The following is a 229,031-nucleotide window of genomic DNA, read 5'->3' on the forward strand; positions in this document are numbered from 1 at the left end:
CCCGCCGCCGCTTCCGCCGCGCCCGCCCCCGCATCCGCCGCGCCCGCGCCCGCAACCGCCGCCCCCGCTCCCGCCTCCGCCTCGCCCGCACCCGCACCCGCACCCGCTCCCGCCTCCGCGCCCGCACCCGCCTCCCCGGCGACCGGGCCCGCGCCCGCCACCGGGCCCGCCAAGCCCACCTTCCTGCCCGCCGTCACCGCCGCCGGAGCCCGCCGGACGTCCGTGCTCGCCGCCGTCGCGCTCGTCCCCGCCTGGCTGGGCGCCTGGCTCGTGGTCCTCACCACGGAGGACTTCGGCCGCTGCCTGACCTACGGCGAGCGGTGCACGGGCTGGCCGCAGGGGGTCGGCCAGGCGGCCTTCCTCCTCGCGGGGGCCGCCTGGTGCGCCGTCCTCCTCGTCCCCGACCGAGGCCGCTGGGCCCCCACGGTCCGCCTCGCCGCCCTGAGCGCACAGGTCGCCGCCGAGTGCGTACTGGTCCTGTCCGTGCTCAGCCGCGGCGCCTGACCCGGGCGCCCGAAACCCGACCCCGGCCGTCCCCGGCGCTCCCCGGCCGTCCCCACCCCGCTCCGCCCGCCGGGCCGCGACCCGGAGGGCAACCCTCCGCCGCCCTCCCGCGTCGTACGCCAGTACGGGGTCGACACGAGGGAGTCGCGGATGTTCGGTCGGGGCGCGGGTACGTCCGGATGGCGGCGGAAGGTCGCCCACGGGGTCGCGGTGGTCCTCGCCGCGGGGGCGCTCGGCCTGGCCGGGCCCGGCGTCGCGCCCGCCGGGGCGGCCGGAGCGCCGGGGTGCGCCGGGCGGCTCGCCAAGACCGTCCGGTTCGCCACCGGCGAGCTGCGCGTCTACGAGAACCGCCAGTACGCCTGCGCCGTCACCGTCGCCAAGGCCGGCCCCCGCCGCCCCATGTCCGTCACCCTCCAGCCGCGCGGCGCCCGCGCCGTCGTCGACGCCGGGCGGTTCTCCCGGCAGGCCGGGCCCGTGAGCGTGCACGCCCTCAACCGCTGCGTCCGCGCGGCCGGCAGCGTCTCCGGCCGCGGCGGCGCCACCGGCTGGATCCTGTGCTGACACCGCGTCGGAAATAACCGGCCGGGTCTGGTCATGCACACGTACACCCCGCTAGGTTCACCGCGACCGCAGTGAACCCAGTGGAAGGCAGCGCATGCGCACGACGCTCAGATGGCTGCTGTCGCTCGTGGTGCTCATAGGCACCGTGGGCACGGCCGGCACGGCCACCGCCGCCGGACAGGACAGCACCGCCACGGACATCAAGGACCGCGTCCTCGCGATCCCCGGGATGTCCCTCATCGAGGAGAAGCCCCACCCCGGCTACCGCTTCTTCGTCCTGAACTACACCCAGCCGGTCGACCACCGCCGCCCCGGGAAGGGCACCTTCAAGCAGCGCCTCACCCTGCTGCACAAGGACACGAACCGCCCCACCGTCTTCTTCACCAGCGGCTACCACGTCAACCCCGAGCCGCGCCGCAGCGAGCCCACCCGGATCGTCGACGGCAACCAGGTCTCCCTGGAGTACCGCTACTTCAGCCCGTCCCGGCCCCAGCCCGCCGACTGGTCCAAGCTGGACATCTGGCAGGCCGCGTCCGACCAGCACCGCCTGTTCACCGCGCTGAAGAAGGTCTACGACCGCAAGTGGATCGCCACCGGCGGCTCCAAGGGCGGCATGACGGCCACGTACTACGAGCGGTTCTACCCGCGCGACATGGACGCCGTCGTCGCCTACGTGGCGCCCAACGACGTCGTGGAGAAGGAGGACTCGGCCTACGACCGGTTCTTCGCGACCGTCGGCACCGCCGAGTGCCGCGACCGGCTGAACGCCCTCCAGCGCGAGGCCCTCGTCCGCCGCGCGCCGCTCCAGAAGAAGTACCGCGACTGGGCCGCCGCCGAAGGCGCCACCTTCCGCACCGTCGGCAGCCTGGACAAGGCGTACGAGGCCGTCGTCCTCGACTTCGTGTGGGCGTTCTGGCAGTACCACGGCGAGCAGGACTGCGCGGCCCTCCCCACCGCCGCCACCGCCACCGACGACGCCGTGTACGAGGCGATCGACACCTACTCCGGCTGGTCCTTCTACAGCGACCAGGGCCTGGAGCCGTACACGCCGTACTACTACCAGGCGGCCACCGAGCTCGGCTCCCCGAGCCTGCGCATGGACCACCTCAAGGGCCTCACCCGCTACGGCTACCAGCCGGCGCACACCTTCGTCCCGGATGACATCCCCGTCCGGTTCAAGCCCTGGGTGATGCGCGACGTCGACACCTGGGTCCGCAGCAACGCCCGGCGGATGCTCTTCGTCAACGGCGAGCGCGACCCGTGGGGCGCCGAGCCGTTCCGCGTCGACCGCGGCGCGAAGGACAGCTACGTCCTCACCGCCCCCGGCGCCAACCACGGCGCCAGCATCGCCGGCCTCGCCGAGCCCCAGCGCGAGCTGGCCACGGCGCGGCTGCTGGAGTGGGCGGGCGTCGCCCCCGCCGCCGTCCGCGCGGACGCCGAGCGCGCGCAGCCGCTCGCCCGGTACGACGCGCGCCTCGACAAGCGCGACCTGCTCCGCGAGCCGACGCTCCGCCCGTAGGGGCCGACCGTGTCCGCACGCCGCCGCCCCCCGGGCCCTACCCGGGGGGCGGCGGCGCGTCCGCGGTCAGTACGACAGGCCGTACCCGATCGGGTACAGCACCCGCGACGGGTCGTCCGCCCGCTGCACCGGAACGGGCAACCGCCCGGTGGGGCGCACCCGCCCGGCGATGACCCGCGCCGCCGCCCGCAGCTCCACGTCCGTCCACGCGTACGCGGCGAGGAAGGCCCGCTGCCCCGTCAGGTGCGCCGCGTCGTACGGGTTGCGCAGCGCCACGACCACCACCGGCACGCCCGTCGCCGCGAGCCGCGCCACCAGGGTGCGCTGCGCGCTCGCCGCCGACACGTCGTACGTGCCGACGACGACCGCGTCCCGGCCGGCCGCCGCCGCCACCGCCTGCTCGATGCGGGCCGGGGTGGGCGCGGTGCCGGTGGACAGCGCGGTGGCGGTGAACCCCAGCTCGCCGAGGGCCGCGGCGAGCGTCGCCGTCGGCGGGCCCGTCGTCCCCGACGGCGAGGCCGGGTCGGCCCCGACGACGAGCACGTCGCGGTGGGTGAGGCGGTTGAGCGGCAGCAGACCGCCGTCGTTGGCCAGCAGCGTCGTCGTCGCCCCGGCGATGCGGTCGGCGGCGTCCAGGTGGGCGCGCCGGCCGACGACCCGGTCCACGCCCGCGTGCGTCACGTACGGGTCGCGGAACAGACCGAGTCGCGCCTTCAGCCGCAGGATCCGCAGAACCGATTCGTCGATCCGGGCCTCGTCGAGTTCCCCGCCGCGCACCGCGGCGAGGACCGCCTTCCACGCCAGGTCCAGGCGCGGCGGGTTGAGGAGCTGGTCGCACCCGGCCTTCAGCGCCAGCACGGGCACCCGGTCGTCGCCGTACTTGGTCCGCACGCCCTCCATGCCGAGCGAGTCGGTCACCACCACCCCGTCGTAGCCGAGCTCCTCCCGGAGGATGCCGGTGAGGATGGGCCGCGACAGGGTCGCCGGGTCCTCCGACGGGTCCAGGGACGGTACGACGATGTGCGCCGTCATGATCGCGTCGATACCGGCGGCGACGGCGGCCCGGAACGGCGGCGCGTCCAGGGCGTCCCACTGCTCGCGCGTGTGGTGGATGTAGGGCAGGTGCGTGTGGCTGTCGGCCGTGGTGTCGCCGTGGCCGGGGAAGTGCTTCGCCGTCGCCGCGACGCCCGCCCCCTCGTACCCCCGCGCCTGCGCCGCGACCAGCCGGGCCACGGCCCGCGGGTCCGCGCCGAAGGACCGCACGCCGATGACCGGGTTGGCGGGGTTGACGTTCACGTCGGCGACCGGCGCGTAGTTCTGGCGGATGCCCAGCGCCGCCAGCTCCGTCCCGGCGATCTGCGCCGCCCGGTGGGCCAGGCCCCGCGAGCCGGCCGCGCCGAGCGCCATCGCGCCGGGCACGAGCGTCGCCGGCTCGCCCACCCGGGCGACGATGCCGTGCTCCTGGTCGGTCGAGACGAGCAGCGGCAGCGGCGTCCGCTGGGTGAGGCCCGCGCGCTGGATGCCGTTGGACAGGTCGGCGATCTGGTGCGGGTCGCGGGTGTTGCGCGCCCACGTGAAGTAGATGATGCCGCCGACGTGGTACCGGGCGATCAGCTCGGCGGCGGAGCGGACACCGATCTCGCGCAGGTTGGCGTCGACGTCGGCCTGGTCGGGGTCGGTCGCGGAGTGCCCGTACACCCGCATGACGAAGAGCTGACCGACCTTCTCCTCAAGGGTCATGCGGTCGATGGTCCGCGCGAGGCGCCGCTCCTCGGCGGCGTCGCCGGCGGCGACGGCGGTGCGGGGGACGATCGCGGTGGCGGCGGCCGCGGCGGCGGTGGCGGCGAGGACGGTGCGTCTGGAGGTGGCCCGGTGGTGCACTGGTGCTCCTTCCGGCCGTACGTGACGAGGGGTGAAGGAAACTTTCCGAGGAGTCACGCTTAGGCGAAACCAACTGCCAGGTCAAGGACGCGCGCGGACACCGGCCCCCCGGCGACGCCCGTGGCGGCACGCCGCCGACGGCCCGAGCGGGGCCGCGCGCCCGCCGACCGGGCGCCGCGGGGGCGCCGCCCGCCGGGGCCGGACCTGGGTCCTGTCCGGAAAGTCCCGTCTGGGCCGCGGCGCCCGGCACGCACGCTCGCCGCGTTGCCGGGATGCCCGAGTGGCTCCGCCCCGAGGGCAACCCGGTGTCTCGCGATCGCACGCGCCGGACGGTGCGGCCCCTGCCCTCCGGGCGGACGGCGCCACCTTCCGGACAGGACCTAGGGTGACGGCCATGGACACCTCGACGTACCTCTCCGACCTCTTCTCGCTGGACGGCCGCGTGGCCCTGGTCACCGGCGGCAGCTCCGGCATCGGACGGGCCATCGCCGAAGCGCTCGCCCGGGCCGGCGCGAGCGTCGTGGTCGTCGCGCGCCGAGAGGCCGAGCTGGACGCGACCGTCGGGGAGCTGCGCGCCCTGGGCTGCCGGGCGGAGCGGGTCAGCGCCGACCTGGCGACGCGGGACGGGGTGCGCGCCGCCGCCGACGGCGCGGTCGCCGCGTTCGGAGAGCCGGACATCCTGGTGAACTGCGCGGCCGTCAACCTGCGCCCGCCGCTGGGGCAGCTCGGCGAGGACGTGTGGGACACCACGATGGCGGTGAACCTCGACGCGCCGTTCCTGCTGGGCCAGCGGTTCGGGCCGGGCATGGCCGAGCGGGGCCACGGCCGCATCATCCACGTCTCCTCCCAGCAGGCGCACCGCGCGTTCGTGCAGAGCGGCGCCTACGGGGTCTCCAAGGGCGGCCTGGAGTCCCTGGCCCGCTCGCAGGCGGAGGCGTGGTCGCCGTACGGCGTCACCTGCAACACCCTGGTCCCGGGCTTCGTCATGACGGCCCTCAACTCCCGGCTGCAGTCCGAGCCCGAGAAGGTCGCCGCCCTCGCCGAGCGCACCCTGGTGGGCCGCAACGGACTGCCCGAGGACTTCGCCGGCGCCGCCGTCTTCCTCGCGAGCCGCGCCTCCGCCTACGTCACCGGCCAGTCCGTGTACGTCGACGGCGGCTTCCACGCCCACTGACCCCCCGCCCGGCCGGGTCGCGCCCCGCGCCCGGCCCCGGCCCGGCCCCGCGGCGGTCAGCCGCGCACCGTCACCCCGTACCGGACGCGCAGCCTGCGCATCTCCCACCACGCCACGGCCGTCACCGACGCGGGCCCGCCCAGCAGCGCGCACCACTGCACCAGCGGCGGGCCCGGCGGCGGACCGGCGTAGTACAGGTTGATCCCCGCCAGCTCCCACACCAGCACCCCCGTCAGCAGCGCCGGCAGCACCGGGTGGACGCCCGCGGCGTTGAACGCGCCGCGCACCGCCCGCGCCGAGGCGAACGCCAGGAACATCGCCGCCCACACCAGCAGCACCAGCAGCAGGAGCAGCACCACCGCGATCACCGGTTTCGGCACCTCCCACCGCGCCTCCTCCTCCCCGATCAGCCGCAGCACGACCAGGAGGACGACGGGCGCGCTCAGCGCTCCGAGGTACCACAGCACCGCGCGCACCACCGGCCGCAACCCCGACCGCATCCGCGGACGCATCGCCGGCGGCGCCAGCCGGAACACCGCGACCACCACCACGGGCGCGGTCAGCAGCAGCAGCCACGGCGTGAGCGCCAGCCGCATCACGAACTGCTCCTGCGCCTGGTCCCAGTCGGCCGCCGTGCCGTACGCGGCGAGGATGAGGACGGACGCGGCGGCCGCCCCCCAGGCCCTGACCGCCTGCACCCGGCCGATGCGCGGGTCGACACCGCGCCACCCGTCGGACGGGAAGACCTGCCGCGCCTTGCTCCGCGCCGCGCGCAGCATCGGATAGCCGAGCAGCAGCGGCAACAGGCAGCTCACCAGCGGCAACCACAGCACCGGCTGCACGTACCCCCACAGCTCCCGCAGGGTGGGCCACTCGTCGTCGCGGAACCGCCGCCACAGGGACGGCCGCGGCGAGCGCCGCTGCCCCGGAACGTACGGGGGCGCACCGTACGGGTACGGCGCCCCCGGATGCCCCGGATGCCCCGGATGCCCCGGATGCCCCGGATACGGCGCCCCCGGCCCGGGATACGGCGGCGCCCCGGGAGGCGGGCCCCCGCCCCCCGGATCACCACCCTGCGGAGACCACCCGCCCCCGTACGGTCCATGTCCCCCGAACGACACCTCGACGCCCCTCCCAGCCCACCACGACCACACCTGACCGACAGTCAACCGCCGGCCCGCACCCCAGGGCGCCCCCCACGGCACAACGCCCACAACACGCCCACAACCCGCCCGCCCCACGCCCCCCCGGGCCAGTCACCATCCCAGGTGCGTGAACCCCGCCCAGCCCGCCAGGTCGCCCGCGTCGATCCGCCGCACCCGCGGCAGAAGCGCGGCCGGCATCCCGGGCGGCGCCTGGCGCCGCTCGTCCAGCATCCACAACTGGGCGCTCCGCAACGCACGTCCCGGCGTCTGCCCCTCCCGGGCCATGTAGTGGTGCGTCATGTACATCAGCAGCGACGTCGCCTCGTCCGGCACCGGCCACAGGGACCCCACCACCGACCGGGCACCCGCCACCAGGAACGCGGTCGCCAGACTGTACGCCTCGTCGTAGCCGCGCCCCGACACGTTCGTCCGGCACGCCGCGAGCAGCACCACGTCCAACCCCCCGTACCGGTCCGCCGACTCCGTCAGCTCCTCCGCAGCCAACCGCCCGCCCAGCAGCTCCAGATACGCGCTGTGGCGCTCACCCGGCCGCACCACCCCGTGGCACGCCAGATGCAGCAGCCCGCCGCGCTGCCGCCGCAACCACCCCGTCACCGCCTGCGGCGTCGCGTCCTCGGGCCCCAGCAGCACCCCACCCGGGTGGAACGCCGCGTGCACGGCCCGCGCCTCCTCACCCGCGTGGGGCAGGTCCCGCGTCGGGTCGCCCACGACGAGCGCCTGCCGCGCCCCCGCGGCCGGCCGGGCCGCCACCTCGCACAGCACCCGCGCCGACGGCACGTACGACACCCGCGCCTCCTGGCAGGCGTACCGGTACCCGCCCCGGCGCCCCCGCACCCGCGCGGCGTGCCACGGCACCATGCCCAGCTCCGCCATCGGCACCAGCACCACGGACGGCGCACCGCCCAGGCCGCGCGGCACCTGCCGCAGCAGCGGCTCCACCACCGTGGCGCCCGCCCAGTCGCACAGCCGCTCCAACGCCGCCCGCCCCGCGTCCCCCGCCGGCCGCCCGGCCCCCGCCCCGGCGGGCTGTACGGGAGGCCTGCCCGCGTCCCGGCCCGGCGCCCCCACGTCCCGGTACTCCGCGAGCGGAGGACCGTCCACCTCCAGCCCCGGCAACCGCAGGTACCGCACCGACCCGTCCGGCGCGACCACCACCGCCGCGCCCGGGTCGCCCTCCTCGGCCGGCACCAGGTACACCAGCGCGTCCGCGCCCACGGCGCGCAACGCCGCGGCCGTCTCCGACAGCGTCGGCACCTCCAGCAACCGCCGCTGGTGCGGCGACGCGGCGAGGACATCCAGCACACGCCGCCGCAACCGGCTCGACGGGCCCTGCGCGACGGGCGCCGGCAGCCCCGCGGCCGACTCCGGCACGAACCCGCCGGCGTCCCGCCACTCCCGGGCCAGCCCCGGCTGCCCCAGCGCCGTCAACATGTCCGGCACCGTCGCCGCGACCGTCGCCGCGTGCAGCACCCCGCCGCGCCCGGCGTCCAACGCGCGCACGGCGTCCTCGTACGCCCCGTCGGCCAGGCACCAGCGCGCCACCTCCAGCGCGTGGCGCGCCGCGTGGCGGCCGGTGTCCGCCGCGTGCCCCGTACCGGACTGGAGCAGCACGCCCCGGGCACCCGTCCGCACGCCCTCCAGCCCGAGCCGCCGCGAGGCGTCCCGGTTCAGCCGGGCCGCCCGCCGGTCCCGGCCCTGCGCGTCGCCCCGGGCCCGGCACGCGCGCGCCAGCGACTGGGTGATGTTGTGCCACAGCGGATGGTCCGGCCCGCCCGCCTGCCGCCGCGCGTGGTCCAGCCACGCGATCCCCTGGTCCAGCAGACCGGGACGGTCCGCGGGCGCCCCGGCCCCCAGCGCGGCCAGCACGACATGGCAGACACCGAGGATCAGCGAGTACCGCGTCCACCGCTCGTCGCCCGGCTCGACCAGCTCCATCGCCTCGTCCAGCAGCTCCACCGCCTCCGCCAGCCGGACGGGATCGCGGGCGAGCATCGCGTGCCCGCCCCGCCCGATCGCCGCCTCACCCAACCGGTCCGCCCGCGCGTCGTCGGGCAGCACCTCCAGCTCCCGCCGCAACTCCTCCAGCGGCGGGGCCGCCGACTGCGCCAACTCCGGGTCGAACCGGCCCGTCCGCATCCCCTGGAGCGCCGCCAGGTGCGCCCGCATGGTGTCCAGGTTCGCGCGGAGCGCCGGCCGGTCCGCGTGCCCGGCCGGCATCCGCTCCACACACTCCGCCAGCGCCGCGATGTGCTCCGCCAGAGCCGCCTCGTCCTGGCGGCGCGCGGCCTGCCGCCCCCGGAACGCGGCGAGCTGACCCCCCAGCACCACCCGGTCCTCGTCCTCCCACATCGGGGAGTCCGCCAGCTCCGCCAGGTCCTCGACCGCCGAGTCGAAGTCGTCCTCACCCCCGCTCAGCTGCGCCAGCTGGGCGCGCAGGCTCGCATGGGTGGTTTGGAACGCGAAGTGCTCCGCGCTGTCCGGCGCGACGAGGCCCATCGCCTCGTCCACCCGCGCCAACGCCTCCTCCAGCGCCGCCGGCCCCGCCCCCGTGTCCCGCAGCGCCGTCAGCGCGCTCACCCCGGGCACGTTCGCCTGCCAGCGCGCCTCCTGCGGACCGTGCTCCCGCAACTCCCGCAGCAGTTCCTCGCGCTCCGCCCGCCGCCGGGCGACGGCGTCCGCCCGGTCGAACTGGAGCATCGGCAGCAGCGACAGGATCTGCCCGGCCCGCATGCCCGACATGACCGTCGCCCGGGGCAGCGCCTTCCAGTCCCGGTACATCCGGTCGAACGCCGCGTCGGCGGTGGCGCACCCCAGCCGGTCGCACACCAGCGACGTCACGCGCGCCAGGGCCTCGGCGCCGTTGCCCAGCCGCTCCCAGGTGTCCTTGACTTCCCACGTCACGGCGTTCAGGTCGTACGGGATCTCCGGCATGCCCAGCCCCCTCCGGCGTCGTCACCGTCAGGTCACGCTAGCGGCGCGGGCGGCCGGATTCCGGCCGAACGCCGGTCGTCACCCGGCCACGAGCCCCGCCAGGCGCTCGCGACCCGCCGCGAGGAGCCCCGGCAGCGGCGGCGCGTCCGGGTGCCAGCGCCGCTCGTACTCCCAGCACAGCCAGCCGTCCCGGTCCAGCAGCCCCACGCACGCGCCCAGCGGCAGGGCGCCCTCACCCAGCGGCACCGGCGTCGGGTCGTCGACCGACGGGCAGTCCTTGACCTGCACGTATCCCAGGTACGGCGCGAGCAGCCCGTACGTACGCCGCGGCTCCTCGCCCGCCCGCCAGGCGTGCATCACGTCCCACACGGCACCCACCTGCGGATGCCCCACCGCCGCCACGACCCGCGCCACGTCGGCGCCCGTCGGGTGCGAGTCGTGGTTCTCCAGCAGGATCCGCACGTCCAGCTCCGCCGCGACCTCCGCCGCGGCCCCCAACCGCCGCGCCGCCACCGCGTCCGCCGCCTCCTGCGCCTGCTCCCCGCCCCCGGGCAGGACCCGCACGTACGGCGCGCCGAGGTCGGCGGCGAGGTGCAGCAGCCGGTACAGCTCCTCGTACACCTCCTCGTCGTCGCCGTCGGCCGCCACCCGGGCGTACCCGGCGACACCGAGGACCTCCACCCCGCCCGCCGCGAACGCCGCCGCCACCTCGCGCCGCTCGTGCGCGACGAGACCCGGGTGCACCGGTTCCTCGGGGTGGGCCCGCAGCTCCACCCCCTGGTAGCCGACCTCGCCGGCCAGCCGCACCACGTCGTCAACTGCCATTCCGGGGACCCCGAGGGTCGAGAACGCGTACCTCATCCAAGCAAGCTACCCCGCACCCCGGAATCCACCGCGCGAGTGCCACGCCCTGCCGACGCCGATGCCGGTGGGTGGGGTCGGGGCCGCGGCGGGTCACCTCCTCGGGGCCGGCGGCCCTGGGCCCTGGACGACGGAACCCGCCAGAAGCCGCCAACCCCTGCGGGGGCGACCCCCCACGCCCCCTCCCAGGCCGTACGCGCCCTCAGCGCCGCGGCGGTGCGGGGTGGGGACGTCGATGTGGCGCCGCTCAGCCTCTCGCACGCCGCGTGGAGGGCGTTCACCGCGTCCGCCCGGAGCGGCGGGGCGGGGCAGGTTCTCCGGCACCCGCCAGGGGCGCGGCTCGCGCGGATGCTCGCGGCCCACCGACTCCACGTGTGGGGCGTCCCGTACGACCGTCCACACCGCGACGCGGTCCTGCACACGCGCGTGCAGGGGCGCGATGTCGAGGTGCGGCTCGCGCGCGACGCGAACGGGACGGTGCGGGTCGAGGTGTCCGACGCCGATCCCTCCCGGCCGGAACCCGTCACGGCGGCGCCCGAGGCCGAACGCGGGCGTGGCCTCCTCCTCGTGGACGCGGTCGCCTCCCGCTGGGGCGTGGCGCGGCGCACGGGCCTCGGGAAGACGGTCCGGGTGGATCTCGACCGGCCCTGATCGGCGACACTGAGGCGAATGAGCGACCGGACGGACGGAGCCAGGACCATGCTGCATCTCGACCGGCGGCTCATCGGTGGCTGGTACAGCGCGCCTTTCGACGTGGGCGCCATGGAGACGAGCGACCTGGTGTTCCTCGCGGACGGGCGGGGGTGGAGCCGGTTCGAGAGCATCAGCTCCGAGCTGAGCGTCAGTCGCTTCCGCTGGCACTGCCCCGACGCCGGGGTGCTGGAACTGCGCCACACGTGGCGGGTCGACGGGCGCTGGGGGAGCGGCGACGGCTTCGCCGCCGTGGACTCCAGCGGCCCGGAGGACGAGGTGGTCCACACCGGCTACCGCGTCGGCCCCGAGACGCCGCCCTACGCGACGCGACCGGTGGACGCCCTCGTCCTCGGCGAGGTGGTCGCCTTCACCACCACGTACGCCCGAGGGGAGCGGACCGTGTCGGCCGCCGACGACCCGTCGGCGGCGCTCGTCCCGTACGCCCCGGCCCCCCGCCCCGCGCCGCCGCGGCGCTGAGGGCGCGTACGGCCTGGGAGGGGGCGTGGGGGGTCGCCCCCGCAGGGGTTGGCGGCTGCTGGCGGGTTCCGTCGTCCAGGGCCCAGGGCCGCCGGCCCCGAGGAGGTGACCCCCCACGGCCCCGACCCCACCCACCGGCATCCGGCGCAGCGCCACGCGCGGGCGGGCGCCCCCGCGCGCGGGGCACCGCCGGACGCGGGCGCCCCGCTACGCGCGCGGGGGTGCCGTCGACGCGCGGACCGTGAGTTCGCCGGCGATGGTCTCGACGCCCCCGGGCGGCGGCGTGTCCGTGCCCATCGCCAGGCGGCCCGCCCGTACGCCCGCCTCGTGCAGCGGCAGCCGCACCGTCGTCAGGGCCGGGACGGCGTCGACGGAGAACGGCAGGTCGTCGAAGCCCGCCACCGACACGTCCTGCGGGATGCGCAGCCCCGCCTCGCGCACGGCCGCGCAGGCGCCGAGCGCGACGGTGTCGTTGGCGGCGACGACGGCCGTGAGGGACGGGTCGCGGGCCAGCAGCTCGCGGGTCGCCTCGTACCCGGCGGCCCGGGTGTACGGGCCGTGCACGGTCAGCCGGTCCGCGGCCCCGTCCCCGGGCGCGTCCGGTCCGCCGCCGGATGCCCCCGCCGCCGCGAGCGCCTCGCGGTGGCCCTCCAGCCGGTCGCGCGTCGTGGACCGTTCGGCGGGCCCGGCGACGTAGCCGATGCGCCGGTGGCCCAGGGCGAGCAGGTGTTCGGTCAGCAGGCGTCCGCCGCCGCGGTTGTCGAAGGCGAGGGTGGCGGTGACGGCGTCGCCCGGCATGGGCGGGCGGCCGCACAGCACGACGCGGGTGCCCGCGTCGGCGAGCTTGGCGAGCTTGGCGGTCAGGGCGGCGATGTGCGCGGGGTCGTCCAGCGCGCCGCCGGTGACGACGACGGCGGCGGCCCGCTGCCGCTGGAGGAGCGTCAGGTAGGTGAGTTCGCGCTCGGGGGAGCCGCCGGTGTTGCAGACGACGGCGAGCTTCTCACCGCCCGCGCGGCCCGTGCCGGTGTCGCCGATGGCGCTCTGCGCGGCTCCGGCCATGATGCCGAAGAAGGGGTCGGCGATGTCGTTGACGAGGATGCCGACGAGGTCGGACGTGGCGGCGGCGAGCGCGCTGGCGGGGCCGTTGAGGACGTAGTCGAGTTCGTCGACCGCGCGCAGGACCCGCTCCCTGGTCGACGCGGCGACGGGGTAGTTGCCGTTGAGGACGCGCGAGACGGTCGCCGGGGAGACCCGGGCGCGTGCCGCCACGTCGGCCAGAGTGACTGTCATCGCGTCCCTCCGCAGGGGGAAGTCGGGCGCGGCTCTTGTACCGGCCGCTGTGCGCAGGCTAGCGTCATGACCCATAGAAAGCGCTTGCTATGGCGGTTCGCACCATCGGCCGCACGGCGCGCAGGGGCCACAGGGGCAGACATGGAGGACCTTCGTGACACGTAGGACAGTGCGGATCGCCATGAACGGCGTCACCGGACGGATGGGATACCGCCAGCACCTGGTGCGCTCCGTCCTCGCGATCCGCGAGCAGGGCGGCCTGGACCTCGGGGACGGCCGCGTGCTGTGGCCGGAGCCGGTCCTGGTCGGGCGCCGCGAGCACGCCCTGCGCGAACTCGCCGAGCGCCACGGGCTGACCGAGTGGTCCACGGACCTCGACGCCGTCCTCGCCGACGACCGCACGGAGGTCTACTTCGACGCCCAGGTCACCTCGGCGCGCGTCTCGGCGATCACCCGGGCCATCGCCGCGGGCAAGCACGTGTACACGGAGAAGCCCACCGCCACCGACCTGGCCGGCGCCCTGGAGCTGGCCCGCCTCGCGCGCGGGGCGGGGATCAAGCACGGCGTCGTGCAGGACAAGATCTTCCTGCCGGGCCTGCTCAAGTTGAAGCGCCTCATCGACGGCGGCTTCTTCGGCGAGATCCTCTCCGTGCGCGGCGAGTTCGGCTACTGGGTCTTCGAGGGCGACTGGCAGGAGGCGCAGCGCCCGTCGTGGAACTACCGCGCGGAGGACGGCGGCGGCATCGTCGTCGACATGTTCCCGCACTGGGAGTACGTGCTGCACGAGCTGTTCGGCCGGGTCACCGGCGTCACCGCCCGGGTCACGACGCACGTGCCGCAGCGCTGGGACGAGCAGGGCAAGCCGTACGCGGCCACCGCCGACGACGCGGCGTACGGCATCTTCGACCTGGAGGGCGGGGCCGTCGCGCAGATCAACTCCTCGTGGGCGGTGCGGGTCCACCGCGACGAGCTGGTCGAGTTCCAGGTGGACGGTACGCACGGCTCGGCCGTCGCCGGGCTGCGCGGGTGCCGCGTGCAGCACCGCTCCGCGACGCCGAAGCCGGTGTGGAACCCGGACCTGCCGGTCACGCACTCCTTCCGGGACCAGTGGCAGGAGGTGCCGGACAACGCCGAGTTCGACAACGGCTTCAAGGCGCAGTGGGAGCTGTTCCTGCGGCACGTCGTCCTCGACGAGCCGTACCAGTGGGACCTGCTCGCCGGGGCGCGGGGCGTCCAGCTCGCCGAGCTGGGACTGCGCTCCTCCGCGGAGGGCCGCCGCTTCGAGGTGCCGGAGCTGTCGCTGTGACCGCGGCGCCGGGCCTGGCGGTGCGCCTGCCGAACGCGGACGGCTCCACGCGCGCGTACCACCCGCGTACCGAGCCGTTCGCCGCCACGGCCAGTACGCCGCTCGCCTCCCGCACGGTGTTCGCCGCGGCGCACGTCGTCGCCGACCCGTACGCGGACACCTCGCCCGACTCGCCGGCCGCGGTCGACTGGGACGCCACGCTCGCGTTCCGCCGCCACCTGTGGTCGCACGGGCTGGGTGTGGCGGAGGCGATGGACACCGCCCAGCGGGGGATGGGCCTGGACTGGGCGGGCGCCGCGGAGCTGATCCGCCGCTCGGCCGCCGAGGCGAAGGCGGTGGGCGGCCGCATCGCCTGCGGGGTGGGCACCGACCAGCTCACCGCGCCGGCCGCCGGCGCGGGCACCGCGCCCGCGGGCCTGGCCGCGGTGCGTGCCGCGTACGAGGAGCAGCTCGCCCTGGTCGAGGGGGCGGGCGCGCAGGCGGTGCTCATGGCGTCGCGGGCGCTGGCCGCCGAGGCCCGGACCCCGGACGACTACCTGGAGCTGTACGCGCACCTGCTGCGGCAGGCGTCCGAGCCGGTGGTGCTGCACTGGCTGGGCCCGATGTTCGATCCGGCGCTGGAGGGCTACTGGGGCTCGTCCGACCTGGACGCCGCGACCGCCGTGTTCCTGGAGGTGATCGCCGCGCACCCGGACAAGGTGGACGGCGTCAAGATCTCCTTGCTGGACGCGGAGCGGGAGGTCGACCTGCGGCGGCGCCTCCCGGAGGGGGTGCGCTGCTACACGGGTGACGACTTCCACTACCCCGAGCTGATCGCGGGGGACGGGCAGGGCTTCAGCCACGCCCTGCTCGGGGTGTTCGACCCGCTGGGCCCGCTCGCGGCGGAGGCGGTGCGCGTCCTGGACACCGGTGACGCGGCGGGCTTCCGCGCCCTGCTCGATCCCACGGTCGCCCTCTCACGCCACCTCTTCGAGGCGCCGACCCGCTTCTACAAGACGGGCGTGGTGTTCCTGGCGTGGCTCGCGGGCCACCAGGACCACTTCGCGATGGTGGGCGGTCTGCAGTCGGCGCGGTCCCTGCCGCACCTGGCGCGGGCCTACGAACTGGCGGACGGGCTGGGGCTGTTCCCGGATCCGGAGCTGGCGGCGGACCGTGCGGCGTCCCTCTTCGCCGTGTACGGGGTGGCCCGGTGACCGAGTACCCCGACCTGTCGCGCCTCAGCGTGAACCAGATGACCGTCCGGCAGTTGTCGCTGCCGGAGCTGACCGAGGCGTGTGTCCGCCTGGGCGTCCCGGGTGTCGGCCTGTGGCGCGAACCGGTGCGGGAGTACGGCGTGGAGGCCGCCGCGAAGCTCGTCCGGGACGCCGGGCTGGCCGTCACGACGCTGTGCCGGGGCGGGTTCTTCACCACGGCGCAGGACCTGGACGACAACCGGGAGGCCGTGGACGAGGCGGCCGCGCTCGGCACGGACACCCTGGTGCTGGTCTCGGGCGGCCTGCCGCCGGGCGGCAGGGACCTGTCGGCGGCGCGTGAGCGGATCGCGGCGGCCCTCGCCGTCCTCGCGCCGTACGCGGCCGAGCGGGGCGTCCGCCTCGCCGTCGAGCCGCTGCACCCGATGTACGCGGCGGACCGCTGCGCCGTGTCGACCCTGGACCAGGCGCTGGAGCTGGCGGCGCCGTTCCCGGCGTCGCAGGTGGGCGTGGTCGTGGACACGTACCACGTGTGGTGGGACGACCGGGCTCCGGCGGCGGTGGCGCGGGCGGGCGCGGAGGGGCGCATCCACTCCTTCCAGCTCGCCGACTGGACGACGCCGCTGCCGGCCGGCGTCCTGACCGGCCGGGGGCAGCTCGGCGAGGGCGTGATCGACCTGCGCGGCTGGTACGAGCGGGTCGGCGCGGCCGGTTACACCGGGCCGGTGGAGGTGGAGCTGTTCAACGACGCGCTGTGGGAGAGGGACGGGCGGGAGGTGCTGGAGGAGACGGTCCGGGGGTACGTCCGCCACGTCCTGCGGCCGGACGGGTAGCGGCCGGGGCGCTCCGCCCCGCGCGGACCTCCGCCGCGCCCTGCCAACGGCCTTGTCCACAGGGCGCGGCGGCGTGTCGGCGCCTCCCGGTAGCGTCGGAGCCATGTCCCGACTGGCGGTGGTGGAAGGCGTCCTGGAACGGATCACGTACAGCAACGAGGACACCGGCTACACGGTCGCCCGGGTCGACACCGGGCGCGGCGGCGGCGAGCTGCTGACGGTCGTCGGCTCGCTGCTCGGCGCCCAGCCGGGGGAGTCGCTGCGGATGGAGGGCCGCTGGGGGTCGCATCCCCAGTACGGGCGGCAGTTCACGGTCGACAACTACACGACGGTCCTGCCCGCCACCGTCCAGGGCATCCGCCGCTACCTGGGCTCCGGGCTGGTCAAGGGGATCGGCCCGGTCTTCGCCGACCGCATCACGGAGCACTTCGGCCTGGAGACCCTGGACGTCCTGGAGGAGTCGCCCGAGCGGCTGATCGAGGTCCCGGGTCTGGGGCCCAAGCGCACCAGGAACATCACGGCCGCCTGGGAGGAGCAGAAGGCCATCAAGGAGGTGATGGTCTTCCTCCAGGGCGTGGGCGTGTCCACCTCGATCGCGGTGCGGATCTACAAGAAGTACGGCGACGCGTCGATCTCCGTGGTGCGCGGCCGGCCGTACCGGCTCGCGGCGGACGTGTGGGGCATCGGCTTCCTCACGGCGGACCGCATCGCGCACGCCGTGGGCATCCCGCACGACAGCCCGGACCGGGTGAAGGCCGGGCTGCGGTTCGCCCTGTCCCAGTCCTCGGACCAGGGGCACTGCTTCCTGCCGGAGGAGCGGCTCATCGCCGACGCCGTGAAGCTGCTCCAGGTGGACACGGGGCTCGTCATCGACTGCCTGGCGGAGCTGGCGGCGGACGGGGAGGAGGGCGGGGTGGTGCGGGAGCGCGTGCCGGGGCCGGACGGGGAGCTGGTGACGGGTGTGTACCTGCTGCCGTTCCACCGGGCGGAGACGTCGCTCGCCGCGCAGGTGGTGCGGCTGCTGCGGGCGGAGGAGGACCGGCTGCCGGCCTTCCGGGACGTCTCCTGGGACAGGGCCCTGGCGTGGCTCGCGGACCGTACGGGGGTGCGGCTGGCGCCGGAGCAGGAGGCGGCGGTGCGGCTCGCGCTCACCCGGAAGGTCGCCGTCCTGACGGGTGGGCCGGGGTGCGGCAAGTCGTTCACCGTCCGGTCGATCGTCGAGCTGGCGCGGGCGAAGGCGGCGAAGGTGGTGCTGGCCGCGCCGACGGGCCGGGCCGCCAAGCGGCTGGCGGAGCTGACCGGGGCGGAGGCGTCCACGGTGCACCGGCTGCTGGAGCTGAAGCCGGGGGGTGAGGCGGCGTACGACCGGGAGCGGCCGCTCGACGCGGACCTGGTGGTGGTGGACGAGGCGTCGATGCTGGACGTGCTGTTGGCGAACAAGCTGGTCAGGGCGGTCGCGCCGGGCGCGCACCTGCTGCTGGTGGGGGACGTGGACCAGCTGCCCAGCGTCGGTGCGGGGCAGGTGCTGGGCGATCTGCTGGCGCCGGGCGGTCCGGTGCCGGCGGTCCGGCTGACGCGGATCTTCCGGCAGGCCCGGCAGTCGGGCGTGGTCACCAACGCCCACCGGATCAACGCCGGGGAGCATCCGCTGACGACCGGCCTGGCGGACTTCTTCCTGTTCGTCGCGGAGGACACGGAGGAGGCGGGGCGGCTCACCGTGGACGTCGCGGCCCGGCGGGTGCCGGTGAGGTTCGGTCTCGACCCGCGCCGGGACGTGCAGGTCCTGGCGCCGACGCACCGGGGCCCGGCGGGTGCGTCCACGTTGAACGGGCTGCTCCAGCAGGCCGTCACGCCGGCCCGGCCGGGGCTGCCGGAGAAGCGCTTCGGGGGCCGCGTCTTCCGCGTCGGGGACAAGGTGACCCAGGTCCGCAACAACTACGACAAGGGGCGCAACGGCGTCTTCAACGGCACGGTGGGGGTGGTCACCGCGCTGGACGCGGACGAGCAGCGGTTGACGGTGCTGACCGACGAGGACGAGGAGGTCGCCTACGACTTCGACGAGCTGGACGAGCTGGCACACGCGTACGCGGTGACCATCCACCGGTCGCAGGGCAGCGAGTACCCGGCGGTGGTGATCCCCGTCACCACCAGTGCCTGGACCATGCTCCAGCGCAACCTGCTGTACACGGCCGTCACCCGGGCGCGGAAGCTGGTCGTCCTCGTCGGCTCGCGCAGGGCGATCGGCCAGGCGGTGCGGACCGTTTCCGCCGGTCGGCGCTTTACCGCACTGGGTCACCGACTGACAGGAGGACGTCCGGTGGGAAACATCACCTAGGACTTTCGGAACCGGGGCGAAGGGGGCAGTATGAGCAGGTTGACGGCACTCAGTGCCGCCAATAGGCCCAATGGTCGACCCCGAGTGCACTCTGCTGAGCCAAGTGGGGGATGGTAGAGACAGTCAGGGCACCTCGAAGAAGAGGCACAACGTCGGTGAGGGATGACGTGAGCGACAACTCTGTAGTACTGCGGTACGCGGACGGTGAGTACACCTACCCGGTGGTCGGGAGCACCGTCGGTGACAAGGGCTTCGACATCGGGAAGCTCCGCGCGCAGACGGGTCTGGTGACGCTGGACAGCGGCTACGGCAACACGGCCGCGTACAAATCGGCGATCACCTATCTGGACGGCGAGCAGGGCATCCTGCGCTACCGCGGCTACCCCATCGAGCAGCTCGCGGAGAGCTCCACCTTCCTGGAGGTGGCGTACCTGCTGATCAACGGGGAGCTGCCGAAGGCCGGCGAGCTGGACACCTTCACCAACGAGATCACGCAGCACACCCTGCTGCACGAGGACGTGAAGCGGTTCTTCGACGGCTTCCCGCGCGACGCCCACCCGATGGCGATGCTGTCCTCCGTGGTGAGCGCCCTGTCGACGTTCTACCAGGACAGCCACAACCCGTTCGACGAGAAGCAGCGCCACCTCTCGACGATCCGGCTGCTCGCGAAGCTGCCGACCATCGCGGCCTACGCGTACAAGAAGTCGATCGGCCACCCGTTCGTCTACCCGCGCAACGACCTGTCGTACGTCGAGAACTTCCTGCGCATGACGTTCTCCGTGCCGGCGCAGGAGTACGAGCTGGACCCGGTCGTCGTCTCGGCGCTCGACAAGCTGCTGATCCTCCACGCGGACCACGAGCAGAACTGCTCGACGTCCACGGTCCGCCTGGTGGGCTCCTCGCAGGCGAACATGTTCGCCTCGATCTCCGCCGGCATCTCCGCCCTGTGGGGCCCGCTGCACGGCGGTGCCAACCAGTCGGTGCTGGAGATGCTGGAGGGCATCCAGGCCAACGGCGGTGACGTCGACTCCTTCATCCGCAAGGTGAAGAACAAGGAGGACGGCGTCCGCCTGATGGGCTTCGGGCACCGGGTCTACAAGAGCTTCGACCCCCGCGCGAAGATCATCAAGGCGGCGGCGCACGATGTGCTGTCGGCGCTCGGCAAGTCCGACGAGCTGCTCGACATCGCCCTCAAGCTGGAGGAGCACGCGCTCGCCGACGACTACTTCGTCTCGCGCAACCTCTACCCGAACGTCGACTTCTACACCGGTCTGATCTACCGGGCCATGGGCTTCCCGACCGAGATGTTCACGGTCCTGTTCGCCCTCGGCCGCCTGCCGGGCTGGATCGCCCAGTGGCACGAGATGATCAAGGAGCCGGGTTCCCGCATCGGCCGTCCGCGCCAGATCTACACCGGTGAGGTCCTGCGCGACTTCGTCCCGGTCGAGGGCCGCTGACGCCGTCCCCGTCGGGCCGCCCCCCGGGCTGACCCGCGAGGCCGCCCGGCCGCGTGCGCGCGGCCGGTGCCGGTACGGGAAAGCGCCCCGCCCGCCGATCCCCCCACGGGTCGGTGAGCGGGGCGCTTCCCATTTCCCCGGTGCGGATTCCCCCCACGGGATCCGGCCCGGGCGTCTGCCGGTGTGCCCGGCAGAAGCTCGCGTGCGATCTGCCGGGGTACGCACGGACGGGAGGGCCGCTCAAAGCTCCCCGGTTGCGCGTGCCCCGGCCAACGCTTGCCTGGGACGTCCCCCAAGACATCCCATGAACGTCCCCCAAGACGTTCTCGGCATCGACCATTCAGACTCGCGAGCCGCCCGAATGGTTACCCCCAAATATCTGTGATCTAGGTCTCTTTGTGAAGGTCTGGTGAGTCACGTGAAGGTGAATTCACGTGAACGCCCGTTCCGGCGACACAGGCAGGACGGGCCGTACCACGGCATTTGTCGCGGTACGGCCCGTACGGGTGTGCGGCGGGGCGGTGCGGCGCCGGGGGCTCAGACCGTGCCGAGCAGCTCGTAGCCGGCCTCGTCCACGGCGGCCCGGACGGCCTCCTCGTCCAGCGGCGCCCGCGAGACGACGGTGACCTTGCCGGTGGAGGCGGCGGCCTGCACCGAGGTCACGCCGTCGAGGGCGGAGAGCTCCTGGGAGACGGCCCCCTCGCAGTGGCCGCAGGTCATGCCCTTGACCTCGTACACGGTCGTCACGGCGGGGGCCTGCTCGTCCTTCGTCGTCTCGGCGGTCATGGTGGTTCTCCTCTGCGACGTGGTGGCGGTGCGGTGGTGCGGCGTTGCCTCCGGGGGCGGGGGTGCGCCCCGGTATGACGTCAGACTATACCCCTAGGGGGTATGGATTCCAGTGCTCGGGCCACGCTCCACGCGGCCTCGGTGCCGGTCCCACTCCGGCGCCAGGACCGCCATCCGCACCGCGTCGATCCATGCGCCGTCGTGCAGCAGAGCCTCCCGCGCCACCTCCTCCCGCACGAAGCCGACGCGCTCGTAGACCCGCAGGGCGCGCGGGTTGAACGCGTACACCTCCAGGTGGACCCGGTGCAGTCCCAGCCGTTCGAAGGCGTACCCGAGGAGGAGACGGACGGCCTCCGTCCCCAGCCCGCGGTCGCGGCCGCGCGGCCCGACCGCGATCCGGAAGCCGCAACTGCGGTTCGGTCCGTCCCACTCGTGCAGGACCAGCTCGCCCACCAACTCCCCGGACGCCCGGTCCACCAGGCCGAGATCGAGGCGGTCGGTCTGCTCGGCGCGCGAGCCGTACCAGGCGCGCAACCGCTCGGCGCTCAGCGGCGGGTGGCCGGCGCTTCCGGTGAGCCGCGCCGTCTCCGGGTCGTCGATGACCTCCGCCATCGTCTCGGCGTCGGCGGCGGTGAGGGGGCGCAGGACCACCCGGTCGCCGGTGAGGGTCGGTTTGTGGGAGAAGTCGGTCATGGCGTGATCGAAGACGACCGGACGGTGTGCCCGCAACGGGAATGCGGCTCGGCGGGCCGCCCGCCGTCGGTGACCGGTGGTGCGGGGCGCGGGGTGCGGGCCGCGAGTGCGGGGGCGGGGTGCCTCGCCCGCCCGGGGCGCGGGGGCGCCGGGCGGGCGGTGGGGTCAGTCGCCGCGCGCCCGGTTCCCCGGTCGCCTGGCCACCCAGGCGCGGATGGTGTCCGCGTACCAGTAGGGCTTGCCGCCCTCCACGTGGTCCGGCTCGGGCAGCAACCCGTGCTTGCGGTACGAGCGGACGGTGTCCGGCTGCACCCTGATGTGCGCCGCGATCTCCTTGTACGACCAGAGCCTTCTGTCCGTCATCTCGGTGGTACCTCCCTGCGCGCGCCGCGGCGCGACCCGGGAGGGCCGTCGGGGGAGCCGCGGCGCGGACTGGTGATCACCAGGGCTGTGCCCGCCCATGGACGGAGAGTGACCGACGGGGAGCAGGCTGTTGAACGCCTGTGACCGAACACCCGCGTAATGGAGACAAACGTGACGTGCGTGGCACCTCCCTGACGCGAAGCGGGTAGGGACCGGTCATGGTCCGGCGTTCCGCGCGCCGCCGACCGCACCCCGACCGCACCTCACCCCGATCGCGCCGCGCACCCGTCCCGGCGCCGCACACGTGTCTACGGCGACCCCCAAACGCCCGACACAGTGTCCGGCGCGCCGCCCGCGCCGGGCGTGGTGGGATCGGCCCGACGCCGCCATCTGCGAAGGAGTACCCACGCCATGACGAAGACCGTCCACCACTGGATCGGTGGCAAGACCGTCGAGGGCACGTCGGACCGCTGGGGCCCGGTCGCGAACCCGGCGACCGGCGAGGTCGGCACGCGCGTCGCGCTCGCCTCCGCCGGCGAGGTCGACGCGGCGGTGGCCGCCGCCCGTGCCGCGTACGCGACCTGGGGCACCTCCTCGCTCGCGCAGCGCACCGCCGTCCTCTTCCGCTTCCGCGCGCTGCTGGACGCCCACCGCGACGAGATCGCCGCGATCATCACCGCCGAGCACGGCAAGGTGCACTCCGACGCGCTCGGCGAGGTCGCGCGCGGCCTGGAGATCGTGGAGCTGGCGTGCGGGATCACCACCCAGCTGAAGGGCGAGCTGTCCACCCAGGTGTCGCACCGGGTCGACGTCGCCTCGATCCGCCAGCCGCTCGGCGTGGTCGCCGGCATCAGCCCGTTCAACTTCCCCGCCATGGTGCCGATGTGGATGTTCCCGCTCGCCATCGCGTGCGGCAACACCTTCGTCCTCAAGCCCAGCGAGAAGGACCCGTCGGCCTCGCTCCGGCTGGCCGAGCTGTTCGCGGAGGCCGGGCTGCCCGACGGCGTCCTCAACGTCGTCCACGGCGACAAGGAGGCGGTCGACGCGCTGCTCGTCCACCCCGACGTCGCCGCCGTCTCCTTCGTCGGCTCCACGCCGATCGCCCGGTACGTCCACACCACCGCGACCGCGCACGGCAAGCGCGTCCAGGCGCTCGGCGGTGCGAAGAACCACATGCTGGTGCTCCCCGACGCCGACCTCGACGCCGCGGCCGACGCCGCGGTCTCCGCGGCCTACGGCTCCGCGGGCGAGCGGTGCATGGCGATCTCCGCGGTCGTCGCGGTGGGCTCCGTCGGCGACGCCCTCGTCGGGAAGATCCGCGAGCGCGCCGAGAAGATCAAGGTCGGCCCCGGTGACGACCCGGCCTCCGAGATGGGCCCGCTCGTCACCGCCGCCCACCGCGAGAAGGTCGCCTCGTACGTCACCGGCGCCGCCGCCGAGGGGTGCGAGGTCGTCCTCGACGGCACCGACTGCGCCGTGGAGGGGCACGAGGAGGGGTACTGGATGGGCCCCGCGCTGCTCGACAAGGTGCCCACCAGCGCCCGCGCCTACCAGGAGGAGATCTTCGGGCCCGTCCTGTGCGTGCTGCGCGCCGAGACCTACGAGGAGGGCCTCGCGCTCATCAACGCCTCGCCCTACGGCAACGGCGCGGCGGTCTTCACCCGGGACGGCGGCGCCGCCCGCCGCTTCCAGCTGGAGGCCGAGGCGGGGATGGTCGGCGTGAACGTTCCGATCCCGGTCCCCGTCGGCTACCACTCCTTCGGCGGCTGGAAGGACTCCCTCTTCGGGGACCACCACATCTACGGCAACGACGGGGTGCGCTTCTACACGCGCGGCAAGGTCGTCACGACCCGCTGGCCCGACCCGGCCGACGCGCCGGCCGGCGTCGACCTGGGCTTCCCCCGCAACCACTGAGACCGGCGCGCGGCGGCGGCCGGTCCGCGGCGGCGCGGACCGGCCCGACGGCGGCGGATCGGCCCGGCGGCGCGGACCGGCCCGGCGGCGGCGGATCGGCCCGGCGGCGGGGACCGGTCCGCCGCCGGGTCAGAACGTCCAGCCCAGCATCGCGAACCGGCCCTCGTCGCGGGCGCCCGCCGACCGGTACGTCGCCAGGGCCGCGTCGTTGCCGGGGTCCACGCCGACCCACATGCCGTGGCAGCCGCGCTCCCGCGCCACCTCCGCGAGCGCGCCGACCAGCGCCCGCCCGACGCCGCGCCGGCGGTACGGACCGTCGACCGACAGCTCGTACAGCAGCATCTCGGCGCCCTTGTCCGGGTGGACGTTCTCCACGCCCGACACCATCCCCGCCGCACGGCCGTCCACGTAGGCGACGAGCATGACGTGGCCCGGCGAGGCGAGGAACCGCTCGGCCCACTCCACCCGCGCCGGGCCGTCGTACAGGTGCTCGGCGGCGACCAGCTCGGCCACCGACACCGCCCGGCGGATCTCCATGTCGGCTCGTCCCCCTTCGTCCGGTTGCGTCTACCGCGACCGCGGTACGGGGACGCTACCGCCTCGTCCCGAAGGAGGCGACGGACTTCCGACCGGCGGCACCCCGGGGAGCACCGCGCGCCGTCTAGGGTCGAGGGATGCGCATCCGACTCCCCCGCCGGTGGGCGGCGCTCGCCGCGGCCGCCGCGCTGCTCGCCGGCGCCGGCACCTGGACCGCCGTCGCCTCCGACGGCGAGCCGCCGGTACACCGCGAGGACACCGTGCTGGCCATGCCCGGCGCGCGGATCGACACGTCGTTCTTCACGGCCGGCGGCGGCGGGCGCCGCCCCGCCGTGCTGCTGGGGCACGGCTTCGGCGGCGCCAAGGACGACGTGCGCGGGCAGGCGGAACGTCTCGCCCGCGACGGGTACGCCGTACTGACCTGGACCGCCCGGGGCTTCGGCGCCTCCGGCGGGCGGATCGGCCTCAACGACCCCGACCACGAGGTGAAGGACGTCCGCCGGCTGGTCGACTGGCTGGCGAAGCGGCCCGAGGTGCGGCTCGACGCGCCCGGCGACCCGCGCGTCGGGGTGTCCGGGGTGTCCTACGGCGGCGCGATCTCGCTGCTGGCCGCCGGGCACGACCGGCGGGTGGACGCCATCGCCCCGCAGATCACCTACTGGAACCTCGCCGACGCGCTCTTCCCCGACGGCGTCTTCAAGAAGCTGTGGGCCGGAATCTTCTTCACCACCGGTGCCGGCGCCGCTCCCGGCACGGGTCCCGGCGCCGGGATCGCGCCGCCGGCCGGCGACCGGCCGCCCGCCGAGGACGGCCCGGCGGCCGGAGACGGCCCCACCGCCGGCACGGGCACGGGCGCGGGAGCGCGGCCCGCCGCGGGCCGCCCGGCGGGCGCGGCGCCGCCTCCCGCCGCCTGCGGGCGGTTCCAGCCGGAGCTGTGCGCCATGTACGAGCGGGTCGCCGTCAGCGGCCGCCCCGACGCCGCCGCCCGCGCCCTGCTGGAGGCGCGCAGCCCCTCCGCCGTCGCGGACCGCATCGCGGTGCCCACCCTCGTCGTGCAGGGCCGCTCCGACTCGCTCTTCCCGCTCTCCCACGGCGACGCCATCGCCGAGGCCGTCGCCGACAACGGCGCCCCCGTCGCCGTCGACTGGATCGCCGGCGGGCACGACGGCGGCGACGCCGAGGCCGACCGCGTCCACGCCCGGATCACCGACTGGTTCGACCGGTACCTGAAGGGCGACACCGCCGTGGACACCGGTCCCGCCTTCCGCGTCAGCCGCACCGGCGGGGTCGACTCCACCGACGGGCGGGCCACGCTGCGCGGCGCCACCGCCGACCGCTACCCGGGCCTGCGCGCCGGGGTCCGCGCCCTGCCGCTCGCCGGCCCCGCGCAGACCTTCCGCAACCCCGCCGGGGCGAACCCGCCCGCCATCTCCGCCGTGCCCGGCGTCAGCGGCGGGCTGTCGCAGCTGTCCTCGCTCGGCATGGGCGTCTCCGTCGACTTCCCCGGCCAGCACGCCCGGTTCGAGACCCGCCCGCTCGCCGAGCCGCTGCGCGTCACCGGCTCGCCGACCGTCCGCGTCAGGGTCGCCTCCGACAGCGGTGAGGCCGTCCTCTTCGGCAAGGTGTACGACGTGGGCCCCGACGGCCGGCAGCAGGTGCTGCCCGCCCAACTCGTCGCCCCCGTCCGCGTCGCCGACGTCCGGGCCGGCCGGACGGTCGAGCTGACCCTGCCCGCGATCGACCACGAGGTGGAGGCCGGGCACCGGCTGCGCCTCGTCCTCGCCGCCACCGACCTCGGCTACGCCTCACCCGCGGCCCCCGCCGCGTACACGGTCTCCCTCGCCGGCGGCGGGCTCTCCGTGCCGACCGCGCCGACCGTGCGGACCGAGGCCGCCGGTCTGCCCTGGTGGGTGTGGGGGCTGCCCGCGGGCGGCGCCCTCGTCGCCGCGGCGCTGCTGCTGACGGCCCGCCGCCGCACCGCCGCGCCCGCCCCCGACCCGGGGCTGGCCGACGTGCCCCTGACCATCAGCGGGCTGACGAAGCGCTACGCGGGCTCCACGGACGCCTACGCGGTGCGCGACCTGTCATTCCGCGTCGAGAAGGGCCAGGTCCTCGGCCTGCTCGGGCCCAACGGCGCCGGCAAGACCACCACCCTGCGGATGCTCATGGGCCTCATCGCCCCCGACGACGGGGAGGTCCGCGTCTTCGGCCACGCCATCCGGCCCGGCGCGCCCGTACTGTCCCGGGTGGGCGCCTTCGTGGAGGGCGCCGGCTTCCTGCCGCACCTGTCCGGCCGGGAGAACCTCGAACTGTACTGGCGGGCCACCGGCCGCCCCGCCGGGGACGCCCACCTGGACGAGGCGCTGGAGATCGCCGGGCTCGGCGGCGCGCTCGCCCGCGCGGTGCGCACGTACTCGCAGGGCATGCGGCAGCGGCTCGCCATCGCCCAGGCCATGCTGGGCCTGCCGGACCTGCTCATCCTCGACGAGCCGACCAACGGGCTGGACCCGCCGCAGATCCGCGAGATGCGGGACGTGATGATCCGGTACGCGGCCGGCGGCCGGACGGTGATCGTCTCCAGCCATCTGCTGTCGGAGGTCGAGCAGTCCTGCACCCACCTCGTCGTGATGGACCGCGGCCGGCTCGTCCAGGCCGGGCCGGTCGCCGAGATCACCGGCAGCGGCGACACCTTGCTCGTCACCACCGAGGGCGAGCTCCCCGACCAGCTGGTCGAGAAGGTCGGCGGCCTGCCGGGCGTCGGCTCCGCCACCCGCGCGGAGGGCGGCCTGCTCGTCCGGCTGGACGGGGCCACCGCCGCCGCGCTCGTCGCCGACCTGGTGCGGCTCGGCGTGCCCGTCACCGGTGCGGGCCCGCACCGCCGCCTGGAGGACGCGTTCCTCACCCTGATCGGAGGAGGAGGCGCCGCATGACCGCGCTGCTCGACTCGGCGCCCGGCTACCGCGCCGGGCACACCCTGCCCCTGCGCGTCGAGGCGGTGCGCCAGCTCAAGCGGCGCCGCACGGCCGTGATGGGCGCCGTCCTGGCCGCCCTGCCGTTCGTCCTCATCGTCGCCTTCGCCATCGGCGGCGGGGACGACGACGGGCCCGACCGGCGGATCACCCTGATGGACACGGCGACGGCGTCGGCCGCGAACTTCGCCGCGACCTGCCTGTTCGTCTCGGCCGGCTTCCTGCTGGTGATCCCCGTCGCGCTGTTCTGCGGGGACACCGTGGCCTCCGAGGCGGGCTGGTCGTCGCTGCGCTACCTGCTCGCCGCGCCCGTCCCGCGCGCCCGGCTGCTGTGGTCGAAGCTCGTGGTGGCCCTCGCCTTCAGCGCCGCCGCGATGGTGCTGCTGCCGCTCGTCGCGCTGGCCGCCGGCACCGTCGCGTATGGGTGGGGGCCGCTGCGGCTGCCGACCGGCGGCGCCCTGCCCGCGGTCGACAGCCTGGGGCGGCTGGCCCTCGCGGTGGCGTTCGTCTTCGTCTCCCAACTGGTCACCGCGGGGCTCGCCTTCTGGCTGTCCACCCGCACCGACGCCCCGCTGGGGGCCGTCGGCGGCGCCGTCGGCCTGACGATCGTCGGCAACGTCCTCGACGCGGTGACCGCGCTCGGCGACTGGCGGGAGTTCCTGCCCGCGCACTGGCAGTACGCCTGGATCGACGCCCTCCAGCCGCAGTTGGAGTGGGGCGGCATGGTCAAGGGCGCGGCGGTCTCCGTGGCCTGCGCGACGGTCCTCTTCGCGCTCGCGTTCCGCGGCTTCGCCCGCAAGGACATCGTGTCGTGACCGGTCGGGCGGGCCGGCGGCCCCGGACGGCGGTGGCCGCCGCGATCCCGTCCGCGCCGCCCGGCCCGCCGCCGGAACCGAGCGGTGGTGGGGGAGGGCCGGTGGGGTGGGGGAGGGGCGCGGTCTCACAGCCAGCCGCGGCGGGCCGCCTCCGCCCCCGCGCGGAAGCGGCTCGTCGTGCCCAGGGCGGCCAGCAGCTCGCCCACGCGGCGGCTGTACGTGCGCCCCGATATGCCCAGGCGGGCCGCCGCCGTCTCGTCGGTGAGCCCGGCCAGCAGCGCGTCCAGCACCGGGCGGAGCCGCGGCGGCAGGCCGGTGCCGCCGGCTGACGCCTCGCCGATGTCCTCGCCGGCGTCCCACCAGGCGTGGTGGGCCCGCACCAGGGCCTGGACGACGACCGGGTCCCGGATCAGCAGCAGGCCGTTGTGGAGGAGCTCCAGGTCGAGGGGGACCGCCGCGACCGCCCGGTCCACGATGATCATCTTGAAGGGGATCGCGTCCGTCAGCCGGGCCCGGCCGGGCAGCCGCGCCGTCGCCACGAGGTCGGCCGCGGTGACCCGGGCCAACGCGTGGCGCGGCACCACCTGGCGGACCGTCCGCACCCGCTCGGCCGCCGTGCGCACGCACGTCCCCGCCATCTCCAGGATCGGCTCGGGGATCGGCTGGCGCAGGGCGGCCGCCGGGTCGTCGAAGGTCAGCAGTTCGCGGCGGGCCGACTCGGTGAGGGCCGCGAGGGCGGCGCAGATGTGCCGCGTGCCCCGCACCGGCTGCCCCGCGGGACGGGGCGACAGCGGTGGGGCCGCCCGCGCCGGTACCGCCTCCCGTGCCGCTCTCCGGCCGAGCACGGAACCAGGGACGTTCGCCACGGCCGATCACCCCCCGTCATCGCCAAGGAACGTACGCCACTCCATGTACTCATGTGACTCCGTACGGTGACAAGGGTGATGTCGGTGGAATGGCGAGTCCCGGCCACACCCCTGTGCGCCGTCGACGGCGGGCGCGATCCCGGGCGTCCGCACCGGCGCGCTCGGGGTGAGGGGCCGCGCCCGCCGTCCGGGTGAGTCGCCGCCCGTTCGCACTAGCGCCGATGGCGGGTGATCGGGCGCCGTGTCCCGATGGTGGTGCGGCCCGCCAACCGCCGGGCCGCGGACCGACCCCTCCACGAACGGATGACGACGACGCCATGCGCACGCATCACTTCTGGGCCGCGACGGCCCTCACCTGCCTCTCCCTCTCCGGCATAGCCGCCGCCCCGGCCCTCGCCGACGGCGCGAGCCCCACCGACAGCGCGTTCCTGCGCGCGGCGCACCAGGGCAACCTGACCGAGATAGCCGCCGGCCGGGACGCTCAGAAGAACGCCACGACCGCGTGTGTGAAGAAGGTCGGCGGCGTCCTCGAACGCGACCACACCAAGCTGGACGCGGCGACGAAGGCCCTCGCCGACAAGCAGGGCGTCGACCTGCCCGTCGCCCCCAGCGCCGAGCAGCAGCAGATCCTGGCCGACGTCATGGCCAAGGCGGGCAGCAGCGCGTACGACGACGCCTGGCTGAAGGCGCAGGACGCCGCCCACGTCAAGACCCTCGGCATGATCGACCACCAGATCGCCGCGGGGAGGAACGCCGAGGTGACGGCCGCCGCGAAGGCCGCCCGGCCGATCGTCGCGCACCACCACTCCATGGTCCGTGGCGGCACCTGCCACGACGGCGCGGCGACCACCGTCCCCAAGACCATCCACGCGGGCAGCGGCGGCCAGGTCGCCCTCGCCGCCGACGACGGGGTGCCGGCGTTCGTCGCCGTGCCGGCGATGGCCGTCGGCGGCGTGCTCGTCGCGGGCGCCGCCTTCTGGGCGGCCGGGCGCATCCGCCGCCACGACACGCGCTGACACATGGGCGGCAGGCTCTCCACCGAACCCGGCCCGGGCCGCCTGCTGGCCTGGGCCGGGCTCGCGGGCGCCGCGTCGGCGGCGCTCGCGCTGTTCCTGCCCGCGTCGGCGCCCGCCCCGGCCGACGCGGGCGCGGTGCCGACCGGGCGGGCCAGCGGTCCCGCGTCGGGCGCGGCCCACTCGCCGCCCGTGACCCTCACCGTGCCGGGGCACGTCGACAGCCTGCCGGTCGACCCGGTCGCGGGGGCCGGCGCGGCGCTCGACGTGCCGCCCTCCCCGTCCCGGCTCGGCTGGTGGGCGCTGGGCGCCCCGCCGGGGGCCGCCCGGGGCACCCTGCTGATCGCCGGGCACCTGGACTCGGCCGAGGAGGGGCCCGGCCCGTTCGAGGCCCTGCACTCCCTGCCGATGGGCGCGTACGCGCACGTCGCCGCGGCGGACGGGACCCGGCACACGTACCGCATCGTGGCCCGGCGCACCTACCCGGCGGGCGCCCTGCCCGACGACCTCTTCTCGGCGGAGGGCCGTCCCCGGCTCGTGCTGGTCACCTGCGCCGGCGCCTTCGACCCCGACGAGCGGGTCTACGCGGAGAACCTCGTCCTGTACGGCGTGCCGGCGTGAGGCGTCCACCGCGGACGCGGCCGGGGCGCCCCGGAAACGCGGGTGGGCCCCGGGAGGATCGGATCCTCCCGGGGCCCACTGGCGGGTCGCGCCGGTGACCGACGCGACCGCCACTACGCCGTCACGCGACTACGCCGTCACGCGACCACCGGCCTCAGCCGAAGGCGCGGCCGAACTGGCCGCCGACGGCCGGCAGGCCGTTGGTGCCCGGCTTGTACGTGGTCGCAGCGGTGGCCGCACCGGTGCGGCCACCGGTCGCGTTGCCCCAGGGCAGGGCGTACGCGGCGCCGTACGGGGCGGCGTTGGGCACGCCGACGTACAGACGGGTCGCGCTCCCGCCGAGCCAGGTGCCGACGGCGTGGCCGGCGGCCGGCGCGCCGCCGAGGCCGGAGGCGTCGCCCGCCTGGATCCAGTGGTCGTGCGCACCGGCGCCACCGAACGGGTAGAAGGTCTGCACCGCGCCGGCGCCCGCGAGGGAGCCGAGGGCCTCACCCGGGATGCCGACCGCGAGCGCGATCGTCGACGGGGAGCCGACGGAGCGCGGGGCGGTGTTGGCGAGGACGACCTTGGTGCCGAACTTGTCACCGGTCTCGGCGGCGCCGGCGACGTCGGTGACCTCCTGCTGGACGTTGGAGGCCGCGGTGACCGCGCCCGCCGCGGAGACGCGCAGGGTGTGCACGCCGCCCGCGTCGGCCTTGTTCGCCGTGCCGACGGTGAGGTCCTCACCGGGGGAGCCGATCGCGACGACCGTGTCGGTCGCGGTGGCCGCGCCCGAGGGGCGGTACTCGACGGCGGCGACGGACGCGCCGAACTGGTCGCCCGGCTCGGCGCCGCCGCTGATGAACGCGGCGTCCTGGTCGAAGCCGGAGACCGGGGCGGGCACCTTGTCGGCGTTCAGCGCGTGCTTGCTGATCTGCACGCCGCCGGCGTCCTTCTCGGTGCCGATGGCCTCGCCCGGCGTGCCGATGACGATGTGGTTCGCGGAGCCCGCGACGGCGGAACCGAAGCGGTCGTTCGCCTCGGGGTCGCCCGCGTAGCCCGGCTTGTCCTGGTTGATGGCGGTGCTGACGCTGCCGCGCAGGTAGATGGCGCTGCCGGCCTTCGCGACGGAGCCGAGGGCCTCCCCCGGGATGCCGATCAGCAGGTACGGCTCGCCCTCGGCGGTGTGGCCGGCGGCCACGGCGTGGCCGAACCGGTCGCCGGCCTCGGAGGCCGAACCCTTGATCGCGGCGACGTCGCCGAGGCCCTGGACGTAGTCCTTGGCGGCGCGGCCCGTGCCGATGCCGCCCGGGGCGCCGTACAGGATCTGCACGGAGCCGGCGTCGGCGTTGACCGTCGAGCCGACGGTGATGTCCTCGGCGGGGACGCCGACGACGAGGTCGGTGCAGCCGTCCTCGTTCTCGTCGAACGTCGCCAGGGACTCGCCGTACCAGTCGCTCGCCTCGGAGGAGCCCGGCACGTACGCCTGGTCCTGGTTCAGCTCGGCGGTGCCCTTGCCGCCGCCGTAGACGACGCGTACGACACCGGCGTTGGCGTCGCCGCCGACGGTGGCCTTCGGGTCGCCGATGGCGACGTCCTCGGCGCCGTCGCAGTCGAAGTCGGTGACGACCGGCGCGGCGGTCGTGGCGCCGACCCAGGCGCGCAGGTCGTCGACGCGGGTGTCGACGGCGGCGGTGCTGGTGACCGCGGCGTCGATGCCGAAGCAGCCGGCCTGATAGGAGCGGCTGTTCACCGCGACGAGCTGCGGCGCGCCGCTGCCCGTGCGCAGGACCGGGCCGCCGGTGTCGCCGGCGCAGACGGACACGCCGTTCTGGCCGGTGACGTTGACCTCGGCGGCGTTCACCGCGTCGACGGTGAAGGTGCCGCTGTGCAGCTTGAGGGGCGCCCACTCGTCCTTGGTGCGGCCGTAGCCGGCGGCCTTCAGCTGCTCGCCGGCCGTGGCTGCGGTGGCGCTGAGGGCGACGGGGGCGACGGTGGTGACGGGCCGGTTCAGGCGGACCAGCGCCGCGTCACGGGAGGGGTGCGCGACGACCTGCACGACGTTGCGCACCACGCCGGCGGCGGTGGTGAGGTCGGTGCGGCCGATGGTGGCGGTCGTCTTCAGCTTGGGCGCGCCCGCGGGCACGGCCAGGCCGGCGGCCGGGTTGTCGGCGAAGCAGCTGGCGGCGGTCAGCAGCCACTCGCGGTCGACGAGGGCGGCGGAGCAGGCGCGCTGCCCGTCGCCGATGTCGAGGCGGGCGGTGAAGGCGAGCGAGCCTTCGGCCTCCGCGGTGCCGGTGACGGCGTTCGCGGGAAGCGCGAGGGGCGCCGCTATCAGGGCCGCGGTCAGCGCGGCCAGCCCGGCCGAGCGGGCGATGTGCGGACGTTGCATCGGGATTTCCTCGTGTGGGGGTGTCGAGGAGCCGGTGGCCGTCGCCGGCGTTCCGGCTCCTCGGGCGACAGGACCGGCCTTACTTGGAGGTGATGATCTCCAGGAGCATGTGGTCGCGGCCCTGCGGGTCGGCGCTCTCGCCCACCGGCGTCCAGGTGTTCTTGTTGACGTCGAAGTTCTTCTCTTCGTTGTCGACCGTCATCGTGACGTCGGTGTTGTAGTCGTTGCCCTTGATGCCGTACACGGCCGGGAGCTCCAGGCTCAGGTAGCCCTTGGTGCCCGTGACGCGGAAGCAGACCTTCTCCTTGCTGCGCGCCCAGACCTCGAGGAGGGCCGGGTCGCCGCAGGTGGCGAGGGTGATGTGGCCGTCGCCGCGCTTCAGCTTGATGCCCTGCTCGGCGAGGATCTTGTCGGCCTGCGGGTAGTTGAAGTCCTCCACCGCGTAGCCCGGGGCCTCGTCGGCGACCGGGACGACGGACGGCGCGCCGGCGGTGGCGCCGCCGGTCGTCGTGATGGCGAGAACGGCGGTGCCGGCGACCGCGCCCGCGACGAGCAGACGAGAGATGAACTTCATCGGGAGTCTCGTTTCCTGTTCCGTGAGATGGCAGAGGCGCACGGGTCGTACCCGCGCGCGGATGTGCTCAGAGGGCGGCCCGAGGCCGCGCCGGAATGTCGAAGCGCCGCAAAAAGGGACACTTCGGATCTTTCACAGATGGATCGTCAACTCCCCCCGTTGCGACGGCCACGTTCCGGTTCCCCAGATCGGATTTGGCGTGATCATTGTTACCACTTCGTCGGACCCGCACAAGAATTCGCACGGCGAAGGATGCGTGACGGGGGCGGGTGGAGGAGGTGCGTGGGGACGGCGTGGGTGGTGTGCGGGTTGATCGACTCTATGTAACGATTCGATAACACCGGGTTCCCGGTCAAAAGCGCCTGACGACCCCTCGGAACCCGCGTGATCCAGGCTTTCCACCGCCTCCCGCGCCGCCGCGTCACCCTCACGACACCTCAGGAACCCCTACGTCCGCCTCGGTGACTGTGTGACCATCCACCCCTGAAATGGCGTCACGAATCACGTGCCCCATTACTCAAACGGGGTGCAGGAGAAGGGGTATGAACATACTCAGATCGCCGCGCAGGAGGCAGCATCTGCGCCGCAGGTTCCTGGTGACGACCGCCCTGGCCACGGCCATGACGGTCTTCGGGACCTCCACCGCCTTCGCCGAGGAGACCCTCCCCGGCGACCTTCCCGACGGGCTCCGCGCCCGCGCCGTCGAAGCCTGGCTGACCGGTGGCAGCGCCACCAGGGACGCCGCCCAGGCCGCCCTCACCGGTACCGAGCAGGACGTCGCCGCCTTCGTCCAGGCCGACCTCCCCCGGCTGCGGGCCGAGGACAACCGCGTCGCTGTGATGCGGATCATCTCGGTCTCCGGCAAGGGTGTCCGCGACGCGGCCATCAAGGCGCTGGCCGGGGACGACGCCGCCATCAACGCGTTCATGAACGACGGCGTCAAGGCACCGCTCCGCGAGGACAAGCGCGCCGCGGTGCTGACCATCATGAACAGCGGCAAGCGCGCCGTCCGCGACGCCGGCCAGGCCGCGCTGAACGCCGGCACCGAGACCGCGCTCGACGAGTTCCTGCAGACCAAGCAGTACGCCGCCCGTCAGGAGGACGAGCGGTTCGAGGTCATGCAGATCATGTCCCAGGGCGGCCCCGAGGTGCAGCGCACCGCGGCCCGCGCCCTGGAGGGCTCGCCCGCCGACATCACCCGGTACATCGAGACCGGCCAGCACATCTCCCGCGCCCGCGACCAGGAGTCGCTGACGGTCGCGCAGCTCGTCCAGGTCGCCCAGGAGGCCGGCCGCCGCGCCAAGCACGAGACGGACGCCGCCATCGAGGCGGGCGCCCGTGCCGAGACCGCCGCGGCCAAGGCCAAGGAGGCCGCGCTCGAGGCCGCCGCCGCGGCCGAGGCCGCGAAGAACGACGCCGACAAGGCCGGCCGGCACGCGTCCCGCGCCGCCGAGGCGGCGAAGGGCGCCGCCCAGGCCGCCCGCACCGCCGTCCACGCCTCCAACATCGCCGTCGCCGCCTCCCGCCGCGCCGCCTCCGCCGCGCAGGCCGCCGCGTCCGCGGCCGCCGCCGCGGGCCAGGCCGCGTCGCGCGCCTACAACGCCGCGACGGCCGCGTCGAAGGACGCCGCCCAGGCGTCCCAGGCTCGCTCCGCCGCCCAGGCCGCCCGCAACGCCGCCGCCGGCGCCCGTACGGCCGCCGCCGCCGCGACCGCCGCGGCCAACGCGAGCGACGAGGCCGGCCGCGCCGGCACCGCCGCCGCGTCCGCCGCCCAGAACGCCGCCGCCGCGGCCTCGGCCTCCGCCGCCGCCGCAGCCGCGGCCGGCCAGTCGTCCGAGCAGGCCCGCCGGGCCCGCGCGGCCGCGGCCGAGGCGAACGCCGCCGCCGCCACGGCCTCCGCTGCCGCCGCGCGCTCCCGGTCGCTGGCCGCCCAGGCCGCCTCCGCCGCCCGCGCCGCGCACACGGCCGCCAACAGCGCCGCCCAGCACGCCGAGAACGCCGCCGCGGCGGCCGACAAGGCCGCCGACAACGCCGGCAAGGCGCTGGACTACGCCAACCAGTCGACGACCCACGCCAACGCGGCGCTCGCCGCGGCGAACGTCGCCTCCGACGCCGTCACCCAGGCGCAGAACATCGAGCGCGTCGCCCGCGAGACCGAGGCGGCGCAGCTGGAGGCCGACAAGCAGACCGGCATCGCGGAAGCCGGCGAGGTGCTCAAGGCCGAGCTGGAGAGCGTCAAGGTCGAGGACGCCCGCAAGACCCACGGCGCCTCCATCGACGCCGAGACCCGCGAGCTGGTCGCCCAGGCCACCGCGGCCGCGAACACCGGCGACACCGGCACCGCCGCGCGGCTCGGCCGCAAGGCCGCGGTCAACCTCTTCGACGACCGGGGCTCCTGGACGCGCTCGGCGGCCCAGTTCGCCGCAGCCGGCTCGGACTCCGACATCGTCACCTGGCTGAAGCAGGACCACCCGAAGGCCGTCAGGCTGGACACTCGGGAGAAGGTCCTCTTCATGGCCCAGCTGGGCCAGACCGCGGTCGCCGAAGCCGCGCAGAAGGCCCTGGAGAACCCCGACCCGGCGGCCGCGGAGAAGTTCATCACCACCGACGTGGTGAACCTCCAGGCCGAGGACTACCGCCGGCAGATCCTCAAGCTGATGGACGGCTCCGGCTCCGCCGTGTCGAACGCGGCCAACGCCGCCCTCAACGACGGCAGCACCGAGGCGATGCTCCACTTCCTCATGGTGGGCATCCGCGACGCGGTCATGGAGGACGACCGGGTCAAGACCCTGTCCCTGATGAGCGGCGGCGGCGCCAACGTCAAGGCCACCGCCGAGGTCGCCATGGCGGGCCCGGCGTGGATGCGCCACGACTTCGTCGGCGGCGCCTACCTCAAGGCCGCCCAGCTCGACCAGGACACGGCCACCCACGTCTCCGCCATCCGCGCCTCCATCGCCAACGCGGCCCGCGTCGCCGCCAAGGCCCACGAGGACGCGGCGCGCGCCGCCGAGGCGGCCGCCAAGGCCCGCAACGCCGCCACCGAGGCCGCCCAGTGGGCGGACAAGGCACTGAAGTCGGCGAACGAGGCGGCGAACCACGCCAAGGCCGCCCGGGACAGCGCCGCCGCGGCGGACGCCTCCGCCGCGGCCGCGGCCGAGTCCGCGCGCAAGGCGACGGCCGCGGAGCAGACCGCCCGCTCCGCCGCCCGCTACGCCAACCACTCGGCCAACCGCGCCATGGCGTCGGCGGCCCAGGCGCAGTCCTCCGCCGCCTACGCCCAGTCGCAGGCGACGGCCGCCCGCGCCTCCGCCCTCGCAGCGGGCCGGGACGCCCAGGCGGCCTCCGCCGCGGCGAGCGACGCCCACCGCATCGCCGCCGACAAGCGGGTGCAGGAGCAGGCCGCCGCGGCGGCCGCGGCGGCCGAGAAGGCCCGCCAGGACGCGGCCGCCGGCCGTACGCCCGCCGACGACCCGGCCAACGACAAGGTCCAGGCCGGCAAGCCGGGCGGCGACGGCAAGGACGGGTGGCGGACCGCCGCCACCTGGACGGGCCGCATCAGCACGGGCCTCGGCTTCCTCTCCGTCGGTCTGACCATCGGCTCGGCGTTCTTCCCGCCGCTGGCGGTCGCCGCCGGCGCCGTCGGCCTGGTCTCCCTCGGCTTCGGCGTGCTCAGCGCCGGCCTGTGGGGGTACGCGGACAACTGGAAGGGCGAGTCGTTCAAGAACGCCGTCGTGGGTGTCGGCCTCGGCGTGATCGGGCTCCGGGTGGGCTCGGCCGTCAAGTACGCCGACGAGGTGTTCGAAGCCGCCGGGCACGTGAAGTCGTGGGGGTCGGCCGCCGTCACGGCCGGCCACGACCTGCTCTCACCCATCTGGGGCGCGTTCACCTGGTAGCGACCGACCCGTAGCATGCCGCCGAAGGAATGACGTGGCCGCCGCCCGCCCCGCCGCCCGGGGGGTGGGCGGCGGCCACACCGCCGTCCGGCGGTGACACGAGGAGCACTGTGAATTTCTCCGAGATCCCCGTCCTCGCCCTGTGGCTCGCCGCCGCCGTGTGCACGGCGGTCTTCGCCGTCACCTGGGGCTCCTGGATGACCGGGAAGCTGCGCCGCGCCGTGTACTACATGATCGCGGGCATGGCGCTCTTCGGGGTCGCCACGTACTACGGCAAGGAGATGCCGCTCGGCGAGGTCCTCTTCCTGTACTCCGTGGCCATGCTGGCGCTCGCGCTCGGCGTCCTCGGGCGCCGCGGGGAGCTGACCCGGCTCGCGGAGGCCGTGAAGCGGGACCCGAAGTCCCCCGACAACAAGCTGTCCACGGGCGCGACCGTCCAGATCGTCGTCGCGGGTCTCGTGGTCGTCGGCGCCGGCACCTGGTTCATGAGCACCTGACGGCCCGGCCGCCGCCCTCCGGCCCCCGCCCTCCGGCCCCCGCCCCCGTGCCCCCGGGTGCCGCCGTTCCGGCGGCGCGCGGCCCGGGCGCGGGGTACACGTGGTACGACGACCGGCCGGGGCGCCCCGGCCCGAGCCGACGCGGGAGGTCCCCCATGGCAGGTCCGGAGCGGCACACCGGCAGCGACACCGAAACCGGCACCGGTGCCGGCGGTGACACCGGCACCGGTGCCGGCGGTGACACCGGCACCGGTGCCGGCAGCGACACCGGCACCGGTGCCGGCACGGGTGGTGACGGCGGTGAGGTCGACGTCGTCGTGGTCGGCCTCGGCGTGGGCGGCGAGCACGTCGCCGGGCGCCTGGCGGAGGCCGGACTCGACGTCGTCGGCGTGGAGGCCGAGCTGGTCGGCGGCGAGTGCCCGTACTGGGCGTGCGTCCCCAGCAAGATGATGGTCCGCGCGGGGAACCTCCTCGCCGAGGCGCGGCGGGTACCCGGCAGGGCCGGCCGCGCCGAGGTCACCGCGGACTTCGCGCCCGTCGCCGCGCGCGTCCGCGACGAGGCGACCGACGACTGGGACGACCGGGCCGCCGTCGACCGGTTCACGGGCAAGGGCGGGCGCTTCGTCCGCGGCCGCGGACGCCTCACCGGCGCCGGCCGCGTCGAGGTCGACGGTCGGGTGTTCACCGCCCGGCGCGGCGTGGTCCTCGCCACCGGCAGCCGGCCGCGCGTCCCGCCCGTGCCGGGCCTGGACGGGGTGCCGTACTGGACCAACCGCGACGCCGTCTCCGCCAAGGAGGCCCCCGCGTCCCTGCTGGTGCTCGGTGGCGGGCCCATCGGCGCGGAGCTGGCCCAGGCGTACGCCCGGTTCGGCACGGACGTGACCGTCGTCGAGGCGGCCGACCGCCTGCTGCCCTCCGACGAGCCGGAGGCCGGGGAGCTCCTCGCGGAGGTGTTCCGCGCCGAGGGGATCGACGTGCGCACGGGCGCGCGGGCCGTCGGCGTGCGCCACGAGGCGGACACCTTCCACCTCGCCCTGGACGGCGGAGGGGAGCTGGCCGCGCGCCACCTCCTCGTGGCGACCGGCCGCGGCGCCGACCTGACCGGCCTCGGCGTGGAGCACGCGGGCCTGGACCCGCGGGCGCGGGCCCTGGACCCCGACGGGCGGATGCGGGTCGCGCCGGGCGTGTGGGCCGTCGGGGACGTCACCGGGCGCGGCGCCTTCACGCACGTGGCGATGTACCAGGGGGAGATCGCCGCCCGGGACCTCCTCGGCGAACCCGGCCCCGAGGCCGACTACCGGGCGCTGCCGCGCGTCACCTTCACCGACCCGGAGGTCGGCTCGGTCGGGCTCACCGAGCGCGCCGCCCGCGACCGGGGCCTCAGGGTGCGCACCGGACTGGCCCGGCTGTCGTCCTCGACCCGCGGCTGGATCCACGGGGCGGGCGGCGAGGGCCTGGTGAAGCTCGTCGTGGACGAGGAGCGGGGGGTGCTGGTCGGCGCGACCTCCGCGGGCCCGGCGGGCGGCGAGGTCCTGTACGGCCTGGCGGTGGCCGTCCACGCCGAGGTGCCCGTGGAGCGGCTGCGGCACATGATGTACGCCTACCCCACCTTCCACCGGGCCGTGGAGGACGCCCTGCGCGACCTGGGCTGACCGGACCGGACCGGCCGCGCCGCCCGCCCGACCGCGCCGCCCGCCCGACCGCGCCGCCCGCCCGGCCGCGCCGCCCGGACCGGCCCTGCCGCAGGGGCCGGTCCGGGCCCGCTGCGCGGCGGGAGCGGGAGCGGGAGCGGGGGCGGGGGAGCGGGCGGGGCAGCGGGGAGCGGGGCGCCGCCGTCAGTACTCCTCGCCGAACGCGGCCCGCTGCCGCTTCTCCAGCCACCCCTTGAACAGCGCCGCGACCGGCGGCGCGGGCACCCCGCCCCGCTCGCCGGGGCCGGCCACCGACGACAGCCACGCCGGCATGAACTTCAGCGTCCACCCCGGCGCCGTCTTGCGCATGTGGGTCGCGAAGCCCTTCCACACCTCCTTGCCGAGCACCGGCGCCAGCCGCCCCGACAGCTCCCGCTCCTCGTCCCCGGCGTGCCGCGACAGGTGCTCGCGCACCCCCTCCGACAGCCGCGCCAGCTCGGCCGCCGCGCCCGCGTCCGTACCGAGCCGGCGGCTCACCTCGTGCCAGCCGTGCAGCAGCTTCGACAGCTCCTCGTGCTCGGTGGCCATCAGGGTGAGGGCCTCCTCGTCAGCGCCCAGCCGCCGCAGCCGCGGCCACAGGAACTCGTCCTCGCCCTCGTGGTGGTGGTCGATCAGCTGGAACAGCTTGTCCACGTACTCCCGCAGCGCGGCGGCCCGCTCCGGGTCGGGGGTCCGCGCGAGCCGCTCGGCGGAGCGCGCGACCCGGCCCAGGTCGCGCACCATGGCGCGGTGGGCGAGCAGCATGGTCTGGTGCGCGGGGGCGAGACCGGCGAACGACTGGGTCATGGGTACTCCTCGGTGTTTCGGTGGTGGCCCGGCGGTGCGGGGCGCGCGGCGGGCGCGGCTCGCCTCACCAGGCGTCCTCCGGCACGGACATCAGGACGGTGTCCAGCCGCTGCGCGACGGAGAGTTCGGCGGTCAGCAGCGGGAGCACCTCCTGGGCGAAGAACCTGGCGGTGGCCATCTTGCCCACGCAGAAGGCCCGGCGTGCCCGGATCGCGCCAACACCGTCCTCGGGCAGCCGCGCGAGGGCCGCCCCGGCGACGGCGGCCTGCCGCAGCAGCAGCCAGCCGACCAGCACGTCCCCGACGGCCATCAGCAGGCGGGTGGTGTTGCGGCCCACCTGGTACAGGGCGGTCGGGTCCTCGAACGACTCCGCCAGCCGCCCGCTCATCGTCCCGGCGATGCCGCGCACGTCCTCCAGGGCGCGCGCCAGCAGTGCGCGGGTCTCGGCCAGTCCGTCGCCGGCCGGGGCGTCGAGCGCCGTCTTCTCCACCTCCGCGAGCAGCGCCCCGAAGGCGGCCCCGCCGTCCCGGGCGATCTTGCGGAAGTACAGGTCGAGGCCCTGGATGGCGGTGGTGCCCTCGTAGAGGGTGTCGATCTTCGCGTCGCGGACGTACTGCTCCAGCGGGAAGTCCCGGGTGTAGCCGGCGCCGCCGAGCACCTGGAGGCAGTGGGACAGCTGCTCGCAGGCGCGTTCGGAGGAGTACCCCTTGACCACCGGCAGGAGCAGGTCGTTGAGCGCCTTCGCCTCCGGGTCGGTCCCGCCGGCCGCCTCGGCGGCGGCCAGCCGGTCCTGGACGGTCGCCGCGTACAGCACGAGGGCCCTCAGGCCCTCCGCGTACGCCTTCTGCAGCAGCAGCGCGCGGCGCACGTCCGGATGGCGGGTGATGGGCACGCGCGGGGCGCCGCGGTCGGCGGCCGAGGCGAGGTCGGCGCCCTGGACGCGCCCGCGGGCGTAGGCGGCGGCGTTGAGGTAGGCGGTGGACAGGGTGGCGGCGGACTTCGTGCCGACGATCATGCGGGCCTGCTCGATGACCTGGAACATCTGCCGGATCCCGTCGTGCGCCCCGCCGAGCAGCCACCCCACGGCGGGCCGCTCGGCGCCGAAGGTCAGCTCGCAGGTCGCCGACGCCTTCAGCCCCATCTTGTCCTCCAGGGCGGTGGCGTGGACGCCGTTGCGGGCGCCGAGCCGGCCGCTCTCCTCGTCCTCGACGAGGAACTTCGGGACGAGGAACAGCGACAGGCCCTTGGTGCCCGGGCCGTGTCCCTCGGGGCGGGCGAGGACGAAGTGCACGATGTTCTCGGAGAGGTCGTGCTCGCCGGAGGTGATGAACCGCTTGACGCCCTCGACGTGCCACGTCCCGTCCGGCTGCGGCACCGCGCGCGTGCGGCAGGCGCCGACGTCGCTGCCGGCCTCCGGCTCGGTGAGGACCATGGTCCCGCCCCAGCCGCGCTCCACCATCAGGCGCGCCAGGCGTCGCTGCGGCGGGGTGCCGAGCCGGTCGAGGATCTTCGCGAAGCCGGCGAGGCCCTGGTACAGGTAGACGGCCGGGTTGGCGCCGAGGGCGAGTTCGGCGACGGCCCACCGCAGGGACGGCGGTACCTCGGCGCCGCCCAGGGACGCGGGCAGGTCCAGCAGGTGCCAGCCGCCGTCCGTCCACGCCCGGTACGCGCGCTTCAGGGAGTCGGGCAGGGTGACGGTGCGGGTGGCCGGGTCGTAGCGGGGCGGGTTGCGGTCGCCGTCGGTGAACGCGTCGGCCAGTTCGCCGGTCGCGAGGCGCGCGACCTCGGCCAGCACGGACCGGGCCGTGTCCGCGTCGGTGCCGGCGAACGCGCCCCGGCCGTAGACGTCCGCGCGGCCCAGCACCTCGAAGAGGGTGAACTCCACGTCCCGCAGGTTCGGCTGGTAATGGCCCATGGCTGGTGGTCTCTCTCCCTGTACCGGACGTGCCGGGTGTGACGGATGTGCCGGATGTGCCGGACGTACCGGTGTGTTGGACGGCGCGGGCGGGGTGCCCGTGACGGCCGGGGGCGCGCCGGCGGCCCGGGCCGCCGTACGTCGCGGCCCGGGCCGCCGCGCCTCGCGGCCGGATCCGGTCAGGCGGTCGCGGCCGGTGCGGCGAGGACCGCCCTCAGCGCGGCGGCCAGGCGCCCCACCTCGGCCTCCGTGCCGACGGAGATCCGCAGCCGCCCCGGCATGCCGAGGGCGTCGAGCGCGCGGACGAAGACCCGGTGCTCCGCCGCGAGCCGCGCCGCGAGGGCGGCGCTGTCGCCGGGCGGCGGCACGTCCACCATGACGAAGTTGCTCGCCGACGGGGTGTGCGCCAGGCCCAGCGCGTCCAGCTCCTTGCCGAGCAGCTCCCGCGCCCTGGCGTTGCCGGCGCGCACCCGCTCCAGGTGCTCGGGGTGCTCCAGGGCCCGCAGCACGGCCCGCTGGGCCTGCCGGTTGACGTTGAACGGCAGCGCCCCGGCGGTGGCCGAGACCCGGGCGATCAGCTCGGCGGGCCCGACGGCGAGGCCCATCCGCACCGAGGCGAGCCCCCACGCCTTGGAGAACGTCCGCGTCACCAGCGCCCGGCGGCCCTCGCGGACCGCCCGGAGCGCGAACTCGTGGTCGGGCCCGGCGAAGTCGATGTACGCCTCGTCGAAGACGACCACGCCGCCGCCCCGCTCGGCGGCGTCCAGCAGCCGGGTCACCTCGGCCCGGTCCAGGAGCGCGCCCGTCGGGTTGAGCGGGTTGCAGACGAAGGCCAGGTCGGCGCCCGCCTCCAGGTGCTCCGCGAGCGCCCCCACCGGCAGGTGCGTGCCGTCGAGGGGCACGGTGAGCGGGGTGCGGCCCACGGAGGCGGCGGACATCACGTACCCGGGGAAGGTGGTCGCGGTGGTCACCACCGACGTGCCCGGTTCGCGCAGGAAGGTCAGCGACGTGACGAGGACGATCTCGTCGGTGCCGTTGCCGACGGCGACCATGTCGGCGCCCACCCCGAAGTGCGCGGCCAGCCTCTCGCGCAGTTCGCGGCAGTCGGCGTCCGGGTAGCGGTTCAGGTGGCGCTCGGACTCCTCGCGCACCGCGTCGACCGTGCCGGGCGGCGGGCCGTAGGGGTTCTCGTTGAGGTGGAGCCGGAGGTGGTCCCCGCCGTCCGGGATCTCGGTGTCGGCGAAGAACCCCGGGGGCAGTACCGGGCCCTGGGGCATGGTGGATCCTCTCTGTGGGGGCCGGCCGGGCCGTGTGCGGCGGCCCGGCCGGCCCGTCCGGCCGCCCGTCCGTCCGGATCAGTCGAGCCGGACGCGGGCGATGGTCTTCAGCCGGGAGTCGTCCCGGCCGAGCAGGCTCCGGCAGCGGAACCGCTGGATCTTGCCGCTGGGGGTGCGCGGCAGGTGGCCGCGCTCCACGAAGACGCACTCCGACAGGGCGATCCCCGACTTCTCCCGGGCGACCGCGGCGGCCCGGTCGGCGATCGAGCGGAAGTCGTCGCTGCGGCGGGCCGGTTCGAGGAGCAGGACCAGCCGGGAGACGGGTGATCCGGGCACTTCCACCAGCGCCGAACAGCCCTTGCGGACCGGGCCGAGGTCCTCGATCGCCGACTCGATCTCCCCCGTGTAGACGTTCCGCCCGCCGACCGAGATCAGGTCGTCGGCGCGGCCCACGAAGAACACCTCGCCGCCGTGGACGAAGCCGAGGTCGCCGGTGCGCAGTTCGCCGCCGCGGAACCGGTCGGCGGTGCGCCGCGGGTCCCCGTGGTAGCCGGTCGCCAGGCTCGGCGTGGCGACCAGCAGCTCCGAGACGCGGTCCGGCACGGAGGTGCGCACCCGCACGCCGGGCAGCGGCGGGCCGTTGGACACCAGCCTGGTCGCGCCGGGGGCGCCGTCGGGCACCTCGACGACCCGGCCGTCGAGGAGCGCCGCCCCGTCGAAGGAGCGGGCCGAGGGGAGGACGCCCAGCGGCGAACTGGCGATGGCGAGCGTCGCCTCCGCCATCCCGTACGCGGGCATGAACGCCTCCGGCGCCAGCCCGGAGGGGCGGAACGTCTCCGCGGCGGCGTCCAGCGTCTCCCAGTCGACGCGTTCGGCGCCCACCACGAACACCTTCAGCCGCAGCGGCTTCGGCAGCGGGGTGCGGCCCTGCGCCCGCGTCGCGAGGTGCAGCGCGGTGTTCGTGCCGGCCGTCATCGTCGCGCCGAACTCCGCCATGTCGCGGAACCAGGTGCGCGGCGCCATGCCGAAGCGCTCCGGTGACGACAGCACGAAGTCGTGGTCGAACGCCCAGGCGTGCAGCATCGTGCCGAACACGCCCATGTCGTGCGAGAGCGGCAGCCAGGACGCGATGGTCTCCTCGCCGGGGCGGCCGTGCGACAGCTCCCGCAGCATGTGCAGATGGGTGCCGACGGCCCGCACGCTCAGCTCGCACCCCTTGGGCAGGCTGGTGCTGCCGGAGGAGTACTGGATGAACGCGGTGTCGTCCGGGCCGGGCAGGTCCGGCTCGATCCGCCCGCCGCCGTACAGCGACGTCCAGGTGCGCACCGGCAGGCGCGTGGCGAGCCCCGCCGGGACCAGGGCCCGCAGCCGCTCGTCGACGAGGAGCACGGCCGGGTCGAGGCGGTCGCTGAGCACGCTCAGCTGCTGCCCGTACTCCTCCGGGTTCTGGCCGCGCGCCGGCAGCGGGAAGGAGGCGACGGCGCCGCCCGCCAGCCACACCGCGAGCAGACCGCGGACCGTGTGCGCCGAGTTGGTCAGCACCGTGGCGACCCGGCTGCCCGGCCGCACCCCCGCGGCCCGCAGGGACGCCGCCATGGAGTGCGCGTCGGCGACGACCTCCCGCCACGGCAGCCGGCCGAAGCCGTCCCCGTCCCAGTGGTGGAGCGTGCCGCGCGGGTCGTCGCGCAGCAGCAGCTCCCACAGGCCCGCGCCGGCGGCCGCCGCGGTCACTCCACGTCCACGAGGGACACGTCGCCGCCGTCGCGGGACCGCTCGGCCATCGGGGCGATCCGCTGCTGGCTGACCAGCAGCTCCTCCTGGCTGAGCCGGCTGCCGGCGACCCGGCTGACGCCGGCCTCGCGCATGGTCATGCGCTCGGGGTCGATGCGGATGACCTTCCAGGCCAGGCGGGTCTTCTCCAGGCTCCAGATGAAGATCGCGGAGATGTCGACCTCGTACCACTTCATGCCGTGCCGGGCGGACCGGGGGAAGGCGTGGTGGTTGTTGTGCCAGGCCTCGCCGAACGACGGGATGGCCAGCCAGGCGACGTTGCGCGACTCGTCCGTGGTGGAGAAGCGGCGCCGGCCGAAGTAGTGGCCGATCGAGTTCACCGCGTACGTCATGTGGTTGATGAGGAAGATGCGGACCAGGCCACCCCACAGGATGCCGGTCAGCAGCGCCCGCACGGAGCCCCCGCTCACCGCGAAGGCGATCAGCCCCGGCAGGACGACGCCCGCGGCGACGACGGCGAGGAAGTTCTCGCTGAGCCAGCGCAGCGGCTTCTCCCGGACCAGGTCGGGGCAGTAGCGGATCGGGTCCGAGCTGAGCCGCTCGTTGAACAGCCAGCCCAGGTGGGCGTGCCACATCCCGGCGAGGGCGCCCTTGAAGCCGGGCTCGAAGCCCAGGTGCGGGCTGTGCGGGTCGCCCTCCTTGTCGGCGACCCGGTGGTGCTTGCGGTGGTGGGCCGCCCAGATGATCGGCGGGCCCTGGCCCGCCATCACTCCGGCCGCCGCGAGCCCCACCCGTATCGGCTTGTACGTCTCGAACGAGCGGTGCGTCAGCAGCCGGTGGTAGCCCGTCGAGATGCCGATGCCCGAGACCACGTACATGATCGCCGTGACCAGCACGTCGGTCCAGCCGAAGACGCGGTTCCACGCCAGCACCATGGCGACGCCGAGTGCGAGCAGCGGCACCACGGAGACCATCAGCATGTACCAGCGATGCTCCCTGCCGTCCATATCCCCTCTTCCCCTCACTCCTAGGTGTGTTGCGCTCGGCTCCCGGCGGGGTCGGACCCCGCCGGGGCCGGATCAGACGCCCGAGGTGGTCTCGGGGTCGAACTCCGTGCGCAGCGCGGGCAGGGCCAGCGCCAGCAGCGCGGCGCAGGCGCTGAGCACGGTGCCGACGAGGAACGCCGAGTGGAAGCTCGCCAGCAGGGCGTCGGGCATCGCCGTGCCCGCCGCCACCTCGTCGTCGAGCCGGCTGCCGGCGAGCGCGGCCAGCACCGCGAGGCCGGTGGCCCCGCCGATCTGCTGGCCGGTGTTCAGGACCCCGGAGGCCGCCCCGGAGTCCGCCTTCGCCACCCCGCTCACCGCGGCCACCACGAGCGGCACCATCGCCAGCCCGTACCCGGCGGCGCACAGCAGCAGCGTGGGCAGGATGTCGGACGCGTACGACGCCTTGACGGGCGCGCCCAGCAGCAGGCCGAGCCCGACGGTGGCGGTGCCCAGCCCCAGCAGGCACAGCGCGCGGCTGCCGAGCCTGGGCAGCAGCTGGATCGCGATGCCCGAGAACACCGCCATCGTCACGCCGAACGGCGCCCACGACAGGCCGGCCCGCAGCGGCGACCAGCCCTGGAGGAGCTGCATGTACTGCGTCAGGAAGAAGAAGATGCCGTACAGGCCCGACGCGGCGAGCAGCATCATGACGTTGGCCGCCGCGATCTGCCGGTTGGCGAAGATGCCGAGCCGGATCAGCGGCTGCTCGGCGCGCAGCTCCCGTACGACGAACCCGGCCAGCAGCGCGGCGGCGCCGACGAAGCCGGCGATCGTCGCCGCCGAGCCCCACGGGCGGTGGCTGGTGCTGATGACCGTGTACACCAGGAGCAGCAGCGCGGAGGTGATGAGCACCGCGCCGGTGGTGTCCGTGGACGTGCCCTTCACCGGTTCCTGGCGGTCGGCGAGCGCGGGCCGCATGGCGAGCGCGAACAGCAGGAGCCCCACGGGGATGTTGATGAAGAACACCCACCGCCAGTCGATGATGTCGGTGATGACGCCGCCGAGCAGCACGCCGGACACCCCGGAGATGCCGGTGAGCCCGCCCCAGATCCCGAGGGCCTTGCGCCGCTCCTTGGCCTCGGTGAACGCGGTGATGAGGATGGACAGCGCCGCCGGGCTGAGCAGCGCCGCGCCGAAGCCCTGGGCGCCGCGCGCCACGATGAGCATCTCGGAGCTGTTCGCCAGGCCGCAGGCGAGCGAGGCCGCGGTGAAGACGGCGAGGCCGGCCAGGAAGACCCGGCGGCGGCCGAAGAGGTCCGCGCACCGGCCGCCGAGCACGAGGAAGCCGCCGAACAGCAGCATGTACGCGTCGACGACCCAGGCGAGCGAGGCCTGTTCGAAGTCGAGTGCCGTGCGGATCGTCGGCAGCGCCATCGCGACGACCGTGTCGTCGATGATGACCATGAACTGTGCGCCGCACGTCACCGCGAGCACGAGGCCCGCGGACTTGCCCGCCGCGCCCGGCGCGGCCTTGGCGGCGGACGGGGCCGTTCCCCTGCCCATGCCTTCTCCTGTTCGCTGTTGCTGCCTGGGGGTGGTGGTGCGGGTGCGGGGGTGCCCGCGGGCGGCCGGCCGGGCCGCGTGGGTCAGGGGGCGGTCGCCCGGGCCACGACCCGGTTCAGCCGGTCCATGCGGGTGGCGAGGCTCATCCGCCCCTCCAGCCGGAAGGCGGGCAGCCGCCGGCCGTCGACGTCGGTGAAGCCGTACTCGGCGGCGAGGTCGCCGACGGTGAGGACCTGCCCGGCCCGCTCCCGCACGTCGGGGTCGCCCGCCAGGTGGGCGATGGCGCGGCCCACGTACTCGGGGGTGTGCACCACCGCGGCGGGGCCGTCGCCCAGCGCCTCCCACGCCGCCTCGACCCGCTCGGTGCGGACGAAACCCGGGTGCAGGGAGAGCGCGGTGACCCGCTTCTTGCGCAGGTCCGCGGCGAACGCCCGGCTCATGCGGTCGTTGGCCGACTTGAACACGTCGTAGGCGGCCTGCCCGAGGTAGGTGTCGCCGTCCGTGTAGCCGATGCCGACGACCAGCCCGCCCGGCCGGTCGAACATCAGCGGCGTCAGCAGCCGCGTCACGTCGTACTGGGCGCGCAGCGAGCCCTCGCACAGCTCGTACCGCCACATCGGCTGCTCCCAGTACGGCGCGTCGAACCGGACGTCCGCGGAGCGCTCGTAGCCGGCCCAGGCGTTGTTGACCAGTACGTCCAGGCCGCCGTGGTCGGCGCGGATCCGGTCGGCGAGGGCCTGGTTGTCCTCGGTCGAGCGGTGGTCGCAGCGCACGGCGACGCCGGTGCCGCCGCGGGCGGTGACCTCCTCCGCCGTGTCGTCGACCGTGCCGGGCAGCCCCTCCGTGCGGCCCTCGCCGCGGGTGCTGCGGCCGGTGGCGTACACGGTGGCGCCCGCGGCGCCGAGGGCCAGGGCTATGCCCCGCCCCACCCCGCGGCTGGCGCCGGTGACGACGGCGACGGTCCCGTCGAGCCGCGGCGGCTCCCACTCCTCGTTCACGTACGTGTGCTCCTTCGGTCTCAACTGAGGTGGGCGGAGGCGTACTCGAGCGTCCGCAGGTAGGCGTCGGTGTCCTCGACGTGCGGGACGCCGTACCGCTCGCGCAGCTCCGGCATCGACGTCGGCAGGACGCCGCCGCTGCACCGGGTGACCTCGCTGACGTCCCGCAGCACCGACAGGTAGGAGCGGGCCAGCGGCGGCAGCCGCCGCAGCTCCTCCGGGTCCAGCGCGTCGGGGTCGGTCACCGGGACGGGCTTCAGGGTCCGGCCGAGCGTCGCCGCGTGCTTGGCGCACACCTCGACCGCCCGCTCCATGTCCATGGCCTCCTCCCCGTACGTCACCCAGAACGACCCCTCGTCGTCGCCGAGTTCGACGGCCCGCAGCACCGCCTTGGCGAGGAGGTCCTGCGGCACGATGTCGATCCGGTTGCCGCGGTGCACGGGCACGAACGGCGCCCGGCCGCGGCAGATCCAGTCCGACATCAGCTGCACGATCTGGCCGCGCGAGGTCCAGCCGGTGACGGAGTCGCCGATCAGGTTGGTGGGCCGGAACACGGTGTGCCTGACGCCGCTGTCGCGCAGCAGCTGCTCGGAGCGCAGCTTGGAGCGGACGTAGTTCGTCGTGACGTTCGTGTCGCTCAGCCGGTGCGGGGCGCCCGTGAAGAGCGCGGCCACGAAGGCGGTGCTCATGAAGTGGACGGACGCGCCGGCGCGCCGCGCGAAGTCGATGACGCGGCGCGTGCCGTCGACGTTGACCGGCTTGTACCGCTCGTCGGGCAGCCCCCACTCGGTGAGCCCCGCCGAGTGGATGACCGTGTCGACGTCGCGGGCGAGGGCGGCGTAGCTGTCCTCGTCGAGCCCGAAGCGGGGCTGCGCCAGGTCGGCGCCGAGGACCTCCTCGGTGCCCTCGGGCAGGGCGGTGCCGCCGGGGCGGACCATCGAGACGATCCGTACGGGCCGGCCGGGCGCCTCCCGCAGGACGGCCTGCCCCACGACGCCCGAGGCCCCCGTGAGCAGCACGGTGCGGCGCTGTCCGGTCATGGCCGGGACTCCTTCCACTCCATGAGCCGTGTGGTGGCCCGGGCGCCCGCGTACAGCAGCGGCTCGGGCGGGAAGTCGCGCTGCCCGCGGCGGCCGTCGTCGACGTAGAGCAGGCGCGCGTACTCGGTGTCCTTGCCGAGGACCAGGTCGCGCAGGACCTTGCCGCCGGTGTGCGTGGCGGCGATGCCGTTGCCGTTGAAGCCGTAGCCGTAGAAGACGTTGCCGCCGGGCAGCTGCCCGAAGTGCGGGGCGTAGTCCCGGGTGACGTCGACCGTGCCGCCGTAGGCGTAGGTGAACCGCACGTCGCCCCACTGGGGGAAGAACCGGCGGAACTCCCGCTCCAGGGCCCGGTAGGCGCGCGGGTCGTTCATGCGGCGGCGGCGCGTGTCGCGGCCCAGGAAGTACAGGGCGGGCCCGCCGGCGAACATCAGCCGGTTGTCGGCGGTGAAGCGCGCGCAGGTCAGGAACGTCTTCGCCTCCACCATGCCCTCGCGGCCGGCCCAGGCGACCCGGCCGAGCTGCTCGTCGGTGAGCGGTTCGCTCACCAGCGCGTAGCTCCAGATCGGCACGGTCTTGTTGCGGAACGGCGCGAACGTGAACTGGTGCGCGTTGGCCGCGATGATCACCTTGTCGGCGGTGATCCGCCCGCCGGGCGTGAGCACCGTGGGCCGCACCCCGGGCACCACCCGCAGCACGGGCGTGTTCTCGTAGACGGTGACGCCGCGCTCCTTGACGACCCGCGCCACGCCCCTGGCCAGCTTGAACGGGTTGACCAGCGCGCCGCCGACGCGCATCGCGCCGAGCACCGCCGGGGAGCCGATGACCTCCTGGGCCGCGGCCGCGGAGAGGAGCTCGGGCTGCTCGCGGCCGGCGATGGCCGTGGCCAGCTCCCGGTCCTCACGCAGCCGGCGCAGCTGGGCGGCGTCGGTGGCGACCATCAGGTAGTCGTTCGCCTCGTACTGCGCGTCGATCCCGTTGCGGCGCAGGAACCGGCCGATCTCCAGGATGGAGCGGCCGACCGCCTGCGACGCCTCCAGGGCGCGGCGGGTGCCGAACTCCCGGACCAGCGCCTGGATGTCCTTGCCGATGGTCGGCGTGACGAACCCGTCGGCGCGGCCCGACGCCCCGTACCCCGAGTACTCGGCCTCGACGACGCGGATGTCGAGCGCGGGCTCCGCCTCCTTCAGGAAGTGGGCGGCCCACAGCCCGGTGTACCCGCCGCCGACGACGGCGACGTCGCAGTCGACCGCGTCGCGCAGCGGCGGCTCGGGGGTGACGGCCTCGGTCTCGTGCCAGTAGACGACGTGTTTGCGTGTACCCACTACCGCCCCTTTTCGAGGATGATCCTCGACAGCCCCAGGTGCCGGTTCTCGAAGTGCCGGACGCTCGCCCCCAGGTACTTCTCGTAGTTGGCGACGTTCCGCTCGCCCGCCACCCGTACGGCTGCGGCGCGGTTCTCCCGCAGCCGGCGCAGCCACTCCGCGCACGTACGGGCGTAGTGGTCCGGGTCGTTGCGCAGCGAGACGACGTCGAAGAGCTTCTCGGACGACTCGACCACCTCGGACAGGGCCGGGATCTCGGACTCCGGGAAGATGGTGTCGATGATGAACATCAGCTCCCGCACCGTGGCCTTGTCCATCACGGTGTTGTTGCCCTTGACGTTGGTCTGGAGGGCGATCCGGCCGCGCGGCGGCAGCCACGCGTGGCACCGCTCGAAGAACTCCCGGTAGGCCGCGATCCGCTCGGCGCGGGACAGGCCCGTGGTGGCGAAGTGCTCGAACGCGCCGATGGAGACGATCGCGTCGTACCCCTGCTCGGGCCGGTGGTCGCGCCAGTTCTCCACGCGGACCTCCGCGCCGGGCGGGGCCGCCGCGCGGACCAGTTCGGCCTGGCTGTCGCTGAGGGTGAGCCCCACGGCGTGCTCGACGCCGTAGATCCCGGTGAGCCGCTTCAGCAGGCTGCCCCAGCCGCACCCCACGTCCAGCACCCGGCGGGCGCCGGCCGCCCTGGCCCCCTCGATGAGGTAGTCCAGCTTGCGGGCCTGCGCGCTCTCCAGTGTCTCCGGCACCCCGGCGAGGCCGGTGGTGGAGTCGTCCCACAGGGCGCAGGTGTAGGTGAGGGAGTCGTCGAGCCACAGGGCGTAGAAGTCGTTGGAGACGTCGTAGTGGTGGCGGATCGCCTCCGCCGTGGCACCCCGGTAGGCGGCGGTCGCGGCGGTCATGCCGCCGCACCGGCCGACTTGGTGGCCTCCACCAGCTTGACCAGGTCGCCGACGGTCTTGACGTTGGCCGCCTCGCTCGGGTCGAGCTCGATCTCCGCGTCGTCCTCGATCGTGTAGACGATGTCGGCGATCTGGAGGCTGGACAGGCCGACCGAGTCGAACGCCGTGTTCTCGTCGAGCGTCAGGCCCGCGGCCTTGCTGCCGAGCTTCTTCTCTATGAGGGAGCAGACGGTGGCGACGGTGATCACGGTGGGTTCCCCATTCGTTCGTACGTCGATGTGCCGGGAAACGTATCGGCGCCACGTGGCCGGATACATGGCAGTCGGGCATGGCAGATCCCTGCCATACGGGCCCCGTCCGCCCTGGCAGGTCAGTGCCGGGGCGCGCTCGCGGGGCCTGGTCGAAAGCTGCCGGTGCCGCCCCTGTCGACCGGCAGATACCCGTCACTTGTCGCCCCTCGGCGGCGCTGCCTGTAATGGCCGCACCACGGTCTGAAGGGGGCGGCCACATGAGAAATTCACCCCGCGTGGTCGATTTCGTCGTGGATTTCCTGCAACGGCAGGGAGTCCGCCATGTATTCGGAGTCGGCGGCGCCAACATCGAGGACCTCTACGACGCACTGCACCACGCGCAGGCCGGCCCGCTCGGGGTGGTGGCCAAGCACGAGTTCTCCGCCGCCGCCATGGCGGACGGCTACCACCGCGCCTCGCAGCGCGTCCCGGTGATCGCCGCCACCTCCGGCGCCGGCGCGATGAACCTCGTCCCCGGCATCGCCGAGCTGCGCGCCTCCTACGTGCCGGCGCTCGTCCTGATCGGGCAGCCGCCGGCCGCGCTCGACGGCCGCGGCTCCTTCCAGGAGACCAGCGGGCTCGCCGGCTCCATCGACGCGGCCCGGCTCTTCGCCGAGCTGGCCGTGTACTGCGTCCGCGTCGACGACCCCGAGGCGGTCGTCCGGGAAGTGCCGCGCGCCCTCGCCGCGGCGACCGACCCGGCCGCGCCCGGCCCCGCGGTGCTGCTCCTCCCCAAGGACGTGCAGCAGGCCGTCATCCCGCCGTGGGACCCGCCCGCCGCCGCCCCGGCCGTCCTGCCGCTGTCCGACGCGGCCGAGCGGACCCGCGCCGCCGGGTTGCTGCGCGCGGCGGCCCGCCGCGGCGGCGTCGCCGTCATCGCGGGCGAGGCCGTCGCCCGCGCCGACGCCCGCGCCCAGCTGGCGCGGCTCACCGCGGCGCTGGGCGCGGCGGTGGCCGTCGTCCCCGACGCGAAGGACGTCGCCGACCCGCGCGCCCCGGGCCACCTCGGTGTCGCCGGCGCGATCGGCACCGCCGAGACGCAGGAGGCGCTGGAGCGGGCGTCCGCCGTGCTGCTCGCCGGCACGCGGCTGCCGCAGATGGCCGGCGCCGGGCTGCACGAGCACCTCAAGGGCGTGCCGGTGGTCTGCGTCGACCCGCGCGAGCCGTTCCTCGGCGCCCACGAGGAGCTGGTGCGCCTCACCGGGCCGGTCGCCGCCGAACTGGAGCTGCTGGAGCGGGAGGTCACCGCCGCGGGCCCCCTCACCGGGGGGCCGCCCGCGCCCCGCCCCGCCCGCCCGGCCGTCGCCCCAGCCGCCTCCGCGCCCGCCCGGCGCCCGGCCGCGCCCGACCCGCGTACGGCCGCGCCCGACCCGCGTACGGCCGCGCCCGACCCGGCGACCCCGCTCGACCTGCGCACGGCCGCCCTGACCGTCGCCGCCCACCTCCCCGAGGGCGCCACCGTGGTGGCCGACGCGGGCAACACCGGCGCCGCCGCGATCCACCACGTCGACGTGCCCCCCGGCGGCCGCTTCGTCGCCGCCCTCGGCATGGGCGGCATGGGCCACAGCTTCGGCGCGGGGATCGGCGCGGCCTTCGCCACCGGCCGGCGCACCTGCGTCATCGCCGGCGACGGGGCGTTCTTCATGCACGGCATGGAGGTGCACACCGCGGTCGAACACGACCTGCCCGTCACCTTCGTCGTGCTGAACAACAACGCGCACGCCATGTGCGCCACCCGGGAGCAGCTGTTCTTCTCCGGGGACTACTCCTACAACCTCTTCCGGCCGGCCCGGATCGGCGACGGCGCCGCCGCGCTCTTCCCCGGCCTGGCCGCCACCACCGTCCGCACCGCCGGCGAGCTGGGAGCGGCCCTGGACCGCGCCCACGCCACCACCTCGCCCGCGCTGGTCTGCGTGGACGTCGACCCCACCGAAATGCCACCGTTCCGGCCCTTCACGCAGCACGTGCTGCTCACCGGCCGCGGACGGCCCGTCCGAGAAGGAGCCGTACCAGGATGACCACCTCCGTCACCAACCCGACCCCGCTGCCCGGCTACGTCGCCCCCGAGCCGATCCCGGCCGGCGTCAGGGACGTCCCCGGCCTGCTCCGCTGGGAGACCACGCCCCGCGAGGAGGCCATGGCCGTCGCCGCGCAGATGACGAAGGACAGCTTCACCTACGACGAGGTGTACGGGCGGTTCGTCACCGTCCACCAGTACATAGACGCGCCCCCGCAGGCGGTCTACGACTACCTCACCGACGTCCGCAACCTCAACGAGTACACCTACAGCACCCGCGACTTCGCCCCCACCGACGTCCCCGGCGTCTACCAGGGCCGCGACGTCCTCCTCGACGACAACACCAAGATCTTCATGCGGATCGACGGCGACCCGAACGCCCTCACCGTCGACATGCGCTGCGCCTGGGACCAGGGCGAGGAGCTGTGGATGAACTACCTCCACCGGATCGTCCCGGCGGAGATCGTCCTGAACAAGCCGGGCTCCGTGGTCATCTGGACCAACTGCCGCCACCCGTACTACGACGAGAACCCGCACCCGGAGCTCGCCACCACCCCCGACCGCCCGTGGGTCGGTGACATGTGGCCGCTGTTCTACGCCGGCCACCAGGCGGAGATCGACAACCTGAAGAAGATCCTGGAGCACCGGCACGGAAGCGGCGCCCCCGCATGAGGGGCGCCACCGCGCGGGAGGCCGGCCTGCGGGACGTGAGCCTTCTGGAGGTCGCCTCCTACCTGCCGGGCGAACCGGTCGGCACGGAGTACTTCCTCCGCTACCAGGAGCAGGACGCGGCCCTCGCCGGCCACACCATGTTCAAGGCGCCGAGCTTCCGCCACCAGGTGGACCGGGACGAGACGCCCACCGACATGATGGAGAAGGCCGCGCACACCCTCGCCGACCGCGTCGGCCGGGACGCGCTGCGCGGCGTCGACGTGGTCATCACCAACACCCTGCTGCCGGAGGTCCCCTTCACCGGGCCCGGCGCGGAGGTCGCCCACCGCCTCGGCATCCGCGCCGACTGGGTGCTCGACGCGCACAACGGCGGCTGCGCCTCCTTCGTCCACCTGCTGCGCCTGGCCCGCGCCCTCATCGGCACCGGCCAGGCCCGCTCGGCGCTCCTGCTCAACGTGCAGAACAGCGCCGGCACGGTGATGACCCAGACCGAGGTGCGCAAGCTCGCCGAGGCGGTCATCCCCGGCGACGGCTGCGGCGCCGCGTTCGTCGCGGCGTCCTCCGAGTCGCCCGTCCTCGGTGTGAAGGTCGCGAACCACGGCGAGTACACCCGGGACTGCGGCCTGACCCTCGACGACGGCCGCAAGTACTGGGAGCCGGGCACCAGCCAGATGCACGTCGGGTTCACCCCCGGCCGCGTCAAGGACATCGTCGAACGGGGCAACCGCCTCGTGCCCGACGTCGTCCTCGGCCTGTGCGAGGAACTCGGCCTGAAGACCGACGACCTGGACGCCCTCATCACCAACCAGCCGAACCGGATGTTCCTGGAGCAGTGGCGCCGGCGCCTGTCCATCGGCCCCGAACGACACCCGGACACCTTCGACCGGTTCGGCAACCTCTTCGGCGCCGCCGTGCCCATCACACTGGACCACGGCGTACGCGAGGGAAGGATCGAGGACGACAGCCTGCTGATGCTGGCCGGCTTCGCCCACGCGGGGGACTTCGCGGGCGCCGCGGCGGTGCACTGGCGGTCCGGGGGCGCCCGGACGTAGGGGGCACCCCGCCGACCCGGTCGGCGGGGCACCCCCCCTCCGCGAGCGGCACCGCGACTCACCTGACCGGACACCCCCAAGGAGAGTTCATGTCCCCTCCACGAGCAGTCGTCATCGGCGCGGGAATCGGCGGTCTCACGGCGGCGCTGGCGCTGCACCGGCGCGGCTGGCGGGTGACGGTGCTGGAGCGCGCCGCCGGCCTCGCCCCGGTCGGCGCGGCGCTCACCCTGGCCCCCAACGCCCAGCGCGCGCTGGCCGCCCTCTCCCTCGACGAGGAGGTCAGCCGGCTCGCCGCCTGGGACGGGGACGGCCTGCTGCGGGACCCCCGCGGCCGGCCCCTGGCCAGGACGACCAGCGCGTCGGTCGTCCACCGGTTCGGCGGGCCGCTGGTCGTGCTGCGCCGCAGCGACCTCGTCGACCTCGTCGTCGACCGGCTCCCCGAGGGCACCGTCCGCACCGGTGAGGCGGCGTTCCTCGTCGACGCGGGCGCCCCCGGACGCCCGGCGAAGGTGTCGACGGCGGGGGAGGTGTACGAGGCGGACCTCGTCGTCTGCGCCGACGGTGTCAACTCCGCGAGCCGCCGCGTCCTCTTCCCCCACCACCCCGGGCCCGCGTACGGCGGCTGGACCGTGTGGCGGATCCTCGCGCCCACCCCGCAGCGGTTCGTCCCGCACGAGACCTGGGGCGGCGGACAGGTGTGGGGGAGCCTCGTCCGCGACCCGGAGAGCGTCTTCATCTACGCCTGCGCCGTCACCGAGCGCGGGGGCCGCTCACCGGATGGGGAGAAGGCCGAGCTGCGCCGCCGGTTCGGGCACTGGCACCACCCCGTACCCGCCCTGCTCGACTCCGTCGGGGAGGAGGACGTGCTGCGCCACGACGTGTTCCACATGGCGCAGCCGCTGGAGCGCTACCGGCGCGGCCGCGCCGTCCTCCTCGGCGACGCCGCGCACGCCATGGTGCCCACCCTCGGGCAGGGCGCCAACATGGCGATCGAGGACAGCGTCGTCCTCGCCCACCACGCGGCGCCCGACGCCGACGTGACGGCCGCGCTCGCCCGGTACGACGCGGAGCGCGGGCCCCGCACCACCGCCCTCATCCGCCGCGCCGAACGCGCCTCCCGGATCATGGCGCTCCGCTCCCCGACCGCGCTCGCCCTGCGCGACGGCGCGATCCGCGCGATGGCGAAGGTCGTCCCCGGGCTGCTGCTGCGCGGCTTCGACGGCGTCGCCGACTGGCGCCCGCCGGTCACCCCACCAGACCCCCGGCCGCGTGACACCCACGTGCCCGGGTAACCGCGGCGGCGCACGCGCCGCCCGGGCGTTTCCACGCACACCACCAGTAGTCAGTGGAAAGGTACTTGTTCTGATGATACGTCAGATGTTCACCACGACCACGACCACCGCCGTGGCCACCGCCGGGCTCCTCCTCGGCGGCATCGCCACGGCCGCACCGGCCACCGCCGCCCAGTCCGCGGCCGCGTCCTCCTCGGCCTCCGCCTCCGTCTCGCAGACGGTGACGGCCCGCTACGACTGCGGCGCGTACGGCGTCACCGATCTCACCCTGGAGGCGTCCGCCTCGGGCGGTGTGGGCTCGGTGCGCATCTCCACCAGCGGCGGCCTCGCCCCGTTCGACATCCCGGCCGACTCCATCAGCGCCACCCTGCGCCTGGAGCGCGCCGCCGGCGGCACCGCCGTCTTCAGCGGCACCGCCAACGACGCCGCGGCGGCCGGCCAGCCGGTCACCATCGGCCCCCTGACGGGCGCCGTGTCGGCGGGCGACAGCCTCGACTCGTACGTGCCGGCCGCCGGGTCGGGCGACGTGTCGCTGAGCCTGGACGTCCTCGGCATCGCCAACACCTGCAACGCCGTGGGCAAGCAGACGCCGGGCCCGATCGTCTTCTGACCCGGCACCCAGCGGCGCGGTGCCGGGCGGTCCGGCGCCGCGCGTGACCACCGGCCCGGCCGTCCCCGGACGGCCGGGCCCCCGCGACGCCGGCCGGGCCCCCTGGTGCGGTGGGCCCGGCCGGTCCGCACGCCCCCTCCGGCGACCGGCCCGTGACCGGTGTACGGCCGGCCCACGAGCGCCGCGGGGGACGGCGTACGAACCGGCCGTCCCGTCACCCGGCCGTCCCGTCAACCGGCCGGGCGCTCCTCCGCCGCGCGGTGCACGGCGACCGGCGGGCGGAACCCGGCCGGCAGCGCGAGCGCGGCCAGGCACCCCGCCCCCGCGTCCAGGTCCCGCACCTCCCAGTCCCCGCCGTCCGGCGCACCCGCCTCCCGCCCCGCCACCACCGCCGCCCCGGTCCACGGCCGCACCTCGACGCGCGCCAGGTCCGTCGCGACCCCCACGCCCCACCCCTTGACGACCGCCTCCTTGCGCACCCAGCAGCGGGTGAACGCGTCGTCCCGCTCCGGCCCCTCGGGCAAGGCGGCGAGGTGCGCGCGCTCGGCCGGGCTCAGGCACCGCCGGACGACGGCCGGCACCCGCTGCGGCCCCCGCGCCTCGACGTCCACGCCCACGGCCGCCCCCGGCGACAGGGCGAGCACCCACCATGGCCCCGACCGCGACACCCCCACCCGCCACCCCGTGTCCGGCCGCCGCAACCGGGGCGGTCCGTGCCGTAGGTCACCGCACCCCGGGCACGGGCCGCGGTCCCACACCACCTCCCGCGGGCCCACCCCGAGGAACCCGGCGGCCGTGCGCCGCACCGCCGCCCGCGCCCCCGCGTACCGCGCCGCCGCGACCGGGTCGCGGAACTCCGCCAGCCGCCGCGCCTCCGGTCCGTCGAGCAGGGCGAGATCGGCGGGCGCCGCCGTGTCCGGCACCCGCCCCACCCACACCCGCACCGCCGCCGGGTCCTGCCCCGTACCGCCTGGCCCCGTACCGCCCTGCCCCGTACCGCCTGGCCCCGTACCGGCGGTGCCTCCGCCGGCCTCCGGTGCGCCGTTCACGTCGTGCTCCCCTGGACCGCGCGGACGACGTGCACCCGGGAGGGGCAGTCGAGTTTCTGCATCACCACCCGCAGGTGGTTGGTCACCGTCCACTCCGAGATGCCCAGCCGCCGGGCGATCTGCCGGTTGGTCAGCCCCTCGGCGACCAGCAGCGCGATCTCGTGCTGGCGCGGCGTCAGCCCGTGGGGCGCCGCCCCCGCCCCGGCGCGCGGCGGCTCCGGCGCGGGCGGCGGCGCGAACAGCGCGGCGACCAGCGCGTCGTGCAGCGACACCCGCTCGGCGTCCCGTCGCAGCCGCCGCAGCAGCGCGGCGTCCACGCTCCCCGCGAGCCGCTCGGTCAGCGCGCTCACCGTGCCCCCGTCGTCCGGCCCGGCGCCGTACCGCCTGCGGATGGCCTGCGCGTACGCCAGCACCCGGGCCACCGCGTGCCGCTGCTCCTCGTCGCCGCCCCCGCCGACGGACGTGACCGCCATCGTCTCCAGCGCCTCGGCGACCTGTACCGGGTCCCCGGTGCCCATGAGGAGCCGCGCGGCCTCCCGGGCGCTGCGGTACGCCTCCTGGTTGCGCCCGAGGACCCGCCGCACCCGGGCCAGCGCCGTCAGGAGGGAGGCCCGGGTGGCGACGTCCCCCGGCACGTCGTCCAGCGCGTGCAGCAGCGGCCGTTCGGCGTCGGGGTCGCCGTGCGCGGCCAGCAGCAGCGCCTGGCCGCGGCGGGCGGGCGCCGCGGCGCCGCGCTCCCCGAGCGCGTCGAGCCGCCGTACCGCCGAGTCGAGCAGTACGGTCGCGGCCGCCGTCTCGCCCCGGCGCCGCAGCAGTTCCCCGGTGACCGCGGCCACGCGGGCCTGCGCCACGGGCAGGCCGGCCGCCAGCGACGCCGCCCGGTCCAGCACCCGCTCGGCCCGCCGGAAGTCCCCGCACCCCACGGCCCACCAGCCCACCGCGGCCAACGCCCCGGCCACGTCGGCCCGTGCCGCCTCAGCCCCGGCCGCCCCGGCCGTTTCGGCCCCGGCCGTCTCCGGCCCGACCACCTCCGCACCACCCGCCTCAGCCTCGACCGTCTCCGCCTCAGCTGTCCCGGCCTCGGCCCCAGCCCCGGCCGCCTCAGCCCCGGCCACGTCGGCCCCGGTTCCGGCCGTCTCGCCCCCGCCCACATCCGCCCCGTCGCCGTGGCCGCCCGCTTCCCGCCGCGCCGCCCAGGCCGCCGCGGCCTCCTCGACGAGGTCCGCCGCCGCCGGGGCCAGCCGGTGCCGGAGCAGCGGCCCCTCCAGCGCGGTCAGCATCCGCAGCGCGGCGAGGTGCCCGCCGTGCGCCGTCAGGTGCCGTACGGCCGCGAGGAGGTCCGGCAGACGGGCCGCGACCGTCCGGAGGACCTGGTCGACGTGCCGCCCCGAGGCGAGGGCCGCCGCGATGGCCTCGGCGAAGGCGCACCAGTGGGCGGCGTGCCGGTCGAGGGCGCGCCGCAGCGCCCCGCCGTCGCGGGCCAGCGCCGCCCGGTGGTGGCACCGCGCCATGTGCGTCAGCCGGAACTCCGGCTCGCCGTCCGGCCCGTTCGCGCTCAGCAGCAGGCTCTTGTTCACCAGCGACTCCACCCCGGCGACCGCCTCCGCGTGGCCGAGCCCGCTCACCCCGCGCACCGCGGCCAGGTCGACGTACGTCTCGCACACGGACAGGTCCCGCAGCAGCGCCAGGTCGCCCGCGTCGAGCGTCCCGGCCGCCCAGCCCAGCGCGGCGGCGACGCTGCGGTGCCGCTCGGGGGTGTCGCGCGGCCGGTTGCGGCCGGGGCACTCGCCGCGCGCCAGCCGCTCCAGCAGGGCGCGCGGCCCCTCGGTGCCGACCGTCTCGGCGGCCATCTCGATGGCCAGCGGGATGCCGTCCAGCGTCCGGCAGATCTCCGCCACCGCGAGCTGCCCCGCCCCGCCGTCGACACCGGCCCGGTAGTGCGGGCGCACCCGGCCGGCGAAGACCGCCTCGGCGGGCGAGCCGGCCCCCGTGGGCAGCGGGCCGACCGGCAGGACCCGCTCCGCGCGGATGTCCAGCGCGACCCGGCTCGTCACGAGGACCCGCAGCAGCGGGCAGGCCCGCAGCAACCCGGCCACGTCCAGGGCGATGCCGGCGACCAGCCGGTCGCCGTTGTCCAGCACCAGCAGCAGCTCCGACCCGCCGACCCGGTCGGCCGCCTCCCGCGCGGAGCGGGCGCCGAGCAGCGCCCACAGGGCGCCGGCGTCCGGGGCGTCGGCGAGGTCCGCCCACACCAGGTCGGTGCCGTGGGCGCGGGCGTGCTCGCCGACCGCCGTGTGCGCCAGGTGGCTCTTGCCGACGCCCGCGGGCCCGGTCAGGGTCAGCTGGCGCGCCCGCGCCCCCCGCTCCAGCCAGTCGCGCACCCGGCCCAGTTCGCGCTCGCGCCCGTACAGCTCGCCGAACCCCAGGTCGACGGGCCCACCGCCGCGGGGCCGGGCCGCGGCGCCCCGCCGCGCGGGGGCCGGTACGGGCGGCGCCTCCTCACTGCGCACCCCCCGCCCCGTCAGACCGCCGGCACGGCGGTGCCGTACCGGGTGGTGAGCGCGGCGACCGCGCGCAGCAGCTCGTCCTCGTGGGTGCGGACGAAGAAGTGCCCGCCGGGCAGGGTCCGCAGCTCGCTGCCGCGCGCCCCGTGCTCCCGCCACGCCGCCATCTTCGGCGGCGGCACGAGGTGGTCGTCCGCCCCGGTGAACAGGTGCAGCGGCACGTCCAGCGGTTCGACGTCCGCCGGTTCCACCCACCCCGAGCACAGCCGCAGGTCGTCGCGGACCAGCGGCATGTACACCGCCCGGAAGCGGGGCCGGCGCGCCAGCTCCCAGGGGATGCCGCCCAGTTCGGCCAGGCTCGTGGCGAGCGCCTCGTCGTCGGCGTCCGGGTCGAGGATCCGGTTGGGGCGCACGTGCGGCGCCCGGTGCGAGCTGAGCACCAGCGCCCGCGGCAGCGGCGCTCCCCGCCGCTGCCGGGCCAGCGTCAGGGCGTGCGCGACGAACGCGCCCATGCTGTGCCCGTACAGCAGGTGCGGCCGGGCGAACTCCGCGTCGAGCCGCTCGTCCAGGTCCGCGACGAGCGCGTCCAGGTCGGTGAAGCGCGGCTCGCCCGCGCGCTCCTCCCGGCCCGGCAGCTGGAGCGGCAGGACCCGCACCCGGGCGCCGAACGCGTCGAGCCGCTCCTGCCAGCGGGCGTAGGCGGAGGCCCCGCCGCCCGCGCAGGGCAGGCAGAACAGGTCGAGACCGGACCACGGGCCGGGCGGCGCGGTCCTCAGGTAGGGCGTCATGGCGTACGTGCTCCCCGCCGCCCCTCAGACCAGCTGCCGGGCCGCGACCGCGCGGTCGTAGTACAGCGTCCCGTCGACCAGCAGCTCCCCGTCGAACTGGGTCAGCACCGCCACGGGCAGCTCCATCCGCTTGCCCCGGTTCGGTATGCCCTGCCAGTCCGCGGCCTGGGTGCCGTTGATCCGGCCCTCCAGGATCACCACGTCGGCCGAGTGGTGGATCGACAGCACCTCGTGGGCCAGGTCCGGGAACGCGGCGAGCATCGCGTCGAAGTGGCGGCGGACCGCGTCGTCGCCGATCAGCGGCTGCTCCTCGAACGGCACGACGCGGCACACCCCGCCGGCCGGCCCGACCGCCGCGCCCGGCCCGGCGGCGGGCGGTTCCGCCACCGTGGCGAGGGTGTTCCTGATGACCGCGTCCTCGCGCCGCCTGCGCAGCTCGGCGCCGACCCCCTGCTGTACGTCGTGCATCCCCGTACCTCTTCTCCCCGTTGCCGGCCGGGGCGCGCGGCGACCCGGCCCGTACCCGTCGAAGCCTGCATCGGCCCCGGGTGGCGCGACAGTGGTCCCCTCCCGGTGCGCGGAGTGTGTTCCTCTCGGGCCGGACGTGACGCCGTCATACCCTGCCAGCGGGGCGGAGCGGCGACCCCGGGTGCGCGGGCGGGGGCGGTCGCGCGACGGGAATCCGTCACGCTTCAGGGGTGACGCCGTCACTGTCTGCGCCCGCCGCCCCGGTAGCAGGATCCGGGTGGCCGTTCGGCGGGCCGCGCGGCCGCGGACCCGCCGGGCAGCCGGGCGACGGCCCCGGGGCGGTCCACGGGAGCGACCGGGCACCGGGGACACCGGGAACCCGCACCGACCGCCACCCGAGGAACCGGACCACCGAGGACCTGAACCACCCGAGGACCTGGACCACCCGAGGAATCCGGACGCCCGCAGGGCGGGGGTCCGTCCGACCCGACCGAGGAGTACGCACATGGGGGACGTCATCGCCAGCGCCAACGCCGCCGCGAGGCCCGCAACCGAGCCGCGCCCGGGCCCGCAGCCGCGCCGGATCGTCGTGGACCACCTGGAGGGCGGCCCGGACGACGGGATCGCGCTGTTCACCTTCTGCGCCGTGTCCGCCGCGGTCGAGGGCGAGCCCGCCGGCGCATGACGGTCATACGGGGGAACGAGACCGTCCACGTCGAACTGAAGAGCCATCTGACGCCCGCGGTCGTCCCCGGGGAGGCCGCCTACCTCGTCTCGCACGCGGGGGTCACGGCGCTGCGCGGGGCCCCGGCCGAGGTCCTCGTCCCGCTGCTGGACGGGACGCGCACCCCGGCCGGCCTGCTGGCCGCCGCCGCGCCGGCGCTGAGCCGGGAGGAGGTGGCCGACGCGCTGCGGGTGCTCGACGGGACGGGGCTGCTGCGGTACCGGGCACACCCCCGGCCCGCGCCGACCGCCCCCGGCGCACCGTCCGGCAGCGGCGGCAACAGCGGCAGCGGTGACGCGCGGGCCACCGAGGCGTTCTTCGACCTCGCCGGCCTGGACGGCGCCCACGCCACCGAGCGGCTGGCGCAGGCCGCCGTGCGGATCGTCGCCCTCCCCGGCACCGACCCCGCCCCGGTACGGGCCGCCTGCGCCGCCTCCGGCCTGCGGATCGCCGACCCGGACGACCGGGAGGGCGAGCCGTACGACCGGGGAACGCGACCGGCGGATACCCGGACCGGGGAGGCGGGGACGGAGGGGGAGGGGGAGCTGAGCGTCGTCCTGTGCGACGACTACCTCACCCCGGAGCTCGCCGCGGTGGACGCCCGGCACCGGCGGGCCGGCCGCCCCTGGCTGCTGGCCCGGCCGGTCGGGCCCGAGCCGTGGGTCGGGCCCGTCTTCCGGCCCGGCGACGGGCCCTGCTGGGCGTGCCTCGCCGCGCGGCTGCGCGGCCACCGCGCCACCGAACTGGCCGTGCAGCGGGCCCTCGGCCTGGACCGCCCGGTGCGCCGGCCCGACGCCGCCCTCCCGGCGGGCCGCGCCCTGGCGGCGCAGGCCGTGGCCCTGGAGGCGGCCAAGTGGACCGCCGGGCTGCGCGGCGCCGAGGCCGGGCGGCTGCGCACCCTGGACACGCGGACGCTGCGGGTCGAGGCCCACCCGGTACCGCGCCTGCCGCAGTGCGCGGCCTGCGGTGACCCGGGGACCGTCGCCGCGCGCGGGACGCGCCCCTTCACCGTCCGCAGCCGGCCGAAGGCCGCCGACGGAACGGGCGGCGGCCACCGCGCGCTCACCGCCGAGCAGATGCTCCGGCGCCACGGCCACCTCGTCGGGCCGGTCACCGGCGTCGTCGCGGAGCTGCGCCGGGCACCCGGCGCTCCCGCCTTCACCGAGGCGTACGTCTCCGGCGGGAACCTCGCCGTGCGGCCCACGGGCCCCGCCGGGCTCCGCACCGGCCCGCGCGCGCTCAGCGGCGGCAAGGGACTGACGGCCACCGAGGCGCGCGTGAGCGCCCTGTGCGAGGCCGTCGAACGGTACAGCGGCTCCCGCCACGGCGACGAACCGGTCGTCCGCGACACCTACCGCGCCCTCGGCGCGGACGCCCTCCACCCGAACGCGGTGCAGCTCTTCCACGAGCGGCAGTTCAGCGAGCGGGACCGGTGGAACGCCGCGGGGTCGCCGTTCACGGCCGTGCCCGAGCCGTTCGACGAGGAGCGGCCCGTCGACTGGACGCCCCTGTGGTCGCCGGCCACGGGCGCGCGCCGGCTGCTCCCCACGAGCATGCTGTACTTCTCCGCCGACCCGCCCCGCCCGCACGAACCGGTCGCCGACTCCAACGGCTGCGCGGCGGGCAGCAGCCCCGAGGACGCCCTGCTCCAGGCCGTGCTGGAGCTGGTGGAGCGGGACGCGGTGGCCCTGTGGTGGTACCACCGCACCCGCCAACCGGCCGTGGACCTCGACGCGTTCGACGAGCCCTACGTCGAGCGGCTGCGCGCCGGGTACCGCGCGCTGGGCCGGGAGGTGTGGGCCCTGGACTTGACGGCGGACCTCGGGATCCCGGTGTTCGCGGCGCTCTCCCGCTCCACAGCTCCCTCGGCGGAGGAGATCGTCTTCGGCTTCGGCGCCCACCTCGACCCGCGGATCGCGCTGCGCCGCGCCCTGACCGAGATGGGCCAACTCCTGCCGGCCGTCGCGGCGGTGGCGGCCGGCCGGGACACCGGCCACGGCGCGGCGGCCCACTGGTGGCGCAGCGCCACGACCGCGCGCTGCCCGTACCTGACGCCCGACCCGCACGCCGCGCCGCGCGGCCCCGGCGCGTGGGCGTACACCCACCGCGCCGACCTGCGCGACGACCTGGCGGCCGTCACCGCGGCGCTCGCCGCCCGCGGGATGGAGCTGCTGGTGCTGGACCAGACCCGCCCGGACACCGGGATCCCCGTGGTCAGGGCCGTCGTGCCCGGGCTGCGCCACTTCTGGCCCCGGTACGGCCCCGGCCGCCTCCACGACGTCCCCGTCGCGTTGGGCCGGCTGGCCGAGCCGACCCCGTACGAACGGCTCAACCCGGTCCCGCTGTTCGTCTGACGCCCCCGGCGAGCCGCCCGCAACCAGGTGTTCGAGGGGTTCAACTGAAAAGTGCGGACAACACCCCCGCCCGACGTAGAGTCACCCGAAAGAGTGTCTGGGGTCACACTGGCCCCTCCCGTCGCGGGGCGACCGTGCAGCAGAGCGCCCCGGACTCTGCCACGCGCGGACGAGGAGCATCCGAATGCCCAGCTACGAGGAGCACGAGCCCGTCGCTGCCGGGGTGAGGACGAGCACCAGCCCGGCGCCCCGGCTGGCCCGCGTCATCCCGCTCGCGGTGGTGAGCTGCTACTTCGTGATCACCGTCATCAACCTCCTGAGCCGCCGGCCGGACCCGGAGGTGCTCATGACCGGGCTGGTCACGCTCTCGTGCGTGTTCGGCCTCCAGCTGTTCCACTCCCGCCGGGGCGCCGACCGCGCCCCCGCCCTCTCCCGCGCGGCCACCCTCACCCTCCAGGCCGCCCTCACCTACCTGCCCCTCGTCTGGTTCGGCGTGGCCTGGGGCGCCATGGCCGGCTTCCTCGGCGGCTCGCTGCTCCTGCTCCTCCCGCCCCGGGCCGCCTGGCCGCTGTACGGGCTGACGGGGGTGAGCCTCCTCGTACCGGGCCTGGCCCTCCACATGGCCGTCATCGACCTCGTCTACATGTGCCAGACCACGCTGCTGACCGGACTGGTCGTGTACGGCGTCTCGCGGCTGTCCGCCCTCGTCGACGAGGTGTTCGCGGCACGCGCCGAGATCGCCCGCATGGCCGTGGCCCACGAACGGCTGCGGCTCGCCCGGGACCTGCACGACCTGCTCGGCTACAGCCTCTCCGCGATCGTCCTCAAGAGCGAGCTGCTCCAGCGGCTGGTCCGGCTGCGCCACGAGCGGGTCGAGCAGGAGGTGGAGGAGGTCCTCGCGATCTCCCGGCAGGCCCTCGCCGACGTGCGCCGCGTCTCGCGCGGCTACCGGCAGATGTCGCTCGTCTCGGAGGTGTCCTCCGCCCAGTCGGTGCTGGAGGCGGCCGAGGTCGAGGCCACGGTGGTGGTCGACCCGTCCGTCGAGTCCCTCGGGCCGCGTACGGGGACGGTCCTCGCGACCGTCCTGCGGGAGGCGGTGACGAACCTGCTGCGCCACAGCAAGGCGACGCGGTGCTGCATCACGGCCGTCGTCGACGAGGGGACGGCCCGGCTGACCATCGTCAACGACGGCGTGGCGGCGGACTACCACGACCCGTCCCCGCACGGCGGGGACGGCCTGGGCAACCTGCGGCGCCGACTGTCCGGCGTCGGCGGCCGGCTCGCCGTCGACGCGGAACCGCCGGACACGGCGGACCGGGGCGGCTGGTTCCGGCTGGTCGCCGAGGCGCCCGCGACGCCCGCCGACGAGGAGCCCGCCGAGGCCGAGGAGGGCGCCGATCGCGTCACGGCGGCTTGATCACGACGGTTGCTAAAGTGTCCGTCCACGTCTGGAGAGCAAGGGGGAGCTCCGATGATCCGTGTCCTGCTGGCCGAAGACATGCACATGGTGCGGGGGGCGTTGGAGGCCCTCATCGGGCTCGAACGGGACCTGACGATCGTGGCGAGCGTCGAACGCGGTGACGAGATCCTGCCGTCCGCCCGCGCGTTCACGCCGGACGTCGCCATCATCGACATCGACCTGCCGGGCCTCGACGGGATCAGCGCCGCCGCGCAGCTCCACGAGCGGCTGCCGGCGTGCCGGACGCTCATCCTGACCAGCCTCGGCCGCCCCGGCACGCTGCGCCGCGCGATGGCCGCCAAGGTGTCGGGGTACCTGCTCAAGGACGCGCCGCCGCAGGAACTGGCGCACGCCATCCGCAAGGTGGCGGCCGGCCAGCGGGTGATCGACCCCGAACTGGCGCTGGCTGCCTGGGGCGGCGCGGAGAGCCCGCTGACCGCCCGCGAGACCGAGGTGCTGCGGCTGGCGGCGGAGGGCCTGGACGCGACGGACATCGGCAAGCGGCTGCGGCTCTCCACGGGCACCGTGCGCAACTACCTCACCACCGTCGTGACGAAGCTCAACGCCCGCAACCGCGTGGACGCGATCCGGATCGCGACGGAGGCGGACTGGCTGGTGTGACGGGGGTGACGGGTGCGACCGGCGCGACGACGCCGGCGGCCACCAGGTAGTCGAGGACGCCCGCCGTGACGTGCGCGGGGATCGGCAGCGTCGCGGCCACGGCCTCGGGCGTCGCCGGCCACGCCAGGCGGGCGACCACCAGCAGGGCCTCGTACCGGTGGAGCACCACCCGGTGCGAGGCCGACCGCATCTCCACGGTGGCCGACGGGCCGTCGAACGCCACCGACACCCCCACCACCAGCTGCAGGACGGCGCCCGCGCGCAGCGGCGGCACGCACATCGCCGCGCCCTCCGCGAGCGGCCCGATCGACACCAGCGCCCCGCGCAGGTCGTCGAAGCCGACGGTGCGGCGCAGCAGCTGCGGGAAGCGCGCGAAGACCGGACGCATCAGCAGGTACGCGTACACGTGCGGGTCCATCTCCCCGGCGGCCCCCACGACGACGGCGTTGCCCAGCAGCACGGGCCCCAGCTCCATCCGCCGCAGCACCTCCCGCACGGTCGGCCCGGCCGGCTCGACCGCCACGGCCCCCGACGCCCAGGAGACGACGACCGAGTCCCGCGCCCCGGCCGCCACCGCCACGTCCTCCCGGAACGACCAGAGGTGCCGCAACCGCCCACCGGCCCGCTCCGCCACGTCAGCCGAGCCCGTCATCCGCACTCCTCGCCGTACCCCGGGGCCTCCAGCATGGAAGCGCCGCCGGCGCCGGCGACAGCCACGTGTTCATGCACCACCCATGAATCGCTCACGGTCCGACGCCCCGGGGTCCGGTCCGCCGAACACACCGGCCCGAACGCGGCCCTCGCGAGCGTGACCGCCGGCGCCCGACCGCCTCCCCGCCGGTCCCTGGGCCGGGGCCCGGCATCGCACCGCCGGCCACGGGGCCCCCGCTCCGTGCCGGGCCGGCTCCTCAAGACCGGGGACCGGGGGCCGGGGGCCGGACGACAGCCGGATCGTCACGACCGACCCGGGCGAAGTCCCGCGCGCCTGCTCCTCGGTCCGGCAGGCTGGCCCGATGCGTATCCAGACCACCGCGCTCCTCGCGGCCGCCGCCCTCGTCCTCACGCTCACCGCCTGCGAAGGGGGCGGCGCGGCCGGCTCGGACAAGCCGAGTGCCGTCCCCTCCGCCGAGCCGCCCGCGGGCGCCACCAAGGGCTCCGGGACCGGGGCCGAGGCGGGCACTCTGCCGGACATGACCGGCAAGGGCCTGCAGTCCGCACAGGACCGGGCGCAGGCCGCCGGCTTCCACGACCTGCACTCCCACGACGCCCTCGGCCGCAGCCGGGTGCAGGCCCTCGACCGGAACTGGAAGGTGTGCGGGCAGACGCCGCCCGCGGGCGAGCACCCCACCGACGTCAGGATCGACTTCGCGTCGGTCAAGCTGGAAGAGGAGTGCCCCGGCAAGGACCAGGGGGCAAGCCGGCCGGAGACCGCCGACAGCATGCCGGACTTCACCGGGAAGTCCGTCAAGGTCGCCCGCCAGACCCTCGACGCGTCCACGAGCCTCACGGTCACCGACGCGTCCCCCGAGGGGCGGATGGTCCTCGTGGAGTCCAACTGGCAGGTCTGCACCCAGGTGCCGGTCGCGGGCGCCAAGCTCGACGGCAGGCCCGTCGCCCTCACCGCGGTGAAGTTCGACGAGACCTGCTGACGCCCCGCCACCCCTCACCGGCCGCCCGCCACATGGCCCCAATGCCGGGCGAGGGGCGCGGCGCCGCCCCGCCCTGCCGCGCGAGCCCGTCGGTGGCGTCGCGGTGGGGGGAGGGGCGGCCGGCAGTCGTGGGGAGCGGCGCGAGTTCGGCGAGGCGGGACTCGGACGCCGTCCGGACTGCGGCGCCTTCACATGCCGGCCTCACCCCCGCCGTCGATCGGGACGGGACGGGGCAACCATCCCCGACCAGCAAAAAGACCCTCCCGAAGGAGGGTCTGTCCCGGTGCGCCCCCGGCAGGACTCGAACCTGCGGCCAAGTGCTTAGAAGGTATGCGGCACTTAGCTCTGTCCTAACCTGCGGTTTCCCCTGGTCCCCGTCTACCTAATTTAGGAAAGGCACTTGGTCTATCCTCGGGGCCCATGTGGCGCGGCCCGATCACCGGTACGGCGGCCGCCCCCGACACCCATCGTAGGGGTCAGGGGCGGCGCCCCGCTGCGGCTCCGCCATCTGGGCGGGCGGACCTCGTGCGCGAGTGACCTACCGCAGCGGCCCTGACCGTCGCCGGCCAGGAGATTGGGGTGCCCCGAAAGCGCCTGATCGTTCAATGTAGGTTGGGCCCTACATACATTCGATCATGGGGCCGTGAGCGTGGACAGGTGCCACGCTCCACCGAGACGCCCGACTGGGTCCGTGCCCGCCGCCGGGCCATCGGCGACCAGATCCGAGCGGCACGCCTCCACGCGAACCTCACCCAGGAACGGGTGGCCCTCGCGATCGACATGGACCGGGCCTCGTACAACCGGGTCGAGCAGGGACACTCCGCCGCGACCATCGACACCCTGATCCTCATCGCCGACGCGGTCGGCGTCCCGCTCGCGGATCTCGTGCGGTGAGCCCCGGCCGGGGCCCGCGGGGGGAGGCTCCGGCCGGGGCGGTCTCAACGCGGCTGCCGGCCGGTCCGGCCCCGGTGGCAGCAGCAGGTGCACGTGAGGGTGAGCACCGGCCCGTACCGCCCCCCTCCGGGACGCTGCACGTACACGTCCTGCGGGTGGCAGAACTCGTGCCCGTCCGCGTCGCAGTACGCCGACCGGCCGGTGTCCTGCTCCGTCGCGGGCGCGGTCACCGGGCGGCCTCGGCCGGCGCGGCGCCGCGGCAGCGCGGGCAGGTGCACGGGGGGTAGGCCATCGACACCGGGGCGTCTGCCGCAGGCTCGACGTCCTGCTGCTCCCGCACCGTGGCCGTGGTGCCGTCCTCACCCACTTTGTACACTTTGATCGTCATCACGGCTGTGCTCCCGACTCGTCACTGATAAGCACGAGATCGAGCATGCCGAGCCGGGACAGCTGGAACGCTCACAGATCTGTGAGCGCTGTGAGCGAGTGCTCTACAGGCCGATCCACGCGGCCATGTGCGACAGGCTGTCTGGCGTGCGCCGGGCGATGTGCAGCAGGCCCGTCACCGCCTCCCGCGTACGGGGGTGATACCGCGTCTGCTCCGGCGCCGCCCGCCGCGCATCCGCGAGCCGCCGCAGTGCCGCGTCAGGATGCCCCGTCTCCATCTCCACGACAGCCCAGTCCACCAGGAACCGTGCGCGCCGAGACGTCAGAGTCGACGGCGGCAGCGCCTTCAGGGCCCGGGCCTGTGTCAGCGCCTGGTCGAAGCGGCGCATCGTCAGGGAGGCGCCCATCTCGTGCAGAGCGACGTTGGTGTGCCCGAAGGACAGCCAGTGCACGTCCGAGGCGTCGCCGCCCACGCGGGACGCCAGCTCCCGGGCCGCGCAGATGTGCCGCTCGACGGCCGCGTCATCGTCGCAGCGTGCCGCGACCGCCGACGCGCCGAGATGCAGCTGCCCGGCGACCGCCAGCGCCTCACGCGACTCTTCCCCGTCCAGCACGTCGTGCCCGAGCTGGATCAGCCGCCGCCCGAGGTCCAGCTCGGACCGCTCGTGCCCGAGCGCCCGCTTGTAGTGGCGGATCGCGGCGAGGCACGGGTCGGAGGCCCGCTCTGCCGCCCAGCCCATCCGGTCCAGGGCCACGGTCGACAGGTCCCGGTAACCGATCTTCAGGGACACGTCGTGCGCCGACCGGTACGCCGAGGCGAGAGCCCGCCACGCGGCCGTCGACGATTCGGTGTGCGCCGCGTGGGTGAGGTCGGAGATCAGGCCGGGCAGCTCTTCGGCAGCGCTGCGCAACCGCGTGGCCCGGACCCGCTGGCACAGCGCGTCCGCCTCCACAGCGAGCACCGGCAGCGGCCGGCGGCCCGGCCGCGGCAACGGGTCCAGGTCGTACAGATCGAGGGCTTCGCGGATCGGCCGCATGAGTGCAGCGAGCCGCTCCCGCTGGGCGCCGGTGGTCATCGCGGACTCCGTGAGGACGGTGGGGCTGACGCCGAGCGCCTCCGCCACCGCGCTGATGAACGCGTCGCTGGGCTGCCTCGCCCCGCACTCGACCTGATTGAGGAGGCTGTAGGAGTAGGGGATCCGCTCGGCGAGCTGCCGCTGCGTGAGCCGTGCGAGACGGCGTTGTTCCCGAATCCGGGCACCGGTGTGTTCTGCGCTGGAAGACGGCATACTGGGCTCCGTTCCTGACTCGTCATCCGGAACGGTACCCGCGCCCCTACGCGCCGGACCCCGAACCGCCCCTGCACCCGCCCGGGTTCAGGGGCGGTCGCGTGTGGTCAGATGGGGCCATGACGAGGACGAGGACCCTGTACCTGTTCTGCTCCGCCGCCCCGCCGGTCTTCGACGTCGCCCGGGTGATCGAGGACGCGCAGGCGCGCGGTTGGGACGTCTGCCTCGGGCTCACGCCGAGCGCCGCGCGGTGGTTGGAGCCGAGTCTCGACGGGCTCGCCGCGCTGACCGGGCACCCGGTGCGCAGCGAGTACAAGCTGCCCGGCGACCCGGATGTCTGGCCGAAGGCGGACGTGATCGTGTTCGCGCCGGCGACGTTCAACACGGTGAACTCCTGGGCGCTCGGGTTGACGTCCGTGTTCGTGGTCGGCGTCGTCGCGGAGGGCATCGGCAAGGGCATCCCCACCGTGGCGATGCCATGCGTGAACGCGGCGTACGCCCGTCACCCGCAGTTCGAGCGGTCGGTCGAGACCCTGCGCTCGGCGGGCGTGACGGTGCTGTACGGGGAGGGCGGGTTCGTGCCCAACCAGCCGGGGCAGGGGCGCCCGGCCGAGTACCCGTGGGCGGCCGCACTCGACGCGGCCGAGGAGGAGTGGGAGCGGGCCCGGTAGCGGCCCGCCCCGGCTCCGGACACGACGAAGCCGCCCCCTGCCCGGCCCGTAGGCCAGACAGGGGGCGTTCGTCTCACCCGCTCGCGCGGGCACCATCTGCGCGGCTCGGCCGGCCCGCAAGCGGCAAACGGCTCACCTCCGCTCGCACGGAGAGGCACCGGCCACCGCCGAGTATGCCGCAGCAGCAGCTACGCCTCCAGCCCGTCGGTCGGCGGCAGCGGCGCAGGCTCCGGCGGCGGGTCCACCCACCCCAGATCCACCAGCGTCCCCACGTCCGCCGCACCCTCCTCACGCCGCGGCCGCGCCCGGCGCGGCTCCGGGACCTCCGCCATCACACCGCGCTCCGATCCCGCGGCTCGTGCTGCGCCCGCAGCACCATCCGCGTCCGCTGCACCATCAGCCCGGCGATCGCCACCACCACCGCCGTCCGGATGCACCGCAGCACCGCCGCCGGGCAGCCGTCCGGCCACAGGCTGATCGCCACCGTGTACGCGAACAGCAGCATGAGGGTCACGCCGACCGCCATCAGGTGCCGCCCGGTCGCCGACCGCCACCACGGCGCGTGCAGGTGGTACACCACCACGAACCCCGCGCACACCACCGTCGCCAGCCCGCTCGCGACCGCGTTCAGCCACATGTCGATGCTCCACTCCCTCACTGCGCCCCTCCCTCCAGCGCGGCCTTGATGCGCTCGGCGAAGTGGTTCGCGGACCGCTGCGCCCGCAGATGCGCCGCCACCGCCTCCACCAGCGGCCGCCGCGCCTCGGCCTCCTCCAGCGCCGCCTCCGCCCGGCCGAGCGCGCCCTCCGCAGCGCGCTGCCCGGGCGTCGGCTCACCGCGACGGGCCAGACGCCTGATCCACGCGAGCATCGGGAGTCACCTCCCCCCGCGGCGGCCGAGGCAGGCTGTTGAGCAGCTGATTGCCCAGCCGGGCCGTCTCCAGCAGCTCCTCTGTCTGGTCCAGCGCCGCCTGCCGGGCCGCCTCGGACGTCGTGTGCGCGGCCCGCCACATGTCCCGCTCCTCCCGCACGTCGCGCAGGATGGAGCGGGGCACGAGGTCACCACGCAGGATCAGCAGGACCACCAGGGCGAGGAGCGCGGTCGGGCCTGCCTGCGCGACAGGCAGGCCGAACAGCTCCGGCCCCACGGCGGTCAGATACCCCTCGGCTGGGGGCGCTCGGTGATGAGCGACGCCTGTGCCTTGTCCGCCACGCCGACCGGCTTCCACAGCCCGAAGTGGGCAAGCACGCCGGTCGCGAACGCGACCAGGGCCAGCACCGCGGCCGTGCCGAGGTCGAAGCCGGGGCCCGGGTTGGCGACCTCGACGAGGAGGCCGTTCACTCCGGAGAGGGCCAGCAGCAGCACGGCCTTCGCGCCGGCGTGCGTGACCCGGGTGGTCACCAGACCGACGAGGACCGGGAGGGCCACGGAGATGAGCAGGCCGATCCAGTAGGCCGTGTCCAGCTGAACGTTCATGATCAGTTCCTTCTACTCGGCGAGGCGCGCGGACAGGTCCGCGACCACGATCTGGGCGATCCTGTTGGCGAGCCCCGGAGAGTTCGCCACACGGTCGGCGATGGCCGCGACGTGCGCGTCGGTCAGCGCCGGCGCCGCGACCTCGGCCAAGCGCGCGCGCACCTCGCCGAGCCCGGCCACCGCGGCGGCGCCGTTGGTGGCGGCCGTCTTCCCGTGGTTGGCCGCGTCCGCGACGAACTGCCGCATGTCGCGGGCGTCCAGCTGGGGGTTCTTCCACGCCCACACCAGGTGCGCGACCCGCTGGGCGACCTTCTCGATCTCCTCCGTGGTCAGTGCCACGTCGTCCTCCTTGCCGCCGGCCGCCCGGCGCTGGATCTCGGGGAACAGCTCCGTACGGAACTGGCTGATACGCGCCGCGCCGGGACAGGCCGTCCCGCCCACCGACCACGCCGCGTGCAGGGAGTGGTAGCCGAACCCGGGGTCGGCGGCCGTCCGGCAGACCCGCAGCGGGATCCCGTGCCGCTGGTGCAGCCACACCCCCAGCCGGACCAGCTGCTCCATCTGCCGATCCGTCCACGGGTCGGTGTGCTTCAGGTTCGACGCCGTCTCGATCGACACCGCCCCGGTGCCGTCCGGCCGCCGGTTCGCCTGGTAGTTCGCGTCGGCGCGGGTCTCAGTGCCGATGTACTGGGCCAGATCGCCCTCGTACCCGAGGCCGAAATGGCTGTCCAGGCTCGAATCGTCGCGCCAGTACTCGTACATCCGCCGCGCCGTCCACGGCGCGGCGATGCTGTGCAGGATGAACTGCGTCGGCCGGATCGCCGGCTGCGCGTCCGACTCCGGCTGCAACTCCATCCGGGACGCGCCCGGGTACCAAGCCATGCGGGCCTCCTACGGGGTGCGGATGATCCAGTTGGGGGCGCCCTGCCGGACCGCCTCCATCTCGGTGGACACCGAGTGGTAGCCGACCGCGTACCGGCCCTGGCGCGGCGCCCAGGCGCGGTAGCACTCCAGGCTGGCTCGGACGCGGCGCAGCGCCTCGACCCTCACGTCGTCGGGCGTCGTGTACTGCACGACGCCGGCCGCGACGGCCTCCGCAGAGGTGGCCTGGGTGCGGCGGACCACCCATCGGGCGTCGGTGAGGGTCCCGTCACGGGTCAGGCCGCGTAGGGCCTCGCCGAGCGCGGCGTGGGCGGGGTCGGTGTCGCCCCACCACGTCGTGTAGTGGCCGGCGGTCGGGTACTGCTGGTGGTAGCGCAGGATCAGCTCGCGGGCCCGCTCAGGCGTGAGGGCGGCCTCGCGCCAACCGGCCTCCAGGCGTATGTCCTCCGGCGCGATGCCGAGCTGGAGACAGGAGTCGACCATCTCGGCGTCGCGGGAAGCGACCAGCTGCGTGACGGTGGGCGACTCGTAGCCCTCGGCGTCCGGCTGGTGCCAGTTCTTCGGCCACCAGCCGGACGCGCGGGTGCCGGCGAGCATCGGCAGCGCCGTGCTGGTCGACCCGTCGGTGGCGAGGACGACGATGACGCGGCGACCGACAAGGAGGTGGTGCACGATGATCAGCCAGGACCACAGCTCTGCGTCGTCCTGGTGACCCGCGTAGACGATCAGCGGGCGCGTGGTGGGGGTGCTCAAGGGTGAGTGCTCCAGGGCATGAGAAACGCCCCGGCCGGTCGGCGCGGGGCGGAGGGGGAGATGGATCAGGCGATCTCGGTGACGGTCACCTTGAGCTGCGTGAACGCCTGAAACGTGCCGCTCCCCGCGGCAGCGCTCAACGCGCCTTGCAGCAGGATCGTGTGCGACCCGGCCGCGCCCAGCGTGCCGCGAGCCATCGTCGCGACCGTGTCCCGGTCGGCCTGGTCCATCTCGTGGATCGCGAATCCGCCCTCGGCGGTGCCGTCGGTGACGATGCGGCCGAGCATGCGGGTGGATGCGCTGGCCGTGCCGACCGCGCAGTCGAAGATGGCGTCGACGGTGTACTCGGCGCCCGCCGTGCTGGTGCTGAAGGTGACGCTCGCGCCGGGGATTGCGGCGTATGTCGTGTCGGTCCGGGTCAGTGGCCCGGTAGCCTGGGCAAAGTAGGTGCTCGGCCGGAGCCGGTTGAGGCGGGCGGCGGTGATCCGCTCGCCGGCAGCGAACGCCACGACGGTCTCCTCTCAGTGGCTGGTGTGGGCGGGCTGGGCCAGACGCACATCCGCGCCCGCAGAGTGGCCCTTCACGACGCCGTTCACCGACCGGGCGGACAGCGTGAACGTCTGCGGGGAGGCGGCGCCGCTGATGCCGGACACCGTCACCCGCTCACCCCCCACCAGCACATCGAACGGGAACTCCGCCGGGGCCGTGGTCCACAGCGGGCCCGACGTCGTCGCGACCGACATCGACAGCGCCGACGACGACACCGACGCGGCGAGCTGCGACCCCTCCGTGTCCGCCCGGCCGAGGATCGGATCGTCCGCGACCGCCACCGACCACGGCCCGGCGGGCACGCACGAGAGGACGACGTCCCACTCGTACTGGCCGAGCGTCTCCGACCCGCCCATGACCATCAGATCCACCGGTCCCGGCGGCAGGAAGTCGGGCAGATCGGTGATGCGGATGATGTCGCCCCGCGACAAGCCCACCACTGTGGGGATCAGCTCGGGGTGCTTGTGCAGCATGATCCGCACCTGCGGGTAGCGGGCCTCATCCCACGTGCCCATGTGGACCCGCCACGCCGCGACGTCCAGGGCTTGGCTGTCCGCGGCCAGCGAAAGGGAGATGTTCTCGTCGTAGACCCCGATCCCCCCGTCTTCCGGGTCCAGCGTCGACATCGGGCCCGTCTCCACCGCGTACCGCGCCCACGACCCGCCCGCCCGTTGCACGGTGCTGTCGTTGACCAGGTGCTGGTCGTCCTCGGTCGGCTGGAATGGATGCGTCAGCGAGCCGTACGGGATGACCGCGGCCGGGGTCTGGTTGTACAGCGTCGTCCGCTGCCGGTACGCCAGCGCCAGCCGCTCCCGCGCCTCACCCAGCAGCCCGCCGTCCGACTCGGCGCACTCCTCCAGCAGCGTCGACAGCGTCTCGGGCCGCTGCGGGCCCATGGCCTCGCCCATCCACGTCACCCCGGCCACCGACACCGGGATGCCCTCCTCCTCGGTCAGCCGGACGATGCGGTTGCTGGCCGTCTCCCCGGTGAAACCATGGTCCGCCGAGTTGTAGGCGACCGTGTTGGCCGTCGGGAAGACCGCGATGTGTCCCAGCGCCATGCCGTCGGCGCCGGCCGCGTACGCGTCGGGCGGGCCCACCACGTCGGTGAGGCGCCCGACGCTGCCCGCGTAGCTGCTGCTGATCGAACCGCCCGTCGAACCGACCCTGATCCACCGACTCCGCCAGTCGACTGTGGGCCCGTTCTGCTCGGCGTAGAGCTGCCAGCGCGTCCACTCGCCGAACACATCGCCGCCGAGCGCCACGTTCATGTTCACCACGAGGGTGCCGTCGACCGCGTAGCCCTCGATCGTCGCCTGACCGCTCTGGAGGTACAGGTACCAGCGGCGGACCGTGCCGGTGCCCCACGCGCCCAGGACGCACGTCTTGGCGGCGGGGGCGGTCGGCAGTCGGTACATGAACTCCAGATGCCACGCGGTCGCCGGGCCGGCCGGGGCCGGGACGGCGCCGTTGAGGCGGGTCCCGGTCTGCACTGTCGGCAGAGCGTCTGACCCGGGCATCGAGGTGTCCGCTGCGAACCGCATCCCGAGCGTGTAGAGGACGTCGCCGCCCGGCAGGCCGGACGCCGCGCGGCTGGCGCCGTCCTCGTCTTCCAGCGGCCAGTACGCCAGCGGCTGGTAGGACGGGATCCGGCGGCGGAGCGTCGAAGCGAGGGGTTTGCGGCCGCGGCCCAGGCGCCGCATGATGCCCGCCGCCTGGAGCGGCGCCGTCACGTTGTGGCCGGAGACGTGCCAGTCCACCGGCCACTGCGGCACCTCCAGCAGGCCGCGTACCCGGCGGTCCGTCAGGGACGCGCCGCCGCCCACGGTCCACGTGCGGCCGACCCCGTCGGCGAACGACGTCGCGCCCGGCACCTGGGAGGTGAACACCGGGTTCGCGACAACCGTGCCGGCGATGCCGTTGCGGACCTCCGCGGCGTACACCCGGCGCGCGACCATGCCGAACCCGATCGAACTGATATCGCCGACCTCCAGCGGCGCCGTGCTCGCGAAGATCGACGTGACGCCCGAGTTGACGAGCCGGTAGTGCTGCGTCCACGGCCCGGCGATCGTCGGCGCGTAGTAGAACGTGAGCACGTGGCCCCCGGCACCGTTGTCGACATCCATGGTGACCCGCACGGCGGCCCGCTGGCCGGGCGCGAGCGGCAGCGGGTCGCACTGCCACGGGATGAAGTTCGTGCCGTCCGTGCTGTACGCGAACTGGATCAGCCCGTTCTCCATCATCAAGAGCCGCCAGCTGCGCTGGTTGGTGGCCGCGTTGTACTTGCCCATCAGCTCGTACCCGTCCGCGGCGTACGGGGCGCCCGCCCACGTCTCCGGCTCCAGCTCGATCCGCACGTCGATGTCGCCGGTGATGTCCAGTGCCGCCGTGTCGGGCGTCGTGGCCCGGCCGCCGGTGCCGTGCGGGATGTCGAGGACGGTCTCCCCCGCGTACGTGGACAGCCGCAGCGGCGTGTTCCGGCCGAGCAGGCCGTAGTAGGGGGAGAGCGGGTTGCGGCGGGAGTACTTCCCGCCCGGGTTGGACAGCGTCAGGTCCAGGCGCGCCGGGTCCACCTGGCCCGACGCCCCGGACGCGCCCCACGAGTACCGCATACGCGGCCCCGACCGGGTGTCGTCCGTGGCGTCGACCCACGTGCCGCCGATCAGCAGCTCCGCGCGCGCATCAGGACCGGGCATGGACTCCTCCTCAGCGGCGGAACGTAGCTTCGACGCTGCCGTGTCCACGGGTCGCCACGGCTTCGCGGATGATGTCGACGATGAAGTTGCTCGCGGCGCTCCGGTCCGCCCGGATCTCCACCACCACCGAGGACCCCTTGCCGGGCCCTCCAGCGCTGGCCGTGTACGCCCCCGCAGGTGCCATGCTCGGCATGGAGGGGTACGCAGGCGCCATAGCCGGCATCTGCACCAGGTTCCGCATCGCCCGGTCGACGACGCCCTGGTGGCCGGTGATGCCCTCGGCGAGACCGGCCGGGATCCACCGGCCGACCTGCTCGGCCATCACGCGGCTCGGGCTGGCGATGCCCAGCGCCTCGGCGATCGGGCCCGGAATCGCGCTCTTGGCCCAGCCGATGAGGGTGGAGCGCAGCCAGCCGCCCATGGACTGGATGCCGCGCCACAGGCCCCGTATGAGGTCGCGCCCCTTGCCGACGAGCAGCGAGCCGAGGCCGCTCAAAGCGGAGGCGATCCGCCCAGGCAGGCCCCGGACGTAGTTGACCAGTTCGAGGATCTTCCGGACCGTGCCCTGCTTGATCCGGTCCCAGTGCTGGAGGAAGAAGCGGACGAGCGGCAGGTTGGTGATGTAGCTGACCAGCATCTTTGTGATGCCGGTGACCTTGCCCCACACCCAGTCCCACGCCTGGCCGGTCCATTTTTTGATCTTGTCCCAGTTGGCGATGATCAGTGCGGCCAGACCCACGACCGCAGCGATGATCCAGCCGATGGGGCCCATGGCGATCAGCCACTGAGCGGCCATCGTCGCCGCCCACACAACCGCCCGCGCCGCCATCAGCGTGAACTGCGCGACGGCCATGGCGCCCGCGCGGACCACGGCCGCCGTCCAGGTGCCGATGGCCACGAGCGCGCTGCCCACCCACGCGGCCGCCGTCGTCGCGGCCGCCGCCACAGCGGCGCCCGCGGTGGAGGCGTAGGCCATCAAGCCCACGGCCATCATCCGTGTCCACCCGGCGATGGCCACCCATGCGGTAGACGCCATCACCGTGTTGGCCGCGGCGACCGCTGCCGCACCGACGCCGTACGCCATCATGCCGAGCTTGACTGCGGCCAGGGTGGTCACCAGGGCCGTCAGGACCGGCTGAGGCGTGGCCTGGATCAGCCGCCCCAGGGCCTGCGCCACCATCACCGTCGCACCCAGCAGGGGCGCCAGGGCCCTGACGACCTTGAAGACGGCGCCAGCGAGGAGCGCGAGGGTGGCGGCCCCTTCCCGGGCCACCTCCAGGAACTTCTCGAAGCCGGCCGACCCCTTCAGGTTCGTGCCCCACTCGGCGAACGCGGCCGACATCCTAACCAGCCCGCCGGTCACCCCGTCCGACGCGGGCTTGAAGGCGCTGAGTAGCCCGCCGAAGCCTCTGCCCAAGTTGCCGAGCACGGTCAGGAAGTCCCGCAGCGACCGCCCGGCGCCGGCCGCCGTCTCCGCAGCCCATTCCTTGAAGCGGGCGGACTTGATGCCCTTGGCGACCTTGTCCAGGAAGTCGCCGAACGCCTCCGCGGCCTGCTTGACGAACGGGGTCAGCATCGGCAGGAGGGAGCGGAGGATGTTGATGCCCTTGGTGAACACCGGCATCGTTGACGACGCCAAGCTGTCGGACCACTTCTGGTGGTCGTCCTTCAGCCCCGTCAACGCCTTGGACATCTCCCGCGTCGCCGGAGGCATCTCCTCCAGCTGCTCCTTGTACAGGGCGTCAGCCTCGGTGGCGCGCTTGGTCGCCGCCTCCGCCTCCTTGAGCGCAGCCTTGTACTCGTCGCCGCCCTTCGCCGCGAGCTTCTGCGCCGCCGCCTTCTTCCGTGTCGCCTCCGCGTGCGCTTCCTCCGCCTTCTCGGCGGCCTCGCTTGCCTCGGTGACCGCCTCCAGCTGCGGCCCGGCCGCCATCTGGAATGCTTTCGCCGCGATGCCGGCGCCGGCGAACGCCGCGACCAGCCCGCCGACCGCCGTAGCCACCGCCGCCACGGCGGGCACCCCGGCAGACAGGCCCCCGATGGCCTTCGCCAGGCTGGCGACGCTGGCCCTGCCGCGCTCGGCCGCGTCGTCGAAGCCCTCGCCCAGGGCTCCGCCCACCGACGCCCCGGCGGAGCGGAACGCCTCGGCGACCGCCCGCAGCCGCGCCCCCATGGCGCCCTGGAAGCGGCCGAGGGCCGTTTCGGCGTCGCCCAGGCCCCGCTGCATGTCGGAGTCGTCCGCGCGGATGTACCCCATCAGCTCGCCGATGTTCAGCGCCATGTGGGCCCCCTCTCAGCCATGCAGTGCGGAGCGGATCTGGGTGGGGTCATCGACGATCGCGATCTCCTCGCCCGCCACGTGCCGGAACATCGCCTCCGGCGAGAGGCCGGTGAGCAGGACGAAGAAGCGCCGCCGGGTCAGGCGGCTGATCGCCTGCGCGTCGAGCCCGTACTCCCGCTGGAAGTCCGCTTCGACGGCCCACCAGTACTCACGGATCGCGGCTTCGAGGCGGCTCTCCTCGCGGCCCGGTTCTGGCCCAGTGCTTTTCCCGGGTCGTCGCTGGTCACGATCGCGTACGCGTCGCTGAAGGAGATGTCCCGTCCGGACGCCTTGGCCATGCCCCACGTAATGGCCGTGAGCAGCTCGACCTGCCCCATGCCGGCCTCCACCCACTGCCCGAACGCGTCGGGCCCGAACAGCGGCTCCACCAGAGTGGCGAAGTCCTCCAGGCGGCCGTCCTCGCCGAGGTCACCGAGCGCGGCGGCGCGCTCCTCGTAGCCGAGGGGCATGTCGACGGGAACGGGCACCTCGACACCGGCGATCTCGACGGTCTCGTGGTGGAAGACCTCGCGCTTGAAGTCCTCCCAGGACTGGCGGTTGGTCATACGATCGCCGCCGTGGTGCTCGCGCCGGACCGGGTGAACGTCGCGGACCACGACACCTTGTCGTTGTTGCCGCCGCCCTGGTCGCCGAGGCTGACGTGCGCCGTCCAGATCTCCCACGTGGTGTCGCCCGGCGCGTGGAAGCGGATGCGGCCCAGGCTGTCGTCGCCCAGCAGCTCGGCCAGGGCCTCCACCTCGGCCTGGCCCGGGTCCAGGGCGCCGGTCGCCTGGTCCTGCATCCGCTTGCCCTCCAACTGGAGCGTCTTCCCGATCTGCATCTTCTGTGACTCGGCCTGGCCCTCGGACCCGAAGTCCGTGGTGTCGGTGGTCTCCTCCTCGTGGCCCTTCGAGAAGGTGTCGATTCCGGCGATCTGGATCCAGGTGTTCGGGGTGCCGAGATCCTCGATCTGAAAGATGACGTCGCGCGCGTTGTACTTCGTCGCGGTCATGGCAGGGGCCCTCCTTCGGGCATGGGTGAGAGCCCGTACGCGCGCGGCGCCGGGCAGGTGAAGAGGGGGTTGTTACACGCGGTGGGCGGTCACCGACCGGACCTCCAGCCGGTAGTTACAGACGTGCTCGTGCCGTCCGGCGTCGTCCACGCCCATCGACGCGGCGGCCGCCTGGATGGCGATGCAGGACAGCAGCAGCGTGCCGTCCGGCAGTGTGACCGGGCCCAGGCCGTGCAGCTCGGACCGGATGGCCTCGCACCGCTGGCGGGACGTGCGCGGGTCCGGCCCGCCGCGGACTCGGACCTGTACCGACGGCTCGTCGTAGCCCAGCAGCGAGTCCGCCTCGGGCCCGCCGTAGATGGTGAGGACGATCGCGGTGTCCGGCTGGTCGGGCATCGACTCGATGAACGTGTCCCCGGTGACCCCGGTCTCGTCGTAGGAGAGCAGCCCGCGGGCCTCCAGGTGCCGGGCGAGGCCGTCGAGGAGGTCAGCCACGCAGCCACCTCCGCACCGACACCGCCATCAGCCGCAGCACCACGTCCCGCTCCGAGTTCATGGGCTGCTCCAGGTACTTCGCCTGCCGTCCCGGCGCGTGCTTCCACGTCAGCTCTTCGTGCTGCCGGACGGCGTACACCGTGTCGTACGACACGACGCCCTCCAGCCCGGATACGTTGACGCGCCCGGACCGCTCCAGCGTCCCCTCGTCGAGCGGCACGAGCTTCTTCGACTCGGCGAGGACGTGCTCCAGACCGCGCTGGAGCCCCTCCGACGCCAGTCGCCGGCCGCGCGTCGTCCACTGGCGCCGCGCATCGCCCGGCCGCCACCTCGTGTACTGCGTCATGCGAGCTGCACCTCCACATGGTCCGGGGTGGGCAGGCCGCCGCCGTCGTGGCGGAGCACGGCGATGACGGTGGTCTGGTCGCCGTCAGGCAGGGTCACGCGGGACTGGGGCGGGATGTCGGGCGCATCGAGCGGCGCCCGGAGCGTCGAGGACGACGTGACCTCGGCGCCGGACGGGGCGCGCACCGTCCGCGTCCCCTGCTCCAGCAGCCCGGCCACGGTCACCTGCGGCCCGTACCGGGGGCCGTACGCCGACGCCCCCAGGTACGGCTCCACCACCACCTCGTGCCGCAGCAGGAAGGCCGGCATCCTCACGTCCACACCACCTGCGCCAGGCCGAGGCCCTCCAGGATCTCGACGGCCTCCGCGGTCAGGGCCGTGTCGTCAGCGACCGGCACCGGCACCGCCTCGGCCGGCCGGGAGAAGCTGAGCCCGCCCGCGGACACGGACGTCCACGGTCCGGCCGCCGGGTTACTGCCGTCCGCCTCAGCCGTCTCCCGGTCGGTCCACACCTCCACCTGCGCGCACACCGCGTCCCGGAACCCTTCCCGCACATCGGGGTCGGACGGGTAGCCGGACGCGTCCACGTCGTAGATCGCCGCGACCATCGCCCGGTCCACCAGCCGGGAGGCCCGCGCCAGCAGCCGCTCGGCGTTGTCCGGCGCCGGCTGCCCGGTGTACGCCTCCAGCTCAGCTGTCGTGGCGTAGACGCGGGCCATCCGTCAGCCCTCCGCCGGGGCGGGCTTGCCGGTGCGCTTCACCGCGGGCGTCGGGGCCGGCTGCTGCTCGGCGGACGGGGCCGGCTCGTCCTCGACGCGCTTCCACGCGCCGGACCCGGCCAGCCGCCGGTCCTCCCGCGACCCGGCCACGGTCCGGACCCGCTCCACCACCTCGTGCGACTCGTCACGCCGCTCATACAGAGGCATCAGGGGTGTCCTCCTTCGGTCCGTACTGCTCGATCAGCTGCGTCTTCGTGGCGTCCTCGGCCGCCTCCCTGGAGGCGCCCCGCAGGACGGCCCACTCCACCCACGTCGACTTCGCGGCGCTCTTGGCGGGCGGCTCCTCGGGCTGCGGGTTGGCCTCGGCCGCCGCGGCGACCACGTCCGGGACGTCCTCGTTGTCGACGAGCACCGCGCGGGCGAGGGCGGTCTCCCGCTGCTCCTGCGCGGCCGGGTCCCCGGGGGTGACCGGGCCCGGGTGGATCGGCTTCGGCCCGGCGCCGTGGATCTCCGGCGCGACGACGAGCGGCCCGTGGGGGTTGGCCTCGCCGGCGTTCGTCGGCGGGAGGTAGTCCTCTGGGCGCGGGTCGACGGCCGCGTCCCGCAGCCGGGTGCCGATCTGCTCCGGCTCGGAGTGCTCGCGCGGGTCGGCGGGCTCGGGCTCCTTCGGCGGCTCGGCCGGCTCGTCGATGCCGTAGCCGGCCTTCTTCGCGTACCGGATGATCATCGGGTTGTCGGTCTCGGCCCGACCGTCCTTGAACGCGAGACCGGCCGGGCCGGGCCCGGTGTACCCCTTGACGGGGCTGTGGATCACGGTCACGGCGTCACGACCTTCACGTCCCGCAGGACCGCGGCGCTCTTGGTGGCCTTCAGCGCGACACCGACCGGGCCCATCTCGACCTCGCCGGTCTTCACGGCGCCCGGGGTGGTGAAATCGGGCATGAACTGGGTGACCAGCTGCCCGCCCACCGTGCTGATGCCGTGGAACCCGTCCAGGCCGAGCCGGACGGCGTAGATGTCGGTGGTGCCCGCCACGGCGTCGGTCGGGATGACCGGGTCGGTCGATCCGGCCTTGTCACCGAGGTCGACGAGCGCGATCCCGCGCCAGGTGGTGATGGTGCGGCCGAAGACCTCGCGGGAGTCGAGCGCCGAGGCGAAGTCGCCAACGGTCTCCAGCGCGGCGAGCGCGTCGCCGTTCATCAGCAGCGCGTCCGGGCGGCCGTCCATGACGGCGATGAGGCGCCGGAGCATGGACTGCGCGGCGATGGCGGTGGCCTGGGAGTTGACGGTGGTCCAGTCGACGGCGGACCCGTCCAGCTCGGTCGCGGAGCCGGTGAGCGCCTTCGACAGGCCGTCGAAGCTGTTCGCGTTCACGGCGGTGTCGCCGTTGATCACCGCGTCGTGGAACACGGTGCGCGCGGCCTTGATCTTCTGGGACATCTGGAGGGCGACCTCACCGGTGGCGGCCGGGCCGACCCGCGCCAGGACGCGGTCGATCTGGAACGACCCGCCGAGGACCTTCAGGTCCGTGGTGTACCGCTGGCGGGTGACTTCCTGCGGCGTGTACTCGGAGTTGATGGCGCGGAACGCGGCGGTCGGCTGCGTGATCAGCCGGGTGTACCCGTAGGTGAGGGTCGCGCCGCCGCCGGCGGGGTTGACGACGTCGTCGAAGGTCATGTTGTCCAGCAGCCACGAGGACTTGCGGAACTCGTCGATGACCTGGAGGTCGATGTCGTCCTGGGTGTTGAGCTTGGCCTGCGCCAGGGTCACGGGCATGTGGTGCTCCTAGGTATCAGCCGCCCAGTCGGGCGGCGATGGCGTCGTGCAGGGAGGTGGGGCGCTGCTGGGTGCCGGGCCCGCCGGCGAAGTCGCCCCCGCCCCGCCGCGGCGCCTGGCCCGTGCGGAGCTGCGGGTTGTTCTCGACGGCGGTCTTGATGGCCTCGTCGAGCTTGGTGGTGAAGTCCTTGTCTGCGGGGTCCAGCCCCTCGACGGACTTGATGAAGCTGCGGGAGTCGAGCAGGGCGCCCGCGTCCGCCTGGTGGTTCCCAGCGGCCCGGTACGCGGCCAGCTCGATCGCCTGCGTACGAACCGTGGTCTCCAGCTCGCCGATGCGGCTGGTCTTCTCGGTGATGGTGCGGGTCAGCTCGGCGGGGTCGGCGGGCTTGTCGTCCTGGACGATCCCGAGGGCCTTGCCGATGGTCTGGGCGAGTTCCTGCCGGGCCTGCGTGGCCGCGTTCTCCTTGGCGGTCGCCCGCGACTTCCCCGCCTCCTCACGGGCCTCACGGATGACCTTCGCGACGTCTGCGGGCAGGGACTCGACCTTGCCGTCCCACCGGAACCCGCTCCACCGGTCGCCAGCCGGGGTGGCGGACTTCGCGGCGGGGGCCGCTCCAGGCTTCGGCGTCTCAGCGGCGGGCTGCTGCCCGGTGCCGGCGGCGCCTTCGCCCTCGCCGCTGCCACCCGCGATGGCGTAGATCGGGCGGCCGTCCACCCGGTAGCCGATCACCGCGCCAGCGTGGCGCGTAGCGAGCGGGTGTCGGAAAGGGAGCGTGTGCATGTGCCCTCCTGGGGCGCATCGGGCCCGCGCCTGGCGGGCAGTTCGTGGAAGCCGGCCCCACGCGTCGAGAGGTCGGCCTAGGGTGCCGCCATGTCGATTCGAATCCAGTTCAACAGCGAAGACCGCGGCGACAAGGGCCACTACGAGTACGAGGACGGAGAGGGGCGCGAGTACCGGTATGCCGTGCTGGACAGCGGCGCACTCGCGGTGTTCGAGAAGGAGGTCGGAGGTTCCATCGGGAAGGACGAGGCGCCGATCTCCGTCTACGGGCCGCATGCCTGGTTCAGCGTGAGCGGCGACCCGCGGACCAAGGCGGACGACCGTCCGGGCCGCATGACCGGCTTCTAGCGAGCCGAGCCGATCTGCTCCCGCTGAGGCTTCCGGCGCAGCACCGGGTGCGCGGCGAGGTGCTTGCGCATCTCGCCCTGCCAGGCCCGTACCTTCGCGTTCGCGCGGGTGCGGGCCTGCTCGTCCATCGCGATGGCTGTCCGCCGCTTCCACGCCCGGATGTGCCGCTCGATCTCCCGCTGGCGCTGCGTGTCCTCGTACGACGTGCTCGGTGTCGCGTGGTGCGGCGGCCGGGTCGTCACACCCGGCAGGAAGGCGCTCAAGCTGTGCCGGCAGTTCGGGTGGAAGAGCCCAGCGGCGCGGGCCTCCGTGAGGCTGCCGGCGACGTGTACGGCGACCGTTTCAGGGGGGCGGAACGCGGCCCGCAGCCCGGTCGGCTGGATCGCGTGCTCCGCGCGAACCGTGTGCGGCCCCGACTGCGTGCCGAGGGTGAGCACCTCGCCCTCCCACTGGCGGCAGAGCGGGCACTCCAGCGGGGCGTCCGACACGATGACCAGCCCCACCCGAATCTCGGCGAGCGCGTCGATGTGCCCCTCGATCGCCGCCCGTGCAGTCACGGACCGAACGGCCATCTCGGCGTAGGACGCCAGCTCCCACGACCGGCCCGCCGAGTCGACGAACCCGGTGACCCCGCGCTGCGCGAACTGGTCGAGGGCCCGCTGGGACGCCTGGCGGCGCATCAAGGCGCCGAGCAGCACCGGTGAGGTCGCGCGGGCCACGATCGACCGGTACACGTCCAGCACCGCCCGCGTGATCCTCACGTACAGGGGCCGGGTGTCCTCCGCGAACGAGGCAGCGAGCCGGTCGACGGCCGGGGCGTTCGGCAGGACACGTCGCGCCTGTAGCTCCCGGCCGATGTCCAGGCCGCCCACCTCGGCGACCGCCGCCTGCCGGCCGCGCCCGTACGCCTCGGCGAGTGCCGCGGCCACGGCCCCGTTCGCGTCGGTCTGGAGCGCGTCGGTGATCTCTTCGACAGCCTGCCGGAGGTCGCCGATGGAGCGGAGCTTGATCTCAGCCCACAGCGGGGAGTCGATGCCCTGCTCCAACGCGGCCCGCAGCCGCTCGAGGATGGCCAGTTCGGCCTCCTCGTACAGCACCGTCACCGCTCGGGCGAGGTCTTCGGCCATGGCAGGGGAGACGGGCATCAGTCCGCCTCCTCACCGCCCCGGCCGAACCCGGGCGCCCCCGGCCCCTCGGCTCCGGTCATCACCGGGTCGGCGACGAGCTGCCCGGTTTCCTTCAGGATCCGCTCGGTCTCCTCGCGGACGGCCGTGTCGTCCAGCTCGGGGCTGCGCATCCGCACCTTCATCTCGGTGCTGATGGCCTGCGCCTGCGCGTACAGGGCGACCGTTTCGGCGACCGCCTTGGGGTCCTCGCTGACCGAGTCGCCGAACTCGATCCGGGGCCGCTCCGGGACGACCTGCGATAGGCCGAGCGCCCGGTCGAGCTGGAGCACCGCGTACACATGGTCGGCCACGGCTGGCTTCTGGTAGCCCGCCTTCTGGTCACGCGTGATCATGCTCTTACGTTCGCGGGCGACCACCTCGGTCGCGGTGACCGCGGTCGAGTCGCCGAGCCCGAAGGACTGCGCCGAGTAGCCGGACGCCTGGACGGCTTGCCGGGTGAGCGCGTTCCACGTCTGCTCGTGCTCCTGGACGCGGATGGCGAACTGGTTGAGGGTCAGGCCCTCGCCGGACGTCGGGGAGGCGTTGATGCCGTGCCACACCTCCCGCTCGTCGTCGAAGAAGGCTCCCTCACCAGGGCCGAGGTTGCTGATGAAGCCGGTTGGCGCGATGATGCGGGCCTTCGCCAGGCGGACGTCCCGCATCCACGACGTGTACGTCTCGTCGAGGCTCATGAACAGGTCGCGTACGCCGTCCGACTGCCAGTCCGAGCGGCCGAGCATGCTGCCGCGGAACTTCCGGTTGGGCCTGACGTTCGGCACGTACACGGCTGTCAGCGTGTCGATGCCGGTGGTGATCGTGTCTCCGGGGCCGTCGGGGTCGAGGGAGTCGGCGATCGGTTCCAGCTCGGCGGCCTCGCTCAGGGGGATGCGGTTGCCGAGGTTGCCCGAGGTGCCTTGGTACAGGCCGTGGAGGATTCGGCCCAGCTCGTGGCGCTCCAGGTGCCGCAGCACGATCGCGCCGTCGTTGTGCACCTCGCGCCAGATGGTGACGGCCGTCAGGATGCCGTACGACCACTCAGGCAAGACTCCATCCGCGTGCGCCACGGTGGTCAGCGGGCGCTTGGCCAGGTCCAGGTTCCACGTGGCGCGCAGCACCGACCCGCCGAGCGCCGAGGTAACCTCGGCGGCCTCCCGCAAGACGTTGTGCAGTCCGCTCTCCTCGGCGATCTGCTCCCACCGACGCTGGGTGTCCGCGGTCTCGAACGTGATCGTGGGCGGCTCGGAGTACAGCAGGGCGGCTGACGTAGCGGCGATGTCCTCGGCGAGGGGCACATGGAGCCGGCCGTCCCGCATCCCGAGCGGGCGGGGCCGCTCCCAGAACCGCCACGCGCGACCGTTAGCGTCGCGCTGGACGTCGGGGGTGCCGTACGCGCGGGCGAGCTTCCTGCGGTCGCCGCTGTACCAGGCGTCCTCGATGCGCATGTCAGCGAGCTGCGCAGCGTACTGCGGGGGCGGCCAGGGGCTGTTGTTCTCAGGCAGCGGCACCGGTCGCCTCCTCGTAGTCGATGAGCCCGCGCCACTCGTGCGCGGTGGAGTGCAAGGCGTACCGCAGGGCGTCCGCCGAGTGGTCGTCCACCTTCAGCGGCTTGTCCTCGCCCCGCTCGGCCGCCTTCTCGTCCCAGGTGTAGGTGGGTAGCTCGCCGAGCAGGCCGGTGCAGGAGCGGTGGATGCGCAGAAGGCCGGAGCCGAGAGCCACGGACACGCTGCGGATGCCGTCGAGGACGTCGTTGATGGCCGGCGCGATGCCGGGGACGCGCTCGGTCCACAGCTGTGTCATGAAGCTCGCGGCAGACGGGTCCACGAAGATCCACTCAGGCCGGACCCCCCGCGCTGCGCCGTGCTCGCCGGGACGGCGGACCGCGGCGAGCCACTCGCGGACGCCTCGGGAGTACTCCGCGTCGGTGAGCTGCCGCAGCGCCGTCTTCGAGTCGTGCCGGTACTCGCTGACCGCGTAGAGGTGATCGTCCTCGCCCTGGCCGATCAGGAGGGCGGAGAACGGGTTGGTGGTGCCGTAGTCGATGCCCACGGCTGTCCAGCGGCGCATGTACGGCATGAGGTCCACCACGTGGCGGGTCTCATCGAACATGTCGTACACGGCGCCCTGAGCGAGGCACCACTCGCCGAGGATGAACCGCCGGTACCACATGCCCGTGTACTGGGCCTTGAGGCGCTCCACCCACGCGGGGTCGAGGCTGGGGTTGTCGTCGAGGGTGAAGTGCCAGTTCGTCAGGCCCACCTCCGTACCGCGCAGCAGGAAGTCGCGGCGCAGCCAGTGGAAGGGACCGTCTGGGTTGGTCGTGGCGAGGAGGCGCGACTCGGCGCCGACCCGGAGCCGGGACAGCAGCATCATCCAGAAGCTGTGCGGGAGGAGCGTGGCCTCGTCGACGTAAGCGAGGGCGATCGTGGAGCCGCGGATACGGCCTTCCGCGCGGGCGTCGGACGCGCCGACGAGGTGCACGGTGCGGCCCAGGATCGTCGCGGTGGTGGAGCCGGTGGTGTGGCGGACGTGATCCGCCAGCGGCCCGAACAGGTGCTTCGACTGAAGCGGGTCGATCAGGTTGCGTTCGATTGTCTGGAGCGTGCGCCCGACCACCACGATCAGCCCGTGGTCGGGCGCCGCGACGAGCGCGATCAGGAACGCGATCAGGGACGCGATCGTCTTGCCGGACGACACCGCGCCCGACCACAGCGCGATCGGGGCGCTCTGCGATTCGACGATGCTCGCGATCTGCTTGCGGGACAGCGGGAGGGGCAGGTCACGGAGCATCACCGTCCCCCTCGACGTCGGTCTCCTGCTGGTCGCGGTAGACGGCCGCCAGCCCGGTAAGGAGCTGCCCGACCATGCCGCGCGCGGCGCCCTCGCCGTCGTCGCTCTGCGGCGGGACGAGCTTCAGCGACCGGTCGATGGCCATGCCCGCGGCGGCCATGAGGCTCTTCTTCGCGTCGGCCGGCGGCTCGGGCAGCTCGCGCTTCTCGAAGCTGTTGTTCGAGCCTCCGAAGTTGAAGACGATCGAGGGCCGCCAGAGCTGTTCGGTAAGGCGCTCGGCGTCGCTTTGGAGGGCTTCGGCGAGGATGGCCCGCCGCTCGGCGAGGTCGGCCATGCGGGCGCGGGTGGCTGCCTCGGTGGCGGTGCGGTCGAAGTCGAGGCCCATCTCCGCGGCGAGCACGCTGACGGTACGGGGGGAGCGCTCCAAGCGGCGGGCGATCTCGTTGCGGCCGAGGCCCTGGCCGTGGAGTCGGCGGACGTCGGCGCGGTCCTGGTCGGTGACGGGCCGGTCGCCCTTCTTGAGACCCATGTTCACCTCCTGGGGGTACCGCTCTGGGTGGGCGTGGGCGATACGCTCGGCCCTCACTACGGAGGGGAGAGCTGCGATGGTGAATGTCACCGTGCGCCCGGACATCGACGCGGCCGCGGCCAAACTCGTCAGTGCGGTCGGGTCCCGGCGGGAGATCCAGCGCTTGCCGGAAGTGCTGTGGGAAGGCGAGACCGTGGAGATGCTCGCCACCGGCACGTACGGCAAGGGCCTCGGGCTGGTCGCGATGACCGACAAGCGCTTGATCTTCTTCAAGCACGGGATGCTGTCTCAGCAGGTAGAGGATTTCCCGTATGGGCGGATCAGCTCCGTGCAGTGGTCGGGGGCGATGATTTCCGGAACGCTGACGGTGTTCGCTTCGGGCAACAAGGCTGAGATCAAGCAGATGCCGAAGGATCAAGGGAAGGCGCTGGCTGACGCTCTGCGAGCCCGGTTGGCGGGAGCGGGTACGACGGGCGTGGCCCAGCCGGTGCCGGCGGCGATTCCAACTCCCGGCGCGCCGGACGTGGCCTCGCGCCTGCGGACGCTGGATGAGCTGCGGGCCGCTGGGGCGATCACGGATGAGGAGTACCGGGACCGCCGGACGAAGATCCTGGACGGCATCTGACAGCCGCTTACGGCGAAGCCCCGACCGGTGGATGGTCGGGGCTTCGTGGTGTCTGTGTCCGGGCACGCCGGAGACGCCTCCGACTGTAGGACGGTCCGTCTCGTCTCGTCAAGCGTCGGCCCGGGGCGGCAGCAGACCGGCCCCGCCGCGGCGGGGGGATGCGCGGCGGGGCCGGGTGCCGTTGTCAGAGGCGGGTGAGGGTGGACGGGTGCTCCATGCTCAGGCCGCCAGCATTCCGGGTCACCACGCCCCAGCCGGCGGCGAGGAACGCGTCGCGGAACACGTTCTCGACGGCGTCGCGGTGGGGTGCGCCGCGGTCGGCTACCCGGACGATCAGGCCGCCGGTGGTGTACGAAATGAGGATGTCTGCCGGTGGAACGTTGACGTCGAGTTGCTGGACGGCGGTGAGGGCGTCGGCGATGGGCTCGGCTGCGTCGCTGATGCGTTGGGCGCCCGTCATGGTGGTGGTCTCCTGGTCGTCGTGCGGGTGCTGACGGCGTGGGCCCCACCGCGACGGGGCGCGCGGTGGGGCCGGGGTGCCGGGCGCTACCCGGCGTGAGGGTCCAGTGTGGCAGGCGGTCAGGGCTTCTTCGGCGTGCCGAGGACGGGCTTGTCTTTCGGGCGAAGCCATCCGCCGCGGCTGGGCTGGTAGTCGGTGGCGTGCTGCTCGCGGTCCTTCGCGGTCTGCTTGTCGCGGAGTTCGGACATGGGGATGGTCTTGCGGAATGCCATGATGGCCGTCCTGTCTCTTCTGGGGATGGGGCGGGGCGGTCGGTTTGCTGGCGAGCGGGCGACCGCCCCGACGCATGGTCAGCGGCGGATGGTGTGGTGTCGGACGGTGTCGGCGGGGTCGTGGACGATGCGGCCGGAGGCGCCGATGTGCTCTACACGGAACCCCTCTCGCCGCTCGTCCGCGGGGTGTGTAGGTGTAGGTGTAGGTGTAGGCGGGCGTGTAGGTGTGCTGTGACCTGCGACAACTACACCTACAGCCGGGTCCTGAGCGACGCCCGGGAGGGGGTCGGGGAGGTCCTTCAGGCGGACCCCCGAGGTGACCGCCCCGGGGCCGGTGCCCATGCGCACCTGGTCGATGGGGATGCCGGCGGCCTTGCAGGCGGCCCGGACGGCGGGGATGTCCCACTCCTGGCTGGTGTCCTCGGTGAGGTACTGGGCGAGCACGGCGAGGTGGCTGCCGGAGTAGGTACCGCAGGTGGCCCGGACGGCGGCCGGGATGTCCACCTCGGGCGGCCCGTCGAGGAGGGTCTGCTCGTCGATCGCTTCGGTCGCTTCAGCGGGGCCCCGGGAGCGCCCGGCGCGCCACGCGGCGAGGAGCCCGACGGGGACCAGGAGCAGCATCAGCGCGGGCACGGCCCGGACGGCGCGCCACAGCAGCCACAGCCCGGCGAGGAGCAGGCCGGCCCGGATGATGCAGCCGAGGGTGGCCTGCCAGCCGGTGAGGTCGTCGCGGCGGGCGGCGCGCACCCACGCGGTGGCCCGCTGGCCGAGGCGCTGGGCGAGCTGGGTGGTGCCGTGGGTGAGGCGGGCGGCGGCGGCCTGACGGGGGTTCACAGGGTGCCTCCACCGGCGAGGGCGTGGCCGTAGGCGCCGACCGCGTTGACGGTGTCGGGGAGCCAGCCCAGCGCGGCGGCGATCCCGGGCAGGGCTGCCATGACCGTCCCGCAGATGACCCCGCCGAGCACGCGGCGCTTGTCCTTCTTGTCGCTGGCCTTGTAGAGCAGGATCACGCCGCCCAGGACGAGGGCCACGACTACTCCCCCGGCGGGGGTGAGGGTGCCCATGCGGGCGGTGGCGAGCTGGGCGGCGGCGGTGCCGACGAGCTTGCCGACCACGGTGTCGCTGGCTCCGGCGGTGAGCCCGGCGATTCCGGCGGCGCCCCAGCCGAGCGCGCCGCCGACGCAGATGGTCGCCAGGGCGCCGAGGAGCCATCCGGAGCCGTACGGCAGCAGCGCTTTGGGGTCGCGGGTGCCCTGCCACCACGGGCGGAAGTTCGCCCAGGCGATGATCACGGCGGCGGCGAGGCCGGCGAGGCTGAGGGTGGTGCCGTTCATCGGTGAACTCCTGTGAGGAACGTGATCAGGTCGAACCAGTGGAGGGCGCCGGTGAGGCCGCCGATCGCGGTGACCGCCAGGGCCCACAGGCGCAGCACGGTCCCGCCGTGGCGCAGGATGCGGCGGACGACGATGGCGAGGGGGATGAGGGCGAGGGCGTAGGCGTAGCCGAGGTGGATGTCGCGGGCGAGGTGGACGGTGTAGGCCCAGGTGCTGGCGGCGCTGTGCCCGGTCCACGGGATCGGCACGACGGCGAGGAGGAGCCCGCCGACGGCCTGCCACGGCTTCCCGAACCGGCCCAGCCACGTGGTGAGGCGCTCCCAGCGGGTCGGCTCCGGCTGGGCGTATGGGTAGGCCAGGTCCACGGTGACGCGCACCTCGACCGGGCCGGGTGCCGGCGCGGGGGCCGGGGCGGGCGCGGGCGGGGGCATGTACCGGGGCGGGGCCCCGCCGGGGTCCGGCTGCGCGGGCAGCGGGGCGCCGGCGGGGATGATCCGGGTCGGGGTGATCGGGTCGGCCATCAGGACCACTCCCACAAGGCGGCGACGGTGGCCGCGGCGACGGTCAGGAGCGCGGTGGTGCGGATCGCGGGGAGGACGTAGGTGCCGCGGGCGGTCGCGGGGGCGAGCGCGATGAGCGCGGCGCCGGCGGTGAGGGCAAGGGTGCCGAAGGCGAGCACGGCGAGGACGGCCATCAGTTGTACCCCCCGCCACCGCGGCCGACCGTGTCCGGACCCGTCTCGGGAAGCGTCGGCTGCCGCGGCGGCGTCCGCTTCGGCTTCTTCGCCCGGGACATCACGGTGCGGACGTAGCCGACGTCCACGGCGTGGCCGTGACGCGCGAGGTGGTCCGCGATGTCGCGCGGTGCCGCGCCGGGCGGCAGCGATGATGCGGCGGCGAGGATCAACTCGCTCTTGCTCGTCCCGGCGGGCGGCGCCCACACGGCGCTGACCTGCGGGGTATCGGGCGTATCAGCGGGTGCATCATGCGGCGCTTCAGCGTCCGCATCAGGTGATGCGCTCGTGCGGTGCCCGGTCGTGAGGGCGGCGGTCTCCTCCATCCCGGCGAGTTCGCGGCGGACGAGGCCGAGGGCGCGGCGGGCCTGGAGTTCGGCGCGCTGCTGGTCGACCCACTGCTGATCGCGGGTGCCGAGCGGAAGCGCGGTGTGCTGGAGGCGCAGGGTCCACAGGGCCTTGGCGATGAGGGACACCGCGGCGCCGACGAGCCCCACGGCCCACTGGTCGTCGATGACGTGCTCGGCGGCGATCGCGGCCATGGCGAGGAGGAGGGCGACGTGGCCGGCGCGGCGCGGCGGGGCGGCGCGCTTGGGGTCGTAGCGGGCAAGCCACTCCAGGGCCATGCAGGCGATCCACGCGGCGTCGAAGCAGGCCGCGGCGGCGTAGGCAGGGAGTTCGTCGACGCGGCGGTCGAGGAGGCTGCCGATCGAGGCGGTCGACCAGACGATGGCCGCGGTGAGCATGAGGACGAGGAGGATGTCGACGCCGCGGCGGATGGTGGTGTCCCAGTCGTGGGGCGGGGCGGGGATGGTGATGTCGACGGGGTCGTTGACGAGGGTGGTGCGGCCGTCGATGGTGTGGGGCACCCAGCGGTCGCGGCGTTCGGTGCGGAAGCGCATGGTGCTGCTCCGGGAGTGTGGGGGCCGGGCCCGCCGCTGTGGGGTGGGTGGGGGCCCGGCCGGTCGGTGGGGTCAGACGGTGGGCGCGTCCGCAGTACCGCCGAGCGGGAGCGGCTGCACGCGCCACAGCACGTCGGCGGCGGGCGGCATCGCGGCGCCGGGCGGGTGGGTGGTCCACCCCGAGCGGGGCGCGCCTTCGGCTTCGGCGGCGGCTTCAGCGGCCTCCAGGGACGCGTGGACGCTGTGCAGGGCGCCCCGGCGGAACAGCACGTACACGCGGTCCAGGGCGGCGTTCTGCTTGCGGGCGGTACGCAGCAGCGCCCGCAGGACGGCACGGTCCTCGGTGTCGAGGAGCGCCTGGGCGCGCAGGGCCTTCAACTCGCCCTCGGCGCGGTCGATGGCCTGGGTGTACCGGGCGACGTTGCGGCGCTGCTCGTTGATCTTGGCGCGGGCGGCGGTGGCATCTGCCTCCGCTTCGGCGAGGTCGGCGCGGAGCGCGCGCAGGGTGCGGGTACGGACGAGGGTGAACACGGGGCTCCTCCGGAGCGGACGAAGGTCGGGCCCTGCTGGCGTGGTCTGGGCCCGGCTGGTCGGTGGGCGAGGTCAGACGGTTCGGCCGATGAGGTAGGCGAGCAGCAGGAAGGGTCCGACGATGCCGAACAGGTAGATGGCGCGCATGGTGGCGGTCTCCTCAGCGGCGGGTGTTGGCGCTGGCGGAGTCCTGCGCGTGGCTGATGGCGAGGGCGTGCTGGTCGCGGGCGGCGGCCTGGGTGGTGGGCGACTGGGCGGCCTGGTAGTCGGCGGCGGCCTGGGCCTGGAGGTCGCGGACGCGGCGGGGGGCTTCGTCCTGCTGGGAGGTCTCGGTACGCTTCATGGGCCTGCTCTCTGGGATCGCTTCGAGAGGGTGGGCAGGCCCCGGCCACATGGAGGTGCAACTCCGGCCGGGGCCTTCGTCGTGCAGGCTCCACCGTAGGGAACCTGCTTTACAGTGTCAACGAGGTTGGGCAGGATGGAGCCTATGCCGGACAAGGACGGGCCGGAGGAGACGGAAGGGAGCAGGCTGGTGAACCTGTCGCAGCTTGCCGACGAGCTGGGCGTGACGCGGCAGTGGCTGCACACGCTTCGGACGAAGGACCCGGCGTTCCCGCCGTCGCGCAGGAAGCCGGGGAGCACCCGGGAGTTCTGGGACCTGGACGAGGCGCGGGCCTACTACGACTCGCGCGACAAGCGGCCAGGCTGGCGGACCGATATCAAGGGCGCGCCGCCCGCCGCCGAGTAGCCCCGCGCACGAACAGGCCCCCACCCGTCTGGGTGGGGGCTCGCTGCTGTCCGGGTGCGGCCGGGCCGGTCCGGATCGACGATGGGTCCATGACCGGACCTCCCGTGGTCGTGTACCCGCCGTCGCCGTCGGGCGGGCGTCGGGTGCGTGCGGACGGGGAGATCCTCGGCCTCGCGTACAACCTCACCGACCTGGTGGAGTTCTTGCGCCGGGCCGGCCTGGACATGGAGCCCGAGGACGCCGCGGTGTCGCCGCTGATCGAGTGGCGCGGCGGGGACGCGAACGTGTGGGGCCCGCCCCCACCGCCCTGACCTACGCGACGGCGTGCTCGGGGGCGTGCCAGGTGTCGCCGCAACCGCGGCAGCGGGCGAGGGGTCGGGCGCCGGCGCCGCCGTGGACGATGATCTGCCCGCCGCAGCCGGTGCAGGGCCGGGCGAGGGCCGCGGTCCCGTCGTGGAGGTCGAGGGCGGTCTCGATCCGGCGGGCGGCCTCGGCGGCGATGCGGTGGATCCAGGCCCGCTGTGCGGCGGTCAGGGGCGTCCAGGGCCCGGGGCGGCCCTCCACTACCGCGAGGAGCCACAGGGCGGCGTGGGGGGCTGTGCGGCGCCGTCCCGGGGCGCCCCAGCGGCGGGGGTCGGCAGCGTCCTCGGCGGCGAGCCGGTTGCGGCGCTCCCGCTCGGCGATCGGCCACGTCTCTGGGGCCCGGCCCATCGGGGGCCGCTGAAGTGCCGCCGCGGCCTGGTCGGCCAGCTCGACGAGCGCGGCCTCCACGGTGCGCATCGTGTCCAGGATGGGGATGGACAGCGGGGCGGCGGTGTGGCCGATCTGGGCCGGGTCGCGCTCCAGCGCCCGCAGTTGCCCGGCCGCGGTGTCGTGCAGCTCCAGCGCGGTGAGGTAGGCGCGGAGGGCGGTGGGGGGCCAGGTGGTGGGCGTGGTGGCGAGCGCGGCGCGAAGGTCGGCCCAGCCGGTGGCGATGGTGCGGAGGTGCTGCGCGGTGGTGGTGGCGGTGTTCACTGCGGGCTCCTGTGGTGCGGCGGTACGGTGGCGGAGCTGGGGGGCGCGCCGGTCCTGGGGAGGTCTGGGCGCGCCCCTGTCGTCGTGTCAGGTGGTGTGCGGACCGGTGAGAACAAGCACTTCGATCCGCTTGTCGCAGAGGGCGACGATCTTTTCGGCCCAGTCGAGGGTGAGCGGCGCCCGGCCGGTGAGCATGTGGCTGAGGTGCTTCGTGGACAGGTCGAGCTGACGGCAGGCGGATGCTTGGCTGATGCGGGCCTCGGCGAGCGCGGCGCGGACTTGCTCCCGCAGTGCCTGCTCGGCTTGCCCGGTCCTCCTCGGGATGGGCATGGCGCCTCCTCTCGGTGCGGGGCCGGGGCGCCGGGGTGGGCGCCCCGGCGGGGTCAGGACTGTGGGGCGGACCGGGCCGGCCCGTCGAGGGCGATGCGGACGGTTTCCATGGCGGCGTCCCAGCCGCCCGGCCAGGCCCCGGTGGTGGGCGATCCGGGCGGCGGCGGGGTGTCGGTGGCGGCACGCACGCGGTCGAGGGCGGCCTGGGCGGCCCACAGGTCCGGGAGGATCGCCTGGACGTGCCGCTTGTTGCCGGCGGCGACGTGCTCCAGAGTCTCGATGCGCGCGTGCAGCTGCTCGACGTGCTCCCGGAGGGCGGTCGCCTCGGTGGTGGAGAGTACGCCGCGCTCGGCTCGGGTGAGGAGGACGCTCAGCGCGTCCGGGGTGGCGGTCACAGGGTCTCCAGGACGTCGTGGATGGTCCGGCCGGTGGGGGTGTCGCCGCGGGCGGGGCTGCCGAGCAGCGGCTCCCAGGTGGCCCGCATGGTCTCGGCGCACTCGGTCAGGAACGCGCGCACGGCGGGCTCGTCCGCCTCGGTGACGGCGATGGCGTGCGAGCAGTTGAAGCCCTTGCGCTGGATGACGAAGAAGAGCAGCAGCGTGTCCGCCGGGACCTGCTCGCCGGGCTCGTAGTCGTCCGGGTCGGGCCGGTGCCAGTCCCAGCGGAAGAGGAGGCTGAGGTCGCGGTCCCCGGTGACGAACAGGGTCTCGGCGAACTCCTGCCACGAGGGCCATCGGGTGTGCTGGCCGGTCTTGAAGTGGTTGCCTTCGGCGCAGTAGTACGGGTGGTCGACGTCCCACAGGCGCGTGCTCACGGGCGGTGTCTCCAGTCGTAGATGCGGCGGGTGAGGGTGTAGGCGCCGGCGGTGGTGGCCGAGACGGCCAGCCACACGCCGGCGAGGTACAGGACGGTGGTCGTCATCGCGGGGCGTTGGCGAGGTCGAGGAGCACGTCGGCGTGGCACGGCTGGTCGAGCGGGCACCAGCAGAGGAGGTCCCGGCCCGCCAGCTCGCGGCGGATCTCGGCAGCGGGAGGAAGGGCGACGGGCCGTCGCACACCGTCGGTGCCCTCGACTACGAGCCCGCCGTGTCGCATGCCGAGGCGGAAAAACATCGTGGCTTCTTCACGTGTCGCCACGAACTTGGATGTCGTGCAGCGTTGCCCGTCACGCCAGGTGGGACCGGAGGACACCCACAAACCGAGGGCGGCCGGGTTGCCCCACCGGCTGCCGCGGCCGACGTACACGGCGCCGAGGGGGTTGGTGGTGTGGTTGGCGGCGCGCCAGCCCTTGGTGCGGCGGCGCTGGATACGGGCGGCCATCAGTGGGCGTCCTCGGCGGACCGGGCGGCGGCCGGCTGCTCACCGGGGTGGGTCTGGTTGACGACGCGGTGGGTCGGCGGCTGGCCGATGCCGGGGCAGGGGCGGCCGTGCCACTGGTGCTGGCCCATGACGCCCGCCTTGGTCATGGCGCGGTCCTTGCCGCAGTGGCGGCACCAGCCGCGCGGGCGCGGGGGCTGGGACACCTGCGGGTAGACGATCCGGTAGGTGGGGTGGTCCCAGATGGTGCGGCGCTGGCCGTCGATGCGGATGTGGAGGTATCCGCCGCCGCCCGCTCCGACGATGGTGGCGGGCTTGCCGTCGTAGGTGATGCGCATCTTGTGGCGGGCGGGGACGCCGTACTGGCGGCGGATCCATTCCATGGTGCTGGCCACGGTGGGTGTCTCCTCGGGGTGGTGTGGTGGGATGGGTGCCGGGCCGCCCTGAATCCCGCAGGGCGGCCCTCTGCGTGCGGGTCAGGCGGTGTGGCGGTCCTCGTCCCGCCAGCGGTGGACAGTGCGCCGGACGACGCCCGTGCGCTCCGCGATAACCCGGGAGCTGAGCCCGGCCTCCGTCATCCGTCGGCACGCCTCCAGCGCCTCCTGGCGGGTGAGGACCGGGTAGGGGGCGTAGCCGCGGACGACACGCTCGACGGCGAGTTCGTCGATCTCCGGGTCCCTCGGGCGCTGCACCTGGGGCTTGCGGGTCTTGTCCGGGTCGGGGGACGGTTCCCGGGTGAGCGCGTCGAGGGCGTCGCTGAGGTCGTCGGCCAGGCTGCGCCACAGGGCGGCCTGCTCGGGGTCGCGCCGCTCGGCGCGGGTGGCGGCCCGGAGGAGGGTGTCCGCGAGGTCGGCGGCGTCGTGGGTGGTGGGCAGGTTCAGCGTCAGGCGGAGCACGGGTGGTCCCTTCGCGGGCGGAGTGGTGTGGAACCGGATGCGGTCAGGCGGGGACGGCCGCGGGGGTGGTGGCGGCGTGGATGAGGGCGGCGCCGAGTGGTACGGGGCAGGCGTTGCCGATCTGCTGGGGGATGTCGCGTCCGGTCCAGGGGTAATTCGCGGGAAAGCCCTGGAGGGCGCCGGCCTCGGCGTGGGTGAACCGCGGGAGGTCGCGGCCGTCCGCGTCGAGCACGCGGTTGCGGCTGACCTTCCCGGTGACGGTGAACGCGGGTTCGCTGCTGTGGCGCCTGCCGCGCGCCTTGGGGTCGCCGCCGGTGCCGTAGTTCGACACGACGGTGAAGTCCTCGCCGCGGTCGAGGACGTCGGCCATGGCGACCGTCGGCAGGAGGTGTTCGTCCCCGGGGCGGGGCGGCCAGCGGCGGTGGGTTGGCGCGGGCAGGGCGACGACGTCGTACAGGTTGGCGACGAGGACGGCCCGGCGGCGGGTCTGGGGGACGCCGTACTGCTCCGCGGAGAGGATCCCGCAGGCGACGGAGTAGCCCTCGGTGGTGAGGAGTTCGGCGTAGGTCTGCCACACGGGCAGGGCCTGGGGGACCTGCTCCAGGACGATCGCCCGGTAGGGGCGGCCCTCGTCGGCCGCGTCGAGGATCCAGCGCAGCGGTTCGAGGACGAGGAGGGACCGCTCGTCGAGCCCGTCGGCCGGGGAGAGGGTGCGGCGGGCGGCCATGGCGCGGGCCCGGTGGAGGAGCGCGGTGAGCGCGGTGCGTCCGGTGCCGGTGCCGGCGACGGAGTAGGTCTGGCACGGGGGGCCGGCGGTGAGGGTGGTCGCCTCGGGGAGGTCGTGGATGGTGAGGTGGCGGACGTCGGCGTTGATGGTGGGGAGCCCGGCGTTGCGGCGGGTGGCGACGGTGTGGGGGTCCAGTTCGATGCCGAGGGTGGGGTGTCCGAGGGTGTGGGCGGGGTGGTCGAGTCCGCCGGGGCCGGCGAACAGGGCGTGCATCACGGTGGGCTCCTGTCGGGTGGGTGGTCAGGTGGGGGTGTGGCTGCCGGGGCAGGCCCGGCCGTGGGAGCGGGTGGTGGTTAGGCGGCGGGGTGGGTGCCGGTGGTGGGGTCGCAGCCGAGGTGGGTGGTGTATCCGCGGGTGGCCCAGTCGGTGTTCATGGGCTTGTCGCAGATGGTGCAGAGGGGTTCTTCGGTCTCTGCCGTGCCGGCCGTTCCCTCCCCGTTCCCCCTCTTCGAGGGGGGAACGTGGGGAACGGGGGGCGTTCCGGGTGTTTCCGCGAGCGTTCCGGGAAACGTCTGACCTGCGGTTTCGCTTGTTCCGGGGGGCGTTCCGGGAAACGTTTCCGGGAAACGTCCGTCGGAACGGGTCGCGGAACGGTCTCCGGAAACGTCGAAACCGGGCTGATTCGGGCGGGCCTTGCGGCGGCGAACGGCCTCGGCGATCTTGTCGTTTCCGCCGGGCACCTGCCGCTCGACGAGGGCCTGTCGGGCGACGCGGTTGCCGGCGTCGTTGGGGATGCCAGCGGCGTCGAGGGTGGCGATGATGTGCTCGACGGTCCCGGGCGTGGCGGCGAGGCCCGCGGGCTCCTGCTCGTAGGTCATGACGACGTGGCGGGTGCAGCCGGGCACGTAGCGGTCGCCGTCGCGGCGGGACTGGCGGACGATGTGGAACACGTCGGGGCCGATGCCGGTACGGGTGTAGGTGCGGCGCAGCAGGAGGTCTCCGCCGCCCTGGGCGCGCAGCTCCCACACGTGGTCGACGTCCTGGGTCTTGGCCGAGGATCCGCGGGCGCCGCGTTCGGCGTCCTTGCCGGTGTGGTCCAGGCGGACGCTGCTGATGCCGGCGCGCTTGAGGGGCAGGAGGGTGTGGCGGTAGAGGTTCAGCCACGTGTCGCTGTCGTTCTCCGGGCCGGTGATGAACCGGCTGACGGTGTCGAGGCAGACGAGTTGGGCTTCGCACTCGCGGACCAGGTCCATGAGGTCCTGGCCGCCGCCGGCGGTGTCGAGGGGGCGGATGGGCGGGAACGAGGCGTAGGACATGAGGCCCATACGGCCGGGCCCGCCGCCGTAGGAGATCATGCGGTCCTGGATGTCCTGGTGGCCGTTCTCGGCGTCGACGTACAGCAGCGGTACGGCCGGGCGGGGCCGGTCGCCGAGGAACGGCTGGCCGGTGGCCATGCGCCACAGCCACTCCTGGACGAGGAGGGACTTGCCGGCCTTGCCGTCGCCGACGATGGCGATCTGTTGGCCCGGTGCCATGAGCCGGCCGAGGAGGAGTTCGACGCGGCCGAAGTCGGTGGCGAAGAACGGGTCCCAGTCGAGGAGGGCGCCGGTGAGGTGGGTGGGGCCCGTGGCGCCGGTGCGGCTGGTCTCGTACTCGCGGTGCTTGGAGTCCAGCTCGTCGAGTGCTTCGGGGTCGGCAATCCCGGTGAGGATGGCCGCCTGCTTGGCGGTGGCGTGCTCGAAGTGGCGGCGCAGCCGGGCCTTCTCGGCGATCTGATCCGCGAAGTGCGGGGCCATACTGCCGGGGATGTAGTCGGCGCCGAGGCGGTTGATGAGGTTGCCGCCGTCGACTTCACGGAGCCGTCCGGCCTTCTCGATCTCGGCCCGGACCTTGACGGGGTGGAGCGGCGTCCCCTCGGCGATCATCCCGCCGACGGTGTCCCAGATAAGGCGGATCGGCGGCTGATAGATGTCGTCCCGGGTGATGACCTTGGCGCACTCCAGGTACGCGGAGGCGTCGTGCATGATGACGCCCGCTACGAGGTTCTCAGCCTCGGCGTCGTGGGGGGCGCGTCGGTTGAGACCGTCGTGATCCGCCTGGTGCGGGAAGGGGCGGACGTTCTCCACGTGCGGGCTCCTCAGAACAAGGTGTCGGGCTGGGGCCCCGCCGGGCGGGGGCCGGGGCAGTGGTGGTCGGCGACGTGAGGGTGGGGGCAGGTGGCGGGGTGTCCGCGGTGGATCCACCGGAGCCGGGCCGGTGCCTGCGGGTGGGGCTTGTAGAGGCACCAGATGAGCCGGTTGGGGCCGCGGGCGGCCGCCTGCTCGTCGGGGGTGAGCGGAGCGGTGGGGTCGACGACTGCCTTGAGGGCTGCGCGATCGCCGACCCACTGGGTGAGGAGGGGCGCGCGGCAGGCGGGGCAGCGGGAGTCGTCGCCGCCTCGCCGTACCGCGCGCCCGGCCATCAGGCGACCTCGCTGTCGTCCTGCCAGAGGGTGCCGCCGCTGGTGCGCCGCTCGTACATCTCCCGCTGGACACTGCGGAGTCGGCCGCCGCTGATCTCGTCGCCGGCCACCTCGATGCCGACCACGCGGACCTTCACGGCGGGGTTCTTGTCCTCGTCGGGGCCGGGCTCGGTGCGCTCAACGTGCGCCAGCTCGACGACGGCCATCCACCGGCCGCGGCGCTGCTTGAACATCTCGGTCGCGAACGGCTCCAGGGCTTCGGCGACGTCGGTGAGCACCTTGCTGTCGAACTTCACGTCGGCGTCGATGTGGAGGGTCATGCTGCGGTCCTTCCGTGGTGGGTGGCGGCCGCCGGGCAGGTGGCCCGGTGGGTGGTGCGGATGGTGGCGGCGAACCGCTGCACGGCGAGCGGGCCGGTGACGGGGCCCTCGACGGTGTGGCAGCGGAGGCACTCGAAGCGGGCGCGGGGCTGGCGGCGCCACGTGATCTGGCCGGCGCGGTCGCCGTGGCGGATCTCGCGTCCCTCGCCGCAGTCGACGTACAGCGCGTCGATGACGCGGGCGGGGCCGGTCATGAGGCGGTCCTCCGGCGCTTCCGGTGGATCGAGCGCCGCTCGCCCTCGGTCAGCCCGCCGGCGACGCCTTCCTCCAGGCGGGTGTCGAGGGCCCACTGCCGGCAGGTCTGCATCACGGGGCAGGAGTGGCAGACGGACCGGGCCTCCTCGGCCTGCGCGATGGCGGGCCCGGTGGTGCCGGTGGGGAAGAACAGGTCCGGGTCGACATCGCGGCAGGCGGCGAAGTGGCGCCAGTCCGCCGGGCGGCGGGTCTCGGGGGCGTAGTTCCAGTGGGTGGCCCAGTGCAGGCTCATGCGGCCACCGCCCCGAAGTCGGGCCAGTCCTGGCCCGCCTCCAGTCCGCGGACCACGAGAGCGATCCGCCCGCCCTTGACCTTGCAGCCGAGCCGCATGTCGGGCCCGACGACTCGGGTGTGGTCGTCGTCGTCCAGGAGGCCCGCGTCGACCAGCCCGTCGACCGCGGCCTTGAAGGACGGGTACCAGTTCGCCGGGTCGCACCGGCCCGAGGTCGCGGGGTGGTAGATGCCGAAGATGTGGGCGCGCTGGAAGAGGGGACCGGGCTTGGCCGCGGCGAGTGCGGCCATGAGGGTCTCGTTCTCGCTGACGGCCACCATGGCGGCTTCGCGGATCGCGCGGGTGCGGCGACCCTTGGGGGCGTGGTGGAGTCGCTGGTTGCTGTTGAGGAGTTCGAGGCCGGCCTTGAGGGTGATGGTGTAGGTGGCCCCGGCCGCGGCCGGGCGGGTGGTCAGCCCGGCCGCGGGGGTCTGAGTGGTGGTCACGCGGCCCACCGCCGGTCGTACTCGGTGCGGGCGCCGTGCTCGTTCGCGGCCTGGAGGGTGAGGATCTGCGCGTCGAGGCTGGCGCGGGCCTGCTCCGACAGACGCAGGCGGTGCCTCAGCTCGACGAGGGCGGCCTGCTCGGGCCGCTCGGTGGCCAGGGCACGGGCGCGGTCCTGCTCGGCAGCGAGCAGCCGCTCCAGCTCGCGGATGCGGGCGGCCTGCCCTGCGATGACGTTGCGGGCCGCGGTGAGGCGGCGGGCGAGACGACTCATGTCAGGCTCCGTTCTGCTGGTGCGGGATCAGGGGCCACTCGGGCCGGCAGACCGCCGCCGGGTCCTTGCGGCGCAGGTACTCCTGAAGCGACGCGGCCTGCTCGGCGGCCCACCCGGCCTGCACCGCGTGCAGCTCCGGCAGCGGGTAGCCGGCGACGCGCGGGTAGCGGGTGGCGATCCGCCAGGCGACCCGGCACGCGGCGATGGCGTCGGCGTCCGCGGTGTGGGCCTCGCCGATCGGCACCTCGTAGTGCGCGCACAGGTCGACGAGCTTGCGGGAGCCGCGCCGGTACTTGTCGACGGCCTTGTCCAGCACCAGCGGGTCGACCACGCACAGCCCCGTGAGTCCGTCGGGCAGCGGGTCGTGGCCGTGCCGGCGGGCCTCCCGGTCGAGCATCGTGAGGTCGAAGCGGGCGTTCATCGCGACGATCGGCACGCCGTGTGCGATGGCCTGGCGGAGCGCGGCCAGCACGTCCCCGACGACCTCCGCCGCGGGCCGGCCCTCGGCGCGGGCCCGGTCGGTGGTGATGCCGTGGACGGCGGCGGCGCCGTCGGGGATCGGCACGCCGGGGTCGGCGAGCCAGGTGGCGGACTGGGTGGGCTGGTCGCCGCCGCACTGGACGACGCAGGCGGTGACGATGCGGTCGGTCTCGACGTCGACGCCGGTGGTCTCCAGGTCGAAGCCACACAGGCGGCCGGTGTGCCAGCTCACGCGACACCCCCGGCGGTGCGCTCCTTGCCGATGCGAACGACCATCTCGCCGATGGCCTCCTCGTCGCCCGTCTCGTTCGTGACGAGCGCGCCGAGCTGCTGTGTCGTGCGCAGCTCGTAGTGGATCTGCCGCAGCCGGCCGGCGCTGGTGCGCGGGTTGCAGATCTCGTCCAGGTAGCTCACGGCCGGGCGGGTCGGGGCTTCACCGCGCTGCATGTACGACGCGTCGGGGTCCTTGTCGTGGGTCGGCGTCAGACCGCCGGTCAGCAGCAGCACCCGCAGCGCCACGGACTGGGCTTTCGCTGTGGCCTTGTCCGCCGAGTCCAGCGCCTCACCCTGCGAGCGCAGCAGCGGCAGCGTGTCGCCTTTCGGGCCCATCACCAGCCAGGACACACGCACCGTGCACTCGCGCATCTTGCTGCCCTTAGACGTCGTGGTGTCGCGGTACTCCGCCTCCACGTCGACCGGGAAGATGTTGACGCCGTGCCGCACCGTGACCGGCCCGAAGGTGTTCACCACCGTGTCCACGCCACGGAAGTTGAAGCGGGTGCCGCCGCCGTTGTACTGCTCGCCCTTGGAGATGGCGCGCACCTCGCGCCGCACACGAAGCCACGCGATGTGCACCGGCACCATGTCCGGGTTGCCGTCGCCCGGCTCGTAGGTGGCCATCGGATCCGGCGCCGGGGCCGACTCGTGTTCGGCCGTGCCCGTACGGTCCTCCTCGGCGAGCTGTCGTCCGGCCGCTGCGGCCGCGTTCTCCCGGAGTCCCATCAGGACATCTCCTTGTGGCGGTAGGTCTTGGCGATGTCGAGGCGCTCGCCCGGCGTGCACGACACGCACGCGGCGTAGGCGTCCGGCCAGCGCTCGGCGAGCAACTCCAGGTCGACTGCGGGTCGGCCGGCGGTCGGCGCCATCTCGTAGGCGGTCTCACCGCCGACGAGAGCGGCCTGCGCCCCGTCGAGGGCGGCGAGCATCCGGGCCTTCGCCGCGGTCTTCTGGTGCTTAGCGGCGGCCTCGGCGAGGCGGGCCTGCTCGTAGTCGTGGAGGGCGTCGAGGGCGTCGTCGTGCCGGTCGATGTCGACCGACCCCGAGCGTTCTGGGTGCAGGCGGCGGTACAGGCTGACGATGTGCTCGGGGTTGCCCGTCGGCTCCGGCGGGACGCCGGGCTGCACGTGGTTGGTCCAGAACCGGTCGACGGCGGTCTCGATGTCGGCGATGACGTCTGCGTACTGGTCGGCGCGGACAACGCCCTGGTGGTACTCGTTCCCGCCGATCAGGACGGCGTAGTGCATGTGCTCGTAGCCGCACACGCTGATCTGGTGGAGGATCTGCGCCAGCACGTCGTCCGGCGGGCCGGCGTGCCACTGCGCCGACTTGAATGCGGAGCGGGTCTTGACCTCCAGGGCGCAGGGGATCCGCTCGTCCTCGGCCAGCGGGCATTCGGTGATGCGCCGGTCCAAGGTGGTCATGCGGTGCGGGTGGTCGACGTGGGCGACGAGGCCGACGCGGCGGATCACCGACCGGTTGCGCATGGCCCAGACGCGGGCCACGGGCTCTTCGTGGACGGTGCCCCAGAACGCCGCCTCTCCGGCGTCATCGATGTCCTCGCCGCGCTTGTCGAGGTAGACCTTGAGCGGCGGGTTCTGCTCGACAAGACCGAGGATGGCGGGGACGTCGCTGGAGCCGATGCCGTCGCGGCGGGCGGCGAGCCAGTCGGCGCGGTCGGCGTCGGCGGGGAGGATGAGGCGGCCGGTGGGGGTGACCCGGCGGCCGGCGGCCGGGGCCTGAGCCCCGGCCAGCGCGGTCTTCGTCATGCGGCACCTGCCTCACGCTGCGTCGGGATCCGCCGGACCCCCGCGGCCGCATACAGCCGCTCGGCCAACTCCCGCGCCCGCGCCCCGTACAGCGGCACCCGCGACGACGCCCGGTCGACCAGCTCGGCCTCCAGCTCCTCGTACGGCAGGCGGCCGTCCGTCGCCGGGACGCCCTCGGCCAGCTCGTGGAGCCGGTCCCACGCCCCGGTGTCGTCCGGGTCGAGGAGCGCGTCGAGGACGTCGCCGACGATGAGGCGGGTGAGGGCGGTCATGTCGAGGACGACCCCGGCGGGGATGCGGTTGATGTCGATCGGGATGGGGCCGGTGATGCGGTCGGTCATCGGGTGCTCCTGGTGGAGTCGAGGAGGAGGGCCAGCCACACGAGGGCCAGGCCGAGGAGAGCGACGGAGGGGCACAGCCAGGGCCACGTCACGGCGTCACCTCGGGCAAGTCGTGCGGCAGCCGGTAGTCCGTGTGCAGCGGCGAGCGGAACCCGTCCTCCCGGGACGGCAGCCGCTCCGCGAGCACCTCCGCCGGCAACGGCCCCGTCGCGGGGGCCAGCAGCGCGCGCAGCCGCTCCGACGCTTCGGCGGCGCCCAGCGCCGTCGCCTCGTCGGTCAGCACGTACGCGATCGGGTCCTCGTCGACGGTCCGCGTCCGACCGTCCCCGGCCTCCAGCTCGGCGATCCGCGCCCGCAGCCGGTCGACCTCGCCCAGCAGGACGACCTCGTCAGCGTCCGCGTCCTCCGCCCACTCCCGCAGCACGGTGCAGCGCTGGCACATCTCGCGCCTCGGGTGCTGCGACGGCCCCCACTCGTGCAGCGGACGCTCGTCGTCCCGTTCGTACCGAGTGGCCTCGCAATGCGTCCGGCGCCGCCGGATCAGCGCGAGCCGCTCGTCGTCGATCGGCCGCTCTACCTCCAGCTCGGCGACCCGCGCCCGCAGGGCGTCCCGCTCAGTCGTCACCGCGAGCAGCGCGTCCAGCGTGTCCGCCAGCGCGGTCGCCCTCTCCAGCTGCTCCGCCGCCGACTCCGGCGACTGGAGCAGACACGCCGCCTCCAGCGCCGCGGCGATCCCAGCCGCCGTCTGCCGGGACTGCATCGCCGCGTGCACCACGCCGGCCGCGCTGTTCACGCGCCGGGCGTTCACGCGGCGACCGCCTGACCGGAGACACGCGTCCAGGCGCGGACCTCCACGCCGTACACGACCCCCCGCGCGGCGACCTCCGTCACCTCGTCGTCCACGGACCGCCTCGTCAGGACGAGCGCGAAGTGCTCCGCGAACTGCCTCACGTCGGCCGGGGCGTCGAAGAAGTACGCGACGACGCGCGGCGTGGTGGTGGCCCACGGCTTGCAGTGGGTCTCCAACACGGTCGGCACGACCGGGGAGGTGCTCATGATGTGCTCGGCCGCCGCGAGGGCGGACATGTGCCCGTCGCGCTGCGCGGTCTCGATCGAGACCTCCGGCAGTCGGCGGGTAAGGTCAATGGCCACGGTGAACCTCGTTTCTGGTTTGGTGAGGTGAGCCGAGGGGTCGCACGGACCAGGCCCGGTCCTGCGGCCCCGTTTTCGTGGGTCAGGCGGCCTGCGCGGCGGCCTTGGCGCGGCGCGACTTCGCCGCCGCCAGCGCCATCCGCGTCGCGTGGGCCGACCTCAGCTGCTTGGCGATGCGGGCGATCTGCTCGTCCGTCGCGTCGGGGTGCATCTCGCGGGCCTGCCGCTCAAAACGGGCGGCGGCCGCGGCACGGGCCTTCGCCGTGCGGCTCCGGGGGTCGAGCGTGTTCGTCCAGCTGACCTGCGAGGCCAGCCGGGCCCGGAGCGACCTCTCCGCAGGGCTCATCGGTTCCACCGGGGGACTCCTTTCGGGTTATCGGGTCGACGTCCATGTCCATGGACATGGACGCCGGGTGTACGAGCGCGCGGGGTTCGAGTCGGTACGCCTTGGCGATTCGTCGCGCCTCGTCGCCCGTGACGGTCGGCCGATCCTCGTCCACCAGTGCCTGGATCTTGCTCTTGCTCAAACCGGTCCGGGCCGCGAGTTCGCGGACCGTGCGGGGTTCCCCGTCGTCGGAGGTGTTGAGCAGTCGTCTCAGCAGGTCGCCGGAGTGGAGGCGGTAGCGAGCCACGGTTCTCCCGTTCGTTGTCCACGTTTCTGGACGGCTCCACCATGACACGTAGGACAGAGCTTGTCCAGCTTCATGGACAAGCTCGTGTCCACATCTTCGGTCAACATCCCGCCAATATGCGGGGGTCGGCTATCGCCGCGTGTCCAAGGTCGTGGACAATGACTGTCCACGGCGAAGGGTTGCCTTACTCGCCGGTGACCGGGAATGTTTTGTCTGTTCCTACCGGGACAGTGTGGACACAGGACGTCTAAAGGGGCTCAATCGATGCCGGAGCAGGATGCGCTGACGCGCCTCGTCCAAGAGCATGTGGGCGAGGGCCGGCCGCTCACGGTCCGGGCCTTCGCTGAACGTGCTGTCGACCCAGAGTCGGGGACATCAATCAGCAAGAGCACGGTCGGCAACCTCGTGCAGGGACACCGCATCAAGATCACCCCTGAGGTACTGGCCGCCATCGCAGCGGGTCTCGACGTGCCCCTCGCGCGCGTCCAGGCCGCCGCCATGGCCCAGTACGTTGGGATCGCGGTCGATGACCCGTACGACACCCCGCCCGGCGAGGACGACCTCGTCGTGCGTGTCGCACACGCCCCTGATCGCACCGCCGACGACATGCCCACGGTCCGTGCCTTCCTCGACCGCGCCAAGCGGCAGGAGTGAGCGCTTCCGCTACGGGTACAGAAAGTTTCGTATTCACCAGAAACGGTGACCCCGCTGGTGCGTGTGGCAGCGTAGAGTGACCTAACCTCGTGCGCTTCGAACGTGCGTACGGCATATGCCTGCCTGCCTACGCACGGGATTGGGGGTCGAATGACGGAAAGGCCGCGCGTGCACGTGGAGGCGATAGACCTGCACGGGGAGGCGCCCGTCGCGGTATCGGACTCGCTCACCGACCTAGTTTTCGGCATCGACTTCACCCAGCCCGCCGAGGACATCGCCAAGAGCCTCCAAGAGGTGTTCCAGGAGGCCATCGATACCGGCCGCTGGCACCGGCGAGGCACCTGCGACCAGCAGCACGCACAGAACAGGGCCGCCCCGCACCCGCAGAGCGACCCCGCCTGATCAGAGCAGCCAGCCCCGGCCCGGCCTACCCCCCATTCAGCCGGTCGCCGGGGCTCAGGCTCCTGTGCTCAAGCCGTGCCCGCTCCTCGCCTGCCGACGAGCCGTACCGGCTGAGCATCTGACGCGAGCGCCATCCCATGATGCGCATCAGCGAGTCCTCGTTCCCGCCGTCCAGCTTCCACTTGTGCGCCAGCGTATGCCGGAACTGGTGCGGGTGGATGTGCGGGATGCCGGCCTCCTTGCAGCGCCGCTCCACCAGGGACCCGACGCCCCAAATCGTCAGCGCCCGCTTCGTCTTCACGCCGATCCACAGTGGATCCGATCCTTCGAGCGTGCGTCCGATGTGCTTCGACGCGGCCCGCAGGTAGCGGTCCATCGCCACCGCGGTCGCCCGCCCGAACGGGGCCGGCCGCTCCCGGTCGCCCTTCCCCTTCACGTGCAGCACCATGAGGTCCAAGTCGAGCTTGTCCAGGGTGCGCTCCGTCAGCTCGCTGAGCCGCGCCCCGGTGTCGAGGAACATCATGATGACGGCGAGGTCGCGCCGGTCCTCGAACGTCTTGCCCTTGCACGTCGCCAGCAGCTTCTTCAGCGCGTCGTCGGGGATGATCGGCACCTCCACCTCCGGGAGCTGCGGCGGCTTCATCGTGCGCATGGGGGAGCGGTTGATCTCCTCCTCGTCGACCAGCCAGTTGAAGAACGTCTTCAGGCAGCGGAAGTACTGGTGCGCGGTGGCCGGACTGGTGCGCTGGAGGAGGTCCGAGATGTACGTCTCGACGTGCTCGCGGTGGATGCCAGCCTCTCCGTCGAGCGTTGTGGGCGCCGGGCGCCCGTCACGGGCCTGGTAGTTGAGGAGGAAGTCGCGGAAGCCGGCGACGGCTCGGTCGTAGACGCGGAGGGTGTTCACGGAGAGATTCCGGGCCCGCAGGGAGCGGCTCCAGGAGGACGCCAGTGGGGCGATGTCGTACGGCTTGCTGATGGCCATGCCCCAGGTTAGAACCGGGCGAGGCACTTGGTCCATATCCCCTGTGCTATCCGGCCAGCGCGACCCCTTCCGGGGATTCTTGCTGGTGAGAGGTGATGTGCGCCCCCGGCAGGACTCGAACCTGCGGCCAAGTGCTTAGAAGGCACCTGCTCTATCCACTGAGCTACGGGGGCCGGTGGTGGCCTGCGGCCTCGGGAGCCCGGGTGGGTGGTCCGTGACCTGGCCGGGGTCAAGGATAGGGCTCCGATCACCTTGGCCCGGTCGCTTCACCTGCGTGGCACGATGTGGAGGTTCAGTGAAGCGACATCGATAATCGCAGGCAGGTGCGATTCCCGCAGCGCTTTTCGCGCCTCGCGCCCCGGGTGTTGTGCACTCGTTATGCCTGCGCCCCACTCATCCCTTCTATCCCTTCTGTCCGATCGGCGCGCAGGGAGGGGCATACGCTTCAAAAAGATGCTGAAATTGGGCATTCTTCACATGTGGTGACCTTGGATGCACGGCCTCAGCTCCTCGACGCACTCTCCGCCCTGCGCGACAGTGTCGCCGCCGTGCGTCTCCCACTGCCGATCCCCGGGGCCTCCCGGGCCCGGCAGACGAGGACCGAGCTGCTCGCGCAGCTCGACGACTACCTGGTGCCACGGCTGAGAGAGCCCGAAGCGCCCCTGCTCGCCGTCATCGGCGGATCGACGGGTGCCGGCAAGTCAACACTCCTCAACTCCCTTGTGGGGCGCCCCCTCAGCGAGGCCGGCGTACTCCGGCCCACCACCCGCGTCCCCGTCCTCGTCTGCCACCCGGACGACCACCACTGGTTCTCCGGGCCGCGCGTCCTCCCCCGGCTCGCCCGCGTCTGCGGACCCGGCGCCGAGGACGACGACGAGGGGGACGGCGGCCCCGCGCTGCGCGTGGAGACCGCCGACACCGTCCCCCGCGGACTCGCCCTGCTCGACGCGCCCGACATCGACTCCCTCGTCGTCGAGGGCCGCGAACTCGCCGCCGAGCTGATGTGCGCCGCCGACATCTGGGTGATGGTCACGACCGCGTCCCGCTACGCCGACGCCGTCCCCTGGCACCTGCTCCGCACCGCGAAGGAGTACGACGCGACCCTCGTCACCGTCCTGGACCGGGTGCCGCACCAGGTCATCGGGGAGGTCTCCCGCCAGTACGAGGCGCTCCTCGTGCGCGCCGGGCTCGGCGCCGTGCCGCGCTTCACCGTCCCGGAGCTGCCCGAGTCCGCAGGCGGCGGCAGCGGCCTGCTGCCCGACACCGCCGTCGCCCCCCTGCGCGCCTGGCTCGCCCACCGGGTGCAGGACCCGGCGGCCCGCCAGCAGACCGTCGGCCGCACCGCCGGCGGCGTCGTCGCCTCCCTGCGGGTGCGCGTGCCGGAGCTGGCCGGCGCCGTCGCCGCCCAGTGCGCCGCCGCCGTCCGGCTGGCCGGCGCCGTCGAGACGGCGTACGACCGCGAGGGCGACCGGGTCCGCAGCGAACTGGCGCGCGGCGCCGTCCTCGCCGGGGACGCCCGCACCCGCTGGCGCGCCCACCCCAAGGACTGCACCGCCGCCGAGCTGCTCGACGCCCTGACCGGCTCCTTCGGCGCCCTCCTGCACTGCGCCGTCGCCGCCGCCGACGAGCGGGTACGGGAGGCGTGGCGGCGCGAACCGGCCGCCGCGGCGCTCGGCGACCCCCTCCCCGCCGGCCTCGACCGGGAGGCCGCGGAACGGGTCGGCATGGCCGTACGCCGCTGGCGGCGCGTCCTGGAGGAGCTCGCCGAGGACGAGGTGCGGCGCACGGACCGCCCCACCGTGCCCGACCCCGACACCGTCGGCGCCCTGCTCGCCGCCGCGCTCCTCGGCGGGCGCCGGGCGCGCGGCGCGGGCGAGCAGCTCGCTGAGCTCCTCGGCGCCCAGGGCACCCTGCGCCTCCGCGACCGGGCCGCCGACCTGATCACCACGTACATCGACCGCGTCCTGCACGAGGAACGGGACCGCCGACTGGCACCGCTGGACGCGCTCGGCATCACCCCGGACCCGCAGGCCGAGCTCATCGCCGCGCTGTCCCTGCTGCAGAAGGAGAGGTGACGGCGGGTGAGCGCCGTGGACCAGACGTGGGACGACGGGCTGATCGCTCGCCGCGCCAGCGACCGAGCCGTCTACGAGGACCCCGGCGCGGGCGGCGGCGCGCCCCCCGGGCCGGGCGGGTACCCGCCCGTGGGCGGCGGCTACCCGGGCCCCCTGCGCGAGCGCCTCGCCGCCCTGCGCGAACTGCTCGGGCTGTCCGCCACCCGCCTCGACCCCGACGACCTCGCCGAGGCGGGCCGGGTCCTCGACGAGGCCGCCGCCCGCCGGCGGCTCTCCGCCCGCCACACCGTCGTCGCCATCGCCGGCGCCACGGGCAGCGGCAAGTCGACCCTGATCAACGCGCTGGCCGGGGTGCCGATCTCCGAGAGCGGCCTGCGCCGCCCCACCACCGCCGCCCCCATCGCCTGCGCCTGGTCGGAGGGGGCGGCCGGCCTGCTGGACCGGCTCGCCATCCCCGGCCGGCTGCGGCGCCGCCCCCTGGCGGGCGGCGCCGGCGACGAGGCCCTCCAGGGCCTGGTCCTCGTCGACCTGCCCGACCACGACTCGGCGCTCACCGCCCACCGCGACCAGGTCGACCGGATCCTCGGCCTCGTCGACGCGGTGATCTGGGTCGTCGACCCCGAGAAGTACGCGGACGCCGCCCTCCACGAGCGGTACCTGCGGCCCCTGGCCGGGCACGCCGAGGTCACCTTCGTCGTGCTCAACCAGGTCGACCGGCTCCCCGGTGACGCCGCCCACCAGGTCCTGGACGACCTGCGCCGCCTCCTCGACGAGGACGGCGTGGCCCTCGGGGAGCACGGCGAGCCGGGCGCCACGGTGCTCGCCCTGTCCGCGCTGACCGGCGAGGGCGTCACCGAACTGCGCGAGATGCTCGGCGCCTTCGTCCAGGCCCGCACCGCCGCCGAGCGGCGGCTCTCCGCCGACGTCGACGCGGCGGCCGCCCGGCTCCAGCCCGTGTACGTCGGCGAGGGGCGGCCCGGTCTGGGCGAGCGGTCCCAGGAGGACTTCGGCGCCCGCCTCGCCGTCGCGGTGGGCGCCACCGCCGCCGGGGAGGCCGCCGAACGCGAGTGGCGGCGCAACGCCTCCCGCGCCTGCGGCACCCCGTGGCTGCGCCTGTGGCGCTGGTACGAGCGGCTGCGCACGCCCGCCGCCGCCCGCGGGGGCGAACCCGGCGAGGCCGAGCCGCCGGAGGAGGAGCCGACGGCGCGCCAGCGCGTCGAGCAGGCCGTCCGCGTCGTCGCGGAGGAGGCCGCGCACGGCCTGCCCGCGCCCTGGGCACAGGCCGTGCGGGAGGCGGCGGTGCGCGGCGCGCGGGACCTGCCCGAGGCGCTGGACGAACTGGCCGCGCGGGAGCGCGAGTCGCGCGGCGGGGGCCGCCCGCCGCGCCCCGCCTGGTGGCCGGTGGCCGTGCTCGTCCAGGCGTCCATGACCCTGCTCCAGATCTTCGGCGCGCTGTGGCTCGTCGGGCAGATCACCGGCCTGGTGGAGCCCGGCCTCACCCGGCCGGTGCTGGTCATGCTCGGCGGGATCGTCGGTGGTCCGCTCGTCGAGTGGGCCTGCGCGGCGGCGGCCCGCGGCCCGGCGCGCCGGTACGGCAACGACACGGAGCGGCGGCTGCGGGAGGCGGCGGCGTCCTGCGGCCGGGCGCGGGTCCTCGACCCGATCGCCGCCGAGCTGATGCGCTACCGCGAGGTGCGCGAGCAGTACGCGACCGTCTCCGGCCGCCGTCCCACCGGCGGGTGACGGAGTTCTCCCCAGGCCGCTGCCGCCGGGCCGGCCCCGGTGCGGCCTTCGTCCACAGGCCCGGCGGGATCCGGGCCGGGCGTCCAGGATGGGAGCGCGAGGCGGCGCGGGGGAGCGCGGCCGAGGAGGGAGGAGGCGTCATGAACGACACCCTGGTGACGGTCGTGGGGAACGTCGCGACGAACGTCGAGTACCGGCAGACCGCGGGCGGCGGGGTGGCGAGGTTCCGCTTCGCCGCCACGACCCGCCGGTGGGACCGGGAGCGGTCCGTGTGGGCGGACGGGCCCACCAGCTTCTACACGGTGAGCGCCTGGCGGCAGCTCGGTGAGAACCTCGCCGCGTCGGTGACGGTGGGTGAGCCCCTCGTCGTCCACGGCAGGTTGCGGGTGCGGGAGGAGCCGGGCGGCGGCGGGGACGGGCAGGGGCAGCGGCGGACGTTCGTGGACATCGACGCCGTCGCGGTGGGTCACGACCTGACGCGGGGGACGGCCGCGTTCCGCCGCGGCGGGAAACGGGGAGCCGAACAAGCCATGACGGGAGGGAGTGAACAGGTCCCCGCGGAGGATCCACGGCTGGTGCGGAGCTGAGATGGCCTCAGGAGACCGCCCATACCAGTCCGAACGGGACGTAGGACAGGGGGACTTAGGGGAACGGCGGCTGAAAAGCACCCCTCGGACGGGTGGTTTTCGATAACGATTCAGATTCGGAATGGTTGAGTGGGGACCTCAGGGGGGACTCGCCGATGCCACCTCTCTAGGATTCCGGTACTCACGGGGCACTTGAGTCATCAGGCGAGTCCCACCCCCCACGTGTCCGCGCCGTGTCACGCGCCGCGATCCGCGTCGAGGGGTCTCGCCCAGAGGGGAAATCTGTGTTTGCTGCGTTTTCTGTGAACGGGCGGGAGCGGCTCGGCCGCCGGCTCGCCACCGCGGTCCTGACCTCCGGTCTGATCGCGGGGGCCTCCATAGCCGGGACGGCCGTGGCCGTCGCCGACGAGGGCAACCCCCAGCACCAGGGCGGCGCCTCCGCCACCCTCAACGGCCTGACCATCCAGGACCGCGCCGTGCTCCGCGCCGGCGGCAAGAACAAGGAGCTGCCCGCGGGCCTCTTCGAGATGGCCGTCGACGGTGGCGGCACGCTCAAGACGTACTGCATCGACATCCACAACCCGACGCAGCAGAAGGCCAAGTACCTGGAGACCTCCTGGGACCAGACCTCGCTCGGCCGCAACGAGCAGGCGGGCAAGATCCTCTGGATCCTGAAGAACTCCTACCCGCAGGTCGACGACCTCGCGGGCCTGGCCCAGAAGGCCGGCGCGGGCGCCCTGACCAAGGAGACCGCCGCCGCGGGCACCCAGGTCGCCATCTGGCGCTTCTCCGACGGCGTGAACGTCGAGGCGCTCGACCCGGCCGCCGAGAAGCTCGCCGACTGGCTGGAGTCGAAGGCCGAGAAGCTCCAGGAGCCGAAGGCGTCCCTGAGCCTGGAGCCCAACGCGGTCTCCGGCAAGGCCGGCGGCAAGCTGGGCCCGCTCACGGTCCGCACCAACGCCGAGCGCGCCTCCGTGACCGCCCCCGACGCCCCCGGCGTCAAGGTCACCGACAAGGACGGCAAGCCGGTCACCGAGGTCACCGACGGCACCGAGCTGTACGTCGACGTGCCGGCCGGCACCGCCGACGGCACCGCCTCGTTCGGCCTCCAGACGGGCACCTCCGTCTCCGTGGGCCGCGCGTTCGCCAGCCTCTCCAAGAGCCAGACGCAGATCCTCGCCGGCTCCAGCGAGTCGACGGTCACCGCGGCCGCCACCGCCACCTGGGCGAAGAAGGGCGCGATCCCGGCGCTTACCGCCGAGAAGAACTGCGCCAAGGGCGGCGTCGACGTCACCGCGAAGAACGAGGGCGACGAGCCCTTCACCTTCGAGCTGCTGAAGACCACGCACACGATCGGCGCCGGCGAGTCCAAGACGGTGACCGTCCCGGTCGCCGAGGACGCGGCGTACGACTTCACCATCGAGCTGCCCGGCGGCGAGAAGAAGACCTTCAAGGGCGTCCTGGACTGCAAGACCACCAGTGACACCGAGCCCCCGGCCACCGGCGGCGACGAGCCCGGCTCGCAGCCCAGCCCGCAGTCCGGCGGCACCACCTCGGGCGGTACGACCGGCGGCGGCGACACCACCACCGGCGGCGGCGACACCCCCGCCACCGGTGACCTCGCCGAGACCGGCGCCTCCAACGCCACCCCGATGATCGCCGGCATCGCCGCGGCGTTCCTCCTGGTCGGCGGCGGCGCGGTGTTCTTCCTCCGCAAGAAGAAGGGCGCCGCGGCCGGTCACTGACCCGGCGGCACCCCCTTCCGCACCACACGGCCCCCGGCGCCCCGCGCCGGGGGCCGCACCCGTTCCGGGCCGCCGGGCTGCCGGGAGCCGGGCTGCGGGCCGCCGTACGCCGGGCCGCCGTACGCCGGGCTCCGCGGGCTGCCGTACGCGGGGCCCCGGGACGGCAGGCCGGCCGGGCTCCGGGCCGCCGGGGGGCCGTCGGACCCGTCCTGGCCTGCGGCTTCGCGGGCGCCGGGGGCGCCGGGGCCGGAACCGCCCCGGACCCGCCGCCGCCCGCCGGCGGGCGGCGGGACGCGACCGGTTCCGACGGCCGCCCGGCCCGCGTGCCGCGGTGGTGCGCCGGGCGGGTCCGGCCCGGCCGGGCCCGGGCGCGTACTCGTTTTCGCCCTGGGGTGGCGGTACGGCAAGATGGGGTGTATCTGCCCTCACGGCGGAGCCGCGAATCGACCCCTACTGATTGCCGGACGGTTTCTCTTGGCTGAGTACATCTACACGATGCGCAAGACGCGCAAGGCGCACGGCGACAAGGTCATCCTCGATGACGTGACGCTGAGCTTCCTGCCCGGCGCGAAGATCGGTGTGGTCGGCCCGAACGGCGCCGGTAAGTCCACCGTGCTGAAGATCATGGCGGGGATGGAGCAGCCGTCCAACGGCGACGCCTTCCTGTCGCCCGGCTACACCGTCGGCATCCTCCTCCAGGAGCCCCCGCTCGACGAGTCCAAGACCGTCCTGGAGAACGTGCAGGACGGCGTCGCCGAGATCAAGGGCAAGCTCGACCGGTTCAACGCCATCGCCGAGGAGATGGCCACGAACTACACGGACGCGCTGATGGAGGAGATGGGCAAGCTCCAGGAGGAGCTCGACCACGCCAACGCGTGGGACCTCGACGCCCAGCTCGAGCAGGCCATGGACGCGCTCGGCTGCCCGCCCGGGGACTGGCCGGTCACCACCCTGTCCGGCGGCGAGAAGCGCCGTGTCGCGCTCTGCAAGCTGCTGCTGGAGGCCCCCGACCTGCTGCTGCTGGACGAGCCCACCAACCACCTGGACGCAGAGTCCGTGCAGTGGCTGGAGCAGCACCTCGCCAAGTACGCGGGCACCGTCGTCGCCATCACCCACGACCGGTACTTCCTCGACAACGTCGCCGAGTGGATCCTGGAGCTGGACCGCGGCCGCGCCCACCCGTACGAGGGCAACTACTCCACGTACCTGGAGAACAAGGCCGCGCGTCTGAAGGTCGAGGGCCAGAAGGACGCCAAGCGCCAGAAGCGGCTCAAGGAAGAGCTGGAGTGGGTCCGCTCCAACGCCAAGGGCCGCCAGGCCAAGTCGAAGGCGCGTCTCGCCCGGTACGAGGAGATGGCCGCCGAGGCGGACAAGATGCGGAAGCTGGACTTCGAGGAGATCCAGATCCCGCCGGGCCCGCGTCTGGGCAGCGTCGTCGTCGAGGTCGAGAAGCTCAGCAAGGCCTTCGGCGACAAGGTCCTCATCGACGACCTCAGCTTCTCGCTGCCGCGCAACGGCATCGTCGGCGTCATCGGCCCGAACGGCGCCGGCAAGACCACGCTGTTCAAGATGATCCAGGGCCTGGAGGAGCCGGACTCCGGCGTCATCCGCGTCGGCGAGACCGTCAAGATCTCGTACGTCGACCAGAGCCGCGCCAACATCGACCCGAAGAAGACGCTGTGGGCCGTCGTCTCCGACGAGCTGGACTACATCAACGTCGGCCAGGTCGAGATGCCCTCCCGCGCCTATGTGTCGGCCTTCGGCTTCAAGGGCCCGGACCAGCAGAAGCCGGCCGGCGTCCTGTCCGGCGGTGAGCGCAACCGCCTCAACCTCGCGCTCACCCTCAAGCAGGGCGGCAACCTGCTGCTCCTCGACGAGCCGACCAACGACCTCGACGTCGAGACGCTCTCCTCGCTGGAGAACGCGCTGCTGGAGTTCCCGGGCGCGGCCGTGGTCGTCTCCCACGACCGCTGGTTCCTCGACCGGGTCGCCACGCACATCCTCGCCTACGAGGGCGACTCGAAGTGGTTCTGGTTCGAGGGCAACTTCGAGTCGTACGAGAAGAACAAGATCGAGCGTCTCGGCCCGGACGCGGCCCGTCCGCACCGCGCCACGTACAAGAAGCTCACCCGGGGCTGAGGAAGCGGCCGTGGCTCGTCACCTCTACAGCTGTCCCCTGCGCTGGTCGGACATGGACGCCTTCGGGCACGTCAACAACGTCGTCTTCCTCCGCTACCTGGAGGAGGCGCGGATCGACTTCATGTTCCGGCTCGCGCCGGGGGACGGCTCCCCCTCGTTCTCCGGCGGGTCCGTCGTGGCCCGGCACGAGATCGACTACGTACGGCCGCTGGTCCACCGGCACGAGCCGGTGACCGTCGAGTCCTGGGTCACGAAGATCGGCGCCGCGTCGCTGACGATCGCGTACGAGATCAAGGACCCGGACCAGGTGTACGTCCGGGCCTCCACGGTCGTCGTCCCCTTCGACCTGGAGGCGCAGCGCCCCCGGCGGATCACCGCCGAGGAGCGGGCGTTCCTCCAGGAGTACGTGGACGACGGGATGCGCTCGGAGGGCGCCGCCGCATGACGGCGCCGCTGCACTTCGCCGACGCCGGGCAGGCGGCGGGCGTCGCCGCCTTCCTGGCCCGGCTCGTCCGGTACGACCGGGCCGCCGCCGTCCGCCTCCGGGCGGGCGGCGGCGTACTCGCCGTCTTCGGGCGGCCGCCGTCCTTCGAGGTGCTCGCCGTCCGCACGGCGGCGCTCCACGACGAGGCGGTGCTCGACGTCACCGTCTCCGCCGGGGAGCTCCTCGACGGGGTGGAGGAGTCGGCCGGCAAGGCGATGGTGCCGGCGCAGGTCACCGGACCGCCGTGGAGCGGGGTGCTGCCGCCGCGGGGCGGCTGGCGGGAGGTGGCCGGGCTGCCGGACGCCGCCGGGCTGAGCGGCGCCGTGGCCGCCGCCGTCACCGAGTTCCGCGCCCGTGACGAGGAGCTGCCGCAGGAGCGGCGCACCCGCGCGGAACGCGACCGGATCGGCCGCGAGATATGGTCCCGCACCGTCGCCACGACACCGCTTCCGCTGCGCGCCGCGCACGCGGCCCGGTCGCTGGGCTTCCTGCCCCCGGCGGGGGCCCTCGCCCGCGACGTGCCGGTGACGCTGCTGGCGGCCGGCCCCTGGCTGCGGCTGCGCACCCCCTTCGGCTCGGTCGCCGTGCGCACCGCGACGGGCCTCGGCGAGCTGGGCGTCACGCCCCTGCGCCACCCCTGAGACCGACCGGTCGGCGGGCCGGCCGGCGGGCGGGCCGGCGGCTGCGGGCCGTCCCTCCTCGGCCGGTCAGTCCGGGGCGTTCACCATCGACGCGGCGGCGTACGTGAGGTAGTTCCACAGCTGCCGCTCGTGCTCCTCGGACAGCCCCAGCTCGTCCACGGCGTCCCGCATGTGCCGCAGCCACGTGTCGTGCGCCGCCCGGTCCACCACGAACGGCGCGTGCCGCATCCGCAGCCGCGGGTGCCCGCGGTGGTCGCTGTACGTGCGCGGCCCGCCCCAGTACTGCATCAGGAAGAGCACGAGCCGCTCCTCGGCCGGCCCGAGGTCCTCCTCCGGGTACATCGGCCGCAGCAGCGGGTCCTCGGCGACACCCTGGTAGAAGCGGCGGACGAGGCGCCGGAAGGTCTCCTCGCCACCCACCTGCTCGTAGAAGGTCTGCTCCTGGAGAGTGCCGCGCGGAATCTCATTCACCCGTCCATCGTCTCAGACACGCCGACGGAAGACCCCGGACCTAGGGCCTGGCCGGAAGCTCCCCTCGACCACCGGGAGCGGACATAGTGGATGTATGGGTGCAGATGGGGACCGGTGGCAGGACCCGTTCGCCGACGTGGCCGTGGTGGCGCGGCGCCGGCTTGTCGCGGTGCTCGACGCCGCCGGGGCGCTGCCCGATCCGGCCTGGCGGGCGGCGTTCGCGGAGGTGCCGCGCCACGTGTTCGTGCCCGCGTACCACGTCGGCGGGATCGACGGCCGCGAGTGGCTGCGCCACGACGACCCGGAACCCGGGGCGCGGCTGCGCTGGCTCTCGGGCGCGTACGAGGACCGCCCCCTCGGGACCCTGCTGCACGACGGCGACGTCGTCTCCTCCGCCAGCCAGCCGTCCCTGATGGCGGACATGCTGCACGCCCTGGACGTCCGGGACGGCGACACGGCCCTGGAGGTCGGCACCGGCACCGGGTACAACGCGGCCCTCCTGTGCCACCGGCTGGGTGACGCGCACGTGACGACCGTCGACCTCGACGCGGACATCACCGCCGCGGCCGCCGCCCACCTCCGGCGGGCCGGCCACCACCCGGCGGTCGTCACCGGCGACGGCGCCCGCGGCTGCCCCGAGCGGGCCCCCTTCGACGTGGTCGTCGCCACCTGCGCCCTGCCGTCCGTACCCGTCGCGTGGACCGCCCAGTGCCGGCCGGGCGCGCGGATCGTCGCGCCGCTGTCGACCGGAGTCGTCCGCCTGCGCGTCGAGGACGCCGGGCGGGCGGAGGGGCGCTTCCTGCCGACGCCGGCGTACTTCGTGCCACTGCGCGGCGCCACACCGGCCGCACCGGAGCCCCGCACCGGCGGGCTGCCCCGGCGGGCCCTCGACGACGAGCTGTTCCGCTTCCTGCTGACCCTCACCGCCGGCAGCCTCGACCCGTACGAGGCGTACGCGCTGTGGCAGCGCGAGGGGCGGCCCGGACGCGAGCGGTACGGCGTGACGATCAGCGGCGCCCGCCAGTGGGCGTGGCTCGACGCCGCCGACGGCCCCTACAGCTGGGCCCTCGGCGGCCCCGGCAGCTGAGCGCCGCGGACGGGTGGCCTCGCGCGGCTAGCCGCGCACCACGGTGAGCGTCGTCCAGGCGCCCACGTGGACCCGGTCGCCGTCGGCGAGCGGGACGGGCACGTAGGGCTGGATCGGGTCGTCGGCGCCGTTCAGCGTGGTGCCGTTGGTGGAGTTCTGGTCCATCACCGCCCACGAGCCGTCCTGCTGCCGGACGAACAGCGCGTGCTGGTGCGAGACGCCCGGGTCCTCCGGCGGCACCGCCAGGTCGATGTCCGGTGCCTCGCCCGTCGACTGCCGGCGACGGCCGACGGACACCTGGTCCCCGGTCAGCGACACCCGCCGCTCCGGCGCGTACGCGGGCAGGTTGAGGCTCGCCGCCTCGGGGCCGCTGCGCCGCATCATCGCCGTGAAGTAGTCGCGGTCGGGCCTGACCACCAGGGTCCAGCCGGTCCCGGCCGCGCCGTGCGCCGGCTGCTGCCCCAGCGGTGGCTGCTGCCCCTGCGGTGGCTGATGCTCGTGGGGTGCCTGTTGGGCCTGGGGCTGCTGCGTGTGGGGCGGCTGGGCGTGGGGCGGCTGGGTGTGCGGCGGCGGGCCCTGCGGGGGCCGGGCGGCGGACGGCGGGGGCAGCACCCAGTCGTCGTCCCCGGCCGGACCCGGCTGCCGGAAGCCCCGCGGCGGCGCGGGCACCGCCCCGGTCTGCCCGGGGGCCGCCTGCCGCAGGCCGGAGGGCCCGTGCCCGTGCTGCCCGCCGTCGCGGTCACCGGTGTGGCCGGGGCCCTGGCCGAAGGCCGGACCGCCGCCGGGGCCCTGGGCACCCGGGCCGGGGCCGAAGGCCGGGCCGCCGCCCGGAGGGGGCGGGGGGTTGCCGAAGGACGGCCGGTCCGGGCCGGTGCCGTGGCCCGGGCCCTGACCGGTGGCCGGGCCCGCGCCGGGCGCCGGGGGCGCGGGCGGGGCGAACGGGGAATTGCCCCGACCGCCGGGGTCCCGGCCGTGCCCGGGGCCGGGCGGGGGCGGAGGCGGAGGGAAGACCGGGCCGCCGTGCTGCGCCGGCCCAGCGTGGCCGGGCCCGCCGGGACCGCCAGGCCCATTGGCTCCGCCGGTCCCGCCGGGCCCGCCAGGCCCGCCGGGACCGGGACCGGGGCCCATGCTGCCGGGGTCGCGGCCATCCGGGCCGCCGGGGCCGCCGGGTCCGCGGCGGTCAGGGCCGTCGGGTCCGCCGGGACCCGGGCCGAAGGGGTGGTGCGGTGAGCCGGGCGGCGGTGCCTGGCCGGGGCCGCCCGCCTGGCCGGGGCCGGAGGCGCCGGCGCCGAAGGACGGGCCGCCGGCGGCCGGCGGCGGGGGCGGCGGGCCCTGGTCGGGCTCCGGCGGGAGCGGTTCCGCCGGGCGGTTCACCTGCGAGGGGCGGGAGCCCTGGTACTCGTACGGGTCGGGCGGGCGCGGCGCGGAGGTGAAGCCCGGGGGCAGGTTGAGGCCCCCACCGGAGCGCGCCGGCGGGGGAGGGGAGACGGGCGTGTACGACGTCGCGGTGTTGGTGACGAAGTTCCACCGGCACTCCTCGCAGAACGCCGCCGTCGCCTCGCGCGGGGTGCGGCACTGCGGGCACAGCTCCGCCTGCTGCGTGGCGTTCGGGTCGCCGCCCGCGGGGCCGGGGTAGCCGTATCCGGGGGCCGGCGGCGGGGGAGGGGGAGGGGGCGGCACGGCGCCCGCCCCGGCCATGCGGTGGCCGCAGACCTCGCACCAGTCGTCGGCGCCCGACTGGTGTCCGTTCGGGCAGGTCGGCATGTGGGCCCTTCCCCCTCTCTCCTCGCCGGCCGCCGCTGCGACCGTCGTCACGGCTTCTTCACGCGAACCGTCTTCGTGGAGCGCGTCTCGAGCGTCATCTCGTCCGCGTCCGCGACCTTCGCCTTCAGTCGCACAGTACCCGCCGCCGCGTCGACGACGTCCACCACCTTCGCAAGCAGTTTCGCCGTACCGGTGTTCCCCGACGCCGCCGCGAGCTGCACCGCCCGCCCCAGCCGCGCCGTCGCCCCGCGCAGGTCACCGGACTTGCGCGCGTCCAGCCCCTGCCGGATGGCGCGGGCCAGCTCGGCCTGCCCGGTGTAGTGGGCGACCTGCGGGTCGAGGCAGGTGAGGACCGCCTCGTCGTCCGTCCACACCGCCCGCACCAGCCCCTGGGCCGGGGTACCGGGCGGTCCGCCGGCGGGGTCGGGCACGACCAGCGACACTCGCGCCGCGAGCATCTCCCGGCCGAGCCCGGCGGCCGGCACCCGCACGCACAGGTGGTAGTCGCGCGACTCGTCCCCCCAGGAGCCCGTGGGGTAGTCGCCGAGCCGGGGCCCCGCCTCCGACCGGCGGTCCGTCAGGTCCTCCACCGTGGGCGCCACCTGCCGGACGAAGACGACCTCCGCGTCCAGCGGGGTCCACAGCCGCAGGGCGACGTCCGCGACCTCCTTGCCCATGGCGTGCTCCATGATCCGCGTGAAGTCCGCGGCGAGGCCCGCCGGGTCGGCGACGATGTCCGCCGTGCCGAGCAGCGCCGACGCGACACCGGTGACCTCCCGCACCTCCCAGTCGGTGCCCACCCCGCGCGCGTCGCACGTGAACCGGCCGGCGCAGGCGTCGAGCGCCGCCCGCAGGTCGGCGGGCGACTCGTGCTCGTTGCGGCCGTCGGTGAGCAGCACCCCGTGCCGGATGCCGGCCCCGGAGCCCGCCAGCAACCGGTCGGCGAGCCGCAGCCAGGTGCCGATCGCCGTGCCGCCGCCCGCGGTCAGCAGCCGCAGCGCCTCCTTCGCCTCGGCGCGCGTCCGGGCGTCGGCGGTGGCGAGCCGGCCACCGCCCGGGTACACCTCGTGGGCGACGTGCGTGCCCGCGACGACCGCGAAGGACACCCCGTCGCGCAGGGTGTCGACCGCGGCCGCCGTCGCGTCGCGCGCGTGGCGCATCTTCGCCGGCGGGTACTCCATCGAGCCGGAGCAGTCGACCATCAGCACCACCGCGGCCCGCGGCCCCGACGGCGCCCCGCCGCCCGCGGCCTCACCGCCCGCCGCCCCGCTGCCGGCCGGCGAGGGCCGGGTGGCCGGCAGGGGCGCCCCGCCCGTCGTGCCGCCGCCCGTGGCGGTGACCGTCACCACGGCGTGCACCTCGCGCCCGCCCTCCGGCAGGTACTCGTTCTGGTACACCTCCACCGAGAACCGCGGCACGCCGGACTTGGAGAAGTTCGCCATCTGGTCGGCTCCTGTGCTCCCTCGGTGGTCCACACGACGGACGGGCGCTCACGCCTCGGTCAGGCCGATCCTGCCCCCTGCCGCTCCACGGCGAACGGCACCACCGCCACCGTTACGTTGTCGTGGCCGCCGCCGTCGAGGGCGTGGCCGACCAGGACGCGGGCGCAGTGCAGGGGCCGGTCGGCGGCGTCGCCGGGCACGACCCGCGCCATGTCCTGCGCGCCCTCGGCGTAGTTCCACAGCCCGTCCGTGCACACGACGACCACGCCCGGTCGGTCCGGGCGGAACGCGGCGGTGTGCGGCTCCACTTCGTACGCGTCGGCGCCCAGCCAGCCGGTGATGGCGTGGGCGCGTTCGTCGGCGTACGCCTCCTGCTCGTCCATCAGGCCCGCCGCGACCATCTGCGCGGCCCACGAGTCGTCCTCGGTGAGGCGGGCCGCCGGGACCGAGCGGTCGTCGGGCACCCAGTAGACGCGGCTGTCGCCGACCCAACCCACCACGAGCAGGTCACCCGCGGCCACGGCGCCGACGAGGGTGCAGGCGGGGGCGTTGCGGTGGCGGTGACCGTCCTGCTCGCGGCCGTCGCCCGACGGCTCGTCGGCGAGGGCCTCGACCGCCTCGGCCGCGGCGACGATCGCCTCGTGCATGGCCTGCTGCGGCGGCGTGCCGCTCGCGAGCGCGCCGCGCAGGGACACCTCCGCGGTGGCCGCGGCGGCCGCCGACGCGTCGTCGGGGCGGGACGCGGACGACACGCCGTCGCAGACGATGGCGACGACGGCCGGCGAACCGTCCGGGAGCACGGCCGTGGTGACGGCGAAGGCGTCCTCGTTGCGGTGGTGGCGCAGCCCCCGGTCGGTGACGGCGGCGACCGGTCCGAGCTCCCGCTCGACGTGGTCGCGCGCGTGCGGCTGCTTGTGGCCGCAGTTCTCGCAGTACCCCTCGGCGGAGACCCGGCCCGTCCGGCAGGCGACGCAGGGCGCGGCGCCGGCGGCGTGCGGGTCGGGTGCGGCCAGTTCGAAGTCCCCGCCGCCGGGCGGGGAGACCGGGCCGGCGGCGGGCGGTCCGCCGTGCGGGTCGGCGGGCGGGGCGGCGGGCACGCCGACGTGGCCTCTGTCCGGTCCGCCGTCCGGTGCGCCGTCCGGTGCGCCGGGCGACCCGCCCCGCGGAGCGGCGGGCCGCTCCGGGGCGGGGGGTGCGGGGGCGGGCGGAAGCGCCTCGTCCCGTGGCGGCCGGGGCCCCGGCGCGGGCGCCGCGGCCGGTGGCGGCGCGGCGGGGGGCGCCGCCTCCGGGGCCGGTGCCGGGGCCACCTCGGGTGCCACCTCCGGCACCGGTGCCGGAGGGACACCCGGTGCCGCTGAGGCGCCCGGGGCCACGGCTGGTTGGTCCTGCGGCGGCTCCGGTACGACCGACAGGTCGTACCCGCACGCGCCGCAGTACCGGTCACCCGGCTCCAGCGGCTCGGAGCAGCCCGGGCAGGCCGACAGTTGATGCGTCTGCGACATCGTTCACACCCACGTCCGGGGGCGGAAGCGGTTGGCCCGTTCCACCAGTTCGATCCTCTCCTCGCCCCGCTGGGCGAGCCGGGCGAGCACCCGGTACGAGCGTTCCAGGCCGAATCGCAGCCCGCGCTCGTGCAGTTCGCTGCCGAGCAGCGGGTGGTCCGGCGACAGGCCACCTGCCCGCCCCGACAGCCACCAATCCAGGGCGAGGCCCAGGACCTCGGCCGACAGCCGCTCGCGGCGCACCGGGTCGAGCCCGAGGGCGTCGAGCGCGGTGATCTGGCGCGCGGCCGCGTACAGGTCGTCCCGCAGCGGCTCCCGCGGGTCGCGCCGGCGGATCCGGGCGCGCACGGCGGCGACGCGCGCCGCCGTGTAGTGGCTGGACGACTCCGGTACGGACTCCAACGTCCGTACCGCAGCCGCCCGGTCGCCCGCCGCCAGCCGCACGCGCGCCAGGCCGAACGCCGCGCCGACGTGGCCCGGGTCGGTGGCCCACACCAGGTGGTGGTGGGCGGCGGCGTCGTCCGGCCGGCCGAGCACCTCGGCGCACACGGCGAGCGCCAGCTTCGGCGCGGGCTCGCCGGGGAACGCCGCGTACACCGCGTCGAAGTCCCGTGCCGCCGCCGCGTGTTCGCCGGTGGCGAGCGCCGTGACGCCGTGGCACCAGACCACGCGCCAGTCGCCGGGGCGGGCCCGCCCGAACGCGTCCAGCGCGCGGGCCGCGGCGGCGGTGTCCCCCAGCTCCAGCAGGGCCCGCACCTCGCGCAGCCGCAGCTCCGGGGAGTCGGTGGGCGCCGCCCGCAGCGCGGCCAGCAGTTCGGCGGGGCCGGACGCCGCCAGCCCGGAGAGCAGGGCGGCGTTCGGGTCGTCCGGGTCGAGGAGCGGTACGGGCAGCGCCAGCGCGGCGGCCCGCGCGTCGAGCGGGGCGAGCGGCGGCGGCCCGGCCACCTCGGCGGTACCGCCTCGCCCGGCGGCGCCCCCGCCCGCGCCCACGGCGGGGGCCGCCCCCTGGGCGGGCCCCCCGGTCCGTCCCGCGGTCCCCGTCCGCGCCGAGCGCCGCAGGACCCCCGCGCGCCCCGCCCGTACCGGGCCTCCCGCCGGCACCGGGCCCCCCGCCCGCGCGGGGCTCCATCGGCGGCGGCCCGTGGGCCGCGGGCCGAGCCGCGACACCTCGTCCGCCGGCTCCGCGAACAGCACCGTGTCCGCGACGCGCCGCTCCGGCCCGAACAGCGTCGACAGGGCGGGCCTGGGCGTGCCCGTCTCCAGGGCCACGACCTCCCGCAGCACACCGGTCAGCTGCTCCGCCATCTCCTGCGCGGAGCCGAACCGGCGTGCCGGGTCGGGGTCCGTGGCCCGCACCAGCAACCGGTGGAACGACTCGTACCGCCGGAAGACCGGGACGTGCCGCGGGTCGGGCAGCGTATCGGCGAACACGGTGGTGTACCCGTGGAAGTCGAACGTCAGCACCGCCAGCGTCCGCGCCACCGTGTACAGGTCCGACGCGACCGACGGGCCGCACTCCGCGACCTCCGGCGCCTGGTAGCCGACCGTGCCGTAGACGGCCGACTCGCGGTCGTCCATCCGCCGTACCGCCCCCATGTCGATCAGCTTGAGCTGGTCCTCGCTCTGGATGGCGTTGTCGACCTTGAAGTCGCAGTAGAGCAGGTTCCGGTCGTGCAGGTGGCCCAGCGCCTCCAGCGCCTCGATGCCGTACGCGCACGCCTGCCCGACCGGGACGGGGAACCCCCTGCCGGAGCGCGGCGCGGAGTCCGGGGACGCCTGGCGCCGCTCGTCGGCCACCTCCTTCAGCGACTTGCCGCCGACGTACTCCATGACGATGTACCCGTCGAGGGAACCCGTCCGCTGGTCCAGGTGCTCCACGAAGTTGTAGATGCGGACGATGTTGGCGTGCTCGATCTCGGCGAGGAACCGCCGCTCGGATATCGCCGCCGCCATCGCGTCCTCGTCACCGGTGTCCAGCAGCCCCTTGAGCACCACCCACCGGTCGGACACGGCCCGGTCCACCGCCAGGTACACCCAGCCGAGGCCGCCGTGCGCGAGGCAGCCGGCCACCTCGTACTGGCCGTGCACCACGTCGCCGGCGCGCAGCTTCGGCACGAAGGAGTACGGGTGGCCGCACGCGGTGCAGAACCCCTCCGTACGGCCCGCCCGGCCGCCGCGCGCCCGGCCGACCGGCGCCCCGCAGTCGGAACGGGAGCAGAACCGCCGCCGCTCCGGTACCTCCGGGCAGTCCGTCACCGCCGTGCGCGGGTCCGGGCGCGGCACGGCGGGCACGGTCACCAGGCCCGCGCCCAGCCGCCCGCGCGAGGCGGAGCGGCCGCTCGGCGACGCGCCGGGGCCGCGCGCGGGCAGCGACCGCACCGTCGCGCCGGAGGCGGGGGCGGCGGGAACGGCGGGGGCGATGACCGGATCGGGCGGTCCGGGCGCCGGCTCGTGGGGCGCGGGTCCTTCCGGCGCGGGCGACCCCGGTGGTACGAGATCCCGCGGCGCCAGGTCCCGCGGCACCGGGTCCTGAGGCACCACGTCCTGCGGCACCGGGTCCTGAGGTACGAGGTCCCGCGGCACCACGTCCTGCGGCACGGGGTCCCGCCGCACCACGTCCCGCGGTGCGGGGCCGCCCGACACGGGGCCGTCCGGTGCGGCTGCCGGGGCCAGACCGCACGTGTCGCAGTACAGCCGCCCGCCGCCCACGTCCTCGTACGCCCCGCCGCAACCGGGGCGCGGGCACCGGCTCATCCGCCGCCTCCCGTCGACAGCAGCTCGCTCGCGGCGCGCTGGTAGCGCAGGACGGCCCGCTCGGCGGCGCGCAGGTCGCACGGGGCGCTCCACAGCATCCGGCGCGCGGCGTCGTACCGTTCGCCGAGGAACGCGTCGTCCGCCAGGCCGTGCCGGGCGACGCGCGCCCGGTACGCGTCGAGGCGCCCGCGCAGCTCGGCGCGGACCGCGAGCGGGGCCGTCACCGCCGTCAGGGACTCGCGGGCCCGCAACAGCTCCTCCTCCGCCTCCCGCTCCAACGCCTCCAGCAGCGGCGACAACCGGTGCCACTGGGCGTGCCGCCGGTACTCGGCGGCCAGGGCCAGGCGCTCGTGCAGCGCGGTCGGCGGACCGCTCACCACCGGCACCTCCGTCGCGGCGATCTTGGAAAGGACCTCCACCCGCGCGGTCCGCGCCTCCGCCAGGGTGCGGTCGGCCCGCGACAGCAGGTCCCGCAGCCGCAGCAGCCGCGACTCCGAGTCCTGCCGGACCTGGAGCACCGCCTCGATCTCCCGGCGCACCTCCTCCAGCGCCCGCGCCGCACGGTCGTACCGGTCGGTGTCGGGCCGCCCGCCACCGGGCGCCGAACTGCCCGCGGGCCGCCGCCAGAACGCCAGCGGGTCGCTGACCACCTGCGCGCGCAGCGCGGTCAGCTCCTCCGTGATGGCGTCCAGGTCGTCGCCGGCCGGGTGCTCCCCGGGCCGTACGCCGACCGAACGCGCCAGCGAGCGGGTGCGGTGCAGCTCGGCGGCCAGGAGGTCTATCCGGGCGGGCAGCGCCGACCAGACCGCCTCGGCCGTCACGACGACGTCGAGCGACCGCGCGTACAGCTCGTTGATCCGGGCCACCAGCCGGTCCAGCGTGAACCGCTCGACCGGCCCGCCGTCCGGACCGTCCCCCGGCCCGCCCTCCGCCGCGGGCGCCACCGGGCCCCCGGGGTGCGGGGCCGCCGGGACGGTGACGCACCGGGCGCGCAGCCACCAGGCCAGCTCCGCCAGCTCGTCGCTCCCCGGCGTCCGGCGCCGTGAGCGCACCTCGCGGGCGGCGCGCAACGCGTCCGTGTACGCGTCGAAGTACGTCCACAGCAGCGCGATCGTCCGCTCGGCCGCGGCCCACCGCTCCCGGGTCGTACCGGTCAGCGCGGCACCCTCCAGGAGCCTGCGGCCCGCGTGGTCCTGCAGCGCGAGCAGCGAATCCTCGACCGCCTTGTGCTCCGCGCCGAGGCGGGCCAGCGCACGGTCCGCCTCGTCCCGGTCCATCGCCGGACCGGGGGGACCCGTGACGCCCATCGATCACCTCTCGCTCTCAGGAACGGTTCGTCCGGTACATGGGCGCGGGCGGCCCGGTGACGCCGGGGAGGTCCGCCTCCAGCCACTTCTCGTACGCCTTCGTCCAGGGCCCGGCGCGGTACGCGACGAGCACCTGGTTCACCCGCCGCACCAGGTCGTCGGCGCCGAGCCTGGCCGCGATCCCGTAGTACTCGGTCGTGAACGGCTCGCCCTTCAGCTCGACGGCCGGGTCCTGCGCGGCCTGCCCGGCGGCCAGGGCGCTGTCCGTGACGACCGCGTCGACCTCCCCCGCCTGCAGCCGGACCAGGCAGTCCAGCTGGTTCGGCACGGTGAGGCGGTCGGCGTCCCGGGCCGTGCCGTCGTACGCGTCGCGGTAGACCGCGCCGAGCGGGGCCCGGTCCAGCGCGTCGTACGCCGTGGAGCCCTCGGCCGTGCAGACGCGCCGGCCGGCGAGGGAGGCGTCGTACCCGGTGATCGGCGACTCCTTCGGCGCGAGGACCTGCTGTCCGGTCTCGAAGTAGGCGGTGGAGAAGGCGACCTGGCGGATCCGGTCGCAGTTGATCGTCATCGTCCGGACGACCAGGTCGACCTTTCCGCTCACCAGGGCCGCTATCCGCTGGTCGGTGGGGACGGTGCGGAAGACGATCGCGTCGGGGCTGCCGAGGAGGTCGGCGGCGACGGCCCGGGCGAGGTCGATGTCGAACCCCTCCAAGGTGCCCTTGACCGAGTCGCGGTAGCCCCAGCGGTAGCTGTTCTGGTCGACGCCGACGACCAGCCTGCCGCGCGCCCTGATCGCGGCGACCGCGGGCCCCTCGGCGCGCGACGGCGGCAGGGACGCCTCCGGGTTCCGGCAGGTCCCCGCGGGTGCGGCCGTCGACGCCCGGGGCCGTGCCCCGGTGGGCGTTCCGGGGGAGGCCGAGGTCCGCGTCCCGGCTTGTGCCCCGGTCGGCGTTCCGGAGGAGGCCGAGGTCCGTGCCCCGGGCTGCGTCCCGGCCTGGGCCCCGGCCTGGGCCCCGGTCCGCTCCGCGTTCGGTGCCGCCGCCGGCGCGACGGCCGAACCGCCCGCCAGGAGGCACGCCACGCCCACGGCGAGGACCGCGCCCCGGCGCCGCGCCCGTGCGCCGGGCCGCCGGCCACCACCGCCCACCGCGTTCCCCCCGCCGTCGTGCACCGTGCCCCCTTCCGGCCCGTCGACCTGCCCCGGCCCCGGCCCCCGCCCCGGGCCCGGCCCCGGACCGGCCGCGGCGTCCCGCCCCGCGCCGGTCACCGGTACTCCGCCAGCCTGCGGTTGACGCCCGCGACGGCGGCGACCGCGCCCACCGCCGCCAGGGCGGCCGCCCCGGCCGGCAGGCCCGCCAGGGCGGTACGGCCACGGGTCGCCGCCCGGGTGAACTCGCCCTGCTCGTGGTCGACGGCCGTGCGCAGCGCCGCGTCGACCCGGTCGAACGCGGCACCCGTCGACGGGCCGCCGCCCACCACCAGCGCCAGCGCGCCGTCGTGGTCGCCCTCGTCGTTGGTGCGCCGCGCGGCGGCGTGCCGCTCCCGCCACTGGGCGGTCCACCGGGCCGCCTCCGCCACCGCGGCGCGGCCCGCCTCGTCGTCGGCCAGTCCACGCGCCCGGGCGAGTGCCCGGTCGAGACCGGCCATGGCCGCGCCGTGCTCGGTCTCGTACTTGTCGCTCCTGCCGTCGTCGGTCAGTACCGCCCCACGTGCCACGAGGGTCAGGTTCTCGTTCGCCCGGGCCTTCAGGGAACCGATCCGGGCCTCGTTCAGCACCTTGAGCGAATCCAGGCCGTGGACGCGGGCGTCGTCCAGCCCCGCCCGGGCCAGGGTGTGGGCGCCCGCCAGCCACACCAGCGCCACCGCGGTGGCGGCCGCGGCCGCGAGCAGCCCCGGGTTCAGCACGCGGTGGGTGCGCCGGTAGTCGCGCCGCTGCGCCACCGCGAGCGCGGCCAGCGCCAGCGCGCCCACCGCGAGGGAGGGCACCGGCCAGGCGCGCGCCCGGCGCTCGTCCTCGGCGAGCCGCGCCGTCTCCGCCGCGTACAGCCGCTGGGCCGCGGGGAGGAGACCGGTCGTCATGTGGGCGTTGGCGTACCGGAGGTAGGCGCCGCCGAGCGGCAGGCCCTGGCGGTTCGCCGCGCGCGCCCGCTCCACGAGGCCCGTGTAGACGGGGAGCTGCTCGTTGAGCGCGGCGATCTCGTCCGCCGAGCCGGACGGGCCGCCGGCGCCGCCCGCACCGGCGTCGGCCGCGGCCTTCACCAGCAGCCGGGCGGCGGTGGCGACGTCCGTGTCGTACCGCTCGCGCAGGTCGGCCGGCTCCTGCGCCCCGGCGAGGAAACCGCCGGCGGCGACGGTGTCGGCGTCGGCGAGGGAACGGTAGAGGTGCGCGGCGTCGGCGCTCAGCGGCTGGCTGCGGCCCACGACGTCACCGGCGGCGGAGGACCGGCCGGTCACCTCCAGGGCGGTCACCGCGCCGAACGCGACGAGGAGCGCGGCGAGTACCGCGCCGAGCAGGCGCAGCCGGCCGGGCGGCGTGGCCACGGCGTCCCGCAGCCGCGCCCGACCCGCCGCCGGTGCGGCCGTGCGCCCGCCGGACGGCCCGCCGGTCGGCAGCCAGGGGACGGCGGCCGGGGGGCCGGGGCGGTCCGGGAGGAGGACGGGGCCAGTCGGGGAGCCCGGGCGGTCCGGTCGGCCCGAGCCGCTCGGGCGGGCAGAGCCGCCTGGATCGGCAGAGCCGCTCGGGCGGGCAGAGCCGCCTGGATCGGCAGAGCCGCTGGGGTCGGCAGGGCCGCTCGGGTGGGCAGAGCCGCTCGGGTGGGCCGGGCCGCTCGGACGGGCCGCGGGGTCCGGCTGGTCCGGCAGGGGGGCCGGGCCGTCGGCCGGATGCTCGGGCACCGGCGGGTCCGGGCGCGCGGGCCGTGCGTCCGGTACGTCTGCCACGTGCCCTCCCCTCGACCGCCCGTCGGCCGCCCGTCCCCTCGGTGCGGTCCGGCCAGCAGTATGGCCGCAGGGGGCCGGGCACACACCGGTATTGACTGGATCTTGTTCCGATCGTGCCCCCGACCCGGCCCCGGACCCCCGCCCGGCTCACCGCGCGTGGTCCGCCCCCGCCCGGCTCCCGTGGACCGTCGCGTAGTGGGCGCGCAGCGCCGCCCCGGCCGCCGCCGGGGCCGCCACGTGGTCCAGCCCGAGCAGCGCCGCGCCCAGCACGGGCGGCGCGGCCACCACGCGCGGTACCGCCGCGGGCGCCCGCTCCCGCAGCAGGTCGGCGATCCGGGTGTCCAGGTCCCGGTGCCCGGCCGCCAGCACGCTCCCGCCGAGCACCACCGGTACCGGGTCGGGCCCGTGGCCCAGGCCCAGCCGCTCCAGGGCGACACCGGCCATGGTCACGACCTCCTCCGCCAGGCGCTCCACCAGGCCCCGCGCCACCGGGTCGCCGGCCGCGGCGACGGCGAACAGAACGGGGGCCAGCTCGTGCCGCCGCCCGCCCGGGATCCGGCCCAGGTGCAGCGCCTCGATGAGCGCGCGCATCGACCCCAGGCCGAAGCGCGCGGGCAGCGCCCGGGCCAGCTCCGTCGGCCCGCCCCGCCCGTCCTCGGCCCGCGCCGCGTGCCACAGCGCCTCGTCCGCCAGCCCGGCGCCGCCGCCCCAGTCCCCGGAGAGGCGGCCCACGGCCAGGAAGCGGGCCGTGCGCCCGTCGGGCAGCATGCCGACGCAGTTGATGCCGGCCCCGCACACCACGGCGACGCCCCGCGGCTCGTCCGCCCCGGCCCGCAGCACCGCGAACGTGTCGTTGCGCACGGTCGTCGACGCGCCCCAGGCGCGCGCCGCCAGGGCGCGGGTGAGCTGCTCCTCCTCCACCGGCAGGTCGGCGTTGGCCAGGCACGCCGACACATGCGCCGCGTACGGCCCCCGCGCGGGCGCGTCCCGGCCGGGTGCCGCGTCCCGGACGGCCGCCCGCACCGCCGCCGCCACGACGTCGACGGCCGACTCGACCCCCACCGCCTGCGGCTGGAAACCGCCGCCGCGCGCCGCGCCGAGGACCGTCCCGTCGGCGGCGACGAGCGCCACGTCCGTCTTGCTGTTGCCCGCGTCGACCGCGAGCACGGCCGCGGCCGGGGTCACGCCCACGCCAGGTGCTCCCGGTTGTGTGCGATCAGCCGGTCGGTGAGCGTGTCGGCGTACCCGTACTGGCCGACCAGCGGGTGGGCGAGCAGCGCCCGGAACACCCGGTCCCGGCCGCCGCGCAGCGCCGCGTCGAGCGCCAGCTCCTCGTACGCGGCGACGTGCGAGACGAGCCCCGCGTACAGCGGGTCCAGCGGGCGTACCGGCAGCGGGCGCACGCCCGTGGCGTCCACGGCGGCCTGCACCTCCACCACCGCCTCGTCGGGCAGGAACGGCAGGGTGCCGGCGTTGCGCGCGTTCACCACCTGCACCGCACCCCCCGCACCGCCCCCGCTGCCGGCACCACCGGCCCCGCCGGCCCCGTGAGCCCCGCCGGTACCGCCGAGGAGCGACGCCGCCAGGTGGACGGCCGCCTCCGAGTAGAAGGCCCCGCCCCGTTCCGCCAGCAGCGCCGGCTTCTCGTCCAGCGCGGGGTCGGCGTACATCTCCAGCAGCCGCCGCTCCATGTCGGCGACGGCGGCCGCCCGCGACGGCCCGGCGCGCAGCTCGTCCACGACCTGGTCGTGGGCGTAGAAGTACCGCAGGTAGTACGAGGGGACGACGCCGAGCCGGTCCAGCAGGCCGCGCGGCAGCCGCAGGTCGTCCGCGACCGCGTCGCCGTGCTCGGCGAGCAGCGCCGGCAGCACGTCCGGCCCCTCGGGACCGCCGAGCCGTACGCCCAGCTCCCACGTGAGGTGGTTGAGCCCGACGTGCTCCAGGTGCACCTCGGCGGGGGCCGCGCCCAGCAGCGCCGCGAACTTCCGCTGCAGGCCGATGGCGACGTTGCACAGCCCGACCGCCCGGTGCCCGGCGTCGAGCAGGGCGCGCGTGACGATGCCGACGGGGTTGGTGAAGTCGACGATCCAGGCGTCCGGGGCGGCCCGCCGGACCCGCTCGGCGATGTCGAGGACGACCGGCACCGTCCGCAGCGCCTTGGCGAGGCCGCCCGCGCCCGTCGTCTCCTGCCCCACGCAGCCGCACTCCAGCGGCCACGTCTCGTCCTGCTGCCGGGCCGCCTGCCCGCCCACGCGCAGCTGGAGCAGGACCGCGTCCGCCCCGTCGGCGGCCGCGTCCAGGTCGGTGGTGGTGGTGACCTTCCCCGGATGGCCCTGCCGGGCGAGGATGCGCCGGGCCACCCCGCCGACCACGTCCAGGCGCTCGGCCGCCGGGTCGACGAGGACCAGCTCGTCGACGGGCAGCGCGTCCCGCAGCCGTGCGAAGCCGTCGACCAGCTCCGGGGTGTACGTGGAGCCACCCCCCACCACCACGAGTCTCATGCCACCCATGTTCACCCTGCTCATCTCGTATCCCCCTTACCCCTTCACTCCGGTGAGCGTGACGCCCTCGACGAAAGCCTTCTGGGCGAAGAAGAACACGACGACGACCGGCGCCATCACGAGCACCGTCGCGGCCATCGTCAGGTTCCAGTCCGTGTGGTGCGCACCCTTGAACGACTCCAGGCCGTACGACAGCGTCCAGGCCGCGGGGTTCTCGGAGGCGTAGATCTGCGGCCCGAAGTAGTCGTTCCACGCGTAGAAGAACTGGAACAGCGCCACCGCCGCGATCCCGGGCCGGGCCATCGGCAGCACCACCCGCAGCAGCGTGCGCACCTCGCCGCACCCGTCGACGCGGGCCGCGTCCAGGCACTCGTCGGGCAGGGTGAGCAGGAACTGCCGCAGCAGGAAGATGGAGAACGCGTCCCCGAACGCCATCGGGATGATCAGCGGCCACAGGCTCCCCGACAACCCCAGCTGCTTCGCCCAGAACAGGTACATCGGGATGACCAGCACCTGCGGCGGCAGCATCATCATCGACACCACCAGCATCAGCACCAGCCGCTGCCCCCGGAAGCGGAACTTCGCCAGCGCGTACGCGACCGGGACCGACGACACCACCGTCAGCACCGTCCCCAGCCCCGCGTACAGCAGCGTGTTGCGCCACCAGTCCGCGAACCCGGGCGTGCGGAGCACCGCCGCGTAGTTCCCCCACTCCCACGTGCGGGGCACCAGGTCCCGGGTGAGCGCCTGCTCGTCGCTCATGAGGGAGGTGAGCAGGACGAAGACGAACGGCAGGACGAAGAAGAGCGCGGCGGCGACGCCGAGGGCGTGGACGCCGATCCAGTGGAACACCCGCTGCCCGCGCATCTACCCGCCCGTCCCGATCAGTCCGGCGCGCCGCCGCATCAGCAGCGCCGTGCCCGCCATGGACAGCGCGAACAGCACCAGCGCCACCACGCACGCCGCGCCGTAGTCGAAGCGCTGGAACCCGAGGTTGTGGACGAGCTGCGGCAGGGTCAGCGTGGAACCCTCCGGGTAGCCCGGCTCGACCTGCTGTCCGCTGTTGCCGACGACGCCGGCCGCGACCTTCCCCGCGACCAGCGGCTGCGTGTAGTACTGCATCGTCTGGATGACCCCCGTGACCACGGCGAACAGCACCACCGGGGAGATCGTCGGCAGCGTCACGTACCGCAGCCGCTGCCACGCCGACGCCCCGTCCAGCTCCGCCGCCTCGTACTGCTCCCGCGGCACGTCCAGCAGCGCCGCCATGAAGATCACCATCAGGTCGCCGACCCCCCACACGGCGAGCGCCGTCAGCGCCGGCTTGGACCAGGACGGGTCGGTGAACCACGCCGGCGCGGGCAGCCCCGCCCCCTCCAGCAGCGCGTTGACCGGCCCGGTCCCCGGGTTGAGCAGGAACACGAACGCGAGGGTCGCGGCGACCGGCGGCGCCAGGTACGGCAGGTGGAAGAGCGTCCGGAACACCCCGGCGCCCCGCTTGATCCGCACGACGAGCAGCGCGACGCCCAACCCGAAGACCACCCGGCAGGTCACCATGACCGCGACCAGCCACAGCGTGTTGCCCACCGCCGGCCAGAAGGCCGGGTAGTCGGTGAGGACGTACCGCCAGTTCTCCAGGCCGTTGAAGACGGGCGGGCGGAAGCCGTCGTAGTGCGTGACGGAGAAGTAGGCCGTGGCGGCGAGCGGGTAGGCGAAGAAGACGGAGAACCCCACGAGCCACGGCGACAGGAAGGCGGCCGCGCGCAGCGCGCGGCGCGTGCGTGCCCTCATGCGCCCGCTACCGGGCCTTCGCGATGTCGGTGTCGATCTGCGCGGCGGTCCGCGCCAGCCCCGCCCGCAGGTCCGGTTCCCGCCCGGCCTCGTGGCGGTACCCGAACTCCTGGAGGGTCACCTGGTAGGCGCCGCCGTTGACGGAGGCGGGGGTGGTGTTGGACCTCGGGTGCCGCGAGATGTCCAGGAACACCTCGAACCGCGGGTCGAGTCGCAGCTTCGGGGAGGCGAGCGCCGCGTGGGTGGAGGGCACGTTGCGCAGCTCGTTGGCGAGCGCCACGACCGCGTCGGTGTCCGTCGTCAGGTACCGCACCAGCTCCCACGCGGCGTTCTGGCGGGGGCTGGTGGCGGCGATCCCGACGACCGTCCCCGACAGGTAGCCCTTGCCGTAGTCGGCGGCCCGGTCGTCGGGGACGGGCAGCGGGGCCACCCCGATCTCGAACGGGACCTTCGCGTCGAGAGCCATGCCGAGCCGCCACTCGCCGTCGAGCTGCATGGCGACCTGCCCGGTGTGGAAGGGGTGCTTGGCGCCCCACTCGTCGCCGAAGGTGTTGCGGTACCTCTCCAGCTTCCGGAACCCGCCGAGCTGCTCGACGAGCCCCTTCTGCCAGGTGAACATGGCGGCGAACGCCGGGTCGGTGGCGACCGTCGACCTGCCGTCCGCGTCGAAGTACGTGGGCTGCCACTGGGCGACGAGGTGGCCGGGGGTCGACTCGTAGCCGTGGAAGTTCGGCATGAACCCGAGCCGCTCGTAGGAGTCGCCCCGGTGCCGGGTCAGCTGCCGCGCGACCCGGTCGAACTCGCTCCACGTCCGCGGCGGGGCCTCCACCCCGGCCTGCGCGAAGGCGTCCTTGTTGTAGTAGAGGCCGTACGCGTCGCCGAGGAGCGGCAGGGTGCAGCGGACCCCGTCGAACGCCGTGTAGTCCAGCCGCGCCTTCGGGAAGGTCTGCTCCGGGTCGACGCCCGACCTGTCGAGGAACGGCCCGAGGTCGGCGAACGCCCCGGAGGAGCAGAACCTGCCGACGTTGTCCGTGGTGAACGACGACACCACGTCCGGGGCGCCGGAGCCGCCCGCGCGCAGCGCCTGCTGGATCTTGTCGTCGGTGACGTTCGGGACGGCCTTCACCGTGATGTTCGGGTGGGCGTCCTCGAACCGCTCGATGGCCGCGTCGACCGCCGCCACCTCCGCCGGCGCGGACCAGCCGTGCCAGAAGGTGAGCGTCACCTGGGCGTTCGGGTCGTCATGGGCCCCGCCGCCCGCCGAACCGGTGCAGCCGGCGAGGACGAGGACCAGGGCGGTGCACACGGCGGTCGCACCGAGCGGACGCGGACGCGGGAGCCGGAGCGCGGGCAGGGGCATGGCGGTCTCCTGTCGACGGGGACGGGTCGGTCAGCGGACGGAGGTGTCGAACACGTCGTCGCGGGTGGCGGCCAGGGCAACCTCCAACGCGCCCCGCAGCACCGGGTCCTCCCGCACACCGCCGAGGACCAGCTGCGGCCGGGCGGCGGACAGTTCCCCGAGCTCCGCCCGGACCCGCTCGCACAGCGCCTCACCGCCCGCGACGGCCACGTCGCCGGAGAGCACGACCAGCTCCGGATCGAGGACGGCGACGAGCGCGGCGAGCCCGGTGGCCAGCCCGGTGGCGTAGACGTCGAGCAGCCGCGCGTACGCCCCACCGGCCGCGGCCGCCACCCCGTCGGCCCGGGCCGCCGCCCCACCGGCCGAGGCCCCGCCCACGGCGCCCCCGCCGACCGCGCTTCCGCGCTCCGCGCCCCCGCCCTCCACGCCTGCGGCTCCCGTACCCCCGGCCACCGCACCGCCCCCGTCCCCGCCCGCCCCGGCCACGGCCGCGGCGGCCCGCTCCAGCAGCCGTACGGCGACCTCCGGGTAAGGCCCGGACGGCACGTCGAGGCCCAGCTCGCGGGCGAGCCGGGGGAGCACCTGGCCGCCGGCGAGCTCCTGGAAGCCCCCGCTGCCGGCCTTGGCGACGTTCCGCACCAGCGGCGCGCCCGGCACCGGCATGAACCCGACCTCGCCGGCGCCGCCGGTGTACCCGCGGTGCAGCCGCCCGCCCAGCACGAGGGCCGCGCCGAGCCCCTCCTCGCTCCACAGCAGGACGAAGTCCCCGTGCCCGGCGGCGGCGCCGAGCCGCTGCTCGGCGACGGCCACGAGGTTGACGTCGTTCTCGTACTCGACCGGCGCGGGCAGCGCGGCGGCCAGCTCCTCCAGCAGGTTCGGCCCGTGCCACCCGGGCAGGTGCGAGGCGTACCGCAGCCGACCGGTCGACGGGTCGAACGCGCCGGGCGTGCCGATCACCAGCCGGTGCAGGTCGCCGCGGGCCAGCCCGGCCGCCTTCACCGCGCCGTCCAGCGCCTCGGTCACCTGCCGCACCGCCCCGGGCCCGCCCCGCCGGGGGGTGCGCAGCTCGAACTCCCCGACCACCGCCCCGGTCACGTCGGCGACGGCCGCCCGCACGCGCCGCGGGTTCACGTCGAGCCCGGCGGCGTACGCGGCGCGCGGGTTCACCCCGTACAGCTGCGCGTTGGGCCCGGGGCGCCCCTCGCTCGTCCCGGTCGCGACGACCAGCCCCGCCGCCTCCAGCCGCGCGAGCAGCTGCGACGCGGTCGGCTTGGACAACCCGGTCAACCGCCCGATCCGCGCCCGCGACAACGGCCCGTGCTCCACCAGCAGATCGAGCGCCGCCCGATCGTTCATCGCCCGCAACACCCGGGGGGTGCCGGGGACACCGGGAGTGCTTCCGGTCACGGGAAGCGCACCTGCCTTCGGCCGCGGCCGGGAGCGACCCCAGCCACTGTTAGGAAAGTTTACTGTTACCGGCTGTCGAACGTAGGGGGCAGCGGAGGCGCCGTCAATCCCCGCGTCGCGGAGTCCTTCGTTCCTCCGGCCCTTTCGCGAAAAAGGATGAACTGCGGAAATTGGTGGGGGGTCAGCTTCCTGCAAAGAGGTGTGACGCGCCCGATAACGCGTTGCTTTTGCGGCGCGCGGCTCCGTAGCGTCATCCGGCGACCTCATTGGGTCATTTGTTCGATAGTGGGGGTCTGGGGAGACCCCGGGGGGTGACACAGTCATGCCTGGACACAGGCGGAGACTGGGCAGCCGCGGCATCGCCGCGGCATTGGGCCTGGTCATGGTGGGTACGGCAGGCACGTACGCGTGGCCGGCGCAGGAGGCCGTAGCCGCGGTCAGACCCGCGGACGGACGGACAGCGCTCACGGCCGAGGCGGCGACCGTCCGGGCCGCCGCGTCCGGCGAGCCGGTCGAGGTGGTCGCGGAGCGCACCGAGTACGCGCAGACGATGGCGAACCCGGACGGCACGTTCACCCTGACCCAGTCGACGACGCCGCAGCGCGTCCGCGCGGAGGACGGTTCCTGGAGCGGCGTCGACGTGACGTTGGAGCGCCGACCGGACGGCACGGTCGGCCCGAAGGCGGCAGTCGCCGATGTGGCGTTCTCCGGAGGCGGCGACAAGGACCTGATCCGCCTGGGCGGCGGACGGAGCGGCTCGGTCACCCTCGGCTGGCAGCGGACCCTGCCCGCGCCCCGGCTCGACGGTCCGACCGCCACCTACCCGGAGGTGTTCCCGGGGACCGACCTCCAGCTGACGGCGACGGCCGAGGGGTACCGCGAGGTGCTCGTCGTCAAGACGCCCCAGGCCGCGGCAGACGCGGAGCTGCAGGAGATCAGGCTGACCGTGTCGGGTGACGGCCTGGCCGTCGCGCCGGGCGCCGGCGGGGGCGTGCGAGCCGTCGACGAGGACGGCAACACCGTCTTCGCCGGTCCCGCCGGACAGATGTGGGACTCGGCCGGCGGGGCGTCCGCGAAGGGCCCCCAGCCGCAGTCGCTGACGGCCGCCGCGCCGCCCGCGCCCTCCGCGGCGGCGGAGTCGGCCCACCCCACCCCCGGTGACGCGAGCGCGGTCCTGCCGGTGACGGTCGAGCCGTCCGCTGTGACGGTGAAGCCCGACCTGGGCCTGCTGCGCGGGGAGAAGACCGTCTTCCCCGTCTACATCGACCCTCCGATGGGCCTGGCCCTCGGTGAGCGCACGGTGCTGTCGTCGGACGGCGACCGCTTCTACGACTTCGACGGCGACTACGGCGTCGGCAACTGCAGCCGGCTGGGCCCGTGGTACTGCGACAAGTACCACACCAACCGGATGTACTTCGAGTTCGCCCCGACCAACCTCGCGGGCAAGCACGTGGTCGACGCGGTGTTCCGCGCCTACGAGACGTGGTCGTTCTCCTGCACGCCGCAGGACGTGGACCTGTGGCGGACCAACAACATCTCCGAGGGCAGCTCCTGGCCCGGCCCGGCGCAGCTCGACCTCATGGGCGACCGCGACGTGTCGGCGGGCCGCGGCACCGCGTGCTCCCCGGAGCAGCCGGACTCGTGGATCGAGTTCCACGACAACCCCGCGGAACCGGACGAGAACCTCACCTCCACCGTGCGGGCCTTCGCGGACGGCAAGTTCCCGCGGCTGACGCTGATGCTGCGCGCCAAGGACGAGAACAACCCGGACGCCTGGAAGCGGTTCGACGACAACGCCCAGCTGCAGATCAACTACGTGCCCAAGCCGGGCCTGCCGTCCCCGTACGGCGTCGTCCCCGGCAACGGCACCATGCGGTACTGCAACCCGCACATCGGCGACCCCCTGATCGTCACCGACTCCACCCCCCGCGTCCAGGCGGGCGCCCAGACCCAGGTGCAGCCGGCGTCCAACGGCTTCAAGGGCTCCCTGCGCGCCTACTTCGACGCCGAGCGCTACGACCCCGGCACGGGCAAGTGGATCCACACCTGGGACGCGCTGTCACCCAGCTTCCGGCCGGACGGGTACCTGGAGACCGTCGAGATGTCCCACCGCGCCGACCAGATCCTCTACCGGCTGAGGATGCAGACCCGCTCCTACTGGACGCTCGGGGACACCACGTCCTCCATGTCCTCGGCCTTCACCCCGTGGTGCTACTTCAAGACCGACACCACCGCCCCGAAGCCCCCGCAGATCACCGGCGGCGGTCCCTACGTCCCCTGCCTCACCAACGACTGCCCCGGTGCCGGCGGACCCGGCCAGGCGGGTCTGTTCACCTTCCGCCCCGACCCTGCGGACGTGAACCCCACGACCGGTGCGACGGACATCGCCGGCTACCGGTACCGGCTGATCACCCAGACCGGTGCCTCCACGGTCAACGGGGGCAAGCCCCCCGCCCAGCCGGTCACGCCGACGACCGCCGGGACGCACGTGCTCACGGTGGAGGCCCGGGACGTGCGGGAGCGCTACGGTGCGAAGGCCGAGTACGTCTTCAAGGTCGCACCCGGCCAGGGCGCTGTCGGACGCTGGCACTTCGCCGACCGCTCCACGGGCACCACGACGTCCACCACGACCAAGGACACCGCCACCGAGGGCGGCGTCCGCCACGACGCGACCCTGGCGGGCGGCGCCGGCTGGTCCGAGCGCGCCCGCCGCGGCGCCGGTGACTTCGCGCTGGACCTGAACAGCGGCGACCCGGCCAAGCAGCAGGCGTACGCCGCCACGACCGGCCCGGCCGTGAACACCCGGGACTCCTTCACCGTGTCCACCTGGGCGTACCTGACCGACACCACGACCAACCGCGTGGTCCTCTCCGGCTCCGGCACGCAGGACAGCGCCTTCACGCTGTACTACTCCGCCAACAACAGGAAATGGGCCTTCAACCGCGGTGCCCAGGACCTGGGGACGACGGCCGACATCGTCTCGCTCGCCGACGCCGTGAGCCCCGCACGGGTGTGGACCCACCTCACCGGGGTCTTCGACACCAAGGGCACCGTCGACAAGACGGACGACACCATCCAGCTCTACGTCAACGGCCGCCCCCAGGGCCAGCCGGTGAAGCTCGCCGCGACGGCCCCGGCCTATGAGCCGTGGGCGTCGTCCGACGGCCTCCAGATCGGCCGGACCAAGTCGACCGGCACCTACCAGCAGTACTTCCGCGGCCACATCGACGAGACCACCGTCTGGCAGCGCGCGCTGAACGCGGACGAGGTGCGGCAGGAGTCGCAGACGAGGGAGAGCGAGGCGCTGGAGGCACCCGCGACGGAACTCGTCGCCCACTGGAACGCGGAAGGGGCGTCCGGCGGCCAGATCGCCGAGTCCAGCGGGTACACCCGCGCACCGATGACCCTGTCCACCGGGGGCGCCCAGCTGGTGACGGGCGACGACGGCACGGAACTGCGTCTGGACGGCACCAAGGGGTACGCCTCCGCCACCGGCCCGGTGGTCGACGAGACCGGCTCCTTCACGGTGTCCGCGCAGGTACGCCTGGACGGCGCCGCCCTGGCGACGAAACCGGTGGGGTCCCGCTCCTACGTGGTGGGGCAGCCCACTGCATCGGGCGGGGAGTCGTCGTGGGGAGTGTGGGTGGAGAAGGTCTCCGAAGCGGGTTACCTGTGGCACTTCGGCCGTACGGCGGTCGACGCGACAGGCAAGGTCCTCCGTACCGCCTCCGTGATGTCCGAATCGGCGGCCGAACTCGACACCTGGGTGCAGGTCACCGGCGTCTACGACCACGTCGCGGCGAACGAAGGAGGGGCTGACGGCCTTCGCCTCCACCTCAACGCCGCCCGCCAGTACAGCGCAGAGGATTCGGCCTTCCCGGTCATTGTCCAGGGCACCGGTGCACTGGCGGCCGGCCGTGGTTCCGCGAAGGGCAGTACAGGCCACTACCTGCCCGGCGCCCTCACCGATCTGCGGATCTGGGCCGGCGCCATGACACAGGAGCAGATCAGCACGAAGGTCCTCGGCGACCCCGGCGACCTCTGACGGACGCTGTTCGGCCGGGGCGGGCGACGGGCCCGCCCCGGCCGACATACCCGGCGCTCCCATCCACGACCACGCGAACCCCTTGACCAACGAGACACCGAAAACGGGCATGAGCTGATGAAGAGACACGAACGCGTCCGCGCCGACGCTCCCGGCGCGAGACGCAGACTGAGATGGCCGCTGCGGCACGTCGCCGCCCTCACCGGCCTCACCCTGATACCGGGCCTCCTGTCGGCCCCGGCGTGGGCCGACGACGTCGACCCCCTGGGCCGCCCGGAACTCCGGGCTCCGAAGGCGGCCGACGTCTCCCCGTTCACCGCCTCGGTGAACAAGAGGACGGCCGAGGCCGTGCGCCGCGCCGCCGCAGCGAACGACAGGGCTGCCGAACGGGCCGCTGAGGCCCGCGACGAGGATGTCACCTGGCCGCGCGCCGGCAAGGCGACCATCAAGCCGCCCCGGAAGGGGACCGCCGAGGCGGCACCCGGCGGCCTCCCCGTCGCCGTCTCAGCGGGCGACGGTCCGGCCAGCACGGCGCCCGGGGCCGTCACCGTCACCGTCCTGGACCAGAAGCGCGCCGCCGCACTGGGCGTCAAGGGCCTGGTCATGACGGTGACCGGCCCCACCGAAGGCGGTACGTCCCGCCTGACCGTCGACTACGCCGCCTTCGCCTCCGCGTACGGCGGCGACTGGGCGGGCCGCCTGCGGTTCGTGCGGTTGCCGGACTGCGCGCTCACCACCCCCGCCGGCGCGGCCTGCCGTACCCGCACGGAGCTCCCCTCCGCCAACGACCGGCGCGCGCAGGAGCTGAGCACCGACCTCGCCTTCCGCGCCGCCCCCGCGCGGGCGGCCCGCGCGGCCACCGCGCCCGCCGCCGCCCAGACGATGGTGCTGGCGCTCGCCGCAGGAACCAAGTCCGGCTCCGGTGACTACAAGGCGACCCCGCTCGCCGCGTCCTCCACCTGGGAGGCGGGCGGCTCGTCCGGCACGTTCACCTGGTCGTACCCCCTGCGCGTCCCGCCGTCGGCGGCCGGCCCCAAGCCGGACCTGAGGATCTCGTACGACTCCGGCAGCGTGGACGGCCGCACGGCGTCCACGAACAACCAGGGCACCACGGTCGGCGAGGGCTTCGACCTCACGTCGTCCTACGTCGAGCGCAAGTACGGCTCGTGCGACGACGACGGCCAGGACGACAAGAACGACCTCTGCTGGAAGTACGAGAACGCCTCCCTCGTCCTCAACGGCCACGCCACCGAACTGGTCAAGGACGACACCAGCGGCCAGTGGCGCCTGAAGAACGATGACGCCTCCACCGTCCTGCACCACTCGGGCGACAAGGGCGCGGACAACGGCGACGACAACCGCGAGTACTGGACCGTCACCACCGGCGACGGCACCAGGTACCACTTCGGCCTCAACAAGCTCCCCGGCGCCACCACCCAGGCGACGCAGTCCGTGTGGACCGCCCCCGTCTTCGGCGACGACCCCGGCGAGCCCGGGTACACGCAGAGCGGCAGCTTCTCCGGCCGCGCCGAGAAGCAGGCGTGGCGCTGGAACCTCGACTACGTCGAGGACACCCACGGCAACGCCATGTCGTACTGGTACGCCGCCGAGCACAACCACTACGACACGCTCGGCGACGACGACACCGGCACGCCCTACGTCCGCGGCGGCATCCTCAAGGAGATCCGCTACGGCCAGCGCAAGGACACCCTGTTCGCCTCGCCGGCCGCGTCGAACCGCGTGCTGTTCGACTACGCGGAGCGCTGCGTCGCCTCCGGCACGGGCTGTGCCTCGCTGACCGAGGACACCCGGGACAACTGGCCCGACGTCCCCTTCGACGCCGAGTGCAAGGCCGACCTGAAGTGCACGGGCAACACCGGCCCGACCTTCTACACCCGCAAGCGCATGACGGGCGTCACCACCGAGGCGTGGAACGCGGCCGGCACCACCCCCGCGTACGCGCCGGTGGACTCCTGGAGCCTGAAGCAGACGTACCTCGACCCGGGTGACACCGGCGACTCCACCGACCAGTCCCTCTGGCTCTCCGAGATCCGCCACACGGGCCGCAACGGCACCCCGATCACGCTGCCCCCGGTGACGTTCTCGCACGAGTTCCGCGCCAACCGGGTCGACGGAAACAGCGACGACATCCTGCCGCTGAACAAGCCCCGCCTGTACACGATCACCTCCGAGACCGGAGCGAAGACGATCGTGAACTACCTCCAGGCGGAGTGCCTCGCCGGCCAGCCCAAGCCGAAGGTCGACACCAACACCCGCCGCTGCTACCCGGTCTACTGGTCGCCCAACGGCGCCGAGGAGCCGACGCTCGACTGGTTCCAGAAGTACCCGGTCAGCTCGGTGACCACCAGCGACCGCCTCGGCTCCTCCCCGCCCGTCGAGCACACCTACGCGTACGAGGGCGGCGGCGCCTGGCACTACAACGACGACCCGATGACGCCGGCGAAGGAGCGCACCTGGTCCCTCTGGCGCGGCTTCGGCAAGGTCACCCACCACACCGGCACCGCCGGCAAGACCCGGTCCAAGAGCGTCACCGTCTACCTGCGGGGCATGCACGGCGACCGCGTCCTCGGCCCCGACGGCAAGACCCCGGACCCCACGGCCCGCAAGACGGCCACGGTGACCGGCGTCGCGGCGCCCGCCCTGACCGACTCCGAGCAGTACGCGGGCTTCACCCGCGAGTCGGTCACCTACAACGGCGACGCGGAGGTGTCCGGCCAGGTCAACGACCCCTGGTCGAAGCGCACCGCCACGCAGCACAAGTCGTACGCCGACACCGAGGCCCACTTCGTCCGCACGTCGGCCACGCACAGCCGGACCCGCATCACCACCAGCGAGCCGGCGCGTGACCGGGTCCGCACGGTCCAGACGCTGTACGACGCCTACGGCATGGCCTACCAGGTCCACGACAAGGGTGACAACGCCGTCCCGACCGACGACACCTGCACCCGCACCTGGTACGCCCGCAACAACGCCGTAGGCATCAACAAGCTGGTCAGCCGCACCCGCACCACCGCCGGCGAGTGCGTGACCGACGACAAGCTGGACCTGCCCGCCGACTCCGGCCGCCCGGGCGACGTCATCTCGGACACCGCCACGGCCTACGACTCCACCACCTGGTCGGCGACCCAGTCACCGACCAGGGGCCAGGCGCAGTGGACCGGCCGGGCCAAGGGCTACGGCACCGACGACCAGCCGGTCTGGCAGAAGACGGCGACGATGACGTACGACGCCCTCGGCCGCGTACTGACCGCCAAGGACACCAACGACACGGCGACGGCCACCACCGTCTACACCCCGGCCGGCGCCGGCCCGCTGACCGCCACGAAGGTCACCAACGCGAAGGGCCACACGACCACGACGCTGCTGGACTTCGCCACCGGCGCCGCCACCAAGGTCACGGACACCAACAACAAGAACACCCACTCCGAGTACGACGCCCTCGGCCGCGTCACGAAGGTGTGGCTGCCGAACCTCGACAAGGCGCTCAACAAGCCGCCGAACCAGACCTACGCCTACAGCATCACCAACTCCGGCACGACCCTCCCCTGGGTCTCCACCAGCACCATCAGGGGGGAGGGCGGCCAGTACAACACCACGTACGAGATCTACGACTCCCTCCTCCGGGCCCGCCAGACCCAAGGACCGTCGCCCTCCGGCGGCCGGGTCATCAACGAGACCGCGTACGACGAGCGGGGCCTCGCCGTCACCACCTCGACCGACATCTGGGACGCGAATAACGCCCCGTCCGGCGACCTCGTCGCCACGGACGGCGGACAGGCCCCTTCGCAGACGGACGTCACCTACGACGGCGCGGGTCGCGCCGTCAAGCAGATCACCAAGCACCACAACGTGCCGCGGTGGACCATCGAGACCGGGTACACCGGCGACACCGTCACCTCGACGGCCCCCACCGGCGGTCAGGCGACGGCGGTGGTCACCGACGCCCTGGGCCGGACCACCGAACGCCGCGAGTACGCAGGACCGCAGCCCACGGGCTCGGCCACCACCACCACGTACACCTACCTCCCCGGTGGGCGCACGGGCACGGTCACCGGCCCGGACCAGGCGAAGTGGAGCTACACCTACGACCTGTTCGGCCGCCAGACCAGCGCGACCGACCCGGACAAGGGCACCGGCACCACCACCTACAACGAACTCGACCAGGCGATCAGCGCCGCGGACTCCCGCGGCAGGACCCTGGTCACCGAGTACGACGTCCTGGGCCGGAAGACCGGCCTCTGGGACGGCACCAAAACCGACCCCGCCAAGCTCGCCGCCTGGACCTACGACGTCCTGGCCAAGGGCCAGCAGGACACCGCCGTCCGCTACGAGAACGGCGTCAACCAGGCGACCAGCAGGGCGTACACCCAGAAGGTCACCGGCTACAACGCCCTCTACCAGCCCACCGGCAGCCAGCTGGTCCTGCCGGCGAGCGAGCCGCTGGTGGCGGCCGGCGTGCCGCAGACACTGACCTCGTCCACCGGCTACCGCCTCGACGGCCTGACCGGTAGCACGACGATGCCCGCCGCGGCCGGCCTCTCGTCGGAGACCGTCACCATCACCCGTGACGAGCTCGGCCTCGAGACGAAGGTGGCCAGTGGAACCGGCTACCTGCTGGGTGCGGCGTACTCGCCCCTCGGCGACGTACGGCAGCTCACCCTGGGCACCAGCTCGAGCACCGAGACGAAGAAGGCGTACCTCAACTACGACTACGAGCTCGGCACCCGCCGCCTGACCCGCTCCTACGTCACCGACACGGTGCACGCCTACATGCCGCAGGAGCTCACCTACAAGCAGGACGACGCGGGCAACGTCACCTCGCTCTTCGACGCCACCACCCAGGGCGGCACCACGAAGGCCGACTACCAGTGCTTCGCCTACGACGGCCACCGCCGCCTGACCGAAGCATGGACGCCGAAGACGGCCGACTGCGCGACCACCGGACGCACCACGTCGAACATCGACGGGGCGGCCCCGTACTGGCACAGCTACACATACAACGCGGCAGGGCAGCGCGCCACGGAGACCGAGCACACGGCGACGGGCGACAAGACCACCACCTACGCCTACGGCACCGCGTCCGACCAGCCGCACCCGCTGACCAAGACGACCGGCGCCCGGAACGCCACCTACACCTACGACAAGTCCGGCAACACCCTCACCCGCCCCGGCACCCAGGCGCAGCAGACCCTGACCTGGAACAGCGAGGGCAAGCTCGTCGGCACGACCGAGCCGGCGGCCGGCACCAAGCCCGCCCTCGGCACGAGCTACCTGTACGACGCCTCGGGTGAACTGCTCATCCGCCGCGCCACCGGTGACGGCGACACGATCCTCTACCTCGGCTCCACCGAGATCCGCCTCACCACGAAGGGCAGTAGGAAGACCCTCACGGGCACCCGCTACTACACGGCCGCCGGCAAGACCATCGCCGTCCGCACCGCGACGGCGGGCGTCACCGGCAGCAAGCTGAGCTACCTGTCGGCCGACCACCACGGCACGGGCACCGTGGCGCTCGACGCCACGACCATGGCCGTCACCAAGCGCTACACCACCCCCTTCGGCGCCCAGCGAGGCCCGGCCACCCCGGCTTGGCCGGACGACAAGGCGTTCCTCGGCAAGCCACAGGACAAGACCACGGGCCTGACCCACATCGGCGCCCGCGAGTACGACCCGTCGACGGGCCTGTTCCTCAGCGTCGACCCGCTCCTCCAGCTCGACATCCACCAGACCCTCAACGGCTACACCTACGGCGCCCAGAACCCGGTGGCCAACTCCGACCCGTCGGGACTCGGTGTTCCTTGCGGCCCGCGCCCCAACCAGGACGCCTGTCCCCAAAACCCCGGCGGCGGCAAGAGCGGCCAGCCGGACAAGATCCGTGGCGGTGGCGGTGGCGGTGGCGGTGGCGGTGGCCGCAGTACCGGTGGCACAGCTTCGTCCGGCAGTAGCGGAGCGGTCCAAGGAAGCGCAGGTTGCCTCCCGCCCCTCGTCTGTGGCGGGGGCAGGGGGAACGGTCCGCTGGTGGGGCCCGCCCCGAAGTTCATGCCGTACATCCCGGTCGGCATTGCAAGTAGCGCCTATATCAAGGCGCGTCATTGTGCAACCATGCCCATCGACCCCGAGTGTAATCCCGAGGATGCCATCTTGGGTGGTGGTGATGAGGGGGTTGTCGTGGTCGGTGCCAAGTGGGCTCTTGGGGCGGTGGACGGGAGTGAAATTTATGGGGAAAATAGTCGTGTGGCGCAACAGTTCATGGCTTCGGACCTTGCTGCCAGCTATCGACTGGAAGTCGCCCGTCGGTATGTCCACGAAGGTCTAACTTCTGGTGCGCTGAAGCCGGCTTCAATTGCGGAAGAAGAGGACAAGGCGGAGCGTGCTCGAAAGGACTCCCTGTCCATCGCCAGCGGCGACCGCAATGTAGCGGCGTCTGTTCTGGGTTCCCATACGGCCAGGTATGAAATTCTCAGGGCGAACTCTCGAGGGATTCAGGCGAGAATCACCGTCACCAACTCGATGTCGATCTCTTCGTTTGCGCATTATGCGACTGGCTATAATACCGATTCGGAGCGCTGGGTGCAGAGAAACTTGGACAACGAAGGTATTGTCGGGCTCGGGGGTGCGGCTAAGCATCACTTCATGACCATCACATACAGGACCATTGTGGAGTTCTGACTTGGTACCCGCCAGGCTTGCCGGTGCACATTGTTGTCGGCGAGCCTGGCGATCCGGCAAAAGGTAGATTTCGTGTCGATTCTTTCGAAGTGGCTGTATCCGGCTCCGGCTTTTTCGGTTGTCGTATTGTCCCTGCTTCTTTCGGCGTGCACTGCGTCCGATGAATCTCGGGAGAAGTATCCTCGCGACCGGATCGTGGAGGAGGATTCGCTCACGCGTACTTGGCGTGTGGGTGAGGCCACTCTAGATGTGGAGACGTCGGGCGCTTTCGCGGCCACGGACCTTCCGGCGAGATACTTCAATTGCGGTGATGCGGCCCAGAATGGTGTGCGTCGAAGTGATGGAAGTGGTACATGGGGGAGCAGGGTCAGCCAGGGAACCAGTACCCTGTTCCTGAGCTTTTCGGACGGTTGTACAGCCACTTTTTGGGTAGGCGAGAAGGGCGGGGGGCTGGTCCTTTGGGCCGACGTGGAAATCAACGACACACTGCTTTTGCTCCGGTGATCTGCGCAGGTCGTGGGGTGGTCGTTCCGAAATCTTAGACTTGCTGGCTGTCGGATATTGGACGGCGACGACCGGCTCAGTGTGCTGTCTCCACTCAGCCCTTCGACAGGTTCGACCCCGTGGACGGCTGCGGTATGGACGGGGGGTGCTGGAGGGGGGTCGCCGCCAGGGACTGGGGGGTGGTGGGGGAGGCGAAGGCGGACGGGGCGGCCATGCCGGCCGTCGGGTCGGCCGGGGCGTCCTCCACCGGGAGGGGGAGGCCGCCCACGATGCGGACGCCCGCCGCGTCGAAGGCCCGCTTGAGGCGCCAGCGCAGCTCCCGCTCCACGCCCAGTGCCTTGCCCGGCATGGTCTTCGCCGCGACGCGCAGCGTCATCGAGTCGATGAGGACCTCGGTCAGGCCCAGCACCTCGATCGGGCCCCACAGGCGCTCGTTCCACGGCTCCTCGGCCGCCATCTCCTCCGCCACGCCCTCGATGAGTTTGCGCAGCGCGTCCAGGTCCTCCGTCGGGCGGACCGTGACGTCGACGGCCGCCGTCGCCCAGCCCTGGCTGAGGTTGCCGATCCGCTTGATCTCGCCGTTGCGGACGTACCAGATCTCGCCGTCCGCGCCACGCAGCTTCGTCACGCGCAGGCCCACCTCGATGACCTCGCCCGAGGCGACGCCCGCGTCGATGGAGTCGCCGACGCCGTACTGGTCCTCCAGGATCATGAAGACGCCGGACAGGAAGTCCGTGACCAGGTTCCGCGCGCCGAAGCCGATCGCGACGCCCGCCACACCGGCCGAGGCCAGCAGCGGCGCCAGGTTGATCTGGAAGGCGCCCAGGACCATCAGCACCGCCGTACCCATGATCAGGAACGACGCCACCGAGCGGAGCACCGAGCCGATCGCCTCCGACCGCTGGCGGCGCCGCTCGGCGTTCACCAACAGCCCGCCCAGCGCCGTGCCCTCCACGGCCTGGGCGCTGCGGTTCATGCGGTCTATCAGCTTGGTCAGCGCCCTGCGGATCAGGAAGCGCAGCGTCACCGCTATGGCGATGATCAGCAGGATCCGCAGGCCGGTGTTGACCCAGGTGGCCCAGTTCTGCTCGACCCAGCCGGCGGCGGCGCCGGCCTGGCGGGCGGCCTCGTCCAGCGTCACGGGGGCCGGGGGCGACGGGGTGGATTCGGTGGGCGGTACGGAAGGCGGGGCCGACCTGAGCACGGTGGACAACCTCCTGGGATCACGAGCGGGTCACAACCATTTAACGGCGTCGGCAGGGGGGTTCGTCGCACTGTTCGAGGGAGAGCCTCGTCTCATGTGGGGATGACCACGGTGTGGTCGAAAACACCTCGGGCCCGTTACCGCCATGTGGTGGCGCTTCGACCTGGCATGAGGAGAGACTGAGAGCAGATCGTCCCGGCGCGAGCCACGCGCCGCCGGCGTAATAGGAGGCATCCGTGCCGCATGTCCTGGTCCTCAACGCGTCGTACGAGCCCCTCGGCGTCGTACCGCTCCGCCGCGCGCTCGTACTCGTCCTCGAGAACAAGGCCGTGTGCCTCGAGGAGTCCGGCGCCTTCATGCACAGCGCTACCCGAGCCATCGCAGCCCCCAGTGTCGTACGGCTGAAGCGGTTCGTACGGGTCCCCTACCGGGGGCCCGTACCTCTGACCCGCAAGGCGCTCTTCGCCCGTGACGGAGGGCGCTGCATGTACTGCGGTGGCGTCGCAACCAGCGTCGACCACGTGGTCCCGCGCAGCCGCGGCGGCAAGCACGCCTGGGACAACGTGGTGGCCGCGTGCCGCCGCTGCAACCACGTGAAGGCCGACCGGCACCTGCGCGAGCTGGGCTGGCGGCTGCACCAGCCGCCGGCGCCGCCGTCGGGGCTCGCGTGGCGGATCATCGGCACGGGGCATCGGGACCCGCGCTGGCTGCCCTACCTGCAGCCGTACGGCGCGGACGACGCACTGGCCCGGATCGACGGCATCTCAGCCTGAGGCCCGGGCCCCGTCGTAGTCGGCGGCGGTCCGGGTGGGCACCCCGGGCGGACCGCATGCGCGGGCCGCATGCGCGGGGCGGGGCGCGTCGGGTGCGGGCGGGGACCACCGGGGTGGTGGGTGCACCGGTCCGCCGTTTCGGCGTGCCCGCGTACGGGGCGGGCGGGCGCGGGTCCCGCGGGGTGGCCGTGCCCACCCGTTCCGCCCCGCGGAACGCCTGCCCACGACCACACGGGCTCCGGCCCCGCCCGCATCGACCACGGCCGACAACCCGGGCGCGCGGCCCGACCGCACCGGCCTGCCGCGTCGCCCCGGCCGGGCCCAGCCGAGTCCAGGCGCGCTCGGCCCCGGCCTGCCGCTCGCCCGTCCGGCCGCGTTCGGCCCCGGCCTACCTCGCCGCTGCGGTCCACCCCGCTGCCCCAGCCGGGCTCAGGCGCGCTCCGCCCCGGCCTGTCGCCCGTCCGACCGCGCTTGGCCCCGGCCCACCCCGCCGTCCCGGCCTACCCCGCCGTCCCGGCCGGGTCCGGGCGGCCGGTCGGGTCGCCGGCCGCGGGTGCGGCCTTCCGCGCAGCCGGTGGGCGGGCGGTCTCCGCGACCGCGTACGCCTCCACCGCGTACAGCGAGTAGCCGTACTTCGTCGCCCGCTCGTCGCCCTGGACCCGGAGGTAGCGGGTGCCCGGGGCGTCCATGCGGACCGTCTCGCGGCCGCCGCGGCCCTCGCGGACCGTCGCCGCGGTGCGCCAGGTGCGGCCGTCCGCGGAGACCTGGACGCGGTACCGGGCGGCGTACGCGTCCTGCCAGTGCAGGACGACCTGGCCGACGCGGGTCGGGCGGGCCAGCTCGACCTGCCACCACGCGCCGTCCTCCGCCGGGGAGGACCAGCGGGTCTCCGGGTCGCCGTCGAGCGCCGCCGGGGCGGGGAAGTCGGGCGTCTCGTCGCCCGAGGAGGTCGCCGTGCCGGTGCGGGCCAGGTCGGGGCCGCCGGTGCGCGGGTAGGCGCGCACGGTCAGGGTGCGCTCCTCGCCCGCGAAGGCGAGCCGCACCCGGTACGTGCCGGCCGGGGTGGTCGCCGGGACGGTGACCGTCACGGGCACCTTCGCGGCGGTGCCGCGCGGCACCGCCGTCAGCGCGGGGACGCTCACCGTGACGCCCTTCGGCGCCCGTACGGTGAGCGCGCCCCGCACGGCTCCGGGGCGCTGCGCGGCGAGGAGGGCGTCGACGCGCTGGGGGCCGCCGCCGATCACGGCGTCGGTCTCGGCGCGCGGCAGCTCCAGGGCGGCCTGCGGCTCGTCCGCGAACCACGGCACGAGGGAGCGCACGGGCGGCTCCGGCGCGCCCTGCGGCCAGGACACGCGGACCGCGTCGGCGCGCAGCCCGGCGGCGGGCGTCTGCGTCCAGCCCGTGGGCGACAGGGCGCCGAGCCGGCGCCACCCCTCGCCGGGGACGTGCACGTCGACGCTGCCCGCGCCCCCGCCCGTACCGCCGCCCGCGCTCGGGACGGGTTCGGTCAGGGCGGTCACCGCTTCCACCGGGCGGGCCCGGTCGAGGTCGACCGTGTACGAGGTGGCCGTGCGGTACGGCTTCCCGGTGGGCCGGGAGGCGCCGGTCCAGTCGGCCGCCGCGTCGAGGGCCCGCTTCAGGAACGGGTCGAGGACGCCCTGCCCCACCTTCGCGGGGCTCGCGGCCAGCTCCCGGCGCAGCGCCTCCAGTTCCAGCTGGGCCTTCCAGGCGGCGGCGCCGTCGTCGCGCGCCTGCGCCTGGAGCATGTCGACGGCGCTCTCGCCGGCCCGGCCGTACCGGGCGAGCTGCTCCAGCCACGGCCGCACCTCGTCGTCGAACCGCCCGCCGTCGGGGGCGGTCAGCGCGTCCGGCGCCTCCCGCATGACCGTGAACGCCGCCCGCAGCTGCCGGGCGGCCCGGTCGCGGGCGGCGGCGGGGACGCCCGCCGAGGTGCGGGTGTGCCAGAACCCGGTGAGCAGCGGGCGCAGGTACGCCGACTCGCCGGACGGGTCCAGCAGGGACGAGGCGTCGTTGCCGGCGAGCGCGCCCAGCGCCCGGCGCGCCCGCGGGTCGTCGCCCGCGAGGTCGTCTAGGGCGGCGCCCCAGGACTCCCGCGGGCGGTAGCCGCGCGGGTTCCACGCGAAGTCCGCGGCGGTGAAGACGGGGACGCGGGAGGCGGCCGCCTGCTCCATGGCGTTGGCGAGGAGCGCCGCCGACCCGGCCGCGACGGCCGGCTCGCGGCCGGTGTACGGGCCGAGGAAGATACGGTCCTGCGCGTAGTCGTTGACCGGGTAGTTGTCCATGGTGACCAGCGGGTGCCGGAACACCTCGCGGGCCTCGGCCAGTTCGCCGCCGCTGATGGTGCGCGGCACGACGCCGACGCCCGTCCACGCCACCTGGACGCGCGCGTCGAGGGTGTCGGCGAGCGCCGTGCGGTAGTCGGTGGCGCCGTCCTGGTAGTACTCGGTCGGCATCAGCGACAGCGGCTCGGCGTCCGGGTGGCGCGCCGTGAGGTGCCGGGACAGCTCGCTCGCCACGCGGGCGTGGGCCCGCGCCGCGCCCCCGGGGCCGCCGCCGAAGGCGTCCGCGTCCCGCGAGCAGTGCCACTCGTCGTACCCGGCGTCCTGGAACTGCAGCTGGAAGGCGCGCACCCCGAGCGCGTACATGGCGTCGACCTTGCGCTTGAGCGCCCCGAGGTCGTCGTCCGAGGCCAGGCACATGGACTGGGCGGGCGCCACCGCCCACGCCAGGGTCACGTGGTTGCGCCGGGCCCGCTCGGCGAGCCGGCGGAACTCCGCGCGCTGCGCCGCCGGGTACGGCTCCCGCCACTGGGCCTGCCGGTACGGGTCGTCGCCGGGGGCGTAGAGGTACCGGTTCTGCTTGGTGCGGCCCATGAAGTCGAGCTGGGCGAGGCGCTGCTCGTGGCTCCACGGCCGGCCGTAGAAGCCCTCGGCCAGGCCGCGCACGGCCGTGCCGGGCCAGTCGCGCACGACGACGCCGGGCACGGTCCGGTCCGGCGCTATGAGCTGGCGGAGGGTCTGCACGGCGTGGAACAGCCCGTCGGTGCCGACGCCGTCCGCCGCGACCGCGTCCCGGCCCAGGTACCGGCCGGTCGCGAGCCGGTAGCCGCCGGCGGGCAGGTCCCCGCGCTCGGCCACCCGCAGGGCGCGCAGCGCGCTCTGCGCGCCGTCCCCGCCCCACCACACCACCGGTCCCCGGCCGCCCGGGGCGTCTTCCGGCCCGGCGCGCAGGACGCGCCGCACGCCCGCGGCGCGCAGGACGTCCTCCAGGGCGGCCGCGGCGTACGGGTCGGCGGCCGGGTCCGCGACGAGCGTCACCTCGTCGCCGAGGCGCACGGCGCCGCCCGCGGCCCGCAGGGACTGCGGGCGGGGCCACACGGCGGGCGGCGCGGCCCCGGTGTCGCGGTCGGGGACCGCGGCCGCGGGGGCGCCGGGCCCGCCGGGGGCGGCCAGGGCGCCGGGCGCGCCGCCGAGCAGACCGCCGAGGACGGCGACCGCGATGGCGGTCGCCGTGCCCTTGCCGCGGCCGAACTGCGCGAGCTGACCGAACTGCACGCGCGTCTCCCCTCGTGCTGCGTGGTTCTGCGGGTAGCTTTGCCGGTGCCGTACCGCTGTGCTGACAGGTTGTCGGACAGGCCGTCCGTCCGGTGGGTGACGAGCCCACCACCCCCTCGGCGAAGGTGTCAATGTGCGTGGCCGATGTGTCGGATTTGCACACCGGGCCCTGCGGGCCGGGCACCGCCGGGCCGCGCCCGCCGCGGACCCGGGATGTGAGCAGCGCCACGTCCGGTGGATGTCGGGGCCCGCGTTGGGTAGGGGCTGGGGCGAACCGCCGTTCCTGTCGTCCAGTACCGGGAGGCCGCCATGGCCGCGTCCGCACAGCTCCTGCTCACCGCTCTCTCCAAACAGGTCCCGGGCCCGTCCCCCCGACCCGTCTTCTGCCCGTTCTCCGGGCCCCTCACCAGCGAACCGCCCCTCGCCGACGCCGCGCCCCTCACCAGCGAACCGCCGATCTACGACGCCACGCCCCTGACCAGCGAACCGACCGCCCGCGGCACGGCCGGCGGACCGGAGTCGCCCCGCACGTAGCACCGCCGACGCACGGGGGCGCCCGACCCGACCCGATCGACGCACGACCGATCGGCCCGATCGATCCACGACCCGATCGACCCGCCCCCGAGCGCCAGGAGGCCGCATGACCCTCGCCCGGCTCGCAGCACTGCACGGAGTGGCCACGTCCTACTCCCCGTCCCCGGGCACCACGGTCCCGGTCCCCGAAGCGACCGTGGTCACCGTCCTCGGGGCACTCGACGTCGACGCCACCACCCCCGCGGCGGTCCGCGCGTCGCTCGCGGCGGCCGAGGAGGCGGCCGCGACGCGGCTGCTGCCGCCCACGGTCGTGGTGTGGCAGGGCGACGAGCCGTCGGGACGCCCCCGGCCGCTCGCCGCCCTCCCCCCGGGCAGCACGCTGCGCATCACGCTGGAGGACGGCGGCACCGCCGCGTCCCCCGTCGCGTGGGCCGACCTCCCTGCCGGGATCCACGCCCTGGAGGCGCGGGCGCCCGACGGGCGGACCGGGCGCGCCGCCCTCGTCGTGGCGCCGCCGCGGGTGCCGCGCCCCGCCGCGCCCTGCCACGGCGTGCTGGTGCAGCTGTACTCGCTGCTGTCCTCCCGCTCCTGGGGCATGGGCGACCTCGGCGACCTGCGCGAGCTCGCCGACTGGGCGGGCCGCTCGCTCGGCTCCGGCTTCGTCCAGGTCAACCCGCTGCACGCCGCCGTCCCCGGCACCCCGACCGACCCGTCCCCCTACCGCCCCTCCTCCCGCCGCTTCCCCGACCCGGTCCACCTGCGGGTGGAGGACGTACCGGAGTACGCCTACGTCACCGGGGCCGCCCGCGCCGAGCTCGACGCGCTCGCCGGGCGGGCCGGGGAGCTGCGCGACGGCGTCCTGCGCAAGGGCGAGCTGATCGACCGGGACGCGGTGTGGGTGCTGAAGCGGCGCGCCCTGGAGATCGTCGCCGAGGTCCCCCTCGGCCCGGGCCGGCAGGCCGCGTTCGACGCCTTCCGCTCCGCGCAGGGACAGGCCCTGGAGGACCACGCCACCTGGTGCGCGCTGGTCGAGCGGTACGGGGCCGACCGCGCCCAGTGGCCGCGGGGGCTGCGCGACGCCCGCTCCGCCGCGACCGCGCGGGCCCGCGAGGAGCTGGCCGACCGCGTCGCCTTCCACCGCCGGCTGGTCTGGCTCACCGACGGGCAGCTGGCCGCCGCGTCGCGGGCCGCCCGCGAGGCCGGCATGGCCGTGGGCGTCGTGCACGACCTGGCCGTCGGCGTCCACCCGGACGGCGCCGACGCCTGGGCGCTGGGCGACGCGTACGCGCTCGGCATGTCGGTCGGCGCCCCGCCGGACGCGTTCAACGCGCGCGGCCAGGACTGGGGGCTGCCCCCGTGGCGTCCCGACGCCCTCGCCGCGTCCGGCTACGCCCCCTACCGCGAGCTGCTGCGGTCGCTGCTGCGGCACGCGGGCGCGCTGCGCATCGACCACGTCATGGGCCTGTTCCGGCTGTGGTGGGTGCCGGCGGGGCTGCCGCCGACGGAGGGCACGTACGTCCGGTACGACGCCGACGCCATGCTCGCCGTCCTCGCCCTGGAGGCCCACCGCGCGGGCGCCGCCGTGATCGGCGAGGACCTCGGCACGGTCGAGCCGGGCGTCCGCGAAGCGCTGGAGCGGCGGGGCGTGCTCGGCACGTCCGTCCTGTGGTTCGAACGCGACTGGGAGGGCGACCGGCGCCCCCTGCCGCCGGAGGCGTGGCGGGAGGGCTGCGTCGCCACCGCCACCACGCACGACCTGCCGTCCACGGCCGCCCGGCTCAGCGGCGAACACGTCGACCTGCGCCACCGCCTGGGCCTGCTGACCCGGCCGCTGGCCGAGGAGCGCGCCGAGGACGCCCGGGACGTCGCCGAGTGGCTGGCGTACCTGCGCGGGCTCGGTCTGCTCGACGCGGACGCCGGGCGCGACGAGGAGGCGGAGGTCCGCGCGGTGTACCGCTTCCTGCGCCGCACGCCGGCCCGCATGACGGGCGTGTGGCTGCCGGACGCGGTGGGGGACCGGCGCCCGCAGAACCTGCCCGGCACCTGGGACCAGTACCCGAACTGGCGGCTGCCGCTCGCCGGGGCGGACGGCCGCCCGCTCACCCTGGAGGAGCTCGCCGCCTCGCCCCGGCTGCGCGCGCTCATGGCGGAGCTGGACGCGGCCGGCGCCCCCGGGCGGCCGCCTACGGCACCCCCGGGCGCGCGGGGCGACTAGGCGTTCGCTACGTTTGCTCCGTGGACAAGAAGAACGCCCTGCGCGCCGGCACCGTCGCGGCCGGTACGACGCTGATGATGCTGCTCCTGTCGTCCCCCGCGCTCGCGCTCATCCGCGACGACGGCGACGACCCGGGTTCCGGCCTGTCCGTCGTCGAGACGCTCGGCCTGTACGTGGTCGCGCCGATCGCGCTGTTCGCGGTCATCGCGGGCCTCGTCATGGTCCTCGACCGGTCGAAGAAGCAGCAGCAGGGCTGACGCCGACCCCCGTTCTTCCGGGGCGCCGCGCCACGGGGTGACCACCCCGCCGCGCGGCGCCTCGTCATGTCCGCGTACGGACGCGGCCGCGCGCGCCCGCCGCCCGCGCCCTCCCCGCCGCGCGCCCTATCCGGCCGTCGCGCCGAGCAGCCGGCGCAGCAGCACGGCCAGCTCCCGCGCCTCCCGCTCGTCGAGCGCCGCCTCCAGGGCCTCGCGCTGTACGGCCAGACCGGCCGCCACCGCCCCGTCCACGACCTCCAGGCCCCGGTCGCTGAGGGTCACCCGCAGCGCGCGCCGGTCGTGCGGGTCGGGGCTGCGGCCGAGCAGCCCGGCCCGCTCCAGCCTGTCCAGCCGGCCCGTCATGCCGCCGGTCGTCAGCATCAGCGTGTCCGACAGCTGGCGCGGGGAGAGCGTGTACGGCTCGCCGGAGCGGCGCAGGGTCGCCAGCACGTCGAACTCGCCGCGTGAGACGCCGAAGGGCGCGTAGGCCCGGTCCATCCGCTCGCCCATCGCGTGCGCCAGCCGGTACACCCGGCCGAAGACCGCCATCGGCAGCGTCTCCAGGTCGGGGCGTACGGCCGCCCACTGCGCGGTGATCGCGTCGACCGGGTCCACGGGGGCGCCGGGGTCCGCGGAGGCGTCGGCCTCCGCCGGCGCCTGGGGGTCCGGTACGGGGGTGGGGCTTGCGTTCATGACGGCAGTCTTCCGCCGCGGCCCCTTCGCTCGCAAGCAAGCATCACGCCGGTGAGAATTCCGGAAACAAGTAGCTTGGCAATAATTAGCTTAGGAGTAAGCTAGTTACTGCCAAGCCAACTGATCGGAGGGTCGCCATGCCGTCCCGCGCCGCCGTCGTCGCCGTGACCGCGCTCGCCCCGGTGTCCTGGGGCACGACCTACGCCGTTACCACCGAGTTCCTGCCACCGGACCGGCCGCTGTTCACCGGGCTGATGCGGGCGCTGCCCGCCGGTCTCGCCCTCCTGGCGCTGACCCGCGCGCTGCCGCGCGGCGCCTGGTGGTGGCGGTCGGCCGTGCTGGGCGCGCTGAACATCGGCGCCTTCTTCCCGCTGTTGTTCCTCGCCGCGTACCGGCTGCCGGGCGGGGTCGCCGCGGTGGTCGGCTCCGTCGGACCGCTGTTCGTGGTCGGCCTGGCGACGGTGCTCCTGGGTGAGCGGCCCACCGTCCGGGCCCTGCTGGCGGCGAGCGCGGCGGCGTTCGGGGTGAGTCTCGTGGTGCTCTCGGCGGGGGCGGCCTTCGACCTGGTCGGGGTGGTGGCCGGGCTCGCCTCGTCGGCGTCCATGTCCGTCGGCACGGTCCTCACCAAGCGGTGGGGCCGGCCCGCGGGGACGGGGCCGCTGGCGATGACCGGCTGGCAGCTCACCGCGGGCGGGCTGGTCATCGCGCCGGTCGCCTTCCTGGTGGAGGGGGCGCCACCCGCGCTCGACGGGGGCGCGCTCCTCGGCTACGCGTACCTGGCGCTGGCGAACACGGCGGTCGCCTACTGGCTGTGGTTCCGCGGCATCGGACGCCTCACCGCCACCTCCGTGACCCTGCTCGGCCCGCTCTCGCCGCTCACCGCCGCCGTCGTGGGCTGGGCGGCGCTCGGCCAGTCCCTCGGGCCGGTGCAACTGCTGGGCATGGCCGTGGCGTTCGCCGCGACCGTGGCCGGGCAGCTCGCCCCGCGCACCGCCCGACCATTCAGTTCATCTGAAAGGAAGGGTGAGGAGGTTTCGATGGACCTTACCGTTCCGGCGGTGCGACGGTAGGACCCGCGAACGACGAACCCGGCCGTGCGGGCCGGAGAGGGGCGGGACGAGCGTGGCACTCACCGACCGGGCCGGTACGAGGCGGCGACCCGAGGAGGCGGCGGTCCGGGGTCCGGCCGCCCCGGCCACCGCCCCGCGGGTGGTTGCCGGGGCGGCGGTGGCCGGGGTGCTGCTCGCCGCGCTCGCGACCCTCGTGTGGTCGGGGAGCTTCGTCGCGGCCCGCGCGCTCGGCGCCACCGTCCCACCCGTCCAGGCGGCGTTCTGGCGGTGGGCCGTCGCCCTGGCGGTGGTCGCGCCGTTCGGCGCGCGGGCCGCGTGGCGGCAACGGGCCCTCCTGCGCCGCCACCCCGGCTGGCTGCTGCTCGCCTCCCTGCTGGGCGTCACCGTCTACAACACCCTCGTCCACCAGGCCGGGACGACCACGCCCGCCGGCACCATGGGCCTGGTCATGGCCGCCTCCCCGGTGCTCATGGCGCTGTACGAGCGGCTCGGCGGCGCCCGGCTCGGGGCGCGCCGCACCACCGGGACGCTGGTGGCCTGCGGCGGCGTGGCGCTCCTGCTCGGCGCCCGGCCCGGGGCGGAGCCGCCGGGCCCCGCGGACCTGTGGATCGTCGCCGCGGCGGTCTGCTTCGGCTCGTACAGCGCGCTCCTGCGCCGCCGCCCGGCCGGACTGGGCGGGCCCGCGCTGCTCTTCACGACCTTCGCCCTCGGGACGCTCCTGCTGCTGCCGGTGTACGCGGTCGACGTCACCCTGCGCGGCGGGTTCCCGGCCACGCCCGGCACGGTGGGACCGCTGCTGTACCTGGGCGTGTTCTCCTCCGCCGTGGCCTTCTTCGCCTGGAACCGGGCCGTGCAGCTGATCGGCGCGGCCCGCGCCGGCGTCGTGTACTACCTCCAGCCGCTGGGCGTGGCGCTCCTCGCGTACCTGCTGCTCGACGAGGTGCCGGGGCCGGTGGGCCTGGCGGCCATGGCGCTGGTGCTCGGCGGCGTCGCCCTCGGCGCCGCGCCCGGAGCGCCGCGCCGCCGCGCCCGGTAGCGCACCGCGCCGCCCCGTACCGCCGCCCCCTACCGCCGCGGCCCCCGGCCGCCGTCGGGCGCCGCGCCCGCGGGGCGGACGGCCCGGTAGGTTGCGTCCCATGACCGAGTGGGACATCCGCAAGCTCCGCGTCCTGCGCACGCTGCGCGACCGGGGGACGGTGACCGCGACCGCCCGGACCCTGCTCATGACCCCCTCGGCCGTCTCCCAGCAACTGTCCGGGCTCTCGCGCCAACTGGGCGTCGAGCTGCTGGAGGCGGACGGGCGCCGGGTGCGGCTCACCGCCGCCGCGCACCTCGTCCTGCGGCACGCGGAGGCGGTCTTCGCCCAGTTGGAGCGCGCCGACGCCGAGCTGGCCGAGCACGTGCGGGGCGAGGTGGGCGAGGTGCGGGTCGGGGCGTTCTCCACGGCCGTACCGGCCCTGGTGGTGCCCGCCGTGCGGCGGCTGCGCGGGACGCGCCCCGGGCTGGAGGTGCGGGTGCGGGAGGCCGAGGCGGCGGAGGCGTACACGCTGCTGTCGGCCGGCGAGGTGGACCTCGCGCTGTCGCTCGCCGCGCACGCGCCGACCGCGCGGGACGCCCGCTTCACTCGGGTGCCGCTGCTGGCGGACCCGCTCGACGTGGCGCTGCCGGCGGACCACCGGCTCGTGGCGCGGGCGGGGCTGCGCCTGGCGGACCTGGCCGGTGAGCGGTGGATCTTCGGCGGCAGCGGGCCCTGGTCGGAGATCACGACGGCGGCGTGCGAGGCGGCCGGGTTCGTCCCGGAGCGGGCGCACTCCGCGGCGGGGTGGACGGCGATCCTCGCCATGGTCGGCGCCGGCATGGGGGTGGCGCTGGTCCCGCGCATGGCCGCCGCCGACCGGGTGCCGGGGGTCGTGGTCCGGGGGCTCGCCCCGCGGCCGCCCCGCCGCCACGTGGTCGCCGCGGTGCGGCGCGGCGCGGAGGACGGCGCCGCGGTCAGCCATCTGCTGGACACCCTGCGCGCGGTGGCTCGCGAACGCGACGGACACGGCGCCCCCGCCCCACCGCCCTGACGCCCGCGCCCACCGGCCGCGGGCGCGGGCCGGCTCACCGCCCCACCGCCCGACGGCGCGGCCTCACCGCGTGGGCTGACCCCTGGTGCCGCTCGACGGCACGGGCGCACCGCCCGACGACATGGCCATGCCGCCCCGCCGCCCGACGGCACGGCCCCACCGCCCCACGGCAGGGCCTACCGCCCTCACGACGCGGGGCCGCCCCCCGCCGACCGGGTCGGCGGGGGGCGGCCCCCGGGGTCCGGGTCGGGGGCGCCCCGCGCGCGTGCCGCGCGCCGCCCCCGACCGCGGCCGCTACCTGTCGGCCGCCTGCGCCTTCAGCGCCCGCTCGACGCCCGCCCGCGACTCGGAGACCAGCCGGCGCAGCGCCGCGCTGGGCTGCGTCTCCGCGAGCCACGCCTCCGTGGCGGCGAGGGTCTCCTCGGAGACCTGGAGCGAGGGGTACAGGCCGACCGCGATCTGCTGGGCCATCTCGTGCGAGCGGGACTCCCACACGTCCTTGACCACGGCGAAGAACCGCTCCCGGTACGGGGCGAGCAGCTCCCGCTGGTCGGTCTGGACGAAGCCGCCGATCACGGCCTCCTGCACGGCGTTCGGCAGCTTGTCGGACTCGACGACCGACGCCCACGCCTCGGCCTTGGCCTCCGCCGTGGGCCGGGCCGCCATGGCCGTGGCGGCGTGCCGCTCACCGGCCGCGGTCCGGTCGCGCTCGTGCTCGGCCGAGATCTCCGCCGCGCCGAACCGGCCGGTCGCCGCGAGCCGCTCCACGAACGCCCAGCGCAGCTCGGTGTCGACCGCCAGGCCCTCGATGGTCTCGGTGCCGTCCAGCAGGGCGGCGAGCAGGTCGAGCTGCTCGTCCGTGCGGGCCGTCGCCGCGAAGGCGCGGGCCCACGCCAGCTGGTGGTCGCTGCCCGGGGCGGCCGCCCGCAGGTGCTCCAGGGTCGCCTCCGTCCAGCGGGCCAGCCCGGTCTCGCGCCACTGCGGAGCCGCGTACAGATCGAGCGCGAGCTTCACCTGCCGGTGCAGCGTCTGGACGACGCCGATGTCCGTCTCCTTGGCGATGCCCGACAGCACCAGGTCCAGGTAGGCGCGGGTGGCCAGCTCGCCGTCGCGGGTCATGTCCCAGGCCGAAGCCCAGCACAGGGCGCGGGGGAGCGACTCGGTGAAGTCGCCCAGGTGCGCCACGACGTTGCGCAGCGACTCCTCGTCGAGCCGCACCTTGGCGTACGACAGGTCGTCGTCGTTGAGCAGCACCACCGCCGGGCGGCGCTTGCCGACGAGCGCCTCGACGCCGGTCAGCTCGCCGTCCACGTCGAGCTCGACCCGCTCGGTGCGCACGAGCTTGCCCGCGTCGTCCAGGTCGTACAGGCCGATCGCGATCCGGTGGGGGCGCAGGACCGGCTCGCCCTGGGCGCCCGCGGGCAGGGCCGGGGCCTCCTGCTTCACCGCGAAGGAGGTGATGAGGCCGTCGGAGTCGGTGTCGACGACCGGGCGCAGGATGTTGATGCCGGCCGTCTCCAGCCACTTCTTCGACCAGTGCCGCAGGTCGCGGCCGGAGGTCTCCTCCAGCGCGCCCAGCAGGTCCGACAGGCGGGTGTTGCCGAAGGCGTGGCGCTTGAAGTACGCCTGCACGCCCTGGAAGAAGGCGTCCGTGCCGACGTAGGCGACGAGCTGCTTGAGGACCGAGGCGCCCTTGGCGTACGTGATGCCGTCGAAGTTGACGAGGACGTCGTCGAGGTCGCGGATCTCCGCCATGATCGGGTGCGTGGACGGCAGCTGGTCCTGCCGGTACGCCCAGGTCTTCATCTGGTTGGCGAACGTCGTCCAGGAGTGCGGCCACTTCGAGCCGGGCGCGTGCGCCTGGCAGGCGATCGAGGTGTACGTGGCGAACGACTCGTTCAGCCACAGGTCGTTCCACCACTCCATGGTCACGAGGTCGCCGAACCACATGTGGGCCAGCTCGTGCAGGATCGTCTCCGCCCGCACCTCGTACGCCGCGTCCGTCACCTTCGAGCGGAAGACGTACTGGTCGCGGATGGTCACCGCGCCGGCGTTCTCCATCGCGCCCGCGTTGAACTCCGGCACGAACAGCTGGTCGTACTTGGCGAAGGGGTACGCGTAGTCGAACTTCTCCTGGAACCAGTCGAAGCCCTGCCGGGTGACCTCGAAGATCTCGTCCGCGTCCAGGAACTCCGCCAGCGAGGGCCGGCAGTACACGCCCAGCGGCACGACCTGCCCGCCCGGGCCCTCGTACGTCGAGTGCACCGCGTGGTACGGACCGACGATCAGGGCCGTCACGTACGTCGACATGCGCGGCGTCGGCTCGAAGGCCCATACGTTGCCATCGGGGCCCTTCGGCTCTGGGGTCGGCGAGTTCGACACGACCGTCCACCCGGCCGGCGCCTTCACGGTGAACCGGAACGTCGCCTTCAGGTCCGGCTGCTCGAAGCTGGCGAACACCCGCCGCGCGTCCGGCACCTCGAACTGGGTGTAGAGGTACGCCTGGTCGTCGACCGGGTCGACGAACCGGTGCAGGCCCTCGCCGGTGTTGGTGTACGCGCAGTCCGCGACGACCCGCAGCTCGTTCGCGCCCCGGCGCAGGTGCTTCAGCGCGATCCGGGAGTCCCGGAAGACGGCGGCCACGTCGAGGTGCCGCCCGTTGAGCACCACCTCGTGGACGGCGGGCGCCACCAGGTCGATGAACGTCTCCGCGCCGTCCTCGGCGGACTCGAAGCGCACCGAGGTCACGGACCGGTAGGTGCCGCCCTCCTGCGCGCCGCTGAGATCCAGGTCGATCTCGTACGCGTCCACGGTCAGCAGCGCCGCGCGCCGCTGCGCCTCTTCACGGGTCAGGTTTGTGCCAGGCACCCGGTCATCTCCTCCATGTACGACTTTGGGGGCCATCCTTCCACGGGCCGAGCCGATCACGGAGTGGGAAAACGACCCCCCGCGGGGGGCGGGGAGGACGGCACGCGGAAAGGGGCGGCCCCGCCGTCCGGCGGAGCCGCCCCCGAAGGCGGTGGGCGGTGGGGTCAGCCCCGCAGCTCCCGCGCGACCAGCTCGGCGATCTGCACGGCGTTCAGCGCGGCGCCCTTGCGGAGGTTGTCGCCGGACACGAACAGCGCCAGGCCGTTCTCGACCGTCTCGTCGACGCGCAGGCGCCCCACGTAGGAGACGTCCCGGCCGGCCGCCTGGAGCGGCGTCGGGATCTCCGAGAGCTCCACGCCCTCGGCCTCCGCGAGCAGCTCGTGGGCGCGCTCCACGCTGATGGGGCGGGCGAAGCGGGCGTTGACCTGGAGGGAGTGGCCGGAGAAGACCGGGACGCGCACGCAGGTGCCGGAGACCTTCAGGTCGGGGATCTCCAGGATCTTGCGGGACTCGTGGCGGAGCTTCTGCTCCTCGTCCGTCTCGAACGAGCCGTCGTCGACGATCGAGCCGGCCAGCGGCAGCACGTTGAAGGCGATGGGGCGCTTGTACACGCCGGGCTCCGGGTACGCCACGGCCGAGCCGTCGTGGGCCAGCTCGGTGGCGCGCTCGGCGACGGCCTTGACCTGGCCGTCCAGCTCGGCCACGCCGGCGAGGCCCGAGCCGGAGACGGCCTGGTAGGTGGTGGCGACCAGGGCGGTCAGCCCCGCCTCCTGGTGCAGCGGCTTCAGCACCGGCATGGCGGCCATGGTGGTGCAGTTCGGGTTGGCGATGATCCCCTTGGGGCGGTCCTTGACCGCGTGCGGGTTCACCTCGGAGACGACCAACGGCACCTCGGGGTCGCGCCGCCAGGCGGAGGAGTTGTCGATCACGACGGCGCCCTGCGAGGCGACCTTCTCGGCGAGGGCCCGGGAGGTGGCGCCGCCGGCGGAGAAGAGCACGATGTCCAGGCCGGTGTAGTCGGCCGTGGCGGCGTCCTCGACGGTCACGCCGTCCAAGGCGGTGCCCGCCGACCGGGCGGAGGCGAACAGCCGCAGCTCCTCGACCGGGAACTCCCGCTCGGCGAGGATCCTGCGCATGACCGTGCCGACCTGACCGGTGGCTCCGACGATTCCGACCTTCACGGGGACTCCTCCGTACGTACGTGCTGGGCGCTGGACCATGATGCGTCGGTCCCCGGCCGCCTTGTCCAATCCATTGTCCACGGGGTGAGAAGGACCACGGAGGGCTTGGAACGGGCCGCGAAGGGGAAAGGGCGGGCGCCCGCAGGACGCCCGCCCCCACACTCCGTATCCCTCCAGATTACGGAGTGACCCCGCCGATCACGACGCTGCCGGAGCCCGCGGCGGTGCCGCGCGCGTTGAGCAGCTGCACCTCGCCGAAGAACTGCCGGCCCTCGGGACCGGCGCCGTTCACGACGACCTCGGCGCCGAAGCGCGCGGAGGCGCCGTTCGCCAGCGACACCGTCGAGGCGGCGTCGACGCGCACCTCGCCGAGCGCGGAGGAGAAGTACACGTCCTTGTAGTCGAAGGCGGTCTCACCGGCCGGGACCGAGTAGCCGTCGACGACGATCGTGTACGTGCCCGCGGCGGGCTTCACCAGGGACACCGACTCCTCCGAGTCGCCGTCCGCGGACGAGCCGACCTGCACGCCGTCGCGCAGCACGGTCAGGTCCAGGTCGGCGGCCTTGTCGGAGACGTTGCCGATGGCCACGTCGAACCGCTCGACGCCCTCGCCGAGCTGCACCGTGGTGCGCTGGACGGCGTGGTGGGCCAGGGTGGGACGGGCGACCTTCGCGGAGCCGAGCGAGCCGCCCCGCAGCTTGCCCTCCAGCGCGGCGAAGCCGTTGGTGACGGTCCACTGCACCGGCGCGGCCTTGCCGGGGGTGACCTCCGGCAGCGTCTGGACGGCCGGGTCGAACGTCGCGCCGAGCACGGCGACGTCCAGCTGGTACGGGTTGTCCAGCAGCGGCGACGTGCGGCGCGACTCGACCTCGATCTCCCAGACGCCCGGCTGCGGGTTCGGGTAGGACCGCAGGTCGGGGCGGCAGGTGTTGGCCGGGTTCGGGTAGTTCGGGTAGCAGTTCACCGTCGACGTGGGGTCGGACGGGACGCCGTAGGGGTGGATCGCGACGAACCGGGTCTGGCTGTCCTTCGCCAGGCCGCCGAGGGCGACCTCCAGCGACTTGGCGCCGGCCGGAACCTCCACGAAGTACGAGCGGTGGCTGTTGCGCTGCACCGAGCCCTCGGCCTTCAGGGCGAAGGCCGGCTTGGCGAGCCGCTCGGCGGCGACGACGGTCGTCAGGACCTGCTTGTCGATGCCGCGGGTCTTCGGGTCGGTGATCTCCAGGACCGCGCTGTGCACGCCGGCGCTGCGCGGCTTCGCGGCGACCTTGACGGTGACCGGCTTGTTCAGCGGCAGGTCCACCTCGTCGCTGCCGACGACGCGGAAGGTGCGCTCGTGGTTGTTCTCGAACCACAGCTCGTGGCGGACCGGGCGGTCGGCACCCGTGGTGCGGGTGACGGTGATCTCGTAGACCTTCTCCTGGCCGACCCTGGCGCCGCCCTCGCGGTCGTACAGGCCAGTGCCGTGGCCGGGCTCGGCGAGGAACTGGTCGAGCGCGGTGTCGACCGGCGCCTTGACGGTGTACTCGTGGGCGTGGGCGCCGCGGAGCACCTCCTTCCAGGCGTCGACGACGTTGATGCGGCCTGCGCCCTGCTCGTGCGCCTGCGTGCCGGGGATGTGGTCGGCCTGGCTGACCACGGCGGTGCGCAGCTTCGCGGGCGTGAGCTCCAGCCCCTGCTGCTTGGCGGCGGAGAGCATCAGCGCCATCGCGCCGGTGGCCTGCGGGGCCGCCATCGAGGTGCCCTGCAGCATGGAGTAGCCGGCCGGCAGCGCGTAGCCGGCCTCGCGGACGGGGCCGCCGGGCGACCAGGTCTGCGTGGTGTTGACGGCCGCGCCGGGGGCGCTGATCGTCGGGGCGAAGCCGCCGTCCTCGCGCGGGCCTCGGGAGGAGAAGGGCATCATCGCGTACGGCGTGGAGACGGCCGAGCCGTAGTTGGCGGCCCAGGTCTCGCGGGACGCCGCGGCACCGACGCTGACGACCTTGTCGGCCAGGGACGGGTCGCCGATGGTGTTGACGCCCGGGCCGCTGTTGCCGGCCGAGATGACCAGCTGGACGCCGTAGGTGTCGATGAGGCGCGTGTACAGGCGGGCGCGGGCGTTGTTGCCGTCGTTGAGCGCCGGCAGGCCGCCGATCGACATGTTGACGATGTCGACGCCGCGGTTCACGACCAGGTCGATCATGCCCTCGGTGAGCGCGACGTTGGTGCAGCCGCCGCTCCAGGTGCACGCGCGCGAGGAGACCAGCTTGGCGCCGGGCGCCGCGCCGTTCATCCGGCCCCCGAAGAGGCTGCGGGCGGCGGTGATGCCGGCGACGTGCGTGCCGTGCGAGCCCTCGATGACGCCGATGTTGACGAAGTCGGCCTTGGCGCCGGCGCCGTTGTACACGACGTCCTTGCGGATCTCGACGACGAAGGGGATCCGCTCGACGACGTCGGTGGCCGGGTCGTCCGTGCCGAAGTAGCCGACCTGGAAGCCGTCCTTGTACGGCTTCATCGCCTCGTCGTCGCCGAAGTCGCCGTTGGCGTTCAGGTCGACCCGGACGGTGCCGGCGACCGGGTCGTACAGCACGCCCCAGACGTCGGTGGTGTCACCGTCGCGGTTCAGGTCGCCGTCCATGTCGCCGCCCTTGGTGGCGGCCTCGGCGAAGGTGCGGAACCGGTACGAGCCCTCGGGCGCCTTCCAGCCGCGGCCCTCGGCGGTGAAGGACGGGCCGGACACGCCGACGTCCATCCGGCGCCAGGTGCCGTCGCCGTCGGCGACCGGGTCGGTCGCGGTCACCCAGTCGACGATCTTGCGCTCGCCGGTGGTGGTCTTCTGCAGCGCCGGGTGGCCGAGGTCGACGCCGGAGTCCAGGATGCCGATGGTGACGCCGCGGCCGTCCGCGGTCGGCCACTTCCGCACGAAGTCGACGGCGCCCGTCTCGTGGGACGGGTTGTACGGGTTGACGGCCGGGGTGGTGCGGTCCGGCGCCGGGTACGTCCCCGCCGTGCCCGCGCTCGCGCCGGCTCGGCCGGCGTCGGGCGTCGGGTCGTCCAGCCGGATCTCGTGCTTCAGGTCGATGCCCTGCACGCTGGAGAGCTTGGCGGCGGCGCCGATGGCGGCCTCCGCCCGCGCCGTGGGGACGGTGGCGCGCACGTAGCCGAGCTTGTCGTGCGCGACGCCGACCGTGCCACCCTCGACCGCGTCGAGCTGCCGGGCCACCTGCTCGGTGGCGCCGGGGGCGGTCGCCACCATGAGGGTGACGGTCTTCTGGCCGCGGGCCTCGGCGTCCGCGAGGCGCTCCGCGTCGTCCGAACCGAGCTTGGCGGCCGCCGACTTGGCCGGTTCGGGGGTGGTCGCCGGGTCCTCGCCGGGGGCGGCGAAGGCGGGGGCGGCTCCGGTCGCGACGAGCGCGGCGACCAGGCCGGCGGTGGCGGCGACACGGGCCGCGCGTCTCGCCCCGGGTATGGGGCTGGGGGGTACGAGGGTCATCAGCATCCCTGTGGAGTGGAAGAACGGGTCCGGATTCCGGTACCGGATGACCGCTGAGCCTTGCGTACGTGACCGGGTTTTGTGGAGGTCTGTCGGAGGTGGAATGGTGCCGTGGCGGACATCCGCCACCGCGGCCGGTACGCCATCGGGAACAAACAGGGCGATAGTGAACTCCTCAACCAGTGGCCGGAGTTGTCCGTAGCCTTGTGCGGATGAGACGGACCCTGAGGGTGGCGGCCTACGCCGTGTGCGTACGGGACGGACGGCTCCTGCTGGCCCGCGGCGCCGCGGGGGACGGCACGGGGGCGTGGACCCTCCCCGGCGGCGGCACGCGCCACGGGGAGGACGTCCTCGACGCGGTCGTGCGCGAGGTCGAGGAGGAGACCGGCTACCGCGCCGAGATCACCGCCCTCCTGGGCGTCGACACGCTCCGCCGGGAGCTGCGCCGGGGCCCCGCCCGGCGGCGGGTCGACCACCACGCCGTGCGCGTCGTCTACGAGGGACGCGTCACCGGCGGAGCCCTCCGCCACGAGGTGGGCGGCACCACCGACCTCGCCGCCTGGCACCCGCTCGCCGACGTCCCCGCCCTGCCGCGCGTCCCGCTCGTCGACACCGCCCTGCGCCTGTGGCGCGACCGCCCGCCGACGGGCCGCCCCGCCCCCCTCCGCCCGGCTCCGGCCGAGGACGGCTGAATCCGGCTCAACCCCCGTCCGCGGCCCGCCCGCACGCTCAACCCGCGGGCCGCCCCCGCGGTCCCCACCCACGACCGCACCCGCAGTCGTCAAGGAGGGGACACCCCATGCCCGTACGCACCACCAGAGGCGCCCTCGTCGCCGCCGCCCTCGCGGCGGCCGTCACCGCCACCGCGCTCACCGCCCCCGCGGTGGCCGCCCCGACCGGCACCGACGCGCGCGCCGGCCGCCACGACGCGACCCGCGAGGCCGCGCGGGAGCTGGTACGGGCGGGGGCGCCCGGCGTCCTGGTCCAGACCCGCGACCGGTACGGCGTGCGGAACGTGGACGCGGGCGTCGCCGACCGGACCACCGGGCGCGAGCGCCGACCCCAGGACCGCTACCGCATCGCCTCCATCACCAAGACGTTCGTCGCCACCGTCGTCCTGCAACTGGAGGCGGAGGGCCGCCTCGACCTCGACGACAGCGTGGAGGAGTGGCTGCCCGGCGTCGTCCGCGGCAACGGCCACGACGGCCGGCGGATCACCCTGCGCCAGCTGCTCAACCACACCAGCGGGGTCTACGACGTGACCTCCGACCCCGCCTTCCAGGCGAAGGTCTTCGGCCCGGACTTCCTCCGCCACCGCTACGACACCTGGACCCCGCGGCAGCTCGTCGGCATGGCCATGGGCCACGCGCCGGAGTTCGCCCCCGGCACCGACTGGCAGTACTCCAACACCAACTACGTCCTCGCCGGGATGGTGGTCGAGAAGGCCGCCGGCCGCCCGTACGCCGAGGAGGTCGAGCGCCGGATCATCCGCCCGCTGGGGCTGCGCGCCACGTCCCTGCCGGGGACCGACCCGCGCATGCCGCGTCCGTCCGGCCGCGCGTACTCCACCCTCGGCGCCGACCCGGCCGACCCGGCCACGGCCGTCCACGACGTCACGGAGCTGAACCCGTCCATCGCGGGCGCCGCCGGCGAGATGGTCTCCGACGGCGCGGACCTCCAGCGGTTCGTACGGGCGCTGGTCACCGGACGGCTGCTGCCGCCGGCGCAGATGAAGGAGCTGACGAAGGCCGTCCCGACGACCCCCGGCGACGTGCGCAACGCCTACGGCCTGGGAGTGGTGCGCCAGAGGCTCAGCTGCGGCAAGGAGGTGTGGGGCCACACGGGCGGCATCCACGGGTCCGGTTCGGTCGTCGTGTCGACCCGCTCGGGCGACCACACCCTGGCGGCGAACGTGAACGGCGACTGGGTGGACGGCCTGGACAAGGTGGTGGAGGCGGAGTTCTGCGGGTAGCCCCCGCGCGTCACCGCGGCAGGACCACCACGTAGGCGGCCGGCGGGCGATCGTCGGCCGCCATCAGGGCGGTCCGCACCACGACGGCCTGCTGGTCGGCGGCGTCCCGCAGCTTGCGGGGCGTCAGGTGGACGACCGTGATCCCCAGCCGCTCCAGGTACTCCCGCTTGCGGGTGTACTCCGACCACAGGGCGTCCTCGTCCTGGCGCGGCGCCCGCGTGTCCAGCTCCACCGCCACGGCGTGGTCGGGCCAGTAGGCGTCCACGCCGCCCAGGTGGGGCCCGCCGGGCAGCCGCAGGTCGACGTTCCACACCGGGTCCGGCAGCCCGTGGTCCCGCACCATCGCGTAGAGCCGCTCCTCGGCCAGCGCTCGGCCCTCGGCGAGGAGCGCGTCCACCGCGTCCACCACGTGCGGCCGGGACAGCAGCCGCGCCCGGCTCAGCTCCCGCACCACCGACGCCGGCTCGCAGTGGCCCTCGCGCACCGCCTCGGTGAGCAGCCGGCGCACGGTCCGCGGATCCGTCAGCCCCTCCACCGCGTCCGCCAGCGCCCGCGCCACCGGTGCGACCGGCAGCCCCGTCACCTCCTCGGCGGCGGGCGGCTCGTGCGAGGCCCGCACGATCCGTACGAAGCCCGTGGACCGCAGCCGGCGGGTGCGGGGCACGAGGACGTCGACCCGGTCCAGCGCCGGCAGCCGGGGCGCGGACCGGAAGCCGTGCAGCGCGAGCGCCGCCAGCCCCGTGACCATCGACCCGTCGAAGCCGGCCCCGTCGGCGGGCGCCGGCCGCCGGTCCGTGTACAGCAGGGCCGCGTGCAGCCGCTCGTCACTGGTCGGCGGCCCCGGGTGCAGGAGGTACACCCCCGGCAGCAGCCGCTGCCAGGGACCGCCCGGCCGGCTCTGGGCGGCGACCTCGGCCGCGGGCACGCCGCGCGCCCGCAGCTGCGCGGCGGTCAGGACGCGGCGCGGCGGGTCGGAGGGGTGGGCGAGGGGGCGGGGGGAGAGCGGGGTGTTCTTCATGCTCGGGAAGTGCCCCCCGACTCCCGTGCCCCTAACCGCTGTTACACGTCCGTCGACAATCCGGGACGAGCCCGTCCTAAAGTACGGACGTTCGATTGCCGATGATGGAAGTTTTGCCCGGCTACCCGTTACCGGACCGGCCACCGGCTCCCCGGCCGCCGGCCGCCGGCCGCCGGCCGCCGGCCGCCGGCCGCCGTCCCCGGCCCGCACTCCGCCCTGTCGCCGCCCCGCCGCGGTCGGACCGCCGTCAGGCCGCCGCGTCGCACTCCTGGGCGCGCAGGGCGCGAGCCAGGTCGTCCCGGGCCTCCAGCACCAGGCGGCGCAGCGCCGGCGCGCCGTCCTCGTGCGCGGCGAGCCACGCGTCCGTCGCCTCCAGCGTCGCCGGGTGGTCCTGGAGCGACGGGAACAGCCCGCGCACCACGTCCATGCCGATCTGGATCGACCGCTCGGCCCACACCCGCTCGACGGCCGCGAAGTACTTCTCCGCGTACGGCGCGACGAGCTCCCGCTGCGACGGCTGGGCGAACCCCGAGATCACCGCCTCCACCAGCGCGTTCGACAGCCGGTCCGACTCCACGACCTGCGCCCACGCCTGCGCCTTGACCGCCGCCGAGGGCCGCGCCGCCAGGCAGCGCACCTGGTGCCGCTTGCCGGACGCGGTGTCGTCCCGGGCGAGCTCCGCCCCGATCGCCGCCTCGTCGGCCCGGCCGTGCGCGGCGAGCGGCTCCAGGAACGCCCAGCGCAGCTCCTGGTCGACGTCGAGCCCGTCGACCTTCTCCGTACCCGCCAGCAGCCCCTGGAGCAGGGCGAGGTCGGCGTCCTGCGAGGCGACCGCCGCGAAGAACCGCGCCCACGTCAGCTGGTGCTCGCTGCCGGGCTCCGCCCGCCGCAGCTCGCGCAGCGCGCCCTCGGCGAGGAGCCGGCCGCCCGTCGCGCGCCACGCGGGCGCCGCGTAGTGCACGAGCGCCGTCCGCGCCCACGCGTGGAGCATCTGGAGCACGCCGATGTCGCTCTCGCGGCCCGCGAAGTCCAGGACCAGCGCGACGAAGTCCCGCGCCGGCATCAGCGCGTCGCGCGTCATGTTCCACAGCGCCGACCAGCACAGCGCCCGCGCCAGGGGGTCCTCGACGTCGCCGAGGTGGGCCCGGAGCGTGGCCAGCGACTCCTCGTCGAAGCGGACCTTGCAGTACGTCAGGTCCTCGTCGTTGACCAGGACCAGCGCCGGCCGCTCGGCGCCGGCCAGCTCGGCGACGGCCGTGCGCCGCCCCGTGACGTCCACCTCGGCGCGGGCGTACCGCACCAGCCGGCCGCCCTCCAGCCGGTACAGGCCGACCGCGGCGCGGTGCGGGCGGAGTTCGGCGCCGTCCTGCTCGACGACCAGCTCGGCGATCCGGCCCCCGCCCCCGGCTCCGCCGCCCGCGTCGGCGTCGTACGTCAGGACCGGGGTGAGGGCGTTCACGCCCGAGGTCTCCAGCCAGGACCGGGACCACGCCTTCAGGTCGCGCCCGGAGGTCTCCTCCAGCACGGCCAGCAGGTCGCCGAGGGTGGTGTTGCCGTACGCGTGCCGCTTGAAGTAGCGGCGGGAGCCCTCCAGGAACGCCTCCCGGCCCGCGTAGGCGACGAGCTGCTTCAGCACGGCCGCGCCCTTGGCGTAGGTGATCCCGTCGAAGTTGAGCTTGGCGTCCTCCAGGTCGCGGATGTCGGCCGTGATCGGGTGCGTCGACGGCAGCTGGTCCGCGCGGTACGCCCACGCCTTGCGGTTGTTGGCGAAGGTGGTCCAGCCGTTGGCGAACCGGGTGGCCTCCACCATCGAGAAGGTGCCCATGAAGTCCGCGAAGGACTCCTTCAGCCACAGGTCGTCCCACCACTTCATGGTGACCAGGTCGCCGAACCACATGTGCGCCATCTCGTGGAGGATGACGTTGGCCCGCCGCTCGTACGCCGCGCGGGTCACCTTGCCCCGGTAGATGTACTCCTCGCGGAAGGTGACCATGCCGGGGTTCTCCATGGCGCCGAGGTTGTACTCGGGCACGAACGCCTGGTCGTACTTGCCGAAGGGGTAGGGGTAGTCGAACGTGTCGTGGAAGAAGTCGAGCCCCTGCTTGGTGACGAGGAAGACGTCCTCCGCGTCGAAGTGCCGGGCGAGGCCCTTGCGGCACATCGCGCCGAGCGGGATCTCCAGGTCGCCGCGCCGGTAGACGTCCGTGACGTGGTGGTACGGCCCGGCGACGACGCACGTGATGTACGTGGAGATGGGGCGGGTCTCCGCGAACCGCCACACGCCCCCCTCGCGGGACTCCTCCGCGCCGTTGCTCCACACCGTCCAGCCCTCGGGCGCCGCCACCTCGAAGCGGTAGGGGGCCTTCAGGTCGGGCTGCTCGAAGTTGGCGAAGACGCGGCGGGCGTCGGCCGGCTCGTACTGCGTGTACAGGTAGACCTCGCCGTCCTCCGGGTCGACGAAGCGGTGCATGCCCTCGCCGGTGCGGCTGTAGGCGCACTGCGCGTCCACGACCAGGACGTTCTCCTCGGCCAGCCCGTCCAGGGCGATCCGTGCCCCGTCGAAGACGGCCGCCGGGTCCAGCTCCCGCCCGTTCAGCGTGACCGAGGTCACCGAGGGGGCGACCAGGTCGGCGAAGGTGCCCGCGCCCGGGGTCGCGCAGCGGAACCGGACGGTCGTCACGGACCGGAACGTACGGTCCCGCTCCTCGCCCTCCCCGACGGCGGACCGCAGGTCGAGCGCGACGTCGTACCCGTCGACGGACAGCAGGGCGGCCCGCTCGCGGGCCTCGTCGCGGGACAGATTCTCACCGGGCACGGGCACTCCTTCGTGACTCGTTGGTACGGCGGTGATCCTCCCACGCCACCCGGACGCCGGATAAGCGGGAATGCCCTCGTCGGCCCCCGGTGTTGTCGCGGTCGAGCGCACCGCACCTTCCCGCGCGACGCCCGGATCCGAGGAGAGAGATGTCCGAGACGAGGACCACCGCCGACTTCTGGTTCGACCCGCTGTGCCCGTGGGCGTGGATGACGTCCCGCTGGATGCTGGAGGTCCAGGAGGTCCGCCCGGTGGACGTGCGGTGGCACGTGATGAGCCTCGCCGTCCTCAACGAGAACAAGCTCGACGAGCTGCCCGAGGAGTACCGGGAGATGCTCGCGACGCAGGCCTGGGGCCCGGTGCGGGTCGCCGTGGCCGCCGAGCAGCTGCACGGCCCCGAGGTGCTCGGCCGGCTCTACACCGCGATGGGCACCCGCTTCCACAACGAGGGCCTGGGCCCCACGCGCGAGGCGATGGCGGCCGCCCTCGCGGACGCCGGGCTGCCGGCCGGACTGCTGGAGTACGCCGACCGGGACACCTACGACGCCGAGCTGCGCGCCTCCCACAAGGAGGGCATCAACAAGGTCGGACAGGACGTCGGCACGCCGGTCATCTCGGTGCCGGGCCCCGACGGCACGGAGGTCGCGTTCTTCGGCCCGGTCGTCACTCCCGCGCCCCGGGGCGAGGCGGCGGCGCGGCTGTGGGACGGCACGCTGCTGGTGGCGTCGACGCCCGGCTTCTACGAGATCAAGCGCACGCGCACCGAGGGCCCGATCTTCGACTGAGCCCCGCCGGGCCCGGCCGCGGGCCCCGACACGCCGAACGGCCCCCCGCGAGTCCTGTCCTCGCGGGGGGCCGTTCCTTCATCCGCCTGCCACGTGAAGGGTGAGAAGACGATCACGAGCAGGACGACTGGGGCGCGGGGCGCCGTCAGGGGGCGATGAGCGGCGTGCGGTCCTTCGCCTCGGCGTAGCGCTTGGCGACGTCCTGCCAGTTGACGACCTGCCACATGGCCTCGATGAAGTCCACCTTCTGGTTCTTGTACTGCAGGTAGAAGGCGTGCTCCCAGGCGTCGAAGACCAGGATCGGCACGGAGCCCTGGCCGACGTTGCCCTGGTGGTCGTAGACCTGCTCCACGATGAGGCGGCCGCTGACCGGCTCGTACGCGAGGACGCCCCAGCCGGAGCCCTGCGTCGTCGCCGACGCCTTGGTCAGCTGGGACTTGAAGCGGGCGAACGAGCCGAACGACTCGGCGATCGCGTCCGCGAGCTCGCCGACGCCGTCCTTCTCCAGCGGCTCGCCGCCGCCCTCGCCCGTCATGTTGTGCCAGTAGATGGAGTGCAGGATGTGGCCCGAGAGGTGGAAGGCCAGGTTCTTCTGGAGGCCGTTGATGGAGCCCCACTGCTCCTTGTCCCGCGCCTCCTCCAGCTGCTCCAGGGTGTCGTTCGCGCCTTTGACGTACGCGGCGTGGTGCTTGTCGTGGTGCAGCTCGATGATCTCCGGGCTGATGACGGGCGCCAGCGCCGCGTAGTCGTAGGGAAGTTCCGGAAGGGTGTAGATCGCCATGGCCGAGCCTCCGACTGCGCTTATTGCAACCAATGTGCAAGTGCAGGCTAGCAGCAGTGCCCCATGGAGTTGATCAGCCCTTCGTCGTAGGTCCGGCGGCCGTGTCCCGGCCGCGGCGGACGGACGAAAGGGGGGAGGCCCCGGCGCGTCGTCGCGCCGGGGCCTCCCCCCTTCCACCGAATGCGGGTGGGTCAGTCCTCGGCCTTGGCGGGCTTCGCGGCCGCCTCGGCCCCGGCCTTCTCGGCCTTCTCGGCGTTCTGGGCCTTCCTGGCCGCCGGCACCGTGGCGGCGGCCGTCGGCTCGGCGGGCTCCGTCGCCGGCTCGGCGGCCTCGGCCGTCGGCTCGGCGGCGGCCGGCGTGCCGGCGGGGGCGGGGGCCGGGGCGCCCGCGACCGCCGCGGCGGTCGCGGGGCCGGCGGTCATCCGCTGGTGGGCGTAGCCGACCACGGCGAGGAAGACGACCAGGCCGCCCGTGTAGTACAGCTGGACCCGGGTGCCCTCCTCGCGCGCCATCAGCAGGAACACCGCGGCGATGCCGGCGAGCGCGGCCCACGTCAGGTACGGGTACGCCCACATCCGCACGGCCAGCCTCTCCGGCGCCTCCTGCTCCAGGCGGCGCCGCAGCACCAGCTGGGAGACGGCGATGAAGAACCAGACGACCAGGATGATGGCGCCGATCATGTTGAGCAGCCACATGAAGATGTCGTCCGGCCGCCAGTAGCTGAGCAGCACGCACAGGAAGCCGAAGACCGACGAGGTCAGCACCGCGACGCGCGGCACGCCGCCCGAGATCCGGCCCAGCCCCTTGGGGCCCTGGCCGCGCGCCACGAGGGAGCAGGCCATGCGGGAGGCGCCGTAGATGTTGGCGTTCATCGCCGAGAGCAGCGCGATCAGGACGACGACGTTCATGATCTCGCCGGCGGCGGGCAGGCCGAGGTGCTCCAGCGTGGCGACGTAGGAGCCGCCGGCGAGCGACTCGCTGTTCCACGGGATCAGCGTGACGATCACCGCCATGGAGCCGATGTAGAAGACGGCGATGCGCCACATCGCCGTGCGGACGGCCTTGGCGACGCCCTGCACCGGGTGCTCGGACTCGGCGGCGGCGATGGTGACGGTCTCCAGACCGCCGTACGCGAAGACCGAGGCGAGCAGACCCACGATCAGGCCCTCGCTGCCGTTGGGCAGGAAGCCGCCCTGGCCGGTCAGGTTCGTCAGGCCGGGGGAGTCGGTGCCCGGGAGCAGGCCGAGGATGGCCAGCAGGCCGATGACGAGGAAGAGGGTGATGGCGCCGATCTTCAGCGCCGCGAACCAGAACTCGAACTCGCCGAAGTTCTTCACGGCGGCCAGGTTGGTCAGGCAGAAGACCAGCATGAAGAGGGCGACCATCGACCACTCGGGCACACCCGGGAGCCAACCGGTCACGATCTTCGCGGCGCCGATGGCCTCCAGGCCGACGGCCACGCACAGCAGGAACCAGAAGGCCCAGCCCGCGGTGAAGCCCGCCCACGGGCCGATGGCCCGCTCCGCGTGGACGGAGAAGGAGCCGGAGGCCGGGTTGGCCGCCGACATCTCACCGAGCATGCGCATCACCAGCATGACGAGCAGGCCGGAGATCGCGTAGGCGACGATGATCGAGGGGCCCGCGGCGGCGATGGCGGCACCCGAGCCGACGAAGAGGCCGGCGCCGATCACGCCGCCGAGGGCGATCATCGACAGGTGGCGCTGCTTGAGCCCGTGGGTGAGCGGCACGTCGGTGACCGGTGTGCCGCCCTCGGGTGGGCTGTCGACGGCGGCCGGTTCGGCGGGCGCGGAGGTCCGAGACATGGGTGGGCCCTGTTCCGTATCGGGGGGAGGTGGAAGGGACGCCACAGTCTCGATGCGGGCCCCGGCCACAGGGAACACGTTTCCGCTATACGGACACAGCGCTCACACATTGTGAAGCCTTGCCCACGGAAACATCACAAGCGGAGGGCGATCACCGCTTGTCCGAAAAACCGCCGTCACTCCCGCCGCGCACGCCGCTCCCGCAGCAGCGCCACGGCCACCACGGCCGCCGTCGCGCCAGCGGACCACAGCACCTGCGGCCGGGTCGCCTCCTCCCGGAGCATCAGCACCACCACCCCGGTCATCGCGGCCAGGGCCACCCACGTCAACCACGGGAAGCCCCACATCCGCAAGGTCAGGGACTCCGGCGCCGCGGCCTCGATCCGGCGCCGCAGCCGCAGCTGCGACAGCGCGATCAGCGCCCAGACGAAGAGCAGCACGGCCCCCACGGAGTTGAGCAGATAGAGGAAAACGGAATCCGGCCACTTCAGGTTCAGCAGCACGGAGACGAACCCGAACGCCACCGACGCCAGCACCGCCCGGCGCGGCACCCCGCCCGCCGACACCTCCAGCAACCCCCGAGGCGCCTCCCCGCGCTCGGCGAGCGAGAAGACCATCCGCGACGCCCCGTACAGGTTGGCGTTGAGCGCCGACAGCAGGGCCACGAAGACCACGACGTCCATCACCTGCCCGGCCGCCGGCACCCCCACCTCGTCGAGCACGGCGACGTACGGGCTGAGTCCCGGCGTCATCCGCGTCCACGGCAGCAGCGCCACGACGACCAGCATCGACCCCACGTAGAAGAAGAGGATCCGCCACACCGCGCTGCGCACCGCGCGCGCCACGTTGCGCGCCGGGTCGTCCGACTCGGCGGCGGCGATCGTCACCACCTCGAGGCCGCCGAAGGCGAACACCACGGCGAGCACCCCGGAGACCACCCCCGCCCAGCCGTTGGGCAGGAACCCGCCCTGCCCCGTCAGGTTCGCCATCCCGACCGGCTCGCGCCCCGGCAGCCACCCCAGCACCGCCGCGACCCCGATCAGCAGGAACGCGACGATCGCCGCGACCTTCAGCGAGGCGAACCAGAACTCCGCCTCGCCGAAGGTGCGGACGGCGGCCAGGTTGGCGGCGGTGAACACCACCATGAACAGCAGCACCCACCCCCACTGCGGCACCGCCGGCAGCCACCCGGTCGCGATCCGCGCCGCGCCCGTCGCCTCCACCGCCAGCACCACCACCAGCAGGAACCAGTAGAGCCAGCCCACCGAGAACCCCGCCCAGCGGCCCAGCGCCCGCTCGGCGTGCACCGAGAACGCCCCCGACGCGGGCATCGCCGCCGACATCTCGCCCAGCATCCGCATCACCAGCAGCGCGAGCGCCCCCGCGATCAGGTACGACAGGACGATCCCCGGGCCCGCCACCGCGATCCCCGCGCCCGAGCCGACGAACAGCCCGGCGCCGATCACCCCGCCCAGCCCGAGCATCGTCAGATGACGGCGTTTCAGCGCGTGCGCCAGCGGCTCGGTGGGGGCGGTCACGGTGTCCTGCATGGTGCTGCGCACACTTTCCTCGTACGGCGGTACGGGCACCCGGCCCGCGTCTGCTTTGGTGAGACCCCACAGTCTCTCCGTACGGCGCCGCTCCGCGCAAAAGGGACCGATCAACCACCGCTCCTAGTGACACGTATCACGTCCATCCGTGGTTGGTGGCGGCTCTTTGTGCGAAGTCCACCAACAGCGGGAGTGGGGCTTTGTCGTCGGCTGACGGTGATCGACCGTTCACCCCTGGGCTACGGTCGGCCTGTCCCCCGCCCCACCGTCCGCGGAGCACCGCGGAGTACCGGAGTCCCGATGAGCACTGCCGCCGCTGCCGCACCCGCCCGTACCGGAACGGTCCTCGCCGACCTGCTGCCCGCCAGCCGGGTCCGCGACATCGCGCTCGTCGCCGGGGGCGCCGTCCTCACCGGCCTCGCCGCCCAGGTCTCCCTGCCCGTGCCGGGCTCCCCGGTGCCCGTCTCCGGCCAGACCTTCGCCGCCCTCCTCGTCGGCACCGCGCTCGGCGCCCGCCGCGGCTTCCTCTCCCTCGCCCTCTACGCGCTCGTCGGCATGGCCGGCGTGCCGTGGTTCGCCGAGGGCACCGCCGGGTACGCCATGCCGACCCTCGGCTACATCCTCGGCATGCTCCTCGCCGCGACCGCAGTCGGCGCCCTCGCCCGCCGCGGCGCCGACCGCTCGGTCCTGCGCATGGCCGGCACGATGGCGCTCGGCTCCCTGATCATCTACGCGGTCGGCGTGCCCTACCTGGCCCTCGCGACCGGCATGCCGCTCTCCCGCGCGGTCGCCGTCGGCCTGCTGCCGTTCCTGATCGGCGACGCCCTCAAGGCCGCCCTCGCCATGGGCCTGCTGCCCACCGCCTGGCGGCTCGCCGGCCCCCGCGACTGACCCCGCGCCGCCGCACCACGACGAAGGGCCCCCACCCGTCCGGGTGGGGGCCCTTCGCCACGGCGGCGGCGCCGCTCAGACCTTCGGGGCCGTCCGGTGCCTGCGGTCCACGACCACACCGACGGCCACGACGACCGCCGCGACCAGCACCGACAGCAGCACGACCCGGCGGTTGGCGTCGTCGAACAGCATGTAGACGAGCACGAACGCGATCATCGCGGCCGTCGCCCACGTCAGGTACGGGAAGCACCACATCCTGACGGTGACCCGCTCCGGGGCCTCCCGCATCAGGATGCCGCGCATCCGCAGCTGGGTGAGGCAGATGACCAGCCACACGAACAGCGCGACGGCGCCCGAGGAGTTGAGCAGGAACGTGAAGACGGTGTCCTTGAACGCGTAGTTGAAGTACACGGCGACGAAACCGAACGCGACCGACGCCCAGATCGCGACGGACGGCACGCCCTTGGCGTCGACGCGGGCGAAGGACTTCGGCGCGTCACCGCGCTCACCCAGCGAGAACGCCATGCGGGAGGCCGTGTACAGGCCCGAGTTCAGGCAGGACAGCACGGCCGTCAGCACGATCACGTTCATGATCTGCCCGGCGTGCGGGATGCCGATGGAGTCGAGCGCGGCGACGTACGAGCCCTTCCGGGTGATCGACGCGTCGTTCCACGGCAGCAGCGTCAGCACGACCAGGATCGACCCCAGGTAGAAGACGGCGATGCGCCAGATCACGCTGTTGGTCGCCTTGGTGACCGCGCGGCGCGGGTCCTCCGACTCGCCCGCCGCCAGGGTGACGATCTCGCTGCCCATGAAGGAGAAGACGACCATCAGCACCCCGGTGAGCACCGCCCCGACGCCCTTGGGGAAGAACCCGCCGGTGTCCGTCAGGTGCGCGAACCCCGCCCCCGGGTTGTCCGAGCCGGGCAGCAGCCCGAAGACCGCCAGCAGACCGATGACGACGAAGCCGCCGATGGCCACGACCTTCACCCCGGCGAACCAGAACTCGAACTCGCCGTACGACGACACCGACACGAGGTTGGTCGCCGTCAGCACGATCATCACGATCAGCGCCCAGGCCCACTGCGGAACGGCCGGCACCCAACCCTCCAGGATCACGGCGCCCGCCGTCGCCTCGACGGCGAGGACCACGACCCAGAAGAACCAGTACAGCCAGCCGATCGAGAAGCCCGCCCAGCGGCCCAGGGCGCGCTCGGCGTAGGAGGAGAAGGAGCCGGAGTCCGGGCTGGCCGCGGCCATCTCGCCCAGCATCCGCATCACGAAGACGACCATCACGCCGACGAGGGCGTACGACAGGAGGATGGCGGGCCCGGCCGCGGCGATGCCGCCGGAGGAGCCGACGAACAGGCCGGCGCCGATGACGCCGCCGATGGCGATCATGGAGAGGTGGCGGTTCTTGAGACCCGCCTTGAGACCCTGGGAGGGCTGCGAAGTGCCGGGATCGCCGGGCGTTTCGCCTTCCTTCAGCAGGTCGGTCTGGGTTGTCATGGGCAATTCCTTAGTCCTTTGGTCGCTCGGGTCGCGAGCCCACGCATTGAACACTGCCCACGGCACGGCCGTCGGCCCCGGGTCCGGACCGTTGCGCGCGTCACGTCCCCGCCACCCGCCGGCGGGCCCCGGGGGGCCGCCGACGGCGACCCCCGACGGCCCCCGGGGCAGGCCCGCCGTGTCACACTCGGTGCCATGCGCGTGTACCTCGGCTCGGACCATGCCGGCTACGAACTCAAGAACCACCTCGTCGAGTGGCTGAAGGCCCACGGCCATGAGCCCGTCGACTGCGGACCCCACATCTACGACGCCCAGGACGACTACCCGCCGTTCTGCCTGCGCGCCGCGGAGCGGACGGCCGCCGACCCGGAGGCCCTCGGCGTCGTCATCGGCGGCTCGGGCAACGGCGAGCAGATCGCCGCCAACAAGGTGAAGGGCGTCCGTGCCGCCCTGGCGTGGAGCGAGCAGACCGCCGCCCTGGGCCGCGAGCACAACAACGCCAACGTCGTCGCCGTCGGCGCCCGGATGCACTCCACGGACGAGGCCACCCGGTTCGTCGAGGTCTTCCTCGCCACGCCGTACTCCGGCGACGAGCGCCACACCCGCCGCATCGACATGCTCGCCGCGTACGAGACGACCGGCGAGCTGCCCCCGATCCCGGCCCACCACCCGCGACAGGACTGACCCTTGCCCGAAGGGCACACGATCCACCGGCTGGCCGCCGACCACCGCGAGCGGTTCGGCGGCCGGCCCGTGCGGGTGAGCAGCCCGCAGGGGAAGTTCTCCGACGCCGCGGCGCTCCTCGACGGCTCGGTGCTGCGCACCGCCGAGGCGCACGGCAAGCACCTCTTCCTCGGCTTCGGGCCCGAGGAGTGGGTCCACATCCACCTCGGCCTCTTCGGCAAGGTCGCCTTCGGTCCGGCCCCCGCGCCGCCGCCCACCGACACGGTCCGCCTGCGCATCGCCCACGCCGACGCCTACGTCGACCTGCGCGGCCCCACCACCTGCGCGCTCGTCACCGAACCCGAGAAGCAGGCGGTCCACGACCGGCTCGGCCCCGACCCGCTGCGGCCCGGCGACGACCCGGACCGGGCCTGGCACCGGATCTCCCGGTCCCGCACGAGCGTCGCCGCCCTGCTCATGGACCAGAAGGTCGTCGCGGGCGTCGGCAACGTCTACCGGGCCGAGGTGCTGTTCCGGCACGGCATCGACCCCTACCGCGCCGGCCGCGACCTGCGCCGCGAGGAGTGGACCGCGCTCTGGCAGGACCTCGTCGCGCTGATGCGCGAGGGCGTCCGCCACAACCGCATCGACACGGTCCGCCCGGAGCACACCCCGGAGGCGATGGGCCGCGCCCCGCGCGTCGACGACCACGGCGGCGAGGTGTACGTCTACCGCCGGACCGGGCAGCCCTGCCACGTCTGCGGCGGGGAGGTCCGCGCCGCCGGCCTCGCGGCCCGCAACCTCTTCTGGTGCCCCACCTGCCAGCCCTCCTGACCCGACCGCCGGCCCCCCGCCCCCGCCCTCCGGAGCCGCCCGGGCCCGACCCGCGGGGCCGCCCCCTCGCCCCGCCCTCCGGAGCCACCCCGCCGGGCCCGCCCGAGCCACCGCCGGCCCCCCGCCCTGCCGCAGCCGCCTGGCCCGGTGCCGTACGCCATCCGTACCCGGCGGTGCGGACGGCCGGTGCCGGGTACGGTCGGACCGCCGCGCAGCCGGCCCCGACGCGGCGCCGTAGCCGGACCACGGCGGGACGCCCGCTCCCGGCGCCGGACCGGGCCCCCGGCGGCCCGGTCCGGGCACGCGGGCCGTCCGGCCGCCGCCGCGCCATCGGGGTGAGCGCCGCGCACCTCCCCGGCCCGCCCCCGAGCCCGTTCCGGCCCGGCATATGCCATGCGTACGGTCCGCCCCGGCCGCCGGGACCCGATTTCGAACGCAATGTCACGGGGGTCCCCCTGCGCGCCGCGCACCCGGATCGATAGGGTCCAGGCCAATGGCCCGCAGCGCACGACGGATCGACGCGTACACGGCCCGGTACCGCAAGGCGGCCCACCGGGGCCGCGTCGCGCTGCGCAAGTCCGCCGTCGACTACTTCCGCGGCGACGGCTCCGACTGGATCGCCCTCGCCGGGCTCTTCCTCACCATCCCGGCCATCCTGTTCGCCACCCTCGCCGCACCCGTGTGGTGCGCGCCGGAGTCCCTCGTCCTCCCGATCGTCGCCGGCGGCCTGCTGCTGCGCCCGGCCAGCCTGCTGGGGCTCTACGCCGCTGCCGCAGCCGCGCTGATCGTCGAGTCCGCCGTCCTCGGCCCGTACACCGAGGGCGCCGCCCGGGTGACCCCCGGCACGGTCCTCGTCGTCGCCGCGTGCGGCCTGTTCGGGCTGCTGATCGCCCAGTTCCGGGCCCGGGTCGGCGTGCCCTGGCGGCGCGGCGGCACGATGCTCTTCGACCTGCGCGAGCGCATCCGCGTCCAGAGCGCGCTGCCGCAGCTGCCCGCCGGGTGGCACCGCGAGATGGCGCTGCGGCCCGCCGGCGGCCAGTCGTTCTCCGGCGACTTCGTCGTCGCCGCGCGCACCCACGGCGGCCGGACCCTGGAAGTCGTCCTCACCGACGTCTCCGGCAAGGGCATGGACGCCGGGTCCCGGGCGCTGCTGCTCTCCGGCGCCTTCGGCGGCCTGCTCGGCTCCCTCCCGCCGCACGGCTTCCTCCCGGCCGCCAACGGCTACCTGCTCCGCCAGGACTGGGACGAGGGCTTCGCCACCTCCATCCACCTCGTCCTCGACCTGGAGTCAGGCGACTACGAGCTGCTCTCCGCCGGCCACCTGCCCGCCCTCCAGCTCCACGCGGGCAGCGGCCGCTGGGAGGAGATGGCCGCCGACGGACCCCTGCTCGGCGTGTACGACGGCGCCGAGTTCCACTCCCTCAAGGGCAGCCTGCGCCCCGGCGACGTGCTGATGCTCTTCACCGACGGCCTCGTCGAGGCGGCCGACCGCGACATCGCCGAGGGCATCGACCGGCTCACCGGCGAGGCCGACCGGTACGTCGCCACCGGCTTCCGCGGCGCGGCCTGGCACCTGATCGAGGCGTGCGCCAAGGACGTCAACGACGACCGGGCGCTGCTGATCGTCTCCCGCGACGCCTGACCCCCGCACCCCCTCGGCGTACAGTCACCGGCATGCCGCACCTCTCGCTCCCGCAGGTCGAAGCCCTCGCGCGCCGCGCCCACGCCGGGCAGGAGGACAAGGCGGGACGCCCCTACGCCGAGCACCTGCGGGCCGTCGCCGACGGCGTCCGGGCGCGCGGCGGGAGCGAGGCGCAGATCGCCGCGGCCTGGCTGCACGACGCGGTCGAGGACGAGGCCCTGACGGCGCAGGAGCTGGCGGACGCGGCCCTGCCGCGGGAGGTGAAGGACATCGTCCTGGCGCTGACCAAGCGCCCCGGCGAGGACCCGGCCCGGTACGCCGACCGGATCCTCGCCGTGCCGGGCGCCCGCCTCGTCAAGGAGGCCGACCTCGCCCACAACGCCGACCCCGCCCGGCTCGCCGCCCTGGACGCGCCGACCCGCGACCGGCTGACCGCCAAGTACGCCCGCATGCGCCGGCTCCTCGGCCTCACGACCGACTGACCACCTCCGCGCCCCCCGCGGAGGCGCCCCCCGCGGAGCCCGCGTCCACGCAGGCCGGGGCGGAGGGGGCAGCCCCCGCGGAGGCCGGCGCCGGCGGCCCGGCCGGGCCCTCGGTCTCCCGCGCCCGCGGCCCGGCCGGGGCCCGCCCCTCACCCGCCACCGGCCCGGCGCCGGTCGGCGGGACCCGGCGGAACGCCCACTCCAGACGCGGCTCGACCGCCCACCGCAGCGCCCGCCGCACCGGCGGGGTGCACATCAGCGTCACGGTGACGGCGGCCGCGGCGGTCAGCCCCACCCGGCCCGCCGGCGTGGCCAGCACCTCGTGGGCCTCGACGAGCCGCCAGTACTGCAGGGCCTTCACGGCGAAGCCGTGCAGCAGGTAGCCGCAGACGCTCCCCGCCCCGAGCACGGTGAACCAGGTCCGCCGGGCGGGCACCCACGCCAGGAACGCCGCCGTCAGCACCAGCGCGCAGCCGCCGAGGGCGAGCGTCGCGACCGGCCCCGCCCACCACTGCACGTCCAGCTCCTGCGCGCTGGTGTTCCGGTAGAACCAGCCCATCCGCACGTGCGGGGCCACCGCGTACGCCACGACCGGCGCGAGGGCCGCGACCACCACGGCGGCCGCCCGCACCGCCCGCCGCCGCAGCAGCCGGAAGTGCTCCTCGCGCAGGCACAGCCCGAGCACGAAGAAGGGCAGGAACTGCAGCACCCGCTGGAGGTCCAGGTCCGCCGCGATGCGCGGGGTCAGCGAGGCGAGCGCGGCGATGACCACCGCGACCGGCAGGGGGTGGCGCAGGGTCCGCCACAGCGGCGCGGAGAGCCGCCAGACGAAGAGCGCCAGCAGGAACCACGTGAGGTAGAACGGGTCGGTCAGCGAGAAGGCGGTCTGCGGCGCGTCCTCGGCCCAGCGCCGGTAGAGCGTGTACGCGACCTCGAAGACCAGGTACGGCACGGCGACGCCGGACACGAGTCTGCGCAGCTGGTCGGGGCGACCGGTGAAGGACCGGGAGAAGTACCCGGAGATGATCACGAACGCCGGCATGTGGAAGGCGTAGACGAGCATGTACAGCGCGCGCGTCGCCCGGCTGCCCGCCATGACCGGCTCCCAGACGTGGGCCACCGCGACGAGCACGATCGCCAGGTACTTGGCGTTGTCGAAGTAGGCGTCCCGCTGACTGCGTTCTTCGTGGCGTGGCTGGAACATCCGAGGCACCCTAGCCGCGCCCCGCGCCGTGCCGGAAAGTCGTCGCGATCGATCACCGCACGGATCGCCCTGCCCGAAATGACACCACAAATCCCGGACAAGCGGCGCGATTCGCCCCGGCCGGCGGTCCGGGAACTCGCCCCCTGCACCGCCCGTGCGGATTTCCTGTGACGGACTCGCGGGCACTCGGGGAGGATTGCCGCGCGTTCCGTCGCGGAATCCCCCTGACCCCGTGCTCCGACCGGGTCGCCCCGGGCCGGCGGCCGCGGCCGGGAGTCCGCGATGTGTCACGGGGCAGCATGAAAGGGGCCGTTGGTGGCACGATGGTCGGCGGGCGGGGGAGTGCCGGGCCGTGTGCCCCCCGGGCCGTGCTGGCGGACCGACCGAGGGGTGAACTGGTGGCTATTTCGCTGTCCGTGGTGCTGCTGTTGGCGATCGTCCTGATCGTGATGATCCGAGGTGGCTCGATCAAGGCGGGGCCCGCCGTGGTCGCCGCGCTCTTCGGCTTCTTCCTGGCGTCCTCGGGCCTCGGGCCCACCATCAGCAAGGTGCTCAACGAGATAGGCGCGTCCATCAGCAAGATCAACTTCTAGCGCGGGCCGCCGACGCCTTCCGGCCACGCGGAACGCCCCGGACCCACCCGGCGGCGGTCCGCGCGGCCACCGCGAACGACTCCGGCCCGGCCGGGACCCGAGGGTCCCGGCCGGGCCGGAGCGCTGTGGAGCGGGCGACGGGAATCGAACCCGCGTAGCTAGTTTGGAAGACTAGGGCTCTACCATTGAGCTACGCCCGCGAGCGGCGCACCGCGCGCGTCATCCGGAGCGACGGCCGCGGCACGTAGTGCATCGTAGCGGGTCCGCGCCCCTCGTCGCACACCGCTTGGGTGTGCCGACGCAGCGCCCGCGGGCATGTACCCTACGTGTCGCACCGACGGGGTGTGGCGCAGCTTGGTAGCGCGTCCGCTTTGGGAGCGGAAGGCCGTGGGTTCAAATCCCGCCACCCCGACCACGACACGTCCCTCGCGCGCGTACGCGGCCGTCCGCGCCCGCGCGCGACGCAATCAAGATCACGTTGTGGGGCGCCTCCTCCTTGCGGTTACTATGCAAGCTGCGTGCCCGTGTGTCTCTCTGACCGGGCCGATCCGCTGGGACGCCGCAGTCAGCGCCCAGCTGAAACCAGAATCAGCCACCAAGGAGACCGAACCGTGAAGAGCGCCGTGGAGACCCTGAACCCGACCCGGGTTCGGCTCACTGTCGAGGTGCCCTTCGAGGAGCTCAAGGCCAGCCTCGACGCGGCGTACAAGAAGATCAACCAGCAGGTCACGGTCAAGGGCTTCCGCAAGGGCAAGATCCCGGCCCGGGTCATCGACCAGCGGTTCGGCCGTGGTGCGGTGCTGGAGGAGGCCGTCAACGACGCCCTGCCCAAGCTCTACACCGAGGCGGTCAACGAGGCGGACGTCAACCCGCTGGGCCAGCCCGAGGTCGACATCACCGAGCTGAAGGACGGCGAGCTGCTGGCCTTCACCGCCGAGGTCGACATCCGCCCGGCGATCGAGATCCCGGACTACTCCGGCATCGAGGTCACCGTCGACGCGGTCGAGGTCAGCGACGAGGACGTCGAGAAGTCGGTGGAGCAGCTGCGCGAGCGCTTCGCGTCCACCGCGCCGGTCGAGCGCGCCGCCGCCGAGGGCGACGTCGTCACGATCGACCTGGAGGCCAAGGTCGACGGTGAGGTCCTCGCCGACGGCGTCGCCGAGGGCGTGCAGTACACCATCGGCTCCGGCGAGCTGCTCGACGGCATCGACGAGGCCGTGACCGGCCTGGAGGCCGGTGGCGAGGCCACCTTCACCTCCACGCTGAAGGGCGGCTCCGCCGAGGGCAAGGAGGCGGAGGTCACCGTCAAGGTCACCACCGTCGCCGCCCGGGAGCTCCCCGAGCTGGACGACGAGTTCGCCCAGATGGCGAGCGAGTTCGACACCCTCGACGAGCTCAAGGCCGACAGCCGCAAGCGCCTTGAGAACATGAAGCAGTACGACCAGGCGACCCAGGCGCAGGAGCGCGTCCTGGAGGAGCTGCTGAAGCTGGTCGAGGTCCCGATCCCCGAGAAGCTCCTCGAGGACGAGGTCAACACCCGCAAGCACAACCTGGAGCACCACCAGCTCGGCCAGATGGGCCTCACGGTGGAGAAGTACCTGGAGCTCCAGGGCAAGACGGTCGAGGAGTTCGACGCCGAGACCAAGGAGCAGGCGGTCAAGGGCATCAAGACCCAGTTCATCCTCGACGAGCTCGTCTCCCGCGAGAAGCTCAACGTCAACCAGGAAGAGCTGACCGAGCACCTGATGCGCCGCGCCGCGTCCTCCGGCATGAGCCCGGACCAGTTCGCGCAGGCCGTCGTCGAGGGCAACCAGGTCCCGATGCTCGTCGGCGAGGTCGCCCGCGGCAAGGCCCTGGCCCTGGTCGTCGAGTCGGCCAAGGTCGTCGACACCGAGGGCGAGCCCGTCGTCCTGGACGACGACTCCGACGACTCCGAGGGCACGGACGAGGTGGAGGAGGCGGCCGAGGCCGCCGACACCACCGAGGAGAAGAAGACCGAGGCCTGAGCAGCCTCGCCCTGAGCTCCACGGCGGGCTCCGGACGCTTCGCGCGCCCGGGGCCCGCCGCCGTACTCACGGAACCTTGCGCTCCCAGCGAACAGTTCGGGAACCGGGATGGCGCCCGCCCACCTGCGCGTTAGGGTCCATGAATACGAGGGCAGGGGGGAGTACCCGCCCCCAGTACGACAGACGCTGAGACGGCCGCCGCGGCCGTCGGAGACGAGCAGGTGGATACGTGACGAATCTGAAGCCTTACGCCGCGGGTGAGCCGTCCATCGGTGGTGGCCTCGGCGACCATGTCTACAACCGGCTGCTCGGCGAGCGGATCATCTTCCTCGGCCAGCAGGTCGACGACGACATCGCCAACAAGATCACCGCGCAGATGCTCCTCCTGGCCGCCGACCCGGACAAGGACGTCTACCTGTACATCAACAGCCCCGGCGGCTCGGTGACGGCCGGCATGGCGATCTACGACACCATGCAGTACATCCCGAACGACGTGGTGACGATCGGGATGGGCATGGCCGCCTCCATGGGCCAGTTCCTGCTCACCGGCGGCGCGGCGGGCAAGCGCTTCGCCCTGCCGAACACCGACATCCTGATGCACCAGGGCTCCGCCGGCATCGGCGGCACCGCCTCCGACATCAAGATCCAGGCCGAGTACCTGCTCCGCACGAAGCGCCGCATGGCCGAGATCACCGCGCGGCACTCGGGCCAGTCCGTCGAGACGATCATTCGCGACGGTGACCGCGACCGCTGGTTCACCGCGGAGGAGGCCAAGGAGTACGGCCTGATCGACGAGATCATCTCCGCCGCCTCGGGCGTTCCGGGCGGTGGCGGCACCGGCGCCTGAGCGCCCGCCCCGCCCCTGCCCTTCGAGCCCCAGCCCGTCGAACGCCACCAGGATGGTGAACACCCCATGAGCAACTTCTCCGCGAGCGGCCTCTACACCGGCCCGCAGGTGGACAGCCGCTACGTCGTCCCGCGCTTCGTCGAGCGCACCTCCCAGGGCGTGCGCGAGTACGACCCGTACGCCAAGCTCTTCGAGGAGCGCGTGATCTTCCTCGGCGTGCAGATCGACGACGCCTCCGCCAACGACGTCATGGCGCAGCTGCTGTGCCTGGAGTCGATGGACCCCGACCGGGACATCTCGGTCTACATCAACAGCCCCGGCGGCTCCTTCACGGCGCTGACGGCGATCTACGACACGATGCAGTTCGTGAAGCCGGACATCCAGACGGTCTGCATGGGCCAGGCGGCCTCCGCCGCCGCCGTCCTGCTGGCCGCCGGCACGCCCGGCAAGCGCATGGCGCTGCCGAACGCCCGCGTGCTGATCCACCAGCCGTCCGGCGGCACCGGCCGCGAGCAGCTCTCCGACCTGGAGATCGCGGCCAACGAGATCCTCCGCATGCGCACGCAGCTGGAGGAGATGCTGGCCAAGCACTCCAGCACCCCGATCGAGAAGATCCGTGACGACATCGAGCGTGACAAGATCCTCACGGCCGAGGACGCCCTGGCGTACGGCCTGATCGACCAGATCGTCTCGACCCGCAAGAGCACGGCGGCCGCGGCGGCCTGACGCTCGACCTTCCCTTGGCACGGCCCGCCGCGGACACCCGTCCGCGCCAACCGTGCCAAGGGGGGCCCGAACGGGGGGCCCGGCAAGGTACCGTCGGATATGAGGCACCAGGAGTCGGCTGCGAACAAGCCGCTCCCAGGCGAAGGGGAAGCACCTCGTGGCACGCATCGGTGATGGCGGCGACCTGCTCAAGTGCTCGTTCTGCGGAAAGAGCCAGAAGCAGGTGAAGAAGCTCATCGCAGGACCCGGTGTGTACATCTGCGACGAGTGCATCGACCTCTGCAACGAGATCATCGAGGAAGAACTCGCCGAGACGAGCGAGGTGCGCTGGGAGGAACTCCCCAAGCCCCGCGAGATCTACGAGTTTCTCGAGGGGTACGTCGTCGGGCAGGAGCCCGCGAAGAAGGCCCTGTCGGTCGCGGTGTACAACCACTACAAGCGCGTGCAGGCCGGCGAGAACGGCGGCGCGCAGGGCCGGGACGACGCGATCGAACTGGCCAAGTCCAACATCCTGCTGCTGGGCCCGACGGGCTCCGGCAAGACGCTCCTGGCCCAGACCCTCGCGCGCATGCTGAACGTGCCGTTCGCCATCGCCGACGCGACGGCGCTGACGGAGGCCGGCTACGTCGGCGAGGACGTCGAGAACATCCTCCTGAAGCTCATCCAGGCGGCCGACTACGACGTCAAGAAGGCCGAGACGGGCATCATCTACATCGACGAGATCGACAAGGTCGCCCGTAAGAGTGAAAACCCGTCCATCACACGGGACGTGTCCGGTGAGGGCGTCCAGCAGGCGCTGCTGAAGATCCTGGAGGGCACGACCGCCTCCGTCCCGCCGCAGGGCGGCCGCAAGCACCCGCACCAGGAGTTCATCCAGATCGACACGACGAACGTGCTGTTCATCGTGGGCGGTGCCTTCGCCGGCCTGGAGAAGATCATCGAGTCCCGGGCGGGCGCGAAGGGCATCGGCTTCGGCGCGACGATCCGCTCCAAGCGGGAGATCGAGGCGAGCGACCAGTTCCAGGAGGTCATGCCGGAGGACCTGGTGAAGTTCGGGATGATCCCCGAGTTCATCGGCCGCCTCCCCGTCATCACCTCCGTCCACAACCTGGACCGCGAGGCGCTGCTGAAGATCCTCGTCGAGCCGCGCAACGCCCTGGTGAAGCAGTACCAGCGCCTGTTCGAACTCGACGGCGTGGAGCTGGACTTCGACCGCCCCGCCCTGGAGGCCATCGCCGACCAGGCCATCCTCCGCGGCACCGGCGCGCGCGGCCTGCGGGCCATCATGGAGGAGGTCCTCATGTCGGTGATGTACGAGGTGCCGTCCCGCAAGGACGTGGCCCGCGTCGTCGTCACCGAGGACGTCGTCCACAACAACGTCAACCCCACCCTCGTGCCCCGGGTCGTCAAGGACCCGGGCCGCCACGAGAAGAGCGCGTAGCGCGCGGCTCCACCACGACGCCAGGGCGCCCGGCCGGTTCACCAACCGGCCGGGCGCCCTGGCGTCGTCCCCCCGGCGTCACGCCTTGACGCGGATCTCCTTGCGGAGGTCGGCGGTGATCTGCGCCGCCGCGTCCTTGCCGAGGCCGGTCGTCGCCTGGCCGGCGTAGACCATGGCGAAGGTGCTGTGGTCCGCCCACGCGCAGAACCAGTTCGTCTGGCGCTGCTTCGTCATGAGGTTCTCGCCCTCGACGGACTGGCACTTCATCACGCCGTTGAAGCCGTCCGGCTCCATCTCCTCCGGAGAGCCGACCAGCTTCGACGTGCTCTTGGTGTCCTTCTTCGCCTCCGCCTGCACGCTGGCGAAGTAGGCGTCGAGGGTCTTCTCCGGGTCGGCGATCGTGCCGTGGACACCGTTGAAGCTGACCGACTTCGCCGTCATCAGCTCCGGGGAGGCCGACGGGTTGGTCATGTCGATCTTCTTGGGGTCGACCGTCGAGTACGAGCCCGTCACGGAGGTGCCGCCCTGGACGCCGGCCTTCTCCAGGTCCTTCACCATGCTGTCGCTGCTCGCGCCCTCCTTGGAGGAGCGCTTGTACTCGCCGAGGACCGTCTCCGGCGCGGTCAGCTTGTGCGGGCCGTCGTCCTCCAGGCCGCCGCCCAGGCCGCCGCCGAAGACGAACCACGCGCCGACGGCGAGGGCCGCGACACCCGCGGTCACCCCGATGACCAGGCCCGTCTTCTTCTTCCGCGCGGGCGGCACCGGGGCGCCCGGGTAGCCGCCCGGGCCGCCGTACTGCGGCTGCTGCGGGGGCTGGCCGTACGCGCCGGGCTGCGGCGGCTGGCCGTACGGGTGGGGCTGCTGCTGCGGGTAGCCGTAGCCGGGCTGCGGCGGCGGGGCCTGCTGCGGGTAGCCGTAGCCGGGCTGGGGCGCCTGCGGGGGCTGGCCGTAGGGGCCGGGCTGCTGCCCGTAGGGGCCCGGCTGACCGTACGGCCCCGGCTGCTGCGGCGGTCCACCGTACGGGCCCGGCTGGTTGTAGCTCATCGAAGGGTTCCCCCATCCAGACGTTTATGCGTTCCCCACATAGTGGCCGAAGCAGGCCCCTCCCAGGCCGCCGGGGTGCGCACCATCACGGAACATTCCCGTTTCAGTACGCGCCTGTGACACCTCTAAACTGGCCCGGTGACCGAGAACACTCAGCAGCAGCCAGCATCCGTCCCCGAACTGCCGACCCAGTACGCGCCGGCCGAGGTAGAGGGGAAGCTGTACGAGCGCTGGGTGGAGCGCGGTTACTTCACGGCCGAGGCGACGAGCTCCAAGCCCGCCTACACCATCGTCATCCCGCCGCCGAACGTCACCGGCAGCCTCCACCTGGGCCACGCCTTCCAGCACACCCTCATGGACGCCCTCACCCGCCGCAAGCGCATGCAGGGGTACGAGGCGCTGTGGCTGCCCGGCATGGACCACGCCGGCATCGCCACCCAGAACAAGGTCGAGCAGCAGCTCGCCGAGGAGGGCAAGTCCCGCCACGACCTGGGCCGCGAGGAGTTCGTCCGGCGGGTGTGGCAGTGGAAGGAGGAGTACGGCGGCAGGATCCTCGGCCAGATGCGCCGCCTCGGCGACGGCGTCGACTGGTCGCGCGAGCGGTTCACCATGGACGAGGGCCTGTCGAAGGCCGTCCAGACCATCTTCAAGAAGCTCTACGACGACGAGCTGATCTACCGCGCCGAGCGCATCATCAACTGGTGCCCGCGCTGCCTGACCGCCATCTCGGACATCGAGGTGGAGTACCAGGAGGACGACGGCGAGCTCGTCTCCATCCGGTACGGCGAGGGTGAGGACAGCCTCGTCGTCGCCACCACCCGCGCCGAGACGATGCTCGGCGACACGGCCGTCGCCGTCCACCCGGACGACGAGCGGTACCGGCACCTCGTCGGCAAGCGCATCAAGCTGCCGCTGACGGACCGTACGATCCCCGTCGTCGCCGACGCGCACGTCGACCCGGAGTTCGGCACCGGCGCGGTCAAGGTCACCCCGGCCCACGATCCGAACGACTTCGCCATCGGCCAGCGCCACGGCCTGGAGTCGCTGACCATCATGGACGAGCGCGGCGTCATCACCGTCCACGGCCCCTTCCAGGGCCTGGACCGGTTCGAGGCGCGCTCCTCCGTCGTCGGCGCGCTGCGCGAGCAGGGCCGGATCGTCGCCGAGAAGCGGCCGTACGTCCACTCCGTGGGCCACTGCTCCCGCTGCCGGACCACCGTCGAGCCGCGCCTGTCGATGCAGTGGTGGGTCAAGGTCGCCCCGCTCGCCCAGGCCGCCGGCGACGCCGTCCGCGACGGCCGGGTCAGGATCCACCCGGAGGACATGTCGAAGCGGTACTTCGACTGGGTCGACAACATGCACGACTGGTGCATCTCGCGCCAGCTGTGGTGGGGCCACCGCATCCCCGTCTGGTACGGGCCGAACGGCGAGGTCGTCTGCGTCGGACCCGACGACGAGGCCCCGACGGGCGAGGGCTGGACGCAGGACACCGACGTCCTCGACACGTGGTTCTCCTCCGGCCTGTGGCCGTTCTCCACGCTGGGCTGGCCGGAGCACACCCCGGACCTGGAGAAGTTCTACGCGACCGACGTGCTGCTCACGGGCCACGACATCATCTTCTTCTGGGTCGCCCGGATGATGATGTTCGGCCTGTACGCCATGGACGGCGAGCCCCCCTTCAAGACCATCGCGCTGACCGGCCTCGTCCGCGACGAGCGCGGCAAGAAGATGTCGAAGTCCTTCGGCAACGTCGTCGACCCGCTGGACTGGATGGACGCGTACGGCTCCGACGCCGTCCGCTTCACCCTCGCCCGCGGCGCCAACCCCGGCACCGACGTCCCGATCGGCGAGGACTGGGTGCAGGCCTCCCGGAACTTCGCCAACAAGATCTGGAACGCCACCCGCTTCGCGCTGATGAACGGCGCGACGGTCGAGGGCCCCCTGCCCGAGCCGTCGCGGATGTCCGCCACGGACCGGTGGATCCTCTCCCGCCTGAACAAGACGGTCGCCGAAGTCGACGCGTACTACGAGGACTTCGAGTTCGCGAAGCTCTCCGACGCGCTCTACCACTTCGCGTGGGACGAGGTCTTCGACTGGTACGTCGAGCTGTCGAAGACGACGTTCTTCGCGGGCGGCGAGCAGGCCCGGGTCTCCGGCCGGGTCCTCGGCGAGGTCCTCGACGTGATGCTGCGCCTGCTGCACCCCGTCGTCCCCTTCGTCACCGACACCCTGTGGACGACGCTCACGGGCGGCGAGTCCCTCGTCGTCGCCGACTGGCCGCGCGACAGCGGCTTCCGCGACGACGTGGCCGAGCGCGAGATCGAACTCGTCCAGCGCGTCGTCACCGAGGTCCGCCGCTTCCGCTCCGACCAGGGCCTCCAGCCCGGCCAGAAGGTCCCGGCCCGCCTCGACCTCGCCGGTACGGCGCTCGCCCCGCACGAGGCGGCCATCCGCCAGCTGCTGCGCCTCCAGCCGGAGGGCGAGGGCTTCCACGCCACCGCCTCCCTGCCGGTCGCCGGCGCCACGGTCGCGCTCGACCTGTCGGGCACCATCGACGTCGCCGCGGAGCGCAAGCGCCTGGCGAAGGACCTGGCGGCGGCCGAGAAGGAGCGGGCCCAGGCGCAGGCGAAACTCGGCAACGAGGCGTTCCTCGCCAAGGCGCCCGACCAGGTCGTCGAGAAGATCCGCACGCGGCTCGCCCAGGCGGACGAGGACATCGCCCGCATCGGCGGCCAGCTGGCGAACCTGCCGCAGGGCTGACCCGCCCGCCCCGAGGGCCCCGCCGGCCGCACGGCCGCGGGGCCCTCGCGGGTCTGGCGCCCAGTGCGCGGGTCCGGCCGGACCGCGGCGGCGGCGCTCCGTAGACTGGACGGCGTGAGTGAGCAGCCCTCGTCCAGCGACCCCAGCGACCACCCGACCGGCGACGCCTTCGACGCCTCCGACGACTTCGACGGCATCGTCGGCGCGGAGACCGAGCGAGACCCCGACCTGGCGGTGATCGAGGCGGGCAGCCGCACCCTGCGCGCCCAGTCCGGCCCGCCCGAGGGGGACCCCGTGCCGACCCGGCCCACCGACCCCGAGGTCGACGCCGCGCTGCGCGAGGTCGAGCAGGAGCTCTCGACCCGCTGGGGCGAGACGAAGTTGGAGCCGTCCGTCCGGCGGATCGCCGCCCTCATGGACGTCCTCGGCGACCCGCAGCGCGCCTACCCCTCCCTCCACATCACCGGGACCAACGGCAAGACGTCCACGGCCCGCATGATCGAGGCGCTGCTCGGCGCGTTCGACCTGCGCACCGGCCGCTACACCTCGCCGCACGTCCAGATGATCACCGAGCGGATCAGCCTCGACGGCGCCCCCATCAGCGCCGAGCGGTTCGTCGAGGCGTACCGGGACGTCCAGCCGTACCTCGACCTGGTCGACGGCAGCCAGGAGTACCGGCTGTCGTTCTTCGAGGTCCTCACCGCGATGGCGTACGCCGCCTTCGCCGACGCCCCGGTCGACGCGGCCGTCGTCGAGGTGGGCATGGGCGGCACCTGGGACGCGACGAACGTCATCGACGCCTCCGTCGCCGTCGTCACGCCGATCTCCCTGGACCACACCGACCGGCTCGGTTCGACCACCGCGGAGATCGCCGGCGAGAAGGCCGGCGTCATCAAGGAGGGCGCCACCGTCATCCTGGCGCAGCAGCCGGTGGACGCGGCGCAGGTGCTGCTGAAGAAGGCCGTGGACGTCGACGCGACCGTCGCCCGCGAGGGCATGGAGTTCGGCGTCGTCTCCCGCGAGGTCGCCGTCGGCGGCCAGCTGCTGACGCTGCGCGGCCTCGGCGGCGAGTACGACGGCGTGTTCCTGCCGCTGTACGGCGCCCACCAGGCCCACAACGCCGCGGTGGCGCTCGCCGCGGTCGAGGCGTTCTTCGGGATCGGCGCCCAGCACGCCCGCCCGCTGGACGTCGACATCGTCCGCAAGGCGTTCGCGTCGGTGGCGTCGCCGGGCCGCCTGGAGGTCGTCCGGCGCAGCCCGACCGTCGTCCTCGACGCCGCGCACAACCCCGCCGGGGCGCGGGCCGCCGCGGACGGCGTGCGGGAGGCGTTCGGCTTCTCCCGGCTCATCGGCGTGGTCGGCGCGAGCGCGGACAAGGACGTGCGCGGGCTGCTCGAAGCCTTCGAGCCGATCTTCGCGGAGGTCGTCGTCACGGCGAACTCCACCCCCCGCGCCATGGACCCCGACGCCCTCGCCGCGGTGGCGGTGGAGGTCTTCGGCGAGGAGCGGGTCGTCGTCGAGCCGCGCCTCGACGACGCCCTGGAGGCGGCGATCACGCTCGCCGAGGAGGAGGGCGAGTTCGCGGGCGCGGGTGTGCTGGTGACGGGTTCGGTGATCACGGTCGGGGAAGCCCGGCTGCTCCTGCGGAAGGGCTGACACGATGCGTACGCTCTGCGCCTCGACACTGATCGGCGAGTTCTTCGTCATCGGTTTCGCCGGGCTGGTGGCCATGAAGGACGACAGCCTCGCCACGGGCACCGTATGGGCCGTGTGCGGCGTCGCGATGCTGCTCTGCGTCCTGCTGTGCGGGATGCTCACCCGACCGGGCGGCGTCCAGCTGGGTTGGGCGCTGCAGATCGCCCTCGTGGCGAGCGGCTTCGTCGTGCCGATCATGTTCTTCCTCGGCCTGCTCTTCGCCGGGCTGTGGTGGGCGTCGATCCACTACGGCCGCCGGATCGACGAGGCGAAGGCCCGCTGGGCGTCGGCGCAGGCCGCCGAGGCCCCGTAGGGGGTGTCTCGTCGATCATGCCGGGAGCCCGGCGTGATCGACGAGACACCCCCTGGCGCCGCCGCCCGCGGACCGGCCGGCGGCCGTGCGGCGGGCCGGCGTCCGGGCCCCGCGGGCCGTATACGCCAGGCGGGTGCCGGGGCGCCGATCACACCGGGTAACCTCGGGCGGAACCGCACACCGCCCGGCCTGCAAGGAGCCGCACACCATGACCGAGCGCACGCTCGTCCTGCTCAAGCCCGACGCCGTCCGCCGTGGCCTGATCGGCGAGATCATCGGCCGTTTCGAGCGCAAGGCCGGCTGGAGCATCACCGCGCTGGAGCTGCGCACCCTGGACCAGGAGACGCTGGAGCAGCACTACGGCGAGCACCAGGGCAAGCCCTTCTACGAGCCGCTCGTCGCCTTCATGTCCTCCGGCCCCGTCGTCGCGCTGGTCGTCGAGGGCGAGCGGGTCATCGAGGGCGTGCGCCGGCTGGCCGGCCCGACCGACCCGATCGCCGCGGCGCCCGGCTCCATCCGGGGGGACTACGGCACGATCGTCCGCGAGAACCTGATCCACGCCTCGGACTCCGAGGAGTCCGCCATTCGGGAACTGAAGCTTTTCTTCCCGGGTCTTTCCTGACCTGCGGTCAGCCATACAGCGCTCTCGCCCTGGGGCGACCGATGGAATTCGGTCGCCCCCCGGCATATGACGACGATGATCGGGAACGCATCGGTCCGACACCTCGTCACCTATACAGAGGCGGACCACCGCGCGGTGTTCGCGTAGGCGGCACTACGATGGAATCCTCCGCTCCACACGAACCAGCGCGCCGTCCTGAGAAGCCGTCAACGCTCTATGGGAAGGCCCGACGCTCCTCATGGGAAACAAGGGGAACTCTATGTCGTTCATCGGCCGTGACATGGCTGTCGACCTCGGGACCGCCAACACGCTGGTGTACGTCAGGGGTCGCGGCATCGTCCTCAACGAGCCGTCGGTCGTCGCCATCAACACCAACACCGGTGGCATCCTGGCGGTCGGCGCGGAAGCGAAGAAGATGATCGGCCGGACCCCCGGCAACATCGTCGCCGTACGGCCGCTGAAGGACGGCGTGATCGCCGACTTCGAGATCACCGAGCGGATGCTCCGCTACTTCATCCTGAAAATCCACAAGCGCCGCTATCTGGCCCGCCCCCGGGTCGTCGTCTGCGTGCCCTCCGGCATCACCGGCGTCGAGCGCCGCGCCGTGATCGAGGCGTCGACGCAGGCCGGCGCCCGCCAGGTGCACATCATCGAGGAGCCCATGGCCGCCGCCATCGGCTCCGGCCTGCCCGTGCACGAGGCCACCGGCAACATGGTGGTCGACATCGGCGGCGGCACCACGGAGGTCGCCGTGATCTCCCTCGGCGGAATCGTCACGGCACAGTCCATCCGCGTCGCCGGCGACGAGCTGGACAACGCGATCATCCAGCACATCAAGAAGGAGTACAGCCTCCTCCTCGGTGAGCGCACCGCCGAACAGATCAAGATCACCATCGGTTCGGCGCACGACCTCGGCGAGGACGAGCACACCGAGATCCGCGGTCGCGACCTCGTCTCCGGCCTGCCGAAGACCGTCGTCATCTCGGCCGGCGAGGTCCGCAAGGCCATCGAGGAACCGGTCAACGCCATCGTCGACGCCGTGAAGACCACCCTCGACAAGTGCCCCCCGGAGCTCTCCGGCGACGTCATGGACCGCGGCATCGTCCTCACCGGCGGCGGCGCCCTGCTGCGCGGCCTCGACGAGCGGCTGCGCCGCGAGACGGGCATGCCGATCCACATCGCCGAGGACCCCCTCGACTCCGTGGCCCTCGGCTCGGGCAAGTGCGTGGAGGAGTTCGAGGCGCTCCAGCAGGTCCTGGACGCCCAGCCCCGCAGGTAACGGCCCACGCCGGTCAGCCGTACGGGTGCTGTCGGACCCGTACGGCTGATCGTTGGTATAACGGCATGAACATTCCTACGAGGAAGGTACGGCCGCCCCACGTGAGGGACACGAAAGAGAGCCGGCTGCTCCTGGCGCTGCTCGTCGCCGTGGCGTTCGCCCTGATCACGGTCGACATCCGCGGCGGGCAGGAATCACCGGTCGACGGAGCCCGGCGGGCCGCCGCCACCGTGTTCGGTCCGGTCGAGAACGGCGTCGCGTCCGCCGTCGACCCGATCGGCAACGCCATCGGGGCCGTACGCGACTCGGGCGAGCGCCACAGCCGCATCGCACGACTGGAGCGGGAGAACGCCGAGCTGAAGGCGAGACTCGGCAGCGACGACCGCAACCGCAACCGGGTCCGGGAGCTCGACACCCTGCTGCGCACGGCCGGCGCCGGCCAGTACGGCATCAAGGCGGCCGAGGTCATCGCCATAGGAGCCGCGCAGGGCTTCTCCTGGACGGTCACCATCGACGCCGGCTCCCACGACGGCATCCGCCGCGACATGACCGTCATCAACGGCGACGGCCTCGTCGGACGCGTCACCACCGTCGGCCCCTCCACCTCCACCGTGCTCCTCGCCAACGACCCCGACTTCACCGTCGGCACCCGCATAGAGCGCACCAACGAGCTGGGCTTCGCCACCGGCCAGGGCGAGCGCCCGCTCTCCGTGCAGCTCCTCAACGGCAAGGCGAAGGTGCGGCCCGGCGACCGGCTCGTCACCTTCGGTTCGCAGGCCGACCGGCCGTTCGTCCCCGGCGTCCCGGTCGGCGAGGTCATCCGCGTCGACCCGTCCAGCGGCGACCTGACCCGCCGGCTCTTCGTCCGCTCCTACGCCGCGTTCAGCCGCCTCGACATCGTCGGCGTGGTCGTCCAGCCGCCGCGCACCGACCCGCGCGACACGGTCCTGCCCGCCAAGCCGAAGCCGGCCCCGACCGTCACCGTCACGGTCACCCCCTCCCCGGACGCGGAGGCCGCCGAGGGCGACCGGCCGCAGGGGGAGCGGGAAGGGCAGGCGGAGGCGCAGCCCGGCGTCACCGGCCGCACCGACGAGCAGGAGCAGGAGTAGTCCCATGCGCTTCAACCGGATCCTGCTCTCCAGCACCCTCGTCGTCGTCGCCCTCGTGGTGCAGGTCTCCGTCCTGGCGCGCCTCCAGCTGCCCGGCGCCGTACCCGACCTGGTCCTGCTGACCGTCCTCGCCCTGTCCCTGGTGTACGGGCACGTCAGCGGCGCGCTCATCGGCTTCGGCGCGGGCCTCCTCGCCGACCTGGCCCCGCCCGCCGACCACGCCGTCGGCCGCTACGCCCTCGTGCTCTGCGTCATCGGCTACGTCGCCGGCCTCACCAAGCCGGAGAACGGCCAGCCCCGGTCCGCCGCCGGCCCCATGGTCATGGTCGTCGCCGCCGCCGTCGGCTCGACGCTGCTTTACGCGGGCGTCGGCGCGCTCGTCGGCGACACCGGGGCGCGCCACGTCGGCCTCGTCTCGCTGATCCTCACCGCCGTCGTCTACGACCTGCTGCTCGCCCCGTTCACCGTGCCGTGGATCATGGCGCTCGCCCGGAAGGCCGACAACGATCCGCTCGCCGAGGCGACCGGCACCGCCGGCGACGTCACCTCCGGCTGGATCGCCTCCGGCACCGGGCTGCACGTCGGCGACCGGCGCGGCGGCGGACTGCGCGGCGGGCTGCGGACCCGGGCCGCCCGGAGCAGAGCGGCCCGCGCGGCCCGCATCAAGGGGGTCAGGCGCCGGTGAGGCCGGGCGGAGCGGTCCGGACGGCACCGGCGACCCGTACGCGTCGACACACCCAGGGGAGGGAGTCATGAGCAACATCCCGGAGACGGGCCGCACCCAGCGCGTCCAGATCCGCCTCGTCGTCATCCAGGTCCTCGTCTTCTCCCTCCTCCTCACCCTCCTCGGCCGGCTGTGGTACCTCCAGATCCGGCAGGGCAAGGAGTACACCGACGAGGCGCGCAACAACCACGTCCAGCAGGTCGTGCAGCCCGCCGTCCGCGGCTCCATCCTCGACGCCCGCGGCGTGCCCCTCGCCGACAACGAGACCCGCCTCGTGGTCTCCGCGTCCCGCACCGAGCTGATGAAGATGAAGGACGACGGCAAGGCCGTCCTCACCCGGCTCGCGGGCGTCCTGCACATGAAGCCCAAGGAGGTCATGGACAAGATCCGCCTCTGCGACTCCAAGACCCCCCAGCCCTGCTGGAACGGCTCGCCCTTCCAGCCCATCCCCGTCACCGACAAGGCCACCACCCAGCAGGCCCTGCAGATCCGCGAACGCGCCGAGGACTTCCCCGGCATCACCGCGGAGCCCACCGCCGTACGCCGCTACCCGGCCCCCGGCAAGGCCCGCACCGCGCAGGTCCTCGGCTACCTCTCGCCCGTCACCGACGAGGAGATCGAGGAGGCCAAGGACAGCGACTCGCCGTTCCTCCGCTCCGACCAGGTCGGCCGCTCCGGCCTGGAGCGCACGTACGACAAGGCCCTGCGCGGCAAGGCCGGCGTCACCCGCTACGAGGTCGACAACCTCGGCCGGGTCCTCGGCGAGGCGGAGAGCGACCCCGGCCGGCCCGGCTCCACCGTCGTCACCAGCATCGACGCACGCGTCCAGGCCGTCGCCGAGTACGAGCTCCACCAGGCGATGGAGACCGTCCGCAAGGAGACCGACCGGGTCACCGGCCGCCCCTACGAGGCCGACGCGGGCGCCGTCGTCGTCATGGAGTCCAAGACCGGCCGCGTCGTCGCGATGGCCTCCCAGCCCGACTACGACCCCAACGCCTGGGTCGGCGGCATCTCCGGCAAGGAGTACGCCCGACTCACCGGCAAGAACTCCAACTACCCGCTGCTCAACCGGGCCATCCAGGGGCAGGCGCCCGCCGGCTCCATCTTCAAGGTGGTCTCGGCGAGCGCGGCGGTACGCGCCGGCTACCCCTTCGACGGCCGCTACAACTGCAGCAGCTCCTACAGCCTCGGCGGCCGCAGCTTCGCCAACTTCGAGTCCAAGGGCCACGGCCCCATCACCCTCGGCGACGCCCTGAAGTTCTCCTGCAACACCGTCTTCTACGCCCTCGGCCACCAGGAGTGGCAGAAGGACGGCGGCCTCAAGCCGAAGAAGGACGCCCACGACTGGTTCTACCGCACCGCACACGACTTCGGCCTCGGCTCCGAGACCGGCATCGACCTCCCCAACGAGGTCACCGGCCGCATCCCCGACCGCCAGTGGAAGCAGCGGTTCTGGCAGGCCAACAAGGACGCCTGGTGCCGGCAGGGCAAGAAGGGCGGTAGCTACGTCGAGCAGATCGCCTACGAGAACTGCCTCGAGGGCAACCAGCTGAAGGCCTTCGACAGCATCAACTACGCCATCGGCCAGGGCGACGTCCTCGTCACCCCCATCCAGATGGCCACCGCCTACGCCGCCATCAGCAACGGCGGCACCCTCTACGAACCCACCATCGGCAAGGCCGTGATCAGCCCCGACGGCAAGAGGATCGAGGAGATCACGCCCAAGCGCCGCGGCCGGCTCCCCGTGGACGCCCAGACCGTCAGCGACCTCGACAAGGGACTGCGCTCCGTCGTCGAACCCGGCGGCACCGCCGCCTGGCGGTTCGAGGGCTGGCCCCAGGACAAGATCCCCATGCGGGCCAAGACCGGCACCGCCCAGGTCTACGGCAAGCAGACGACCTCCTGGTTCGCCACCTACACCGACGAGTTCACCATCGTCATGACGATCTCCCAGGGCGGCACCGGCTCCGGCGCCTCAGGACCCGCCGTCCGCAACATCTACGACGCCCTCTACGGCCTCGACGACGCGGGCAACCAGGACCTCAAGCGCGCCCTGCTGCCCACCCCGCAGAAGACCCTGCCGAAGATCCAGCCCGACGGCTCCATCGACGCCCCCGCCGTCAAGCCGTACGACCCGGAGGCGCAGAAGCCCAAGGACGGCGAGGGCACGGACGACGCACAGCAGGGCCTCGCCGGCCCACCGGTCTGGAGGGACTGAGCGCCACCATGCCCGGAACCAACACCTTCTCCGTCCCCCGCTACGCACCCGAGCGCGGCGGGCTGTGGGCCCGGCTCACCGCCCGCGACTCCCTCGTGCGCCGGCTCGACTGGCCGCTGCTCTTCTCCTCGCTCGCCCTGTCCCTGCTCGGCGCGCTCCTCGTGTGGTCCGCCACCCGCAACCGCACCCAGCTGAACGGGGGCGACCCGTACTCGTTCCTCTTCAAGCACCTGCTCAACACCAGCATCGGCTTCGCGCTGATGGTGGGCACGATCTGGCTCGGCCACCGCACCCTGCGCGGGGCCGTCCCCTTCCTGTACGGCATCTCCGTGGTGCTGGTGCTGCTCGTCCTCACCCCGCTCGGCGCGACCATCAACGGCGCCCACGCGTGGATCGTCCTCGGCGGCGGCTTCTCCCTCCAGCCCTCCGAGTTCGTCAAGGTGACGATCATCCTCGGCATGGCGATGCTCCTCGCGGCCCGCGTCGACGCCGGCGACCAGCTCCACCCCGACCACCGCACCGTCGCCAAGTCCCTGCTCATCGCCGCCCTGCCCATGGCCATCGTGATGCTCATGCCGGACCTCGGCTCGGTCATGGTGATGGTGGTGATCGTCCTCGGCGTGCTCCTCGCCTCCGGCGCCTCCAACCGCTGGGTCCTCGGCCTCGTCGGCGCCGGGGTGGCCGGCGCCGTCCTCGTCGCCGCGCTCGGCGTCCTCGACGAGTACCAGATCAACCGCTTCGCCGCCTTCGCCAACCCCGAGCTCGACCCCGCCGGCGTCGGCTACAACACCAACCAGGCCCGCATCGCGATCGGCTCCGGCGGCCTGTACGGCGCCGGCCTCTTCAACGGCCACCAGACGACCGGCCAGTTCGTCCCCGAGCAGCAGACCGACTTCATCTTCACCGTCGCCGGCGAGGAGCTCGGCTTCCTCGGCGCCGGCGTGATCATCGCCCTGCTCGGCGTGGTCCTCTGGCGGGCCTGCCGCATCGCCCGGGAGACGACCGAGCTGTACGGCACCATCGTCGCCGCCGGCATCATCGCCTGGTTCGCGTTCCAGTCCTTCGAGAACATCGGCATGACCCTCGGCATCATGCCGGTCGCGGGCCTGCCGCTGCCGTTCGTGTCGTACGGCGGCTCGTCGATGTTCGCCGTCTGGGTGGCGGTCGGACTGCTCCAGTCGATCCGGGTGCAGCGGCCACTGGCCGCCTAGCGCCGCCCCACTCCCGCCCCACGCCCGCCCCGCCCTCCCGCCCCGCCCGCCGCCCGGGGCCGCATGGCCGGGCCGTTCCGGGGCACCTGGAAGGGCATGGTGGCGGATGCGAAGCGCGAGATCGAGCGGAAGTACGAAGCCGACCCCGGCACGCGGCTGCCGGACCTCACCGCGGTCCGGGGCGTCGCGGCCGTCCTCGACCGGGGCGTCGCCGAGCTGGACGCCGTCTACTACGACACCGAGGACCTCCGCCTCGCCGCGGCCTCCGTCACCCTGCGCCGCCGCACCGGCGGCGCCGACGCCGGCTGGCACCTGAAGCTGCCGGTCGCCCCCGGCGTCCGCGACGAGGTGCACGCCCCGCTGGCGGACGAGGTCCCGCGCGACCTCGCCGGCCTCGTACGGGCCCGCACCCGCGGCGCCCCGCTCGTCCCCCTCGTACGGCTCCGCTCCCGCCGCGACGTGCGCCACCTCGTCGACGACCGCGGCGAGCTGCTCGCCGAGGCGAGCACCGACACCGTCCGCGCCGAACGCCTCAATGGCGGCGGGGGCGGCGACGCCACGGCCGAGTGGACCGAGATCGAGGTGGAGCTCGCCGACGGCGCCGACCCCGCCTTCCTCGACGCCGTCGACAAGCGGCTGCGCAAGAAGGGGCTGGCCCCCTCCGGCGCCGCCTCCAAGCTCGCCAAGGCGCTCGACCACACCGGACGGCGACCGCCCCGCGCCCCGGAGCCCGACGGCACCGCCGGCGGCCACCTCCTGGCCCACCTGCGCGAACAGGCCGACCGGCTCGCCGCCCACGACGCCGCGGTCCGCCGGGACCTGCCCGACTCCGTCCACCAGATGCGCGTCGCCACCCGCCGTCTGCGCAGCGCCTTCCGCAGCTACCGCAAGCTCCTGGACCGGTCCGCGACCGACCCGGTCGCCGCCGAGCTGAAGTGGCTCGCCCGCGAACTGGGCGCCGACCGCGACCAGGAGGTCCTCACCGAACGCCTCACCTCCCACGTCGACGCCGTCCCCGTCACGCTGCTCCTGGGACCGGTCCGCGCCCGGCTGCGCGCCTGGTCGGCCGCCGGCCGCGCCCGGGTCCGTGCCCGCACCCTCGCCGCCCTCGACGGCGAGCGGTACACCGCGCTCCTGGACGCCCTCGACGCCCTCCTCGCCGACCCGCCCCTGCGCCCGGCCGCGGCGGGGCCCGCCGACGAGGTGCTGCCCGCGGCGGTCCTGCGCGAGTACGACCGGATGGCCACCCGCGTCGACCGCGCGCTCGGCCTGCCGCCCGGCCCGGACCGGGATCTCGCCCTGCACGAGGCCCGCAAGGCCGCCAAACGCGTCCGGTACGCCGCGGAGGCCGCCGCGCCCGTGCTCGGCAAGCGCGGCAAGCGGTTCACCAAGGGCGTGAAGACCGTGCAGAAGGTCCTCGGCGAGCACCAGGACAGCGTCGTCGCCCGCGACGCCCTGCGCGACCTGGCGATCCAGGCCCACGGGGCCGGCGAGACGGCCTTCACCTGGGGCCTGCTCCACGGCCGGGAGGAAGCCCGCGCGGACGCCTGCGAACGGCGGCTGCCGCGGGTGTGGGCGGAGGTCGAGGCGGGGAAACCGCGACGGCTCTGACCGCCGGCGGGCCGGGGTACGCTTGAGAGTCGCCCCCCTGCCCGCTCATGAAGGTCTCTGATGTCCGAGTCGGTCTTCCCACAGCTCGAAGCTCTGCTCCCGCACGTGCAGAAGCCCATTCAGTACGTCGGCGGTGAGTTGAACTCCACCGTCAAGGAGTGGGACGCGTGCGACGTGCGCTGGGCGCTCATGTACCCGGACGCCTATGAGGTCGGTCTGCCCAACCAGGGTGTCATGATCCTCTACGAGGTACTCAACGAGCGCGAGGGCGTCCTCGCCGAGCGCACCTACAGCGTGTGGCCCGACCTCGAGGCGCTGATGCGCGAGCACGGCGTACCGCAGTTCACCGTGGACAGCCACCGGCCGGTGGGCGCCTTCGACGTCTTCGGCCTGAGCTTCTCCACCGAGCTGGGCTACACCAACATGCTCACCGCGCTCGACCTCGCGGGCATCCCGCTGAGCGCGGCGGACCGCACGCTCGACGACCCGATCGTGCTCGCGGGCGGCCACGCGGCCTTCAACCCCGAGCCGATCGCGGAGTTCATCGACGCGGCGATCATCGGCGACGGCGAGCAGGCCGTCCTCGACATGACCGACATCATCCGCGCCTGGAAGGCCGAGGGCCGCCCCGGCGGCCGCGAGGAGGTCCTCCTGCGGCTGGCGAAGACCGGCTCCGTGTACATCCCGGCGTTCTACGACGTCGAGTACCTGCCGGACGGCCGCATCGGCCGCGTCGTCCCCAACCGCTCCGGCGTGCCGTGGCGCGTGTCCAAGCACACCGTCATGGACCTCGACGAGTGGCCCTACCCCAAGCAGCCGCTCGTCCCGCTCGCCGAGACGGTCCACGAGCGGATGTCCGTGGAGATCTTCCGCGGCTGCACCCGCGGCTGCCGCTTCTGCCAGGCCGGCATGATCACGCGCCCCGTGCGGGAGCGAAGCATCACCGGCATCGGCGAGATGGTCGACAAGGGCCTGAAGGCGACCGGCTTCGAGGAGGTCGGCCTGCTGTCGCTCTCCTCCGCCGACCACTCCGAGATCGGCGAGGTGGCCAAGGGGCTGGCCGACCGGTACGAGGACGACAAGATCGGCCTGTCGCTGCCCTCCACCCGCGTGGACGCGTTCAACGTCGACCTGGCCAACGAGCTGACCAGGAACGGCCGCCGCTCCGGTCTCACCTTCGCCCCCGAGGGCGGCTCCGAGCGCCTGCGCAAGGTCATCAACAAGATGGTCTCGGAGGAGGACCTGATCCGCACGGTCGCCACCGCCTACGGCAACGGCTGGCGCCAGGTGAAGCTGTACTTCATGTGCGGCCTGCCCACCGAGACCGACGAGGACGTCCTGCAGATCGCCGACATGGCGATGAACGTCATCCAGAAGGGCCGCGAGGTCTCCGGCGCCAACGACATCCGCTGCACCGTCTCCATCGGCGGGTTCGTGCCCAAGCCGCACACCCCGTTCCAGTGGGCGCCGCAGCTCTCCGCCGAGGAGACCGACGCGCGCCTGGAGAAGCTCCGCGACAGGATCCGCGGCGACAAGAAGTACGGCCGCTCCATCGGCTTCCGCTACCACGACGGCAAGCCCGGCATCGTCGAGGGCCTCCTCTCGCGCGGCGACCGCCGCGTCGGGGCCGTCATCCGCGCCGTGTACGAGGACGGCGGCCGCTTCGACGGCTGGCGCGAGCACTTCAGCTACGACCGCTGGATGCAGTGCGCCGAGAAGACGCTCCCCGCCTACGGCGTGGACGTCGACTGGTACACGACGCGTGAGCGCACCTACGAGGAGGTCCTGCCCTGGGACCACCTGGACTCCGGTCTCGACAAGGACTGGCTCTGGGAGGACTGGCAGGACGCCCTCGACGAGACCGAGGTCGAGGACTGCCGCTGGACCCCGTGCTTCGACTGCGGCGTCTGCCCGCAGATGGACACGCACATCCAGATCGGCCCCACCGGCAAGAAGCTGCTGCCGCTGTCCGTCGTGAAGTGAGCGCCTGACGCCGTGCCGGCGTCCTGAGGACCGGACGCCTCGACGTCCGTGCGACGGCCCGGCCGGGGGGAGCAGCCCCGGCCGGGCCGTCGGCGTACCGGGGCGCCCGCGGCGCCGGCGGCCGGGCCGGCGGGGCCGGCGGAGGTACGGCCTGGGGAACCCGGCGGAGTCACGGCGCGTACCCTGGGTAGGACAACGACCGCACCCGGCGTGGCGCCCGCATCCGAGATCTCCCCGCGACAGCGGGGGTGAGCCGGGCGGGACCCCCGGGGGCCGCCCGAATTTCGTGGGCGGCGCGCCACCGCGCCCGCCCCGCACCGAGGAGAAGAACCACTGGGCAAGCGACAGCCCGAAGGCCCGCCGCCCGCACCGGCGGTGCAGCGCATCCGATTGCGCTACACCAAGCGCGGCCGCCTCCGGTTCACCAGCCACCGAGACTTCCAGCGCGCGTTCGAGCGCGCCCTGCGCCGCGCCGAGGTGCCCATGGCGTACTCGGCCGGCTTCACGCCCCACCCCAAGGTGTCGTACGCGAACGCCGCCCCGACGGGTACCGGCTCCGAGGCCGAGTACCTGGAGATCGCGCTCACCGCGCACCGCGACCCCGTCACGCTGCGGGAACTGCTCGACGCGTCGCTGCCCGACGGGCTCGACGTCGTCGACGCGGTGGAGGCCCGCACCTCCGGCCTCGCCGACCGGCTCACCGCCTCCGTGTGGGAGCTGCGGCTCGACGGGGTCGAGCCCGCGGACGCCGAACGGGCCGTCGCCGCGTTCCTCGCGGCCGACGCCGTCGAGGTCCAGCGCCGGACGAAGAACGGCCTGCGCAGCTTCGACGCGCGTGCCGCCGTGGCGGGGCTCGAAGCCGTTCCCGCGGCCGGTGATAGGCCCGCGGACGGCCCCTGTGCGATACTGCGGCTGGTTGTTCGGCACGTGACACCTGCCGTCCGACCCGACGACGTCCTGTCCGGTCTCCGAGCTGTGGCCGACCTGGCGCCGCCGGTCCCCGCAGCGGTGACCAGGCTGGCGCAGGGGCTCTTCGACGAGGAGTCCGGCACGGTGACCGACCCGCTCGCGCCCGACCGCGAGGCAGTCACGGCCGCCCCACCCAAGGCCGCCGGACCCGCCGTCGCGACGGCGCCGGAAGGTGCAGGTTCCGCGTAGGGGCTGTCGTCGAAGCGCGGCCCTGGTACTCGGGAGCCACCTGGGTCGGGCCGCGTACAGACACAGAAGACTTTCGCCAGGCCGTGCGCACAAGGCGTACGGAACCGGCGAGCCAGACATCAGCTCCCGTGCGGCGCCCGCGCCCCGGACGGCGGCCACCGCGCATCGCGCGTGCCGCGGCCGGACCGGACACAGACGCGGCGCCCGGGAGCGTGACGGGAGAACCCCCGCATGCTCGAAGCGAACGAGACCGGCACCGCCGGTACCACCCAGAACGACGACAACGGCCCCGGCGACACGCTGCCGCCGCGCCGCAGGCGCCGCGCCGCGTCCCGCCCCGCGGGCCCGCCGGCCGGCGCGGAGACGACCGCGCAGGCCGCGCCCGCCCCGGCCGCCGCCGAGAGCGCCGACACGCCCGGGCAGCCCGCCCCGGCGGACGCGCCCGACGAGGCCGCTCCGGCGCGCCCCCGCCGCCGCGCCACCCGCAAGGCGACCGCCCCGGCGCCCGAGGCCGCCGAGGCCCCGCGGGCCGCCGCCGTCGAGGCCCCCGTGGCGCAGGACGCGCCCGTCGAGGCCCCGGCCGCCGAGGAGGCCGCTCCGGCCCGTACGCGCCGCCGCGCCACCCGCAAGGCGACGGCGCCCGCCGCCGAGGCGCCCGCCGAGCCCGCGCCCGCCGCGGAGGCCGTCGAGGCACCGGCCGCGCAGGCCCCGGCCGCCGAGATCCCGGCCGCCGACGAGGCCGCCCCGGCGCGCCCGCGCCGCCGCGCGACCCGGAAGGCGACCGCCCCGGCGCCCGTGGAGGCGCCCGAGGCCGCCGAGACCGTCGAGGCCCCGCGGGCCGCCGCCGTCGAGGCCCCCGTGGCGCAGGCCGCGCCCGTCGAGGCACCGCCCGTCGAGGAGGCCGCTCCGGCCCGTACGCGCCGCCGCGCCACCCGCAAGGCCACCTCGCCCACTGCCGAGGCGCCCACCGCCGAGGCGCCCGCGACCGCGCAGAGCGCCGAGGCCACCGCGCCCCAGACGCCCGCCGAGCAGCCCGCCCAGGCCCCGGCCGCCGAGGCCCCCGCCGCCGAGGAGGCCGCTCCCGCCCGTGGCCGCCGCCGCGCCACCCGCAAGGCGACCGCGCCCGCCCCGCAGCCGGAGCCGGAGCCGGCCGCCGCCGCGGAGAGCGACGAGCCCGCCGGGAGCGGCGAGACCCTCCCCGCCGACACCGTCGCGCAGATCACCACCGGCGACACCCGTGCCGTCGCCGCCGCCGAGCAGGCCGCCACCCGGGGCCGCACGCGCCGCCGCGCGTCCTCCCCGCAGTTCACCGCCGAGGCCGCGCAGAAGCCGGACACCGCCCGCGGACGCCGTGCCGCGCGGCCCGCCGTGCCGGTGTTCCAGGCCCCGGTCTTCTCCGAGCCGATGTTCCAGACCCCCGAGACCGCCGCCGCGATGGCCGCCGCCGAGGCCGCGCAGGTCGCGGAGGTGGACGAGGAGACGGACGAGACCGCCGCACCCGCGACCGCCGAGACGGCCGCCCCGGCCCCCGCCGAGCGCCCCGAGAGCGGTGGCCGCCGCCGTCGCCGCCGCCGCGCCGAGGCCGCCGAGACCGCCCCCCGACCGGTGGAGCCCGCCCCGGCCGAGCCCGCGGCGCCCGCCGCCGAGCCCGCCGAGGCCGTCATCGAGGAGGAGGCCGAGCCGGCCGACGCCGAGGAGCACGACGAGTTCGACGAGCGCCCCTCGCGCCGCCGCCGGCGCGGTGGCCGCCGTCGCCGCCGCGGCGAGTCGGCCGACGCCGACGAGCACGACGACGAGCGGGACGCCGACGAGCACGACACCGACGCCCCGCGCGGCACCGCCGACGCGGAGCACGAGGCCGACGACGAGTCCGAGGAGGACGACGAGGACGCCGACGGCGACGCCACCCCGTCCGCCGCCGGCACCAGCAGCTCCCGCCGCCGTCGCCGCCGTCGCCGCCGCAGCGGTGAGCCGTCCGCCGACGGCGAGCCGGCCGGCGAGGACGACGGCGTCCGCACGGTCGTCAAGGTCCGCGAGCCGCGTCCGGCCCGCGAGAAGGCCGAGCCCGGCACGGGCGCCGACGAGGTGCAGTCCATCAAGGGCTCCACGCGTCTGGAGGCGAAGAAGCAGCGCCGCCGCGAGGGCCGCGAGCAGGGCCGCCGCCGCGTCCCGATCATCACCGAGGCCGAGTTCCTCGCCCGCCGCGAGGCCGTCGAGCGCGTCATGGTCGTCCGCCAGAGCGGTGAGCGCACCCAGATCGGCGTCCTCGAGGACGACGTGCTCGTCGAGCACTACGTCAACAAGGAGCAGGCCACCTCGTACGTCGGCAACGTCTACCTGGGCAAGGTCCAGAACGTCCTGCCGTCCATGGAGGCCGCGTTCGTCGACATCGGCAAGGGCCGCAACGCCGTCCTGTACGCCGGCGAGGTCAACTTCGAGGCGCTCGGCATGGCCAACGGGCCGCGCCGCATCGAGGCCGCCCTGAAGTCCGGCCAGCCCGTCCTCGTCCAGGTGACGAAGGACCCCATCGGCCACAAGGGCGCCCGCCTCACCAGCCAGGTCTCCCTGCCCGGCCGCTACCTGGTGTACGTGCCCGAGGGCTCGATGACCGGCATCAGCCGCAAGCTGCCCGACACCGAGCGCGCCCGGCTGAAGACCATCCTCAAGAAGATCGTCCCCGAGGACGCCGGCGTCATCGTCCGCACGGCGGCCGAGGGCGCCAGCGAGGACGAGCTGCGCCGCGACGTCCAGCGGCTCCAGGCGCAGTGGGAGGAGATCCAGGAGAAGGCGAAGAGCGGCAACGCCCCGACCCTCCTCTACGGCGAGCCGGACATGACCGTCCGCGTGGTCCGCGACATCTTCAACGAGGACTTCTCGAAGGTCATCGTCAGCGGCGACGACGCGTGGGAGACCATCCACGGGTACGTCTCGCACGTCGCCCCCGACCTCGCCGACCGGCTCCAGCGCTGGACCTCCGAGGTCGACGTCTTCGCGACGTACCGGATCGACGAGCAGCTGATGAAGGCGCTGGACCGCAAGGTCTGGCTGCCGTCCGGCGGTTCGCTGGTGATCGACAAGACCGAGGCCATGATCGTGGTCGACGTCAACACCGGGAAGTTCACCGGCCAGGGCGGCAACCTCGAGGAGACCGTCACCAGGAACAACCTGGAGGCGGCCGAGGAGATCGTCCGCCAGCTGCGCCTGCGCGACCTGGGCGGCATCGTCGTCATCGACTTCATCGACATGGTGCTGGAGTCCAACCGCGACCTCGTGCTGCGGCGGCTGCTGGAGTGCCTGGGCCGGGACCGCACCAAGCACCAGGTGGCCGAGGTCACCTCGCTGGGCCTGGTCCAGATGACCCGCAAGCGGGTCGGCCAAGGCCTGCTGGAGTCGTTCTCCGAGACGTGCGTCCACTGCAACGGCCGCGGCGTCATCGTCCACATGGAGCAGCCGACCGGCACGGGCGGCGGCGGTGGCGGCGGCAAGCGCGCCCGCAAGCGCGGCCGCGGCGGCGACCAGCCGCACGACCACGCGGAGCACGCCGACCACGCCGAGGCGGTCGAGTACGCCGAGCCGTCCGCCGACGAGGCCCCGCACTCCGCGCCGGCCCCGGTCGCCGAGCCCGCCTTCGCCCCGGACGAGGAGCTGTACTCCAGCGCCGCCGAGGCCGAGGCGGCCGCCACCCGCGGCCGTACGCGCCGCCGGGCCTCGCGCCGGGCGTCGGCTCCGGCCGGTACGCCCAAGGGCGCCGGGACCGAGCAGGCCGCCGAGTCGCCGGTGGTGCCGGTGGCCGACCCGATCGTGGTGCCGGAGCCGGCGGCCGAGGAGCCGCAGGCCGAGCCCGCGCAGGCGCCCGCCGCCCCGGAGTCGGCCGTCACGGAGCCCGCCGCCCCGGAGCCGGTCGCCCCGGAGCCGGTCGAGGAGGCCGCGCCGCAGGGCCGTACCCGCCGCCGGGCGACCCGACGGGCGTCCGCTCCGGCCGGTGCGCCGAAGGCCGCAGAGGCCGCCGAGGCCGTCTCCGTGGTCGTGGCCGCCGAGCCCGCCGCCCCCGAGGCGCCGGCCGCACCGGCCGCCGCCGAGGAGCCGACGGCGGCGAGCGAGCCGAGCGAGCCGGCCGCCGAGGCCGCGCCGCCCCGTCCGCGCCGCCGGGTGGTCCGCAAGGTGACCTCCCCGGCCGGTTCCCCGGCAGGGGCGCAGGAGGCCGCGATCGTCGTCGTGGCCACCACCCCGGCCACCGCCGCGCAGCAGCCCGCCGAGGCCCCCGAGGCCCCGCAGGGCGGCGGCGACGAGGCGGCGGACGAGGCCGCCCCGGCGAAGAAGACCGCCCGGAAGGCGCCGGCGAAGAAGGCCGCCGCCAAGAAGACGGCGGCCAAGAAGACGGCCGCCAAGAAGACGACGGCGAAGAAGGCCACGGCCACCAAGTCGGCGTCGAAGACGGCCAAGACCGCCAAGACGGCCAAGTCCAAGAAGGCCGTGGCCGCCGAACAGGCGTCCCCGGCGGGCGTGACGGCCGTCACGGAGGACTGAACACCCGGTGAAGACCGGCTGAAATGATCAGTGCCCCGCCCCGCATTCCTGCGGGGCGGGGCACTGCTTTCGTTTCGGAATCGATGCTTCACGCCGTTAAGCGCCCGGAAATTGGCAGAGTCATTCCTGATAATGTGACGCCGGTCGATGCCGTCCGCCGGTCCCCACCGGAGCGCGCGGGCAGCATGGACTCGGTTCCGGGCCGGACCCGTCCCGGCCGTCATCGGTAGGGCGTCGGCATCGCGCCGGAGGGGCTAGCGCGCGCTCTCGACGAGACGTACGCACACCCCGGACCTCTGCCACGAAGAGCTCTTGCGGTGTTCAAGGAGGACGTCCATGCCGAGCGTCAACGAGCAGCCCATCCCCGCTGCCCGCCCGGTCATCGGTGAAGAGGAGATCGAGGCGGCCGTACGCGTACTGCGCAGCGGCCGTGTCGTACAGGGCCCCGAGGTGGCCGCCTTCGAGGAGAGCTTCGCGGAGCTGGTCGACGGCCGCCACTGCGTCGCCGTCAACTCGGGCACCTCGGCGCTGCACCTCCTTCTGATGGCCCTGAACATCGGCCCGGGTGACGAGGTCATCGTGCCGTCGTTCTCGTTCGCCGCGTCGGCGAACGCGGTCCGCCTGGTCGGGGCCGACGTCGTCTTCGTCGACGTCGAGCCGGACTCGTTCTGCCTCGACCCGGCCGCCGTCGAGGCCGCCGTCACCCCGCGCACGGTCGCGATCATGCCGGTGCACCTGTACGGCCACCCGGCCGCCATGGACAAGATCATGGCCATCGCCGACAAGCACAAGCTGGCCGTCGTCGAGGACGCCTGCCAGGCCCACGCCGCGGCCCTGAACGGCACCCCCGTGGGGGCGTTCGGCGCCGGCGGCACCTTCAGCTTCTACCCGACCAAGAACATGCACTCCCTGGAGGGCGGCATGGTCACGGTCGGCGACGCCGAAGTCGCCCGCACCCTGCGCCTGCTGCGCAACCAGGGCATGGAGCAGCGCTACGCCAACGAGATCGTCGGCGCCAACATGCGCATGACCGACGTCGCCGCCGCGATCGGCCGCGTCCAGCTGGCCAAGCTGAACGGCTGGACCGAGCAGCGCATCGCCAACGCCGCCTACCTCAGCGAGCACATCACCGCGCCGAACGTCGTGACCCCCGTGGTCGCCGAGGGCGCGCGCCACATCTTCCACCAGTACACGATCCGCGTCCGCGGCGACCGCGAGGCCGCCATGGCGAAGCTGACCGAGGCGGGCGTCGGCAACGCCGTGTACTACCCGACGCCGATCCACCGCCTCAAGCCGTACTGGGAGCCGGACCAGAAGGCCGGCCGCACCTGGGACCTGCCGGAGACGGAGAAGGCGGCCGCAGAGGTCGTCTCCCTCCCCGTCCACCCCTCGCTCACCCAGGACGACCTGGAGCGGATCGTCACCGCCGTCAACGCCCTGGGGGAGGAGCTGTGACCGCCACCGGAACGCTCCGGGCCGGCCTCGTCGGCCTCGGCTCGATGGGCCGCCACCACGCCCGCGTCCTCGCCGGCCTGGACGGCGTCGAGTTCGTCGGCGTCGTCGACCCGATGGGCGACAAGAACGGCTGGGCGCAGGGCGCCCCCGTCCTCGCCACCGTCGAGGAACTGCTCGCGCTCGGCGTCGACTACACCGTCGTCGCCTGCCCGACCGCCCTCCACGAGGAGGTCGGCCTGAAGCTGGCCGAGGCCGGCGTGTGCGCGCTCATCGAGAAGCCCGTCGCGGACACCGTCGAAGGCGCCCGCCGCCTCGTCGAGGCGTTCGAGTCCCGCGACCTGGTCGCCGGCGTCGGCCACATCGAGCGCTGCAACCCCGCGCTGCGCTCCCTGCGCGCCCGCCTGGAGGCCGGCGAACTCGGCGACGTCTTCCAGGTCGTCACCCGCCGCCAGGGCCCGTTCCCGCACCGCATCGCGGACGTCGGCGTCGTCAAGGACCTCGCGACGCACGACATCGACCTCACCGGCTGGGTCACGGGCCAGACGTACACGTCGATCGCCGCGCGCACCGTCTCCAAGTCGGGCCGTCCGCACGAGGACATGGTCTCCGCCGTCGGCCAGCTCTCCGACGGCACGATGGTCAACCACCTCGTCAACTGGCTGAGCCCGCTCAAGGAGCGCTTCACCTCGGTCACCGGCGAGCGCGGCTGCTTCATCGCCGACACCCTCACCGCCGACCTGACGTTCTACTCCAACGCCGCCGTCGCCACCGAGTGGGAGGCGCTGCGCGCCTTCCGCGGCGTCGCCGAGGGCGACATGGTCCGGTACGCCATCCCCAAGCGCGAACCGCTCCTCGTCGAGCACGAGCTGTTCCGCGACGCCGTCCTCGGCAAGTCCGACGACATCTGCACGCTCCGCCAGGGCCTGCGTACCGTGGAGGTCGCCGCGGCCGTCCTGGAGTCGGCCGCCACCGGCGACACCGTCCGTCTCAACGGCTCCGCAAAGGGGTAGGGGTAGTCTCCCTTGACCAGACCTGATGTCACCGTCGTCGTGGCGGTCTACAACACCATGCCCTACCTGACGGAGTGCCTGAACTCACTCGTCAAGCAGAGCATCGGCAGGGACCGCCTGGAGGTCGTGGCCGTCGACGACGGCTCGACCGACGACAGCGGCCGGGAACTCGACCGCTTCGCGGAGCGGTACCCCGGCGTCGTGAAGGTCATCCACCAGGCCAACTCCGGCGGCCCGGCCGCGCCCAGCAACCGGGCCCTGGAGTTGGCCACCGGCCGGTACGTCTACTTCGTCGGCTCCGACGACCACCTCGGCCGCGAGGCCCTGGAGCGCATGGTCGACTACGCCGACCGGCACGAGTCCGACGTCGTCATCGGCAAGATGGTCGGCACCAACGGACGCTACGTCCACCAGGCCCTCTTCCGGCACAACGACCCCGACGTCAGCCTGTACGACTCGGCGCTGCCGTTCACGCTGGCCAACACCAAGCTGTTCCGGCGCGACCTGGTCGAGCAGTACAAGCTGCGCTTCCCCGAGGACCTGCCGGTCGGCTCCGACCAGCCCTTCACCATCGAGGCGTGCGTCCGCGCCCGGAAGGTCTCCGTCCTCGCCGACTACACCTGCTACTACGCGGTGAAGCGCGGCGACTCCTCCAACATCACCTACCGCGCCGACCACCTGTCGCGGCTCCGCTGCACCGCCCGGATCATGGAGCACGCGGCGGAGCTGATCGAGGCCGGGCCGAAGCGGGACGCGGTCTTCGTGCGCCACTTCACCTGGGAGCTCGCCAAGCTCGTCCAGGACGACTTCCCGTCCCTCGACGCGACGACGCGCGCCGAGGTGTGCGCCGGCATCGCCGAACTCGCCGACGCGTACTTCACGGAGACGCTCCGCGACTCCATGGACGTCAAGCGGCGGGTGCGGATCGCCCTCGCCCAGCGCGGCGCCCTCGACCACCTCGTCCGCGCCATCGAGGACGAGGCGGCGCACGGCTCCCCGCCGCTCCTGCTGGAGGACGGCCGCGCCTACGTGCGCTACCCCGGCTTCCGCGACCCGGCCCTCGGCCTGCCCGACCGCCTCTTCGAGGTGATCGGCGAGGCGGTGCCCCGGCAGCTCGCCGACGGCACCCGCCTGGTCTCCGCCACCTGGGAGCAGACCGGCGAGGACCTCGCCGTCTCCCTCGCCGTCCGCGTGCCCGTCACCGGCGAGACCGACACCGCCACCGTCCGCCTGGCCGCCAAGGCCCTGCCGAAGAGCACCGACAAGCCCGGCGGCCGGCGCGTCCCCGTCGGCGTGGAACTCCCCGCCCGCACCGGCGAGTCGAGCCAGGAGCCGGCCCCCGACGGCACCGGCACCCATCTGCTCGCCCGCATCCCCCTCCAGCCGGCCCGCGCCAAGCTCGGCGTCCGCGCCTACCTGGATGTGGCAGGCTCGACGTACGAGATCCCCGTCAAGACCCAGGGGGTGCCGCTGCCCCTGGCCCGGCGCTGGCGCGAGAAGGTCCCCTACCGCGTCTCCGCCACCGCCAACGCCAAGGGGCGGCTGGTCATCACCACGGCTCCGCTCTGGGAGCCCTCGCCCGGCGTCAGCCTGCGACTGCGCCGCGTCCTGTCCCGTGTGAAGAGGAAACTGACCCGATGAACATCTGTGTAGTCGCGCTCGGCAAGATCGGTCTGCCGCTCGCCGTGCAGTTCGCCGACAAGGGCCACAAGGTCATCGGCGCCGACGTCAACGAGAAGGTCGTGGAGCTGGTCAACGCCGGCACCGAGCCCTTCCCGGGCGAGCACGACCTGGACGTCAAGCTGAAGAAGGCCGTCGACGCCGGGCTGCTCACCGCCACCACCGACACCGCCGCCGCGGTCGCGCAGTGCGAGGCCGTCGTCGTGGTCGTCCCGCTGTTCGTGGACGCCGAGGGCACCCCCGACTTCGGCTGGATGGACTCCGCGACCAAGGCCATCGCCAAGGGCCTCAAGCCGGGCACCCTCGTCTCGTACGAGACGACCCTGCCGGTCGGTACCACCCGCACCCGCTGGGCGCCGATGCTGGAGGAGGGCTCCGGCCTCACCGCGGGCGAGGACTTCCACCTCGTCTTCTCCCCGGAGCGGGTCCTCACCGGCCGCGTCTTCGCCGACCTGCGCCGCTACCCCAAGCTCGTCGGCGGCATCGACGAGGCGTCCGCCCGCCGCGGCGTCGCCTTCTACGAGCAGGTCCTCGACTTCGACGAGCGCGCCGACCTGCCGCAGCCGAACGGCGTGTGGGACCTCGGCACCGCCGAGGCGTCCGAGCTGGCCAAGCTCGCCGAGACCACCTACCGCGACGTCAACATCGGCCTGGCGAACCAGTTCGCCCGGTTCGCCGACAAGAACGACATCGACGTCAAGAAGGTCATCGAGGCCTGCAACTCCCAGCCGTACAGCCACATCCACCAGCCCGGCATCGCCGTCGGCGGCCACTGCATCCCGATCTACCCGCGGATGTACCTGTGGAACGACCCGGAGGCGACCGTCGTCCGCTCCGCCCGCGAGGCGAACGCCGCGATGCCGGAGTACGCCGTCGACCTGCTGGCCGCCGCCTACGGCGACCTGAAGGACGTCTCCGTGCTCGTGCTGGGCGCCGCCTACCGCGGCGGCGTGAAGGAGACCGCCTTCTCCGGCGTCTTCCCGACCGTCGAGGCGCTCACGGCGCGCGGCGCCGTCGCGTACGTCTCCGACCCGATGTACACGGACGAGGAGCTCGCCGCCCACGGCCTGACCCCCCACAAGGGGGAGAAGGTCACCGCGGCGATCCTCCAGGCCGACCACGCCGAGTACCGCGAGCTGGCCGCCTCCGACCTGCCGGACGTGAAGGTCCTGGTCGACGGCCGCCGCACCACCGACCCGGCCCGCTGGGAGGGCGTCCGCCGCGTCGTCATCGGCGGCTGACGGCCGGATCCCGCGGCCACCGAGGTCACCCGGCCCTGTCCCGCCCCGCCGGGCGGGGCAGGGCCGTTTCTCTCGCAGGAGGTTCCACGATGACCTGGATGATCACCGGAGGTGCCGGATTCATCGGCTCGCACGTGGTGCGGGCCATGACCGGGGCCGGCGAACGCGTCGTCGTCGTCGACGACCTGAGCTCCGGGCGCGCCGACCGGCTGCCCGCCGGGGTGCCGCTGGAGAAGGGCACGGTCCTCGACCGGGACTTCCTCGACCGGGTCCTGCGCGAGCACACCGTCACCGGGATCGTGCACGTAGCGGCGAAGAAGCAGGTCGCCGAGTCCGTCGCCCGGCCGCTGTTCTACTACCGGCAGAACGTCGAGGGGCTGCGCGTCCTGCTCGACGCCGCCGTCGCGGCCGGCGTCGGCCGGTTCCTGTTCTCCTCGTCGGCCGCCGTCTACGGCACGCCCGACGTCGACCTGGTCACCGAGGAGACCCCCTGCCGGCCCATCAACCCCTACGGCGAGACGAAGCTCGCGGGGGAGTGGATGGTCGGCGCCGTCGGCCGGACCCACGGCATGGCGACCGCCGCGCTGCGCTACTTCAACGTGGCGGGCGCCGCCGCCCCCGAACTCGCCGACGACGGCGCGCACAACCTCGTACCGATGGTCTTCGAGCGGCTCACCGCCGGCCGGGCGCCGCTCGTCTTCGGTGACGACTACCCCACGCCCGACGGCACGTGCGTGCGCGACTACATCCACATCGAGGACATCGCCGCCGCGCACGTCGCCGCCGCGCGACGGCTCACCGCCGACCCTGCGGCCTCCCTCGTCCTCAACGTCGGCCGCGGCGAGGGCGTCTCGGTCACCGAGATGATCGACGTCATCGGGGAGGTCACCGGGCTGCCGGCCGCCCCGGAGATCGCCCCCCGCCGGCCGGGCGACCCGGCCCGCGTCGTCGCCTCGTCCGACCGGGTGCGCGCGGAGCTGGGCTGGACGGCCCGCCACGGGGTGCGGGAGATGGTCGAGTCGGCCTGGGAGGGCTGGCGCCTGCGCCACCCCCTCTGAGCCGCACGGCACGGCACCCGGGCCGGTCCCGCGAGACCTCCCGCCCGGCCGGCGGTCCGGCACGGCGCCCCGGTGGGGGCCGTGCCGGACCGGCTCAGGCCGCGCCGACGCGCTCCCAGGCGCCGAGCGCGAGCCCGGACTCGTCCTTCTGCCGGGCCACCCACAGGGCGCCGTCCGTACCGACCACGGCCATCACCACGCGTCCCGCGCCGTCCAGCGCCAGCGCGGGCGCACCCGGGCAGGCGCTGCCGGTGAGCGTCCACGTGGCGCCGGCGCCCTCGTCCCGCGTCGGGTACGCGGCCAGCGCCGGCCGTCCCGTCGCCTCGTCCCGGTGCGCCAGCACCGTGCAGTCGTGGCCGTCGACGACCGTCCGCAGCACGGCCACCGGGCCGCTGCCCGCGCCGTCCCCGAGCCGCGCGGCCCCGCCTGCCTCCTCGCCGCTGTCCGCGCTTCCCTCGTCCGCCGCCTCGGCCGCCTCCGCCGCCTCGGCCGCCTCCGCCGCCTCGGCCGCCTGCGCCACCTCCGCCGGCGGGCGCCAGGCCCGTACCGTGCGGTCGTCGGCGTCGTGCCAGAAGTGGGTCAGCCCGCCGTCCTCCCCCGTCACGGCCGCCGACGCCGACGAGGGCGCCGCCCGCAGCGGCACGTCCGGCGCCCGCTCGAACCGGACGCCCGGCTTCTCCCGCTCCCAGCGCAGCAGCCGGTCCGCCGCCGCAGCCAAAACCTCCACCCGGCCGTCCCCGGCGAGCGCCACCGACACGGTGCCCCGCACGCCCGCGCCCTTGAGGTCCGCCCACGCGTTCCAGGCGCCGGTCTTCGCCTGGCTGCGGGCGCAGACACCGCCGCCGGCGTTGCGGACGAAGACGTTGAGCGACCCGTCGGTGTCCACCACGGCGGACGGGTGGCCTATCCGCTCGGCGAGCGAGGGGTCCGCCGGGTAGGGCGAGCCGAGCGGCCGCCAGTCCCGCACCGGCCTGCCCGACTGGTACTGCAGCGCGTACACGACCTCGGTGCCCATCGGCCCGTCCGGCAGCGGCGCACGCCGCAGCCCCACCAGGTGGACGTAGCCGTCGGCGCCCTGGGCGACCGCCAGGTACGGCAGCAGCCCGGGCGCCGCGATCAGCTCGGGCCCCGCCCACTCGGGGCCGCCCGGCCGGGTCTCGGTCCAGCGCAGCACACCGCCGTCCCCGGGGGCGTAGGCCGTCAGCCGGCCGTCCTTGCCGCGCACCAGCCAGCCCGTGGTCGCCGGCACCGACGGGTCCAGGACCGCCTGCGGCGTCTCCTTCGCTGGCGCGGGCTCGCCGGCCCGCTTTCTGGCTCTCCGCACGAACAAGACCGCCATGGCTGAACGCCGACCTTTCCCTCTACCCGTACCGCGCGCGAGTGATCCTCTTCTCCGGGCGCGCGACCCTAGCATCTCGCATTCCGGCCGGGCCGGTCACGGCCGAGGGGTCGGCACCGAGCACGCGGGCCGCGGGCATACGATGGCCGTGCCCCTCATCGACCTGACCCAGAAGAAGAGTGCGCAGTGAAAGTCATCAGCATCGTCGGCGCCCGTCCCCAACTGGTGAAGCTCGCGCCCATCGCGGCCGCGTTCGCAGGGACGGAGCACGAGCACTTCATTGTGCACACCGGTCAGCACTACGACGCCGACCTCTCGGACGTCTTCTTCCAGGGCCTCGGCATCCCCGACCCGGACGTCCACCTCGGCGTCGGCTCCGGCAGCCACGGCATGCAGACCGGCTCCGTGCTGTCCGCGCTCGACCCGGTCCTGGAGCGGGAGCGGCCCGACTGGGTCCTCGTCTACGGCGACACCAACTCCACGATCGCCGGCGCCCTCTCCGCCGTGAAGATGCACCTGCCGGTCGCGCACCTGGAGGCCGGCCTGCGCTCCTTCAACCGGCGCATGCCGGAGGAGCACAACCGCGTCCTCACCGACCACTGCGCCGACGTGCTCCTCGCCCCGACCGAGGAGGCCATGCGCCACCTCGCCGACGAGGGCCTGAAGGACCGCGCGGTCCTCGCCGGCGACGTCATGGTCGACATCTGCCTGCGCATCCGCGACGCCGTCCTGGCCGGCGAGCACGCCGCCCCGGCGCTGCCCGAGGGCATCGACCCCGCGCAGCCCTTCCTGCTGGCCACCCTCCACCGGCCGGACAACACCGACGACCCCGAGCGGCTCGCCGCCCTCGTCGACGCGCTCGCCGCGCTGCCCCTGCCGGTCGCGCTGCTCGCCCACCCGCGGCTCGTCGCCCGCGCCCAGCAGCACGGCATCGAACTCGCCAAGGGCTCCGTCCACGTCGGCCGCCCCCTGCCGTACGCCGGCCTCGTCGCCGCGGTCCTGGCCTCGGCCGGCGTGGTCACCGACTCCGGCGGCCTGCAGAAGGAGGCGTTCCTGCTGGAGCGCATCACGACCACCATCCGCCCCGAGACGGAGTGGGTCGAGACCGTCGACACCGGCTGGAACGTCCTCGTCCCGGACCCGCACCTGATGTCCGCCGACGAGTGGGCCGCCACCGTCACCCGCGCCGTCCCCACCGCCGACAAGGGCATCCCGTACGGCGACGGGCGCGCCGCGCACAACGTCGTCCGCATCCTCGAGGAATGGCAGAGCACCGTCCGCAACGACGGCTGACCGGCCGCCCGCAGGGCCGCGCCCGGACCCCCGCCGCACGGCGGGGGTCCGGGCCGGTCCGGCACACCGGCCGTGAACACGGCCGGTGATAAAGTGGCGCGTCGCCGCGCAATCTCCTAAGGAAGTCGACATGAAGCAGGCAGCATCCCGGGATGCAGCCGTGGTCACGCCGTGGTATCCGACACGGGAGTTGCCGTTCCGGGGCTCCTTCGTCCACGACATGGTGGCCGCGACCGCCCCCGGTTGCGACAGCCTCACGGTGTACCACGGCGACCCCTGGGTCGCCGCGATGGACCCGGCGACGACGAAGGCGGTCGAGGCGGCCAACGCCAAGCTCATGGCCCGCGCCGCGCACCGGGTGCCCACCGCGGGCGGCGCCGAGCTCGTCCACTTCCCCGTCACGACACCGCGCGGCCAGCTCTACGGGGCTCAGGCCCGCAACCACGAGCGCCACCTGCGCCACGTCCTCGGCGGCAAGCCCATCGACGCGCCCGTCGTCCACGCCCACGTGGGACTCCCCAGCGGATGGGCGGCCCTGCAGAACGCTCGCCCCGACGCCAGGGTCTTCGTGACCGAACACGCCTCGTTCCTGGACAAGGTCTTCCAGGACCCCGAGGCCGTCGAGCTCTACGACCAGGTCCTGGAGCGGGCGACCGGCTTCCTTGTCGTCGGCGACCCCGTCACCGAGGCCCTCGAGCGGCAGTTCCCGCACCACGCCGACAAGATACGGCGCATCCCCAACCCCGTGTCCTTCGACGCCCCGCGCCCCGAGCCGGTGAAGGACCTGCGCAACTGGCTCTACCTCGGCAGCGTCACCGAACACAAGGGCGTGACGTGGCTGGTGGAGGC

At 74.1% G+C, this 229,031-nt stretch carries 202 protein-coding genes, 3 tRNA genes and 1 pseudogene (1 of these 206 running past the window's edge); 88 read left to right on the forward strand and 118 right to left on the reverse strand.

Annotated features, from left to right (window positions below; all coding sequences use genetic code 11):
* The 3 genes and pseudogenes from LPA54_RS42230 to LPA54_RS06880 all read left to right on the forward strand — a co-directional run.
* Positions 1-504 (forward strand): annotated as a pseudogene (locus tag LPA54_RS42230) (hypothetical protein); the annotation flags it as partial.
* Between the two features lie 150 nt (positions 505-654).
* The gene (locus LPA54_RS06875; RefSeq protein ID WP_228974827.1) at positions 655-1,065 is read left to right on the forward strand and encodes a hypothetical protein; all 411 of its coding nucleotides are present in this window, start codon (positions 655-657) and stop codon (positions 1,063-1,065) included.
* Between the two features lie 94 nt (positions 1,066-1,159).
* Entirely contained in the window at positions 1,160-2,584 is a 1,425-nt protein-coding gene (locus LPA54_RS06880; RefSeq protein WP_228974829.1) for a S28 family serine protease, read from the forward strand.
* Between the two features lie 66 nt (positions 2,585-2,650).
* Here the strand turns inward: LPA54_RS06880 and LPA54_RS06885 are convergent, their stop codons facing one another.
* The gene (locus LPA54_RS06885; protein ID WP_228974831.1) at positions 2,651-4,465 is read right to left on the reverse strand and encodes a glycoside hydrolase family 3 protein; all 1,815 of its coding nucleotides are present in this window, start codon (positions 4,463-4,465) and stop codon (positions 2,651-2,653) included.
* Positions 4,466-4,859: 394 nt separating this feature from the next.
* On the opposite strand from LPA54_RS06885, the gene LPA54_RS06890 reads away from it, so the two are divergent.
* Positions 4,860-5,639 carry an SDR family NAD(P)-dependent oxidoreductase gene (locus tag LPA54_RS06890; RefSeq protein WP_228974833.1) on the forward strand — a complete coding sequence of 260 codons (780 nt, stop codon included), beginning with the start codon at positions 4,860-4,862 and terminating at the stop codon, positions 5,637-5,639.
* A gap of 56 nt (positions 5,640-5,695) precedes the next feature.
* Here the strand turns inward: LPA54_RS06890 and LPA54_RS06895 are convergent, their stop codons facing one another.
* From LPA54_RS06895 to LPA54_RS06910, 3 genes are all read right to left on the reverse strand, one after another.
* Positions 5,696-6,454: a hypothetical protein gene (locus tag LPA54_RS06895; protein ID WP_228974835.1), complete on the reverse strand. Its 759-nt coding sequence runs from the start codon at positions 6,452-6,454 to the stop codon at positions 5,696-5,698.
* Between the two features lie 441 nt (positions 6,455-6,895).
* Entirely contained in the window at positions 6,896-9,736 is a 2,841-nt protein-coding gene (locus LPA54_RS42235; RefSeq protein WP_267486845.1) for a CHAT domain-containing protein, read from the reverse strand.
* A 78-nt stretch (positions 9,737-9,814) separates the two neighbouring features.
* A complete protein-coding gene (locus LPA54_RS06910) occupies positions 9,815-10,597 on the reverse strand; it encodes a sugar phosphate isomerase/epimerase (RefSeq protein WP_228974837.1) in 783 nt (260 codons plus the stop codon).
* 237 nt (positions 10,598-10,834) lie between these two features.
* Between LPA54_RS06910 and LPA54_RS06915 the strand changes: the two genes are divergently transcribed.
* Positions 10,835-11,248: an ATP-binding protein gene (locus tag LPA54_RS06915; RefSeq protein ID WP_308112812.1), complete on the forward strand. Its 414-nt coding sequence runs from the start codon at positions 10,835-10,837 to the stop codon at positions 11,246-11,248.
* An 18-nt stretch (positions 11,249-11,266) separates the two neighbouring features.
* Entirely contained in the window at positions 11,267-11,767 is a 501-nt protein-coding gene (locus LPA54_RS06920; RefSeq protein WP_228974839.1) for a hypothetical protein, read from the forward strand.
* Between the two features lie 207 nt (positions 11,768-11,974).
* On the opposite strand, the gene LPA54_RS06925 is transcribed toward LPA54_RS06920, so the two are convergent.
* Entirely contained in the window at positions 11,975-13,057 is a 1,083-nt protein-coding gene (locus LPA54_RS06925) for a LacI family DNA-binding transcriptional regulator (RefSeq protein WP_228974841.1), read from the reverse strand.
* A 154-nt stretch (positions 13,058-13,211) separates the two neighbouring features.
* Between LPA54_RS06925 and LPA54_RS06930 the strand changes: the two genes are divergently transcribed.
* The 5 genes from LPA54_RS06930 to LPA54_RS06950 all read left to right on the forward strand — a co-directional run bounded on the left by LPA54_RS06930 (position 13,212) and on the right by LPA54_RS06950 (position 20,178).
* On the forward strand, positions 13,212-14,363 hold the full coding sequence (locus LPA54_RS06930; protein ID WP_228974843.1) for a Gfo/Idh/MocA family protein: 1,152 nt from the start codon (positions 13,212-13,214) through the stop codon (positions 14,361-14,363).
* Positions 14,364-14,377: 14 nt separating this feature from the next.
* Positions 14,378-15,556, forward strand: coding sequence for a dihydrodipicolinate synthase family protein (locus LPA54_RS06935; RefSeq protein WP_228975197.1), 1,179 nt, complete (start codon positions 14,378-14,380; stop codon positions 15,554-15,556).
* A gap of 38 nt (positions 15,557-15,594) precedes the next feature.
* Positions 15,595-16,386, forward strand: coding sequence for a sugar phosphate isomerase/epimerase (locus LPA54_RS06940; protein ID WP_228975200.1), 792 nt, complete (start codon positions 15,595-15,597; stop codon positions 16,384-16,386).
* A gap of 103 nt (positions 16,387-16,489) precedes the next feature.
* Complete coding sequence (locus LPA54_RS06945) at positions 16,490-18,721, forward strand: ATP-dependent RecD-like DNA helicase (RefSeq protein ID WP_228974845.1); 2,232 nt, start codon at positions 16,490-16,492, stop codon at positions 18,719-18,721.
* A 167-nt stretch (positions 18,722-18,888) separates the two neighbouring features.
* The gene (locus LPA54_RS06950) at positions 18,889-20,178 is read left to right on the forward strand and encodes a citrate synthase (RefSeq protein WP_228974848.1); all 1,290 of its coding nucleotides are present in this window, start codon (positions 18,889-18,891) and stop codon (positions 20,176-20,178) included.
* A 537-nt stretch (positions 20,179-20,715) separates the two neighbouring features.
* Here LPA54_RS06950 and LPA54_RS06955 read toward each other — a convergent pair.
* The 3 genes from LPA54_RS06955 to LPA54_RS06965 form a co-directional block, all read right to left on the reverse strand.
* Entirely contained in the window at positions 20,716-20,964 is a 249-nt protein-coding gene (locus LPA54_RS06955; RefSeq protein WP_228974850.1) for a heavy-metal-associated domain-containing protein, read from the reverse strand.
* A 93-nt stretch (positions 20,965-21,057) separates the two neighbouring features.
* Positions 21,058-21,657 carry a GNAT family N-acetyltransferase gene (locus LPA54_RS06960; RefSeq protein WP_228974851.1) on the reverse strand — a complete coding sequence of 200 codons (600 nt, stop codon included), beginning with the start codon at positions 21,655-21,657 and terminating at the stop codon, positions 21,058-21,060.
* Between the two features lie 165 nt (positions 21,658-21,822).
* A complete protein-coding gene (locus LPA54_RS06965; RefSeq protein ID WP_228974853.1) occupies positions 21,823-22,020 on the reverse strand; it encodes an AlpA family transcriptional regulator in 198 nt (65 codons plus the stop codon).
* A 411-nt stretch (positions 22,021-22,431) separates the two neighbouring features.
* Between LPA54_RS06965 and LPA54_RS06970 the strand changes: the two genes are divergently transcribed.
* Positions 22,432-23,934: a CoA-acylating methylmalonate-semialdehyde dehydrogenase gene (locus LPA54_RS06970; protein ID WP_228974854.1), complete on the forward strand. Its 1,503-nt coding sequence runs from the start codon at positions 22,432-22,434 to the stop codon at positions 23,932-23,934.
* 129 nt (positions 23,935-24,063) lie between these two features.
* Here the strand turns inward: LPA54_RS06970 and LPA54_RS06975 are convergent, their stop codons facing one another.
* A complete protein-coding gene (locus tag LPA54_RS06975) occupies positions 24,064-24,471 on the reverse strand; it encodes a GNAT family N-acetyltransferase (RefSeq protein WP_228974856.1) in 408 nt (135 codons plus the stop codon).
* 137 nt (positions 24,472-24,608) lie between these two features.
* Between LPA54_RS06975 and LPA54_RS06980 the strand changes: the two genes are divergently transcribed.
* Positions 24,609-27,401: an alpha/beta fold hydrolase gene (locus LPA54_RS06980; protein WP_228974857.1), complete on the forward strand. Its 2,793-nt coding sequence runs from the start codon at positions 24,609-24,611 to the stop codon at positions 27,399-27,401.
* Entirely contained in the window at positions 27,398-28,255 is an 858-nt protein-coding gene (locus LPA54_RS06985) for an ABC transporter permease (protein ID WP_228974859.1), read from the forward strand. Before LPA54_RS06980 ends, LPA54_RS06985 begins: the two co-directional genes overlap by 4 nt.
* Positions 28,256-28,380: 125 nt before the next feature.
* Here LPA54_RS06985 and LPA54_RS06990 read toward each other — a convergent pair whose 3' ends face one another.
* Positions 28,381-29,121 (reverse strand): DNA-binding response regulator, encoded by a 741-nt coding sequence (locus LPA54_RS06990; protein ID WP_228974861.1) that lies wholly within the window; start codon positions 29,119-29,121, stop codon positions 28,381-28,383.
* 317 nt (positions 29,122-29,438) lie between these two features.
* Here LPA54_RS06990 and LPA54_RS06995 point away from each other — a divergent pair, with 317 nt between their 5' ends.
* Together LPA54_RS06995 and LPA54_RS07000 are read left to right on the forward strand one after the other, a co-directional pair.
* Positions 29,439-30,137 carry a DUF4142 domain-containing protein gene (locus tag LPA54_RS06995; RefSeq protein ID WP_228974862.1) on the forward strand — a complete coding sequence of 233 codons (699 nt, stop codon included), beginning with the start codon at positions 29,439-29,441 and terminating at the stop codon, positions 30,135-30,137.
* 3 nt (positions 30,138-30,140) lie between these two features.
* Positions 30,141-30,755: a class F sortase gene (locus LPA54_RS07000; RefSeq protein ID WP_228974865.1), complete on the forward strand. Its 615-nt coding sequence runs from the start codon at positions 30,141-30,143 to the stop codon at positions 30,753-30,755.
* 154 nt (positions 30,756-30,909) lie between these two features.
* On the opposite strand, the gene LPA54_RS07005 is transcribed toward LPA54_RS07000, so the two are convergent.
* Positions 30,910-33,126, reverse strand: coding sequence for a S1 family peptidase (locus LPA54_RS07005; RefSeq protein ID WP_228974867.1), 2,217 nt, complete (start codon positions 33,124-33,126; stop codon positions 30,910-30,912).
* 79 nt (positions 33,127-33,205) lie between these two features.
* The gene (locus LPA54_RS07010; protein ID WP_228974868.1) at positions 33,206-33,700 is read right to left on the reverse strand and encodes a hypothetical protein; all 495 of its coding nucleotides are present in this window, start codon (positions 33,698-33,700) and stop codon (positions 33,206-33,208) included.
* A 542-nt stretch (positions 33,701-34,242) separates the two neighbouring features.
* Between LPA54_RS07010 and LPA54_RS42240 the strand changes: the two genes are divergently transcribed.
* From LPA54_RS42240 to LPA54_RS07030, 3 genes are all read left to right on the forward strand, one after another.
* Positions 34,243-37,593 carry an ALF repeat-containing protein gene (locus tag LPA54_RS42240; RefSeq protein ID WP_267486847.1) on the forward strand — a complete coding sequence of 1,117 codons (3,351 nt, stop codon included), beginning with the start codon at positions 34,243-34,245 and terminating at the stop codon, positions 37,591-37,593.
* 110 nt (positions 37,594-37,703) lie between these two features.
* Positions 37,704-38,090, forward strand: a complete 387-nt coding sequence (locus LPA54_RS07025; protein WP_228974870.1) for a hypothetical protein — start codon at positions 37,704-37,706, stop codon at positions 38,088-38,090.
* A gap of 155 nt (positions 38,091-38,245) precedes the next feature.
* Positions 38,246-39,742, forward strand: a complete 1,497-nt coding sequence (locus LPA54_RS07030; protein WP_228974872.1) for an NAD(P)/FAD-dependent oxidoreductase — start codon at positions 38,246-38,248, stop codon at positions 39,740-39,742.
* A gap of 183 nt (positions 39,743-39,925) precedes the next feature.
* Here the strand turns inward: LPA54_RS07030 and LPA54_RS07035 are convergent, their stop codons facing one another.
* The 11 genes from LPA54_RS07035 to LPA54_RS07085 form a co-directional block, all read right to left on the reverse strand.
* A complete protein-coding gene (locus LPA54_RS07035) occupies positions 39,926-40,567 on the reverse strand; it encodes a hemerythrin domain-containing protein (protein ID WP_228974874.1) in 642 nt (213 codons plus the stop codon).
* A gap of 64 nt (positions 40,568-40,631) precedes the next feature.
* The gene (locus LPA54_RS07040) at positions 40,632-42,482 is read right to left on the reverse strand and encodes an acyl-CoA dehydrogenase (protein WP_228974876.1); all 1,851 of its coding nucleotides are present in this window, start codon (positions 42,480-42,482) and stop codon (positions 40,632-40,634) included.
* 179 nt (positions 42,483-42,661) lie between these two features.
* Positions 42,662-43,759 (reverse strand): histidinol-phosphate transaminase, encoded by a 1,098-nt coding sequence (locus tag LPA54_RS07045; RefSeq protein ID WP_228974878.1) that lies wholly within the window; start codon positions 43,757-43,759, stop codon positions 42,662-42,664.
* Positions 43,760-43,837: 78 nt separating this feature from the next.
* Positions 43,838-45,490, reverse strand: coding sequence for an AMP-binding protein (locus LPA54_RS07050; protein ID WP_228974880.1), 1,653 nt, complete (start codon positions 45,488-45,490; stop codon positions 43,838-43,840).
* Positions 45,487-46,497, reverse strand: coding sequence for an acyl-CoA desaturase (locus tag LPA54_RS07055; protein WP_228974882.1), 1,011 nt, complete (start codon positions 46,495-46,497; stop codon positions 45,487-45,489). Before LPA54_RS07055 ends, LPA54_RS07050 begins: the two co-directional genes overlap by 4 nt.
* Before the next feature lie 72 nt (positions 46,498-46,569).
* The gene (locus LPA54_RS07060) at positions 46,570-48,039 is read right to left on the reverse strand and encodes an MFS transporter (protein WP_228974883.1); all 1,470 of its coding nucleotides are present in this window, start codon (positions 48,037-48,039) and stop codon (positions 46,570-46,572) included.
* 83 nt (positions 48,040-48,122) lie between these two features.
* Positions 48,123-49,037: an SDR family NAD(P)-dependent oxidoreductase gene (locus LPA54_RS07065; RefSeq protein WP_228974885.1), complete on the reverse strand. Its 915-nt coding sequence runs from the start codon at positions 49,035-49,037 to the stop codon at positions 48,123-48,125.
* Positions 49,038-49,057: 20 nt separating this feature from the next.
* Complete coding sequence (locus LPA54_RS07070) at positions 49,058-50,077, reverse strand: SDR family oxidoreductase (RefSeq protein WP_228974886.1); 1,020 nt, start codon at positions 50,075-50,077, stop codon at positions 49,058-49,060.
* Complete coding sequence (locus tag LPA54_RS07075; RefSeq protein WP_228974888.1) at positions 50,074-51,399, reverse strand: FAD-binding oxidoreductase; 1,326 nt, start codon at positions 51,397-51,399, stop codon at positions 50,074-50,076. Before LPA54_RS07075 ends, LPA54_RS07070 begins: the two co-directional genes overlap by 4 nt.
* Entirely contained in the window at positions 51,399-52,298 is a 900-nt protein-coding gene (locus LPA54_RS07080) for a cyclopropane-fatty-acyl-phospholipid synthase family protein (protein ID WP_228974891.1), read from the reverse strand. Before LPA54_RS07080 ends, LPA54_RS07075 begins: the two co-directional genes overlap by 1 nt.
* The gene (locus tag LPA54_RS07085; protein WP_228974893.1) at positions 52,295-52,546 is read right to left on the reverse strand and encodes an acyl carrier protein; all 252 of its coding nucleotides are present in this window, start codon (positions 52,544-52,546) and stop codon (positions 52,295-52,297) included. Before LPA54_RS07085 ends, LPA54_RS07080 begins: the two co-directional genes overlap by 4 nt.
* 260 nt (positions 52,547-52,806) lie before the next feature.
* Between LPA54_RS07085 and LPA54_RS07090 the strand changes: the two genes are divergently transcribed.
* From LPA54_RS07090 to LPA54_RS07110, 5 genes are all read left to right on the forward strand, one after another.
* Entirely contained in the window at positions 52,807-54,606 is a 1,800-nt protein-coding gene (locus LPA54_RS07090) for a thiamine pyrophosphate-binding protein (protein WP_228974895.1), read from the forward strand.
* Complete coding sequence (locus LPA54_RS07095; RefSeq protein ID WP_228974896.1) at positions 54,603-55,277, forward strand: SRPBCC family protein; 675 nt, start codon at positions 54,603-54,605, stop codon at positions 55,275-55,277. Before LPA54_RS07090 ends, LPA54_RS07095 begins: the two co-directional genes overlap by 4 nt.
* Positions 55,274-56,329, forward strand: a complete 1,056-nt coding sequence (locus LPA54_RS07100) for a 3-oxoacyl-ACP synthase III family protein (RefSeq protein ID WP_228974898.1) — start codon at positions 55,274-55,276, stop codon at positions 56,327-56,329. Before LPA54_RS07095 ends, LPA54_RS07100 begins: the two co-directional genes overlap by 4 nt.
* Positions 56,330-56,418: 89 nt before the next feature.
* Positions 56,419-57,621: an FAD-dependent oxidoreductase gene (locus LPA54_RS07105; protein WP_228974900.1), complete on the forward strand. Its 1,203-nt coding sequence runs from the start codon at positions 56,419-56,421 to the stop codon at positions 57,619-57,621.
* Between the two features lie 85 nt (positions 57,622-57,706).
* Entirely contained in the window at positions 57,707-58,231 is a 525-nt protein-coding gene (locus tag LPA54_RS07110) for a hypothetical protein (RefSeq protein ID WP_228974902.1), read from the forward strand.
* A 230-nt stretch (positions 58,232-58,461) separates the two neighbouring features.
* Here LPA54_RS07110 and LPA54_RS42845 read toward each other — a convergent pair whose 3' ends face one another.
* Genes LPA54_RS42845 through LPA54_RS07130 form a run of 4 tightly spaced genes read right to left on the reverse strand, consistent with a single transcriptional unit; the run spans position 58,462 to position 63,040 of the window.
* Positions 58,462-59,280: a 4'-phosphopantetheinyl transferase superfamily protein gene (locus LPA54_RS42845; protein ID WP_308112813.1), complete on the reverse strand. Its 819-nt coding sequence runs from the start codon at positions 59,278-59,280 to the stop codon at positions 58,462-58,464.
* Entirely contained in the window at positions 59,277-61,790 is a 2,514-nt protein-coding gene (locus LPA54_RS42625) for a LuxR C-terminal-related transcriptional regulator (protein WP_228974904.1), read from the reverse strand. Before LPA54_RS42625 ends, LPA54_RS42845 begins: the two co-directional genes overlap by 4 nt.
* Positions 61,791-61,801: 11 nt before the next feature.
* Positions 61,802-62,572, reverse strand: a complete 771-nt coding sequence (locus tag LPA54_RS07125) for an alpha/beta fold hydrolase (protein WP_228974905.1) — start codon at positions 62,570-62,572, stop codon at positions 61,802-61,804.
* Between the two features lie 24 nt (positions 62,573-62,596).
* Positions 62,597-63,040, reverse strand: a complete 444-nt coding sequence (locus LPA54_RS07130) for an ester cyclase (protein ID WP_228974907.1) — start codon at positions 63,038-63,040, stop codon at positions 62,597-62,599.
* A gap of 505 nt (positions 63,041-63,545) precedes the next feature.
* Here LPA54_RS07130 and LPA54_RS07135 point away from each other — a divergent pair.
* The 4 genes from LPA54_RS07135 to LPA54_RS07150 all read left to right on the forward strand — a co-directional run bounded on the left by LPA54_RS07135 (position 63,546) and on the right by LPA54_RS07150 (position 68,198).
* Positions 63,546-63,725 (forward strand): hypothetical protein, encoded by a 180-nt coding sequence (locus tag LPA54_RS07135; RefSeq protein WP_228974909.1) that lies wholly within the window; start codon positions 63,546-63,548, stop codon positions 63,723-63,725.
* Positions 63,722-66,118, forward strand: coding sequence for a TOMM precursor leader peptide-binding protein (locus LPA54_RS07140; RefSeq protein ID WP_228974911.1), 2,397 nt, complete (start codon positions 63,722-63,724; stop codon positions 66,116-66,118). The genes LPA54_RS07135 and LPA54_RS07140 overlap by 4 nt, the downstream gene beginning before the upstream one ends.
* 184 nt (positions 66,119-66,302) lie before the next feature.
* A complete protein-coding gene (locus LPA54_RS07145) occupies positions 66,303-67,535 on the forward strand; it encodes a sensor histidine kinase (protein WP_228974913.1) in 1,233 nt (410 codons plus the stop codon).
* A gap of 54 nt (positions 67,536-67,589) precedes the next feature.
* On the forward strand, positions 67,590-68,198 hold the full coding sequence (locus LPA54_RS07150) for a DNA-binding response regulator (RefSeq protein WP_228974915.1): 609 nt from the start codon (positions 67,590-67,592) through the stop codon (positions 68,196-68,198).
* On the opposite strand, the gene LPA54_RS07155 is transcribed toward LPA54_RS07150, so the two are convergent.
* Entirely contained in the window at positions 68,137-68,850 is a 714-nt protein-coding gene (locus LPA54_RS07155) for an NADH oxidase (RefSeq protein WP_228974916.1), read from the reverse strand. The genes LPA54_RS07150 and LPA54_RS07155 overlap by 62 nt on opposite strands.
* 361 nt (positions 68,851-69,211) lie before the next feature.
* Here LPA54_RS07155 and LPA54_RS07160 point away from each other — a divergent pair, with 361 nt between their 5' ends.
* Together LPA54_RS07160 and LPA54_RS07165 are read left to right on the forward strand one after the other, a co-directional pair.
* A complete protein-coding gene (locus LPA54_RS07160; RefSeq protein WP_228974917.1) occupies positions 69,212-69,847 on the forward strand; it encodes a hypothetical protein in 636 nt (211 codons plus the stop codon).
* 657 nt (positions 69,848-70,504) lie between these two features.
* Positions 70,505-70,741 (forward strand): helix-turn-helix domain-containing protein, encoded by a 237-nt coding sequence (locus LPA54_RS07165; RefSeq protein ID WP_228974920.1) that lies wholly within the window; start codon positions 70,505-70,507, stop codon positions 70,739-70,741.
* Positions 70,742-70,785: 44 nt separating this feature from the next.
* Here LPA54_RS07165 and LPA54_RS07170 read toward each other — a convergent pair whose 3' ends face one another.
* The 3 genes from LPA54_RS07170 to LPA54_RS07180 form a co-directional block, all read right to left on the reverse strand.
* Entirely contained in the window at positions 70,786-70,971 is a 186-nt protein-coding gene (locus tag LPA54_RS07170; RefSeq protein ID WP_228974921.1) for a hypothetical protein, read from the reverse strand.
* Positions 70,968-71,129 carry a hypothetical protein gene (locus LPA54_RS07175; protein WP_228974922.1) on the reverse strand — a complete coding sequence of 54 codons (162 nt, stop codon included), beginning with the start codon at positions 71,127-71,129 and terminating at the stop codon, positions 70,968-70,970. The genes LPA54_RS07170 and LPA54_RS07175 overlap by 4 nt, the downstream gene beginning before the upstream one ends.
* A gap of 103 nt (positions 71,130-71,232) precedes the next feature.
* Complete coding sequence (locus tag LPA54_RS07180) at positions 71,233-72,417, reverse strand: helix-turn-helix domain-containing protein (RefSeq protein WP_228974923.1); 1,185 nt, start codon at positions 72,415-72,417, stop codon at positions 71,233-71,235.
* A 119-nt stretch (positions 72,418-72,536) separates the two neighbouring features.
* Between LPA54_RS07180 and LPA54_RS07185 the strand changes: the two genes are divergently transcribed.
* On the forward strand, positions 72,537-73,088 hold the full coding sequence (locus LPA54_RS07185; protein ID WP_228974925.1) for a flavoprotein: 552 nt from the start codon (positions 72,537-72,539) through the stop codon (positions 73,086-73,088).
* 188 nt (positions 73,089-73,276) lie between these two features.
* Here the strand turns inward: LPA54_RS07185 and LPA54_RS07190 are convergent, their stop codons facing one another.
* The 20 genes from LPA54_RS07190 to LPA54_RS07285 form a co-directional block, all read right to left on the reverse strand.
* Positions 73,277-73,420: a hypothetical protein gene (locus LPA54_RS07190; protein WP_228974926.1), complete on the reverse strand. Its 144-nt coding sequence runs from the start codon at positions 73,418-73,420 to the stop codon at positions 73,277-73,279.
* Positions 73,420-73,746: a hypothetical protein gene (locus tag LPA54_RS07195; protein ID WP_228974928.1), complete on the reverse strand. Its 327-nt coding sequence runs from the start codon at positions 73,744-73,746 to the stop codon at positions 73,420-73,422. Before LPA54_RS07195 ends, LPA54_RS07190 begins: the two co-directional genes overlap by 1 nt.
* Entirely contained in the window at positions 73,743-73,958 is a 216-nt protein-coding gene (locus LPA54_RS07200; protein ID WP_228974930.1) for a hypothetical protein, read from the reverse strand. The genes LPA54_RS07195 and LPA54_RS07200 overlap by 4 nt, the downstream gene beginning before the upstream one ends.
* On the reverse strand, positions 73,921-74,235 hold the full coding sequence (locus LPA54_RS07205) for a hypothetical protein (RefSeq protein ID WP_228974931.1): 315 nt from the start codon (positions 74,233-74,235) through the stop codon (positions 73,921-73,923). Before LPA54_RS07205 ends, LPA54_RS07200 begins: the two co-directional genes overlap by 38 nt.
* A gap of 5 nt (positions 74,236-74,240) precedes the next feature.
* Complete coding sequence (locus LPA54_RS07210; RefSeq protein WP_228974932.1) at positions 74,241-74,564, reverse strand: hypothetical protein; 324 nt, start codon at positions 74,562-74,564, stop codon at positions 74,241-74,243.
* Between the two features lie 12 nt (positions 74,565-74,576).
* On the reverse strand, positions 74,577-75,446 hold the full coding sequence (locus LPA54_RS07215; RefSeq protein WP_228974934.1) for an N-acetylmuramoyl-L-alanine amidase: 870 nt from the start codon (positions 75,444-75,446) through the stop codon (positions 74,577-74,579).
* Positions 75,447-75,455: 9 nt separating this feature from the next.
* Positions 75,456-76,199: a hypothetical protein gene (locus tag LPA54_RS07220; protein WP_228974937.1), complete on the reverse strand. Its 744-nt coding sequence runs from the start codon at positions 76,197-76,199 to the stop codon at positions 75,456-75,458.
* A gap of 65 nt (positions 76,200-76,264) precedes the next feature.
* Positions 76,265-76,708 (reverse strand): hypothetical protein, encoded by a 444-nt coding sequence (locus LPA54_RS07225; RefSeq protein WP_228974940.1) that lies wholly within the window; start codon positions 76,706-76,708, stop codon positions 76,265-76,267.
* A gap of 12 nt (positions 76,709-76,720) precedes the next feature.
* A complete protein-coding gene (locus tag LPA54_RS07230; RefSeq protein ID WP_228974941.1) occupies positions 76,721-79,444 on the reverse strand; it encodes a hypothetical protein in 2,724 nt (907 codons plus the stop codon).
* 10 nt (positions 79,445-79,454) lie between these two features.
* A complete protein-coding gene (locus LPA54_RS07235; RefSeq protein WP_228974943.1) occupies positions 79,455-81,722 on the reverse strand; it encodes a hypothetical protein in 2,268 nt (755 codons plus the stop codon).
* Between the two features lie 137 nt (positions 81,723-81,859).
* Entirely contained in the window at positions 81,860-82,327 is a 468-nt protein-coding gene (locus LPA54_RS07240) for a hypothetical protein (RefSeq protein ID WP_228974944.1), read from the reverse strand.
* Entirely contained in the window at positions 82,324-82,773 is a 450-nt protein-coding gene (locus LPA54_RS07245; protein WP_228974945.1) for a phage tail tube protein, read from the reverse strand. Before LPA54_RS07245 ends, LPA54_RS07240 begins: the two co-directional genes overlap by 4 nt.
* 72 nt (positions 82,774-82,845) lie before the next feature.
* The gene (locus tag LPA54_RS07250; RefSeq protein WP_228974947.1) at positions 82,846-83,268 is read right to left on the reverse strand and encodes a minor capsid protein; all 423 of its coding nucleotides are present in this window, start codon (positions 83,266-83,268) and stop codon (positions 82,846-82,848) included.
* Positions 83,261-83,614, reverse strand: a complete 354-nt coding sequence (locus LPA54_RS07255) for a minor capsid protein (RefSeq protein WP_228974948.1) — start codon at positions 83,612-83,614, stop codon at positions 83,261-83,263. The genes LPA54_RS07250 and LPA54_RS07255 overlap by 8 nt, the downstream gene beginning before the upstream one ends.
* A complete protein-coding gene (locus tag LPA54_RS07260; RefSeq protein ID WP_228975204.1) occupies positions 83,611-83,922 on the reverse strand; it encodes a hypothetical protein in 312 nt (103 codons plus the stop codon). Before LPA54_RS07260 ends, LPA54_RS07255 begins: the two co-directional genes overlap by 4 nt.
* A 2-nt stretch (positions 83,923-83,924) precedes the next feature.
* Positions 83,925-84,332 carry a hypothetical protein gene (locus LPA54_RS07265; protein ID WP_228974950.1) on the reverse strand — a complete coding sequence of 136 codons (408 nt, stop codon included), beginning with the start codon at positions 84,330-84,332 and terminating at the stop codon, positions 83,925-83,927.
* Between the two features lie 3 nt (positions 84,333-84,335).
* A complete protein-coding gene (locus tag LPA54_RS07270) occupies positions 84,336-84,539 on the reverse strand; it encodes a hypothetical protein (protein ID WP_228974952.1) in 204 nt (67 codons plus the stop codon).
* The gene (locus LPA54_RS07275) at positions 84,526-85,152 is read right to left on the reverse strand and encodes a hypothetical protein (RefSeq protein ID WP_228974955.1); all 627 of its coding nucleotides are present in this window, start codon (positions 85,150-85,152) and stop codon (positions 84,526-84,528) included. Before LPA54_RS07275 ends, LPA54_RS07270 begins: the two co-directional genes overlap by 14 nt.
* Positions 85,149-86,108: a major capsid protein gene (locus tag LPA54_RS07280; RefSeq protein ID WP_228974958.1), complete on the reverse strand. Its 960-nt coding sequence runs from the start codon at positions 86,106-86,108 to the stop codon at positions 85,149-85,151. The genes LPA54_RS07275 and LPA54_RS07280 overlap by 4 nt, the downstream gene beginning before the upstream one ends.
* Positions 86,109-86,124: 16 nt before the next feature.
* Complete coding sequence (locus LPA54_RS07285; RefSeq protein ID WP_228974960.1) at positions 86,125-86,889, reverse strand: hypothetical protein; 765 nt, start codon at positions 86,887-86,889, stop codon at positions 86,125-86,127.
* A gap of 90 nt (positions 86,890-86,979) precedes the next feature.
* Between LPA54_RS07285 and LPA54_RS07290 the strand changes: the two genes are divergently transcribed.
* Positions 86,980-87,237: a hypothetical protein gene (locus LPA54_RS07290; protein ID WP_228974961.1), complete on the forward strand. Its 258-nt coding sequence runs from the start codon at positions 86,980-86,982 to the stop codon at positions 87,235-87,237.
* Here LPA54_RS07290 and LPA54_RS07295 read toward each other — a convergent pair.
* Genes LPA54_RS07295 through LPA54_RS07310 form a run of 4 tightly spaced genes read right to left on the reverse strand, consistent with a single transcriptional unit; the run spans position 87,234 to position 91,719 of the window.
* Positions 87,234-88,382, reverse strand: a complete 1,149-nt coding sequence (locus tag LPA54_RS07295) for a phage minor capsid protein (RefSeq protein WP_228974962.1) — start codon at positions 88,380-88,382, stop codon at positions 87,234-87,236. The genes LPA54_RS07290 and LPA54_RS07295 overlap by 4 nt on opposite strands.
* Positions 88,382-89,908 (reverse strand): phage capsid protein, encoded by a 1,527-nt coding sequence (locus LPA54_RS07300; RefSeq protein WP_228974964.1) that lies wholly within the window; start codon positions 89,906-89,908, stop codon positions 88,382-88,384. Before LPA54_RS07300 ends, LPA54_RS07295 begins: the two co-directional genes overlap by 1 nt.
* Positions 89,895-91,190 carry a PBSX family phage terminase large subunit gene (locus LPA54_RS07305; RefSeq protein ID WP_228974965.1) on the reverse strand — a complete coding sequence of 432 codons (1,296 nt, stop codon included), beginning with the start codon at positions 91,188-91,190 and terminating at the stop codon, positions 89,895-89,897. Before LPA54_RS07305 ends, LPA54_RS07300 begins: the two co-directional genes overlap by 14 nt.
* The gene (locus tag LPA54_RS07310) at positions 91,180-91,719 is read right to left on the reverse strand and encodes a helix-turn-helix domain-containing protein (RefSeq protein WP_228974967.1); all 540 of its coding nucleotides are present in this window, start codon (positions 91,717-91,719) and stop codon (positions 91,180-91,182) included. Before LPA54_RS07310 ends, LPA54_RS07305 begins: the two co-directional genes overlap by 11 nt.
* A 76-nt stretch (positions 91,720-91,795) precedes the next feature.
* On the opposite strand from LPA54_RS07310, the gene LPA54_RS07315 reads away from it, so the two are divergent.
* Positions 91,796-92,344, forward strand: coding sequence for a PH domain-containing protein (locus tag LPA54_RS07315; protein ID WP_228974969.1), 549 nt, complete (start codon positions 91,796-91,798; stop codon positions 92,342-92,344).
* A 184-nt stretch (positions 92,345-92,528) separates the two neighbouring features.
* Here LPA54_RS07315 and LPA54_RS07320 read toward each other — a convergent pair whose 3' ends face one another.
* The 9 genes from LPA54_RS07320 to LPA54_RS07360 all read right to left on the reverse strand — a co-directional run bounded on the left by LPA54_RS07320 (position 92,529) and on the right by LPA54_RS07360 (position 96,919).
* Positions 92,529-92,804 (reverse strand): hypothetical protein, encoded by a 276-nt coding sequence (locus tag LPA54_RS07320; protein WP_228974971.1) that lies wholly within the window; start codon positions 92,802-92,804, stop codon positions 92,529-92,531.
* A gap of 119 nt (positions 92,805-92,923) precedes the next feature.
* Entirely contained in the window at positions 92,924-93,076 is a 153-nt protein-coding gene (locus LPA54_RS07325) for a hypothetical protein (protein ID WP_228974973.1), read from the reverse strand.
* Positions 93,077-93,154: 78 nt separating this feature from the next.
* The gene (locus tag LPA54_RS07330; RefSeq protein ID WP_228974976.1) at positions 93,155-93,910 is read right to left on the reverse strand and encodes a hypothetical protein; all 756 of its coding nucleotides are present in this window, start codon (positions 93,908-93,910) and stop codon (positions 93,155-93,157) included.
* Positions 93,907-94,410: a hypothetical protein gene (locus LPA54_RS07335; RefSeq protein ID WP_228974978.1), complete on the reverse strand. Its 504-nt coding sequence runs from the start codon at positions 94,408-94,410 to the stop codon at positions 93,907-93,909. The genes LPA54_RS07330 and LPA54_RS07335 overlap by 4 nt, the downstream gene beginning before the upstream one ends.
* On the reverse strand, positions 94,407-94,931 hold the full coding sequence (locus LPA54_RS07340; protein WP_228974980.1) for a hypothetical protein: 525 nt from the start codon (positions 94,929-94,931) through the stop codon (positions 94,407-94,409). The genes LPA54_RS07335 and LPA54_RS07340 overlap by 4 nt, the downstream gene beginning before the upstream one ends.
* Positions 94,931-95,104, reverse strand: a complete 174-nt coding sequence (locus LPA54_RS07345; RefSeq protein WP_228974981.1) for a hypothetical protein — start codon at positions 95,102-95,104, stop codon at positions 94,931-94,933. Before LPA54_RS07345 ends, LPA54_RS07340 begins: the two co-directional genes overlap by 1 nt.
* Positions 95,104-96,045 carry a protein transporter Sec31 gene (locus LPA54_RS07350; RefSeq protein WP_228974983.1) on the reverse strand — a complete coding sequence of 314 codons (942 nt, stop codon included), beginning with the start codon at positions 96,043-96,045 and terminating at the stop codon, positions 95,104-95,106. The genes LPA54_RS07345 and LPA54_RS07350 overlap by 1 nt, the downstream gene beginning before the upstream one ends.
* Positions 96,046-96,117: 72 nt before the next feature.
* Positions 96,118-96,576 carry a hypothetical protein gene (locus LPA54_RS07355; protein WP_228974985.1) on the reverse strand — a complete coding sequence of 153 codons (459 nt, stop codon included), beginning with the start codon at positions 96,574-96,576 and terminating at the stop codon, positions 96,118-96,120.
* A 160-nt stretch (positions 96,577-96,736) separates the two neighbouring features.
* On the reverse strand, positions 96,737-96,919 hold the full coding sequence (locus LPA54_RS07360) for a hypothetical protein (protein ID WP_228974987.1): 183 nt from the start codon (positions 96,917-96,919) through the stop codon (positions 96,737-96,739).
* A gap of 144 nt (positions 96,920-97,063) precedes the next feature.
* On the opposite strand from LPA54_RS07360, the gene LPA54_RS07365 reads away from it, so the two are divergent.
* Both LPA54_RS07365 and LPA54_RS07370 read left to right on the forward strand, forming a co-directional pair.
* Positions 97,064-97,324 (forward strand): hypothetical protein, encoded by a 261-nt coding sequence (locus tag LPA54_RS07365; protein ID WP_228974989.1) that lies wholly within the window; start codon positions 97,064-97,066, stop codon positions 97,322-97,324.
* 89 nt (positions 97,325-97,413) lie between these two features.
* Positions 97,414-97,635, forward strand: a complete 222-nt coding sequence (locus LPA54_RS07370) for a hypothetical protein (protein WP_228974991.1) — start codon at positions 97,414-97,416, stop codon at positions 97,633-97,635.
* A 1-nt stretch (position 97,636) separates the two neighbouring features.
* On the opposite strand, the gene LPA54_RS07375 is transcribed toward LPA54_RS07370, so the two are convergent.
* From LPA54_RS07375 to LPA54_RS07480, 22 genes are all read right to left on the reverse strand, one after another.
* Positions 97,637-98,338, reverse strand: coding sequence for a hypothetical protein (locus LPA54_RS07375; protein WP_228974993.1), 702 nt, complete (start codon positions 98,336-98,338; stop codon positions 97,637-97,639).
* Positions 98,339-98,425: 87 nt separating this feature from the next.
* The gene (locus LPA54_RS07380; RefSeq protein WP_228974995.1) at positions 98,426-98,668 is read right to left on the reverse strand and encodes a helix-turn-helix transcriptional regulator; all 243 of its coding nucleotides are present in this window, start codon (positions 98,666-98,668) and stop codon (positions 98,426-98,428) included.
* A 53-nt stretch (positions 98,669-98,721) separates the two neighbouring features.
* The gene (locus LPA54_RS07385) at positions 98,722-99,063 is read right to left on the reverse strand and encodes a hypothetical protein (protein ID WP_228974997.1); all 342 of its coding nucleotides are present in this window, start codon (positions 99,061-99,063) and stop codon (positions 98,722-98,724) included.
* Complete coding sequence (locus LPA54_RS07390; protein WP_228974998.1) at positions 99,060-99,482, reverse strand: hypothetical protein; 423 nt, start codon at positions 99,480-99,482, stop codon at positions 99,060-99,062. The genes LPA54_RS07385 and LPA54_RS07390 overlap by 4 nt, the downstream gene beginning before the upstream one ends.
* 103 nt (positions 99,483-99,585) lie before the next feature.
* Positions 99,586-99,987: a DUF4326 domain-containing protein gene (locus tag LPA54_RS07395; RefSeq protein ID WP_228975000.1), complete on the reverse strand. Its 402-nt coding sequence runs from the start codon at positions 99,985-99,987 to the stop codon at positions 99,586-99,588.
* The gene (locus LPA54_RS07400; RefSeq protein WP_228975001.1) at positions 99,987-100,379 is read right to left on the reverse strand and encodes a hypothetical protein; all 393 of its coding nucleotides are present in this window, start codon (positions 100,377-100,379) and stop codon (positions 99,987-99,989) included. The genes LPA54_RS07395 and LPA54_RS07400 overlap by 1 nt, the downstream gene beginning before the upstream one ends.
* 81 nt (positions 100,380-100,460) lie before the next feature.
* A complete protein-coding gene (locus tag LPA54_RS07405; protein ID WP_228975003.1) occupies positions 100,461-100,880 on the reverse strand; it encodes a helix-turn-helix domain-containing protein in 420 nt (139 codons plus the stop codon).
* 43 nt (positions 100,881-100,923) lie between these two features.
* On the reverse strand, positions 100,924-101,880 hold the full coding sequence (locus LPA54_RS07410; RefSeq protein ID WP_228975206.1) for a DNA cytosine methyltransferase: 957 nt from the start codon (positions 101,878-101,880) through the stop codon (positions 100,924-100,926).
* Between the two features lie 80 nt (positions 101,881-101,960).
* Positions 101,961-103,733, reverse strand: coding sequence for an AAA family ATPase (locus tag LPA54_RS07415; RefSeq protein ID WP_228975006.1), 1,773 nt, complete (start codon positions 103,731-103,733; stop codon positions 101,961-101,963).
* 11 nt (positions 103,734-103,744) lie between these two features.
* Positions 103,745-104,068 (reverse strand): hypothetical protein, encoded by a 324-nt coding sequence (locus LPA54_RS07420; protein WP_228975007.1) that lies wholly within the window; start codon positions 104,066-104,068, stop codon positions 103,745-103,747.
* The gene (locus tag LPA54_RS07425) at positions 104,068-104,388 is read right to left on the reverse strand and encodes a hypothetical protein (RefSeq protein WP_228975010.1); all 321 of its coding nucleotides are present in this window, start codon (positions 104,386-104,388) and stop codon (positions 104,068-104,070) included. The genes LPA54_RS07420 and LPA54_RS07425 overlap by 1 nt, the downstream gene beginning before the upstream one ends.
* A complete protein-coding gene (locus tag LPA54_RS07430; protein WP_228975011.1) occupies positions 104,385-104,642 on the reverse strand; it encodes a hypothetical protein in 258 nt (85 codons plus the stop codon). Before LPA54_RS07430 ends, LPA54_RS07425 begins: the two co-directional genes overlap by 4 nt.
* A complete protein-coding gene (locus LPA54_RS07435) occupies positions 104,639-104,935 on the reverse strand; it encodes a WhiB family transcriptional regulator (RefSeq protein ID WP_228975014.1) in 297 nt (98 codons plus the stop codon). Before LPA54_RS07435 ends, LPA54_RS07430 begins: the two co-directional genes overlap by 4 nt.
* Positions 104,932-105,420, reverse strand: a complete 489-nt coding sequence (locus tag LPA54_RS07440) for a hypothetical protein (RefSeq protein ID WP_228975015.1) — start codon at positions 105,418-105,420, stop codon at positions 104,932-104,934. The genes LPA54_RS07435 and LPA54_RS07440 overlap by 4 nt, the downstream gene beginning before the upstream one ends.
* Complete coding sequence (locus tag LPA54_RS07445; protein WP_228975017.1) at positions 105,417-105,692, reverse strand: hypothetical protein; 276 nt, start codon at positions 105,690-105,692, stop codon at positions 105,417-105,419. The genes LPA54_RS07440 and LPA54_RS07445 overlap by 4 nt, the downstream gene beginning before the upstream one ends.
* Before the next feature lies 1 nt (position 105,693).
* Positions 105,694-106,404: a 3'-5' exonuclease gene (locus LPA54_RS07450; protein WP_228975018.1), complete on the reverse strand. Its 711-nt coding sequence runs from the start codon at positions 106,402-106,404 to the stop codon at positions 105,694-105,696.
* Positions 106,401-107,174: an ERF family protein gene (locus LPA54_RS07455; protein ID WP_228975020.1), complete on the reverse strand. Its 774-nt coding sequence runs from the start codon at positions 107,172-107,174 to the stop codon at positions 106,401-106,403. Before LPA54_RS07455 ends, LPA54_RS07450 begins: the two co-directional genes overlap by 4 nt.
* Positions 107,174-108,217, reverse strand: a complete 1,044-nt coding sequence (locus LPA54_RS07460; RefSeq protein ID WP_228975023.1) for a YqaJ viral recombinase family protein — start codon at positions 108,215-108,217, stop codon at positions 107,174-107,176. The genes LPA54_RS07455 and LPA54_RS07460 overlap by 1 nt, the downstream gene beginning before the upstream one ends.
* Entirely contained in the window at positions 108,214-108,558 is a 345-nt protein-coding gene (locus LPA54_RS07465) for a hypothetical protein (protein WP_228975025.1), read from the reverse strand. The genes LPA54_RS07460 and LPA54_RS07465 overlap by 4 nt, the downstream gene beginning before the upstream one ends.
* Positions 108,559-108,646: 88 nt before the next feature.
* A complete protein-coding gene (locus LPA54_RS07470) occupies positions 108,647-109,351 on the reverse strand; it encodes a hypothetical protein (RefSeq protein ID WP_228975026.1) in 705 nt (234 codons plus the stop codon).
* Positions 109,352-109,362: 11 nt separating this feature from the next.
* The gene (locus LPA54_RS07475; RefSeq protein WP_228975028.1) at positions 109,363-109,710 is read right to left on the reverse strand and encodes a hypothetical protein; all 348 of its coding nucleotides are present in this window, start codon (positions 109,708-109,710) and stop codon (positions 109,363-109,365) included.
* Positions 109,711-109,792: 82 nt separating this feature from the next.
* On the reverse strand, positions 109,793-110,056 hold the full coding sequence (locus tag LPA54_RS07480; protein ID WP_228975208.1) for a hypothetical protein: 264 nt from the start codon (positions 110,054-110,056) through the stop codon (positions 109,793-109,795).
* Between the two features lie 550 nt (positions 110,057-110,606).
* On the opposite strand from LPA54_RS07480, the gene LPA54_RS07485 reads away from it, so the two are divergent.
* The gene (locus tag LPA54_RS07485) at positions 110,607-110,996 is read left to right on the forward strand and encodes a helix-turn-helix transcriptional regulator (RefSeq protein ID WP_228975033.1); all 390 of its coding nucleotides are present in this window, start codon (positions 110,607-110,609) and stop codon (positions 110,994-110,996) included.
* Between the two features lie 150 nt (positions 110,997-111,146).
* On the forward strand, positions 111,147-111,398 hold the full coding sequence (locus tag LPA54_RS07490) for a hypothetical protein (RefSeq protein ID WP_228975035.1): 252 nt from the start codon (positions 111,147-111,149) through the stop codon (positions 111,396-111,398).
* Between the two features lie 25 nt (positions 111,399-111,423).
* Here LPA54_RS07490 and LPA54_RS07495 read toward each other — a convergent pair whose 3' ends face one another.
* A complete protein-coding gene (locus LPA54_RS07495) occupies positions 111,424-112,380 on the reverse strand; it encodes a tyrosine-type recombinase/integrase (RefSeq protein ID WP_228975037.1) in 957 nt (318 codons plus the stop codon).
* 100 nt (positions 112,381-112,480) lie between these two features.
* A tRNA-Arg gene (locus tag LPA54_RS07500) sits at positions 112,481-112,553 on the reverse strand.
* 315 nt (positions 112,554-112,868) lie between these two features.
* Between LPA54_RS07500 and LPA54_RS07505 the strand changes: the two genes are divergently transcribed.
* The 7 genes from LPA54_RS07505 to LPA54_RS07535 all read left to right on the forward strand — a co-directional run bounded on the left by LPA54_RS07505 (position 112,869) and on the right by LPA54_RS07535 (position 121,794).
* A complete protein-coding gene (locus tag LPA54_RS07505; RefSeq protein WP_228975039.1) occupies positions 112,869-114,455 on the forward strand; it encodes an ATP-binding protein in 1,587 nt (528 codons plus the stop codon).
* Between the two features lie 15 nt (positions 114,456-114,470).
* Positions 114,471-116,198, forward strand: a complete 1,728-nt coding sequence (locus LPA54_RS07510; RefSeq protein WP_228975210.1) for a GTPase — start codon at positions 114,471-114,473, stop codon at positions 116,196-116,198.
* A 140-nt stretch (positions 116,199-116,338) separates the two neighbouring features.
* On the forward strand, positions 116,339-116,785 hold the full coding sequence (locus LPA54_RS07515; RefSeq protein ID WP_228975040.1) for a single-stranded DNA-binding protein: 447 nt from the start codon (positions 116,339-116,341) through the stop codon (positions 116,783-116,785).
* A gap of 302 nt (positions 116,786-117,087) precedes the next feature.
* Complete coding sequence (locus tag LPA54_RS07520; RefSeq protein ID WP_228975041.1) at positions 117,088-118,530, forward strand: Cys-Gln thioester bond-forming surface protein; 1,443 nt, start codon at positions 117,088-117,090, stop codon at positions 118,528-118,530.
* A gap of 474 nt (positions 118,531-119,004) precedes the next feature.
* Entirely contained in the window at positions 119,005-120,669 is a 1,665-nt protein-coding gene (gene ettA / locus LPA54_RS07525; RefSeq protein WP_228975042.1) for an energy-dependent translational throttle protein EttA, read from the forward strand.
* Positions 120,670-120,679: 10 nt separating this feature from the next.
* Positions 120,680-121,114: a thioesterase family protein gene (locus LPA54_RS07530; protein ID WP_228975045.1), complete on the forward strand. Its 435-nt coding sequence runs from the start codon at positions 120,680-120,682 to the stop codon at positions 121,112-121,114.
* Complete coding sequence (locus LPA54_RS07535) at positions 121,111-121,794, forward strand: hypothetical protein (protein ID WP_228975047.1); 684 nt, start codon at positions 121,111-121,113, stop codon at positions 121,792-121,794. The genes LPA54_RS07530 and LPA54_RS07535 overlap by 4 nt, the downstream gene beginning before the upstream one ends.
* Before the next feature lie 66 nt (positions 121,795-121,860).
* Here LPA54_RS07535 and LPA54_RS07540 read toward each other — a convergent pair whose 3' ends face one another.
* Positions 121,861-122,265, reverse strand: coding sequence for a globin (locus LPA54_RS07540; protein ID WP_228975049.1), 405 nt, complete (start codon positions 122,263-122,265; stop codon positions 121,861-121,863).
* A 94-nt stretch (positions 122,266-122,359) separates the two neighbouring features.
* On the opposite strand from LPA54_RS07540, the gene LPA54_RS07545 reads away from it, so the two are divergent.
* Positions 122,360-123,352 carry a methyltransferase domain-containing protein gene (locus LPA54_RS07545; protein ID WP_228975051.1) on the forward strand — a complete coding sequence of 331 codons (993 nt, stop codon included), beginning with the start codon at positions 122,360-122,362 and terminating at the stop codon, positions 123,350-123,352.
* A 27-nt stretch (positions 123,353-123,379) separates the two neighbouring features.
* Here LPA54_RS07545 and LPA54_RS07550 read toward each other — a convergent pair whose 3' ends face one another.
* The 13 genes from LPA54_RS07550 to LPA54_RS07610 all read right to left on the reverse strand — a co-directional run bounded on the left by LPA54_RS07550 (position 123,380) and on the right by LPA54_RS07610 (position 142,120).
* On the reverse strand, positions 123,380-125,116 hold the full coding sequence (locus LPA54_RS07550; RefSeq protein ID WP_228975053.1) for an FHA domain-containing protein: 1,737 nt from the start codon (positions 125,114-125,116) through the stop codon (positions 123,380-123,382).
* Positions 125,117-125,163: 47 nt separating this feature from the next.
* Complete coding sequence (locus LPA54_RS07555; RefSeq protein WP_228975054.1) at positions 125,164-126,558, reverse strand: VWA domain-containing protein; 1,395 nt, start codon at positions 126,556-126,558, stop codon at positions 125,164-125,166.
* A gap of 59 nt (positions 126,559-126,617) precedes the next feature.
* Complete coding sequence (locus tag LPA54_RS07560; protein WP_228975057.1) at positions 126,618-128,060, reverse strand: PP2C family serine/threonine-protein phosphatase; 1,443 nt, start codon at positions 128,058-128,060, stop codon at positions 126,618-126,620.
* A gap of 3 nt (positions 128,061-128,063) precedes the next feature.
* Positions 128,064-130,814 carry a tetratricopeptide repeat protein gene (locus LPA54_RS07565; protein ID WP_306806475.1) on the reverse strand — a complete coding sequence of 917 codons (2,751 nt, stop codon included), beginning with the start codon at positions 130,812-130,814 and terminating at the stop codon, positions 128,064-128,066.
* Positions 130,811-132,121 (reverse strand): hypothetical protein, encoded by a 1,311-nt coding sequence (locus LPA54_RS07570; protein ID WP_228975062.1) that lies wholly within the window; start codon positions 132,119-132,121, stop codon positions 130,811-130,813. The genes LPA54_RS07565 and LPA54_RS07570 overlap by 4 nt, the downstream gene beginning before the upstream one ends.
* 16 nt (positions 132,122-132,137) lie before the next feature.
* Positions 132,138-133,292: a glutamate ABC transporter substrate-binding protein gene (locus LPA54_RS07575; protein ID WP_228975063.1), complete on the reverse strand. Its 1,155-nt coding sequence runs from the start codon at positions 133,290-133,292 to the stop codon at positions 132,138-132,140.
* Between the two features lie 92 nt (positions 133,293-133,384).
* The gene (locus LPA54_RS07580) at positions 133,385-134,734 is read right to left on the reverse strand and encodes a hypothetical protein (RefSeq protein WP_228975212.1); all 1,350 of its coding nucleotides are present in this window, start codon (positions 134,732-134,734) and stop codon (positions 133,385-133,387) included.
* Between the two features lie 474 nt (positions 134,735-135,208).
* Positions 135,209-136,252 carry a BadF/BadG/BcrA/BcrD ATPase family protein gene (locus tag LPA54_RS07585; RefSeq protein WP_228975065.1) on the reverse strand — a complete coding sequence of 348 codons (1,044 nt, stop codon included), beginning with the start codon at positions 136,250-136,252 and terminating at the stop codon, positions 135,209-135,211.
* Complete coding sequence (locus tag LPA54_RS07590) at positions 136,243-137,562, reverse strand: 6-phospho-beta-glucosidase (protein WP_228975214.1); 1,320 nt, start codon at positions 137,560-137,562, stop codon at positions 136,243-136,245. The genes LPA54_RS07585 and LPA54_RS07590 overlap by 10 nt, the downstream gene beginning before the upstream one ends.
* 36 nt (positions 137,563-137,598) lie before the next feature.
* On the reverse strand, positions 137,599-138,429 hold the full coding sequence (locus tag LPA54_RS07595) for a carbohydrate ABC transporter permease (RefSeq protein ID WP_228975068.1): 831 nt from the start codon (positions 138,427-138,429) through the stop codon (positions 137,599-137,601).
* On the reverse strand, positions 138,430-139,353 hold the full coding sequence (locus LPA54_RS07600; RefSeq protein ID WP_228975069.1) for a carbohydrate ABC transporter permease: 924 nt from the start codon (positions 139,351-139,353) through the stop codon (positions 138,430-138,432). It abuts the gene before it with no gap.
* A 7-nt stretch (positions 139,354-139,360) separates the two neighbouring features.
* On the reverse strand, positions 139,361-140,713 hold the full coding sequence (locus LPA54_RS07605) for an ABC transporter substrate-binding protein (RefSeq protein WP_228975071.1): 1,353 nt from the start codon (positions 140,711-140,713) through the stop codon (positions 139,361-139,363).
* Between the two features lie 30 nt (positions 140,714-140,743).
* Positions 140,744-142,120 (reverse strand): ROK family transcriptional regulator, encoded by a 1,377-nt coding sequence (locus LPA54_RS07610; RefSeq protein WP_228975073.1) that lies wholly within the window; start codon positions 142,118-142,120, stop codon positions 140,744-140,746.
* A gap of 322 nt (positions 142,121-142,442) precedes the next feature.
* Between LPA54_RS07610 and LPA54_RS07615 the strand changes: the two genes are divergently transcribed.
* The gene (locus LPA54_RS07615) at positions 142,443-146,165 is read left to right on the forward strand and encodes a LamG-like jellyroll fold domain-containing protein (RefSeq protein ID WP_228975075.1); all 3,723 of its coding nucleotides are present in this window, start codon (positions 142,443-142,445) and stop codon (positions 146,163-146,165) included.
* Between the two features lie 117 nt (positions 146,166-146,282).
* The gene (locus LPA54_RS07620) at positions 146,283-152,855 is read left to right on the forward strand and encodes an RHS repeat-associated core domain-containing protein (protein ID WP_228975077.1); all 6,573 of its coding nucleotides are present in this window, start codon (positions 146,283-146,285) and stop codon (positions 152,853-152,855) included.
* A 598-nt stretch (positions 152,856-153,453) separates the two neighbouring features.
* On the opposite strand, the gene LPA54_RS07625 is transcribed toward LPA54_RS07620, so the two are convergent.
* Positions 153,454-154,563, reverse strand: coding sequence for a mechanosensitive ion channel family protein (locus LPA54_RS07625; protein ID WP_228975078.1), 1,110 nt, complete (start codon positions 154,561-154,563; stop codon positions 153,454-153,456).
* 236 nt (positions 154,564-154,799) lie between these two features.
* On the opposite strand from LPA54_RS07625, the gene LPA54_RS07630 reads away from it, so the two are divergent.
* A complete protein-coding gene (locus tag LPA54_RS07630; RefSeq protein WP_058945299.1) occupies positions 154,800-155,336 on the forward strand; it encodes an HNH endonuclease in 537 nt (178 codons plus the stop codon).
* Between the two features lie 500 nt (positions 155,337-155,836).
* Here the strand turns inward: LPA54_RS07630 and LPA54_RS07635 are convergent, their stop codons facing one another.
* Positions 155,837-158,911 carry a beta-N-acetylglucosaminidase domain-containing protein gene (locus LPA54_RS07635; RefSeq protein ID WP_228975080.1) on the reverse strand — a complete coding sequence of 1,025 codons (3,075 nt, stop codon included), beginning with the start codon at positions 158,909-158,911 and terminating at the stop codon, positions 155,837-155,839.
* 309 nt (positions 158,912-159,220) lie between these two features.
* Between LPA54_RS07635 and LPA54_RS07640 the strand changes: the two genes are divergently transcribed.
* The 3 genes from LPA54_RS07640 (at position 159,221) to LPA54_RS07650 (ending at position 161,917) form a co-directional block, all read left to right on the forward strand.
* On the forward strand, positions 159,221-159,445 hold the full coding sequence (locus LPA54_RS07640) for a hypothetical protein (RefSeq protein WP_228975082.1): 225 nt from the start codon (positions 159,221-159,223) through the stop codon (positions 159,443-159,445).
* A 106-nt stretch (positions 159,446-159,551) separates the two neighbouring features.
* Positions 159,552-161,660: a 4-alpha-glucanotransferase gene (gene malQ, locus LPA54_RS07645; protein ID WP_228975084.1), complete on the forward strand. Its 2,109-nt coding sequence runs from the start codon at positions 159,552-159,554 to the stop codon at positions 161,658-161,660.
* A 20-nt stretch (positions 161,661-161,680) separates the two neighbouring features.
* On the forward strand, positions 161,681-161,917 hold the full coding sequence (locus tag LPA54_RS07650; protein WP_228975085.1) for a hypothetical protein: 237 nt from the start codon (positions 161,681-161,683) through the stop codon (positions 161,915-161,917).
* A gap of 126 nt (positions 161,918-162,043) precedes the next feature.
* Here LPA54_RS07650 and LPA54_RS07655 read toward each other — a convergent pair whose 3' ends face one another.
* Entirely contained in the window at positions 162,044-162,610 is a 567-nt protein-coding gene (locus tag LPA54_RS07655) for a MarR family winged helix-turn-helix transcriptional regulator (protein ID WP_228975087.1), read from the reverse strand.
* A 137-nt stretch (positions 162,611-162,747) separates the two neighbouring features.
* Between LPA54_RS07655 and LPA54_RS07660 the strand changes: the two genes are divergently transcribed.
* The 3 genes from LPA54_RS07660 (at position 162,748) to LPA54_RS07670 (ending at position 165,749) form a co-directional block, all read left to right on the forward strand.
* Positions 162,748-163,680 (forward strand): EamA family transporter, encoded by a 933-nt coding sequence (locus tag LPA54_RS07660; RefSeq protein ID WP_228975089.1) that lies wholly within the window; start codon positions 162,748-162,750, stop codon positions 163,678-163,680.
* Between the two features lie 139 nt (positions 163,681-163,819).
* Complete coding sequence (locus LPA54_RS07665) at positions 163,820-164,716, forward strand: DMT family transporter (RefSeq protein WP_228975216.1); 897 nt, start codon at positions 163,820-163,822, stop codon at positions 164,714-164,716.
* A 100-nt stretch (positions 164,717-164,816) separates the two neighbouring features.
* Entirely contained in the window at positions 164,817-165,749 is a 933-nt protein-coding gene (locus LPA54_RS07670) for a LysR family transcriptional regulator (protein WP_228975091.1), read from the forward strand.
* Positions 165,750-166,043: 294 nt separating this feature from the next.
* On the opposite strand, the gene pepN (LPA54_RS07675) is transcribed toward LPA54_RS07670, so the two are convergent.
* From pepN (LPA54_RS07675) to LPA54_RS07685, 3 genes are all read right to left on the reverse strand, one after another.
* The gene (gene pepN, locus LPA54_RS07675; protein ID WP_228975093.1) at positions 166,044-168,617 is read right to left on the reverse strand and encodes an aminopeptidase N; all 2,574 of its coding nucleotides are present in this window, start codon (positions 168,615-168,617) and stop codon (positions 166,044-166,046) included.
* Positions 168,618-168,781: 164 nt separating this feature from the next.
* Positions 168,782-169,798 (reverse strand): aspartate-semialdehyde dehydrogenase, encoded by a 1,017-nt coding sequence (locus LPA54_RS07680; RefSeq protein WP_228975095.1) that lies wholly within the window; start codon positions 169,796-169,798, stop codon positions 168,782-168,784.
* A gap of 178 nt (positions 169,799-169,976) precedes the next feature.
* On the reverse strand, positions 169,977-173,270 hold the full coding sequence (locus LPA54_RS07685) for a S8 family serine peptidase (protein WP_228975096.1): 3,294 nt from the start codon (positions 173,268-173,270) through the stop codon (positions 169,977-169,979).
* 212 nt (positions 173,271-173,482) lie between these two features.
* Here LPA54_RS07685 and LPA54_RS07690 point away from each other — a divergent pair, with 212 nt between their 5' ends.
* Positions 173,483-173,962 (forward strand): NUDIX hydrolase, encoded by a 480-nt coding sequence (locus LPA54_RS07690; RefSeq protein WP_228975098.1) that lies wholly within the window; start codon positions 173,483-173,485, stop codon positions 173,960-173,962.
* 107 nt (positions 173,963-174,069) lie between these two features.
* Positions 174,070-175,242, forward strand: a complete 1,173-nt coding sequence (locus LPA54_RS07695; RefSeq protein ID WP_228975100.1) for a serine hydrolase — start codon at positions 174,070-174,072, stop codon at positions 175,240-175,242.
* Between the two features lie 10 nt (positions 175,243-175,252).
* On the opposite strand, the gene LPA54_RS07700 is transcribed toward LPA54_RS07695, so the two are convergent.
* Both LPA54_RS07700 and pepN (LPA54_RS07705) read right to left on the reverse strand, forming a co-directional pair.
* A complete protein-coding gene (locus LPA54_RS07700; protein WP_228975102.1) occupies positions 175,253-176,260 on the reverse strand; it encodes a hypothetical protein in 1,008 nt (335 codons plus the stop codon).
* 247 nt (positions 176,261-176,507) lie between these two features.
* Positions 176,508-179,075 (reverse strand): aminopeptidase N, encoded by a 2,568-nt coding sequence (pepN, locus tag LPA54_RS07705; RefSeq protein WP_228975104.1) that lies wholly within the window; start codon positions 179,073-179,075, stop codon positions 176,508-176,510.
* A gap of 149 nt (positions 179,076-179,224) precedes the next feature.
* Between pepN (LPA54_RS07705) and LPA54_RS07710 the strand changes: the two genes are divergently transcribed.
* Positions 179,225-179,860, forward strand: coding sequence for a DsbA family protein (locus LPA54_RS07710; RefSeq protein ID WP_228975106.1), 636 nt, complete (start codon positions 179,225-179,227; stop codon positions 179,858-179,860).
* Between the two features lie 145 nt (positions 179,861-180,005).
* On the opposite strand, the gene LPA54_RS07715 is transcribed toward LPA54_RS07710, so the two are convergent.
* The 3 genes from LPA54_RS07715 to LPA54_RS07725 form a co-directional block, all read right to left on the reverse strand.
* Positions 180,006-180,641, reverse strand: coding sequence for a superoxide dismutase (locus tag LPA54_RS07715; RefSeq protein ID WP_228975108.1), 636 nt, complete (start codon positions 180,639-180,641; stop codon positions 180,006-180,008).
* Positions 180,642-180,832: 191 nt separating this feature from the next.
* Positions 180,833-182,464: an amino acid permease gene (locus LPA54_RS07720; protein WP_228975110.1), complete on the reverse strand. Its 1,632-nt coding sequence runs from the start codon at positions 182,462-182,464 to the stop codon at positions 180,833-180,835.
* 176 nt (positions 182,465-182,640) lie between these two features.
* Positions 182,641-184,014 carry an amino acid permease gene (locus tag LPA54_RS07725; RefSeq protein ID WP_228975218.1) on the reverse strand — a complete coding sequence of 458 codons (1,374 nt, stop codon included), beginning with the start codon at positions 184,012-184,014 and terminating at the stop codon, positions 182,641-182,643.
* Between the two features lie 300 nt (positions 184,015-184,314).
* Between LPA54_RS07725 and LPA54_RS07730 the strand changes: the two genes are divergently transcribed.
* A complete protein-coding gene (locus LPA54_RS07730; protein WP_228975112.1) occupies positions 184,315-184,905 on the forward strand; it encodes a biotin transporter BioY in 591 nt (196 codons plus the stop codon).
* A gap of 75 nt (positions 184,906-184,980) precedes the next feature.
* Here the strand turns inward: LPA54_RS07730 and LPA54_RS07735 are convergent, their stop codons facing one another.
* On the reverse strand, positions 184,981-186,414 hold the full coding sequence (locus LPA54_RS07735; protein WP_228975114.1) for an amino acid permease: 1,434 nt from the start codon (positions 186,412-186,414) through the stop codon (positions 184,981-184,983).
* Between the two features lie 195 nt (positions 186,415-186,609).
* Here LPA54_RS07735 and LPA54_RS07740 point away from each other — a divergent pair, with 195 nt between their 5' ends.
* The 4 genes from LPA54_RS07740 to LPA54_RS07755 all read left to right on the forward strand — a co-directional run bounded on the left by LPA54_RS07740 (position 186,610) and on the right by LPA54_RS07755 (position 190,035).
* Positions 186,610-187,098: a ribose-5-phosphate isomerase gene (locus tag LPA54_RS07740; RefSeq protein WP_228975117.1), complete on the forward strand. Its 489-nt coding sequence runs from the start codon at positions 186,610-186,612 to the stop codon at positions 187,096-187,098.
* A 3-nt stretch (positions 187,099-187,101) separates the two neighbouring features.
* Positions 187,102-187,911, forward strand: a complete 810-nt coding sequence (locus LPA54_RS07745) for an Fpg/Nei family DNA glycosylase (protein WP_228975118.1) — start codon at positions 187,102-187,104, stop codon at positions 187,909-187,911.
* A gap of 493 nt (positions 187,912-188,404) precedes the next feature.
* Positions 188,405-189,553 carry a PP2C family protein-serine/threonine phosphatase gene (locus tag LPA54_RS07750; protein WP_228975119.1) on the forward strand — a complete coding sequence of 383 codons (1,149 nt, stop codon included), beginning with the start codon at positions 188,405-188,407 and terminating at the stop codon, positions 189,551-189,553.
* A gap of 32 nt (positions 189,554-189,585) precedes the next feature.
* On the forward strand, positions 189,586-190,035 hold the full coding sequence (locus LPA54_RS07755) for an HD domain-containing protein (protein WP_228975120.1): 450 nt from the start codon (positions 189,586-189,588) through the stop codon (positions 190,033-190,035).
* Here LPA54_RS07755 and LPA54_RS07760 read toward each other — a convergent pair.
* Positions 190,022-191,239, reverse strand: coding sequence for an acyltransferase family protein (locus LPA54_RS07760; protein WP_228975121.1), 1,218 nt, complete (start codon positions 191,237-191,239; stop codon positions 190,022-190,024). The two genes, LPA54_RS07755 and LPA54_RS07760, sit on opposite strands and share 14 nt — an antisense overlap.
* Before the next feature lie 398 nt (positions 191,240-191,637).
* Between LPA54_RS07760 and LPA54_RS07765 the strand changes: the two genes are divergently transcribed.
* Positions 191,638-191,832 carry a hypothetical protein gene (locus tag LPA54_RS07765; RefSeq protein ID WP_228975125.1) on the forward strand — a complete coding sequence of 65 codons (195 nt, stop codon included), beginning with the start codon at positions 191,638-191,640 and terminating at the stop codon, positions 191,830-191,832.
* Between the two features lie 126 nt (positions 191,833-191,958).
* Here LPA54_RS07765 and LPA54_RS07770 read toward each other — a convergent pair.
* Positions 191,959-192,032, reverse strand: a tRNA-Gly gene (locus LPA54_RS07770).
* Between the two features lie 138 nt (positions 192,033-192,170).
* On the opposite strand from LPA54_RS07770, the gene LPA54_RS07775 reads away from it, so the two are divergent.
* From LPA54_RS07775 to clpX, 5 genes are all read left to right on the forward strand, one after another.
* A tRNA-Pro gene (locus LPA54_RS07775) sits at positions 192,171-192,247 on the forward strand.
* 196 nt (positions 192,248-192,443) lie between these two features.
* On the forward strand, positions 192,444-193,838 hold the full coding sequence (gene tig, locus LPA54_RS07780; RefSeq protein WP_228975126.1) for a trigger factor: 1,395 nt from the start codon (positions 192,444-192,446) through the stop codon (positions 193,836-193,838).
* A 229-nt stretch (positions 193,839-194,067) separates the two neighbouring features.
* Positions 194,068-194,685, forward strand: a complete 618-nt coding sequence (locus tag LPA54_RS07785) for an ATP-dependent Clp protease proteolytic subunit (protein ID WP_228975127.1) — start codon at positions 194,068-194,070, stop codon at positions 194,683-194,685.
* 66 nt (positions 194,686-194,751) lie between these two features.
* Positions 194,752-195,411, forward strand: coding sequence for an ATP-dependent Clp protease proteolytic subunit (locus LPA54_RS07790; RefSeq protein ID WP_058945381.1), 660 nt, complete (start codon positions 194,752-194,754; stop codon positions 195,409-195,411).
* A gap of 157 nt (positions 195,412-195,568) precedes the next feature.
* Positions 195,569-196,852 carry an ATP-dependent Clp protease ATP-binding subunit ClpX gene (gene clpX, locus LPA54_RS07795; RefSeq protein WP_228975129.1) on the forward strand — a complete coding sequence of 428 codons (1,284 nt, stop codon included), beginning with the start codon at positions 195,569-195,571 and terminating at the stop codon, positions 196,850-196,852.
* Positions 196,853-196,930: 78 nt separating this feature from the next.
* Here clpX and LPA54_RS07800 read toward each other — a convergent pair whose 3' ends face one another.
* The gene (locus tag LPA54_RS07800) at positions 196,931-197,896 is read right to left on the reverse strand and encodes a DUF3824 domain-containing protein (protein WP_228975130.1); all 966 of its coding nucleotides are present in this window, start codon (positions 197,894-197,896) and stop codon (positions 196,931-196,933) included.
* Between the two features lie 138 nt (positions 197,897-198,034).
* Here LPA54_RS07800 and LPA54_RS07805 point away from each other — a divergent pair, with 138 nt between their 5' ends.
* The 18 genes from LPA54_RS07805 to galE all read left to right on the forward strand — a co-directional run bounded on the left by LPA54_RS07805 (position 198,035) and on the right by galE (position 225,550).
* Positions 198,035-200,656, forward strand: a complete 2,622-nt coding sequence (locus tag LPA54_RS07805; protein ID WP_228975131.1) for a valine--tRNA ligase — start codon at positions 198,035-198,037, stop codon at positions 200,654-200,656.
* A gap of 114 nt (positions 200,657-200,770) precedes the next feature.
* Entirely contained in the window at positions 200,771-202,312 is a 1,542-nt protein-coding gene (locus tag LPA54_RS07810; RefSeq protein WP_228975133.1) for a folylpolyglutamate synthase/dihydrofolate synthase family protein, read from the forward strand.
* A 4-nt stretch (positions 202,313-202,316) separates the two neighbouring features.
* On the forward strand, positions 202,317-202,664 hold the full coding sequence (locus tag LPA54_RS07815; protein ID WP_228975135.1) for a DUF4233 domain-containing protein: 348 nt from the start codon (positions 202,317-202,319) through the stop codon (positions 202,662-202,664).
* Between the two features lie 208 nt (positions 202,665-202,872).
* Positions 202,873-203,286 (forward strand): nucleoside-diphosphate kinase, encoded by a 414-nt coding sequence (gene ndk / locus LPA54_RS07820; protein WP_228975137.1) that lies wholly within the window; start codon positions 202,873-202,875, stop codon positions 203,284-203,286.
* A gap of 259 nt (positions 203,287-203,545) precedes the next feature.
* Positions 203,546-204,565 (forward strand): rod shape-determining protein, encoded by a 1,020-nt coding sequence (locus LPA54_RS07825; protein ID WP_228975139.1) that lies wholly within the window; start codon positions 203,546-203,548, stop codon positions 204,563-204,565.
* A gap of 101 nt (positions 204,566-204,666) precedes the next feature.
* On the forward strand, positions 204,667-205,674 hold the full coding sequence (gene mreC / locus LPA54_RS07830; protein ID WP_228975140.1) for a rod shape-determining protein MreC: 1,008 nt from the start codon (positions 204,667-204,669) through the stop codon (positions 205,672-205,674).
* Between the two features lie 4 nt (positions 205,675-205,678).
* Positions 205,679-206,359 (forward strand): rod shape-determining protein MreD, encoded by a 681-nt coding sequence (gene mreD, locus LPA54_RS07835; RefSeq protein WP_228975141.1) that lies wholly within the window; start codon positions 205,679-205,681, stop codon positions 206,357-206,359.
* Positions 206,360-206,426: 67 nt separating this feature from the next.
* Positions 206,427-208,616 (forward strand): penicillin-binding protein 2, encoded by a 2,190-nt coding sequence (gene mrdA / locus LPA54_RS07840; protein ID WP_228975143.1) that lies wholly within the window; start codon positions 206,427-206,429, stop codon positions 208,614-208,616.
* Between the two features lie 8 nt (positions 208,617-208,624).
* Positions 208,625-209,827, forward strand: a complete 1,203-nt coding sequence (gene rodA / locus LPA54_RS07845) for a rod shape-determining protein RodA (protein ID WP_228975145.1) — start codon at positions 208,625-208,627, stop codon at positions 209,825-209,827.
* Positions 209,828-209,926: 99 nt separating this feature from the next.
* Complete coding sequence (locus tag LPA54_RS07850) at positions 209,927-211,438, forward strand: CYTH and CHAD domain-containing protein (protein WP_228975221.1); 1,512 nt, start codon at positions 209,927-209,929, stop codon at positions 211,436-211,438.
* Between the two features lie 60 nt (positions 211,439-211,498).
* The gene (locus LPA54_RS07855) at positions 211,499-213,421 is read left to right on the forward strand and encodes a TIGR03960 family B12-binding radical SAM protein (RefSeq protein ID WP_228975146.1); all 1,923 of its coding nucleotides are present in this window, start codon (positions 211,499-211,501) and stop codon (positions 213,419-213,421) included.
* Between the two features lie 375 nt (positions 213,422-213,796).
* Complete coding sequence (locus LPA54_RS07860; protein ID WP_228975148.1) at positions 213,797-214,579, forward strand: TIGR03936 family radical SAM-associated protein; 783 nt, start codon at positions 213,797-213,799, stop codon at positions 214,577-214,579.
* Between the two features lie 231 nt (positions 214,580-214,810).
* The gene (locus LPA54_RS07865) at positions 214,811-219,106 is read left to right on the forward strand and encodes an Rne/Rng family ribonuclease (RefSeq protein WP_228975150.1); all 4,296 of its coding nucleotides are present in this window, start codon (positions 214,811-214,813) and stop codon (positions 219,104-219,106) included.
* A gap of 336 nt (positions 219,107-219,442) precedes the next feature.
* Positions 219,443-220,561 (forward strand): DegT/DnrJ/EryC1/StrS aminotransferase family protein, encoded by a 1,119-nt coding sequence (locus LPA54_RS07870; protein ID WP_228975152.1) that lies wholly within the window; start codon positions 219,443-219,445, stop codon positions 220,559-220,561.
* A complete protein-coding gene (locus tag LPA54_RS07875; RefSeq protein ID WP_308112818.1) occupies positions 220,558-221,571 on the forward strand; it encodes a Gfo/Idh/MocA family oxidoreductase in 1,014 nt (337 codons plus the stop codon). The genes LPA54_RS07870 and LPA54_RS07875 overlap by 4 nt, the downstream gene beginning before the upstream one ends.
* A gap of 12 nt (positions 221,572-221,583) precedes the next feature.
* Positions 221,584-223,212 (forward strand): glycosyltransferase family 2 protein, encoded by a 1,629-nt coding sequence (locus LPA54_RS07880; RefSeq protein WP_228975153.1) that lies wholly within the window; start codon positions 221,584-221,586, stop codon positions 223,210-223,212.
* Positions 223,209-224,492, forward strand: a complete 1,284-nt coding sequence (locus LPA54_RS07885; RefSeq protein ID WP_228975155.1) for a nucleotide sugar dehydrogenase — start codon at positions 223,209-223,211, stop codon at positions 224,490-224,492. Before LPA54_RS07880 ends, LPA54_RS07885 begins: the two co-directional genes overlap by 4 nt.
* An 89-nt stretch (positions 224,493-224,581) precedes the next feature.
* Positions 224,582-225,550, forward strand: a complete 969-nt coding sequence (gene galE, locus LPA54_RS07890; protein WP_228975157.1) for a UDP-glucose 4-epimerase GalE — start codon at positions 224,582-224,584, stop codon at positions 225,548-225,550.
* A 94-nt stretch (positions 225,551-225,644) separates the two neighbouring features.
* On the opposite strand, the gene LPA54_RS07895 is transcribed toward galE, so the two are convergent.
* Complete coding sequence (locus LPA54_RS07895) at positions 225,645-226,889, reverse strand: hypothetical protein (RefSeq protein ID WP_228975160.1); 1,245 nt, start codon at positions 226,887-226,889, stop codon at positions 225,645-225,647.
* Positions 226,890-227,075: 186 nt separating this feature from the next.
* On the opposite strand from LPA54_RS07895, the gene wecB reads away from it, so the two are divergent.
* Together wecB and LPA54_RS07905 are read left to right on the forward strand one after the other, a co-directional pair.
* Positions 227,076-228,182 (forward strand): non-hydrolyzing UDP-N-acetylglucosamine 2-epimerase, encoded by a 1,107-nt coding sequence (wecB, locus tag LPA54_RS07900; RefSeq protein ID WP_228975162.1) that lies wholly within the window; start codon positions 227,076-227,078, stop codon positions 228,180-228,182.
* A gap of 130 nt (positions 228,183-228,312) precedes the next feature.
* Positions 228,313-229,031: the 5' portion of a glycosyltransferase gene (locus tag LPA54_RS07905; protein WP_228975165.1), read on the forward strand. It continues 487 nt past the right edge of the window; 719 of the gene's 1,206 nt are visible here — the first part of the coding sequence; its start codon is at positions 228,313-228,315; its stop codon lies off the right edge, out of view.

The sequence above is a fragment of the Streptomyces sp. DH12 genome (assembly GCF_020873895.1).
Lineage (GTDB): Bacteria > Actinomycetota > Actinomycetes > Streptomycetales > Streptomycetaceae > Streptomyces.

What these genes read in the sequence shown, in the direction of transcription:
- LPA54_RS07695 (WP_228975100.1), top strand. Translation starts at nt 174,070, where the DNA reads ATGCCCGTACGCACCACCAGAGGCGCCCTCGTCGCCGCCGCCCTCGCG.
- LPA54_RS07750 (WP_228975119.1), top strand. Translation starts at nt 188,405, where the DNA reads ATGGCCCGCAGCGCACGACGGATCGACGCGTACACGGCCCGGTACCGC.
- LPA54_RS07325 (WP_228974973.1), bottom strand. Translation starts at nt 93,076, where the DNA reads ATGGCATTCCGCAAGACCATCCCCATGTCCGAACTCCGCGACAAGCAG.
- LPA54_RS07570 (WP_228975062.1), bottom strand. Translation starts at nt 132,121, where the DNA reads ATGGGCGTCACGGGTCCCCCCGGTCCGGCGATGGACCGGGACGAGGCG.
- LPA54_RS07420 (WP_228975007.1), bottom strand. Translation starts at nt 104,068, where the DNA reads ATGGCCGGGCGCGCGGTACGGCGAGGCGGCGACGACTCCCGCTGCCCC.
- LPA54_RS07735 (WP_228975114.1), bottom strand. Translation starts at nt 186,414, where the DNA reads ATGACAACCCAGACCGACCTGCTGAAGGAAGGCGAAACGCCCGGCGAT.
- LPA54_RS07185 (WP_228974925.1), top strand. Translation starts at nt 72,537, where the DNA reads ATGACGAGGACGAGGACCCTGTACCTGTTCTGCTCCGCCGCCCCGCCG.
- LPA54_RS07235 (WP_228974943.1), bottom strand. Translation starts at nt 81,722, where the DNA reads ATGGCGCTGAACATCGGCGAGCTGATGGGGTACATCCGCGCGGACGAC.
- LPA54_RS07230 (WP_228974941.1), bottom strand. Translation starts at nt 79,444, where the DNA reads ATGCCCGGTCCTGATGCGCGCGCGGAGCTGCTGATCGGCGGCACGTGG.
- LPA54_RS07335 (WP_228974978.1), bottom strand. Translation starts at nt 94,410, where the DNA reads ATGAACGGCACCACCCTCAGCCTCGCCGGCCTCGCCGCCGCCGTGATC.
- LPA54_RS06925 (WP_228974841.1), bottom strand. Translation starts at nt 13,057, where the DNA reads ATGACAGTCACTCTGGCCGACGTGGCGGCACGCGCCCGGGTCTCCCCG.
- LPA54_RS06945 (WP_228974845.1), top strand. Translation starts at nt 16,490, where the DNA reads ATGTCCCGACTGGCGGTGGTGGAAGGCGTCCTGGAACGGATCACGTAC.
- LPA54_RS07825 (WP_228975139.1), top strand. Translation starts at nt 203,546, where the DNA reads ATGTCGTTCATCGGCCGTGACATGGCTGTCGACCTCGGGACCGCCAAC.
- LPA54_RS06985 (WP_228974859.1), top strand. Translation starts at nt 27,398, where the DNA reads ATGACCGCGCTGCTCGACTCGGCGCCCGGCTACCGCGCCGGGCACACC.
- LPA54_RS07070 (WP_228974886.1), bottom strand. Translation starts at nt 50,077, where the DNA reads ATGACCGGACAGCGCCGCACCGTGCTGCTCACGGGGGCCTCGGGCGTC.
- LPA54_RS07560 (WP_228975057.1), bottom strand. Translation starts at nt 128,060, where the DNA reads ATGTCGCAGACGCATCAACTGTCGGCCTGCCCGGGCTGCTCCGAGCCG.
- LPA54_RS07620 (WP_228975077.1), top strand. Translation starts at nt 146,283, where the DNA reads ATGAAGAGACACGAACGCGTCCGCGCCGACGCTCCCGGCGCGAGACGC.
- LPA54_RS07490 (WP_228975035.1), top strand. Translation starts at nt 111,147, where the DNA reads ATGACGGAAAGGCCGCGCGTGCACGTGGAGGCGATAGACCTGCACGGG.
- LPA54_RS07725 (WP_228975218.1), bottom strand. Translation starts at nt 184,014, where the DNA reads ATGCAGGACACCGTGACCGCCCCCACCGAGCCGCTGGCGCACGCGCTG.
- LPA54_RS07790 (WP_058945381.1), top strand. Translation starts at nt 194,752, where the DNA reads ATGAGCAACTTCTCCGCGAGCGGCCTCTACACCGGCCCGCAGGTGGAC.
- LPA54_RS07895 (WP_228975160.1), bottom strand. Translation starts at nt 226,889, where the DNA reads ATGGCGGTCTTGTTCGTGCGGAGAGCCAGAAAGCGGGCCGGCGAGCCC.
- LPA54_RS07395 (WP_228975000.1), bottom strand. Translation starts at nt 99,987, where the DNA reads ATGGCCGCCCGTATCCAGCGCCGCCGCACCAAGGGCTGGCGCGCCGCC.
- LPA54_RS06920 (WP_228974839.1), top strand. Translation starts at nt 11,267, where the DNA reads ATGAGCGACCGGACGGACGGAGCCAGGACCATGCTGCATCTCGACCGG.
- LPA54_RS07885 (WP_228975155.1), top strand. Translation starts at nt 223,209, where the DNA reads ATGAACATCTGTGTAGTCGCGCTCGGCAAGATCGGTCTGCCGCTCGCC.
- LPA54_RS07280 (WP_228974958.1), bottom strand. Translation starts at nt 86,108, where the DNA reads ATGCCCGTGACCCTGGCGCAGGCCAAGCTCAACACCCAGGACGACATC.
- LPA54_RS07710 (WP_228975106.1), top strand. Translation starts at nt 179,225, where the DNA reads ATGTCCGAGACGAGGACCACCGCCGACTTCTGGTTCGACCCGCTGTGC.
- LPA54_RS07715 (WP_228975108.1), bottom strand. Translation starts at nt 180,641, where the DNA reads ATGGCGATCTACACCCTTCCGGAACTTCCCTACGACTACGCGGCGCTG.
- LPA54_RS07105 (WP_228974900.1), top strand. Translation starts at nt 56,419, where the DNA reads ATGTCCCCTCCACGAGCAGTCGTCATCGGCGCGGGAATCGGCGGTCTC.
- LPA54_RS07615 (WP_228975075.1), top strand. Translation starts at nt 142,443, where the DNA reads ATGCCTGGACACAGGCGGAGACTGGGCAGCCGCGGCATCGCCGCGGCA.
- LPA54_RS07060 (WP_228974883.1), bottom strand. Translation starts at nt 48,039, where the DNA reads ATGGGCAGGGGAACGGCCCCGTCCGCCGCCAAGGCCGCGCCGGGCGCG.
- LPA54_RS07700 (WP_228975102.1), bottom strand. Translation starts at nt 176,260, where the DNA reads ATGAAGAACACCCCGCTCTCCCCCCGCCCCCTCGCCCACCCCTCCGAC.
- LPA54_RS07100 (WP_228974898.1), top strand. Translation starts at nt 55,274, where the DNA reads ATGAGGGGCGCCACCGCGCGGGAGGCCGGCCTGCGGGACGTGAGCCTT.
- LPA54_RS06875 (WP_228974827.1), top strand. Translation starts at nt 655, where the DNA reads ATGTTCGGTCGGGGCGCGGGTACGTCCGGATGGCGGCGGAAGGTCGCC.
- LPA54_RS07175 (WP_228974922.1), bottom strand. Translation starts at nt 71,129, where the DNA reads ATGACGATCAAAGTGTACAAAGTGGGTGAGGACGGCACCACGGCCACG.
- mrdA (WP_228975143.1), top strand. Translation starts at nt 206,427, where the DNA reads ATGAGCAACATCCCGGAGACGGGCCGCACCCAGCGCGTCCAGATCCGC.
- LPA54_RS07655 (WP_228975087.1), bottom strand. Translation starts at nt 162,610, where the DNA reads ATGAACGCAAGCCCCACCCCCGTACCGGACCCCCAGGCGCCGGCGGAG.
- LPA54_RS06965 (WP_228974853.1), bottom strand. Translation starts at nt 22,020, where the DNA reads ATGACGGACAGAAGGCTCTGGTCGTACAAGGAGATCGCGGCGCACATC.
- LPA54_RS07140 (WP_228974911.1), top strand. Translation starts at nt 63,722, where the DNA reads ATGACGGTCATACGGGGGAACGAGACCGTCCACGTCGAACTGAAGAGC.
- LPA54_RS06910 (WP_228974837.1), bottom strand. Translation starts at nt 10,597, where the DNA reads ATGAGGTACGCGTTCTCGACCCTCGGGGTCCCCGGAATGGCAGTTGAC.
- LPA54_RS07600 (WP_228975069.1), bottom strand. Translation starts at nt 139,353, where the DNA reads ATGAGGGCACGCACGCGCCGCGCGCTGCGCGCGGCCGCCTTCCTGTCG.
- LPA54_RS06970 (WP_228974854.1), top strand. Translation starts at nt 22,432, where the DNA reads ATGACGAAGACCGTCCACCACTGGATCGGTGGCAAGACCGTCGAGGGC.
- LPA54_RS07130 (WP_228974907.1), bottom strand. Translation starts at nt 63,040, where the DNA reads ATGCACGACGTACAGCAGGGGGTCGGCGCCGAGCTGCGCAGGCGGCGC.
- LPA54_RS07090 (WP_228974895.1), top strand. Translation starts at nt 52,807, where the DNA reads ATGAGAAATTCACCCCGCGTGGTCGATTTCGTCGTGGATTTCCTGCAA.
- LPA54_RS07005 (WP_228974867.1), bottom strand. Translation starts at nt 33,126, where the DNA reads ATGCAACGTCCGCACATCGCCCGCTCGGCCGGGCTGGCCGCGCTGACC.
- LPA54_RS42235 (WP_267486845.1), bottom strand. Translation starts at nt 9,736, where the DNA reads ATGCCGGAGATCCCGTACGACCTGAACGCCGTGACGTGGGAAGTCAAG.
- LPA54_RS07565 (WP_306806475.1), bottom strand. Translation starts at nt 130,814, where the DNA reads ATGAGCCGGTGCCCGCGCCCCGGTTGCGGCGGGGCGTACGAGGACGTG.
- LPA54_RS07040 (WP_228974876.1), bottom strand. Translation starts at nt 42,482, where the DNA reads ATGGGCCATTACCAGCCGAACCTGCGGGACGTGGAGTTCACCCTCTTC.
- LPA54_RS07855 (WP_228975146.1), top strand. Translation starts at nt 211,499, where the DNA reads ATGTCCGAGTCGGTCTTCCCACAGCTCGAAGCTCTGCTCCCGCACGTG.
- LPA54_RS07370 (WP_228974991.1), top strand. Translation starts at nt 97,414, where the DNA reads ATGACCGGACCTCCCGTGGTCGTGTACCCGCCGTCGCCGTCGGGCGGG.
- LPA54_RS07215 (WP_228974934.1), bottom strand. Translation starts at nt 75,446, where the DNA reads ATGGCTTGGTACCCGGGCGCGTCCCGGATGGAGTTGCAGCCGGAGTCG.
- LPA54_RS07660 (WP_228975089.1), top strand. Translation starts at nt 162,748, where the DNA reads ATGCCGTCCCGCGCCGCCGTCGTCGCCGTGACCGCGCTCGCCCCGGTG.
- LPA54_RS07380 (WP_228974995.1), bottom strand. Translation starts at nt 98,668, where the DNA reads ATGCCCATCCCGAGGAGGACCGGGCAAGCCGAGCAGGCACTGCGGGAG.
- LPA54_RS06975 (WP_228974856.1), bottom strand. Translation starts at nt 24,471, where the DNA reads ATGGAGATCCGCCGGGCGGTGTCGGTGGCCGAGCTGGTCGCCGCCGAG.
- LPA54_RS07310 (WP_228974967.1), bottom strand. Translation starts at nt 91,719, where the DNA reads ATGGGTCTCAAGAAGGGCGACCGGCCCGTCACCGACCAGGACCGCGCC.
- LPA54_RS07135 (WP_228974909.1), top strand. Translation starts at nt 63,546, where the DNA reads ATGGGGGACGTCATCGCCAGCGCCAACGCCGCCGCGAGGCCCGCAACC.
- LPA54_RS07730 (WP_228975112.1), top strand. Translation starts at nt 184,315, where the DNA reads ATGAGCACTGCCGCCGCTGCCGCACCCGCCCGTACCGGAACGGTCCTC.
- LPA54_RS07035 (WP_228974874.1), bottom strand. Translation starts at nt 40,567, where the DNA reads ATGACCCAGTCGTTCGCCGGTCTCGCCCCCGCGCACCAGACCATGCTG.
- LPA54_RS07495 (WP_228975037.1), bottom strand. Translation starts at nt 112,380, where the DNA reads ATGGCCATCAGCAAGCCGTACGACATCGCCCCACTGGCGTCCTCCTGG.
- LPA54_RS06940 (WP_228975200.1), top strand. Translation starts at nt 15,595, where the DNA reads ATGACCGTCCGGCAGTTGTCGCTGCCGGAGCTGACCGAGGCGTGTGTC.
- rodA (WP_228975145.1), top strand. Translation starts at nt 208,625, where the DNA reads ATGCCCGGAACCAACACCTTCTCCGTCCCCCGCTACGCACCCGAGCGC.
- LPA54_RS07455 (WP_228975020.1), bottom strand. Translation starts at nt 107,174, where the DNA reads ATGGGACTCCGGGAGAACGCGGCCGCAGCGGCCGGACGACAGCTCGCC.
- LPA54_RS07445 (WP_228975017.1), bottom strand. Translation starts at nt 105,692, where the DNA reads ATGAGTCGTCTCGCCCGCCGCCTCACCGCGGCCCGCAACGTCATCGCA.
- LPA54_RS07315 (WP_228974969.1), top strand. Translation starts at nt 91,796, where the DNA reads ATGGTGAATGTCACCGTGCGCCCGGACATCGACGCGGCCGCGGCCAAA.
- LPA54_RS07210 (WP_228974932.1), bottom strand. Translation starts at nt 74,564, where the DNA reads ATGAACGTTCAGCTGGACACGGCCTACTGGATCGGCCTGCTCATCTCC.
- LPA54_RS07255 (WP_228974948.1), bottom strand. Translation starts at nt 83,614, where the DNA reads ATGACGCAGTACACGAGGTGGCGGCCGGGCGATGCGCGGCGCCAGTGG.
- LPA54_RS07290 (WP_228974961.1), top strand. Translation starts at nt 86,980, where the DNA reads ATGTCGATTCGAATCCAGTTCAACAGCGAAGACCGCGGCGACAAGGGC.
- LPA54_RS07045 (WP_228974878.1), bottom strand. Translation starts at nt 43,759, where the DNA reads ATGCCCCAGGGCCCGGTACTGCCCCCGGGGTTCTTCGCCGACACCGAG.
- LPA54_RS07800 (WP_228975130.1), bottom strand. Translation starts at nt 197,896, where the DNA reads ATGAGCTACAACCAGCCGGGCCCGTACGGTGGACCGCCGCAGCAGCCG.
- LPA54_RS07260 (WP_228975204.1), bottom strand. Translation starts at nt 83,922, where the DNA reads ATGCCGGCCTTCCTGCTGCGGCACGAGGTGGTGGTGGAGCCGTACCTG.
- LPA54_RS07125 (WP_228974905.1), bottom strand. Translation starts at nt 62,572, where the DNA reads ATGACGCCCTACCTGAGGACCGCGCCGCCCGGCCCGTGGTCCGGTCTC.
- LPA54_RS07360 (WP_228974987.1), bottom strand. Translation starts at nt 96,919, where the DNA reads ATGAAGCGTACCGAGACCTCCCAGCAGGACGAAGCCCCCCGCCGCGTC.
- galE (WP_228975157.1), top strand. Translation starts at nt 224,582, where the DNA reads ATGACCTGGATGATCACCGGAGGTGCCGGATTCATCGGCTCGCACGTG.
- LPA54_RS07320 (WP_228974971.1), bottom strand. Translation starts at nt 92,804, where the DNA reads ATGACGGGCGCCCAACGCATCAGCGACGCAGCCGAGCCCATCGCCGAC.
- LPA54_RS07410 (WP_228975206.1), bottom strand. Translation starts at nt 101,880, where the DNA reads ATGCACGCCCTGTTCGCCGGCCCCGGCGGACTCGACCACCCCGCCCAC.
- LPA54_RS06960 (WP_228974851.1), bottom strand. Translation starts at nt 21,657, where the DNA reads ATGACCGACTTCTCCCACAAACCGACCCTCACCGGCGACCGGGTGGTC.
- LPA54_RS07425 (WP_228975010.1), bottom strand. Translation starts at nt 104,388, where the DNA reads ATGACCCTCCACATCGACGCCGACGTGAAGTTCGACAGCAAGGTGCTC.
- LPA54_RS07740 (WP_228975117.1), top strand. Translation starts at nt 186,610, where the DNA reads ATGCGCGTGTACCTCGGCTCGGACCATGCCGGCTACGAACTCAAGAAC.
- LPA54_RS07685 (WP_228975096.1), bottom strand. Translation starts at nt 173,270, where the DNA reads ATGACCCTCGTACCCCCCAGCCCCATACCCGGGGCGAGACGCGCGGCC.
- LPA54_RS06880 (WP_228974829.1), top strand. Translation starts at nt 1,160, where the DNA reads ATGCGCACGACGCTCAGATGGCTGCTGTCGCTCGTGGTGCTCATAGGC.
- LPA54_RS07460 (WP_228975023.1), bottom strand. Translation starts at nt 108,217, where the DNA reads ATGACGAAGACCGCGCTGGCCGGGGCTCAGGCCCCGGCCGCCGGCCGC.
- LPA54_RS07200 (WP_228974930.1), bottom strand. Translation starts at nt 73,958, where the DNA reads ATGCTCGCGTGGATCAGGCGTCTGGCCCGTCGCGGTGAGCCGACGCCC.
- LPA54_RS07720 (WP_228975110.1), bottom strand. Translation starts at nt 182,464, where the DNA reads ATGTCTCGGACCTCCGCGCCCGCCGAACCGGCCGCCGTCGACAGCCCA.
- LPA54_RS07095 (WP_228974896.1), top strand. Translation starts at nt 54,603, where the DNA reads ATGACCACCTCCGTCACCAACCCGACCCCGCTGCCCGGCTACGTCGCC.
- LPA54_RS07285 (WP_228974960.1), bottom strand. Translation starts at nt 86,889, where the DNA reads ATGCACACGCTCCCTTTCCGACACCCGCTCGCTACGCGCCACGCTGGC.
- LPA54_RS06995 (WP_228974862.1), top strand. Translation starts at nt 29,439, where the DNA reads ATGCGCACGCATCACTTCTGGGCCGCGACGGCCCTCACCTGCCTCTCC.
- LPA54_RS07265 (WP_228974950.1), bottom strand. Translation starts at nt 84,332, where the DNA reads ATGGCCCGCGTCTACGCCACGACAGCTGAGCTGGAGGCGTACACCGGG.
- LPA54_RS07295 (WP_228974962.1), bottom strand. Translation starts at nt 88,382, where the DNA reads ATGCCCGTCTCCCCTGCCATGGCCGAAGACCTCGCCCGAGCGGTGACG.
- LPA54_RS07180 (WP_228974923.1), bottom strand. Translation starts at nt 72,417, where the DNA reads ATGCCGTCTTCCAGCGCAGAACACACCGGTGCCCGGATTCGGGAACAA.
- LPA54_RS07305 (WP_228974965.1), bottom strand. Translation starts at nt 91,190, where the DNA reads ATGCTCCGTGACCTGCCCCTCCCGCTGTCCCGCAAGCAGATCGCGAGC.
- ndk (WP_228975137.1), top strand. Translation starts at nt 202,873, where the DNA reads ATGACCGAGCGCACGCTCGTCCTGCTCAAGCCCGACGCCGTCCGCCGT.
- LPA54_RS07515 (WP_228975040.1), top strand. Translation starts at nt 116,339, where the DNA reads ATGAACGACACCCTGGTGACGGTCGTGGGGAACGTCGCGACGAACGTC.
- LPA54_RS07270 (WP_228974952.1), bottom strand. Translation starts at nt 84,539, where the DNA reads ATGCCTCTGTATGAGCGGCGTGACGAGTCGCACGAGGTGGTGGAGCGG.
- LPA54_RS07555 (WP_228975054.1), bottom strand. Translation starts at nt 126,558, where the DNA reads ATGGCGAACTTCTCCAAGTCCGGCGTGCCGCGGTTCTCGGTGGAGGTG.
- LPA54_RS07110 (WP_228974902.1), top strand. Translation starts at nt 57,707, where the DNA reads ATGTTCACCACGACCACGACCACCGCCGTGGCCACCGCCGGGCTCCTC.
- LPA54_RS07145 (WP_228974913.1), top strand. Translation starts at nt 66,303, where the DNA reads ATGCCCAGCTACGAGGAGCACGAGCCCGTCGCTGCCGGGGTGAGGACG.
- malQ (WP_228975084.1), top strand. Translation starts at nt 159,552, where the DNA reads ATGACCCTCGCCCGGCTCGCAGCACTGCACGGAGTGGCCACGTCCTAC.
- LPA54_RS07595 (WP_228975068.1), bottom strand. Translation starts at nt 138,429, where the DNA reads ATGCGCGGGCAGCGGGTGTTCCACTGGATCGGCGTCCACGCCCTCGGC.
- LPA54_RS07865 (WP_228975150.1), top strand. Translation starts at nt 214,811, where the DNA reads ATGCTCGAAGCGAACGAGACCGGCACCGCCGGTACCACCCAGAACGAC.
- LPA54_RS07155 (WP_228974916.1), bottom strand. Translation starts at nt 68,850, where the DNA reads ATGACGGGCTCGGCTGACGTGGCGGAGCGGGCCGGTGGGCGGTTGCGG.
- LPA54_RS07245 (WP_228974945.1), bottom strand. Translation starts at nt 82,773, where the DNA reads ATGACCGCGACGAAGTACAACGCGCGCGACGTCATCTTTCAGATCGAG.
- LPA54_RS06955 (WP_228974850.1), bottom strand. Translation starts at nt 20,964, where the DNA reads ATGACCGCCGAGACGACGAAGGACGAGCAGGCCCCCGCCGTGACGACC.
- LPA54_RS07670 (WP_228975091.1), top strand. Translation starts at nt 164,817, where the DNA reads ATGACCGAGTGGGACATCCGCAAGCTCCGCGTCCTGCGCACGCTGCGC.
- LPA54_RS07465 (WP_228975025.1), bottom strand. Translation starts at nt 108,558, where the DNA reads ATGACCGACCGCATCACCGGCCCCATCCCGATCGACATCAACCGCATC.
- mreD (WP_228975141.1), top strand. Translation starts at nt 205,679, where the DNA reads ATGCGCTTCAACCGGATCCTGCTCTCCAGCACCCTCGTCGTCGTCGCC.
- LPA54_RS07430 (WP_228975011.1), bottom strand. Translation starts at nt 104,642, where the DNA reads ATGACCGGCCCCGCCCGCGTCATCGACGCGCTGTACGTCGACTGCGGC.
- LPA54_RS07870 (WP_228975152.1), top strand. Translation starts at nt 219,443, where the DNA reads ATGCCGAGCGTCAACGAGCAGCCCATCCCCGCTGCCCGCCCGGTCATC.
- LPA54_RS07000 (WP_228974865.1), top strand. Translation starts at nt 30,141, where the DNA reads ATGGGCGGCAGGCTCTCCACCGAACCCGGCCCGGGCCGCCTGCTGGCC.
- LPA54_RS07160 (WP_228974917.1), top strand. Translation starts at nt 69,212, where the DNA reads ATGCGTATCCAGACCACCGCGCTCCTCGCGGCCGCCGCCCTCGTCCTC.
- LPA54_RS07350 (WP_228974983.1), bottom strand. Translation starts at nt 96,045, where the DNA reads ATGCGCTTCCGCACCGAACGCCGCGACCGCTGGGTGCCCCACACCATC.
- LPA54_RS42240 (WP_267486847.1), top strand. Translation starts at nt 34,243, where the DNA reads ATGAACATACTCAGATCGCCGCGCAGGAGGCAGCATCTGCGCCGCAGG.
- LPA54_RS07435 (WP_228975014.1), bottom strand. Translation starts at nt 104,935, where the DNA reads ATGAGCCTGCACTGGGCCACCCACTGGAACTACGCCCCCGAGACCCGC.
- LPA54_RS07535 (WP_228975047.1), top strand. Translation starts at nt 121,111, where the DNA reads ATGACGGCGCCGCTGCACTTCGCCGACGCCGGGCAGGCGGCGGGCGTC.
- LPA54_RS07640 (WP_228975082.1), top strand. Translation starts at nt 159,221, where the DNA reads ATGGCCGCGTCCGCACAGCTCCTGCTCACCGCTCTCTCCAAACAGGTC.
- LPA54_RS06980 (WP_228974857.1), top strand. Translation starts at nt 24,609, where the DNA reads ATGCGCATCCGACTCCCCCGCCGGTGGGCGGCGCTCGCCGCGGCCGCC.
- LPA54_RS07755 (WP_228975120.1), top strand. Translation starts at nt 189,586, where the DNA reads ATGCCGCACCTCTCGCTCCCGCAGGTCGAAGCCCTCGCGCGCCGCGCC.
- LPA54_RS07080 (WP_228974891.1), bottom strand. Translation starts at nt 52,298, where the DNA reads ATGACCGCCGCGACCGCCGCCTACCGGGGTGCCACGGCGGAGGCGATC.
- LPA54_RS07690 (WP_228975098.1), top strand. Translation starts at nt 173,483, where the DNA reads ATGAGACGGACCCTGAGGGTGGCGGCCTACGCCGTGTGCGTACGGGAC.
- LPA54_RS07815 (WP_228975135.1), top strand. Translation starts at nt 202,317, where the DNA reads ATGCGTACGCTCTGCGCCTCGACACTGATCGGCGAGTTCTTCGTCATC.
- LPA54_RS07760 (WP_228975121.1), bottom strand. Translation starts at nt 191,239, where the DNA reads ATGTTCCAGCCACGCCACGAAGAACGCAGTCAGCGGGACGCCTACTTC.
- LPA54_RS07605 (WP_228975071.1), bottom strand. Translation starts at nt 140,713, where the DNA reads ATGCCCCTGCCCGCGCTCCGGCTCCCGCGTCCGCGTCCGCTCGGTGCG.
- LPA54_RS07590 (WP_228975214.1), bottom strand. Translation starts at nt 137,562, where the DNA reads ATGAGACTCGTGGTGGTGGGGGGTGGCTCCACGTACACCCCGGAGCTG.
- LPA54_RS07550 (WP_228975053.1), bottom strand. Translation starts at nt 125,116, where the DNA reads ATGCCGACCTGCCCGAACGGACACCAGTCGGGCGCCGACGACTGGTGC.
- LPA54_RS07345 (WP_228974981.1), bottom strand. Translation starts at nt 95,104, where the DNA reads ATGGCCGTCCTCGCCGTGCTCGCCTTCGGCACCCTTGCCCTCACCGCC.
- LPA54_RS07190 (WP_228974926.1), bottom strand. Translation starts at nt 73,420, where the DNA reads ATGGCGGAGGTCCCGGAGCCGCGCCGGGCGCGGCCGCGGCGTGAGGAG.
- LPA54_RS07365 (WP_228974989.1), top strand. Translation starts at nt 97,064, where the DNA reads ATGCCGGACAAGGACGGGCCGGAGGAGACGGAAGGGAGCAGGCTGGTG.
- LPA54_RS07010 (WP_228974868.1), bottom strand. Translation starts at nt 33,700, where the DNA reads ATGAAGTTCATCTCTCGTCTGCTCGTCGCGGGCGCGGTCGCCGGCACC.
- LPA54_RS07340 (WP_228974980.1), bottom strand. Translation starts at nt 94,931, where the DNA reads ATGGCCGACCCGATCACCCCGACCCGGATCATCCCCGCCGGCGCCCCG.
- LPA54_RS07480 (WP_228975208.1), bottom strand. Translation starts at nt 110,056, where the DNA reads ATGAGCCCTGCGGAGAGGTCGCTCCGGGCCCGGCTGGCCTCGCAGGTC.
- LPA54_RS06890 (WP_228974833.1), top strand. Translation starts at nt 4,860, where the DNA reads ATGGACACCTCGACGTACCTCTCCGACCTCTTCTCGCTGGACGGCCGC.
- LPA54_RS07150 (WP_228974915.1), top strand. Translation starts at nt 67,590, where the DNA reads ATGATCCGTGTCCTGCTGGCCGAAGACATGCACATGGTGCGGGGGGCG.
- LPA54_RS07055 (WP_228974882.1), bottom strand. Translation starts at nt 46,497, where the DNA reads ATGGACGGCAGGGAGCATCGCTGGTACATGCTGATGGTCTCCGTGGTG.
- LPA54_RS07240 (WP_228974944.1), bottom strand. Translation starts at nt 82,327, where the DNA reads ATGACCAACCGCCAGTCCTGGGAGGACTTCAAGCGCGAGGTCTTCCAC.
- LPA54_RS07030 (WP_228974872.1), top strand. Translation starts at nt 38,246, where the DNA reads ATGGCAGGTCCGGAGCGGCACACCGGCAGCGACACCGAAACCGGCACC.
- LPA54_RS07545 (WP_228975051.1), top strand. Translation starts at nt 122,360, where the DNA reads ATGGGTGCAGATGGGGACCGGTGGCAGGACCCGTTCGCCGACGTGGCC.
- LPA54_RS07485 (WP_228975033.1), top strand. Translation starts at nt 110,607, where the DNA reads ATGCCGGAGCAGGATGCGCTGACGCGCCTCGTCCAAGAGCATGTGGGC.